Raw genomic sequence first — 230,686 nt, 5'->3', positions numbered from 1 at the left:
GCGCACCCGGTTCGAGGCCGATATCGTAGCATCGACCGGGCCGGAATTCATCGCCGCCAAGATGGCCGAACGCGACGCCCGCCACGACGCGCAGGGCAATACCCGTTATGTGGTCGAGCCCAACATCAAGGACGGCAAGGGCGGATTGCGCGATCTCAATACGCTCTATTGGATCGGCAAATATTTCTACCGCGTGCAAACCTCCGATGAACTTATCGAAAAAGGCGTCTTTTCCCGCCAGGAATTCCGGGCGTTTCAGCGCGCGGAAGATTTTTTATGGGCCGTGCGCTGCAACCTGCATTTCCTTGTCGGGCGCGCGGACGACCGGCTGACCTTTGAAGTTCAGCAGGAAATGGCCGAGCGGTTGGGATACGCCAACAGGGCCGGAATGCTCGGGGTAGAGCGCTTCATGAAGCGCTACTTCCTTGTGGCCAAGGACGTAGGCGATCTCACCCGCATTTTCTGCACCTCGCTTGAATTTGCTCATGCCAAGAAGGTCGATACGTTCGGCCGGGTCTTTGCCAGCTTCCGCAAGGCGCGCCGAGCTATTAAGGAGGAGTCCGATTTCATCCTCGAGCATGGCCGCATTACGACCAGCGCCCCGGACGTTTTTGAAAAAGACCCGGTCAATCTCATAAAGATTTTCCTTGTCGCGGGCCGCGAAGGGGTCATGTTTCATCCCGATGCGCTCAAGCAGATTACCCGCTCGATCCGGCTGATCGACAAGAACTTGCGCGCCGATCCGCAAGCCAATGCCTATTTTCTCGAGATTCTGACGACTCCCACTTATGTCGAGCGCGTGCTGCGCTGGATGAACGAGGCCGGCGTTCTCGGCAAGTTCGTACCTGAATTCGGCAAGATCGTCGCGCTGATGCAGTTCAACATGTATCACCACTATACGGTCGACGAGCACCTGATCCGCTCGGTGGGCGTGATGGCGCAAATCGCCAATGGGGGTCTGAAGGACGAATTGCCCCTGACCCATGAGCTTTTGCCCCATCTCGCCGATGTGCGGCTGCTCTATATCGCGCTTTTCCTTCACGACATCGCCAAGGGGCGGCCCGAAGACCATTCCGAGGCAGGCGAGCAGGTCGCGCGGAAATTCTGTCCGCGTCTCGGCCTTTCAGCCGCCGAAACCGAAACCGTTGCCTGGCTCGTGCGCTATCATCTGCTGATGAGCGAAATTGCCCAGAGCCGCGATATTCAGGATCCCGAAACCGCGCGCAACTTTGCGGCCGTCGTTCAAAGCCCGCAACGGCTCGCGCTTTTGATGATCCTGACTGCCTGCGACATCCGCGCGGTCGGTCCCGGCGTCTGGACAGGCTGGAAAGGCTCGCTCCTGCGGGCGCTTTACTATGCAACCGAGCCGCTTCTTTCGGGCGGCCATTCCCAGGTCTCCCAACGCGACCGGATAGCCGAGGCGCAAGAGGAGCTGGGCGCGGCCCTCAAAGGCTGGCCCAGGGACCGGATCGATGCCTATATCGACCGCCATTATCCCAATTACTGGCTGCGGGCCGAGCCTGAATTGCAACTGGCCCATGCGCGTATGATCGAAAAGATTGAAGGCTCCGGGGATGTTTTTGCAGGTTCCACTGCCATCAAGGCCTTTGAAGGCATTACCGAAGTCAGTTTCTACACCCCCGATCATCCCCGGCTCCTGTCCCTTATTGCCGGGGCCTGCACCATGGCGGATGCCTCGATTATCGGAGCGCAGATTTTCAATACGCGCGACGGGCACGCGCTCGATACGTTCCGGCTGCGCCGCAGCTTCAAGACCGATGAGGACGAAAAGCTGCGCGCCGCCCGCATCACCGAAACGGTCAAGGCGCTTTTGGAAGGCAGGAAATATCTGCCTGCCGATCTGGGCCACGATTCGCGCTATAACCGGCGTTTGAAACCTTTTTCGGTGCCCACCGAAATCTTCATTTCCAATGCGCTTTCCGACAAGTTCACCGTGATCGAGATTTCCGGGCTCGATCGAACCGGCCTGCTCTTTCATCTCACCCGCGCCATTTCCGATCTCAACCTCACCATTGGCTCTGCCCATATCGGCACCTATGGCGAAAAGGCGGTGGACGTCTTTTATGTGACCGATCTCATGGGCGGAAAGATCGAATCCAAGAGCCGCCAAAAGCGCATCCGCGATGCGCTCGAAGCGGTGTTCGAGCCGGACGAAAAGCAGAAAGCATCTGCGTGAGCCTTTACAGGAACTTTTTCTCGGTTTCCGCGCTGACGCTTTTGAGCCGGATTTTCGGCTTTATCCGCGACATGATGATGGCGGGCGTCCTTGGCGCGGGACCGGCCGCCGACGCTTTTTTTGCAGCTTTCCGTTTTCCCAACCTTTTTCGCAGGCTTTTTGCCGAAGGCGCGTTCAACACCGCCTTTGTGCCGCTTTTTGCCAAGGCGCTCGAACAGGACGGCGAAGAAGCGGCGCGCGGTCTGGCCGGGCGGATCATTTCATGGCTGATCGTGGTTCTGGTGATCGTCACCATCCTTGCCGAAATCTTCATGGAACAAATTCTCGTTCCCTTCGTTCCGGGCTTTCTCGATGATCCCGAAAAGTTCGAGCTAACGGTCCTTCTGACCCGGATTTGTTTCCCCTATCTTGCCTGCATGAGCCTGATGGCAGCCTATGGCGGCATATTGAACGGGCTGGGCCGATTCTTTGCCGCCGCCTTTGCGCCGGTACTTCTCAATATCGCAACGATTATCGTTCTGATCGGGTTGATCCTTTACCAGCACAACAGCCCCACCTTCGATGCTGTCTGGGTAACGATCGGGGTCATGGCCGGAGGCATTGTGCAACTGGCACTCGTGCTCTGGGCGGTGAAGAAAACCGGTTTTCTGCCAAGATTCCGCTGGCCGCGGGTCGATAAGGACGTACAGCGCTTCTGGCTTCTGGCGGTTCCGGCAATTCTTGCGGGCGGGATCACCCAGATCAATATTTTTGTCGGGACGATCATTGCCAGTCAGGCCGAAAGCGCAATTTCCTATCTCTATTACGCCGACCGGCTCTATCAATTGCCGCTTGGGATCATCGGCATTGCAATCTCGGTCGTGCTCTTGCCCGAGCTTTCGAGACACCTGAAAGGCGGGCGCGAGTTGGAAGCCAAGCGGGCTCAGGACAATTCGCTGTTGATTTCCATGCTACTCAGTCTGCCCGCAGCGACTGCGCTTGCGGCGCTTTCTTACCCCATCATCTCCATTCTGTTTGAGCGCGGGGCATTCGATGCGGTAGCAACCCGCGCAACCGCCGATGCGCTGGTCGCTTTTGCCTTCGGGCTGCCCGCCTTTGTGCTGATCAAGGTTTTCCAGCCGGGCTTTTTCGCGCGCGAGGATACGCTGACGCCAACGGTTCTGGCCGGGATTTCCGTGGCGGTCAATATTGCTATTGCACTGGCACTGTTTCCCTTTCTTGCCCATGTGGGCATCGCGATCGCGACAACAGTGTCGAGCTGGGTCAATACGCTGATGCTCATGACCATTCTCTGGCGCCGCGGTCATTTTTCCCTGCCCGCCGACCAGATACGGCGCCACGCCATGATCCTGTTTATAGCGCTGGCGATGGCGTTTGCGCTCTGGTTTGCCGCAGCCGGGCTTGAACCCTTTTTGGAGACCGGCACCAATACGCTTGTCAGGATCGGCGCACTTGGTGTTCTGATCGCGGGCGGGCTGGTTCTGTACTTCGCTCTTGTCCATTTCAGCCGTGTCCAGCCTATGGATGTTTTGCTCTCGCGCTTGCGGCGGCGGGGCTGAACGGCTAAACCGCTTGCTGACCAACCCATACGACCCTTCACAAAAGACTCTTGGACGATCCGACATGCCTGCCAATAATCGCGTCTTCTCCGGTATTCAGCCTTCGGGTGACCTGCATCTGGGCAATTATCTTGGAGCGATCCGCCGCTTTGTACCGCTTCAGGACAGCCACGAGTGCCTTTATTGCGTCGTCGACATGCATGCAATCACGGTCTGGCAGGACCCGGACGAATTGCGCCGTGCGACCCGCGAAGTGGCGGCCGCCTTCATTGCAGCCGGGATCGATCCCAAGGCTCATATCGTTTTCAACCAGTCCCAGGTCGTCCAGCACGCCGAACTTGCCTGGGTGTTCAACTGCGTTGCGCGCATCGGCTGGATGAACCGGATGACCCAGTTCAAGGACAAGGCCGGGAAAAATTCGGAGAATGTTTCGCTGGGGTTGCTGGCCTATCCCTCGCTTATGGCCGCCGACATCCTGCTCTATAAGGCTGGCTCGGTGCCGGTGGGCGACGACCAGAAACAGCATCTCGAACTGACCCGCGACATAGCCCAGAAGTTCAACAATGATTATGCGGCCTCCATTGCCGCAAACGGGTTCGATCCCGAATTCTTCCCGATTACCGAACCGCTTATCGCCGGGCCGGCAACCCGCATCATGAGCCTGCGTGACGGCACAAAGAAAATGAGCAAATCCGATCCATCGGACGCCTCGCGCATTTCCCTGCTCGACGATGCTGACAAGATTTCCAAGAAAATCAAGAAAGCCACCACCGATCCCGAACCCCTGCCTTCGGACGTCGAAGGCCTCAAGGGCCGTGCCGAAGCGGACAATCTCGTCGGGATTTACGCGGCGCTTACCGATGCCAGCAAACAGGACGTGCTCAACCAGTTCGCTGGTGCAGGCTGGGGAACGTTCAAGCCCGCACTTGCCGATCTGGCGGTCGAGGTGCTTGCGCCCATAGCCGATGAAATGCGCCGCCTGATCGACGATCCACAAACCATTGATGCGGTTTTGCGCGATGGCGCGGAACGGGCCTCGATCCTGGCCGAGAAAACCATGCTCGAAGTGCGCGATATTGTGGGCTTTATCCGCTAAATCTATATAGCTCAGCCGGTCGTCTTATGAGGGCAGGATCACCCGGCTGGGTTTGAACTGCCCGTTTTCCACATAGCCAATAGCCACAGCCTCGCCTCTGTGGCTGGCCCAGGCCTCGTCGAGCGCAACCGGGGCATCCCGGCCGGTTAAAAGCACTGGATTGCCCCGCCGTATGATCGTGGCCTGATTGGCATCGACCCGGACTTCTTCGAGGTCCTGTAAGCCGGCACTTGGCGCCAGCAGCATCGCGTCGCGCTCGCTTTCCGACGCCGCCTCGACCATCTCAAGGCTGATCGCATCGCTGTCGCCAAACGGGCCGACCTGCGCGCGGTGCAAGGCTCCCACATGCCCCTTCGTGCCGAGCATCTCGGCAATATCGCGGGCCAGCGCCCGGACATATGTGCCCTTGGCGCAGGTGACCGAGAGCCGCGAACGCTCGAGCGAGTGAGAGAGGACTTCAATCGCATCGATTGTGACCTCGCGTGCAGGCATATCGAGTTTTTCGCCAGCCCGCGCCAGATCGTAGGCCCGCTCGCCCTTGATCTTGATGGCCGAAAAGGCGGGCGGAATCTGGGTGATGGTGCCGGTAAACGCGGGCAGAGCGGCTTCGAGCTGCCCGAGCGAAGGTCGCATATCGGATGTGGCGATCACCTCCCCTTCGATATCGTCGGTGCTGGTCTGACTGCCCCAGACAATATCGAACTGGTAAACCTTGGTTCCGTCCTGAATATAGGGCACCGTCTTTGTCGCTTCGCCAAAAGCTATCGGCAGGATACCGGTGGCCAGCGGATCAAGCGTTCCCGCATGTCCGCCCTTTTTTGCGCCATAGAGCCAGCGCAATTTGCCCACAGCTTCGGTCGAGCTCATGTCATAGGGCTTGGTAAAAACCAGCCAGCCGGAAAGATTGCGCTTTTCGCGCTTTTTCGGAGCGTCGTTCAAAGCCAAATGTTCCTAAGTGTTCTGCTCGCTGTCATCCTCGCCATGGGCAAGGTCGCGTTGCACGCGCTCGGACTTCAAAATGGCATCGATCCGGCCATATTCGTCAAAAGTCTTGTCCACGAAGAACCGGAACTGGGGCGCATATTTGAGATCGAGATTGGGGGTTACGCGCCCCCTGATGAATTTGGCATGGGCATTGAGTGCCGCCGCCACATCCTCGGCATTTTCCCCGCCCAGCGGCATCACGTAAACATTGGCGAGCTTGAGATCGGGCGTCATGCGGACTTCCGGAACGGTAACTGTTACCGTTTCCAGAAGCGGATCGATGATTTCCCCGCGCGAGAGCAGGGCCGAGACTTCGTGCCGGACAAGTTCACCGACGCGCAACATGCGCTGAGACGGCGCGGAAGATTTTGAATGTTTTACCATTGCGCGGAAATAGGGTGCAAATCGGGTTTCGTCAATCGTGCAGCGCACGATTGTTTTCATGTTCGAGAATGGCGCGCAGCCCTTCGCGGTAGGTTGGCGCAACAAGCTTATAGTCGAGCGCGGCCCGTATTCTTGCGCTCGAAACCCTGCGGTTGGACGCGTAAAACGATCGCGCCATCGGGCTGAGGTCGGCTGTTTCGAAGTCAATTGCGGGAGGCGCCTCTATTCCCAAAAGTCCGGCGGCATGGGCAATCACGTCCTGTGGCGGGGCCGGTTCAAGATCGCAAAGATTGTAAAGGCCGGACAACCGGTGCTGGGCGGCCTTGAGGGTGATGGCGCCGATATCGGGCGCAAAAATGCGGTTAAACACCTGATCCTTTTTGACAATCCTGTGAGCCTTGCCGGCACGCAGCTTGTCAAAGGCCGAGCGGCCCGGACCATAAATGCCCGCAAGCCGCAGGATCGCAAGCGGAGTGCCGCGCTTCTGTGCAAGGTCTGACCATTGCGCTTCGGCTTCCAGCCGCCATTGAAGCCGGTCGCTCGTTGGCTGGGTCGCAAAATGCTCGTCGATCCAGTCCCCATCGGCATCGCCATAAACCCCGATGGTTGAAAAATATCCGATCCATTCGAGTTTGGGCGCAGCCAGTATGTGATCGATATGCGCGTTCAAAACCGGATCGCCCTGCGTGTTGGGGGCAATCGAGATCAGAAGATGGGTGGCTTCGGTAAGATCGGGCATCAGTGTGGCGCCGGGCCGCTCGCCGTCAAAAATATGCATCGCAACCCGGTCCAGACCGTCGTCGGCAAGACTCCTCTCCTGCCGGGAGGTGGCTGCGATCTGCGCCAGCGGCTCCTGCCGCAGCAAGGCCTTGGCCACCTCCTGCGCGGAAAAGCCCAGCCCGAAGATAAAGAGTTTTTCTAGTGCCATTCCGCCAGAACCGAAGCGTCGGTCTCTCGAGTTTGATGTTGCGCGCGTATTTTTTTTAGCCTGTCAGGCCCGGACAATTGGCGCAAGGCCCACACGGCCATGCCGCGTACCAACGGGTCGGGATGTTCGAGCAGGCGCTGCACCTTTCCGATAGAAGCGGTATCGCCCGAGTTTCCGACCGCGACAAGACAGTTACGCAAAAACCGGGCCGAACCAAGCCGCTTGACCGGCGAGCCCGCAAAAATCTGACGGAACTGCGCGTCATCGAGCGTGAGAAGATCGGAAAGCTGCAATCGAGCCAGTTCTGCCTTCGCCTGTAACTTGGCCTCACGGGCACGCGAGGCAAATTTGTTCCAGGGACAGACCGCAAGGCAGTCGTCGCAGCCAAAGATGCGATTGCCCATCGGCTTGCGATAGGCGAGAGGAATCTGGCCCTTATATTCGTTGTTGTAATAAGCGAGGCATTTGGTGGCATCGAGCCTATAGGGGGCTGGAAAGGCCTGTGTGGGGCAAATATCGAGACAGCGCGTGCACGAGCCGCAATGGTCCGTTTCAGGCGCGCTTTCAGGCAGGTGAGCATCGGTAAAGATGGCGCCCAGAAACAGCCACGAGCCGAAGTCGCGCGATACCAGAACCGAATGCTTGCCCTGCCAGCCCAGCCCTGCCGCCTCTGCCAAAGGCTTTTCCATGACCGGGGCGGTATCGACAAAAACCTTGACCTGCGCCCCGGCCCGCCGCGCCAGAAGCCCCGCCAGTTCCTTGAGCTTGCCTTTCAGCACATCATGATAGTCGCGCGATTGCGCATAGACCGAGACATTGCCCAGATTTCGATCCTTGAGCCGCTCCAATGGATTGGCCTCCGGGCCGTAATTGATGCCCACCATGACGATCGATTGGGTTTCGGGCCAGAGCGATTTTGGTGACTGGCGCCGCTCGGCGGTTTCCGCCATCCAGGCCATATCCCCATGCCAGCCCTTTTCGAGCGCATGAGAAAGTTTGTGCGCAAGGTCGGGGCGCGCATCGGCACGGGCCACTCCAAATGCTTCAAAGCCGAGCGCATTGGCCCGGCTTTTCAATTCCGCAACGATTTTGGCGGGGGCAAACGTCAAAAATCGAGATCCGCATAGGTTTTGGTGGCCGGCATGCCAACGACCCGGTCGGTCAGGATCGTGCGGAAGGCGGGGCGCGACTTTATGCGCGCATACCAATCTTTCGCTTCTCCTGCCTTATCCCAATCGATATCGCCCATATAGTCGAGCGTCGAGAAATGGGCTGCCAAGGCAAAATCGGCAAGCGTCATATTATCGCCCGCCAGCCAGTGGCGCGTGGCCAACAGCCAGGAAAAATAGGCAAGATGCTCGTTGAGATTGGCTTTGGCAATGCGCAGGACCGCCGGATCGGGCGCGCCCGAACGCAGGTCGCGCTTGACCAGCTTTTCTTCCAGCAGATAGCCGGTAACTTCATTTTCGAGCTTGATGAGTGCCCATTCGACAAGCCGCCAGGTTTCCGCGCGCTGGGATGGATTATCGGGCAAAAGCGATTCAACCGGGCCTTCGGGACCGAAATTGGATTCGATATGGGCAATTGTCGCCAGAATGCCGATGACGGGGGGAAAGGGAGAGTCGAGCATGACCGGCAACGAGGCGGCCGGGTTGAGCTCTAGAAAATCGGGATCGCGACGCCAGGGGGATATTTCGACGAGCTCGATATCGACCCCGTATTCGCCGAGCATCAAACGGATCAGGCGGCAGGCAGGATCAAGTTTGTGATGCAGCAATTTTGCCATTGCGGTCTTGTTGTCCTTAAACTCAAAGGCCCCTGCGCCGGACGGCGCATACCCCTAAAGGCCAGAATGAATCTGCAAATAAATGAATTAGCAGCGCAAACTGGCCAAGGATCAAGGTCTTTTTATGCCCTTGAACCCGATGATCGGACAAAGTCGATTTATGCGGTTAACCGCCTGTTAACGCCAGCGATGGCGCCAAGCGTAAATCAGGCGACGACGTTGCGGTCGAATTCGCCATGCTTTCTGAAACGCCACATATAGGTGGGCAACACAATGTCCATGCCGGTCGGTGTAATGCCAAAGGCGGCAAAAGTGCGCTTCTGCTTTATCGCTTCTGGCGATACCACATTGTCGATTCTGAGCTGAACGACCTGATCGGGGGTCAAAAGCGGCCTGGGCAGTAGGGCAAGAAAGGACGCCTTGAGCTTTGCCAATCCGAAAGGCACAGGAAACAGGAGGCGCTTGCGGCGAGTTTCTGACAGTACCCGCTCCATAAGCTGACGCATCGTTTCGACATCGGGTCCGCCAAGCTCATAGACCTTGCCGCCCTTGACCGCACCTTCCGCTGCAAGCGCGAAGGCCTGGGCGACATCGGCAACGTAAACGGGCTGGAACTTTGTATTGCCACCGATCAGCGGCATGACAGGCGAAATACGCGCAAGCATGCCGAAAAGGTTGAAAAATCCATCGTCGGAACCGAAAACGATTGAAGGCCGAATGATGATGGCATCGGGAAATGCCTTGAGAACCTCGATTTCTCCAAGGGCCTTGGAACGGGCATAGGCCGAAGCAGAGGTTTCGCTGGCACCGATCGCCGACATGTGAACCAGCCGCTCGGCTCCGGCGGCCTTTGCCGCTTCGGCGACGACTTTGGCGCCTTGCGCCTGGACGGCGGCAAACCGCTGCTTGCCCTTTTCAAAAAGGATGCCGACGAGATTGATGACAATATCGGCTCCCTCAACCGCGCGCGCCACCGATTCGGGATAGCGCAGATTGGCCTGAATGGGCTGAATCTGGCCGGGAAAACCGAACATGCGCACATGACCGGCAAGATCGGGGCGGCGTACCGCGACCCTTATGCGATAGCCCCGCCGCGCCAGTTCCTGGGTGAGCTGGGTGCCGATAAAGCCCGAGCCGCCAAAAATCGTGACAAGTTTACCGCCAGTCTGGGTCATGAGAGGTGCCTTGAAAGCCTATGAAGTCCTGCGCAATTGAGGGGGTTTTAGCCCTCAAGCGCTATGCTTTCAATCGCTTTCCTGTCGAGGGCACCGAATTTGGCCGTGGCCGGGCAATTAAACAGGACAAGCGCGTAACATCTGATTGACAAACGCTGTTCCCGCCTCTAGTGAAGCCCTCGTTGCCCAGATGGCGGAATTGGTAGACGCGCTAGCTTCAGGTGCTAGTTCCCGTATGGGAGTGGAAGTTCGAGTCTTCTTCTGGGCACCATCTTTCCCTTTGATTGTTATAGGCTGCATGGTCCCGGCGGATCACCTTCCTCTTTGCAGGAGAGACGCGCTGTGGCATCACACTAGCCGATTGCATTGATTTGCTGGCATATCCGCCAGCAAAGCCAGCCAGATTTTGGGAAGAGTTATGAGCGTAAGACTGCACAAGGGCGATTTGCCCGACCTTTCGCGTTATGGGCGCCAGGTTGCCATCGATACCGAAACGATGGGTCTCAATCCCCTGCGCGACAGGCTCTGCGTGGTGCAACTCTCGCCCGGCGACGGGACGGCCGACATTGTGCAGATCCAGCCGGGCCAGACCGATGCGCCAAACCTCAGGGCGCTGTTGGCGGATAGCGCGGTCACAAAACTGTTCCATTTTGCGCGTTTTGATATGGCAGCGCTTTATAATGCCTTTGGTGTCATGCCCGAGCCTGTCTATTGCACGAAAATTGCTTCGCGCCTTGTGCGCACCTATACCGACCGTCACGGTTTGAAAGATCTTGCCCGCGAGCTTTTGGGCGTGGATATGAGCAAGCAGCAGCAAAGCTCCGATTGGGGCGCGGAAAACCTTACCCAGTCACAGCTCGATTATGCTGCATCCGATGTGTTGTATCTGCACGATCTGCGCCGTCATCTCGACCGTATGCTGGCGCGTGAGGAGCGCAAGGATTTTGCCCAGGCCTGTTTCGATTTTCTTCCAACCCGCGCGCGGCTCGATCTCGCAGGCTGGCCGGAAACTGACATTTTTGCCCATAGCTGAGCGGAGTGGACCGGATAAGCCATGAGCGTTGCAGACCCTGGGATACGGCTTGCCCAATACAGGAAATTGACCCGCCACAATCGTTGGATCGGTTTTCTGCGTGTTGTAGTTCCCGTTCTTGGCGTTCTGGCTCTGTTTTATCCGCTCTTTCAATTCAGCTTTGCCATGGTCGTGCCACCCATTGAAATTGACGGCGTCCGCCTGCAATCCGATACTCTGGTGGTCGACGGGCCGCGCTTTGAGGGACGTACCGCAACGGGAACGGTTTATCGGATGGTGGCCGCACGGTCCGAAAGCGCCGTTGGCAATCTCGACATTTCCGATCTTTACGACCTGCGGATCGATCTCGACGATGGTGCCGATTATCGGGCTCAGGTTGCATTCTCCACCGCCCAATGGACCATGAGCGCGGAACATCTTACATCCAATGAAGATGTGTTCGTTTCCGATACCACCGGTGCGCGCGGGGTTCTGGCCGGAGCACAGGTGGACTGGCCGGCCCAGATCATATCAAGCGATGGTCCGGTGCGCTTTTCCTTTGACGATGAGTCGACCCTGGACGCGCAAACCATGGTTCACGACATTGCCAAGGCACATTGGCTTTTCACCGGCGTCAGCCTTGATATGATGCCAGCGCCCGATGCCGGGCAGGATCGCGACCCTCATGTTCTGGAGAACATTCAATGATGACCCGTCCTGGGCCCTTCGCTTTGGCTCTTGTTCTCCTGCTTGCCTCCACTTTTGCCATCATGGCACAAGGTGCCAATGATCCTGCAGGCTTTGGTCGGCTCGCCCAGCAGGCCGACGACCAAGTCAATGTCACCGCGGATAATCTCGAGATCACGGAAGATGACAATACCGCGCTGTTTACCGGCAATGTGACAATAACCCAAGGCACGATGCAGATGCTCGCCCAGCGCGTCGATGTGCTCTATGGCGAAGGCGGGCCGTCGGATCTTGTTGAGTTTACAGCATCGGGCGGGCGCGTTCATATGACAATGGACGGCCAGACGATCGATGGCGACAGGGCGGTTTATAATTTTGCGCAGCGCATCCTGATCTTTACCGGCAATGTGGTGGTCAAGAACGCTTCGGGCACGGTAAATGCCGACCGGCTGGTGATCGATACCCGCGCGGGGACATCTTCGTTTTCCGGTGGGCCTGCGCAGGGCGGTCGTGTAACCAGCACTTTCACCCCGGCAAATCAGTAATGGGTGGCGCGCAGGTCGATCAAACCGGCTGGCTGGTTGCCCATGGCCTTGCCAAGAGCTTCAAAAAGCGGCTGGTTGTGCGGGACGTGTCCATTGCGGTGCGCCGTGGCGAAGCGGTGGGCCTGCTTGGCCCCAATGGCGCAGGCAAGACCACGGTTTTTACCATGATCATGGGATTGGTCCGGCCCGATAAGGGCGAAGTCATGCTCGATGGCCTTCCCATCACCCACCTGCCGCTTTATCAGCGCGGCCGTCTGGGCATTGGCTATCTGCCGCAGGAAGCTTCGATTTTTCGCGGGCTGAGCGTCAAGGACAATGTGCTTGCCGTGCTTGAGGGCCACATTACGAACCGCAGCGAGCGCTACGCCCGGCTCGATGAATTGCTCGAAGAGTTTTCCGTCTCCCATTTGCGCGACGCAGATGCGCTGGCCCTTTCGGGCGGGGAGCGCCGTCGGGTCGAGATTGCACGTGCGCTGGCGGCCGATCCCAAGTTCATGCTGCTCGACGAACCCTTCGCCGGGGTCGACCCGATCGCTGTCGCCGATATTCAGGGGCTGGTGCGCCAATTGACGAACCGGGGCATCGGTGTGCTGATCACGGACCATCAGGTGCGCGAGACCTTCAAGCTTGTCGATCGTGCCTATCTGATCCACGATGGCGGGGTCATGGTACAGGGGAGGCCCGAAACGATCATGGCGGATCCCAATGCACGCCGGGTCTATCTTGGTGAAAGTTTCTCGCTCTGAGGCGCGTGATAGGGATTGGCATGAAACTTGTATGCAGCGGCAAATCACGCTAAAACCCATCCCTGCAAGGGTGCCCCCGGCCGTGGGGCACGAGGAGAGGCCGCCCTTGGGTGGCCGTGGTTTGAGTGGGGAAGTATCGAGACGATGGCGCTTTCGCCCAGGCTGGAAGTCCGGCAATCCCAGAACCTGACCCTAACGCCTCAACTCATGCAGTCGATAAGGCTGCTCCAGCTTAGCCATCTCGAACTTTCCGCTTTTGTCGATGCCGAGCTTTTGCGTAATCCCCTGCTCGAACGTGAGGACGGCGGCGGCGATGGCGAAACGCCGTTTGAGCGCGAAAAGCCCGCCGAATTGAACGCCTATACCGACACCGTAGATCACGGTTCGCACCTGCAAAGTGCCGTTTCGATTGCCGATGGCTTTGATACCGATGTCTCGAATGTCTTTCCCGAGCAGACGGGGCAGGATTCGCTGTCCCAATCCTCAAGCTGGCCCGAAGGCAAGTCCATGCTTGTCGGCGGGGAAGCGCCCGATCTGGATCAATATGTTTCGGCCCGGATTTCGCTTGCCGAACATCTTGCCGAACAGGCGTCCCTGATCTTCAAGGACCCGGCCGAGCGCCTGATCGCCCGCAACCTCATCGATAATCTTGATGAACGCGGGTATCTCGCCGCAGATTGTGCCCAGATTGCCGAGCAATTGGGCGCGGCGCCGGCCACTGTCGAGAATGTGCTCAAGGCTATCCAGGGCTGTGATCCTGCAGGCGTTTTCGCGCGCGATCTGGCCGAATGCCTAGCCATTCAACTGCGCGAAAAAAACCGTCTCGATCCCATGATGGCGCGCCTGCTCGACAATCTCGATCTTGTTGCAAGCCATGATCTGGTGGCCCTTGGGCGCAAGATCGGCGCCGACCGCGAGGACCTTGCCGACATGCTGGCGGAATTGCGCGAACTTGATCCGCGCCCCGGCCGGGCCTTCGACGGCACTCCGGTTCAGGCGGTGGTGCCCGACGTTTATGTCAGGCGCAGTCCGCGTGGCGATTGGCAAATCGAACTCAATTCCGACATTCTGCCGCGTGTTCTGGTCAACCGCACCTATTACGCAACGATCTCTAAAAAGACGCGGGATTCCCAAGAAAAGAGCTTTCTGGTCGATTGCCTTCAGACCGCCAACTGGCTGACAAAGAGCCTCGACCAGCGGGCCCAGACGATTTTGAAGGTGGCGACCGAAATCGTAAAGCAGCAGGACGCGTTTTTCGTCCACGGCATCGCCCATCTGCGGCCCATGACGCTCAAAACCGTCGCCAGCGCCATCGAAATGCATGAGTCGACCGTCAGCCGGGTGACTGCCAACAAATATATGGCGACCCCGCGCGGCATGTTTGAAATGAAATATTTCTTCACAACCGCGCTTAACTCATCGAGCGGTGGGGAGGATCATTCTGCGGAATCGGTGCGGCACCGCATCCGGCAACTGATCGATGCGGAAAAGCCCAGTGCCATACTTTCCGACGATACCATTGCAGAAATATTGAAGGGCGAGCAGAATATCGACGTTGCGCGGCGCACGGTCGCCAAATATCGCGAAGCGATGAATATTCCCTCCTCGGTGATCCGCCGCCGCCAGAAAAAGGCGCAGATGGCGTGAGTGGTTGTTCCTTTTCTCAAACATGATGATGTGGCAAAATGGCTTCGCCGCGTTTGATATGGACATTTGGTCTATTGACCCTTGAGCCTCTTGCCCTCTACACACAAAATCAACATCATAGCTGTCGGGCTTTGGGCCGGAAGACTTTTCGGCGCAATTTTTCGGCCAACCAGAAAACGATCAGGAGCGGGTCCGGTTTCCGCACAGGGAAACTGCGCCGATTCCAATGAGGGGCTTATGGCAGAACGCGCCAATTCCTACGATTATCAAGAGCTGCTGGCGTGTGGTCGCGGCGAGTTGTTCGGTCCGGGCAATGCGCAGTTGCCCTTGCCACCCATGCTTATGTTCGACCGGATCACCCGGATCGACGACACCGGTGGCGCCTTCAACAGGGGGCAGGTGCGCGCCGAACTCGATGTAAAATCTGATCTGTGGTTCTTTGCCTGTCATTTCGACAACGATCCGGTCATGCCCGGTTGCCTGGGGCTGGATGCGCTCTGGCAGATGACAGGATTTTATCTGGGCTGGACCGGAGGTGCAGGCCGCGGTCGCGCTCTGGCCGGAGAGATAAAGTTCAGAGGACAGGTGACCCCGGGTGCCAAGCTGGTAGAATACGGGATCGACATCAAACGCATCATGCGGTCCAAGCTTACGCTTGGCATAGCCGATGGCTATATGAAGGTTGATGGCAAAACCATCTACGAGGCAACCGATTTGCGCGTGGGTCTTTTTACGGACACGAGCACGTTCTAGAATACGCGCAAGTTGCGAGCTGGAAAGATACAGGAGTCCAAGGGGCGAATATGAAGCGTGTAGTGGTTACCGGTATGGGTATCGTGTCGTCTATCGGCAATACGGTCGATGACGTTCTCGATAGCTTGAAGGCTGCGCGCCCAGGCATTTCGGCTGCGCAGGACTATATCGATCTGGGTTTCCGCTGTCAGGTGCATGGCGCCCCGAACCTCGATCCCTTCGAGGTGCTGGATCGGCGTACCACCCGCTTCATGGCCAAAGGCGCGGCCTGGAATTATATCGCCATGCAAGAGGCGATAAAGATGGCCGGGCTCGAGGAAAAAGACATAAAGAACCCGCGTACCGGTATCGTTATGGGCTCTGGCGGCCCCTCGACCCGTGCGGTGGTTGAAGCCGCCGACATTACCCGCGAAAAGAAAAGTCCCAAGCGCATCGGCCCGCTCGCCGTGCCCAAGGCGATGAGTTCGACCGCATCGGCAACCCTTGCCACAGCTTACGGGATTCTGGGCGTCAATTATTCGATTTCCTCGGCCTGCGCGACATCCAAGCATTGTATCGGCAATGCCTATGAGCAGATTCAGCTCGGCAAGCAGGATATTGTTTTTGCGGGCGGGCACGAGGATCTGGACTGGTCCATGTCCAACCTGTTCGACGCCATGGGTGCCATGAGTTCCAATTTCAACGACACCCCGCAAAAAGCCTCGCGCGCCTATGACAAGGATCGCGACGGCTTCGTTATCGCCGGTGGCGCCGGCGTATTGGTGCTGGAGGAATATGAACACGCCAAGGCCCGCGGCGCCAATATCATTGCCGAGCTTATCGGCTATGGTGCGACCTCGGACGGTTATGACATGGTTGCGCCCTCCGGCGAAGGCGCCGTCCGCTGCATGAAAATGGCGCTCGAAACCGTCAAGGCGCCAATCGATTATATCAATCCCCATGCCACCTCGACCCCTGTTGGCGACAAAAAGGAAATCGAGGCATTGCGCGAAGTCTTCGGCAATGAGGACAAGTGCCCGCCCCTTTCCGCAACCAAATCGCTGACCGGCCACTCACTCGGCGCAACGGGCGTTCAGGAATGTATCTATTCGCTGTTGATGATGCAAAACCGCTTCATCTGCGAAAGCGCCAACATCGAAAATCTCGATCCCGAATTTGCCGATATGCCGATCCTTCGGGAGCGCCGCGACAATGTTGATCTCGGCGTCGTGCTGTCCAACAGCTTTGGCTTTGGCGGCACCAATGCAACATTGGTTTTCAAACATCCTGACGCTTAGGCTCTGAAACCGTGCTGATCGTAACGGGAGCTTGCGGCAATATCGGTCGCAGGCTCGTGGCGGCGTGGCCCGATGCCATCGGCATAGATTGCGTGGCCGGCACCCACCACACAATCGATCTTGTGACGACCGATTTTGAAAGCGCATTCTGGAGCGCTCTTCTGGGACGCGCATCCGGTCTGGTCCACCTGGCGACAAGCGCCAACCCGGACGCACCCGCAGACATTCATCTGCAAGCGGTCAGTGTAACCGCGCGGCTGGTCGAGGCCTGTTACAGGGCGCGCGTGCCTGGGCTTGTGCTGCCGTCTTCGGATTGGGCGGAACCCAAAAGCCCGGACCTTGAAATCAACGCTTATGGCTATTCAAAGCGTGCGCTTGAAAATCTGGCTCGGCTTTACGATCAGCAGCCCGGATTGCGGGCAAGGGCTATACGGATCGGTTGGGTTCCGGCTGATAGCAGCGCTTTGGAGGCGGCACCGGGCTGGCTCAAGGATAATTATTGGTCAGATGAGGCCTTGTTTGCTGCCTTCGAAGAGGCGCTGGGATTTTCGCCCTCGCGTCGATAATCCAGGATGTGACTTTCGCCTGTCCGAGCGGAATAGACCAGCAACTTGCCCACCAGCGGCGCACCGTAGCCCGCAATCAGCTTGAGCGCTTCATTGGCCATCATCGTGCCGATAATGCCCGGCAGCACATTGAGGACCCCCGCGATCTCGCAAGGCGGGCTGTCCTTCGGGTCTGGAGCCACAGGATAAAGATCGGAAAATCTCGGATTGTCCTGGCCCAATGCATTGCGCGCATAGGGCATAAGCACCGTAAGCGTACCGTCAAATGGGCCAAGCGCCCCGGTGACAAGCGGAATTTTTGCGGCTTCGCAGGCTTGGGATACCACCTGTTTGCTCGCAAAGTCATCGGTACCTTCGACAACCAGATCATAATCGGCAATGATCCTGCCGGCATTTCTCGCGTCGAGCTTGATCTGGTGATTGAGGTAGCGCACAAAGGGATTGATACGCGCAACAAAGTCCTGTGCGCTTTTGGTTTTTGCGCTGCCGATCGTGTCATCGCCATGGATGATCTGACGTTGCAGATTGGACAGCGATACTTTATCCGGGTCGACGACCCCGAGCGTGCCGATCCCGGCAGCCGCCAGATAGGCGATGACAGGTGCCCCCAACCCACCCGCTCCAACGATCAGAACGCGGGCGTTCTTGAGCTTTTGCTGTCCGGTGCCACCCATATCCTTCAAAACGATATGGCGGGCATAGCGGGCGGCCTCGTCTCCCGAAAGCGCCACTTCTGTTTACCGCTCGCCCACGGGAAGTGCGATAAAGCGGCGATCCGGTCCCTCAAAGCCATGCGACCACACCGAAAGCACCGCAACTGCGGCGCTATTGTCCCAGGATTCAAATGGATTGAAGACCCCGTAGAACTTATAGGTGATCACGCAGTTTCGAGATGCAGGCACGCGCGTATCGCGATGCAGTTGCTCGCGCCCCTCGCCGGTTTCCCGATAAAGCGCAAACCCCATCGGCCCGCCCTCGAAAAATTCGCAATCCTGGCCAGAAGGCGCTTTGAAGATATCGAGGCTGAGTGCGTATTCGCCGCGTGTCTGGTCCAGACCATAGGAGGGAATCCCATAAACGATCGAAAGCCCTTCATCGACCAGTTCACCGTCGCCGCGTAAGACCAGCGGCAGCGCGGGCCGGGAAATTCCAAATTCGGCGAGGCTTTCCTCCGCCTGCATCAGAACTTGAGCCCTGGCCTCGGCCACGTGGGTCATTTCGCTATCGATGCGAGTCCGAAAAGGGGAGCCTCCGGCAAAGGTGTCGGTCTCCAGATCGATGAGAAAAATATCGGCATAAGGAAAGCCCGATCCGTCCTGGATGCCGAATTGCTCGAAGGCGAAATGGCGTCCATCCTGGGAATAGCCCAGTGCATTAAATTGTGCGCTGTCGCCTGCACATGCCGGGCCTGCAAATGCCAACAGCGCGCAAAGCCCGCTAAGCCACCCCTGTTGACCCAAAACCACCTTCACCACGATCGGTCTCCTCAAGGTTGTCGGTCGCAAAAATCTCGGTATCGGGCACCGGCGCAATCACCATTTGCGCAATCCTGTCGCCGCGCCGGATTTCAAAAGGCGCCTTGCCGTGATTGATAAGAATCGCCTTTACCTCGCCCCGATAATCCGCATCCACCGTACCTGGCGCATTGAGCACGGTTACGCCGAATTTGGCAGCAAGCCCGGACCGGGGGCGTATCTGCGCTTCCATGCCAACGGGCAGGCCAAGCGAAAAGCCACATGGCACCAATCCATATTCGCCCGGCGCCAGGGTCAGGACGGTATCAGAATCGACGGCGGCGGCAAGGTCATACCCTGCCGCCCCTTTTGTTGCGCGCCGGGGAAGGGAGAGCCCCTGCCCGTGCGCGAGCCATTTTAATGCAATTTTCAAAGTCTATTTCTGTACAATGGCGTAAAGTTCTTCGGGCAGATCGAGATCGCCCGTAATGATCCCAACAAACGGGATGTCATAGCGCGCGCTCATGCCATCTTCGGCCACTTCCATATTGGTGTCCACGATCTGGCCACCCGAAATGGTCATCGAAATGGCGTTACCTTCAAACATCGAGGCGATCATGGCCATCATTTCCGGATCGTCGTCGCCGCCCAACCCTTCAGAAACCTGATCGCTCAATTCCCCGGTCGGGAAAGAAACGCGAACCTGTCCGTTACCGATCGCTTCAAGGGTGGGGCCATCGTCATCTTCCATGATTTCCGCGAACGTGCCTTCCTTCACAACGATGCAGTCCACGGTCGTGGCGGTTTCAACGGTTTCTCCATCTTCGCAGAAGTCGTCTTCGCCATCGGCCTGTGCCGAAATCATGGCATATATGTCGGCGGCCATCGATGTTTTCATCGTTGCCCGGGCGTCGGTTTCGCTCAAGACCTCGAGATCCATCGACACATCCATACAGGCAGTCAGTCCGACGGTGAGGACAGCGATGCCGCCCATCTTGAGAATTGGGTTCAAATACATCTGTCGCGTCTCCACCTTATCGTTTTCCGAGCCTTTACGGCTTCACAATACCGGCGGCACTCTGGGGGCAAAGCGTCGCGCTGGCAAGTCGGGATTCCAAAAAATCTCGCGCTCAGATCCGCCTATCGCGTTGAAAAGATTCGGCAATGCGTGTGGCAAGTTTTTGGGCGACCGCTTGCTTGTCCATGGGCTCCCACGCCTCGACGGCCTCGCCTGCCAGAAGCGTAACGGTATTGTTTGCGCCGCCAAACGTGCCGCTCGCTGGGCTGACGTCGTTGGCTAGGAGCCAGTCGCAACCCTTTCTTTTCAGCTTCGCTTTGGCGTTTTCGAGAAGATTTGAGGTTTCCGCAGCAAAGCCGACAACAAGCCGCGGCCGGTTTCCGCCCGCAAGCGATGAAACGCGCCTGAGAATATCGGGATTTGCCACCAATGTGAGGGTGGGCGCGGTCTCATCGGCATCCTTTTTGATCTTGTCATCGGCCGGTGTTTCCACCCGCCAATCGGAAACAGCCGCACAGAAAACCGCGATATCGGCAGGAAGTGCTGCCTCGACGGCGCGATCCATCTCAATCGCCGTCTCCACGTCAATTACCGCACAGCCTCTGGGCTGCCGATATTGAGCTGGCCCGGTGACAAAGCTCACCCGTGCGCCAAGCGCAGCCAGGGCCTCGGCGATCGCCACGCCCTGCTTGCCAGACGAGGCGTTGGAAAGGAAGCGCACCGGATCTATCGGTTCACGTGTCGGCCCTGATGTGACAATCGCATGTTTGCCAGCCAAGGGTTTCGGCCTGTTAGCACGTTCAAAATGCGCGACGATGGCCTCAAGTATGACCGGCGGCTCGGCCAGCCGGCCCGGCCCGAATTCACCGCAAGCCATTTCTCCTTCATCGGGGCCAACAAATTGCACGCCGTCATTGGCAAGCAACGCAAGATTGCGGCGCGTCGATGCTGCCTCCCACATGCGCACATTCATTGCCGGGGCAGCCATGATTGGCGTATCGGTTGCCAAAAGGCAGGTGGTTGCAAGATCGTCGGCTATGCCATTGGCCAGCTTGGCCAGAATATTGGCGGTGCCCGGCGCGATAACGATAAGATCGGCCGAGCGGGACAATTCGATATGCCCGATCTCGGTTTCGCGGGTGAGATCGAAAAGCGCGGTCAGGGCAGGCCGTCCGCAAAGGGTCGATATCGTGAGCGGGGAGACGAATTCGGTCGCGCTTTTGGTCAGGATCGCCTGAACCGTGCCACCGGCCTTTTGAATCAGCCGGATCAATTCGATTGCCTTATAGGCGGCAACGCCGCCCGAAATAATCACAAGGATGTGCTTGCCATAAAGCATCAGAACCTGTCCATGATGTTGAGCCCCAGCACCACAATGGCGAGGACCAGGGCAATAAGTCCACCCCATTTCAGTGCCATGACAAGGCCCTCACGCTTTTCGCTCCGGGTCTGGTCCCTTTCGATGCGGGTAAGGACACGCTCTGCGCTATCGGCGAGCTTGGGCAGGCGCCTTGCCAGCGACAGCGCTTCGTCCAGGCCTTCCTTGGCCAGCTCTAACCGGCCAAGCGGCCCCACCTGGCGGCGCACCCATTCTCCGACGATGGGTTCGGCCGCATGCCACATGTTGAAGCGCGGATCGAGAATGCGGGCCGTGCCTTCAACCAGCACCATGTTTTTCTGTAGCAGTACAAGCTCGGGCCGCGCGCTCATGTTGAACACTTCGGTTGTTTCGAGCAATTGGCCCAGAACCTTGGCCATTGAAATCTCATCGGCCGCGCGCCCGACAAGCGGCTCGCCAATGGCACGCAGGGCCTGAGCAAAATCGTCGACGGATTGATCCGGCGGCACATAGCCGATATCGAAATGCAGCTGGGCGATGCGCTTATAGTCGCGCGCGATAAATCCATAAAGGATTTCCGCCAGAAAGCGGCGCTCCGCCTTCCCGATGCGCCCCATGATGCCCAGATCGACTGCAATGATCCCGCCGGTCTTGGGATCGGCGAAAAGATTGCCCGGATGCATATCGGCATGAAAATAGCCGTCGCGAATTGCCTGGCGCAAAAAGCTCTGGATTAAGGTTTCCGCCAGTTTGGGTCGGTCGATTCCGGCCTTGTCGAGCGCTTCGACCTCACGGACAGGGATGGCATCGATCCAGCTTGTGGTCAAAACGCTGCGCGCGGTATGGCTCCAATGGATATGGGGCAGTGCGAACCTGTCATCGTCGGCGCAATTGTCCGCGAGCTCGGAAATCGCTGCCGCTTCCATACGCAAATCCATTTCAAGCTGCGCCGAGCGGGCCAGCGCATCGACGACCCGCTTGCCGTTGAAACGCCCGGCATTGGGCACAAAGCGCTCGGCAACCCGCGCCAGCGCATAAAGCCCGTCGAGATCGCTTTTGAACCGCGCTCGGATACCGGGGCGCAAAAGCTTTACCGCAACGTCTTGTTCCCGGCCATCGGGGTCGACAAGTTTCGCCCTATGCACTTGTGCAATCGAAGCGGCAGCAATGGGGGGGGAAATGTCCTTGAGCTGGTCGACCTTATCGCCAAGCGCTTGCCGCAGGAGGCCCGGCACGAGCTTTTCGTCGAACGGCGGCATGGCGTCCTGCAGCTTTGACAGATCGGATGCGACCCCAATCCCTACAATATCGGCGCGGGTGGCCAGCAATTGCCCGAATTTGACGTAGGTGGGCCCAAGCCGGGTCAGGCCGTTGGCAAGCCGGTCGACGCGCCCTGTCTTGCGCACGGCCCGCTTTTCGATGATCCGGGCGCATTTGACCAGAAATTTGGCGGCGGGGGGAATCGGCTGGTCTTCGGCCAGCGAAAAGGCGCCTTCGCGCGCCAGCACAAAGCCTGCCCAGGCGAGGCGGAAATAGGTCGCAACGCTCATGATCAGAGCTTCCAGCCCCCATGCAGCGCCGCGATATTGCCGCTCAGCGCGTCATGGGTGACGCGCTTGAAACCCGCTGCTTCGATCATGGCCGAGAACTTTGCCGGATCGGGGAAATTGCGGATCGATTCCACGAGATAGCGATATGGCTCGGCATCGCCGGTGACCATCCTGCCCATGGGCGGGATCAGGTGATCGGAGAAAAGACTATAGACTGCATCCAGCCCTGGAACATCGACGCTGGAGAATTCGAGCACCAGAAGGCGGCCGCCGCGTTTGAGCACGCGATGGGCTTCCGAAAGCGCCTTTTCGATACGCGGCACGTTGCGAATGCCAAAGGCGATCGTATAGGCGTCAAAGCTCTTGTCCTCAAAAGGCAAGTCTTCGGCATTGGCTTCCACAAATTCAACCTGGCCGGGATAGCGCCAGGACTTGGCACGCTCGGCGCCAACGCCAAGCATATTGGCATTGATGTCGGAAACCGTGACCTGGGCAAAACCGTGGCTCTGGTTGATGATGCGCATGGCGATATCGCCGGTCCCGCCCGCCATATCGAGAACCTTGTAGGGGCGGGCTCCATTGCGCTGCGGCGCCAATCGCGCCACCATATGGTCCTTCCATATCCGGTGGATGCCCCCGCTCATCAGATCGTTCATAAGGTCATAGCGCGAGGCGACCTTGAAAAAGACGTCGTTGACAAGGCCCTGCTTGTCCTCAAGCGGCACCGTGCGCGTGCCGAAATGGGTTGTCGCTTGCGTCTCTTGCATGAACCTTGCTCTTCAGTATTTATGGCCAACGGCTTTATGGGCGCGCAGCCAGATTAACGCAAGCAGCACCGGCCCGAAACCGCCACCGCGTCGCAGGGCAGAGAACAGAGACACTATGCCGGAACTTCCAGAAGTCGAAACCGTTCGCCGCGGCCTTGCCCCCTTTCTTTCCGGCGCAAGGATCGAGGCAGCCCATACCTATCGGGCCGACCTGCGTTTCGCCTTTCCCGAGCATTTTGCGCAAAGATTGTCCGGTCAAACCATTACCCATGTCGGCCGCCGGGCCAAATATCTGCTGGTGAGCCTTTCGGGCGGCGATATGTGGCTTTCCCATCTGGGCATGACCGGCGCATTCAATGTCAATACGCGACCTCTGGCCGAACCGTCCCGGCTCTCTGCTGGCGATCGGACCGGCCGCCACGTACACTTTACCGCCCGCCTGGCCCATCCCGAGCATGGGCAGGTCGATCTTTCATATGCCGATCCGCGCCGCTTCGGCTTCATGGACCTGATTGGCAGCGGGCAGCCCAACAGGTTCCTCGATCATCTGGGCCCCGAGCCTTTGGGCAACGCGGTCGACGCCACCTATCTTGCCGCGCGCTTCTCCCGCTCCAGAACTCCAATCAAGAGCGCATTGCTCGATCAGCGCATCATTGCGGGATTGGGCAATATCTATGTCTGTGAGGCCTTGTTTCTCGCAAAAATCGCGCCCTGGCGCCCGGCCCAGTCTCTCGTCGATGAGAATGGCGCGCCGCGGCCGGAGCTCGAAGTGCTTGTGATCGCGATAAGGAAAGTGCTCGAAGCCGCGCTCGAGGCGGGAGGGTCGACGCTCCGTGACTTTGCCAATGCGGCCGGCCAGCCGGGCTATTTCCAGCATTCCTTTGCCGTTTATGGCCGCGAAGGAGAACATTGTCTGGTGTCAGGCTGCAATGGCGTCGTCGCGCGCATGGTCCAGTCGGGCCGGTCCAGCTTTTATTGCCCGGTTTGCCAGGGCGGGTGATCGATTTTCCAAAAGGGTTTGACTCCCTTTGCCCACCTCACTATAGAGCAGCCTTCACTGGCTGGCCGCAAGGGCTGGCAGTTCCGGTTGTGCTCGCCAGATTTCTGGAATTGAGCGCGCAAGGCAAGTTCGCCACGAGGAAAGAGTAAACACCAATGGCAAATACAACGTCGGCCAAGAAGGCCACCCGCAAGATCGAAGCCCGCACCGCAAAGAATACCGCTCGCCGCTCCCGCGTGCGTACCTTCCTGCGCAAGGTTGAAGAAGCGATTGCTTCGGGCGACAAGGATGCGGCAGCTGCGAGCCTGCGCGCCGCTGAACCCGAGCTTCAGCGTGCTGCCGGCAAGGGCGTATTCCACAAGAACATGGCGAGCCGCAAGATTTCGCGCCTGGCCAAGCGCGTCAAGGCTCTCGGCGCCTGATCTTTCGGATCAGACTTCCAAACTTGTATGGCAAGGATGGAACAAGATTTCAAAGCCCCCGCAAGGGGGCTTTTTATTGTGCCGGATTTCCGTGACATTTCCGTCACGCCACTGACACTTTGAGATCGGTTTCATCCTGTTCGGAAAAAAAAATTCGGTAACCAAATTCCGGGTTCGGAACGATTCTGCAAGGAGTCCCATAGCGTTAAATTCTTCGCTTCAAAAGCGGGGCGCGGAGTCAAGGAAGGGGCGCGAGAGTCAAGCCCATTTTTGGCGATTTCGGAGGTTGTGCGCGAAAATTTGACTGTCTAAAATGACCTCGTTGGATGAAAAGAAGGGCGGCGGCCAACAGGCCATCAAAGCCGTCTCAGATAATAAAAAACGGGGCTGTTCTGCGCATGTCCAGGTTAGATACCGATAAAGAAGTGTTACTGGAAGCAAGGATGCCGAACAGGAAAGCAGTGAGACCCCGCATCTGACAACCAATGTTTTGCAAATAGTAGTCCCCGGCGCCTAGCGCGTCGTTTTCAATTTGAGTTTGATCATAGCGCTGCGCCAATAGTCAGGGCGGGGTGCGGAGTTCTATTGTCTGTAGCTGGGGCAAGTCGAGGCTGTAACAGGGGGAAGTCGCTGCGCAGGGCGCGATTTCCGGGCAAGAACACAAGAGCAGAAGAGGCACAGGAAATGAGTTTGGACGCGGCTGCGGAACGCGTGACCTGGATGGGGCAGAAAACACAAGCGGGCAGAGATCTGCAGGGGACACAGAAAATGGCACAACGGTCGGAAATTGGGGACACTGTAATGTCGGCGGGCTCAAGCGAACAAATGTGGCAGCGTGTGCGGACGCGGCTGCGTGCGGCAGTGGGCGAGGATGTGTTTACATCCTGGTTTGCCCGGCTTGAGCTTGAAGAGGTCGTTGGAGACCTTGCTCACCTCTCTGTGCCAACACGGTTCTTGTGCTCCTGGATTCAGTCCAATTATCTTGAGAAGATTCTCGAAGCGCTGAGTGCGGAAAACGAGGCCATCGGCCGCGTACATGTCACCGTGCGCGTAAACGGCCAGGCGCGTCCGCGCCTTGCATCGCCATGTGAAGCCTCTTCAGGCGAAAAGGAAGCGCCGAGTCCTGCGACCCAGCCCGCCGTGACCATGGCCGCCAGCCAGCCAACGCTGATCGCGCCGGCCAACGCCAATCGGTCTGACGCGCTCTCAGGCAGTGCGCTCGACCGCAAGCTGACGTTCGATACATTCGTTACCGGCGGCGCCAACGAAATGGCGCTCGGGGTTGCCAAGCAGGTCGCATCGGCTGCCGCCAATAATATCGTCACCTTCAATCCGGTCTATATCCATTCCAGCGTCGGGCTGGGCAAGACCCACCTGCTCAATGCTATTGCCTGGGCAGCGGGCGCCAACGATTCGAGCCGCAATATTGTTTATCTGACGGCCGATCATTTCATGTATCATTTCATCACTGCGGTTAAGCATCAGTCCGCGCTTGCCTTCAAGGAATGGCTGCGCCGGATTGATCTGCTGCTTATCGATGACATGCAGTTCCTTCAGGGCAAATCAGCGACTGAATTCGGCCATACGCTTTCCAGCCTGATTTCCGGCACCAAGCAGGTCGTTGTGGCTGGCGATGCGCCGCCGCGCGATCTTGAAATGCTCGATGACCGGGTGAAATCGCGGCTTTCGGGCGGTCTCGTCATTCCCATCTCTCCTTTTGATGCCGAGTTGCGCCGTGCCATCGTGCAAAAACGCGCCGATCAGGCCTGCTCGCGCTTTTCCGGCCTGAGTTTTCCACCGGCGGTGATCGATTTTGTCGCGCGCTGTATCGTGAGCCATGGCCGCGATCTCGACGGTGCGGTCAACCGATTGGTTGCAGCCAACCAGTTGACCGGCGAGCCGATCACTGTGGGGCTCGCTGAAAAGACCCTGCAGGATCTCATTCGTTCGCGCGAAACGCCAAAGGTGCGGATCGAAGATATTCTCAAGATCGTGGCGCGCCACTATAAGGTGCCGCGCACCGAATTGCTGTCCTCGCGCCGGTCCCGCGATGTGGTGCGTCCGCGCCAGATCGCCATGTATCTTGCCAAATCCCTGACTTCGCGTTCATTGCCCGAAATCGGGCGCCGCTTCGGCGGGCGCGATCACACGACCGTGTTGCATTCAGTGCGCAAGGTCGAGCAGTTGATGAGCCAGGATGTCGATCTGACCCAGGAAATCGAACTCCTGCGCCGCATGCTGGAAGAGTAGGCGGTTTAGAATTTCCCAAAGCCTTAGCTTAGGGGCCACGCACTTGCTGTTGCAGGAAGGTGGTCACCGCGGGTTCGGGGTAATCCACGACTTTTCTGGCTTGATAGGGCCCCTGCGACAGGCTGGGGCCTTGCCTTTTGTGCAAAGCCGGGGCAGGGTCTGCGCCCGGTGTTCTGCCGGGGCCGCCCGCAAACCGGTGGCAGGCAGTACCAGATGCAGTTTCGCCAGGGGTAGAATAAGCGATGAAGGTCACGCTCGAGCGCAATCATCTTTTGAAATCGCTGGGACATGTCCATCGTGTCGTCGAGCGCCGCAACACATATCCGATCCTTGCAAATGTGCTTATGAGCGCAACTGCGGACGGCCTTGACCTGCGCGCCACAGATCTCGATATAGAAGTGACCGAGACCGTTCCCGCCATGACCGGCACGCCGGGCACAACGACAGTTCCGGCCCATACGCTTTACGATATCGTGCGCAAGCTTTCCGATGGTGCCGAAGTGGTGCTGGAAACCGATGGCAACGATCAGATGCTCATTTCTTCGGGCCGCTCGCGCTTTCACCTTGCCTGTCTGAATCCCGATGGCTTTCCCGACCTGAAATCGGGCGCATTCACCCATACCTTTTCCATTGGCTCGGATGTGCTCAAGGATTTGATCGAACGCACCCAGTTCGCAATTTCCAATGAGGAAACCCGCTATTACCTCAATGGGATATTCATCCACACAATAGACGCCGGAGACGGCATCGTCATGCGTGCCGCGGCAACCGACGGGCACCGTCTGGCCCGCGTTGAAACCGAAGCGCCGCAAGGCTCTGCAGGCATGCCCGGCATTATTGTGCCCCGCAAGACCGTCGCCGAAGTGCTCAAGCTGCTTGATGGCGTGGACGGTGATGTCGGTGTCGAATTGTCCGATACCAAGATCCGCTTTACCCTCGGCGGTGTGGTGCTGCTCTCCAAGCTGATCGAGGGCAGTTTCCCTGACTACGAACGGGTAACGCCAAAGAACAACGACAAGCTGCTTGAAGTGGATCGCGACAGCCTGCAAAAGGCTGTCGATCGTGTCTCGACAATCGCTTCCGAGCGCGGTGGCAAGGCGGTCAAGCTTTCGCTCAGCCAGGGCCAGCTCGAACTCTCGGTCACAAATCCCGATCACGGCACCGCAAATGAGGAATTGCCGGTGGCTTTTGAGGCCGAGCCTTTCGAGATCGGCTTCAATGCGCGCTATCTTCTGGAAATCATTGCTCAGATCCGCACCGAGAATGCGCACTTCCTTTTCAACGACGCCGGTTCGCCAACCTTGGTGAAGGAAGAAGGGGAACCCAAGGCGCTGTTTGTGCTCATGCCGATGCGGGTGTGAGGCGCAGTTCGCGAAAGTGAATGAAAGGTCGGCTGGACCGTTTCAGGCGACGAGCGCCCTGAGCCATGCGAAGGGCTATGGCACAAGCACAACCGCGCTAACATGACCCAACCGCAGCGTCATATCTCCCGGCTCAGGCTCACCAGCTATCGCAATTATGCCAGCGCTGCCTTGGACCTCGATGCACGCCATGTGGTGCTGACAGGCGAAAACGGGGCCGGCAAAACCAACCTGATTGAAGCGGTGTCGCTGCTCTCGCCCGGACGCGGATTGCGCCGCGCGCCGTTCGATACATTGGCGCTCGCTGGCGGCAATGGACTATGGGCGATCGCTGCGACCATTGAAACCGAATATGGCCCGGTCGACATCGGAACCGGGGCGGCTGGCGATGCGGGCGCACGCCGCGTGCGCATCAATGGGGCCAATGCGCGTTCGGTTGAGGAGATGAGCGAGCATCTGCGCATCCTTTGGCTGACCCCGGCCATGGATGGGCTTTATTCGGGGCCAGCTTCGGATCGGAGGCGGTTTCTGGACCGGTTGGTAACAACACTTGTGCCTGGGCATTCGGCAGCGGTTGCCGACTATGAAAAGGCCATGCGCCAACGCAACAGGTTGCTTGAGGAAAATGGCGATCCGGCCTGGCTCGCAGCCATCGAAGCGCAGATGGCCCAATACGCCTCGGCGATTCACTTCGCCCGCACCGATTCGCTCTCCCACCTGCAATCGCTGATGGACGCGTCGGTGGCCGATACCGGTTTCCCGCCGGCCCGGCTTGAACTTTCAAGCATGTTGGAGGGGCATGAGCCGGAAAATGCCAGTGTTCTGGAAACAGAGCTTGCGCATTTATGGCGCGCCAATCGCGCGCTTGATCGGGCTGCGGGCCGGACAACGTTGGGGCCGCACCGGATCGATATGGCCGTCTTTCATGCACAAAAAGCCATGCCCGCTGCCATATGCTCGACCGGAGAGCAAAAGGCGTTGCTGATCGGGCTTATCCTCATTCATGCGCGGCTCGTCGGCCAGATGACCGGAATGACCCCGATCCTGCTGCTCGACGAGATCGCGGCCCATCTCGATCCGACACGGCGCGCGGCGCTGTTTTCTGCCCTCGACAAACTCGGAACCCAATGCTGGATGACAGGAACGGACCCCATGCTGTTTGACGGACTGGGCTCGCACGCACAGCACTTTTCGGTCCGCGCCGGAACGATTGCCCCATTTGGCAGCTAAACCACGCGGTGTAGGTAAATAACCGGGCTAAAACCGCCATAACGCTTGGGCTTGCGGTCCCGATCAGGTACAACAGATTGACCTCAAACAAGGCTGATTCTTTTTGCATGAGTGACACGCCAGAAAATCTCGAAAACCCTGAATACGGTGCGGATTCGATCAAGGTCCTCAAGGGTCTTGATGCGGTCAGGAAGCGCCCTGGCATGTATATCGGGGATACCGATGACGGCACCGGGCTGCACCATATGGTCTATGAGGTTGTCGATAACGCCATAGACGAGGCGCTGGCCGGTCATGCGGATCTTGTAACCGTCACACTCAATCCCGATGGATCGGTCACTGTCACCGATAATGGTCGCGGCATTCCAACCGACATCCATAAGGAAGAGGGCGTCTCGGCAGCCGAGGTCATCATGACCCAGCTCCATGCGGGCGGCAAGTTCGACCAGAATTCCTACAAGGTCTCGGGCGGGTTGCACGGGGTGGGCGTCTCGGTGGTCAATGCGCTTTCGGTCTGGCTCAAGCTCTCGATCCGCCGCAACGGCAAGATCCACGAGATCAGCTTCACCCATGGCGTGGCCGATTCTCCGCTCAGGATCGTTGGCGATTATGAGGGGCGCTCCGGAACGGCTGTAACCTTCATGCCTTCGAGCGAAACCTTCACCATGATCGAGTTCGACTACAAGACGCTCGAGCATCGCCTGCGCGAACTTGCCTTCCTCAATTCAGGCGTCCATATCGTGATCAGGGACAACCGGCATCCCGAGCCGGTCGAAACCGACCTGTTCTATGAAGGCGGGCTCGAGGCCTTTGTCAAATATCTCGACAAGAACAAGTCCGGGCTGATCGAGCGCCCGATCGCGATATCGGCCGAAAAGGATGGGATCACGGTCGAGGTGGCCCTTTGGTGGAACGACAGCTACCACGAGCACGTCTTGTGCTTTACCAACACCATTCCCCAGCGCGACGGGGGTACGCACCTTGCAGGTCTGCGCGGCGCGCTCACCCGGCAGGTCACGTCTTATGCCGAGCAGAGCGGGATCACCAAGAAAGAAAAGGTGTCGCTGACCGGCGACGATACGCGCGAAGGGCTGACCTGCGTGCTTTCGGTCAAGGTGCCTGACCCCAAATTCTCGTCCCAGACCAAGGACAAGCTGGTATCTTCCGAGGTCCGTCCCGTTGTCGAAAATGTCGTCAACGAGAAGCTCAACCAGTGGTTTGAGGAACATCCCACCGAAGCCAGATCCATTGTCTCCAAGGTTGCCGAGGCCGCCGCGGCGCGCGAAGCAGCCCGCAAGGCGCGGGAATTGACCCGCCGCAAGTCGGCGCTGGAAATTTCCTCGCTTCCCGGCAAACTGGCAGACTGTCAGGAGCGCGATCCCGCCAAGGCCGAAATCTTCATCGTGGAAGGGGATTCTGCGGGCGGTTCGGCCAAGCAGGGGCGCGATCGGGCAACCCAGGCGGTTCTGCCTTTGCGCGGCAAGATCCTCAATGTCGAGCGCGCGCGTTTTGATCGCATGATCTCCTCCGATCAGGTGGGAACGCTGATCACCGCGCTTGGCACCGGCATCGGGCGGGAGGAATTCAATCCCGACAAGCTGCGCTACCACAAGATCATCATCATGACCGACGCGGACGTGGACGGCGCCCATATCCGTACGCTCTTGCTGACTTTCTTTTATCGCCAGACCCCCGAACTCATCGAGCGCGGCCATGTCTATATCGCGCAGCCGCCGCTCTATAAAGTGACCCGTGGGCGGTCCGAGCAATATCTCAAGGACGAGCGTGCCCGCGAGGATTACCTGCTCTCGGGAGGCGTGGACGATGCCGTGCTCACAACGCGGGCAGGCTCGACCCATGCAGGTCAGGATCTTCTGGGTATTGTCGAACAGGCGCGAGACCTTCATCACCTGATCGAGGGCCAGCACACCAAATACAACCGTCAGATGATCGAGCAGGCCGCAGTTGTCGGCGCGCTCGATCCTGCCGCGATGGACGACGAAGCCACAGCGCTCAATCTTGCCGAGCGCGTTGCCAACCGGCTCAATCGCATGTCGGACGAAACCGAGCGTACTTGGGAAGGGCGGCTCGATGGCGAAGGTGGCTATATCTTCACCCGCATCGTGCGTGGGGTCGCCGAAACCCATGCCATTGACGCGGCGCTGATCGGTTCTGCCGATGCGCGCAAGTTGCGCACCCTTGCCGGCAAGCTCGATGAAATCTATGGCGGTGTGCCGACACTTGTGCGCAAAGACGTCAAGAGCGAAGTCTATGGCCCCCGGTCGCTGTTTTCCATCATGATGGCGGCTGGTCAGAAAGGCGTTTCCATGCAACGCTACAAGGGGCTGGGGGAAATGAATGCCGAGCAATTGTGGGAAACCACGATGGATCCCAACGCCAGAACATTGCTGCAGGTACAGATCAACCAGACCGATGAGGCCGACAACATCTTTACCCAGTTGATGGGTGATCTTGTTGAGCCGCGCCGCGAATTCATTCAGGATAACGCTCTGGCAGTGTCCAATCTCGATATTTAAGGCGGCACAGCACCAGGTTCTGGGGACACGGCCGGCAGAAGCGATGCAAATGGGCAACAGATAGGGCCGCCGATGGCCTGCGGGTTTGAAAAATCCCATAAACCGGCCACATTTGGCGCCGATAGGCATTATAGGCAAAAGCAATGGGACGCATTGCTGGCGAAGGATTGAGCAACCGGCATATTTGCTACGGGTATGTTCAGTTGTTGCGACGCTTGGCGTCTTTTGCCGGAATTTCGTGCTTTGAAAGTGACCTTTGATGGATCTTCGTCTTTCCCCCGATGACCGCATCGACTCCAACACGCGCCAGCACAAGGCTGGCACGGCCAAAAGAGCCAGTGCCGAAAAGCCGAAGTCTGGGCGCAGGGCGTCAAAGGCCGCAAAGCCGGAAAAAAGCAAGAAGCCGCGCCGCCGCAATGGCGGCTTTGGTGGCTTTCTGATCACGATCCTTTATATGGGATTTTATGGGGTGTTGCTGGCTGGCCTGGCTGGCGCGGCAGTTGTTGTCTATTACGGTTCCGAGCTTGGTTCGTCCGATACCTGGGAGGTTCCCAAGCGTCCGCCCAACATCCGCGTCCTCGCTTCCAATGGCCAGTTGCTGTCCAATCGCGGACAGACGGGCGGCGAAGCTATAGGCTATCACGAATTGCCCTATTATGTGCCCCTGGCGATCATCGCGAGCGAAGATCGGCGTTTCATGAGCCATTTCGGTGTTGATCCGATTGGTCTTGCCGCTGTAGCGGTCGAAAGTCTGCGCGCCCGTTCGCTGACCCGTGGCGCATCCACCATCACCCAGCAGGTGGCAAAGAACCTGTTTCTGACCCCGGATCAGACGCTTGGCCGCAAGGTGCAGGAAGCGCTTCTCGCCATATGGCTTGAGCAGAACTATACCAAAGAGCAGATTCTCGAACTCTATATGAACCGCGTGCATTTCGGTTCGGGCGCGACCGGCATCGAGGCAGCGGCCCAGACCTATTTCGGCATTTCGGCGCGCAATCTTTCGCTCGGCCAGGCCGCGATGCTTGCTGGAATCCTGCCAGCCCCCGCATCTTACAACCCGCGCAATCATCCTCAGCGGGCCATCGAGCGCCAGCGCATTGCGCTCGCCAATATGGTGCGTGAAGGTTACATCACGGAACAGGAAGCCAGCAGTGCCTCGATCGACCCGGATCGTTCGAGCGTGCCGACGCGTGTCGCCGGAGCGGAATATTATGTCGCCGACTGGGTTGAAACCCTGATGAACGCCTATCTTGGCGAAGTTCATGACGACGTTATCGTTTCAACGACCATCGATTGGGAATTGCAAAAGCACGCCGAGTTCGTGGTCAAGGAAGCCGTGCTCGAATACGGTTCTGCGCGCAATTTCGACCAGGCCGCTTTGGTCGCCATGGATACCGAAGGTCGGGTTCGTGCCCTGGTCGGCGGCGTCGATTATAATCAGAGCCAGTATAACCGTGCTGTGACCGCGCGCCGTCAACCCGGTTCGGCCTTCAAGCCTTTCGTTTATCTTGCAGCGCTGCAGCAAGGCTATACGCCTGATACGCTTATGGTTGACGAACCGCTCGAGTACAACGGCTGGTCGCCGCAGAACGCCAACAACCGGTATGTCGGACCCATTCTCCTGCGCGACGCCCTGGCCTATTCCATCAATACCGTAGCGGCACGCATCGCCATCGATATCGGGCCCGAATATGTGGTGGAAACCGCCTATCGCTTGGGCTTTTCGTCGAACTTCCTGCCCGTTCCTGCCATTGCGCTGGGCACCCAGGAAGTTTCGCTTCTCGAGTTGACCGCTGCCTATACCCCCTTCGCCAATGGCGGGCGCGGCGTGATTGCAAATGTCATCACCCGCATTACCACCACCGATGGCGAAGTGCTTTATGAAGAAGTGCCGTCAGGTCCCGGCCAGATTCTCACGTCCGAGCAGGTCGGCATGATGAATGACATGCTCAAGACCGGCGTTGAAGCGGGTACGGGGCGCGGCGCCCAGCTTGGTGGCTGGCCGATGGCTGGCAAGACAGGCACCTCTCAGCGCAGCCGTGATGCTCTGTTTGTCGGCTACACCGCAAGCTGGGTTGGCGGCGTGTGGCTGGGCAATGATGACGATACGCCCATGCGCAACATGTCCGGCGGCTCGATTCCTGCCCAGATATGGCGCGATTTCATGACCCGTGCCCATCAGGGGCTGACGGTAGCCAATCTGCCCGGGTCCTATATTCGCTTGCAGGATCGCGTCGCCCTGCCTCAGGATGGCGGTGGCTTCGCGGGCCAGCCTGCACAGCCAGAGGGCTGGGGTGGCGAGTTGCCTCAGCAGCCTCTGCCCCAACAACCCATGCAGCAGCAACAGCCCCAGCCCATACGCAGCCCCGACGCGATCGGAGATCTGCTCAATGGCATCTTTGGCAACTAGATGCGTGTCCAGCAAGAGTAGAACGGTTTTGCGGTTCGGACACGCGACAAAACAATGACTTAGAGCTGGGTTTTTGATTCCATCAAAACCTGAACGGCTCTAGATGAAGAAAAAGGAGTCGGTCAGGGTCCTTTTTCATATGGCCATCAAGCCGCTGCCATGGGCTTTGAGCCAAGCCTTGCCTCGCTCATAGTCGGGCAAGGTTCGGGCAACGGTCCGCCAGAAAGCGGGAGAATGGTTCATCTCCAGAATGTGTGCCACTTCGTGTGCAGCCACATAGTCCAGCACATAGGGAGGCGCAAGGATCAGGCGCCAGTTGAAATTGAGCACCCGTGCGCTTGAGCACGATCCCCAGCGTGTCGATTGATCGCGGATACGCAGGCTGGCAATTTTGACCCCAAGCCTTTCGGCATGAATGGCGCAGCGTGTTTCAAGATCGCTGCGGGCCTGCGCCTTGAGCCAGTCGGTCAACCGGCGCTCCAGATGCTCGGGACCACCCGGTACGCGCAGGACCGGCAAACCGTCTCTGTCTTCGGCCGGCCCGATACGCACGATCCCGCGCGCGCTGGTCTCGGCCACGATTCTGTGCAATTGGCCGCGCAAGGCAAGCGTTGCGCCGTCGGCCATTCCGGCCCCTGTTGCGCGCTTTGAAATCTTGTCCGCCAGCCAGCCCTTGTGACGCATGAGAAACGCTTCGGCATCGCTCCAGCGGCCCTTGTGCGGCACTGTCAGCACCGGACCATTGCGCGCTGAAAGGCTCAGTCTGTAATGGCGCGCACGCGCATGAACGCGGACCTTGACGACGATTATATCGCTATCGAGATCGAGTGCCACTTCTTGGGGGAATTTCGGGGTGCGCCAGCGGCGCAGATCAAGATCCATCAGCAAGGCTCGCCAGTTCGAATCGCGATGCCATTATGAGGTATTGCGCTCCTGTTGAACAAAAAAAGTGGCATGCGCCCTAATGAAGGACGTCATGCCACTTTGAGAATGCCTTGAGGCAGGGGAAGCTCAAGGCGGCATCATGCCGGGCGGGAGGAGAGGAGGAAAGGTACCCGGCACAATGGATAGGTGTCAGCATCTAATACTGGGGGTGATCCCCATCATTGCGATGCTCGTCGCGGCGCGATCCGCGTTCGCGCATGAAGCGGTCGAATTCATCGCGGTCGCGCGCCTTGTGCAGATTGGCAAGATATTCCTCGAAGGCTTCGCGCTCTTCTTCGAGCCGCTGACGCTCTTCCTCGAGCCTTTTCAACTGCTCGTCGCGATATTCGTCAAAGGCGGCATTGCCAGTCCGGCCGCTGCGATAGCGTCGCCCACAGCCTTTCTTGTGTGTTTTGAAGCTGTGCTTTTGCTCGCTGAACCAGCGTTCCGCGCGCTCCTTGCTGCCGCCAAAATATTCGCCCCACAGGATATAGGCCAGCACCGCCAGGCCAAGCGGCCAGAAGATGATGAAGCCGAGCACCATGAGGGCAATGGTCAAAGGCGACCATTCCGGTTTGATAAGGGCCGTATTCATGTCGTCTCTCCAAGTCTCGAACACAAAGGGAAATTGGGATTGGTTTTGGTTCGATCAAGGTGAGAAAGGCAATTTTTAGCTCTTGAAATCCTGTGCTAGAACACCAACGCTCCATCCGCGGGGCATAGTGGAAAGCCAGATGACCCCAGCCCAATCCCTCTCAAATTCCGAATCCATCGCCTATGTCCCGCGCGCCGCAAACCCTTTGCGCCTTGAAACGCTTGTGCTTTTGCGCTGGCTCGCGATTGCGGGCCAGTCGGCCAGCATCCTGGTCGTCCATTTTGTCTTGGGTTTTGATCTGCCTCTTGCGGCCTGCGCGACGGTGATTGCCGCCTCGGTGCTGCTCAATCTCGGACTGTTGATCCGCTTTGGACCGGCCCATCGCCCCGGTTCAAGGCTTGGTTTTATCCAGCTTGCCTATGACTGTCTGCAATTGGGCAGCCTTTTGTATCTCACTGGAGGTCTGGGTAATCCCTTTGCCCTACTGCTATTGGCGCCAGTATCGGTCTCGGCCTCGGCTCTGCCCTCGCGGGAAACCGTTCTTCTGGCTTCGCTTGTGGCCCTGATCGCAACCCTGATCGCATTGTTTCACCTGCCGTTGCCCTGGGATCCCGCCGCCCCCTTTACCCCGCCGCCCTTCTATCTCCTGGGCATGTGGGTGTCGCTGCTATGCGGGGTCGGGTTCATTGCAGCCTATACCAACAAGGTGGCCCACGAAGCCCGCCAACTCGTCGATGCACTGACCGTGACCGAACTTGCCCTCTCGCGCCAGCAGCAGCTTTCCGCGCTTGATGGGCTTGCCGCCGCCGCCGCCCATGAATTGGGCACGCCACTGGCGACTATTGCGCTGGCGGCAAAGGAAATGCGCCGGGAAGTGGCTGAAGGCGAATTGGCCGAAGACATGGACCTGATCCTGGAACAAGTCGCCCGCTGTCGTGCCATTCTTGGCAAGTTGCGCAATCTTAAATCCGCTCAGGCCGACATCTTCGAAAAGGTCTCCGTTTCCGATGTCATTGCGGAACTGGCCAAACCGCACGAACATGCCGCATCATCGATGGGCAAGACGATCTCCATGTCCAAATCCGAATTTGGTGGTGAAGAACCGGTTATCCTGCGCAATGTCGCGCTGCTATACGGGCTTGGCAATCTCATCGAGAATGCGGTTCAGTTCGCCCGCGAATATATAACCATAAGCGCCGGATGGGACGCGCGCCGGGTTGTGATCACCATTGCCGATGACGGGCCGGGTTTCCCCTCTGAGCTTTTGAGCCGGCTTGGGGAACCTTATCTGACCACGCGCTTCCGCGACAAGGGCGAGGCTGACCCGCGTGGTCCAGATGGCGCTGGCGGGCTTGGGCTTGGTGTTTTTATTGCCAAGACCCTGCTTGAGCGTACCGGGGCAACCTTGCGCTTTTTCAACGCACGGGCCAATGGGCATGCTTGCGTTGAAATCTCGTGGCCACGCGAGGCACTCAATGATGCCGATTCAGAGCCTTGGCCCTAAGCGATCCAAAACGGCGCTACAGGCGTTAGAATTACGGGGCTCGGGACGTTCAAAGTGACGCAGGCCAGGCAGTTCACTTTGACCTTTTGATCCAGATTGGCGATAACCGCACTGGCCAAGAGAGATTAAGTACAATGACCGACCTCAGCGAACTTGCAGACCACGAAAAGACCCTTTTGCTTCTGGACGATGACAAGCCCTTTCTCACCCGGCTTGAGCGCGCGATGGAAAAACGCGGCTTTATTGTAACGGTTGCCGACAGCGTTGCGGCGGGCCTTGCGGCGGTCAAGTCCGATCCTCCGGCTTTTGCAGTAGTTGATTTGCGGCTTGAAGACGGCAACGGGCTCGAAGTGGTATCCACACTTCACGAAAAGCGCCCCGAAGCCCGTGCGGTGGTCCTGACCGGCTACGGCAATATCGCAACCGCCGTAACGGCGGTAAAACTGGGTGCCGTCGATTACCTCGCCAAGCCAGCCGATGCCGATGACGTGGTCAAGGCGCTTCTGGCCGATGCAGAAATCAAGCCTGAACCGCCAGAAAACCCCATGTCGGCTGACCGCGTGCGCTGGGAGCATATTCAGCGGGTTTATGAGCTTTGCGACCGCAATGTTTCGGAAACCGCACGCCGGCTCAACATGCATCGGCGTACGCTTCAGCGCATTCTCGCCAAGCGCGCGCCGCGCTGATTGATACCTACTCGGCAGCCTGCTCTGGTGCTGCGCTGACCTCGGTTGCCGCCGTTTCGCTTTTCGGACCGGCGATCATAAGGCGTGGCTTGCGCTTGCGCCGGGTTATCCGCACCTGCTTGATCCGGCGCGCATCGGCTCGCGTGATCTCGAATTCAAAGCCCTTGATCTTGGAAATCAATTCGCCACGCACCGGCACCCGGCCCAAAATCGCAAAGATCAATCCGCCCAGCGTATCGACATCTTCGGCCAATTCGCCCGGATCGAAATCGGGGCCGATCGTTTCGATAAGCTCGCTCAATTCAACCCGCGCATCGGCGAGATAGATATCGTCACCCACGGGCTTTAGCATTGCCGCTTCATCTTCATCGTGCTCGTCTTCGATATCCCCAACCACCGCTTCAAGCAAGTCCTCGATTGTGACTAGGCCATCGGTGCCGCCATATTCATCGATCACGACCGCCATATGCATGCGGGTCGCCTGCATCGAGGCCAGAAGGTCCGTAACGAGCATGGATGGGGGTACAAACAGGACCTTGCGCACCAGATCCTGCTTTGAAATTTTCTGCTTGAGCATGGGCGACAGCAATTTCACAGGGCTTGCCGCTGTGCCGTTGCCATTACCGTTGGATGGGCCATTGGCCGCACTGCGCTTTACCGGCTCGGCGATCTTGTCGAGCACGTCCTTGATATGGACCATACCGACGACATTATCGAGACTGTCCTCGAAAACGGGCATGCGCGAATGGCCGACCGAGCGAAAGCGTGAAATCACTTCGCCAACGATCACATTGGTATCGACCGCTTCGATATCGGCACGCGGCACCATAACGTCTTCCACCCGCATGCCACCGAGCTTGAGCACGTTTTGCAGGATCGCGCGCTCTGACGCGGAAAAGCTGTCGAGCAGACGGTGTTCGGGAGCATCAAGCGCTTCCTGCAGATCGTCGCGCAACGACGCAGACCGGGCAGAAAGCATTGCCTTGACTTTGGTCCATAGCGAGGAGCGCTTGTCCCCGGAAAGTACAAGGTCTCGAGAGTCGCCAGATTGGCGATGCGGCCGGCGCGCCGCGGCGCTAGATTGATCGTAATCGGTCATTTCGGGTGCGGCCTTTACAGTTGGCCGTCAGCACTCCTTGGGCATCATTGCGCAGTTTTCGGGTCAATCGTATCCAGATCGAGGTCTTGTCCATCATAGGGATCCTCATAACCCAACCGGATCATAATATCGGTTTCTCTCGTCTCCATGACAAGAGCTTGTTCACCGGTTTGGTGATCATAGCCTAAAATATGCAGCATGCCATGCACCAAAAGATGCACGAAATGGGCCTCAAAGCTCTTGTCGAGCGCGGCCGCTTCGCGCACCAGCGTTTCATGGGCAAGGATTATGTCACCTAAAAGGCCCATCACGGCATCGTCAGGTTCGATCTGCGGGAAGGAGAGCACATTGGTCGGCTTGTCCTTGCCGCGCCATTGCCGGTTCAGCTCTTTTTGCGATTGGTCGTCGGTCAGAACGATCGATATTTCCGCAGGACCGGCAACGTCCCGGCCAGACATTTCCAGGGCAACCAGAACGGCCCGCTCGACAAGCGGCTCAAGACCTTGTGGCCAGTTGCCGGCCTGCCGGGTCACATCGATGTCAAATGCGAGCATTGTTTCTTAGACCGCCAATGGGCCTTCCCCGGTCGGGCTCTTACCCGTCGAGCCCTCATAGGCGCGCACGATCCGGGCGACAAGTTCGTGGCGGACCACATCCTTGTCCGAAAAGCGCGAAATATGAATGCCATCGATATCGGAAAGCAGATGCAGCGCTTCGACAAGCCCGGATTTTTCGCCGCGCGGCAAATCCACCTGGGTGGGATCGCCAGTCACGATCATGCGGGAATTCTCGCCGAGCCGGGTCAGGAACATCTTCATCTGCATCGACGTGGTGTTCTGCGCCTCATCGAGAATGACCGCAGCGTTGGCCAGCGTGCGCCCGCGCATGAACGCAAGCGGCGCCACTTCAATGGCCCCTGACGTTATGCAGCGCTCGACGACTTCTGGCTGCATCATGTCGTAAAGCGCATCGTAAAGCGGGCGCAGGTAAGGATCGACCTTTTCCTTCATGTCGCCGGGCAGGAACCCCAGCCGTTCTCCGGCTTCAACCGCAGGGCGCGAAAGGATGATGCGGCTGATTTCGCCGCGCTCAAGCAGCGTTGCGGCATAGGCAACCGCAAGATAGGTCTTGCCGGTGCCTGCAGGGCCGACGCCAAAGACAAGCTCGAAACGGTCCATGGCGCGGATATAGCCGTCCTGGGCCGGGTTGCGGGCAACGATTGTTGCCTTGCGCGTGGCAATCTGGGCCATGCGCACCTTGCCCTTTTTCTCAAGCGTGGGCAGCGAAAGCTGGCTATCGTCGGTCTGAACCATGCGGATGACTCCATCCACATCGCCAATGGAAACCGGCTTGCCCTCTTCGAGCATGTCATAAAGCGATTCCAAAGCCCGCCGGGCCTGATCGATCGATTGCGGATTGCCGCGCAGCATCACGTGATTGCCGCGCGAATTGGCTTCGACGCCCAACCGTTGCTCAAGCAGGGCCAGGTTCTGGTCAAATTCGCCATAAAGTTGGGAAACGAGCCTGTTGTCTTCAAAGGCCAGTTCGAGATGGGCCGGATTGGCCGGGGCGGGTTGCGACCGCAAATTCCGTGTCAAATGCTGTGGCTCCAAAATGCCGTGCAGGACATCAAAACCGAATCTATCAGAACGCCGACTCTATCAAACCGCCTGCACTTTGGATGTGACAATTGTGCCGACAAGCGAATTTTTTGCCCGGTCGACGATTTCAACCGGCAGAATCTGGCCGATAAGGCTTTCGTCAGCCTCGATATGAACCGGCTGGAGATAGGGCGAGCGCCCGGCAATCTGACCGGGATTGCGGCCTTTTTTCTCCAACAGCACTGGCAGTGTCAGGCCTACGCAGCCAGCGTTGAACGCGGTTTGGTGGGCCGTAATTTCCGCTTGCAGCGCTTCTAGGCGCTCGGCCTTTACCGCTTCGGGCACCTGATTGTCCATTTCCGCGCCTGGCGTTCCGGGTCGGGTCGAGTATTTGAACGAGAAGGCGGATGCGTAGCCGACCTTTTTGACCATATCGAGCGTATCGGCGAAATCCCTGTCGGTTTCACCGGGAAAACCGACGATGAAATCGCCGGAAAGCGCCATGTCCGGACGGGCCTGTTTGATCCGGTCGATGATTTCGAGATATTGGGCTGCCGTGTGGCGCCGGTTCATGGCCTTGAGAATTGTATCGGAGCCCGATTGCACCGGCAGATGCAGATAGGGCATCAACTTGTCGAGGTCGCGATGGGCCGCAATCAGCGCATCGTCCATGTCGCGCGGGTGGCTGGTGGTATAACGGATACGGGCAAGCCCCTCGATTTCGGCAAGAAGATAGCAAAGTTCGCCCAGACCGATCTGACGGCCTTTGTCATCGACCCCGTGATAGGCATTGACGTTCTGGCCCAAAAGCGTGATCTCGCGAACCCCGGCATCGGCAAGGGCGCGCGCTTCGGCGATGACCTGCGCGACCGGGCGTGAAACCTCGGCGCCGCGCGTATAGGGTACAACGCAGAACGAACAGAACTTGTCGCAACCTTCCTGCACCGTGAGGAACGCGGTCAGCCCGCGCGAAATGGTCACTTCCTTCTTCGGCGCCGGAAGATGGGCAAATTTGTCTTCCTCGGGAAAATCGGTGTCGATCACCCGCTCGCGGTCGGCGCGGGCCACAAGCTCGGGCAACCTGTGATAGGACTGGGGGCCGAAAACCAGATCGACGGCAGGTGCCCGCGCCATGATTTCTTCGCCTTCGGCCTGGGCGACGCAACCGGCAACCCCGATCAACATCTTTTTGGCACCGGGCTCGCGCTCATTGCGGAAATCGCGGATGCGGCCAAGTTCGGAATAGACCTTTTCGGCGGCCTTTTCCCGAATATGGCAGGTGTTGAGCAGCACAAGGTCTGCCTCGCCCATGTCCTGGGTCGGGCTAAACCCGTGGTCTGCCAGCGCATCGGTCATCCGGTCGCTGTCATAAACATTCATCTGGCAGCCATAGGTCTTGATAAAGACCTTCTTGGCATTTGTGGTCTTGCTCGCATCGCTCATGGCGCCCATTTACAATAAAACATCGCCCTTTGGCAAAGCCTGAGAACGATTGAGCGCAACAAGCATTTCGCGCACGGTTTCTTCCGCCTCCCTGGCGACCGCCTTGTGTTCCATTTTCCCGTCGATTGGGGAGCCAAGGGCCAGCGCAATATCCTTGCGGCCCGAGCCGAGAATTTGTCCCAGATTGTCGCCAAGTCCCATATGCCCGATCCAGGCGACCTGCGTGCGCTCGTGACGCGAAATCGGAAGCCCGGCAATCGAAAGATAGGCAATTGCCATGGGTTGAATAAGGGGCGAGCAGCCTTTTTCGGCCTTTATTGCCTTGTGCACCGCGCCCACGAGTGCGGATCGGAAAGGCAGAACATGGGTGCCCGTATCGGACGTGCCTTCGGCAAAGAGCACGACCTTGCCGCCATTCTCTAACGCATCCGCCATTGCCGTGGTTGTGCGCTTGGTATCCAAACGCCTTGCGCGATCAACAAAGATCGTGCGTTGCAAACCGGCCATAAAGCCCACCAACCGATATTGCGCCACCTCCGATTTGGCGACAAAACGCACCGGCAGTTTTGAGCCGATCGCAACAATGTCGAGCCAGGAAATGTGGTTGGAAACCAAAAGCACGGGGCCATTGGCAACCGGCTCTCCCAAGAGCCGCACCCGGAGCCCGAGCCCGAAAGCAAAAATGGCAAAAAAAGCCTTTGGCAGAATATGGGATCTTGCGGCCCAAAATTTCAGCGCCAGCAGCTGAACCGGCAGGAACAGCAATGTAAAGGGCACCAGCGCCAGCGCCAGAAATCCGACGCGCAGGATCATCGCCTAGTCTTTTGGTGTGTCGGTTTTAAGGGGAATACCGTAAAGCTCCAGCCTGTGGTCGACAAGTTTGTAGCCCAGCTTTTTGGCGATAAGCTCCTGGATGGCCTCGATTTCCTCGTTGCGGAATTCGATAACCTTGCCAGAGCGCACGTCGATCAGGTGGTCATGATGTTCGTCAGGGTTCTGCTCGAACCGTGCGCGCCCATCCTTGAAATCGTGCTTGGTGATCAGGCCGGCTTCCTCAAAAAGGTTGACGGTCCGGTAAACGGTGGAAAGCGAGATGCGCGGGTCGATTGCCGAAGCGCGACGATAAAGCTCTTCCACATCGGGGTGGTCGCTCGCCGCTTCGAGCACGCGCGCAATAACGCGGCGCTGTTCGGTCATGCGCATATTGCGGGCGACACATTGCTCTTCGAGTGTGGCCTCACCGGCCTGCGGATTGCCCATGCGCTGGTCCCGATCGTCTCAAGTTCCCGATGATTTGGGGTTAACCGAGATCAGCCCGCATGACAAGGGCGGTTGCCGCCGAGCCGTCAGGCCGGGGATAATAGCCTTTCCGGGTGCCGATATCGGCAAAGCCGTGCCTGCGATAAAGCCCGATGGCGCTATTGTTGTCGTCTGCCACTTCCAGAAATATCGAGCGCACCGGGCTGTGGCGCAGATCGTCGAACACGGCCCGCAGCAAGGCTTGGCCTATTCCCTTCTTGCGCCGCCATTTATCCACGGCGATCGTGAGCAACTCGGCCTCATCGTCTGTCGTGCGGATAAGCGCAAAGCCGGAAATGTTCCGCCTTGCGTCCATGGCGATGTAGCAGGGCGTGATCTTGGGTGCGGCAAGATAGGCTTCAAAATCGCTGACCGGCCAGCCGCGATAAAATCCTTGCGCATGAAGTCGCGCCAATTGGGCTGCGTCCTGGGGTTCCCCATAACCGATATGCAATCCGTGTGGCGCCATCCAGACCTTCATGCCCGCAAGACCTTTCCCCTGGTCTGCGGCTTGGCATCGGCATCCCGGATATAGGAGGGCACTGGCGGAAACCGGACCGGATCGGCAGTTTGCGCCCAGGCTGCTACCAGCCCGATATCGACATGCGGATCGTCGGGGACGGTCTTGCCCGCTTGAGACAGGGCGGCCTCAAAAGACAGCAGCTTTGCCGGTCCGGCGCTGACACCCGACGCAGAAAAAGTCTGGAGATAGGCTTGGCCACGCTTGGCGTCGACAACCAGCTTTTGCGCACCGTCCTGTCCGAGCGACAACGCCAAAAGGCTCGGCACGCCTAAAACGGGAATGGCTTTGGCCAGCCCCAATGCGCGGGCGACAGACAGCCCGATTCGCAAGCCGGTAAACGAGCCGGGGCCCGTCGTTACCGCGATACGTTCAAGCCGCTCATAGTCAACGCCGTTATCTGCCAAAAGCGTTCCGATGGCACCCATGATGATTTCCGCATGACCACGAGCGATATCGTGGACAAGCGTTGCCGGCTGACCTGCCGACCCTGCCAGCGCAAGCTGAAGGCGCTCGCGCGCGGTATCGATGGCAAGGGTGATCGGGCGTGTCATGCTCGTTGCGATAGCTTGAAAAGCAAGACCCCGCAAGCGCTTCGGCTTGGCGGGGTCTGCAACTGGCGTGAGGCCATTGTCGGTTTATGTGCGCAAGATCAGATTTGCTGAACCTGCTCGACGCCGGGTACGAAATGGCGCAACAGGTTTTCGATCCCGCTCTTAAGGGTTGCGGTGGATGACGGGCAGCCTGCACATGCACCCTGCATATGCAGAAATACAGTGCCTTCCTTATAGCCACGGAAAATAATATCGCCACCGTCCATGGCCACAGCCGGGCGTACGCGGGTCGCCAGCAATTCCTTGATGACTTCTACCGTTTCGGAATCCTCGTTCTCGAAAAACTCGTCCTCAGCATCTCCGGCATCCGCATCCGCGTTATCGGCGAGGATCGGCTTTCCGCTCATGAAGTGTTCCATCACGGCACCGAGAACCGAAGGCTTGATATGAGCCCATTCGATCGACTCGGCCTTTGTGACCGAGACGAAATCGGCGCCAAGAAATACGCCGGTCACGCCATCGACCGAAAACAGTGCGCTTGCCAGAGGCGAAACACGAGCAGCTTCGGCATCGCGAAAATCGCGCGGCTCGCCCGAAAGCACCTCGCGCCCAGGCAGAAATTTCAGCGTGGCTGGGTTGGGCGTTGCTTCTGTCTGAATGAACATGGTTTCACCGGCTTTCATCTTCGATGCGAATGGATCATAAATTTAGAACCATTCCAAACTGGATTAAAGATAGCGCAATTTCGCGCTATTGCAAGAGCCGGGATCGATGAAATAAGCAAGCCGTCCCGTTCAGCAGAGTGCCGCCAGGTCGCTATCGGAAATAGTTCCCGGCACGACCGTCACCGGTACGCGAAAGGCATTGGCTCCGCGCGCGGCTATCGAGGAGACAAGCGGACCCGGCCCTTCCGACGAATCGGCTGCAGCCAGGACGAGAATGGCGATATCGGGGTCCTCGGTAATCTGGGCCTCGACCTCGTCGACCTTCTTGCCTTCCCGGATCACGCGTTCGACTTTGATGGAACCGAAGGCCGCAATGCGCGCGGCCTGCCGGGCCTGAAGCGTTTCGGCTGCCTCGCGCGCTTCGGCGCGCATGATGTCTTCTACGCCCAGCCAGTGTTGATAATTGTCCGGCTCGATGATCGAGAGCAGTACAACCGTACCGCCGGTGCGGCGAACGCGCAGGGCGGCGAAAGTAACGGCTTTTGCACACTCTTCGGTGTCATCGACAATAACGAGAAATTTGCGCTTATATTCGTTTGCGTAGCGATCGGAGGTATCGGCCAAGCGTGTCGTTCCGTATGCGTTTTATGGAACGGCCATGCTGCCACAGCGGCTTTGGCGCGCGCAAGTGGTCAATCTGTGGGAGCTTGCATCGGCGGTGCCAGGGGTAAATTCTTCTGGGGTCATTGGCGCCCCCGGCACTTTACGCTTTTTTGCCAAAGCGTTAAGAAGTGGAAGAATGGGCGTACGCGCTCCATGCGCGCGGTGCCTTGCGCGTGACAAACCGAACGCTCCAGGTTGAGGCTAGACCCAAGATGTCGCATAATTCTTCTGCCCGACCTGTTTTGCCGTCTGGCCGCCGTTCCTATCCCATTATCGCATACCTGGCTTTTTTGATGGCGGTCATCCTGTTGCCGACTCTGGCTTTCACGGGCGTTCTGCTTCAGCGCAACAATGTGGCCCAGGAAGAGATCGTTGAAACCTTTACGGTCGCCACCACCCGTTCGGTCGCGCAGGCGGTCGAGCGCGAAATTTCAGGCATGATCACGACTTTACGGGTTCTTGCGCGTTCGGAGGCTCTCGGTGAAGGCGACATGCGCCGCTATCATGCCCATGCCCAGGCCGCACTTTCCGGAACGGGGGCGCATCTGATCCTGATCGATCGGCAATATCGCCAATTGTTCAACACCCGCGTGTCTTATGGTGAGCCTTTGGGATTGATGTCCGATCCCGAGACCGCCAAGCGGGCCTTTGAGACCACCGATGCGATCGTTTCGCCCGTTTTCTGGGGACAAGTGGCTGGAGAATATGTCTTTAACGTCATGATGCGACACGATGACGACATATCTGGCGAGCAGGTCATCATTCTCACCCAGAATGTGTCGAATCTTTCCAACGCGTTGCTTAGCCGCGAATTGCCTGCCGGTTGGCATGTGGCGCTTGTTGACGGCAATAACAATGTTCTGGCGGCCTCCTCTCACGACGATACCGAAGTGGGCGGTGCTTTTTTCATCCCGCGCGACGGTCAGGGGACGTCGCAGCGCTGGCGAACCCAGGTGATCAATGGGGAAGAATACAAGACCATAACCCAACGCTCGATTCTGACCGGATGGTATGTGATTGCCTGGGCGCCGAGCTTTGTTGTGGCCCAACCTTTGCGGGAATCCCTGCTCTGGCTGATCGCGGGCGGGTTGGCTATTGTCAGTCTTGCCGCAATGGCGGCTGCCATCGTTGCCCGCCAGATTGCTCGTTCGGTGCGCGGGCTGGCGCGGCAGGCAAGGCGGCTCGGCAGCGGTGAATCGATTGAAGCTTTGCAATATCCCGTGCAGGAAATGACGGTTGTCTCCGAGGTTCTGTCCGAAGCCGCGCTTAAGCGGCAAAAGGCGGAAGCCGAGGTCCGTTTTCTGATGCGCGAAGTTGCGCATCGCTCGAAAAACCAGCTTACCGTTATTTCCGCCATGGCCAAGCAAACCGCCCAAGGCGTCGACTCGGTGGAAAAATTCATCGAAAATTTCCAGAACCGCATTTTCGGGCTGGCGCGCTCGACAGATCTACTGCTTGCTCACGGGGCTTCCGGCATCGCCTTGCGCGATCTTTTCAAGACCCAGATCGATCCCTTTCGCCCCGAAGATCCCGAGCGCGTCAAAAAAACGGGACCGGACATAAAACTCAATGTGCAGGCCGCGCAGGTATTGGGCATGGCCGCGCACGAACTTGCGACCAATGCCTCGAAATATGGAGCATTCGCCGCACCCGAAGGGCGGCTTGAGGTTGACTGGTCCTATAATGAAGACTGCACAGCGCTCGATCTTGCCTGGCGCGAATATGTGCCGGGATTTGCAGTACCCCAGGAGCGCAAGGGATTTGGCACCGTTGTGCTCAAGACCATGGTTGCGGGCGCCCTTTATGCCGATGTTGAGCGCGTCATTCACGAAGATGGACTTGAATGGCGTTTTTCGATCCCGTTGCAATATCTCGATCCAGCCCGCGAGCAGGTTGGGCTTGAAGGCGATGACGAGGATGATTGAGCACCCGACACCGCGCTCCGGCGCAAACAAAAAGCTTCTCATTTGGTCATATTTCCCCTATAGGGACGCCATTCAGAAAAGCATGCCTGCCTTTGGCAGATGCGCTGATTGGCCGTACCTGGACGACATCCCGGCTACGGCGTCTTTGAACTCCCTTGTTTTGAAAGGATAAACCGATGTCGATTACGCCAGAGCGCAAGGCTGCGCTGATCAAGGAATATGCGACCAAGGACGGCGATACCGGCTCTCCGGAAGTTCAGGTTGCCATTCTGACCGAGCGGATCAACAACCTGACAGATCACTTCAAGACCCACGCCAAGGATAACCATTCGCGGCGCGGCCTTTTGAAGCTCGTCTCGACCCGCCGCTCGCTGCTTGATTATGTGAAGCGTGGCGATCATGCGCGGTACCAGGGCCTTATCGAACGGCTCGGCATCCGCCGCTAAGCGAAATACAAAAAGATGCGGCGCTTTTATAAAGGTGCCGCATCTTTTGCTTTTCACACCGTCTTTCAAGCCGAAAGCGGAAAAGATGAGAAGCAAAGCCGGGTTCCGGGATGGGCCCGAACCGGCAAACCAGCGATCGAAAAGGGCCAGCCCTGGGGCATGGCAGGATCGCCGGAGACTTTTTAACTGGGTCGTCTGGCCTATTTTGACGAGTCTCTCGCCGTCTTGTCCATGTTCCGACCGCACCGGCCCTATGGATCGCGCCGCGCCCCGTTTTTCGGCCTTTGGGCCAGATCGAGGGCGCAAAAGATGGAATGTGATAGAAGATGACAATCAAATTCGAACACCACAAGGTCGAACTCGACTGGGGTGGACAACCCCTTACCCTTGAAACCGGCAAAGTTGCCCGTCAGGCCGATGGCGCTGTTGTCGCGACTCTGGGCGAAACCGTGGTTCTGGCCACTGTTGTTTCGGCAAAGGAACCCAAGGCAGGCGTCGATTTCTTCCCCCTGACAGTCAATTACCAGGAAAAATACTTTGCGGCCGGCAAGATTCCTGGCGGCTTTTTCAAGCGCGAAGGCCGCCCGTCGGAAGCGGAAACCCTGATCTGCCGCCTGATCGACCGTCCGATCCGCCCGCTGTTCCCTGCTGGCTACAAGAACGAAACCCAGGTTATCGTGACTGTGCTCCAGCACGATATGGAAAACGAGCCGGACGTTCTGGCACTTGTTGCAACTTCGGCCGCACTCACCATTTCGGGTATTCCGTTCATGGGGCCGGTCGGTGCTGCGCGTGTCGGCTATATCGACGGCGAATATGTGCTCAACACCCCGATCGACAAGCGCGACGACTCCAAGCTCGACCTCGTAATGGCCGGCACCTCCGACGCTGTTTTGATGGTTGAATCGGAAGCCAAGGAACTTTCCGAGGACGTCATGCTTGGTGCGGTCATGTTCGGCCATCAGCAGAGCCAGAAAGTGATCGACGCGATCATCAAACTGGCTGAACTCGCTGCCAAGGAGCCGCGTGAGTTCACTCCGGAAGACCATTCCGAGCTTGAAGCTGAAATGCTCAAGCTGGTTGAGGATGAATTGCGCTCCGCTTACAAGAATACCGACAAGCAGGCCCGCTATGCCGCCGTAGATGCGGTAAAGGCCAAGGTAAAGGCACATTTCCTTCCTGAGGACGGCGAAGCGAAATACAGCCCTGAGCAGATCGGTGCCGTGTTCAAGTCGCTTCAAGCCAAGATCGTGCGCTGGAACATTCTTGACACCAAGACCCGTATCGATGGCCGCGACCTTTCAACGGTGCGCCCCATTGTTTCCGAGGTCGGTGTTTTGCCCCGCACTCACGGTTCGGCGTTGTTCACGCGCGGGGAAACCCAGTCGCTGGTCGTTGCAACTCTGGGTACCGGCGATGACGAACAGTTCATCGACTCGCTCGAAGGCACCTCCAAGCAGAACTTCATGCTGCACTACAACTTCCCGCCCTATTCGGTCGGTGAAGCTGGTCGTGTAGGCTCGCCCGGCCGCCGGGAAATCGGCCATGGCAAGCTGGCATGGCGTGCCATCAACCCTGTTCGCCCCAGTGCCGAAGAATTCCCCTATACGTTGCGCGTGGTTTCCGAAATTACCGAATCGAACGGTTCGTCCTCGATGGCAACGGTTTGTGGCACCTCGCTGGCCCTTATGGATGCCGGTGTGCCCATGAAGCGCGCGGTTTCGGGTATTGCCATGGGGCTTATCCTTGAGGGCGATAAATACGCCGTTCTCTCCGATATTCTGGGCGATGAAGATCATCTTGGCGACATGGATTTCAAGGTTGCCGGCACCTCCCAAGGCATCACCAGCCTTCAGATGGACATCAAGATTGCCGGTATTACCGAGGAAATCATGAAGGTCGCGCTGGCTCAGGCCAATGAAGGCCGCGCCCATATCCTTGGCGAAATGGCCAAGGCAATCGACACGGCCCGGTCCGAAGTGGGCGAATTTGCACCGCGAATTGAAACACTTAAGATTCCGACCGACAAGATTCGCGAAGTGATCGGCACCGGCGGCAAGGTCATCCGCGAAATCGTGGAAAAGACCGGCGCCAAGGTCAATATCGAGGATGATGGCACCGTCAAGGTATCCTCTTCGGACGGCAAGGCAATCGATGCCGCGATCAAGTGGATCAAGTCGATTACCGATGAGCCGGAAGTCGGTGAAATCTATCAGGGCACAGTTGTAAAGACCGCCGATTTCGGGGCTTTCGTCAACTTCTTCGGCGCCAAGGACGGCCTGGTTCACATTTCACAACTCGCGTCTGAACGCGTCGCCAAGACCACCGATGTGGTCAAGGAAGGCGACAAGGTCTGGGTCAAGCTTTTGGGCTTTGACGAGCGCGGCAAGGTGCGTCTGTCGATGAAGGTCGTCGATCAGGAGACCGGCAAGGAAGTCGAGAAAGACGACGCAGAATAAGTCTGCTTAACGCAAAGTTAGGCACAATTTATGCGCGAAAAGCCCGGAATTTTCCGGGCTTTTTTGCGTTTTTGGGAACTTGGAGCGTGTCCAGCAAAAGCATGTCCTTGGACCTGCCTGGAGGGTGGAAATGGCTTTGCGTTCGGACACGCGCCAAAACAAAGACTTAGAGCCGGGTTTTGATTCCCTTAAAACCTGAACGGCTCTAATGAAACGGGAGGAGTTCCATATAGTGGAGCTCAAAGGTCATGCAGACAATCAACGCTTTGGTGCCCGAGCTTGCGGTCAAAAGTTACCGCGTGAGCCGAAATTTCTACCTGACTATTCTCGGGTTCACGCTCATATATGAGCGGTCCGAAGAAGGGTTCGGCTTTTTTGCGCTCGGGGCCAGCCAGATCATGCTCGACCAGATCGGGTTGGGCCGCGATTTCGGTGATACGGACGGTCAATTGGGGCGCGGGGTCAACTTTCAGATTGGCTTAGATGCGCTCGATCCGCTGCTCGAGCGGCTCAAAGCAAATGCGATCATGCCTTATCTGTCGCCCGAGACGCGCTGGTATCGGCGCGATGATGTCGAGATCGGGCAGTATCAATGCGTCGTTGCCGATCCCGATGGTTATCTGCTGCGCTTTGTGCAGGTTTTGGGCACAAGGCCGGTCACGGCAAGCTAGGCGCTTCTCGTAATCGGCCTTAACTCCCACGCGGTTCGTGATGCAGGATGTGTTCGGGCAGCACGCGATGCGGTGGCGGGTGGCCGTCAAGGAAAGTGCGGATATTGACGATCACGGTTTCCCCCATTTCGATCCGCCCCTCAAGGGTTGCCGAGCCCATATGCGGGGTAAGGACCACTTTGTGCGCCCGCGCCAGCGCCAGCAATCTGGGATTGATGCCGCGCTGGTGCTCGAAGACGTCGAGCGCCGCGCCCTGAAGATGTCCCGCTTCGATCAATTCAGCCAGCGCCTGTTCGTCAACAAGCTCTGGTCGGGCGATATTGACCAGAACTGCGCCCTTTCTCATTGCCCGCAGCCGGTCGGCCGAAAGGATATTGAAAGTGTCGCGGGTATGGGGCGTGTGCAGCGAGACGATATCCACATGGGCCAGCATCTCTTCGATGCTTTCCCACCAAGTCGCCCCGAGCGTCTCTTCGACCTGCGCCGGTTTGCGTGAGCGGCCGCAATAATGAATGGAAAGCCCGAACGCCCGCGCCCGGCGTGCGACCGCGGTGCCAATGCGGCCCAACCCCACGATCCCGAGCGCCTTTCCCCCCAGCCGTCGCCCGAGCATCCATGTGGGCGACCAGCCGTCCCAGGTTCCGTCCTTCAAGAGCACCTGCGCGCCTTCGTTCAAACGGCGCGGGATCGACAGGATCAACGCCATGGCCATGTCCGCGGTATCCTCGGTCAGCACCGAGGGCGTGTTGGTAACGGTAATGCCAGCGGCATGAGCTGCTTCGATGTTGATATTGTCAAAGCCGTTGCCGAACTGCGCAATCAGTTTGACCGATGGCGGAAAGGCGGAGATGGTCTGGGCATCGATGCGATCCGTAATCGAGGAGACGAGTACGTCGGCGCCGTGGAGCCTGCCGATTAGTTCGGCCGAATCGAAAGGCATGTCATCGGCATTGAAACTGGCGTCGAAAAGGGCCGCCATGCGCTCTTCAATGGAGCGGGGCAAGCGGCGCGATACACAAATCCTCGCGCGATCGGTGGTCACGCCATCACCATTTTGCTGCCTCAGCCCGGATCATCAATAGCCCTTTCAGCGCCCGTTAAGATCGTTGCGCTAGTGATAGGAAAAAACCAGGGGTCTGGAAAGCCCTGAGCGCTGAACTGTGGCGTGTCTCGCGGAGCTGGAAACGGATTTGCGTTTTTGGGGCACGACAAATAAAAGCAGGCGCCCTGGTTTCGATTCTACCAGAACCCAGACCCGAAAAACGCGAGACAGATACAATTGACTGCATTTTCCAGATTGCGCGCCATTCTTTTGTGCATTCTCGCCCTTGCAGGCTCTTTCCTGGCCATTGGCCCGGTCTTCGCGCAGCCGCAATCTGTAGGCGCTTCGAGTGGGTTGCCGCTGCCGCGCTTTGTGTCGGTGCGCTCGTCTCCGGTCAATGTCAGGGTCGGGCCGGGCACGCGTTACGAGATCGCATGGGTCTATGTGCGGCCGGGCATCCCTGTGGAAATCACCCAGGAATTCGATACTTGGCGCCGCATCCGTGATGTGGACGGAGCGGAAGGCTGGCTGCATCAGAACCTTTTGGTTGGCACCCGCACCGCCTTTGTAACGCCTTGGGCGGAGCAGGGTCAGGTCGCGCTGCGCTCGCGCCCTGATGCCAATGCACCAGTCCGCGCCTGGCTGATGCCAGGGCTTATGGTTGAAGTGCGCCGCTGTACGGGAACCATGTGCGAAGTCCGCTTCAACCATACGGGCGAAAGCGGCCGCGCAACTCAATATTCGGGCTTTATCGAACAGGATGCGCTTTGGGGCGTTTATGTCAACGAAGTGTTCGACTGACACTTCTTTGGTGCCCAGCAACTGAACATGCGGCAAACACCGAAGCTTGCGCCTCTGGCCGCCCGGCCAGAAAACGTCTGCCAACAGTGGATGGCGGTGGAGGGTGTGTTTGGTATTAGGCGGTTGATTTATTTCGCTTTTTTGACCCGAACGATCACATCCACATGGCTGACCACCATGCCTTCGGGCGCGTTAGGCAGCCCGGAAATCTTTATCGAATCCGAAGGGATGTCCTGAATCGTCTGGTCATCCTCGATATAGAAGTGATGGTGATCGGTGGTATCGGTATCGAAATAGGATCGGGAGGCGTCAACCGAGATTTCCCGCAACAGACCGGCCTGCCGGAACTGGTGCAGGGAATTGTAGATCGTTGCGAGCGAAACCTGAACGCCTGCCTGGGCCGCTTCGGAATGAAGCTGCTCGGCATTGACGTGGCGATGCTCGCCGCCAAACAGCAATTCGGCAAGCGCCAGCCGTTGACGTGTCGGGCGCAAGCCAGCCATGCGCAGCACCGCCATAAGGCAGGGGCCGCGGGAGGCAGGTGCCGTATCGCGAGACAATCGTGTCATCGGTATGTGAGGCCTTCCTTGTTTATCTTTGCCCGGACTATAGTGACTTGCTCGTATTGAGACAAGTTTTGTGACCCAGTATGACCCTTGCCGCGTCCTCAAGATTGACTCCGATCAACCAGACGGCGTTTTCCACCAAGAAACGATAAATCGCATCCGATCGCGCCAATATGATTGCCTTGAGAGGCGCTCCGGGTCTAGACTCGGAACTGTTCCGGTCATGACGGCTTGTATGATTGGGACGCCCATAACTAGACCGAGAGGCAATCATGAGCTTGCGTGTATCTGGTAAGAACATGGACGTCGGTGAATCGCTGCGCACCAAGGCGCAGGACCATTTCGACGCCGTTGTCGGGAAATATTTCGATGGCGGATATGATGGGCACCTCACCCTCGAGCCAGAAGGTATCGGGTTTCGTGCGGACTGCATGGTCCACCTCGATACCGGAGTTGTTCTCAAGGCGACGGCAGCGGAAAACGATGCCACCAAAGCCTATGAAACAATGGCTGAGCATATCGAAAAACGATTGCGGCGCTACAAGCGCAAACTCAAGAACCACCGGCGTAATTCCAATGGCACCGAAAGCGGCTACGCCGACTACATCCTGGCGCCATTCGACGACGAGGAAGTCCAAGACGATTTGGCTCCGCCGGTCATTGCTGAATCAACCCAGAGCCTGCGCACCATGAGTGTCGGCGAGGCCGTGATGGAGCTTGATTTGGCGCAATCTGACGTGATTGTGTTCCGTCACGCTGGACATGGCGGCATGAATGTGGTTTACCGCCGGGCCGATGGCAACATTGGCTGGATAGATCCAGCCCTTGCAAAAAATTGACGGGCCATAATTCCAACAACGGCACCACAAAGGCTTTCTTTCATGGAACTTGCTGACATTCTGTCGCAGGAATCGGTGATTCCCTGCGCTAAGGTCGCGAGCAAACGCCAGCTCCTCCAACAATTGGCCGAAAAGGCATCGACCCTTGTAGGGGTCGATGCCCAGACGATCTTTGACACGCTTTTAAGCCGCGAGCAGCTTGGCTCCACTGGTCTGGGCAATGGGATTGCAATCCCACATGGCAAGATCAAGGGCCTTTCCGGCGTAACCGCCGTCTTTGCCAAACTGGCTCAGCCGATCGAGTTCGATGCTGTCGATGACCAGCCTGTCGATCTGGTGGTTATGCTGCTGGCGCCCGAGGGGTCGGGAGCAGATCATCTCAAGGCGCTGAGCAAGGTTGCGCGGCTGTTGCGCTCCGAAGGCATTGTCGATCGACTGCGTTCGACCAAGGATGAAGCCAAGCTGCGCGACATTCTGACAACACCGCTCGAAGCCATTAACGCAGCCTGAACGTCGCTTGATCGTGCGGACGTGTCGGCCTTAATGTAGGGTGGCCAGGCGCACTTCGTGACCTTCGATCCAGTCCAGAATCGCATCGCGTGAATCGGCGATCAGAACCGGCGCGCCGTCTGCCGACATCAGCAATTCAAGCGGCTGATCGGCTGGCGCCATTCCGGCCTGGGGCACGAATTGGGCAAGATCGCCTGCGTTCATCTGGCGCCAGAACACGATATCCCCGGCGCCAAGCGCCGCGAACTGGGCAGCGGTCATCACCTTGAGCATCTGAGCCGTATTGCCCAGGGGCGCTTCGGTGAAAAGGCGCTTTTCATTGGACTTGTTCATCACTCAATACTCCTTACTCTGCCGTCCTGATCTCGATGCGTCGGGATACAGGTTCAGCAATCGGGCGCTCGACCCTGATGACAAGGAGGCCGTCCGAAAGTTCGGCACCCTCGACGCGCATGCCGTCGGCCATCAGAAAGGTGCGCTGGAACTGACGCGCGGCGATGCCGCGATGCAGGTATTGGCGCGCACCATCCTCGGTCTGCCGACCCCGCACGATGATCTGATTATCCTCTGCAATCACTTCCAACTCGTTACGAGCGAAACCGGCGACGGCAACCGAGATCAGAAAAAGCTCTGATCCGTCGTTGTTGGCGATGCGTTCGATATTGAAAGGAGGGTAGCCATCACTGGCCTTGGCCAGACGGTCAAAGCGCTCTTCAAAAGCATCAAAGCCCAAGAGAAACGGCGCGGAAAAAAGCGATATGCGTGACATAGTGGCATTCGTCCTTGTCAACCAAGCAACACGATCCCCCAAAGGCCCATCTCATAGGCACCTCCGGGTTCTGGATATGATATGGGGCAGCGAAGGTGCGGTTCAAGTGCCGTCACATTTTTGAAACCAGACCCTTAGGGACCCTAAATGCCTCAATTGCCTGCAGTTTCAGTAATCATCCCCGCCTATAATGCGCAGGAAACAATCGCAAAAAGCATCGAGAGCGCGATCACGCAAGCAATCGACGATCTGGAAATCCTTATCGTTGTCGATGACGGGTGCGATTATGAACCGGTTCTGGCCCGCGCCGGGATCGACGATCCGCGTGTCCGCATGCTCAATACCGGCAAGGTCCGCTCGGGATCCTCGAACGCGCGCAATATCGGGCTCGATGCGGCGCAAAACCCCATTTGCGCGATCCTTGACGCCGATGATTTCTTCCTGCCGCATAAGCTAGCCATCATGGCAAAGGGCGCTGCCGAGCACGGACTGGCCTCCTGCGCGCTCGCTGTGACCATGCCGGATGGGCAGGTGCTGCGCCATGTGGGAGCCGGGCCGGACCGGGACCTGGCGCCGTCCGCGTATAAATTCACCAATATTTCGATGGATTCGATGCTGGTCTATGACCGCAATCGCGCCGATCCGCGTTACGATTCGAGCCTGCCCTGCCTGACCGATCTGGACCTGCTGCTAAAGCTGTTCGCGACCTTCCCGAGTTGCCGGCATTTCGGCACCCCGCTCCATGCCTATGTCAAAATGCCGGTTTCGGTTTCCAACGGACCGGGAGTGACCGAAAGGATGGTGGCGACCAAGAACCTGATGCTTTCCCGGCTCGATGAGGGCTTTTATCCGCTGGCAGCGCTCGAGGGTAATGCGGGGATCAAGGCGTTTCTCCAACGCTCGCTTGAGGCGGAAAAAACCTATCGGCCGCATGGCGCGGGGGAGCCCATTGCGCTTTTTGAGAACCATCTGGAAACGGTTCTGGCGGCCGATCCGCAAAACCTCTGAGCCCTGTCGGGGTTTGTGCTGAGCCGGTGATTCAGCGCCGGGGAACAATCGCGCGCCTAATATCGCCCGGTCACCGACAGACCGGAGGACATGATCATGGCTCGGAATGCGTTTTCGTCCCGGCCGTTCTGGACCAATCAGCGCGGCGCGTCCGCAGTCGAATTCGCCCTGCTGATGCCAATCTACCTGCTTGTTGTTCTCGGTGCTCTGGCCTATGGAATTTATTTCGGCGCGGCGCACTCGGTCCAACAATTGGCTGCCGATGCTGCCCGTGTGGCCGTGGCCGGCCTCAACGATACCGAACGGGCGAACCTTGTTCATGCCTATGCACAGGCCAATGCGCAGGGCTACATTCTGCTCGATCCCGATCGGCTTGAGATCGTGCCGGAGCCGAGCCCACACGATGAAAACCAGTTCCTTGTGACCGTGCGCTACGATGCCTCGACCCTGCCGATCTGGAACCTTTATCCCCCGCTGCCCTTGCCCAGCCAGACAATTGCCTACCGCTCCATCATTCGCAATGGCGGGCCGTTTTAGCCATGAAACCGCTGCCGTCATGCCTTTCCAGATTTGCTCGCGATACGCGCGCCAGCATGGCGATCATGATGGCGGTGGCTTTTCCCTTGCTGATCGTGCTGGCGGCGCTGGCGGTCGATGCGGCGGCGCTCTATCATCAGAAACGCGTATTGCAGGCCGGGGTCGATATGGCCGCGCTCCATGCCATGGGCAATCCCGATACAGCGTTTGAGCGCGCAGCGCTTTCGCTCACCGATTCCGGGCACATCAATGGCTCGGTGGCGCTCGAAACGCTATCCGGCGCGGTGGGCGGGCCGCTCGACGTCATAACCGGCATCTATTGGCCCGATCCCGACCGGCCCGTTGCCACCCGTTTCGAGCCGGCAACGGGCCATGCAAACGCGGTACGGGTAGATATGCGCACAAAGGGCAATCTGTATTTCGCCCAGACATTTCTGGCCTCCCTGCCCGATATATCGGCAAGCGCCGTGGCGGCCATGGAGCCACGCGCGGCCTTTTCCATCGGTTCGCGACTGGTCAATCTCAACGCTGGAATCGCTAATGCCATCCTCGGCGGGCTTTTGGGCACAACACTTTCGCTGCAGCTTGTCGATTACGAGAACCTCGCCAATCTCGACATTGCCCTTTTGGGCTTTCTCGACGCGCTGGCGGGCGAAGTAGGGTTGCAGGCGGGCACCTATGGGCAGTTGCTTGATTCTAACATTGCGCTGGCCGATATCGCGGCTGCGCTCTCGGTCGCGGCACAAGGACAGTCGGGCGCCGCTGCCGATGTTCTGCTTAATCTGGCCGGTCTCGTCGACGATTCGATTTTTGTCGGGATGGCAAGGCTTATCGTTGCCGAGGGACTTGCCAATGTCGGCGTTGGAACCGCTGTTGCGGGCCTTGATGCCAGCGTCAATGCGCTCGAACTTTTGACAGCTGCGGCAATGGTGGCCGATGGCGACCGGCAGGTGGGGCTGGATCTGGGCGTTAGCCTGCCCTCGATTGCCGGGGTCACGGCACAGCTTGCCGTCGGTCAGCCGCCGCAGGGTGGCTGGTACACGCTTGGGCCCCGCGGCGCCTATGTACGTACGGCACAGGTCCGGCTCAAACTCGATATAACAGTGCTGGGCAGTGGCGGGACCGGTATCGGCCTGCTCAAAATCGGCCTGCCTGTCTATCTCGAACTGGCCTCGGGTGAAGCGCAATTGACCGGCCTGCGCTGTCCGCCATCCCATCCCGGCCAATGGCAGGCAACGATTGCCGCCCGGCCTGGAATTGCCCGGCTGGGGGTGGGCGCAATTTCATCAGGCGGGTTCAGCAATATGAGCCAACCTCTGAGCTTTTCGCGCACCCCTATCGTCAATGTCGCCAGCCTTGCACGCGTCACTGCAAGGGCCGACGTCGCCATGGCCGCGACCGCCCCGCAAAACCTGACCTTTACCCAGGCTGACGTGATCGCCGGAACAGTGAAAACGGTATCGACGACCACCCCTGTAAGCAGCCTGACAGCCAGCCTGATCGGCAATCTCGATCTGAAGCTCGAGCTTTTGGGCACAAATCTTCTGGGTGGACTATTGTCGGGGCTACTGGGCACGGTTCAGGCGCTTTTGAACCCGGTGGCGCCTGTAATCGACACAACGCTCACCACATTGCTCTCCATGCTCGGGATCGGGCTGGGCGAGGCCGATATCAGGCTACACGGCTTTGAATGCCGTCAACCGGTACTTGTGCAATAGGCAAAGGAAAATCAGGCAGATGCTGCCAGTTGCGCCCGCATTTCCGGCGACATGACGCCCATGATGAGCGCCCAATAGGTGCCGTAGGTGTTGTTGGGCGTGGAGCGGCCGCGCCGCACAGCGATGCCGAACTGCACGTAATCGGGGTTGACCATGACCCGGTGATGGGCCGGAGAGCGCATCCATCCCTCGATAGCACTGGCAAGATTGGGCGGCCCACCCGCAAGGTTCTCGCCCGCTCCGCCCCAGAAATTCTGACGCCGCAATCGCGTGATGAAGGCCTGGCCCGATTCGGCGGTATGAGCGATGTTCCCGTTTCGCGCCATGATTTCAGCCTGTTCGTCGGCAACCCGCTGCAAGACCGGGTTATGAACGAGCTCGGGAAGGTTGTTTTCACGCCGCATCTGGTTGAGCGCGTCGCGGGCCTGGGCAGGGTAAACAGACGAGACCGGTTGCGCGTTGGCAGTGGTCATCACCATCGGCGCCGTGGCGCAGGCCGAAAGCGTTGCAACGGCTGCACTGGCGGCAAAAAGGATGAGGACTCGGCGGCGGGACAAATCGATCATAATCGTCCCTTAAAACAATTTCGCGTCTCGGGAAATTGTCAATTTGTCCCCGATGACCTTATGTCATCGGCGACCCCGCAAAAACTGCGTTCCTGCGATGCAAAAAAGCGGCCCCTTTCGAGGCCGCCTTGCCGGTCTTGCAGATCGCAGCTTATCAGCGCATCGGCCGGTTGAAGAAGGGCACGATCATATGCTTGTCCCGGTGACTGCCGCCCATACCGGCTGCAAAATAGGCGCCGGCGGCACTTACGGCCAGCGATGCTGCAGTAAGGAAGGCAACCAGAATGGCGATCCTACGTGCCTGCTCGGCTGCATCGAGAATATCGGCCTGAACAGTTTCGGCCTGGGCAATGACGTCATCGACCCGCGCCTCGGCCTGTTCCTGGTTGAGTTCGGTCCGATTGGCCACAACACTTGCAAGATAGGCGCGGTCATCGTTGCTGACCCCATCTCCGGTGATGCCGCCGACAAGAATGCGGGTGGCTTCCATCCTGGCCGCTTCGGCATTTTCAGCGTTGGGCTGAGTGGTGCGGAACAGCATGTCGATCGTATAATCGAACGGATTTGTACCTTCGCCATTGCCATTGACTGCGGCGCCAATGGCCGCGCCTGTCGCCTGCCCGACGCCCTGGGCCAGAAAGCCGATGCCACCAAAGGCCAGGATTGCGGAAATGACAAGCCCGGTTGCCCAAACCAGAAGACCATGGATGCCATCGCGCACATCAACCTCATGTTCGTTGGAATCGAAATGGCGCCGGCGCATGCGCCCGGTCAGATAACCACCGACCATGAAGGCCGACACCTGAACCCAGACAACCCAGATCGCGATCGCAATTGCCAACCAGAACAAGGGAACGCCATCGCCGCCCAAAGGGTCGGTCAGCGTGAACCCGATTGCCGAGCCAAATGTCATAAGAACAAGAGAAATAGCGGCAGCAGCGACGGCACCGCCCAGAATTGCGGGCCAATCGACATAGGACCCCTCATTGGCAGTCGGGGCTTCATTTTGCGCTACGCCGCCGTGTGGTTCAACAGCCATGATGCGGCCTCCCTCCTTTTATCGATGGTTAAACCAGTGCTCACGCAAGACCTATAAAGGACAAGATGGCCATAACGACCACAACCAGTCCGACAAGATAAATAATGGCATTCATGATCCAGTCTCCTTGGGTTCAATAAAAGTCGACAGCGTGAAACACAGTGGGAAAAGCACAAGGATTTTCCCCGCGCAGAACTGGCTGCGAAGTGAGGTTTCAAAACTGTTCTCGAAAAGTAAGACTGTGCCTAAAGCACAAAAATCATAAGCAGGATGACAAGCGGCAACGGAATGCCGACCATCCAGAGCAAAAGGCCTTTAAACATGGATAGATGATCCTTTCCCATCACAGTCGGCAAGGCGCACCGACATTGTTTGACTGTGAGAGGAAAAGACTCTGGGCGCCGGAAAGTTCCAATTGCGGCAACATCATGCCGACCGACGCCCGGTCATTCAGATCAGGGCGACGCCCTTCTTTCAAGCGGAGCGATCTGCCAAAGGGCCGGCATCTAAAGGCGCCACCCGGTCCTGACTGATGTGACGCCCTTCCCTTGCATGCCGGCGTCCCCCGCCAATAGGCCAACAGGGGCTTTTCGAAAAGCGGTATCGGGCCTTTTAATAGTCCATCTCGTAAAAGATGCCGAGCGAAGAGTCCCCGTCGGTCCCTGTCGCTCCGCGCGCGCGCAGGTTGTCGGTGATGTCGAGATCGATCGTCACCCTCGATTGTCCCGATGCGCCGGCCTCAACGCCCAGATAGATATTGTCGTCGATATACCGGCCAGCCCTTACCGCCGCATTGCCATCGTCATCGGTAATGATGTCGAGATCGTCAAGGCCTGTGGCCTGCCGTAAGGAATTGAGCAGGGAATTGTTGCCTCCGCCCCCTGCCAACTCCGCTGCTGCAGCGGCCAATTGGGCAAGCTGGAGCGGGGAGAGTTCGCCCACTCCCCGGTTAAACAGCAAACGCGCAAGGACTTCGTCTTCGGGCAGCATGGGCTCGGACGAGAACCCGATCTGGGGGGCAGAGGCCCGGCCCGTAATCGTGACGAAAACGATGATGCCTTCGCCCGACGTGCGGGCCACAAGATCGATAAACGGATCGAGATCGCCGATCAACGTCACCATGCCGGATTCAAAATCGATCCGCTGGCCCAGAATGGACAGCCGCCCGCGAATGAGCTCGAACCCGCCCACCGGTCGCAAATCGTCGATCGGGCCAGTGATCTGCACGCTACCGCCCACCTCGGCATCGAGACCGCGCCCGCGAATGAAGATCTGGTTTGGCGCATTGATGGCGATGTTGAGTGTCAGCGGTGTTTGGGCCGTTCGCGCCGCGGTTGCCGCACGCTGGTCGATTTGTGCACGGGCAAGCGTGGCAGCGACGTCCTGCGGTGGAAAGCGGTGATCGACATCGATGACCCCACCCGGTCCGCCAACGGCGTCGGGTACCGTTATGTCGGCCCGCGCGATGTTGATCGTGCCCGACAATTGCCCGCCCGCGCCGATTGGGCCGGTCAGGTTCAGCCCGCCATTAAGCGTTGCGACGAGCAGGTTGCCATCCGCATAGCGAGCATTATTGAGCGCGATCTGGACATTGGAGGTGAAATTGGGCGCATCGAGACCCACCGTCCCCGATACAGCTATCGACCCGCCTGTTGCCAATTGCCCGGTCAGGGAACTGATCACAAGCTGGTTGGCAGACAGCGTGCCCGTGCCGGTGATCTGCTGTAACCGGATTGCGAGTTCGGGATCGATATAATCGCCACTGGCGACCGCGACCGTACCCGCAAATTGAGGGTCGTCAAGCTGGCCGGTGATCCGGGCATCGAGCGAAGCCGTGCCCGAAATCTGGGCGCCGCGATCGGCTACGAACTGGTTGGCAAGCAATAATGGGGCATTGGCCGTGACCGACAGGTCAAGCCCGCCGCCATCGAGGCCGATGGTGCCCTGCGCATTGGCGGTGAGGCCCTGCTGGCCAGTGATCTGGGCGCTTGCAAGGGTAACGGTGTTGTTGGTAAACCGGCCCTGCGCATTGACCGAGAGCGGCGCGACACCAAATTCACCGATCGCTGCTGCGTTCAGCCCCGCGCCTTGAACAGTGAACTGCACGTCGGGATCAGTTGCCGGACCGCTGATCTGGGCTGTGGCATTGACCGTACCGGCAAGCCCCAGGTCTGGCGCGATTGTGTTGGCAATGGAAAGCGGCAGCCCGGTTACATCGAGCGCGACATCGAGATTTTGTCCTGCCGTGCCGGTCGCAGTGATCCTTCCCTCCCCGACTGCCAGCTCGACGCCTGAAAATTCGACATTCTCGTCGATAACGGTCAGCGTTGTGGGCGCGACGAGGCGCGCCGAAATAGCATCCTGGGCAATCGTGAACCGATCCAGTCCGACCCGATAGCCGCCTTCGATTGGCGAAAGCGCACCGGCAAGGGCAATGTCGGCACCGGTGGCAAGCGAAGCACTGCCTTCAAATTGGGTGGTCTGCTGGCGCGATGTGGCCGTCAGCGCGAGCGTATCGATATCGATCCCGGCCGCTGAAATCCGCTCGCCTGAAACATTACCCTCAATAACCGGGACGCCCAACAGATCGTTGATCCGGGCATTGGTGCTGGCCGAACCGATTACGATATCGTCGATCCGCACATCCGCCAGCCGGGCTTCGATCTGGGCCGATTGCATGTCATTGCCGCTCGAAAGCGCGATTTGAGCATGGATCGCCCCGCTCGCATCAACCAGGGCGAGGGCAGCGGCCGTTTCGATATTGGGCGCATCGAGCGACAACTGTCCATCAATCAATCCATTGGCAAGGATCGTCAGGGCGCCGGTAAGCTGGGCGCCCGGCGCGTCAAAGCGGATCGCTTCGAGGCGCGTGCGCTCGCTTGTGACGTCAAGATCGGTGCCCAGAGCAATGCGGAAACCATCAAGAAAACCAGTGCCGGAAACCGCGCCCGAAAGCCCGTCGGCAGTGCTCGTTCCTTCAAATCCGATCACCGCTTCGCTCAAGCTGCGATCGGCAAGCCGGGCCTGAGGAATGGTGATCTGCGAATCGAGATGGAGCGTGCCTTCGCTGCCAAGCGCTGTACCCGACGCTGAAAGCGCCCCGCTCATTTGCGTGTCGATCAGACCCAGATCGGCAAGCGCAAGATCGAAACGGAAATCGGCGGCGCCGGTGGCGTAAATCCCGTTGGCCATCAGTTCGATCTGCTGGTTGGAAATCGAAAAGCCGGTCGCTTCCAGCCCGTTCTCGGTCCGTGCGACCCGGCCTTCAAGCCGGGCCGTGCCTTCAAGCAGACGGTCGGCAATGTCATCGTTTATGGCAAGATTGTCTGCCGACCCGTCAAGTACGACGTCGAAACCGCCGGTCAGGGGCGAGACAATACCCGTTGCCAGAAGCGAAATGGCGCCTGAAAGATCGCGCCCTGCAAGGCCGGAGAAAGGTGCAAGGGACCCCGTTTGCAGCGCAATGTCACCGTCAAAGATGTTGTCCGCGATCTGGCCTGAAACATCGAGGCTAAGTGCCTGTCCGAGTATGCGAAGCTGGGCCAGCTGGATCGGTTCGCCCGCTTGCCAGAGCCCGGCAACGCCCAGCCCGATTGAAGTGCCAAGCGCTTGTGCGATTTCGTCAGAGGCAGCATCGACGCCATCGAGCGTACCATCGGCATTGAACGTGATCCGGCGTGTGGCAGGATCATCGAGATTGGCGGCAATGCCCGACGCATTGATCGCCAACCGTTCGGCGGAAAATTCCGGTGTCGAGAAATTGAGCGCCTGGACCGAACCGGTCCAGTCCTCGCTGCCTTGCTGCCCGTATTGCACATCAAAGCGCGCCCGCTCGATGCGGGTGGAGGCGCCAGGCACGGGCAAAATCACGGTTTCCCCCGCCCGGTCGCTGATTTCACCTGCAAGCGAAAGCCGGTTCAAAAAGCCGTCGCTTGTGGTGCTGGCGCTGGCATTGAGCGAAAGCTGTCCGCCCGAAAGCGTAAGATCGGCAAGCTCGAACCCGCCTTCGTTGCGCAACAGCAATGCGACTGCGAGGGCGGTGTTCTCACCGAAAAAATCGCGATAGACAGACGGCAGGATTGTCGCGATCGGGCCGCCAAGATCGGCGCCGATCGCAAGACCTGCGCTCGTTTCATTCAGTGTGCCCTGGCCGGTAAGGATGCGATTGCCGTCAGCGTCGAGTAACAGGTCGATACCAAGATCGTCTATAAGGCCCGCACCCGACAGTCCCAGCGCGATTTCCGGCCGCCCCTCAATATTGAGAAGATTGGCAACGATCCCGTCTTCGGGTTCGATCAATTCCAGATTGAGATCGATCTCGCGAGTCTCATTGGAGTAGATCAACCCCAGATCGAGCGTGCCGCCCGGCCCGTCGAGCCGTTCGATTTCCAGATTGGCGTCGATGGCCCCGCCATCAAGCACCATCGAACCGGCGATGGAGATTTCAGAACCAAGCCCGAACACTTGTTCACCAAACGAGACGTTAGGAACCGAAAGGCTTTCCAGAATAACGGCGACGGGTAATTCGGGAACCTGAAAGCCTCCGGCTTCAGGCGAGGCCGGTACCGGCGGCTCTGTGGAAATCGGATTGCGGATATAGGCGATGGAATCGGCCGCAAGCGAGCGGATTTCCAGCCGCCCGAAAATCAGGGCGCCCTGATTCCAGTTGATCTGAGCATTTTCAATGACCAGCCAGATGCCCTCGGTATCGGAAATTGTGATCTGTCCGATCGAGGCATTGGACGACAGCGCGCCTTCGATACGTGTCAGCCGGATCTGCCGGTCGGGGGTCGAAATCTGGTCTTCGACAAAGCCGACAAGCCGCGAGCGCTGCTCTTCCTCGTTGAGCGTGGCCGCGCGGGCAAGCGTTTCCATAAGGCTCTCGCCCGCATTCTCCTGTGCGGCAACAGGGGCGGCTGCGACAATGAAAAGCCCGAAGATTATGGCAGTAAGGCGTCTCAAAACGCTTGTCCTATTCCTACATAAAGGGCGTAGTCGCCGTCATCGTCCCGCTTGTTGAGCGGCACGGCTACGTCAAGCCGCAACGGTCCCAGAACCGTATAATAGCGCAGCCCGATACCAGCACCGAGCCGTAGGTCTTCAAGATCAGGGAAGGTATCGGCAGCGACATACCCGCCATCGATAAAGCCCACGGCACCGAACGTCTCGTTGATCCGCACCCGCGCTTCTGCCGAGGCTTCGAGCAGGTAAAGGCCCCCCGTTATCCCGCCCATACCGTCATCGACACCGATGGAACGGAAACCATAGCCGCGCACCGAACCGCCGCCGCCGGCAAAAAACAGCATGGATGGCGGAATATCGGAAAGCGCTGGGCCGGCCACGGCCCCTGCCTTGACGCGAGCCGCGAGCACGACGTTATTGTCTTCGCCAAAACCGAAATAGGTACGCCCCTCAAGGGTCGCGCGGACAATGGCATTACTATATTCGAATTCGTAAACCGGATCGATCGAGCCAGATAGGAAAAAGCCTTCGGTCGGATCGAGTTGGGAATCGCGAGTATCGAAACTTGCCGAGCCATAAAGCCCGGCGGTCGTGAAGTTGCGTTCGCCGAATTGGTCGTCGACGAAGTAGGAATGTTCGGCCCTAAAACCGCCTTCGGTGGTGATCGTGTCAGTGAAAAGATGGCTCAGCCCGATCTGGCCGCCGATTGTCGTTTCCTCATAAAGCGGCAGTACCGAGCGTTGCCCATAGACCCGCGCGATCAAATCGGTGTCTGGAGTCAAAATGCCGGGTTTAGTGAAGGTGCCGCCAAAGGCATAGTCAAATTCCTCGGTCTCGACCGGAAAGCCGATACCGGCAACTTTGGCATCGACCCGCAGCCTTTCGGCCTGGCCGAAAAGATTGCGGTGCAGCCAGAAGCCCTCAACGCCTAGCCCGTCAAGGGTTGAAAGCGTGGCGCCGACGCCAAAGCGGCGCAGGGCCTGTTCCTGGACAAAGATCGTATAGGGCAGCGTGCCATCGGCACGCACCGCCTCGGCCTGCTCTAGCCGCAGGGACCGGAAAACGTCGAGCCGGGCCAATCTGCTGCGCGCCAGCGCAATGTCGTCGGGATGATATTGTTGGCCCGGCTGCAATCCGGTCTGCCGGACGATGAAATCGGGGTCCATATTCTGGGCGCCCGAAACCCCTATATCGCCGATCACTGCATAAGCACCGGGATCGATGGCAATGGTCACGTCAAGCGCATTGGTGCGATGGTCGGCCACGACATCGCGCCGGGCCACCTGCGCCTTGGGATAGCCGCGCCGCCGCCAGTCCTCGATAAGGGCCTGCTCGGCGCGGGTGATAACGGTTGCCCGCGCCACAAAACCGGGCTGGAAGCCAAGATCTTCAAGGTCAGCCATTCGATCATCGGTCGGGTCTGCGGGCGCGCGATTGGCAACATCAAGAGCGCCAAATCTGAATTGCGGACCGGGATTGACCATAACGGCAATATTGGCTGGCTCGGGAAGGTTCGTGTCCGGCGCCAGCGTACTCGCTTCGCGGCCCTCGACACGGATCGACACCGATCCGCCATAATAGCCCTGATTGTAAAGCGCCGCGATCAAGCGGCCGTAGTCGCCGCGAGCCTTGGCCAAAAGCCCTGGAACTCCCGATGCTGGCGCTTCCCTGTCACCCCAAAGGTTGGATGCCGACCGCAAAGCGGTGTCGAGCTGCTCGTCGGCGGCGGTTTCAAAACTGAGATTATAGGTGCGCGGATCGGCTATGATCGCTTCGGCGTCTTCCTGGGCGCTGCCACCGAAAAACTGAATGCCGAAAAGCTCGAACCCGGCGACTGGTGTGGCAAGAAGGCAAAGCGCTACGCCTGCCAGCAGATTTCGGGTTTTGAGCAACACGGTCGGTACGCAGTCCCTTACTCAATCCATCCGGTTGGCCCCATCGCAAAGCGCAAACTTGCTATCACGATGACCGGCCCGCCATGGAACGGGGCCGACACAATCACTTAATCGCCGCCATTTTGATAAAATGCTACCACAGAGTCAGAAATCGGGCACCCCCGCCCTTATAAATTTTCCGGGCGGGCAGGCGGGACAAAGCCGTCATCTCCCGCGGCAAGGGCCGAGCGGGCGATGACTGCATCGAGCCCGTCGAGCATCGAAAAGGTTGCCTCGAAAATATCGCCCTCGATACGTGCCAGTCCGGTCTGCGGGGCGGCAAAATAGGCAGAGGCCATCTCCAGGCCAAAACCCAATTCACCAATAAGATCAGGGGCTTGGTTGAATTCCTCGACCGCCATGGCTGAAAGGACGGGCTCAGCCTCGGGCGCAGGTTCTGCGGCTCGGGCAATGGCCGCAAGCCCGGAATGGTTGGCCTCGGGGGCATTGAGATTCTGCGGTCGCTGGGGCGGAAGAAATCCGAGCGCTGCAACAACGACAGGTTCTGCTTGAGCGGGTATTTCTGGCTCTGGCTGTGGTGCATGGGCAACAGAGGCTACAACCGGTGCGGTAAATTGTTCGCCGACCGGTAAAGGAGGCGGCGGCGGAGGTGGTGAAGCGACCGCGACCATGCTTGCGCCGCCCTGCGTGGGCGGGGTCGGAGCCACCGGCGTTCTGGGACCTGGGCGCAGGCCGGTTTCTTCCAGAAGGCCCTTGTCGCGCGCATGATAATAATAGCCGGCAGCATAATGGCGGACGGCCCGATCATGATTGCCTCCGGCGACCAAATAGGCGCCGCGCAGATACTTGACCGCATAGATCAGATTGGTTTCCGGATCGAGCAGATCCTCGGGCTTGCCGGTAAAGCCCATTGTACGGGCTGTGGCAGGCAGAATCTGCATCAAGCCCCAATATGGTCCATTGCGCGCGCGCGGATTGAACGTGCTTTCACGCTGAACGACGCGGCGCACCAACTCGACCGGGACGTCGTAATATTGCGCATAATACTGGATTAGCAGTTCGATATAGGCACGTTCGTCGCCTGCCTTGGCCACAGGCGCACTCATCCCCAGCACGATAGCGGCAAAGATGGCCATTAGCCGTTTTGCAATCATGGCTTTTGCGCTCCAGAGAAGGGCAATGACGACCAGCCCATTGAGTCGTCCCTCACAGCTACGTGATAATTGGCCCAAGGGATATGGCAAAAAAACGGCCAAATGCCGTCTTTTTGTTGCTGTTGGCGCGTGGTAAGTCATTTTCCATGATCGCGCCAGCCCTCAATCCGATGCCTAAGAGTTTCGTTTATAATCCGCCAACCGATCCGTGGCTGACGATTCTGCATGATGATCAAGACATTATCGTGCTCGACAAACCCTCGGGCCTGCTCAGTGTGCCGGGCAAGGACCCGGCGCTTGCCGATAGCCTTCAGACCCGCGTTCTGGCGCGGTTTCCCGGCGCCGGGACCATCCATCGGCTCGACAAGGATACCTCGGGCCTGATCGTCATGGCCAAACACAAGGCGGCCCATGGCCATATCGGCACCCAGTTTGAAAAGCGACTGACCGCGAAAACCTATTATGCCCGCGTCTGGGGCGAAATGGATCGGGCGGAGGGGGTTGTCGATCTGCCGCTGGCAACCGATTGGGAAAACAAGCCCCGCCAGCGCGTCGATTACCACCGTGGCCGCCCCTCGCAAAGCCGCTGGCAGGTGATCGGGATTGAAAATGGCGTAACACGGCTCAAGTTGACCCCGATTACCGGGCGCACGCACCAATTGCGCGTCCATATGTGCGAAATCGGGCACCCGATTCTGGGGGACGAATTTTATGCCACTGGCGATGCGCTGAAGGCAGCGGACAGATTGCAGCTTCACGCAGGCGAGCTGACTTTCCGCCATCCAACCGGCGGGGAATACGTGACTTTTGTGGCGCCGGTGCCGTTTTAAAGCTGCTTTGAGGTTCGTGCCTCAAGTGCCCGACTAGCGTACATCAACTTTCACAGAGCCCGCCAAAGCCCGATGCGTTAATGTAGCTTTGAGGGAAATTCTAAGCCTTGCCAGCTTTTTCCGCGGGCCCGATCAGCGCTTTGGTAAAGGTAAGCAAAAGCCCATCAATGGATGGATTGTGAGGGTCGCTGCCCTGAAGTGCAAATCCCGACCAGAGCGCAGAAAATCCAATCGCCATTTCCCGCGGTGATACTTTGGCGGCAAGATTGTGGCGTTCCAACAGTTGGGCCAACCCTTCCGCAACGACCGCATGCTGGTCGGTACGCAACCGGCTATAGGTTTTTGCAAAAGCGACATCGCGATGCGCCTGCATCTGCAATTCCAGCGTCAGCATGGTGGCTTCGGGTTGCGCCTTTATTGATTTGAGCCAGTCAGCCAGCAGTGACAGCGCATCCTCAAGATCGAGATCCTCCTGTGCGATGATCTTCTCGAAAGTAGAGAGCGATGTCTGCATATGAGCGATCATCACCGCTTCAAGCATCGCGTTGCGGTTTTCAAAATGCGCGTAGAAAGCGCCTTGGGTAAAGCCGGCCTGCTCACAGATTCGCCTTATGGAAATAGCCGGGATCCCATGTTCGACGATCTCTGCCCGTGCGGCCTGGAGCAGGGCCTCTCGGGTCTGTCGCTTTTTGTCTTCCCGATTCATAGGTGTCATTTCGCCTGTCTGACTGCATGATCACTTACAGTCGTTGACTTTCACATATCAACTGATATTTATATATCACTCGATATATATTTTTGTAAGTGCCGCTTGGCACAATTTCATGGGTTGAAAGATGAAAACGCGTTTGCTGCCTGTTTTGGTCCTTCTTGCGCTTGTGAGCCTTGCCGGTTTTGCACTCTGGTCTGCCCAGGCGCCGCAGCCCCTTATCGTTCAGGGCGAAGTGGAGGCAACCCGCGTCGATATCGCGCCGCGCGCGGCCGGTCAGGTCAAGGCCATTCACGTGGATATGGGCCAAAGGGTGGAGCCGGGCGATCTTCTGGTTGAACTTGATAGTCCGCAACTGCTTGCGGGCCTGCAGGCTGCCCAGGCCCAATTGGCCGTGGCCCAGGCGGATCGAAACCGTATCCACTCAACCAGACCCGAAGCCATTGCCGCGCGCCGCGCTGAATATGAAAAAGCGCAGGCCGATCTTGTGTTGGCCCAGGCGACCTATGAGCGCCTTTCGGCCCTGACCGAGCGTTCGGTGGCTTCCCAACAGCAACTGGAAAATGCACAGAATTCGTTGACCGCTGCTCAGGCCGGCGTGGAAGCGACCGAGGCCAATCTGGCGCTGGCAACCAATGGCGCCAGCCCCCAAGAGCGGGCCGTTGCCGACGCGCAGGTCGAGCAGGCCCAGGCTGCCGTTCACCAGATCGAAACCGATATGGCGGAGCTGACCGTTTACGCGCCCATCGGCGGCGAGATAACCAGCCGGGTAGCCGAAATTGGCGGGCTGGCGGGAGCAGGGGCACCGCTGCTTTCCATTATCAATCTCGATGACGCCTGGATGACGTTTAATGTGCGCGAAGACCTTCTCGATGGGTTGGCCATTGGCGATGAATTTAACGTCCGGCTTCCTGCATTGAACGATAGGGTTTTGGCAGCAAGGGTTACAGCCATCGATGTCTTGGGCTCTTACGCCAATTGGCGCGCCACCAAGGCTACGGGCGATTTCGACCTGCGTACCTTTGAGGTTCGCGCCCGGCCCGTCGAGCATATCGACGGCTTGCGTCCCGGCATGAGCGCAATTGTCGAGTGGTGATATGACCGAGCCGGTGCAAAAGCAGCGCAAAGGGCCCGCGCCCGGATTTATGCTGGTGTTTCGCCGCGAAGTGCGCCGCATCATGCGCCGTCCCGGACTGCTTTTCCTGGTTCTGGTCTTTCCGCTTCTTGTTTTCTTCTGCCTTGCGGCCATTTTTCGTGGCGGGGTGCCGGCCGATCTGCCCATCGTGGTCATCGACCATGACCGCACGACGATTTCGCGACAGATTATCAGTCAGATTGATGCCGCCCCGGAAGTTGCGGTGGCCTATCGGGTCAACGATCTGGCTTCGGCGCGCGCGCTTATTGTCGATGGCAGCGCCTATGGCGCCCTGCTCATACCGGCAAATCTCGAGCGCGATGCGCGCGCCGGTCGACAGCCCGAGATCGTCATCTTCTACAATAACCAGTTCATGACCCCCGGTTCCATTGTGGCGCGCGCGATGCAGACCGCCGCATCGACCGTTTCAAGCGCGATTGCCGTATCTGCGCGCATGGCGCATGGCGAGCTACGGCACAGGGCAATCGAAGCGGCAAATCCCATTCCCCTCCAGCAAAGCCCGCTTTTTAATCCCGGACTGGATTATATCCATTTCCTGCTTGCAGCCCTGCTGCCCGCCGCACTGCAGATATTTATCGCGGCCAGCACCGTCTATACCGTTGCGCTCGAGCGGCAGATCGCAGGCGGTCTGGGGCGGATCGAAAGGCTCGGAGGCGGTATCGCCCCGGCAATGATCGGCAAACTCCTACCCTATACCATTGCCTACACCACCATATTGCTTCTGGGCGATGCCGTTCTGGTCCATATCTACGGCACTCCGTTTATGGGCAATGGCTGGCTCTATCTGGGCGCTAGTCTGCTCTTTGTTCTGGCCTATCAATTTTCCGGTGCGCTTTTTGCCGTTCTTGCAGGCGATGTGGTGCGCGCGCTCGGGCTTGCCGGTCTTTACACCGCGCCAGCCTTCGGCTTTGCAGGCGTGAGCTTTCCGCGCGTCGCAATGAACGGCTTTGCCTATGGCTGGAGCGCCATTCTACCCTTGACCTGGTACTTGCAGATTCGCGTGGACCAGATGCTGCGCGCGGCGCCTTTGCAATCGTCGCTGCCGGCGCTGGGGTATCTTTGCGCATTGACGGCGCTGTTCGGATTTCTGCTGGTTTTGGTGCTCGTCCTTAAAAAACGCGCTGCGTCCCGGCAGGCGGATCAGGTGGTGGTGGCCGCATGAAAAGCCTTGCTCTTGAAACGCGCATGGCTCTGCGCGAGATTTTTACCAATACCGGAGCGCTGTCGATCATGGTGCTCGCGGTTTTGATCTATGGCATTTTTTATCCCCAGCCTTATCTAGGGGAAACCATCCGCGACATGCCCATCGTCGCCCTCGATCTGGACAATTCGCCGACAAGCCGCCAGTTGCGCGCTAGAATCGATGCCGCCGACACGACGATGATCGCTGCCCAGGCGCCTGACATGGCGACGGCCCGCCAGATGCTGATGGCGCGAGAGGTAACGGCAATCGTTGTGATCCCGGCCGGTTTCGAGCGGGACCTGCTTGCCGGGCGGCAAGCGCCCATCGCCGCTTATGGCGATGCCAGCTACTTCCTACCGTTCAATGCCACCATGACCGCGATCTCAACGGCGGCACGGGGGCTGGGCGCTGAAATTACCATCGGCCGCATGGCGGCATCGGGTACAAACAAAAATACTGCCATTGCCCAAAGCCAGCCTTTGGCGATCAGCGCCGTTGCGCTTTTCAATCCCCAGGGCGGATATGCAAGTTATGTCGTGCCGGCTTCGGTCATATTGATCCTGCAGCAAACGCTTTTGATGGGCATCGGCTTGCTCAATGGCGGGGCGGGGAAACTTTCGGGGCGCAGCGATCCCGGTACGGCGCTTGTTGCAAGGCTTGTTGCCTATAGTGGGCTCTATCTCGTCTGGTTCTGCTTTTATCTGTTGCTGTTGCCGGCCTTTTTCGGACTACCCAGGATCGGCGATCTCGTACCGCTTTTTGCGTTGGGCCTGCCGTTTCTGATTTCGGTTGCCATGCTTGGATTTACTATCGCCAGCCTCATGCCTTCCCGCGAGGCCGTCATCCTCACCATGGTCACAATAGGAATGCCGCTGTTTTTCCTTTCCGGCATTGCCTGGCCGTTGGAAATGCTGCCCGGCTGGCTGGTGACGCTGGCGCAATTTGTTCCGTCCACCACGGCCATTCCCGGCCTTGTTCAAGTCAACCAGATGGGCGCGGGATGGGAGGATATCGCAGACAAGGCCGCGCTGCTTTGGGGGCTGGCCGCACTTTATGGCGTCACGGCTCTGGCACTTTCGCGCCGCCCGGAAAAATTGCGGACCTGATCGCAACCGGTGCGCCACAGGCAAAGGTCTGTGGGCGGTCATCGAAACTTCAAAAAACCGTCACCTGAGTGTCGCGCTGAGCCAATATCGGCTCGCTCATGAACGCGATTTCAAACTTCGAGCACAAACCCGCCCAAAGTGCCGTGGCCCTAGAGCTCGATGGCCTGGGCAAATCCTTTGCTGAAACCAAGGCGCTCGATGGTGTTTCGCTATCCATTCCGGCGGGCCGGTTTACCGTTCTGCTCGGACCATCCGGCTGCGGAAAGTCGACGCTTTTGCGCCTGATCGCGGGGCTCGAAATGCCGACCGCTGGTACGATCCGGCTCGGGGCTGCCGATATTACCCATACCGCGCCTGCCGCGCGCAATCTGTCGATGGTGTTTCAGTCCTATGCGCTGTTCCCGCATCTGAGCGTTGCGGAAAACGTCGTATTCGGGCTTTCGGTGCGCAAGGTCGCGCGCAAGCAGCGCAACGAACGGCTCATGCGCGTTGCAACAATGATGGGGCTTGAAGCCCTGCTTGATCGTCGCCCTGGCCAGCTTTCAGGTGGTCAGCAGCAGCGTGTCGCTCTGGCCCGCGCCGTCATTTCCGAAAAGCCGGTCTGTCTGATGGATGAACCGCTTTCCAATCTCGATGCCAAACTGCGTGCCGAAATGCGTGTGGAAATCCGCGCGCTGCAAAAGCGGCTTGGATTGACCATGGTCTATGTCACCCACGACCAGGTCGAAGCCATGACCATGGCCGACCAGATTGTCGTGATGAATGGCGGCAGGATCGAACAGGTCGCAGCGCCCGATGAGCTCTATATGCGCCCGGCAACAAGCTTTTGCGCGCGCTTCATCGGCACCCCGCCCATGAATCTCTTGCCCGCAGACCTGATAGCGCAATGGGCGCACCTGCCAGGTGGATCGCTTGTCGGTGTGCGGTGCGAGGATATTGAGATCGCAAAAGAGGGGCATCCGGCGCAGATCGAAAATGTCGAATATTTCGGCGCCGATCGCCTGGTCAGCGCTCGCATTGGCGAGGCGCTTGTGACCTTGCGACAGCCCGCGCGTGAGGCTGTGCCTTCCGGCGCGGTCAAGCTCTCATGGCCCAATGCGGCCATCCACCTGTTCGGGCCAGACGGTCAACGCATGACCGCTCCCGCGCACACCAAACCAATCAAGGAAACGGTCTAAATGATCCGCATGCTCAAATCCTCTCTGCTCGGTGCCTCGGCGCTGGCTCTTTCCATGTCGGCAGCGCTTGCTGTCGATCTCGAATTCTACTTTCCCGTCGCAGTGGGCGGGGAAGCAGCCGCAACCATTGAGGCTTTGACCCAAGCCTATATGGATGAACATCCCGATATCAGCATCAACGCCATCTATACGGGAAGCTACGCCGACACCACGACTCGCGCCATTACGGCAGCGCGCGGCGGTAACGCGCCCCAGCTCGCCATTCTGCTCTCCACCGACATGTTCACCATGATCGATGAAGACGTTATCGAGGCCTGGGACGATCACCTGACTGCCGAGGAAGTCGAGGAGTGGATTGGCGGCTTTTATCCCGCTTTCATGAAAAACAGCCAGACCGAAGGCAAGACCTGGGGCATTCCCTTCCAGCGCTCGACCCCTGTGATCTACTGGAACAAAGAAGCGTTCGAGGCTGCAGGGCTCGATCCGGAAACCCCGCCAGCGACCTGGGAAGAAATGGTCGAAATGGGTAAGGCGCTGACCGTTCGCGACGATGCGGGCACTGTCACCCAATGGGGTGTCCGCGTCCCTTCCTCGGGTTTTCCGTCTTGGCTCTTTACTGGCCTTGTTGCAGCCAATGGCCATATCCTCGCCAATGAAGCTGGCACCGAAGTCTATCTCGACGATCCCGCTGTTGTCGAAGCGCTTGAATACCTGGTTTCATTGACAACCGAACATGAAATCATGGCGCCGGGCATTCTCGACTGGGGTGCAACCCCGCGTGCCTTCATGGATGGGGAAAGCGCCATCATCTGGACCACGACGGGCAATCTCACCAACATCCGCAACAACGCACCGTTCGATTTCGGCGTCGGCATGCTGCCAGCCAATCTCCAGCCCGGTGCGCCTACCGGTGGGGGCAATTTCTATCTGTTCTCGGGCCATGGCGAGGAAGAAACCCGCGCCGCAATCGACTTTGTGAAATGGGCAACCGCGCCCGAGCAGGCCGCCGAATGGTCGATCGCGACCGGTTACGTCGCACCACGTCCCGACACCTGGGAAACCGAAGCGATGCAGGCTTATGCCCAGGAGGTGCCGGGCGCGGTTGTCGCCCGCGACCAGCTCGAATATGCGGTTGCAGAGTTTTCAACCTTTGAAGGTCCGCGCGTAACCCAGATCTTCAACGACAATATCGCGGCCGCCATTGTAGGCGATAAAACCCCGGCCCAGGCAATGGCTGACGCTCAGCGCGAAGCTGACGCCATTCTGGCCGCCTACCGCTAAAGCCAGCATTGGGGCGGCCGGTTTGCCGGTCGCCTCTTTCGTTTTTCGATTGGCCACCCGATGATCAAACGTGAATGGATCTACGCCTGGTTGCTATTGTTGCCAGCGCTTGTGCTGCTGTTCGGCTTTACCCATCTGCCTGCAATCCAGACCCTGATCGACAGTTTCTGGTCGACCCCGCGTGGGCGCCGCCCATCGGTCTTTATCGGGCTGGGCAATTATGAGCGCCTTTTTGCCGATCCGATCTTTATTCGGGCCATGGTCAACAATGCGATTTATGCAGCCATAACCATTCCCGCCTCAATCGCTCTTGCGCTTGTCATGGCGCTTTTCGTGCACCGTCGCATTGCCGGGCTGAGCTTTTTGCGCATGGCCTATTTCACCCCCACCGTATTGCCGCTGATCGCGGTCGCCAATATCTGGCTTTTCTTCTATTTGCCCGGCTTTGGTCTGTTCGATCAGGTGCGCGCGCTTTTCGGATTTGGGCCTGTCAATTGGGTCGGTCAGCCTTCAACTGCGCTCTATGCGGTTACTGCCGTCAGCATCTGGAACCAGGCGGGGCTTTTCATGATCTTTTATCTGGCCGCGCTGCAAACCATTCCGCCCAGCCTGCGTGAAGCGGCCGCACTGGAAGGCACATCGCCCTGGACGTTTTTCCGGCGCGTGACCTGGCCGCTCATCATGCCCACGACCTTGTTCGTCTCGGTCAATGCAACGATCAACGCCTTCCGCATGGTCGACCATATTTTCGTCATGACCCAAGGGGGGCCCAACAACGCCTCCATGCTGTTGCTCTATTACATATACGATCAAGGCTTCCGCTATTGGGATACCGGCTATGCCGCGACCTTGACCGTGGTGATGGTGGCCATTCTGGCGCTTGTGGGCATCGGTCAGTTCTTCGTGCTGGACCGCCGGGTGCATTACAGATGAGTGCGGGTACTTTTGAGAACGCCGCGCCCCTTTCGGCACCCGCATCCGCCAATGGCCTGCGGTTCGATCGCATTCTATTTGTCTGTGGCGCTTGGCTTTTGGCGCTCATCTGGATATTGCCGCTGGCCTATGCCATCTGGACGGCGTTCCATCCGCCCGCCTATGAAACCCGGTTCGATCTGTTTGCGCCGCTGACGCTGGATAATTTCGTCCGAGTCTGGCATGCAGCGCCCTTCGCGCGCTATTTTCTCAACACCATCGCCCTGGTCACGATGGTGCTCAATGCCCAGCTTGTGCTGTGCACACTTGCCGCCTTCGCCTTTGCGCGGCTCGAATTTCCCGGCAAGAACGTGTTGTTTGCGCTGGTCCTGCTGCAATTGATGGTGATGCCCGACATCCTGCTGGTGCGCAATTACGCGACCATGAGCGCGCTCGGGCTGGTCGATACGATCCTTGCCATCGGGCTTCCCTATTTTGCGTCGGGCTTTGCCATCTTTCTATTGCGCCAGACCTTCAAGACCGTGCCAAAAGAACTGGACGAGGCTGCTCGCGTCGAGGGCTGCAGTCTGCTGGGTCTGCTGTGGCGCGTTTATGTGCCTTTGGCAAAGCCGACAATGCTCGCTTTCGGGCTGGTTTCGGTGTCCCATCACTGGAACAATTTCATCTGGCCGCTGATCATCACCTCCTCGGTTGAAACCCGCCCGCTGACGGTAGGGCTTTCGATTTTTGCCACCACCGATAGCGGCACAGAATGGTCGGTCATCAATGCCGCGACCCTTCTCACATCGGCGCCGCTGCTGATCGGCTTTCTGCTGTTTCAGCGCCAGTTCGTTCAAAGCTTTATGCGCGCCGGAATCAAATAATAAAGGATAGGAAAAACATGGACCTGCCATATCTGGGCACGGCACTGACCTTTGATACGCTCGAAGGCCTGAGGAACTGGATATTTGACGTCGATCGCGCCGTCGAAATTCAGGATTTTGCCTTGCCCGAGGTCATTGCCGGGGATGTCTGGCCGCTAGTGGAGCGCTACCGCAAAGCGCTCGATGGCCATAAGGGTAAACGCGGCATCCACGGTCCGTTCTTCGGTCTCGATATTTCAAATCCGGACAGGGACATCCGTCCGATTGTCCAGAAGCGATTCTTGAAGGGGCTCGAAATCGCTGAAAGGCTCGGCGCGACCCATATGGTGGTCCACAGTCCCTTCACCTATTGGCATGTGCTCAACGCCGCCAATTACCCGAAGATTCGCTCAGATATGTTCGCTGCCAGTGCCGAATGCCTGGCGCCTGTTCTCGACCGGGCCAAAGAGATCGGCTGCGTGCTGATGCTGGAAAATATCGACGATACGGACCCGGCCACTCGTGTCGATCTTGTTGCCGAAATCGATCATCCCGCGCTCAAGGTCTCGATCGATACCGGTCATGCCGAACTGGCTTATGGCCGGTATAATGCGCCGCCTGTCGTCGATTTCATCGCAGCGGCTGGCAATCTTTTAGGGCATGTGCATTTGCAGGATGCCGACGGCTATGCCGACCGGCACTGGCACCCCGGCGAGGGCAATATCCCATGGGCTCCCGTCTTTGCGGCTTTGGGGCGGCTCGATGCCAAGCCGCGTTTGATCCTCGAGGTGCGCGATCGGCACCATCTGTTGCCGCAGACGGTCAAACGTCTCGAAGCGCTTGGTCTTGCTCGATAACGGCTATTGGCTGGAAAGCCCGCGCACGCCTTACGCCCAGCCTTTAAGCGCCCGGCCCGAATAGTAGCTTGGTGTAGCGGCACGGTAGATCGGGATGGTGGCGGCGCCGAGATGGGGAACATCGCTCAGGCGCGATTGCTGGATTGAGGGGGGTTCGACGAAAAAGTCTTCCCCCAGCGTTTCCAGCGATTCCAGTTCCGTAACGATATTGCGCAGTATCCAGTCGGGCAGAACCCCGCCGAAAACGATGGCGCCGGGATCGAGCGTACGCGCCACCGTGAGCGAGAGCATACGCAACTGGTCCTTGGCGCGCGCCAGCCAAGAGGTGACAATCGGGTGGTCGGCAAAGCCCTCATCGATATCCTCAAGCCGACTGACCATAATTCCGTCTGCCGCCAGAAGATCGCAAAGATCCTGGCCGGAAGGCCGGGGGTTCGACTTGGGAAACAGGCCGCCAAATTCGCCCGCATTGCGGTTCGTGCCGCGGTAAAGATGGCGCTGGATCACGACCGCGCCGCCAATCCCGTAACTTAGCCAGACCATTGCGAAATTGCGCACTGCGCGCCCCGCTCCGTAATAAAGCTCGGAAAGAGCGACAGCCTTGCCGTCATTTTCGTGAAAGACCGGCATGCCGAAATAGGGCTCAAAATCGCTGCTTACGTCCACATCGTGCCAATTGGCGAATTGCTTGATTTGCAGGACGTGATTGGGATTGCGCGAAAAATGCCCCGGAAAGGTCAGCCCGCAACCCAATACGTGCCTGTGGTCAATATGAGCGTCCTCGAGAAGTTGCGCGGCTGCCGGCCCGGCGATGCCCATGATGTAATCGAAACTGTGGTCTTCCAGCGACCGGCGGAACTCCGCTCTGATATTGCCGATAAAATCGGCCACGCAGATCCGGATGTCGTCGGGACTGAAATAGACGCCAAGGGTATAAAGGCCGTCGGGATCGAGTTCGAGCATGGTGGAGGGTTTGCCACGCATCCCGTCGATGCGCTGCTCTCTGCCCTCGCGGATCAGGCCGGCATCGAGAAGATTGGCGGTCAGCCGGGTCAGGGTAGGGGCCGATACGCCCATTTCCCGCGCGAGATCGACCCGCGCCATGCCACCTCTGCCGCGCAGCAATTCAAGCACTCGACGCTCGTTATAGCCCAGATCGAGCAAGCCCTTGCCCCCTTTTGTGCACCTTGCCGGTTCCTAGCCCAATTTGCGCCGTCTGACAGCAAAAAAGCGCTTCGCTGCACTTTCCGATACGCTGGAGGTCAGCGCAGAAAAGCATAATATCATGTTCTTATTCAGTTGCTTAAGGGGAATTTCCCTACAGATATCGGACTACCTTGACTTATTAAATTACGTAAAGTAATCAAATAGAAGTTGCAATTTGCGACATGCGGGCTGGTGATCCGGCCCCCTGAGGGATTTACAAAAAGGGAGAATGTTCGATGGGAAAACTGTCAACAATAATGCTGGCCATGGCGACCGGTGTTGCCGGCCTTGGTTATGCTGCCGCGGCCAATGCTGAAGGTTCGGTGGTCGTTTATTCGGCCGCGCCAGAGCAGCTCGTTGAGGCGCTCGTGCCGTTGTTTGAAGAACATACCGGCATTGATGTGGAACTGATCCGCGCTGGTTCGGGCGAATTGATGAACCGTCTGCGCGCTGAATCCGGCCGCCCTGTCGCCGATGTCATCTTTAGCGTAGATGGCACGGTCATCGACTTTTCGTCCGAACTGTTCGAGCCCTATACGCCGACTGAAGCTGACGCAATCAATCCCGCGCTCTCCCCGAGCGAAAACTGGGTTCCCTTTACCGCTGTTGTAACCGCATTCATTGTCAATCCCGAAGCGCTTGGCGATGCCGAGGTGCCTACATCCTGGGCTGATCTGGCAAAGCCGGAATATGAAGGGCTGATTTCCATGGCGCGCGCCGATCAGTCCGGTTCGGCCTATATCCAGTTGGCCAACGTGCTTCAGGTTTTCGATACCGAAGAAGAAGGTTGGGAAATCTATCGGGGCATTTTCGCAAATTCGGTGCTTTCGACATCTTCGGGCGCCGTGCCGCGTTTCGTCAATGATGGCGAGCAGGGTGTTGGTATCACGCTTGAAGACGCGGCCCTGCGCTACAAGCTCGGCGATGCGCCTGTCGAGATCGTTTACCCCAGCGAAGGCACAGCGATTGCGCCAGACGGAATGGCGCTGGTGGCCGGAGCGCCCAACGCCGATAATGGCCGCGCCTTTATCGATTTCATGGTATCGAAGCAGGCTCAGGAAGTTGTCGTGGAAGTCGGACGCCGCCCTGTGCGCACCGACGTCGAGGCCAATGAAGCGCTTATCCCGCTCAGCGAAGTGCCGGACGCCCAGTATGACTTTGCCTGGGCCGCCGATAATCGCGACCGCCTGATGGACGAGTGGAACGAAATCCTTTTCGATCTCTACTGATGCTCCCTGCGGGCCGTGACGGAAGCTCCCGTTGCGGCCCGTTCTCCATCATAACCTTGGTATGTCATGGCCGCAGGCTTGGCGGCGCGTGGCGGAGAAAAGCTCATGGCCGCAGTCGAAATTTCAAACATCAAGAAGAGTTATGGCGACGTCGTCGCGCTCTCCCAGATTTCCATTTCCATTCCCTCGGGCGCGTTTTTCACACTGCTTGGTCCCAGTGGCTGCGGCAAGACAACCTTGCTGCGCACGATCGCCGGATTTCACCAGCAAGATAGCGGCGGCATTTCGATCGAGGGCAAGTCCATTGAACATGTCCCGGCCCATAAGCGCGATGTGGGCATGGTGTTCCAGGACTATGCGATTTTCCCCCATATCAGCGTTGCCGACAATGTTGCTTTTGGTCTCAAACAGCGCAAGGCAGGTGCTTCAGAAATCGCCGAGCGCTCGGAAAAAATCCTGAAAATGGTGCAGCTTGGCGAATATGCCAAGCGCATGCCGCACGAACTTTCCGGCGGTCAGCAGCAGCGCGTTGGGTTGGCGCGTGCGCTGGTTATCAATCCGAAGGTGCTGCTTATGGATGAGCCGCTTTCCAATCTGGATGCCAAATTGCGTGTTGATCTGCGGCGCGAGTTGCGCGAAATCCAGCAGTCGATGGTCATCACAACGATCTATGTGACCCACGACCAGGAAGAAGCGCTGGCCATGTCCGACATCGTGTGCGTGATGTATGGCGGCATTATCCAGCAGGCCGCAGCGCCCTGGGAAATCTACAACAATCCCGCCAATCGCTTCGTGGCATCCTTTGTGGGGGCCAACAATTTCCTCAATACCGAAAAGACGGACGCCGGCATAAGCCTGCCCGGTTCCTCTGTCGCTTTGCCGCTTGGGCAAAAGCTGGCCAATGGTACAAAATTTGTCGCTGCCATTCGTCCCGAAGACATTGCCGTCAATGACAATAACGCTGGCCCGGACGCAATCACGCTTGAGGCCAAGGTCCGGCAGGTCAATTTCACCGGACGCGAAATGAATGTCGCTGCGATCCTGCCCTCGGGCGAGGAAATCGAGGCCATTACCCACCCTTCCGAAGCGATCGTTGCGCTCAAGCCACAGGACGATGTGCGATTTTCGTTTCCCCCTCATAAGGTCAAGCTGTTTGAACCGGGCGTAACCGGCGCGAGGCTGCAATGAGTAGCACAACCCTGTCCGGGCCCGCGCCGCGGTTCCGGTTGCCCGGTTTCTGGACCTGCGTAACCATTGCTATCGCCGCCATTCTGGCAATTTTTCTGATCCTGCCCATCACAAGCGTTTTTGTGATCAGCTTTTTCGACGCGCGCACCGGCGAGTTCGGCCTGTCCAATTACGTGCAGGTGCTGACCCGGCGGTTTTATACGACCGCGCTCTGGAATACGGTTATCATCGGCACGCTGAGCATGATCGGGGCCAGCCTGATCGGCATTCCGCTGGCTTTCTGCACGTCGCGCTTTCGCATCAAGGGCAGGGCGATTGTTGCCACCTTTGCCGTTCTGGTGCTTGTGTCCCCGCCCTTTATTGGCGCTTATGCCTGGATTATGCTGTTTGGCGCCAATGGCGCTGTCACCAACTTTTTCGGCAATTTCGGTATCCAGATTCCATCGGTCTATGGCATTCCCGGCATCGTTGCCGTCTTCAGTCTCAAGTTCTTCCCATATATCTACCTGATGACTGAAAGTGCTTTGAGCACCATCAACAAATCCTATGAAGACGCTGCCGAGAACCTGGGCTGTAATGCCTTCCAGCGCTTTTACAAGGTTACTCTGCCACTGGTTTTTCCAGCCGTTAGCACAGGCGCCATCATCTGTTTTGTGCTCGCGATCGCCGACTTCGGAACGCCTGCGATCCTGGGGCGGGGCGTACAGACGCTCTCCACCATCGCCTATGCGCAATATACCTCGGAAATGGGCGGCACCCCGACCATGGCCGTTACCATTTCCATGCTGATGATCGCGATTTCGATGGCGGCCCTGCTGCTGCAGCGCCACATCATGTCAACGCGCCGCTATGCAAGCGCATTGACCAATCTGCCTGTGAAAAAGAGCCTGCCCATGGGACGCTCGGTTCTCGTGCATGCCTTTTGCTATGGCGTGGTGTTTCTTGCCATGCTGCCGTCCTTCACCGTGCTCTATACCTCGTTTCTGGCAACGAGCGGGCCGGTGTTCTCCGGCGGTTTTGGTCTGGACAGCTATGCCCGCATCCTGCGCGACTCGCCTCAGGCGATCATGAACAGTTTTACCTTTGCCCTGATCGCGGTGGCAGCCATCAGCATAGCCTCGGGTCTGATTTCTTTCATCGTTGTCAGGCGCGACAACGCGGTATCGGGTACGCTCGACCTGTTGCTTATGGTACCCTATCTCATTCCCGGCATCGTCATGGCGATCGGCTTTGTCGCAACCTTCCGGCATCCGCCTTTCGACATCACTGGAACGGCGCTTATCATCATCCTGATACTCTTTATCAGGCGCTTACCCTATGGCGTGCGCTCGACGACCTCTATCCTGCGCCAGATCAAGCCATCGATCGAGGAAGCAGCGGTCAATCTCGGGGCGTCCCCGGCAAAGACCTTTGCAACGGTCACTGTGCCTCTGATGATGCCGGGTCTGATCGTGGGCGCGATGATGAGCTTCATTACTGCGATCAACGAGCTGTCATCGACCCTGATCCTTTACACAGCCAGAACCATCACCATGCCGGTCCTGATCTATGTGCAAGTCATCAACGGGGAATTCGGCACTGCTGCCGCGCTTTCGTCGCTGCTTATGGTGAGCACGGGAATCTGCGTTTTCATAGTCTTCTGGCTATCGGACCGCAAGGAAGCAGCGTTCGTCTGATCCCATTCGGGAGCAGTTTGACACATCTCATGCCACTGGCGCCTGCAAAGGCGCCCGTCGGCTTCCCATTGTCTGAATTCGGCGGCCTATAAAAGATGAATATCGAGCTTTTCTCGCACTCCAAATACAAGTTCCCGGGCAAGGTCGGCGATGACACCGCGCTCATAATTCCCGACCTCGTCTATGCCGTATTTGACGGGGCGACCGATCCGACCGGGGCGACCTATCAAGGCCAGAGCGGAGGCCGCATCGCCGCACGTACCGCCGCCGCAACGATTGCGCGACTGGCCTCTCAAGGGGCCTTGGCCGATATGCCGCTTGGCGATGTGCTTCAGGCCATCAGCGACGATGTTCTTGCCGCCGCCAGGCGCTATGGCGCGACCCATCCGCCCTCGACAACCGCCGCCATCGCCCTTGATATGGGAGAGTATTTCCGCATCATTCTGGCTGGCGATACCGGCATACGCATCAATGGCTCCGCGCTTTATCAGCACCACAAGCTGATCGACGCGGTGAGCAATAGTGCCCGCATTGCAATTTTCAAGCACCTCGCTGGCCAGAACGAATGCCGCGACGCGGTGGAGATGGAAACCCGCTCGATCGTTTTCAATGGCCTCGATTGGGCGGTGCAGCGCCAGATTCTTTCCGGCGAACTGGCCGAAAAGATAATCGCCGATGCAGGCCGTGCGGTCGGGCATAACAATGAGCCAGCAATCGAACGGTTTCTTTCGGGCGGCATCAGGATCCAACCTGGCTTTGCCAATAATGGCGCGACAATATTGGGATTTGCGTCCCTCAATGGCGGCAAGGTCCTGCTCGATGGCACTCGTGATTTCAAGGTCGAGAAAGCGACGCTCAAAAGCCTGGAAATCTTTTCCGATGGTTATCTGACCCAGCCTAAGGGCACAATGATTGCCGATTGGGAAACCGAATTCGCGCTGGTTGAGAAAGCCGACTTCCACAAGATCGACGCTTATCCTTCGGTCAAGGGGTCAACCACGTCCGAGTTCTGCGACGACCGCACGGTTCTCTCGATCGCCTTCTGAGCCAATGTCTCGTTTGCGCCAGTTGGTTCATGCACTTGATGTCAATGCGACGGGATGCGCAGCGCTATAAGGCTCCACGCACCCCATATGTTCTCTAAAGGCGGTGCCCATCAAGACCGGCAAGATAAGTCAGCTTTGGGCCATAGCAGGTTTGGAGCGAACGGCGCCGACGCCCAGCGCAACTGTCCCTGCCGCCAGCACCAACACGATGCCATTGGTTATAAAGACGCTTTCAATCCCGCTAAGGTCCAAAATGAGTCCGCCCACGGCGGCCCCTGTGGCAATGGCGAAATTTATGGCGGCAACAAGCAGGCCGCCGCCGCTTTCGGCTTCATCGCTTACCGAGCGTGAAACCCATGTCGACCAGGCAACAGGCACGGTTCCGAAGGCGAGGCCCCATACGATGATCAAGATCAGGGCAGTCAAATAACTGCCGCCGATTGCCACAAGCAGGAACGCCATTGCCGCGATTGCAAGCGGCACTATCCCCAGCGTCAGGCGCAGCGAGCGGGAGACCATAAACCCGCCTATATAGTTACCAAGAAAATTGGCGATCCCGAATGCCAGCAGAGCAGACGATATGCCGATTACGCCAACATCGGCCACGGTTTCCAGATAGGGCCGGACATAAGTGAACATGGACATGTGCCCGGTAAAGACAAGAAGCACGGCAATCATCGCAAGACCGATGCCCGGACGCGCCAGAAGCGTAAATATCGTCCCGATTCTGGCCCTGCCCCTCGGTGGCAGCGATGGCAATACTGTCAGTTGGACCATAAAGGTAATCAATCCAAGCACTGCGGCACCAGCAAACACCGCGCGCCAACCCCAGATATCGCCGACATAGCTGCCCACGGGGGCCGCAAAGATCGTGGCGGCAGAGACCCCGGAAACGACAATAGCCAATGCTTTGGGCACGCTGTCTTGTGGCACCATGCGCATCACCAGGGCGGTGGAAAGTGCCCAGAAGCCTCCAAGCGCGACACCGAGCAAAAGGCGTCCAAGCAAGAGGATGTAAATGTTCTGCGCGCCCGCGACGACGACGTTGGAAATAACGAGAAGCAGCGAAAATCCCAGCAATACATGACGCCGGTCGATCGAGCCGGTGACCGATGCTACAGTCAAACCGGAAATCATGCCCATGATTGCGGTCGCCGTGACCGCCTGTCCTGCCATGCCCTCGGTAATGCCAAGCTCGCTGGCCATTGACGTCAATAGACTGGCAGGGAGAAACTCGGCTCCCACAAGCCCGAAAACGCCGAGACTCATGGAGAAAACAGCTGCCCAGGTTCGCGCGGAAACCCGCTCCGTAGTTCCTGTATCGGCATTGTTGCCCATTTTCGTGAAATCCTTGTCCTGAAGGGATAGTGATTGCCAGATGGGGAGAAATGCCAGATTATCCATCACAAAGATCCCGCATTTCTTGATCGAAAGTCCGGAAGTTTGAACGCATCTGTATCCGATCCAATCAGCGAGCTTTTGATGGGCATGCGCTTGCGCGGCGCGAGCTATTCCAAGCTCTTGTTCTCACCGCCTTTCGGTGTCAGCTTTCCGCCATCGGAGGGCGCCCAGTTCCATTTTGTTGCGAGTGGCCAGGCCATCTTGAAACTTGCAGATAGTGCGCCTGCGCCTATTTCCAGTGGCGACGCGATTTTGCTGCCCGGCGGGCGCGAACATGCAATTGTCTCGAACGCCAATGTCAGGGCGCGGCCTCTGGAGAGCTTTCTAACCGTGGCGCTATGCGAAGATATTTGCACCCTCGATGCGCACGACGCCGAGGTTTGCCGTTCTAAGGATGTGCTGATTTTCACTGCCCGTATGGACTTTGAAATGGCATCGCTGCACCCTTTGATCGAGCTTATGCCGGACGTGTTACGCGTGAGTTCTCTGGTCGATCGGCAACCTGAAATTCGTCCCTTGCTTGAGGCGATGGATCGCGAAATGCAGTCCGAAAGGGCTGGCACGGCCAGCATATTGGCCCGATTGGCCGATGTTCTTGCCGCGCTGGTCGTCCGGGGTTGGATCGAATGCGATTGCGGCGATGCGACCGGGTGGGTCAGCGCCTTGCGAGACGAGCGGCTTGGACGGGTGCTCTCGGCCGTGCATCGAGATCCGGGACATAACTGGACACTTTCGGAAATGGCCGGCCTCATGGGCAGTTCGCGTTCGGTTTTCGCCGAAAGGTTCGCAGTCGCGACCGGATATACGCCCCTGCGCTACGTAACGGCGGTGCGTATGCGGCTGGCAATGCAATGGATCGTGCGCGACCGGATGCCGATCGAACTGGCTGCCCGCCGGCTTGGTTATCAATCGCACGCCGCGTTCAGTAGGGCCTATAAGCGCTTTGCCGGCCATGCGCCCGGTCAGGCGCGACATCTCAATAATAGCCACGTACCCGAGCGTGCTCTATGACATCCCGGACTTGGACCGGATGAATTGTTTTTCTATCTCGATGAGCTTTTGCTTGCGCCAGAGCCCACCACCATAGCCGGTGAGCGCGCCATCGGCGCCGATCACCCGATGGCAGGGGATGATAAGGGCGATCTGGTTGGCGCCATTGGCGCGGGCAACCGCACGAAATGCTGTTGGATGGCCGATGCTGCCGGCCAACTGGCCATAGGAACGTGTTTCTCCCGCCGGAATTTGGCGCAAGGCGTGCCAGACCGCTTTTGTGAACGCGCTGCCATGCAAGTAAAGGGGCACCTGGAAGCGGGCGTTCTGGCCTGAAAAATAGGCAGCGAGTTCTTCGCCCAATCGGTCATGAGTCTCAAACTGTCCTATGCCCAGCCTGCCCTTGGCAAAAGTTCGAAGTCTTTTCAATTCGTTGGGCAAGGCCTTGCGATCGGCAAATTCCAAGAGGTGCAGGCTATGCTGATCGGCAACGGCAATCATGGTGCCCAAAGGTGTTGCAAGCCAACGCGCGCGCAAAATTGCACCATCGGCCAATTGCCCTGGTGCGATCCCTAGCATACGGGAAAATGCTGCCCTGAAGGCTCCCGGCGAGTCATAGCCTGCATCGATCTGTGCCTCAATTACACGTCCTGTTTCGGAGAGTGTCTGAAAGCCCATCCGCAATCGCTCCTGCCGCGCCATTTCCAGAAACGTGATGCCGAAATGACGTTTGAAACTGCGCCGGACCGTGGACGGATCGAGCCCGAGCGCAACGATATCCGCCTGGCTCCAGCGTCGGCCCGGCTGTTTTTGCAACGCATCCATCAGTAGGGCCGTAACCGGATCGGATTCGGCGGCAGGAGTAAGCGGATGGCAGCGGCGGCAAGGACGAAATCCGGCCGCCATGCACTCTCCGACCGTTTCAAAGAATGTGCAGTTTTCAGCAAGCGGCTTGCGTGCCGGGCAGGTTAGCCTGCAGAAAATCCCCGTCGAGGTGACGCCGACATAAGCGCGCCCTTCAAACGCAGCATCGCGGTCGAGCAGCGCCCGGTAGAGCACGTCCTTTTCGGGAAGCTGAAAGAGCATCATTGCGGCCTTGCGCGTTGGTTCAAAGACCTTTTTTAGCAGTGAACATAGAGGCCTGCCGCCTGAAAACGGGCGTTTATCTTGCTTTATCAGGTAGGTCTCTATTCGAATTGTCCGCCCAGGCGCACAGAATATTCGTCGGAAAGGATCGAGAGAATGCGTCGGCGTATATTGGGATTGATCGTTGTGCCAGCAACAAAAAGCGACTGGGCCGCCTGACCGGTTACCTGCTCATATTCACCCAATACCGATTGCACACGCGCCCTGTATTCGGGGTCGGCAAAGACATCACGCCATGCCTGCCGCCATGCGTCGAGCACCTCCTCGGGCGTATCTTTGGGCATCACGACCATCTTCTGGGCTGCAAACCCGGCAATGTTGAAGGCGCGATAAGCGTCATAGTCCGGCCCGGTGGGGGGGTGCCCGTGCAGGGTTTCATAGACCTCTTCGACAATGGGCAGATCGGGAAACGTGGGGTCGCGGGCCATGTCGCCATTTTCATCGAGCACGCCCCAACTCATCAGCGGCACGGCCTTGCCCGCTTCAACCATCGGTATCACATTGCGGATATAGGATGCGGTGGTCTGGTAGTCGATGCTCACTTCGCCGCGCGACATCGCAACAAAGCCATCTCCGCGCCCGGTATAGCCAAAGACATAATGCACATCGAGGCCCAAAAGCCTGAAGGCAAGCATGGGTACGAGGTCGAGCGATGTCGGTCCCTGGCTGGCAAAGACCAGCGGTCCGTCCGTGAGCTTGTCGATCTCATCGGCCGACGCAACCCCGGTTGACGGCGAGACATAGACAACCCCGCCGGTTGGGGCGACCATGACCGGCTCCCAGTCCTTATAGTCATAGCGCACCCGCAAGTCCCCAAGCAGATAGGGAAACTGGGTGGAGCCGGACGTGCCAAGGATCGTGAGGCCATCGGGCCGCGCTCGCGCCGCAAAACTGTTGGGCCCGCGTGTGCCTCCGCCTCCCGGTTCATTGACGATTTTGATGTCTGGATTGCCCGGCAAATGTCGTGCGATGAAAGGCGCATTGAAACGCGCCCAGGTGTCGGACCCGCCACTTTCGGAAAAGGGAATGATCCACTCGATCGTCTTTCCGGCGAAACTAACCTCTGCTTGCGCACTGCCACTTGAAGCAAGCGCCAAAGCCAAACCTGCACCCATAATCCGGACGCAACCCCATAATCCCTTCATAAAATCCTCCAGCGGTCATGCGGGTTTTGCACCTGACGCGTGACCGGATATAAAGTATTCAGCACGGCTCGCGGGTTGGCCGCAATTCGCCGAGGGCTTGCCATCGGCCGGTGCGCGGGCACATATTTCGGCTTGTAGGCAAGTCCGTGCATAGGACTTGATCAACGCCTGCGGGAGGGCGGCCTGGTTTGCGGATCGTACTGATTGAAGACAATACCATGTTGGCGCGGGCTGTAAGTCAAGCCCTGCGCGACGAGGGTCATGCGGTCGATTGGCTCACCGATGGCGAACATGGCGCGGCCTTTCTCTTGAACGAAGGTGCCGATCTTGCCATCGTCGATATCAACCTTCCCAAGCGCAGCGGGCTCGATGTCGTGCGACTGCTCGGCAGCGAGCGCGCAGATATTCCCGTGCTGGTGTTGACCGCGCGCGACAGCCTGGATGATCGCATCCAGGGGCTCGATGCCGGTGCCGACGACTATATGACCAAGCCGTTTGAAATGGCCGAGTTGAGCGCGCGCGTACGTGCTCTTGGCCGGCGCCGCGGCAAGCGTATGCCCAATATCGAAACCTATGGTGCCCTAAGCTATGATCGGCTGACCCGGCAGCTTTCCGGGCCTGAGGGGTCGCTGGACCTGCCCCGGCGCGAACTGGCGCTTTGGGAAGTGCTTTTCGATCATGCTGAACGGGTCGTATCCAAGGATGTGCTCTGCGATACGATTTACGGCACCGGCGCCAGTGTCGAGGTGAATGCCGTTGAGCTGCTGGTTTCAAGGTTGCGCAGAAAGATCGAGACACATGGCGTAACCATAAGGGCCATTCGCGGTCTGGGTTATGTCTTGCGACCGGTGGACAGACCATGAGATCCACGCGCACCCATGTTGCGAGCTTGCGGACACGACTTTTCGTGCTCATCGTGGTGCCGCTGATTCTGGTGGCGCTGGCCTCGAGCGGCGTGCGCTATTGGTCCGCACAGGGCATGAGCAAGGATCTCTACGACGACACGCTCAAGGTTGTGGCCCATGCGGTGGCGCGCGAGGTCGTGCTAACCAAGGGTGATCTTTTGACCGATGCGCTGCTCGATTCGCTCGTCGGAGCCCTGGGCGATCCCATCTATTATCAGGTGCGTGCAGCCGACGGGCGGTTTGTAACCGGATATTTCGATGCGCCCGTACCCGAGGCCGATCTGGATTTGCCGGGCGGCACGCCGGTCTTTTTTGACGCCCAGTATCATAATCGCCCGGTGCGGGCGGTGATCCTGCGCGAATTCATTGCCGACCCCGATTTTGACGGCTGGACCACGGTTCAGGTCTGGCAGACCGTCAGCCAGCGCCAGGCTTTGAGCCTTTCGCTTCTCGGCGAGTCGGCGATCAATCTTTTCCTGATGGTGATTGCGGCGGCTGTTCTGGTCTGGTTCGGAATCAATCGCGGCCTTGGTCCTTTGACCGATTTGCGCGAAGCGGTAGCGTTGCGTAACGAAAATGAACTCAGTCCGATCAGGCGCGGTGTGCCGCCTGAAGTCGCCCCGCTTGTTGAAACCATCAACACGCTCTTTGCCCGGCTGCGCGAGGAACTGGCCCGTCGCAACGCCTTTATCGGCAATGCTGCTCATCAATTGCGCAATCCGGTTGCCGCGATCCAGGCACAGGCGGAATCGGCACTTGGGACAACCGATCCGGCCCAACGCATCGAACGCCTCCAGGATCTCGCCGAGGCAGCACGGCGGCTATCGCGGATCAGTCATCAATTGCTCAATTTCGACATTGCCGCCGAGGGTCGCGGCGGCGCCAGCTCGAAACCGGCCGAGTTTTCCGGAATGGTGGCCGAGGTTGCCCGACGCCACGTGCCCCGTGCCCTCAGTGCCGGTGTGGATATGGAACTCGAGCCTGCCGCAGAGCCGTTGATGGTGGCAGGCAATGGTGTGATGCTGCAGGAGGCGATCGACAATCTGATCGACAATGCGCTGAAATATGGCTGTCCAAAAGGCAGCAGGCTTAGCCTTGTCGTGCGCTCGGACGATGGCGACGCTGTCCTCACTGTTTCTGACAGCGGGCCGGGTGTTCCCCCGCATGCCCATGAGATGATCTTTGATCGCTTCGTGCGGCTTGCCGAAGATGGCGACAATGGCTGTGGGCTGGGCCTGTCGATTGTCCGGGCCATCGCTCAAGCCGCGGGCGGCAGCGCGAGCATCGTCCCGACCCAAAACGGCTGCACGGTCGAGTTGCGGCTGCCTGTTGTTGCGGCCGAGAAAAGCACCGAAAGCATCGCCGCCCTGGCATCAAATCCGCAAGCGGCCGAATAGTAAAAATTGGCTATATAATATTGATTTGCCTTGAAATTCATTCCGACAGCATTCTGACAGCTTCGTGGTGCAAGATCACCTCAGGCGGACGCCAAAGCCCATCTGCACGTCATCGAGAACGGTGACGGTCTGAAACGTCAGGCAGAAGGGCAGGGTTCGACCCTTGTTTGTTTGGGAGGATTACATATGAAAAATCCACTTCGCTTTGCGCGGAGCGCTTCTGTTGCGCTCGTCGCTTCCGTTACACTTGCATTCGCCATGCCGGCTCAGGCTCAGGTCGATTTCAGCGGTCAGACCGTTGAATGGTGGATCCCGTTCTCTGAGGGCGGCGGTTCGGATGTCTGGGCGCGCTTTTATGCGCCTTACCTTTCGGAAAGCCTGCCTGGCAATCCTAATGTGATCATTCGTAACGTGCCCGGTGGTGGCTCGATTACCGGCACCAATGAATTCGTCGCTCGCGCCGCGCCCGACGGACTTTCGATCATCGGCACGTCGGGTTCGACCCAGTTCCCCTATCTTCTTGGCGACAGCCGCGTTCGGTACGAATATGCCGATCTTGAGCCGGTTCTGGTTTCCCCCACCGGTGGCGTTGTCTATATTCCGGCAAGTCTCGGGGTGGCCGATGCCTCCGAGCTTGGCAAGCTCGAAGGCACCCAACTGGTTTATGCCAGCCAGGGCGCAACCTCGCTCGACCTCGTGCCGATGCTTGCCTTTGAAGTGCTGGGTCTTGATGTCAGGCACGTTTTCGGCATGACCGGTCGCGGCGACGGCCGTCTTGCTTTCGAGCGCGGTGAAGCCACGATCGACTATCAGACCTCTTCGGCCTATCTCACCAACGTCGTGCCGCTTGTCGAAGCCGGTGAAGCCGTGCCGCTCTTTTCCTATGGCGTGCTCGATTCGCTCGGCAATGTGCAGCGCGACCCGACCTTCCCCGATATTCCCCATTTCGTTGAAGCCTATGAAATGATGCATGGTGAAGCGCCTTCCGGCGTTGCCTTCGATGCTTACATGGCGTTCTTTGGCTCGGGCTTTGCTGCCCAGAAGCCGGTCATGCTGCCTAAAGGTACTCCACCCGAGATCGTCGAAACCTATCGTCGCGCCTTTGCCGATGCCGTTGCCAACCCTGATTTGCAGGCTGCCAAGGGCGACATTCTCGGCGAATATGATCAGGCCGTTTACGACGATGTTGCAGGGCTTTACGAGGTCGCAACCACGATCGATCCAGAAGCCCGCGAATGGGTTCGCAACTACCTGAGCGAAAATCACAACGTGACACTCGACTAAAGTCGGTTCGCCAAAAAGACTGCGCCGCTCCTTGGTGGCGCAGTCCGCTATCTGCCTTTTCCCAAGATTTTTCTGTGCTGCTGGTCAATGATTTCAGCTCGGCGTAATTTCGCTGTATGCTTGATAAGGGGGTGAACGCACATGTTTGATACCTTGATGGGGGCCTTTGTCGGTCTTTTGACCCTGCAGCATCTGGGTTTTATGGGCCTCGGTGTCGTTCTGGGCCTCATGGTGGGTATCCTGCCCGGCCTTGGTGGCATTGTGGGCCTTTCGCTGCTTCTGCCGTTTCTTTACGGCATGGACCAGACCTCCGCTCTTGCCATGCTGATCGGCCTTGTCGCTGTCATCCCGACCTCCGATACATTCGCCTCAATTCTCATGGGCATACCCGGTTCCACCGCCAGCCAGGCGACCGTACTGGACGGTTTTCCGCTTTCAAAGAAGGGGCAGGCCGCACGTGCGTTGTCGGCTGCCTTTTCGGCCTCGCTGATCGGTGGGCTTTTCGGCGCCATGATCCTGACCGGCTTTGTGGTCATTGCCCGCCCGCTGATCCTCAGCTTCAGTTCCGCCGAGCTTTTCATGCTCTCGATTTTCGGCTTGTCGATGGTCGGCGTTCTGTCCGGTTCCAACCTTGCCAAAGGTGTGGCGGCAGCGGCGCTTGGGCTGGCCTTTGGGACGGTCGGTGCCGCTCCGGCAACCGGCGAATACCGCATGGATTTCGGCTGGCTCTACCTCATGAGCGGCGTACCGCTCGTGATTGTGGCGCTGGGTCTTTTCGCAGTGCCCGAAATTGTCGATCTCCTGCGTGGCCAGTCAACCATTGCCGGAAAGGCCAGTAAGCTCGGCAAAGGCTGGATCGACGGGATCAAGGATACCTGGACCTACAAATGGCTGGCGCTGCGGTGTTCCGGCCTTGGCGCCGTGATCGGCGCCATACCGGGTCTGGGCGGCTCGGTTGTCGACTGGATTGCTTATGGTCATGTGGTGCAAACCTCAAAGGACCGCTCTCAATTCGGCAAGGGCGATATTCGCGGTGTCATTGCACCCGAATCCGCAAATAACGCCAAGGAAGGCGGCGGACTGGTCCCGACCCTTTTGTTCGGCATTCCCGGCTCGGGATCGATGGCGGTCTTTCTTGCGGGGCTGATCCTGCTCGGCATTCAGCCGGGACCGGCCATGGCGGATCGCAATCTCGATATCACCTATACGATTGTCTGGTCGCTCGCCATTGCCAATGTGATGGGCACCGTGCTTTGCATTTTTGCGGCCCCCGGTATCGCAAGACTGACAACGATCCGCTACGCGCTTATTGCGCCCTTCATGATCATGGTGATCTCGTTCGCCGCATTCCAGGCAACCCGGTCGCTCTACGACCTGATTGCGCTTCTGGTGATCGGTGTCATCGGCGTGCTGCTCAAGCGCTTCGGCTGGCCGCGGCCGGCCTTCCTGATCGGCTTCGTTCTCGCCACCCAGGCCGAGCGCTATCTCTATCAGGCATTTCAATTCTACGATTGGGCTTTCCTTACCCGTCCCATGGTTCTTGCGATCATGGCGATCACCGTCGTTTCGGTTTGGCTTGGTGCCCGCAAAAAGCCCGGCGAAAGCGCCGCTTCGGTTGCCACCGAAGGCGCATCGGAAAAGGCAACGGCAGCCCAGATCTGGCCCCAACTCGTCTTTGGGGCGCTGGTTCTGGCCGCGTTCGGCTTCACGTTTTACGAGAGCTATTCGCTCTCTCAGCTTGGCGGGATTTTCCCGACAACGGTTGCCATCATAGGCTTGGTGGCGACGGTTGTAGCGCTGGCGCCGCTGGTGTTGGGGAAACTGGACTCCTCTGCCAATTTCGATGCCGAAACCGCCAGGCGCGAGAGCGACATCAGGGGCGGCGCCTGGGCGATGCTGGGCTGGCTCGCAGCCTTCGTCGGCGCCGTGGCGCTTGTCGGTTTCTTTGCCGGTCTTATGATCTTCTTCCTCGTATTCTTGAGGGTGGTCGCCAAGGCGAGCTGGGTTCGCACGATCATTCTGACCATTGCCGCTGCCATTTTCATTCTGGCGCTGGCGCGTGCGCTCAATCTGGTGATGCCGGCAGGCCTGCTGCAAGCCCATTTCAATCTGCCCTGGCCGTTCCGCTGACATGGCAGGCGGCGGGTGGCGTCTCGTGCTGCCCGCCGCCTTGCCCGATAGAGATACCCGGCAACGCAATTGCTCAATGCCGACACGCAAATGCTCCTGATAACGGTGGCACTGACGCCGCGTCCGGCCAAACAGTTGAAGGTGCATCATGACAAGACAAGCCGCCATTCCCTGCATCCTCATGCGCGGGGGCACCTCCAAAGGCCCCTATTTCGTGACCACCGATCTGCCCGGCGACGAAAAACGGCGCGACGCGATACTTCTGGCAGCAATGGGTTCGCCCGACGCCCGCCAGATCGATGGCATTGGCGGTGCCGATACGCTGACATCCAAGGTGGCCATGGTGTCACCGTCAACGCGCGATGGCGTCGATGTCGACTATCTGTTTGCCCAGGTTTCAGTGACCGAGGCTCTCGTCGACACTTCGCCCTCCTGCGGCAATATCCTTGCAGGCGTTGGGCCCTTTGCTATCGAGCGCGCCATGGTGCGGCCACAAGACGGGGAAACGACCGTTGTCATCTACAATATCAATACCAAGAGCCGCATCGAGGCTGTCGTTAAAACCGATGCCCAGGGTGTCATTTACGACGGTGGCACAGCCATTGCGGGCGTACCCGGAACCGCGGCCCCGGTAAGGCTCAATTTCATGGATATCGTCGGCTCAAAGACCGGAAAGCTCTTGCCGACCGGCAATCTGGTCGACGAGATCAATGGCGTTCCTGTTACACTGATCGACGTCGCCGTGCCCATGATGATTTTCAAGGCCGCCGATCTGGGTAAGACCGGCTATGAAAGTCCAGCCGAACTTGATGCCGATACCGAGTTTTTTGCCCGCATGGAAGCCATGCGCAAGATTGCGGGCGAGCGCATGGGGCTTGGCGACGTCACAGGCAAGGTCGTGCCCAAGGCTGCAATGCTCTCCACTCCTCAAGGCGAGGGCCATATTTCCGCGCGCTATTTCGTGCCCCACAAGACCCATGCGGCCTTTGCCGTTACCGGTGGCTTGTGCGTTTCCACCTGCGCCATGCTCGAAGGTTCGGTTTCCGACGGTCTGGCAAAGCGTCCGGAAGGTGATGACCGGCTGGTTCTGATCGAACATCCGTCTGGGCTGCTCGACATTGCGCTCAAGACAAAGGGCGGTGGAGCGGCACTGGAAGTTGAAAGTGGCGGCGCAATCCGCACCGCCCGCAAATTGATGTCTGGCGAGGTCTATGTTCCCGCCAGCATACTCGAATAAGGCGTTAGGGTCGCATGAAACTGCTTGTGCTTGCCGGTGATGGCATCGGGCCTGAAATCATGGCCTCGAGCCTGCATGTGCTTGAAACGGTGGATAAAAAGCTCGACCTTGGATTGCAATTTACCCATCGCGATGTTGGCCTCAAGGCAATCGCGGCGCAGGGCACGAGCCTGCCTGGCGATATTTTGCCGCTGGCGTGGGAAATGGACGGGACCCTGCTTGGCCCCATGTCCAACATGCAATATCCCCCGCGCGATCAAGGCGGGGTCAATTTCTCTGCCGCCTTCCGCATCGGTCTTGATCTTTATGCCAATGTGCGTCCGGCGCGCACCCGACAGGGTCTGCCCCATAGGGGAACAGAGATGGATTTGGTGATCATGCGCGAAAATACCGAAGGCATGTACCCGGATCGAAACATGGTTTCAGGCCCTGCCGAATTCATGCCCGTCGATGGCGTTGCCATTTCCATGCGCAAGATCACACAAAAGGCCTGCGAGCGGATTGCGCGCAGATCCTTTGAACTGGCGCGTAAGCGCAGTGGCAAGGTCACTGCGGTCCATAAGGCCAATGCCTTTCAGATGACCGATGGGTTGTTTCTGAACACTGTCCGCGCGGTGGCCAAAGATTTTCCCGATGTCGCTTTGGACGATGTCCTTATCGACGCCATGGCCGCGCTTTTGGTCCGTGATGCCTCGCGTTATGACGTAATCTGCACCACCAACTTTTATGGCGATACGCTGTCCGATCTGGCCTCTGAGCTTTCAGGAAGTCTTGGGCTTGCCGGTTCGCTCAATGCCGGGGACGATCACGCCGCCGCTCAGGCCCAGCACGGCTCGGCTCCCGATATTGCAGGGCAAGACAAAGCCAATCCGATCTCCATGATCCTGTCCTGCGCCATGCTGCTCGATTGGCATGGGCAAAGAACAGGCGCGGAAAAATTTGTTCGGGCAGCGGAACTGATCGAAGCAACGATCGACAAGGCTCTGGAAAATCCGCAAACTCGAACAGCCGACCTTGGCGGAACGCTGGGCACCAGCGCCTTTACCAAGGCTATTATTGAACGGCTCTAGCCTCTGTGTACCGGACGGGCTGCCACAAGAATGCCGTCGGCATCGGCGTAAAGATAGTGCCCGGGCACAAAGCTTGCCTTGCCAAAGACCAGATCGACGTCGCGCGCGCCAGTCTTGTTCTTGGCACTCTTTTTGGGCGATGTGGCCAGTGCATAGATCGCAAAGTCCATCGCATTGATATCGGCACAATCGCGTATCGCGCCGTTGATAACGATTCCTGCCCAGCCATTGGACTGGCCCAGTGCCGCGATCTGGTCGCCGACAAGCGCGCATCGGGTCGACGCACCGCCATCGATTACAAGAACCCGGCCATTTCCCGGTTCCTCCAGCGTTGCCCGGATCAGGGCATTGTCTTCAAAGCATTTGATGGTGACGATCTCGCCGTCAAAACCATCCGCACGGCCGTACTTGACAAGCGGATAGTCGCAAAAGCTCAAGTCAGCGTCATAAAGATCGACAAGGTCTGCAGTTTTGTGAAGGGTCAAGGCTTTCTCTCCCGGTAAAACGATCAGGACTTATTTCGGTGCGGCAAAAACTCTGATTGGTTCACCTTTTTGCCAGGCGATGATGTTTTCGACCATGTCGCGATGGAAAAATGCGTAGGCTTCCTCGGTAACATAGCCAAGATGCGGGCTGAGCACGCAATTGGGCGCCGCGCGCAAGGGGTGATCCTGCGGCAAGGGCTCGATATCGAAGACATCGAGTCCGGCGCGAATATGGCCCTTGTTCAAAGCCTCCAGCAGCGCTGCCTCATCGATCAGCGGGCCGCGCGAGGTGTTGACGAGGATCGCGCCCGATTTCATCTGCGCAATCTCCGAAGTTCCAACAATATGGCGTGAACGCTCCGATAGGACGAGGTGTAGCGAAACGACATCGGACTGTTTGAAAAGCGTATCCTTGTCGACCCGCTGCGCGCCACATTCGGCGGCGCGTTCGTCGGTGAGGTTCTGGCTCCAGGCAATAACATTCATCTCGAAGGCCCTGGCGATTTTGGCCATGCGGCCGCCGAGTTTGCCCAGGCCGACTATGCCGATGGTCTTGCCGCCAAGCATGGTGCCGATGGTCTGCTGCCAAAGCCCGAAGCGCACGCGCTCGTACTCTTGGGGAATGTGACGCGCGCAGGCAAGGATCAGGCCCCATGCCATCTCCGGTGTCGCAAACTTGGAATCGCCGGGATAGGTATGGCAGACCGTAATGCCCTTGGCGGCGGCGTGATCGGTATCGATCACCCGTATCCGCGCGCCGGTAAAGATGATGAGCTTGAGATCGGGCAACCGGTCGATGAGAGATGCGGGAAGCGCCATACGCTCGCGCATCATGCAGATGACGTCGAATCTGGCGAGCGCCTTTGCCGCTTCATCCTCGGTTGCAAGATTCTCGTTAAAGACTGTGACCTCAGCCGCCAGGCCGAGCTGGGACCAATCGGCCAGCGACAGGGCAACGTTCTGGTAATCGTCGAGAATGGCGACCTTGAGGGTCATCTTGCCTCCTTAAAGAAACTCTGCCGGGTCCGACTTTGCTGTACGCATATTTATTGCTCCGGGTTTTGCCCGATGATTGGAACGCCTCCCTGACAGTTTGCAATTGACTGCTCAATGGGCGTTTTGTTGTTTTCCCGCCCAGAGCGGAACCAATATGGGTAACAGGAACAGCACAAGCACCACCCTGAACAGATGATGCAGGCTGACAAAGGCCGCATCGAGCCCAAGGGCCAGAGAAACAAGGCTCATTTCCGGCAACCCGCCGGGCACCAGCGCCATAAGACCGGTCGCAAAGGGAATGCCGAGCCAGACCTCGAAACCGAACGCGAAAATCACCGCCACAAGCAGGTTGATGATCGTCAGCCCGCCCCCGACCATCAGCCCCTGAAGGATATGGCGCCATGAGGTGTTGGAAAAGAACTGGGCAACCGAGGTGCCGATAACGATCTGGGCAGCGATCAGCACAAGTTGGGGCGGATGCACGTCCGTCAATCCGGTATAATGGACGATGGCTGAGAGAAGGAGCGGTCCGGTCAGATGCGCGGCAGGCAGCCTGATCTTGCGGCCCCCATAGATGCCGACCACAAGGCAAGCGGTAAGGATCACAAAATCGAGGATCGGCATGCGGATGGTAAAATCGATCGAGCGGTCGATTGTAACCGGCCCCGTGCCACCATTGCCGATCCAGACCACGACCACGGGCACGATGATCAGGATGACAACCAGCCGCATCCCGTGAACCAGTGAGAGCGACCGCACATCGGCACCATAAGAAGGCGCAATGGAAAGAACTTCGCTCAAGCCTCCCGGCACCGAAGAAAAGGCTGCGGTGGCGCGATCCTGCTTGCCAAGCCAGGTGCAAACAAAAAGGCCAATGACTGTGACAATGGCGCAGTAAATAGCAACACCGGTCAACGAAAAGGCCCATTCCCCGGCCCGGCCAAGCAGTTCTGGTGTAAATGTGCCGCCCGCCATCAGGCCGATAACCCCGATCATTACAGAGCGAAGGCTCCACGAGATCGGCATTTTCGCCCCTGCCATTGCAAAGGGAATGGTGGCCAGCATGGCCCCCACCAGCCAGCCCAATGGAAAATTGAAAACATAACCGACCAAGCCGCCCGCGGCGCCGATGAGGAGTGTGCGTAGCAAATAGAAAAAGGTCTTTGGCATGGTCTGGGCGTTCTCCGCGTTTTGCGGGCCTTTCGGCGGTGTTTGTGTTTTCAAGCCCGGCTTTAACCTTAGCGGTCAGTATTGGCCTGCCACAATTGCCAAGCCACGAGTGGGGCTTCGCGAGCCACGAATGCGCTTGAACACAATTACGGCTTAATGTATGCAATTGGATACAAATCAGGATCGATAGATGAAAGTGTCGGGGAAACGGAACGAAATACCGCATGGCGAAGACGCTTATCAGCGCCTGATCGGGGAAATTCGCTCCGGCGCTCTCAAGCCCGGCGACCGTTTGCTGGAAATCGACCTTGCCGACCGGCTTGGTATTTCACGTACCCCGGTGCGTGAAGCCATCAGGCGCCTTGAAGCGGATGGGCTGGTCGTCCACGTTCCGCGGGCCGGTGCTGCCGTCCGCGATCTGGATTATTCGGAAGTTGCCGAGCTTTACGAAATGCGTGTCGTTCTGGAAGCGATGGCTGCACGGCTGGCTGCGCGCACCGCATCGGACATCGAGCTTGGGGAAATGGCGGCAATCAACGATGCGATGATCGCGGCACAAGGCGACGGCGCCGAACTTTATGAATTGAACCGGCAGTTCCATAGGGTGATCTTTGATGCCGCGCGCAACCGCTATCTCACCCATTCCATGCGGGCCCTGCAAAAAACCATGCTGCTGCTTGGTCCTTCAACGATGGAGGAAACCGGACGTGCCGCGGAAGCGGTGAGTGAACATGCTCAATTGCTCAAGGCACTGAACGGTCGCGATGAAGCGCGTGCCGAAGCGGCCATGCGAACCCACATGATAGCGGCGCATCGTTCGCGTTTGCGCCAATGGCGGCAAAGGCCGCACGAATTAGGAGAGGAATGAGCATGGGCACGCCTGCCTCACTGGCCAGCCTCAAGTCCATTGAATGGGATATTGTCATTGTCGGCGGCGGCAATGCGGCGCTTTGCGCGGCGATAGAAGCGCGCGAAGCCGGAGCGCGCGTGCTTTTGCTCGAACGCGCGCCAAAACCCTATCGTGGCGGCAATTCCCGTCACACGCGAAATTTCCGCTGCATGCATCAAGGCCCAATGTCGGTTCTGACGGACGCTTATGAGGAAGAGGAATATTTCCACGATCTGATGCTGGTGACCAAGGGCAATACCGACGAACCTCTTGCGCGCATGGCGATCAGGACTTCGGAAAGCTGCCTGCCCTGGATGGAACGCAATGGCGTCCGTTTCCAGCCATCGCTATCGGGCACGCTTTCACTTTCGCGCACCAATGCCTTTTTCCTTGGCGGCGGCAAGGCGCTGGTCAACGCCTATTACAACCGGGCCCAAGATCTTGGTGTCACGGTCGTTTATGAGGCCGAAGTCACCCACATCAATATCGAGGGCGACAGCTTCAATTCTGTGCAGGTCAAGCGCGACGACGAAGAAGCGGAAATTTCTGGCAAGGCGGTGGTTCTGGCCTCGGGTGGCTTTCAGGCCGATATCGAATGGCTGGCCCGTGCCTGGGGTCCGGCGGCCCGCAACTTTCTCATTCGTGGCACGCCCTATAACCGCGGTGAAGTTTTGCGCGACATGCTCGATTCCGGCGCGTTGAGCGTTGGCGATCCGACCCAGTGTCACGCCGTTGCAATCGACGGACGTGCGCCCAAATTCGACGGCGGCATTGTGACCAGGCTCGATTGCGTACCGTTCTCGGTCGTGGTCAATAAAGATGGCGAGCGCTTTTACAATGAAGGCGAAGATGTTTGGCCCAAGCGCTACGCGATCTGGGGAAGGCTGGTCGCCGCCCAGCCCGATCAGGTTGCCTATGCGATTATCGATGCCAAGAGCGCCAATCTTTTCATGCCCTCCGTCTTTCCTGCCGAAAAAGCCAACATAATTGCCGAGCTTGCGGCAAAGATGGGCCTGCCAGCCGGAAAGGTTGAAGAAACAATCTCCCGGTTCAATGCAGCCTGCAAGCCGGGCGCCTTTCATCCAACCGAACTGGACGGTCTTGCAACCAAGGGCATTGAGCCTGCCAAGACAAACTGGGCACGGCCCATCGATACGCCGCCCTTTTATGGCTATTCGCTCAGGCCGGGCGTCACCTTTACCTATCTGGGACTCAAGGTCGATCAAACAGCCAGGGTAAGCAACAACGCCGGGCTCTATCGCAACATCTGGGCTGCGGGAGAAATCATGGCCGGCTCCATTCTCGGGCAGGGCTATCTCGCCGGGTTCGGCATGACCATCGGAACCGTATTCGGACGCACCGCAGGCAGGGAGGCCGCAGCTTATGTCAATTGATGTCTTGGGCCCGCTTGTCGGCCGCCAGAGTCAAGGCCCAACGGCTAGCGCCGCGATAGACGAAGCGCGGCGTCAGCTCGAAATCTGCAATGCCTGCCGCTATTGCGAAGGCTATTGTTCGGTCTTTCCGGCCATGACCCTGCATCGGGCTTTTGACGATGGCGAGGTCACTCAGCTTGCCAATCTGTGTCACAATTGCCGCGGGTGTTATTACGCTTGCCAATATACCGAACCCCATGAATTCGATCTCAATCTGCCGCGAGCGCTCGCCGAAGTGCGTGTGGAAAGCTGGGAGCGGTTTATCTGGCCAAATGGACTTGCAGCTCTGTTTCAGAGAAGCGGCATGGCTCTGGCCGGGGCGCTTTTTGGCGCCATCGCCTTCATGCTGGCACTCGCCTATGGGCTGCGACCCGAAAGCGGTGAAGGCTTTTACGCCGTCATTTCCCACACCGTCATGGCAACGCTCTTTACCGTTGCCAGCATCCTGCCCTTGATCGTGATTGGCATCGGGGTCTGGAGCTATTGGCGCGCCGTGGGCGGAGAACGGGTAAAGCTCAAGCATCTGCATGACGCGCTGATCGATGCCGGGCGGCTCAAGAACCTTTCGGGCGGCGCCGCGGACGGCTGCAACTATGAGAAGGAGGATCGCTACACGATGGCGCGGCGCTGGTCGCATCAGGCTGTCATGTGGGGTTTTCTCATGTGTTTTGCCGCAACTGTTTCAGGGACTGTGCTTCATTATGGTTTTGGCATGGAAGCGCCGTATGGCCCATTCTCGCTGCCCAAGCTTTTCGGCGTGCCCGGCGGTATTTTGATGACGATTGGCGGTGTGGGGCTTATTGCGCTCAAGCTCAGGGCGGAAAAGTCGCTCGGGGCACCCGCAGTCTGGGGCGGGGAAATGGCCTTTGTCGTATTGCTGACCGCAACTGCTCTCACCGGGTTGGCGCTTTATTGGGCCACAGGAACAGGTGCTGTAAGGCCGCTTTTGATCGTTCATCTTGGGACGGTGCTCGCCCTTTATCTGACCTTGCCCTATACAAAGATGGTTCATATCCCCTTCCGGCTGGCCGCGCTCGTGCGCGACGCCCAGACCAAGCGGGCATAAAACCAGAGACGCTGGAAAGGTCGCGGTGAGGATGATAAGACCTCATCGATCACCCTGACCGGAGGCCTCAATCTTGGATTTACCAGACCGCGCGAACGATAAGGGCGAACTGGTCGCAACGCTTGCCAGCATGGCTGGCAACGGCACGATTGTGGTGGCGCTGGCCGGTCCACCGGGCGTCGGAAAATCGACACTGGCCCAGGAGCTTTGCGATGCGCTTAACGTGCAGGGGCATGCAAGCAAGGTCCTGCCCATGGACGGGTTTCACCTTGACGATCATCTGCTGGAGAAACGCGGCTGGCGCGAGCAGAAGGGCGCTGCCCATACGTTCGATGTTCTTGGCCTGAAGCACCTGCTTGAGCGCATAAGATCGAACACGGAGGCGGAAATCTACTATCCGGTTTTCGACCGGAAGAGTGAAATCTCCCGCGCAGCCGCTGGCGTCATTTCCGCCGACGACAAGGTCATTCTGGTTGAAGGCAATTACCTGCTTCTCGATCGGCCCCATTGGCGGGAGATGAAGTCGCTTTTCGATCTTTCTGTCATGGTTTCCGCGCCGCTTGACGTCTTGCGTGCGCGGCTTACGCGGCGCTGGCAGGGGCTGGGCCTTTCAGGGGAACCGATGCGCCATAAGATTGAAGACAACGATCTCGCCAATGCACGACTCATAATCGAGCAAAGCCTGCCCGCCGACGTCGCCATTGAGAATTAGAGCCTGTCCAGCAAAAGCATGCCGTCGGACTCGATCCGGGGTGGAAACGGTTTTGCGGTTCGGACATGCGACAAAACTAAAACGTAGAGTCGAGGTTTTGCTTCCATCAAAACCAGCGCGGCTCTAGACGACTTCCTTGAACAGCACTTCGCGGTCCAGCGTGAAGTTGGAAATCAGCGGCAGACAGGCCCCGCCAAGTGCGCGGGCATCGCCGCCCAGCTGACCGGGAACGATTGCCGGAGGCACCAGTCCTTGCCGGTCGAACTTGTCCAAGGCCTTTGTTGTTTTTTCAACGATCCTGTCGCGGGTACTGGCAGGAAATCCCCCATCGATGATAATGGCCTCAAAATCGATGATGGCCGTCGCCGACAAGATCACAATGGCAAGGCTTTCGGCAACTTCATCGAGCCAGGTCTCGAGAACCGGACCGATCGCATCCCAGTCGTTGCCCTCGTTCCAGAGCATGCCGGGGTCCAACCCGGCTTCGCCCATCCGCTCAGCGAGCACATAAAGCGAGGCATGGCGCAAAATCTGCTCATATCCCTCGCCCGAAGCGGATCGGACTGGCATGGGTGCAATGGCCCCCGCATAGCCGCTTCGGCCCGGAAACAGCGAACCGTTGAGCACAACCCCGCCGCCAAGAAACGAGCCAACAAAAATATAGAGAAAATCGAGGAAATGAGACTGGTTGCCGAGCAACAATTCAGCGGCACACGCGGCAGTGGCGTCATTGTAAAAATAAACCGGCAAATGGGTATGACGCGCTGCCTCGGCACGCAGATCGATTTCCCGCCAGGCTGCCAGAACCTCCTTCGGTGCCCCGATCTGCTTTTCCCAGTTCCAAAGTTCAAAGGGTGAGGCGATCCCGATGCCTGCCAGCCGCTCGCGCTGCCGGTCATCCAGCACCGCTCCCAAGGTTTCAATGCCGTCCCTCATGAAGGCGAAAACCGCTTGTGGATCGGGGTAGGGATAGGGCTGATGCAACTTGCCTTTAACTTCACCCACCAGGTTTACCAGGATCATGTCCACGCTGCGGCGTCCGATCTTGAGCCCGAACGATAACGCACCATCGGCGGCCAGCGCATAAGGAACGGACGGCTGGCCGATCTTGCCCCGCTGTGGAGCCTGCCGTTCAAGCAGCCCATCCTTTTCCAGACTATTGGCAATGATCGAGATCGTTTGCGGAGAAAGGCCGGTCAACCTGGCGATCTCGGCCTTGGGCAAGGCGCCCTTACGACGGATAAGCGAAAGCACAAGGCGTTCGTTATAAAGGCGGACACCGGCCTGATTGGTGCCGCGCCGCAAATCGGAATATTCGCCGGCCGCGCGAAAGGCCCTGTCGCTACGTGTTCCGGCATCACTCACCTGACTGCTCTCCCTTTTTTCGGCCGATATCAAAGGCTCGCGTTGCTGTGCCATCTCCCAATGGCAGTGACAACCATTTCATCGCAAAGCCGGAGAAGGGTCAATAAATAAATCCATTGGATTAAGTTATTGACAAGCCGGTAACGGTCATGCTTTTTCTCACGCTGAGAGGGCTGTCGCGGGGAGAAGCGCAGCCGCTTTCAGAACATGTACCGGGGACGCAAAGCCGTTCCCCGCTCGGGAGGAGATATCATGAAAAAGTGCCTTTTGGCGTCCGCCTGCGGCGCCGTCATTGCCGGTCTTGTGGCCACTGGTCCGGCCACAGCACAGGATTCAATCCTGGCGTGTCTGATCACAAAGACCGATACCAATCCCTTCTTTGTGAAAATGAAGGAAGGTGCCGAACGGACTGCAATCGAGCTGGGCGTGGAACTGCGCTCATACGCAGGGCGCATCGATGGCGACCACGAAAGCCAGGTTCAGGCGATCGAATCGTGTATTGCCGACAATGCCGATGGTATCCTGATCACCGCCTCCGATACCTCAAGCATCGTATCCTCAGTGCGCCAGGCGCGGGAAGCGGGCATCCTTGTTATTGCACTCGACACCCCGCTCGATCCGCTCGATGCCGCGGATGCGACATTTGCCACGGACAATTTTCTTGCTGGTGAACTGATCGGTCGGTGGGCTGCAGCAACCCTTGGCGCGGAAGCCGAAAATGCCCGTATCGCCTTTCTCAATCTGACCCCTGCCCAGCCCACCGTCGATGTTCTGCGCAACCAGGGCTTCATGAGCGGCTTTGGCATCGATATTGGCGATCCCAACGTGATCGGCGACGAAGATGATCCGCGTATTGTCGGGCATGACGTGACCAATGGCAACGAGGAAGGTGGCCGCACGGCCATGGAAAACCTGCTTCAGCGCGATCCTATGATCAACGTGGTGCATACGATCAACGAACCGGCTGCGGCCGGTGCTTATGAAGCGCTTCGGGCCGTCGGCCGTGAAAACGATGTGCTGATCGTTTCGGTCGATGGCGGTTGCCCAGGCGTACAGAATGTCATCGACGGAGCAATCGGCGCGACCTCTCAGCAATATCCTCTTCAAATGGCCGCGCTCGGCATTGAGGCAATTGCGGCTTTTGCCAATGATGGCACCTTGCCCGAGCCGACAGAAGGAAAGGATTTCTTCGATACCGGCGTTCAGCTCGTAACCGACGCGCCAGTCGATGGGGTCCCATCAATCGATACCGCTGAAGGCATGGATTTGTGCTGGGGCTGATAGGCCAGAGCACGTTCCAGTTATCAGATGGCAGCCGGGGAGCATTGCGCCTCCCGGTTTGCCGTTAGCCTAGCCAAGGAGCTTCCCGTGAGCAGCACCGATAACCCGACCGGCAATTTCGAGAGCGCCGCCGCAAATGGCAGTGCTGAGGTCGCCCAGTTCGATGAGCCCAGCCGCTCGTTTGTCAAATCTGTGCAATATGCCCTGCATGTTCATCCGGCGCTGATCCCGCTCATTATTCTTGTTCTTTCCGTTGCCGGATTCGGCCTTGTTCTGGGGCAGCGCTTCTTTTCGCCCTTCGCCCTGACACTTATTTTGCAGCAGGTTGCAATTGTCGGGATCGTTGCAGCTGCCCAAACATTGGTGATTCTGACCAAGGGTATCGATCTCTCGGTCGGCGCGATCATGGTGCTCAGTTCGGTGATCATGGGCCAGTTCACCTTTCGCTATGGCTTTCCGCCCGAAATTGCCATTCTGTGCGGCTTTGCCGTTGGCGGGCTTTGCGGCTTGATCAGCGGCGTTCTTGTGGCAGTGGTAAAATTGCCGCCCTTTATCGTAACGCTGGGCATGTGGCAGATCGTTCTGGCTTCAAATTTCCTGTATTCACGCAACGAAACGATCCGGGCCCAAGATATCGAGGCCAATGCGCCGATACTGCAGTTCTTCGGCGAAAGCATCCGGTTTGGCGGCGCGGTCTTGACCTATGGCGTCATCGCCATGGTGCTGCTTGTTGCTGTATTGTCTTACCTTCTTAACAACACCGCTTGGGGCAGGCACGTTTATGCCGTCGGCGACGATGCAGAGGCCGCCGAGCTTGCCGGTGTTCGCGTTAAGCGCACGCTGATCTCGGTCTATGTCGTCGGCGGCCTTATCTGCGCGCTGGCAGGATGGGTTTTGATCGGGCGCATCGGTTCGGTTTCTCCCACGGCCGGACAGTTCACAAATATCGAATCGATTACTGCGGTTGTGATTGGCGGCATTTCGCTGTTTGGCGGGCGCGGTTCGGTCATGGGTGCACTATTCGGGGCGCTGATCGTTGGCGTGTTCGGACTTGGCCTGCGCTTGATGGGCACCGATCCGCAATGGACCTATCTGCTGATCGGCGTCCTCATCATTGGCGCGGTTGCGCTAGACCAGTGGATTCGGAGGGTATCGGCATGAGTGAGAAATTCGTTTTGCAGGCAAAAGGGCTGGTCAAGCGCTTTGGCCGCGTCGTGGCCCTCGATCACGCCGACTTCGAATTGCGTGCCGGAGAGATCCTTGCGGTAATTGGTGACAATGGCGCCGGAAAATCGACTCTGATCAAATCGCTATCGGGCGCCATGGCGCCCGATGAAGGCGAAATCCTGCTCGAAGGCGAAAAGGTGCATTTCTCATCACCAATGGCGGCGCGAAATGCCGGGATCGAAACGGTTTATCAGAATCTTGCACTTTCTCCGGCGCTGTCGATTGCCGACAATATGTTCATGGGACGGGAAATCCGCCGCCCCGGGCTTCTGGGCAAAGCGTTCCGCATGCTTGACAAAAAGGCCATGGATGGGGTCGCGCGCAGGAAACTGAGCGAACTGGGACTGATGACCATCCAGAACATCCGCCAGCCGGTCGAAACGCTTTCGGGCGGCCAACGTCAGGGGGTCGCTGTCGCGCGTGCGGCCGCGTTCGGTTCTCGCGTTGTCATTCTCGACGAGCCGACGGCTGCGCTGGGGGTAAAGGAATCGCGCAAGGTCCTCGATCTGATCCTGGGGTTGCGAGCGAAGGGCTTGCCGGTCGTGCTGATCAGCCACAACATGCCCCATGTGTTTGAAATTGCTGACCGGATTCATATTCATCGCTTGGGCCGGCGTATCGCCTTGATCAACCCTAAGGACCATTCAATGTCCGATGCGGTCGCCATAATGACTGGGGCAATGGCCCCACCACAATCTCAAGCGGCGTGAAAAAGGGGCGGTCAGGTCGGGCCGTCCTTTCTCAATCGCCGGAAACCTAGCCGAACCAGCGGTGACGCTGCTCGTAATGGGATTGGCTCACCAGATAACCAATGCCAAAGCCGATAAGCCCGGCAAGGCCCAACGCGGTGGTGGCTGCCATCGGTGCCTTGCGGGCAGCTTTTGCAACAACGACCGCTTCGTCCTGCACATGCTGGGCAGCACGCTGAGCATTCTTGGTGGCGCCATGGATCAGATTGTCGGCCTCGTCACGCAAGTCTTCGATATCGAGGCCATGGTCGGACAGCGATTTGTTGATATTGGCGATCTGGCTGCGCAATTCGCGCAGTTGCTTGTCCATAGCGTCATGCATTTCGGTGGTCAGTGAATTGGAAGCCACTGTTCTTTCTCCATTGTCGTAACCATGAGGAAAGTAACGCGGGGCGCCACAGAGCGTTCCAAAAAACCGTGGCCATTGCATTTGCCGTATCAGCCTCTAAGTTTTCATCCATGACAACATTATCGCCGCCGCATATCAGTCCGCACACAAAGCCGCTTTCGATGCTGCAGTCGCTACGGGCGGCCAAACGCAATGTGCTCGAGCTCATTCCGGCCATCGCCTACCGTCAGCCGATTGTGTCGGGCAATCTCGGCGCCAGGTGGCACATGGTGCAGGATCCGGCCGCCCTCAAGCGTATCTTCTTGGACAATCTCGAGAATTATCCAAAATCTGAAGTGATGTTGCGTATGCTGCGTCCGGTTGTGGGCACGTCCCTTTTCACCTCGGAAGGCGCACAATGGCGATGGCAACGCCGTGCCGTTGCTCCGGTTTTCGCCCAGCGCAACATTGCCGCTCTGGCGCCGTTGATGAGCGCGACCGCCGAGCGGAGTTGCCAAAGGCTCGCTGAAAGCGGCGAGACAGCCGAGATCGTCTCTGAAATGTTGTCGGCGACATTTGACGTAATCTGCGAGGTGGCGCTTTCAGGGCGCGAGCATTTCGACGCTGAGGAATATGGCGCGGCGATCATCACCTATTTTGAAACCGCGGGCAAAGCATCCCTGCTCGACTTCCTGCGCGTGCCCCATTGGATACCGCGACCGGGTGAGCTTTTGGGCATGGGCGCGGTGTCAACAATGCACAAGATGGTGGCGCGCGCCATCGAAGCGCGGCGACAGAAAGACAGCGGAAACGCCAGGGATCTGCTCGATTACATGATCGCCGCTCGCGATCAGGAGACCGGCAAGGCCATGACCTCTCGCGACCTGCTGCACAACATGCAGTTTTTCATCGTTGCAGGCCATGAAACAACGGCCCTTGCGCTCTCCTGGGCATTGCTGCTTCTGGCGCTCGATCCCGACCGCCAGACGCGGGCACGATCGGAAGTCCAGGCTGCAATTGGGCAAGGGCCGGCGCGCGAAGAACAATTGACCTCAATGCCCTATATCGAGGCCATACTTGATGAATCCATGCGGCTTTATCCGCCCGTAGGCATGCTGGCACGCGAGGTGCGCGGCCGTGATGAACTGTGTGGGCGCGAGATAAACGCCGGAGATGTGGTGTTCCTGCCCTTTTATGCCCTGCATCGGCACGATCTGCTTTGGGAAGAACCGCACGCCTTTCGGCCCGAACGGTTTCTGCCGGAAAATAGCGAAGGCCGTGATCGCTATGCCTATCTGCCCTTCGGCGCAGGGCCGCGGGTCTGCATCGGTGCCAATTTTGCTGTCATGCAGGCAAGAATAATCCTGGCATCGGTTTTGGCGCGCTTCCGGTTCGAGCCCGTTGGGGATCGACTGCCCAATCCCACGATGGCCATGACCGTGCGGCCCGATACGGGCATAAAACTCAAGGTGACGGCACTTTGATCCGGGGCCAGACCGGGCCTGGCTGGAGCCGGTTTATGCACTAGTCACCAATGGGAACGCGTCGATGACCGATATCGTGATTACATCCATAAGGAGAAGCGCTGCCAAGGGTCGGGCTTTTTGCATTCGGTGCATTGCGCTTCGGCCGCCAATGCCCAATCTTGATTGCCGTAATGCGCGGAGGAGAGCGCCAGGCCATGACGCAGACCATAAAGACGGGAAAGCCGCCGACGTCCGATGACGTGGCGCTGCTGGCTGGCGTATCGCGCTCGGCGGTATCCCGTACATTCACGCCCGGTGCCAGTGTATCGCCCAAGACACGGGAGAAAGTGCTCGAGGCCGCCAAGACCTTGGGTTATCGGGTCAATTTTCTTGCGCGCAGCCTTTCGCAAAGCCGCACCAATCTGATCGGCCTTGTCGTTTCGGATATGGATAATTCTTTCCGCAGCCGGCTTGTCGATCAACTGGCGCGCAAGCTTGTTGCCCTGGATTATCGCCCCTTTATGCTGCCTTCCAGTCCTGGCGACGATGTGAGCCATCTCGTCGATATGATGCTGCACTACAAGGTATCGGGCGCCATCATCACCTCAGATACCTCGCCCAGTGAAATTGTCGAAGAATGCGCGGCCTATGGTGTGCCGCTCGTGCTTGTCAACAAACAGCAAATGTCCGGCAATGTCGCCAATGTCTCGCTCGATTGTGTCAAGGCCGGTCAACTCGCAGCACAGGCGCTAAAAAATGCCGGATGCCGCACTGTCGCCATCGCAAGCCAGAGGCGCCCCTCATACTCAATCGATAAGCGCAAGTGCGTTTTCATGGAGGTGTGCTGGCAATTGGGATTGGAACTTGTCGGTGAATTTCAGGGTGCGGCACAGAACTATGCCGGTGGTGTAGAAGCCGCAACGGCATTGCTGACGTCTGGCCTGCACGCCGATGGCATCTTTTGCGTAAACGATTATCTTGCCCTGGGTTTCCTCGATCACATTCGGTTCCGTGGCGGTTGGCGGATACCCGATGATGCCTGTGTTGTGGGATGCGACGACATCGATGAAGCCGCTTGGCTCAGTTACGATCTCACGACAATCCGCCAGGACGCAGCAGCGATTGCCCAGGCATCGGTTCAGGCACTTCTTGAGCGCATTGAAAGACCGCGCAAAAAGGCCTCATGCGTTACCATTGGTGCAACTCTGATCGAACGCCGTTCCACGCGAGCATCGTAAAACCAACGCCGAAAGACACAATGATCAAACCCATATCCAACAAAGGGATTGCCGAACGGCTCGTGGCCGCCAAAGAGACGGCGCGTAACGCGGGCACTCTGGCACTCGATTATTTCGCGCGCTACCAGACCCTGGACATCGACTACAAGACCAGTCGTCAGGATGCCGTGACGATCGCTGACCAAGCGGTGGAAACACACATTCGGAACGCGATCTTTTCTGTGTTTCCCGAGGATGGGATCATTGGCGAAGAGCACGGTGTCGTGCCGGGATCATCGGGCTATGACTGGATCATCGATCCGATCGATGGCACGGCGGCGTTCCTGCATGGCCTGTCAAGCTGGAGCGTTGTGATTGCGCTGCTTGAAAACGGCAAGCCGGTGGCTGGGCTGGTTTATGAAGCCTGCGCCGATCGTCTTTACTGGGCCGAGGCTGGAGGCGGAGCCTATTGCAACGAAAACCGGCTTGTAATCCCGCCCACTGCGTTCGACGCCGGATTGACCGTGATCGCTGCAAGCCGGCCCGAGCATGCCGATCATACCGGCTCGATAATTGCGCAGCTTTTGAAACAGGGCGGCGCCTTTATGCGATCCGGTTCGGCCGCGCTCGCGCTCGCCCATGTCGGTGCGGGCCATTATGTCGGCTTTTATGAGCCCAGGTTGAGCGCCTGGGATTGTCTTGCCGGGCTGTTGATTGTGAGCGAGGCTGGCGGCGATTGCGATGACTGGCTTGCCCTTGGCGCCATCTCAAACCGTCATCCCTGCCTTGCCGGCAATAAAGTCGTCGCTCCGATTTTAAGGACAATAATTGCCAAGGCGCCAGGGATAAACGGCGCCTAATAGTGCTTCTCGGTGCCAGGTGGATGGCCGTGGGCGGCAAGGGCTATCTGCATTTCGCGTGGGGTCGTGCCGTATCCGGCGCGGAAATGCTCATAGAACTGGCTCAGCGAGGTGAAGCCGGATTCGAAAGCCACATTGGCAATTGAGATATTGCCCTCAAACAATAGCGAGCGGGCGCGTATCAGCCGCATACGAATAACGAATTTCTGCACCGAGATGCCCATGACCGATGTGAACAGATTGAGCGCGTAGTTGGGATGCAGGCCAACGACCTTGGCGATTTCCTTGCTCGACAGGGGCTCTGAAAGGTGTTCAAGGACATATTTGACCATCGCCACAACGTAGCGCAGGGGCGAAGCCGAACGTGTTGCTGGCGTAATACTTTCGATCCAGGGTTCAAGAATTACATCCCAACCCACCAAAGCCGTTCGGCGCAGCATATTGGCTATTTCCGAGCGCAGGATATCGGTGCGTTCAGCGTCCCCACTCCGGTAGTCGCCGTACCAGCGTTCGAGCAGCGCCTTGTCGACAGCATCGACCGGCAGAGCGATAATGCCTCCGCCCATCATGATTTCAGTCAGCTCGCCCAGATTGGTCATATAAAGAAACGCATCGAGCGGCAGGTAAATGTTGCACTGCCGCGCATCGCTCGCGCAGGTCTTTAACGAAACCGTCTTGTGCGGCACCCCGGCCCAGAACATCACGAGCCTGTTGGCAGGGATCGAAACAGGTCGCCCATCGATAATGTAATCCATACCCCCATCGGTAAGCCAATTGAACTCGATATGGCCGTGCCAGTGTTCTGCATCCATGAGTTGGGGGGCAAACCAGCGTACACCAAAGCGCCCGAAGGCGCGGGTATGGGCGTAAAATCTCCGGTCGGGGCGCGGCACCGGCTTACTCGCCTTTTGCGGTGTTTTCGTCGGTGTTTGTGCTGCCATCGGCAAGGCAAGCCTTTCTTTAGAACCCGGAATAGGTGTTTAGAAAAGTGGATTGCGCGGACAATTGCAAGCACTACCATTCAATCCATTGCGGTGAAGGCGGGTAGGAGGCTCGTCTCGCGCGCAGATTATACGTCTTTTTGGGAGGAAACATGCGCAAGGTGCTATTTGCTCTTGGCGGTGCCAGTCTTCTGCTCGGCATATCCGCCATTGCGGTCAAGGCCCAGGCCGTTGAACCGACAACGCCGCCAGATCCGCCGGAGTTTGCCGCGCAAAGCGAGCCGGTTTTCGTAGGCATCTCCGATATTTTCGAGTATCGGGCACTCGATCAATATGCCGAACCCCAATGGGTCACGGAAAATTTTGTCGACACGGGGCGTTTGCCACCGGTTGCAGAGCGTTTGCCAGCTGAGCCACTGGTCTACAAGTCTGCGAACATGCCCGATGGCATTGGCGAATATGGCGATGTAATGCGGCACGTCATCGGCGGTCGCCCTGAAGGTTGGAACTATTTTGCCGGTCAGTCCCAGGGATGGGGGGGTATCGATATCGGCCTGTTTGAATGTCTCACGCGCACTGGGCCACTTTTTATGGTTCGCGCGGAAGAGTTGGAGCCGCTTCCCAATCTTGCAAGGAGTTGGGAATGGTCCGAGGACGGGCATGAACTGACAATGCATCTGATTGAAGGTGCCAAATGGTCAGACGGACATCCGTTCACCTCAGACGATGTTATGTTCTTTTGGCAAGATCATGTGCTCGACCCCAATGTCAGCCCGCTTAACGGTGCAACACCGGAAAGCTTTGGTGACGGCACAACCCTTGAAGCGCTTGACGATTACACGATCAAGTGGACCTTCACCGAGTCATTCCCGACCCAATATCTCTATCAGATGGCGTACGGCACATTCTGCCCCGGCCCGGCACATATTTTGCGCCCCGAGCATCCGAGCTATTCGGATAATACTTACAATGAATACGTGAACGCCTTCCCAGCCGAATTCATGAGCTTCCCCGTGATGGGAGCATGGGTTCCGGTCGAATACAGGCCGGACGACATCATCGTCATGCGCCGCAATCCCTACTATTGGAAAGTGGATGAGGACGGCAATCAGCTGCCCTATCTTGACGAACTATATTACAGGCTTTCAAGCTGGGCGGATCGTGACGTCCAGGCGGTTGCCGGTTCGGGCGACTTTTCAAACCTTGAGCAGCCCGAAAGTTATGTCGAAGCCCTTCAGCGGGCGGCTTCCGACGACGCTCCGGCACGCTTGCAGTTCGGTGCCCGAACGATCGGCTATTCACTGCAGATGAACATGTCTGGCAACGGCTGGGGCGAGCCTGACGAGCGCGCGCAGGCGGTTCGAGAGCTCAATCGCGAGTTGGATTTCCGCAAGGCCGTCTCTATGGCAATTGATCGTCAGCGTCTTGGCGATGCGTTGGTGCGTGGTCCGTTCACAGCCATTTATCCGGGCGGACTTTTCGCTGGCACGACCTATTACGACAAGGAGTCGACCGCCTATTACGGTTATGATCTGGAGGCCGCAAACCAGCTTCTCGACGGACTTGGCCTGATCGATACCGACGGTGATGGCATTCGCAATTTCCCCGAAGGCGTTGCCGGTGGCCAGAATGTTGAAATTACCGTTCTCGCCAATACCGATTACAACACCGACCGCAGTCTTGCGGACGGCATCAATGCGATGATGGAAGAAATTGGTATTCGTGCCATCGTCAATCTTCAGCAGGGCAATACCCGAGACTCCCTGCGGCAGGCCGGTCAGTTCGATTGGAGCGTCTGGCGTGAAGGATCGGAAATGGTCTCCGTGGTGCAGGGAACCGTTGGGTTGGCGCCGACCGGACCCAGAGTGCACGATTTCCATCGCGCCAATGAAGCCGGTGAGCTTGACCTTTTGCCCTTCGAGCAGGAACTGGTCGATATCGTCAACGCCTTTATTGCAACGCCCGACCTGGATGAGCGTGCCGAACTGATGCGCGACTATCAGCGGGTCTTTACCGAAAATGTCTATTCGGTGGGGCTCACCCAGTATCCCGGCGCTTTGATCATAAACAAGCGGTTCAAGAACATCCCCGAAGGCACGCCGATCTTCCTTTATAACTGGGCTGAGGACAGCGTGATCCGCGAGCGGCTGTTCGTGCCCGTGGACGATCAGCCCGGCCATGAGTTGCATCCGCAGACGTTGCCGGGTGAGCCTGGCGGCTCCGGACCGATTTCCTGATCGGAAGCTGCAAATTGAGTGCGGGCGGCTGCAATGGCTCCGCCCGCACCACAAAAAAGGGTAACTGAGAATGGCCAGATTTCTGTTCTTCCGGATTCTTGGAGCGATACCGATCCTTTTGCTCTTGAGCATGGTGACCTTCGCCATCATTGAAGCCAAACCTGGCGATTATGGCGATCATATCCGCTCAATGCTGATCAATCAGGGTGGCGCTACGGCTGAGCAGGCCGAGGCACAGGCTGCGGCCTATCGCGAAGCTCACGGGCTGAACGATCCGATGGTCGTGCGATATGGTCGCTGGATTCATGGCATCGTTACGCGGTTCGATTTCGGCCACTCGCTCTATTACAATCGTCCGGTGGGTAACGTGATTGCCGAAAGGTTGCCGCCGACCATTGCGCTCGCCCTGACCTGTCATATCCTGGCGTCGATTTTCGGCATCACGCTGGGCATCATCGCTGCGACCCGGCAATATTCCTGGGTCGATACAATGCTCGGTTTTGTATCCTTTCTGGGTATGACCATTCCGCGCTTTCTTCTGGCGCTGGTCATTCTTTACATTCTGGTATTCCGATTAAACGTCTCGGAAGTGGGCATGTTCTTTTCCGCCCAATATGGCGGCGCGCCATGGAGCTGGGACAAGTTTGTCGATCTCTTAAAGCATGTCTGGCCGGTAATTGCCGTCGCGACCTTTGGCGGCCTCGCCTACAACATGCGCGTCATGCGCGGCAATCTTCTCGATGTGCTCAATGCGCAATATATCGAAACAGCACGCGCCAAGGGACTTTCGGAAGGCGCGGTGGTTATGAAGCACGCCGTCCCCAACGCTGCCCATCCTCTGGTCGCCTATCAGGGGGTCGTAATGCCCTATATGCTGACTGGCGAAATCGAAGTCGCCATTGTCTTTGGCCTTGCAACTGTTGGTCCGGCCATTGTCGGCTCCATGGCTGTTGGCGACGTCTGGGTCACAGCCTCGTTCATGCTCGTTCTGGCCGCCACCCTGATCATTGGCAATATTATTGCGGATATTCTTTTGGCGCTGCTTGACCCCCGCATTCGCCTGGGTGGGGAGCAAACGCAATGACCGATCAGACAAATCGCCCTTCTGTTCCATTGCCGGCCGGGCCCAGTGCGGGTGCGGCGCCAACGCCAGCCACCGAGCCTGTGACCGGCACCGTCAATACGGAACCGCGCGACCGCAACGAAAGTTACTTCACGCTCGTCTGGCGACGCTTTCGCCGCTCGACCATGGGCATGATCGGGCTGGTTCTGGTTATCGCGCTGTTTCTGGTCACGATCTTTGCCGATTTCTTTTCGCCCATGAATCCAAGGGCTGCCAATATCCCGTTTGCGCCCCCCGACATGATCAGCTTTACCGATCCGGCAGGAGATTTCAGCTTCGTTCCTCATGTCTATCCAATCGGGGAGACGGGCGAGTTCGACCCGATCACTTTCCAGCCCCTTGTTGGGCCGGTACTGGACGATCCAACCCCGACCGGTTTTTTCGTGCGGGGCTATGAATACCGAATCTTCTGGCTGATCCCGGCTGACATTCACTTTTTCGGCGCCACCGACGGTCGCCCCATCCATCTTCTGGGCACCGATAAGTTCGGTCGCGATATTCTCTCGCGCGGCATTCATGGTGGCCGGATTTCGCTTATGATTGCGCTCGCTGTGGTCACGCTGACCACGACCATCGGAACGCTTGTCGGCATCACCTCGGGCTATATCGGCGGCGCTGTCGATATGTGGGTGCAGCGCTTTGTCGAATTCGTTCTGGCGTTCCCGCAACTGCCGCTCTATCTGGCGCTCACTTCGCTGATCCCGATCACCGCACCTTCAAACGTCTTCATTGCCTTCGTAATCGGGGTTATTGCGGCGATCGGCTGGGCGCAATTGAGCCGTGAAGTGCGCTCGAAAACTCTGGCTCTGGCGCGGGTCGATTACGTGAGGGCCGCGATAGCGGTCGGGTCCGGTGACTTTCGGATCATCACCCGCCATATCCTGCCAAATGTGTTGAGCCACATCATCGTTGCCGTGACCCTCGCCATTCCCTCGATCGTTCTGCTTGAGAGCTTTCTTGGCTTTCTAGGTTTTGCAGTAAAGCCGCCGCTGATTTCCTGGGGTCTGATGTTGCAGGACACCAATACATTTTCGGCAATCGGGTCTTATCCATGGATTCTGTCGCCGGTCATTTTTGTGCTGATCACCGTATTTGCCTTCAACGCGTTGGGCGATGGTCTGCGCGATGCGGTCGATCCCTATTGAGCAAAGGAACACGATAATGGCAGACAATGCTCAAGACCTTGCCCCCCCGGAACGTCACGACCTTGGAAAGCATGGCCGTGAACTGATCCTTGACGCCCGCAATATCGGGGTCGATTTCAAGGTCGAAGGCGGTACGGTCAATGCCGTGCGCGATGTGTCTTTCCAACTCCACAAGGGCGAAACGATTGCACTTGTCGGCGAGTCCGGGTCAGGCAAATCGGTAACGGCGCGCACGCTCATGCGTCTTCTGTCAAAGCGCGCCACGATCCTCCCGCAAACAAGGATCACGCTGTCCGGCAAAAACATCGTCGCCCTCAAGGACGATCAGATGCGCAAGATGCGTGGCAACGACCTTGCGATGATCTTTCAGGAACCCATGAGTTCGCTCAATCCGGTCTATACAATCGGCAAGCAGATTTGCGAGGTTCTGCATCTGCACAACAAGATGTCGCGCAAACAGGCCATGGTTCGCGCGCTCGAGCTTTTGCGCGAAGTGCAGATCCCCGAGCCTGAAGCGCGGCTCAGGCAATATCCTCACCAGCTCTCCGGTGGACAGCGCCAGCGGGTGATGATCGCGATGGCGCTTGCCAATCGGCCCGATGTCCTTATTGCCGACGAACCAACGACCGCGCTCGATGTCACCGTCCAGGCCCAGATCCTTCATCTCATCAAGGAGCTCAAAGACAAGTATGGCATGGCTGTGATCCTGATTACCCATGACCTGACCATCGTTCGGCAGTTTTCCGAATATGTCTATGTGATGCAGAACGGGCGGGTGCAGGAGCACAACGAAACCGAAGCCCTGTTCGCCAATCCGCGCCACCCCTACACCCGTCACCTGCTCGCATCCGAGCCCAAGGGCCATGCCAAACCTATGGATGGAGCAGAGCCAGTCGTACTCGAAGGCAGCAATGTGCGCGTGTCCTTTACGCTCAAGCGTGGCGGCTTCTTCAAGCCGGACTTTTTCGACCTGGTTGCCGTGGACAATCTCGACATCAGGCTCCAGCGCCACGAAACCTTGGGGCTGGTTGGCGAGTCAGGTTCAGGCAAAACGACGTTCGGCCAGGCGCTGATCCGGCTGATTGGCAACCAGGGCGGAGAAATCTTTTTTGACGGCGAGCCGATCCATACGCGCAATCGCCAGCAGATGCGGCCCTTGCGTTCGCGGGTTCAGGTCGTTTTTCAGGACCCCTTTGCCTCGCTCAATCCACGCATGAGCATTCGCCAGATCATCGAGGAAGGGTTGATTGTCAACAATATCGGCGCCAATAGCCGAGAGCGGGTCGAGCGCGTCCGGCAGGCGCTTGTGGACGCGGGCATGCCCGACGGCATCCTCAATCGTTTTCCGCACGAGTTTTCCGGTGGACAGCGCCAACGCATTGCCATTGCCCGCGCAATCGCGCTCGAACCCGAATTCATTCTCCTTGATGAACCCACTTCAGCCCTTGATCTGTCGGTGCAGGCCCAGATCATCGACCTCTTGCGCAAGCTGCAGGATGAAAAGGGCCTGAGTTACCTTTTCATTTCCCACGACCTAAAGGTCGTGCGTGCTCTTTGTCATCGGGTGATGGTCATGCAGTTCGGCAAGATCATCGAGCAAGGACCGGTCGATGAGGTGCTTTCCAACCCCAAAACCGAATACACGGCCCGGCTTGTTCGCGCCGCATTCGAAATTGCCGCCTAATTTTCTGGAGTCTTTCCTTATGGCAAATCCCAAAATTACCTTTATCGGTGCCGGCTCAACGGTATTCATGAAGAACATCATCGGCGATGTTTTACAGCGGCCCGCTCTTGCAAACGCAGAGATCGCCCTGATGGACATCAATCCCACGCGGCTCGAGGAAAGCGAAATTGTCGCGCAAAAGATCATTTCAACCCTCGGCGCGGGCGCAACGGTTCAAACCTTTGCCGACCAGCGCAAGGCCCTTGAAGGCGCAGATTTCGTGATCGTCGCCTTCCAGATCGGTGGCTATGAACCCTCGACTGTGATCGATTTCGACGTGCCTAAAAAGTACGGCTTGCGCCAGACGATCGCGGACACGCTTGGGGTCGGCGGTATCATGCGCGGGGTGCGCACCGTTCCGCACCTTTGGAAGATTTGCGAGGATATGCTGGCGGTCTGCCCCGATGCCATCATGCTGCAATACGTCAACCCCATGGCCATCAACACATGGGCCATTGCGGAAAAGTACCCGCAGATCAAACAGGTGGGCTTGTGCCACTCGGTGCAGGGCACCGCTTGGGAATTGGCCCGCGATCTCGACATTCCCTATGAAAGTCTGCGCTACCGGTCAGCCGGCATCAATCACATGGCCTTCTTTCTGACCTTTGAGCAAAGGCTTGAGGATGGCACGTACAAAAATCTCTATCCCGATCTTTTAAAGGGATATCGCGAAGGGCGTTTCCCAAAGCCCAGCCATTGGAACCCGCGCTGCCCCAACAAGGTTCGCTATGAGATGATGACGCGGCTTGGCTATTTCGTTACCGAAAGCTCCGAGCACTTTGCCGAATATACGCCCTATTTCATTAAGGAAGGTCGTGAAGACCTGATCGAAAAATTCGGCATTCCGCTTGATGAATATCCCAAGCGTTGCATCGAGCAGATCGAGCGCTGGAGCAAGCAGGCCGATCAATATCGCAATGCCGAGCGTATCGAGGTCAAGGAAAGCCATGAATACGCTTCCTCAATCATCAACTCGGTATGGACCGGCGAGCCGTCGGTGATTTACGGCAATTTGCGCAACAATGGCTGCATTACCTCGCTGCCGGAAAACTGCGCTGCGGAAGTGCCCTGCCTAGTCGATGCCAATGGTATCCAGCCGACATATATCGGAGAGTTGCCGCCCCAGCTCACAGCCTTGATGCGCACGAACATCAATGTGCAGGAACTCACGGTCAAAGCCATTGTCTCGGAAAATCCCGAGCATCTTTATCATGCTGCGATGATGGACCCCCACACAGCAGCGGAACTGGATCTGGATCAGATTTGGAGCCTTGTCGATGATCTGCGTGCAGCGCATGGCGATATGCTGCCGCAATGGGCGCGTCTGGACAAAAAACAAAGGGTCGCCTGAACCCGGTTTCCTGCGAAGGCCTAATCGGCAGGCGCGATCTCTCCCTGACTCTGACCTCCCCAAAGTCAGGATAAGGCCCGGCCGCACTCACCCGCGGTCGGGTTTTTTGCATCACTACACATTGCCAATAGCGCTTCAACTGCAGCAGTCGCGCTCAAGCCATCTCGCGCACAAGGCGTAAAAATTCCGCATGGCCAAGCGCATTTGTCGCCGCCTGCTTATATTCTTTGACCAGACTGTCATACGTCTTGCGAGCGAAGGCGCGGAGTTTGGGATCGCGCGCCATTTCCGCTTTGGCCAATTTGGGATCAAGCAGGCCCAACCCATCAAGCACCGGATAGTAAAGCTGGGTCTCGATATGGGGCAGTCCGTCGAGATAGCTGGGGAACTGGGTTGCACGTGGCATGTGGCGGGCCCAGAAATCGAGCCGCTCGCGGGTTTCAGGATGGATGCGGTTCGCCCTGACTTCGCGCCAGAACGGCGTGTCATCGCGTTCGACCATGTAATGGGTATTCACAAATGTGCGGAAATCGTCGACCTGACGACCCACGCGCTTGTTGTAATCGTCCCTATCCTTGCGGGTGAACGTTTTGAGGTCCTTGAGATATCGACCCGCAAACAGCATCATCTGAACGATCGTGCCATGGATAGATGTCGATTCAAGGGGCTCGAGAAAACTCGAGGCGAGCCCGACGGCCAGACAATTGCCCATCCAGGGCGTTTCGAGCCGTCCGATGGAAAAGCGAATGTCGCCGCGCACCTCGATTTCATGACCGAGTACCGCTTCGACCTCCTGCTTGGCCTCCTCGGGCGTTGTGAATTCATCCGAATAGACATAGCCGCAACCATAGCGATATTGCGTCGGAATCTGCCACATCCAGCCCGATTTCTGCGCCCATGCGCGGGTATAATTGGCGATCTCCTCGCCTTCCCTAATGTCGATCCAGAAGGGGAGTGCGCGATTGACCGGCAACTCATGAGCATAGGAAATCCACGGTGCGTTCAACGCCTTGACGATCAGTTGCTTGCGAAAGCCGGTGGCGTCGATGAAAAAATCGGCTTCGAGGCGTGCGTTCTCTTCAAGAATGAGTGCCTTGACGTCGCCGGTTACTTCGTCCCGCTCGATGCCTTGGACAAGCGCATCGACCTTCTCCACCCCTTGGGATTTGGATGCAAAGAATTTGCCTACAAGCGCCTGATCGAAATGAAAGGCATGGTGGAATGGGCCGAGCGGGATCAATTGGCCGTCCTTGCCAAGCGCATAGGGTGCCTTCTTGCGCTCGAGCAGGGGCATGAAGAGATGCATGTCGTGTACCGGCTTTCCTGCCGAAACAGCGTAAACATTGAGATAGTCCGCAGGCGCACCACGCGGGGCGCGGATCACCTGATGAGGATCGTCGATCGGGCCATAATAGGTATAACCCTTGCGCCGCCAATCTTGGTGCCGGATGCCCAGCTTGAAGCTGGCTTCGGTTTTTCGGAAGAACTCGAACTCATCGATCCCGAAATGCTTGAGCAAGACCCGGAAGGCGGCCGTTGTGGCTTCGCCCACACCGACCGTTGGAATTTTCGAGGACTCCACAACCGAAATGCGCAAGTTCAGGTTTTTGCGCCGCGCCTGATCCTGGATGATAAAGGCCGCAATCCAGCCGGCGGTTCCCCCTCCAACGATCGCGAGATGACGTTCGGTATCGGCCAAGGCCCCCTCCTCATTTGCCTCCGATTTGGGCGCAAAAAGCCCCGGCGCGCAATGGGCCGGGGCGACAAGTTTTTTCCGGGAAATAAAGGCTATTTGTGAGCGCCCGCCATTTCCCGCAATTCCTCCACCGAGCGAACGCGCTTTCTGGCCGCGCCTTGCCATTGGCGCGTCTTGACCTCGGACTTGGCAACCCGCGCCCTGGCCGCATCGACCGCATGCGCATATTGCGGCAACCATTGCGCCTGAGCGACAACCATCTCATCGACCATAGCCCAGACCTCTTCGGGCGTGCAGATCGCGCCAACAAGCGGATCGTGCAGCATCGCCTGTTTCAGAAGATCGACATCCCCGGAAATTGCCGCCTCGACGGCCATGCGTTGAACCGAAATCGTTGCCGAGCATGTCGCGGCGCAAGCCAAGGGCAAGGTTATGCCTTCAACCATATTGATGCCGAACCGGTCGACAAAGCCGGGGCTTTCGACGATGGCATCGTGAGGAAGGTTTTTGACAATCCCATTGTTGCGGACATTGAAATGACCGCGATAGACCCGGCCGGTTTCAAGCGCCTCAATGATATGGCTGGCATGTTCGGACGTGCGTTTGTGCTCGAAAAGCGGCTTGTTCGCCTGTTCGAGAAATTTCGGAAAATCGGTTTCAAACCAGTTCCGGCGTTCGGTGCAATAGCGCAAATATCCACCGGTCTCGCCGTGAATCCATTCGGATGTATCTATCCATTTCCCGGTTTCTTCGGGCCGTTTGCGATACCAGGGCAGATATTCGGAAAGGTGCCCGTTGGACTCGGTTGAATAAACCCCGAACCGCTTGAGCACATCGATCCGGAGCTTTTCCTGTTTTGAATAGACAGGATGAGCCTCAAATGCAGCGACCAGTTCATCGGCTTCGACTTTGCGACCCTTGGCGCGAATGTCGACATACCAGGTCTGGTGATTGATCCCTGAACAGATGTAGTCGAGGTCCGCATCGGCAACGCCGAGCACCTGTGCAATCTGATGGGCGCCATGCTGAACGCCGTGGCAAAGCCCGACCGTGTTGACGCCACCATATTCAAGTGCCGCCCAAGTGTTCATCACCATGGGATTGGCATAATTGAGAAACAGCGCGTCCGGTTCGGCAACCTCGCGGATGTCCTTGCAGAAGTCGAGAATGACCGGGATGTTGCGCTGGCCATACATGATGCCCCCCGCACAGATCGTATCGCCGACGCATTGGTCGACGCCGTATTTGAGCGGAATGTTGATGTCGGTCTCAAACGCCTCAAGCCCTCCAACCCGAACGCAACTCATGATGTAACGCGCGCCCGTCAGCGCTTCCCGGCGGTCGGTGGTTGCCGTGACCCTCGCTGGTAGTCCGTTGACCGCGACGATGGTTTCGATGATCTGGCGCACCATATCGAGATTGTGCGGATTGATATCGGTCAGAGCGATCTCGATAGCTTGGAACTCGGCAACTTTCAAAAGGTCCGAGACAAGCGTTTTTGTGAACCCAACTGACCCTGCACCGATAATCGCAACCTTGAAAGACATGGGCTTTCCTCTTTGGACTGGACAAAAAACCTCTTATCCGATCCCTAGCGTGGTCACTGGTTCAGGTGTAGAGAAAGGTTATGCCAATAGGGGTAATTTTATGCTCTCCAATCTGATCGCTTATCGCCATGACATGCGTTTGATAACGCCTGGCAAGCAGGGGCCAGGTCTCGCCTGCATGGCAAGTGGCGCCGGCTATGAGCTCAGGGTCAACGAGATCTATTCCTGGGACGGGCTCAAGCGCGGTGCGGCACCTTTTGCGCTCATTCAGCATACGCTTGACGGGGAGGGGCGGCTCGATTTTGCCGGACAGCGCCATCGTCTGGAGCCTGGAGACACCATGCTTTTGACCTTCCCGCATGCCAATCGCTATTGGCTCGAGCGCGGCAAGAGCTGGGAATATTTCTGGATCACTTTGAGCGGGCGAGAAGCGTTGCGGCTGGCCGGTGCGATACTTTCGGCGCGTGGCCCGGTCTTGCGTGCCGACACTGAAACTGTCGATACCATGGCTGGGTCCTGCCTTTTCCTGCTCGAGGGCACAGCGGAAAAGCCGGGCAGCATTTCGGCAGCCGCCTATAGTGCAATTGCTGCGCTCTATGATGCTGCTTTTGCACAAAGCGAGCCACCGGTATCGTTGCCGCCAGCCATATTGCGCGTAACCCAATTCATCGATGCCAATCTCGCCGGACGGCTTGATATCGAGCGCCTTGCGCAAGTGGCCGGGCTTAGCCGCGCTCATTTCGTCCGCACCTTCACGGTTTCGGTGGGGCAGGCACCGTCAGACCATGTTTTTGAGCGGCGGATCGATCGCGCGATGCGTCTTCTGGTTGCGACCGACACGCCAGTTCATGCCATTGCCCAAGCCTGCGGGTTCGCCGACGCCAATTACTTTGCCAAGGCATTCCGGCGCGCGCGCGGCGTCTCTCCCGGCACGTTCCGTCAGACAGAGCGGATGGAACGGCAAATCGATCTCTAGGCAGAGGCGCGGCTTGAGATAAGATACGCTTGGCCGATTATCTCAATTGCAGGCGCTCGATCTGCCCGGCTGCCTCATCGATAATGCGGGCGGCTTCGAGAATCTGCTTATTGGTGGTGTCGGACCGGAACAGGCGTGACATCAGAACTTCGCGCAAATTGCCCATGGCGCGTCGTACCGGCGTTGTATCGGCCCGGCTCGTCTTGTCTCTAAGACTATCGATCCGCGACAGCAGATGCTGGGCCTGATCGGCATGTTTTGCCAGCTTTGCCCGGCCCGCATCGGTGATCGTGAAGATCTTGCGCGATCCCGACATATCCGTTTCCGCGATAAGGCCCATTTCGACAAGCAGGGTCAGGGTCGGATAAACGACCCCCGGACTGGGTACATAATTACCGCCGGTCCGCTCCTCGATATCCCGCATCAATTCATAACCATGCCGATCGTGGTCCGCGATGAGCCTGAGCAGCACGAGCTGGAACTGAGCGGAATCGAACAGTTTGCCGCGTCTTCGGCGACCTGAAAGTCCGCTTGCCGAATCGCCGCGCTCAAAATCGTGTTTTGATGGATATTGCTTCACGGACACCTCTACCTGCCTTGCTCAAGATATATCTTGAATAGTCCCAATTTCAAGTGCGTATCGCCAAAGCCAGCTTGGCCGACAGTAAATATATTACATATTTACATATGAACAGATATTGATATTTCTTAGGTGAAACAGGATTTGCATCATCTATGCGCACGACACACGATCATCCACATCCCGAGCATCACGATAGCCATAACCACCAAGCCGATTGTGCCGGTCATCATGCCGGTGGTCACAGTCACGCGCCAAAAGTGACGAGAAACAATGAACGTGTGGTGCTGATAGGGTTTCTTTTAACGTTCAGTTTCATGTTCGCCGAATTTATCGGCGGCATCTTATCCGGCTCGCTCGCTCTGATTGCCGATGCCGGCCATATGCTCACGGACGCGGTAGCCCTTGCGCTGGCTTTGGCAGCATTCCGCTTTGGTCGACGGCGCTCGGATACCAAGCGGACATTTGGCTATTTGCGTCTTGAAGTGCTTGCCGGTTTTTTCAATGCAATCACGCTTTTGGCCCTCACAGCATGGATTTTTTACGAAGCGATCAATCGTCTGTTCGAGCCGCATCCCGTTCTGGCAGGTCCGATGCTGATCGTGGCGGCACTGGGATTGGTGATCAATATCGCCGTCTTTTTGATGCTCATGCAGGGCGATACGAACCATGTGAACATCAAGGGCGCCATGCTCCATGTCATCGGTGATCTGCTCGGTTCGGTCGCTGCCATAGCTGCCGCCATAATTATCTACCTGACCGGCTGGACACCGATCGATCCGATCCTGTCGGTTCTGCTTTCAGTGTTGATCTTAAGAGCCGCATGGGCGCTGCTGCGCAACACGGTTCATATCCTCATGGAAGGAACGCCGCCCGATATCGATGTCGAAATCGTGCGGGCGGATATCCTGGATAGCCTGGCTGACATAAAGGCTGTGTCGCATCTGCATGTCTGGTCGATCACATCGGGCCGGACAGCGGCTACGCTGGACGTTGCACCGGTCGACAACGCCGATTACAGAACGATTGCCTCAAGGGTCAAGGACTTGCTCAAGCAGCGTTACGGCATCGATCACGCAACGGTCGAAATCAATTGGACCGGCAGTGGCAGTCGCTGCTCACTGGCTCAGGTCGCAGGTGGGCATCATGTTCATGCCCAATGATGGATTCTGAGGGAGCAAACCAGTAAAATGGCATTGATAAAACCCAAACCGGTACCGATATGCGAGACGTTGCCTTTGAAGCATAAACCCACCGAGGCCGAGATTTTTGTCGTGGCCGAGACCTTCAAACTTCTAGGCGATCCGACGCGCTTGAAAATTCTTCTCGCCTGCCTGGAAAAGCCCATGGCAGTGGGTGACATTGCGCAGAGCATCGATGCGTCACAATCGCTTGTCAGTCATCATCTGCGCTTGCTTCGTGCAGCCAGGCTGGTCAAGGGCACGCGCCAAAGCAAGCAGGTTTATTACGAGGCCGACGATCATCATATCCGCCATATCGTTTCCGACATGATCGCCCATGCAGGCGAAAATGACGCCGATACCGAATAAGGTTCGGCATTCAAAGCGGCAACTGGGTCGTCAGCTTTATGCGTTTCAGAGCAAAGTGAGAATTGATTGCGATAACGCCAGGCAGATGCAGAAGCTTGCGCTTTAAAAGGCGCTCATATTCATCGATCGAACGTACCAGCGCTCGCACGACATAATCGGTTTCTCCGCTCATCGAAAAGCATTCAACGATTTCCGGAAAGGCCCGAACCTCCCGCTCAAACGCCTCCAGTGTATCCTCGTCATGCTGCCGGAGTTTTATGTTGGCAAAAACGGTAATGGTAAGACCCAGTTTGTCGGAGTCCAGAATGGCAACGCGCTCCTTGATAACCCCCTCCTTCTCAAGCCGCTTGAGTCGCCGCCAGAATGGCGTGTGAGACAAACCAACCTTTTCGGCCATATCGGCGACCGAGAGCGAACTGTCTCTCTGAACCACCGACAGAATCCTGCGGTCCATTTCATCCATAAGATTATCTCCTCAAAATCCGGGATGCTTTAGGACAATATATCTAATTGTGGGCCAGGCCAATCATATTGAGGTTAAATTTTCCCCATGGTTTGATAGTACTATTTGCAGGCGGCAGTGTTGCAATCGGGGAGGAGAGCAGCATGACCAACAGGCCTCCGTTAAGCCTGCATATACCCGAGCCACCGGCTCGTCCCGGCGAGGCTCCGGATTTCTCGCATATCGTTGTGCCTTTGGCAGGCGAGATGCGAAGGCCCGACGTCACCGAGGCCGAGTCGGCCATGCGCGATATGCCCTACGGGCTGATCCGCGTGCTGGACGACAACCACCAGGCCGTTGGCCCGTGGGATCCGCGACTGACCTCGAAAGCGTTGCTGCATGGCTTGCGTGCGATAACGCTCACGAGGGTGTTCGACGATCGCATGTTTCGCGCGCACCGCCAGGGCAAGACCAGTTTCTACATGAAGTCTCTTGGCGAAGAGGCCATCGGCGCTGCCCAGGCAATGGTCATGGGGCGCGAGGATATGTGCTTCCCCACTTACCGGATGTTGTCGTGGCTCATGGCACGCGAATATCCACTGCTCGACCTTTGCAATCAGATCTATTCCAACGAGCGCGATCCATTGCGCGGGCGCCAGCTGCCGATCCTTTATTCCGCCCGCGACTATGGCTTTTATTCCCTTTCGGGCAATGTCGGCTCGCGCTATGGACACGCGGTGGGCTGGGCGATGGCTTCGGCCTTCAAGGGCGATGACAAGATTGCCATCGGCCACGTAGGCGAGGGAACGACCGCGGAAGGTGACTTCCACGAAGCGTTGACCTTTGCCGCGGTCTATCGCGCGCCCGTCATCCTTTGCGTGACCAACAACCAGTGGGCAATTTCATCCTATTCCGGCATCGCCGGTGCTGAGCAGACGACCTTTGCCGCCCGCGCACTGGCCTATGGCATTCCCGGCCTGCGTGTCGACGGCAACGATTTTCTCGCCGTCTATGCGGCAACCGAATGGGCGGCCGAACGCGCGCGCACCAACAATGGTCCGACGCTGATCGAGTTGTTCACCTATCGCGCTTCGGGCCACTCCACCAGCGACGATCCGACCCGATACCGCCCTGATGACGAGGCAAGCAAATGGCCGCTGGGCGACCCGCTGGAACGCCTCAAGCAGCATCTGATAACGCTCAGGGCTTGGAGCGAGGACCAGCAGGAAGCGCTGGTTGCGGAACTGACCGATGCGATCAAGGCCGCCGCCAAGCAGGCGGAAGGGGTAGGCACGCTCGGCCAATCCAAACCCAATGTGCGCGAGATGTTTGAGGATGTCTTCAAAGAGCCCGATTGGCGCATCGTCGAGCAGCGCCGCGAATTGGGAGTCTGACCATGCCGCGCATGAACATGATCCAGGCTCTTAACTCGGCCCTCGACATCAAGCTCGCGACCGATCCTGATACGCTGATCTTTGGTGAGGACGTCGGCTACTTTGGCGGTGTTTTCCGCGTTACGGAGGGATTGCAGCAAAAGCACGGAGTGACACGCTGTTTCGATGCCCCCATTTCCGAGGGCGGTATTGTTGCAACCGCGATTGGCATGGGCGCCTATGGTCTGCGGCCCATCGTGGAAATCCAGTTCGCGGATTACATTCTGCCCGCCTACGATCAACTCGTGTCGGAGGCCTCGCGCCTGAGATATCGTTCAAACAGCGAGTTCTGGTGTCCGATCACGGTACGCTCGCCCTATGGCGGGGGCATTTTCGGCGGCCAGACCCATTCGCAAAGCCCTGAAGCAATCTTCGCCCATGTGACGGGCCTCAAGACGGTCATCCCGTCTAATCCCTACGATGCCAAGGGGCTGCTTCTGGCCTCCATCGAAGAAGACGATCCCGTGATCTTCCTTGAGCCCAAGCGTATCTATAACGGCCCTTTCGACGGTCATTATGACAAACCGCTCAAGACCTGGGCCGAGCATCCTGCGGGTGAAGTACCTGCGGGGCACTATACGGTGCCGCTTGGGTCCGCTGCTATCGTGCGTCCGGGCAAGGAAGTAACCGTACTCGCCTATGGCACAATGGTGCATGTCTCGGCAGCGGCTATCAAGGAAACCGGCGTGGATGCCGAACTCATCGATTTACGATCGATCGTGCCGCTCGACATCGACACGATTGTTGAGTCGGTCAAGAAAACCGGGCGTTGCGTCATCGTCCATGAAGCCTCGCGCTATGGCGGATTCGGCGGCGAACTGTCCGCGCTGGTTCAGGAGCGCTGCTTTTACCATCTGAGGGCGCCCATCGAACGCGTGTGCGGATGGGATACGCCCTATCCGCACGCTTTCGAGTGGGACTATTTCCCCGGCCCGGTTCGGGTCGGCAAGGCACTCAGGCACTGTGTGGAGGCTGTGGCATGAAGACGTTCTCGTTTCGCCTGCCGGACATTGGTGAAGGCGTCGCAGAGGCAGAAATTACCGGCTGGCATGTCAAGCCGGGCGACATGGTTGAGGAAGACCAGACGCTGGTTGATGTGATGACCGACAAGGCGACCATCGACATGACCTCGCCGGTTTCGGGCAAGGTGTTGGCGATCTACGGTGCGCCCGGCGACAAGGTGCCTGTCGGCTCGGTTCTGGTGGAACTCGAGATCGAGGGCGAAGCGGACGCGACAGCGGCGACCAAGCCCACCGATGTTGCCGCTGAGCCTGCGCCAGAGACCGAGAGTGATACATTCGAGCGCACTGTTGTGGAGGAAGGCCCTGCAGTGGATTCCGGGAATGGTTCCCGGAATGACGCCCAAGACGGGGGCAGCCCGGAGGATGCATTTGTGATCCTCGCTTCACCCGCCACACGCCGTCGCGCTGAAGACCTCGGTATCAATCTCGCCGATGTCGATGGCACCGGCCCTGACGGCCGCATAACCGACGCCGATCTTGACGCCTATCTCAAGGAACGGATGCCGATGCCCGCACTCCGCGAGCGCGAAGGCGTCAAGGACGTACGCATTATCGGTCTGCGCCGCCGCATTGCCGAGAAGATGGAAATTTCGGCCCGCCGCATTCCCCATTTCTCCTATGTCGAAGACTGCGACATGACCGCGCTCGAGGGCCTTCGCCGGGAAATCAATGCCTCGCGTCAGGGCGCCCAGCCCAAACTGACGCTCTTGCCATTCTTTATGCGTGCCTTGGCGCAGCTTCTTCCCGAATTCCCGCACATCAACGCCCATTTCGACGACGACGCAGGCATACTGCACCAGCACGCGGCGATCCATATCGGCATTGCCACCCAGACTGCCGACGGGCTGATAGTGCCGGTTGTGCGCCATGTGGAGGCACTCGATATCTGGGATTGCGCCCGCGAAATGAGTCGTGTGACCAATGCCGCCCGCGAAGGGGCAGCGTCCCGTGCGGAGCTTTCGGGCTCGACGATCACGCTCACCAGTCTCGGCGCGCTCGGCGGGGTTGTTGCAACCCCAATCATCAACCATCCTGAAGTCGCGATCATCGGGCCCAACAAGCTCATGGGACGACCGGTCGTTGTCAACAACCACGTCACGGTACGCACCATGATGAACCTGTCGTCCTCTTTCGATCACCGGATCGTGGATGGCTATGACGCAGCCAAATTCATCCAGCGCTTCAAGCGCCTGCTCGAAAATCCGGCTTTGATCTTCATCGAACCGCGGACATGGACCTGAGGAGAGACAGATGACGACCCTTGATTTTGCCCTGGGCGAGATGGCCGATACGATCCGCGAGACGACCGCGCGCTATGCCGCCGACAGAATTGCGCCGCGCGCCGCCGAGATCGATGAGACCAACACCTTTCCCATCGACCTTTGGCCGGAAATGGGCGCACTGGGGCTGCACGGCATCACGGTCGAGGAGGACTATGGCGGGCTGGGCCTGGGTTATCTCGAGCATTGTGTGGCAATGGAAGAAGTCAGCCGCGCTTCCGCCTCGGTCGGGCTTTCTTATGGCGCCCATTCCAACCTCGCGGTCAACCAGATCAGGCGTTGGGGCACCGACGCGCAGAAGCGAAAATATCTGCCAAAATTGATTTCGGGCGAACATCTCGGTGCGCTCGCCATGTCGGAGGCTGGTTCAGGGTCGGATGTCGTCTCAATGAGCCTGCGTGCTGACGCCAGAGGCGATCATTATGTGCTCAACGGCACCAAGTTCTGGATTACCAATGCGCCAAAAGCCGATGTGCTGATCGTTTACGCCAAGACCGACCCGAGCGCGGGCCCGAAAGGCATCACGGCTTTCATTATCGAAAAGGGATTTGAGGGCTTTTCTGTTTCCCCCAAGCTCGACAAGATGGGTATGCGCGGCTCCGATACCGCCGAACTGGTGTTCAAGGACTGCAAGGTGCCTGCGGAAAATGTAATGGGCGCCGTTGGCGAAGGGGTCAAGATTTTGATGTCGGGGCTCGACTACGAACGCGTCGTCCTCGCCGCTGGGCCTTTGGGCATCATGCAGGCGTGCCTTGATGCGGTGCTACCCTATGTCCGTGACCGCAAGCAGTTCGGCAAGCCCATCGGCGATTTCCAGCTCATGCAGGCCAAAATTGCGGACATGTATGTGGCGCTCAATTCCGCCCGCGCCTATGTGTACGCCGTTGCCCGGGCCTGCGATGCGGGCCAGACCACGCGTTTTGACGCAGCCGGTGCCATCCTGCTGGCGTCCGAGAATGCCGTAAAAGTTTCACTCGAGGCCGTGCAGGCGCTCGGGGGTGCGGGCTACACAAAAGAGTGGCCGGTCGAGCGCTATGTGCGTGATGCCAAGCTCTACGATATTGGTGCTGGCACAAACGAGATCCGGCGGTTTCTCATCGGGCGGGAATTGATCGCGGGATGAGCGCACCAACTCTAACATCCGCCGTCAACCGCGCCGACCCGACGTTCACCGCCAACGCGGAAAAAAATCGCGCGCTGGCGGGAGAACTCCGTGAACGCGTCGCGATGGCTGCTCTTGGCGGGCCGGACACCGCGCGCCAACGCCATATCGCCCGCGGCAAGTTGCTGCCGCGCGAAAGGGTGGAGCGTTTGCTCGATCCTGGTTCACCATTCCTCGAGATCGGCCAGCTCGCTGGCTTTGGCCTCTATGGCGGCGAGGCGCCCGGTGCTGGGATGATCGCAGGGATTGGCACAGTCTCTGGTCGCCTTGTGATGATCGTGGCCAACGATCCCACTGTCAAAGGTGGTGCCTATTTCCCCATGACGGTCAAAAAGCATCTGCGTGCGCAGGACATCGCGCTCGAGAATGAATTGCCATGCATTTATCTCGTTGATTCCGGTGGCGCGAACCTGCCGTTTCAGGCTGATGTGTTCCCAGACCGCGATCACTTCGGACGTATTTTTTTCAATCAGGCGCAGATGTCGGCCAAGGGGATCCCTCAGATTGCCTGCGTGATGGGCTCGTGTACGGCGGGCGGCGCCTATGTGCCTGCGATGTCCGATGAATCGGTCATCGTGCGCAATCAGGGTACGATATTTCTGGCCGGCCCGCCGCTGGTCAAGGCGGCTACCGGCGAGGTTATTTCTGCCGAGGAGTTGGGCGGTGCCGAAACCCACGGCAAGAAATCCGGCGTCGTCGATCACATCGCCGACAATGATGAGCACGCCTTGACCATAGTGCGGGACATCGTTTCGACCCTGCCGGCCAGCCCGGCCCTTGCCGGCGGTGGAACCAGGACCACGCCTCCTGCTCACGACGCTGAGGATCTCTACGGCATCATTCCTCAGGATGTCCGCGCGCCCTACGATGTGCGCGAAATCATCGCCCGGCTCATCGATGCTTCGGAGTTCCACGAGTTCAAGGCCAATTACGGCACCACGCTGGTGTGCGGTTTCGCCAAAATCTGGGGCACGCCGGTTGCGATCCTGGCCAATAACGGCGTGTTGTTCTCCGAAAGCGCGCTCAAGGGCGCCCATTTCATAGAACTTGCGTGCCAACGCAAGATTCCGCTGCTGTTCCTGCAAAACATCTCCGGTTTTATGGTTGGCGGCAAATACGAAGCTGGAGGCATCGCCAAGGATGGCGCCAAGCTGGTGACGGCGGTGGCCACGGCCGGCGTACCCAAGATCACGCTCATTATCGGCGGCAGTTTCGGGGCCGGAAACTATGGCATGTGCGGACGTGCCTATTCGCCCCGGTTCCTCTTCACTTGGCCAAATTCGCGTATTTCGGTCATGGGCGGCGAACAGGCCGCTTCGGTGCTGGCAACGGTCAAGCGCGATGCGATGGAGGCAAGAGGAGAGAACTGGAGCGTCGAGGATGAGGAGGCCTTCAAAGCACCGGTGCGCCAGCGCTATGAGGACGAGGGTAGTCCTTATTATGCATCCGGACGGCTCTGGGACGACGGTATTGTCGATCCCTTGCAAACCCGCGATGTGCTGGGGCTCGCGTTCAGGGTGGCACTCAACGCGCCGAGCCCGGACCATACCCGGTTCGGTCTGTTCAGGATGTAGCCGATGATCAAAAGCGTCCTCATCGCCAATCGTGGCGAAATCGCCTGCCGCATCGTTCGCACCGCAAAGCGGTTAGGGATCGCCACCATCGCGGTCTATTCTGATGCCGATGCGAATGCCCTGCATGTCAAGCAGGCGAATAGGGCCATCCATATCGGTCCGTCACCAGCATCTGAAAGTTATCTGGTTGGCAACCGCATCATTGCTGCCGCGACAGCGAGCGGCGCGCAGGCGATCCATCCCGGCTTCGGGTTTCTCTCGGAAAATGCCGATTTCGCTCAAGCGGTGCTCGACGCCGGGCTGCTCTGGATCGGTCCAAAACCCGCATCAATCCGCGCGATGGGGCTCAAGGATGCGGCCAAGAGATTGATGGGAGAGGCGGATGTGCCGGTAACGCCGGGCTACCTCGGTGAGGACCAGTCCAGGGGGCGTTTGAAGACTGAAGCCGATGCCATCGGCTATCCCGTGCTCATCAAGGCCGTCGCAGGTGGTGGGGGCAAGGGTATGCGCCGCGTGGATGCTGCCGGCGATTTCTTCGCCGCGCTCGAAAGCTGCCAGCGTGAGGCACAAGCCTCCTTTAGCGATCCAAAAGTTTTGATCGAAAAATACATCCAGCGCCCGCGCCATATTGAAGTGCAAATCTTTGGCGACACCCACGGCAATATCGTGCATCTGTTCGAGCGCGACTGCTCGATCCAGCGCCGTCATCAGAAAGTCATCGAGGAAGCGCCCGCGCCGGGCATGGACGCGGCAACCCGTACTGCCATCTGCGATGCCGCAATCAAGGCAGCGCGCGCCGTCGATTACGTGGGGGCAGGAACCATCGAATTCATTGCCGACGCCAGCGAAGGGTTAAGGGCCGACCGCATATGGTTCATGGAAATGAACACGCGTCTGCAGGTCGAGCACCCCGTGACCGAGGAAATTACCGGCGTCGATCTCGTCGAATGGCAGTTCCGTGTTGCATCCGGAGAGCCGCTCCCAATGCGGCAGGATGACCTCACAATCACTGGCTGGGCCATGGAAGCTAGGCTTTACGCCGAAGATCCGGCCCGCGACTTTCTGCCCTCGACCGGCCGGCTCGAAGTCTTCGAGACTCCAACTGGTATCAGGCTCGAGACCAGTGTTGCGGCGGGGGATGAAATCTCGCCCTATTACGATCCGATGATCGCCAAACTGGTGGTTCACGGTGCAACGCGCGATGAAACAGTGGCAAAGCTGCGCAGCGCCTGCGCATCAACGATCGTCCATCCGGTCAAAACCAATGCCGGATTCATGGCCCGCGTGCTCGGCCACACCCAGTTCGTTGCGGGCGATGTCGATACAGGATTTGTGACAAGGTACGCTGAAGCACTCATGCCTCCAACACTGCCTTCGAGCGATGCCTTGAATGCAGCCGCCAGCGCCATGCTGCCAACGGGCGAAGGGCCATGGCAACGGCTCACTGGTTTGCGCATGAATGCGGAAAGCGTGCGCGCGGTGAGGATGAGGATTGGCGACAATATTGTGGTTGGTTCCGCCAACGCACCACCTTTTCCCCCTGACGAGGAGGCGACAGCGTCGGGGGGGAGCGGCAAACTCCAGAGTTTCTCAGTTATGCCTTCAACCTTCCTTCTCAGCGAAGCGGGTGAAACCTGGCTTGTTCGCCCGGTCCGCACGGACGCCGTTCACGGTCATGCGGCAGGCGATGGCGGCCTGATCGCGCCGATCCCGGCCAGGGTCACGGCAATGCTTGTTTCAAAGGGTCAGGCGGTTGAAAAGGGGCAACCCATATTGGTTCTTGAGGCCATGAAGATGGAATATACATTGACTGCGCCTTTTGCGGGCGTCGTTCAAGAAATCGATACCGGGCTGGGTGAACAAGTGACCGAAGGCATGGTTCTGGTTTCAATTGCGGAGAAGGCACAATGAGCGGGCGCTGGTTCGAGGATTTTGCCGTGGGCGATACGATTACCCATCCCATTCGACGCACAGTGACTGAAACCGATAATTTGCTGTTTTCGACCCTGACGCATAACCCTCAGCCATTGCATATCGATGCCGAATATGCCGCCCGGTCCGAATTCGGCAAAATTCTCGTCAATGGCACCTTCACCTTTTCCCTGATGATCGGGCTCACGGTTTCGGAAACAACGCTTGGGACCCTGATTGCCAATCTTGGCTACGACAAGCTCAAGATGCCTAAGCCCGTCTTTCTGGGCGATACGCTTCATGCCCATACCGGCGTGGTGGCAAAGCGCGACTCCGAAAGCCGGCCCAATGCGGGCATCGTTACGTTTGTGCATCGCGCGATCAACCAGCGCGGCGAAGTGGTCTGCGAATGCGAGCGTAGCGCATTGATCCAAAGGCGCCCGGCATGAGATTGCGTTCATTGCTCTTTGTCCCTGGCGATCGGCCTGATCGTATGGAAAAGGCGATGCAAAGCGGTGCCGATGCCGTCATTCTCGATCTTGAGGATTCAGTAACGCCAGATCGTAAGCCTTGGGCGCGAAAGGATGTTGCGACCTTTCTTGAAAATACGGGGCGCCAGATGCTGCTGGTGGTCCGCGTTAACGCGCTGCATTCGCCTTTTCTGCGCGACGACCTCGATGCGGTGATGCCTGCCAGCCCCGATGCAATCATGCTGCCCAAGGCCGAAGGAGGGGCGTCAGTTTCCGAACTTGCTGCAATGTTGGGTCTCAGCGATACCAAAATCCTGCCCATTGCCACAGAGACACCAAGATCGGTTTTTGCGCTCGGCAGCTTTGAAAGCGTCGCCCAGAAACTTTGCGGACTGACCTGGGGCGCCGAAGACCTCCCCGCGACCCTGGGAGCACTGACGGCCCGCAATGAAGATGGCAGTTATACCCCACCCTATGAGATTGTCCGCGCGCTTGCGCTCTTTGCCGCTCATGCTGCCGGTGTTCCTGCAATTGAGACCGTCTATCCTGACTTTCGGAACCTTGATGGCCTCAGGGTCTATGCGCAACGGGGCCGCAGGGATGGGTTTTCGGGCATGATGGCGATCCATCCCCTTCAGGTGCCGATCATCAACGACGCCTTTCAGCCATCGGAGGCGGAAGTCGCCCATGCTCGCGCAGTGGTTGCCCTCTTTGAGGCCAATCCGGGCGCCGGCGTATTCGAGCTCGACGGCAAGATGGTTGACCTGCCGCATCTGAAAGCAGCGCGTCGCCTGTTGGGCGGTCTCTAGCGTCAGCGACCGAAAATTGGCCGATGCGGTGGACCGCATTGAGAACCTCTGGGCGAGGCGCAGTCTCTGGATATCCACACGCGCTATGCAAATTTGTAGAATTGCCGCGCCAGAGATGTAAAAAAAGTATCATTAACGATTGAGAAAGCGTGTAGCCCGTCGCTGCAATATAACGGTATGGTGTCATTAATGAGCGGTCGAAAAGACCGCCGCGCAAACGCCAAAGCGTTTCCGGAGGAGATAATGGAACCCGACCTTGAAGTCGTACAGATCAGAAAAGGCGAGTCTTTTGCGGCCTGGTCGCATGGCTATCCGTTCCGCACTGTGCGTTGGCATTTTCATCCCGAATACGAAATCCACCTGATCGTCCATACGAGCGGTCGCTATTTTGTCGGTGATTTCATCGGTGAGTTCGAGCCGGGCAATCTCGTGATGACCGGGCCCAACCTGCCCCACAATTGGGTATCCGACGTGCCTGAGGGGCAACCGGTACCATTGCGGGGCCGCATTATCCAGTTTTCCGAAGAGTTTATCGATGGCGCGGCCAAGGTATTTCCAGAGCTTTGTGAATTGCGCCCCTTGCTCAAGGAAAGCGCCCGCGGCCTTCTGTTCGATCCTGAACTGGCAAGCGAAATCGGTCCCTTCATGGCTGAGCTTCTCGACGCTCAGGGCGCGCGCCGCATCGAACTATTTATCTCCATTATGCGGAGTTTAAGCAGGGCTGAAGGCACCAAGTTCCTGTCCAGCGCAAGCTATATGCCGGATCCTTCCGGTTTTATGTCCGCAGGCACCAACAAGGTTTTGGCCTTTATCCGGGAAAATCTGACCGGACAGTTCTCCGAACCCGATTTGGCCAGGATCGCAGGCCAGAGCCCCAGCGCCTTCTCGCGAGCCTTCAAGCGCCATACCGGCATGACTCTCGTGCAATATGTGAACCGGCTCAGGATCAATCTGGCCTGTCAGCTTCTGTCCGACAGTGCTCTGTCCATAACCGAAATCTGTTTTGAATGCGGATTCAATAACGTATCCAATTTCAACCGGCAGTTCCTCGCCCAGAAAGGTATGCCGCCTTCGCGGTTCCGCACGCTTCTGGAGCAGAACATCAAATTCGAGGATGCCGCCTAACCACTGAAAGGGAGGGGTTTTCCCAGTCAGTCTATCAGCATTGCCGCGCATATGCGTGGCAGTGGGCGGGTTCGCTCGCCCAAATTTCTACCACCAGACCATGAGATGAAAGGGAGAAACATGGTTAGAACAATGATCAGGACCGCAGCCGTCAGTGCCATTGCGCTTTCGATTGCAACCACTGTTGCAACGGCGCAGGACAGCCTTCGCATCGGTATGACGTTCCAGGAGATGAATAACCCCTATTTCGTTTCGATGCAGGAAGCGTTGAACGAGGCAGCGAGCGCGTTGGGCGCCAGTGTTGTTGTCACCGATGCTGGCCATGACGTTGCCAAGCAAATCGCCGACGTTGAAGACATGCTTCAGCAGGGCATCGATATCCTCATCGTCAATCCCACCGACAGCGCCGGCATTGAGGGCGCGGTACAAGCGGCTCACGATGCGGGTGTTATCGTTGTCGCGGTTGATGCCAACGCCAATGGGCCGGTCGACAGCTTCGTTGGTTCCAAGAACTACGATGCCGGCTATCTCTCCTGCCAATATCTCGCCAATGCCCTGGGCGGCGAAGGCGAAGTCGCCATTCTTGACGGTATTCCGGTCGTGCCGATCCTTCAGCGCGTTGAGGGGTGCCGAGATGCCCTCGCCGAATTTGACGGCATTGAAATCGTCGACATGCAGAACGGTCGTCAGGATCGCTCCATCGCCCTGGGTGTCGCAGAGAACATGATCCAGGCCCATCCCAATCTGGGCGGCATCTTCTCGGTCAACGACGGCGGCGCGATGGGTGTTCTGGCCGCCATCGAAGGCAGTGGACGCGATATTCTGCTGACCTCGGTCGATGGCGCACCCGAAGCGGTAGAGGCAATCCAGCGCGGTTCGGCCTTTATCGAAACTACGGCGCAATTTCCGCGTGACCAGATCCGCATCGGGCTTGCCATGGCGCTTGCCAAGCACTGGGGGGCCAATGTCGTACCGGCCGAAGTGCCGATCGATGTGATGGTCGTTGACGTGGAAAACGCAGCTGATTTCAGCTGGTAAGCCTCCTCTTGACGTACCAGCGGGATGTCCGGACCCTCAATCCGGGCATCCCACCCCGTTCATGAAAGGGAAATCCGATGGACCCGATCTTAACGATTAAAGACATCGAGAAGAGCTTTATTGGCGTCAAGGTTTTGCATGGCGTCGACCTTGATGTGCGCGCAGGCGAAGTCCACGCTCTGCTGGGCGAAAACGGCGCTGGCAAGTCCACGCTGATGAAAATCCTTTGCGGAATTCACAGCCCCGATACCGGCACCATAACGATCGCCGGTCAGGAACGGGCCTTTCGGCATTATGACGATGCCGTGGCCGCGGGCGTCGGCATCGTATTCCAGGAGTTCAGCCTTGTCCCCTATCTCAACGCGGTTGAGAACATCTTTCTGGGTCGCGAATTGCGCAACAAGTTCGGCTTGCTGGACAAACGGGCAATGAGCGCGCGTGCCATCGCGCTTTTGGACAGGCTCGGTGTGCAGATGGATCTGGAAGTGCCCATCGGTCACCTTAGCGTCGCCCAGCAGCAATTCATCGAAATCGCCAAGGCGCTCTCGCTCGAAGCCAGGATACTGGTCCTCGATGAGCCGACTGCCACCCTGACCCCCAACGAGGTCGAGCATCTTTTCGAGGTCATGCGTCAGTTGCGCGAGCAAGGCGTTGCCATGGTCTTTATCTCCCATCATCTCGATGAGATTTTCGAGATCTGCGACCGGATTTCGGTTTTGCGCGATGGTCATTTCGTTGGCACCCGCGCCGTGGTCGAAACCGATATAGACCAATTGGTGGAAATGATGGTGGGCAGGAGAATCGAAGCCAACTTCCCGCCCAAGCCGGAAAAGCCGCCCAAAAGCGAAGTCGTTCTGGAACTGGAGGATTTCCGTCTCGCAAGGGACCATGCGCCCGGCGGGTTCAGGCTGCACAAGGGTGAAATCCTTGGCTTTGCCGGACTGGTCGGATCGGGTCGTACCGAAACCGCGCTGGCCATGCTCGGAGCGCATAAATGCGCATCGCGCAAGGTCACGGTCAACGGCATAGACCGCAACTTTCGGGAGCCGGCAGATGCACTTGCCTGCGGCGTCGGCCTTCTGCCCGAAAGCCGAAAGACCGAGGGGCTGGTCACCGCATTCTCGGTCAAGCACAATATTTCGCTTAACAATTACGGCAAGTATCGCCAGGCCGGAGTGTTGATCGATGGCCCGCGCGAAACCCAGTCCACGCTCGATGTCATGGGGCGCGTTTCAGTCAAGGCGCAAGGTCCCGATACGCCGGTGGAAACCCTTTCCGGGGGCAATCAGCAGAAAGTGGTTATCGGCCGGTGGATCAATCATCACGCCAATATCCTGATTTTTGACGAGCCCACGCGCGGCATCGATGTAGGCGCGAAGGCCGAAATCTATCATCTGATGCGCGAACTGACCGAGAAAGGCTATGCCATCATCATGATCTCATCGGAACTGCCCGAGATCATTGGCATGTGCGATCGCGTCTGCGTGTTCAAGGGCGGGCGCATCGTACGTGAACTCGAAGGCGATGCCATCACACCTGAAAATGTCATGAAACATGCTACCGCAGGAGAGTCCCATGCACTCGCTGGATAAACAAGCCTCTCAACGCGACGCGGCACGCGGCCCTTTGGCAGCCGTGATGCAGCGCGTCCAACGCTCCAACATCTTCCTTCCGTTGGTGGGGTTGGTCGTGGTCTGCATTCTGATGAGCTTTGCTTCTGAGAATTTCTTCCAGTTCAACAATATGATGAATGTCATGCGGCAGGTGTCCATCATCGGCATCATCGCCGTTGGCATGACGTTCGTGATCCTGACCGGGGGCATCGATCTTTCCGTGGGTGCCGTCATGGCCCTGTCCGGCACCATTGCTGCCGGGCTCATGGTCAATGGGCTCGATCCTTCCATTGCGCTGCTCGCGGGCCTTGGTGTCGGTCTGGGCTTTGGGCTTTTCAACGGTGTCATGGTCTCTTATGGGCGTATGCCGCCAATCATCGTTACGCTCGCCACCATGGGCATCGCGCGAGGCCTTGGGCTAATGTACTCGGGCGGATACCCCATTTCTGGCTTGCCCTCCTGGGTCTCCTGGTTCGGCAACGGCAGGCTTTTCGATATCCCCGTGCCGGTCATAATGATGCTGCTGATCTATTTTGTGGCCTGGGTTGTCCTTGAGCGCACGAGCTTTGGTCGGCACGTCTATGCGATCGGTGGCAACGAACAGGCCACCCGGCTTTCCGGTGTGCGCGTCAGCCGGATCAAACTTGCCGTCTATGGCATTTCCGGGCTGACGACTGCCCTTGCTGCAGTGGTCCTCACAGGCCGGCTCATGAGCGGCCAGCCCAATGCCGGCATGGGGTTCGAGCTTGATGCCATTGCCGCTGTGGTGCTTGGCGGCACAGCTATTGCCGGTGGACGCGGTTCGATCATCGGCACCCTGATCGGGGCGACTTTGCTCGGTATCCTCAATAACGGACTGAACCTGATGGGGGTCGACCCATACGTCCAGAACGTCATCAAGGGCGGCATCATTCTGCTTGCCATCTATATCGGCCGCGAACGGCGCGCATAAATATATCGTACGGAGCTATCTATGTCAGAAAAGCAAATGACGGCCGTGGTTTGCCACGGTCCCCAGGACTACCGCGTTCAAACCATCGCCAGGCCGGTAGCCGGACCCAATGAGCTCGTGATCGCAATCGCGGCGTGCGGTATCTGTGCCTCGGACCGTAAATGCTGGTCGGGTGCGGGCATGTTCTGGTCCCAGCCTTGGGTCAAAGCGCCGGTCGTGGCCGGTCACGAGTTTTTCGGCTATGTCGAGGACATTGGCGAAGGCGCTGCCGAGCATTTCGGCGTTGCCAAAGGCGACACCGTTATCGCCGAACAGATCGTGCCTTGTGGCAAATGCCGCTATTGCCAATCGGGCAAATACTGGATGTGTGAAAAGCACGATATTTTCGGCTTTCAGCGCGAGGTAGCCGATGGCGGCATGGCCGAATTCATGCGCATTCCGTCAAACGCCAGGGTTCACAAGATCCCGGCCGATATGCCGTTGGAAGACGCGGCGATCATCGAGCCCCTTGCCTGTGCCATTCATACCGTCAATCGCGGTGACATCCAGCTCGACGATGTGGTCGTAATTGCCGGTGCCGGCCCTTTGGGCCTGATGATGACTCAGGTCGCGCATCTCAAGACTCCCAAAAAACTGATTGTCATCGACCCCGCCCATGAAAGGCTGGCGCTTGCAAAAACCTTCGGTGCCGATGTGGTGATCGATCCAACAGCAACCGATGCGGTCGCCGAGGTCAAGGCATTGACCGAGGGTTATGGCTGCGATGTCTATATCGAAGCCACCGGGGTTCCCGTAGGCGTGACTCAGGGTCTTGAGATGATCCGCAAACTGGGCCGGTTTGTCGAATTTTCGGTTTTCGGCAAGGAAACGAGTGCGGACTGGTCGATCATCGGCGACCGCAAGGAACTCGATCTGCGCGGGGCCCATCTTGGCCCGTACACCTATCCGGTTGCAATCGATTTGCTGGCCCGTAAACTGGTCACCTCCCAGGGTATCGTTACCGACCATTTTGATCTCAACGATTGGGATGAGGCGCTGAAAGTTTCAGAGCGCCCCGAGGCCGTGAAGGTTCTCTTGCGTCCCAATTTCCAACGCGCCGCGGAGTAGCTATGACCGCCTGTTATCTGGGCATAGACGTTGGTACGGGGAGCGCGAGGGCCGGCATTTTCGATGCCCAGGGCATCCTTCTTGCTCATGCCAAGACGGATATCTCGCTTTTCAGACAGGGCGAGTATATTGCCGAGCAATCGAGTGAGGAAATCTGGCAAGCGGTTTGCAGTGCGGTACGGCAGTCTCTTGCACTGGCCCGGATCGCGCCTGAACAAATTGGTGGCATCGGTTTTGATGCCACCTGTTCGCTGGTTGTGCTGGGCGAGAACGGCGCACCGCTCTCGGTCACGAGCGGGGATCAGACCGACCGCAACATCATCGTCTGGATGGATCACCGGGCGATCGATCAGGCCGAACGCATCAACGCGACCGGCAACGAGGTTCTGCGCTATGTAGGCGGCGCCATTTCCCCGGAAATGGAAACCCCTAAACTGCTCTGGCTCAAGGAGAACCTGCCCGCAACCTATGAGCAGGCATGGCAGTTTCTCGATCTCACCGATTTTCTCACCTGGCGCGCCACCGGCGATCTTGCGCGTTCGGTATGCACAGTCACCTGCAAATGGACTTATCTCAGCTATGAGAACCGCTGGAGTGCCGATTACTTTCGGGCCATCGGTCTTGAAGACTTGGCTGACGAAGGCTTTTCGCGCATCGGAACAACTGTGCTGACGCCCGGCACGGCGCTGGGTCAGGGCCTTACAAGAGAAGCGGCCGATCAATTGGGCCTGCTATCTGGAACGCCGGTTGCGGCAGGTCTGATCGATGCTCATGCCGGGGGCGTCGGCACTGTTGGCGCCAGCGGCCCGCAAGGGGACCTGACCTCGCGCATGGCCTATATTTTCGGCACATCGGCCTGTGCCATGGCCTCAACAAAAGACCCCGCTTTCGTCCCCGGCGTCTGGGGGCCATATTATTCGGCGATGGTGCCGGGCCTCTGGCTGTGCGAGGGCGGCCAGTCGGCTGCCGGAGCAGCCATCGATCATCTTCTGACCCATCACCCCTATTTCCCGGCAGCGCAGGAACGCGCCAAGACTGCCGGACTATCTGTTGCTGCATGGCTGGGCACTCAAGTCGCAGCGGCTGGCGCGGCGCCGCAAGCGATCGTCGAGCACGTTAAAGACCTGCACATCGTTCCTGAATTTCTCGGAAACCGGTCACCGCTTGCCGACCCGCACGCCAAAGCGATCATCGCTGGGCTCGATATGCGCAGCGACAAGCAGGCCTTTATCGACTTTTACCTCGCCGGCCTTTGCGCAATCGGTTATGGCGCGCGTCAGATTCTGACGGCACTGGCAGAGCAAGGTGTCATCGTCGATACGATTGCGATAAGCGGGGGCGCAGGCCAATCCGGCCTCGTGCGGCAAATCCTTGCCGACACAACCGGCATTTCTGTAGCAGCTTCAGATTGCCAAGAGCCTGTCTTGCTCGGCAGCGCCATACTGGGTGCCGTAGCGGCAGGTACTCATCGATCTGTCCACGATGCCATGGGGGCAATGTCGCGTCAGGGTGAAATCTATCACCCGGCACAAGGCGTGGTGGCCGAAAGCCATAAACGGCGTTTTGAAGTATTTGAGCATCTGCAGAAAACCGGCCAGAAAATTAGAAACATAGGGAACCTTTCATGACGTTTTCGGGAAAATCGGTGCTCGTAACCGGCGCTGGGAAAGGCATTGGCCGGGCAATCGCGGTCGCGCTCGCACGCCGTGGCGCGCATGTCGTGGCGATGACGCGCTCGGACCAAGACCTTGAAACGCTTGCAAAAGAAATTGAAATCACCCCTGTTCAAGTCGATCTTGCGAATGTGGAAGCCGCCAATTTTGCAGCCAAGAATGCCATGCCCGTCGATCTATTGGTCAATTGCGCTGGAACGACCGCACTTGATGCATTTGTCGACCTGAAAGTCGAAACCTACGATAACATCATGGCAGTCAATGCTCGGGCGCCAATGATCGTTGCGCAGCATTACGCGCGCTCGTGCATCGCACGCGGAACCGGCGGAGCCATCGTAAATGTCTCAAGCATCTCATCTTTTGTCGGCTTTTCTGAGCACACCGCCTATTGCGCGTCCAAGGGCGCACTCGATGCCATGAGCCGGGTCATGGCCAATGAACTTGGACCGCATGGGATCAGGGTCAATACTGTCAACCCAATTGTCACGCTCACACCGATGGCCCAGAAAGCCTGGAGCGATCCGGAAAAATCCGGGCCAGTGCTCTCCCGCATCCCGCTTGGCCGCTTTGTTGAGCCTGAGGAAGTTGCCAATACCGTAGCCTTTCTCTTGAGCGATGAAGCGGGTGCGATTACTGGCGAGTCTATTGTCATTGATGGTGGCTTCCGGGCGCGCTAGCGTGTCGAGCAGAAGCAGACCCCTGACCCTGATCAGGGTGAGGAAACGGTTTTGCGGTTCGGACACGCGACAAAACAAGGATTTAGCGCCAGGGATTTGATTCAATAAAATCCTGAACGGCACCGAGGCAATGGCATGCATCCATGCGACGTCTTGCGAAAACTATAGGCCGGGTATTGGCGGCCAGGCCTTGCAAGTGCCCGCTTTCAGGAGTTTGGCATTTCGCATAGGGTCTTGACCTGTGACTGTCAGGGGGGCATGTCGGTACAATTGGTCGAATGTATAAGTCCTGCTCACCGGGATTGGTGGGGTCGTCTCAACAGCACCGCTTTCGCCGGTCCTTATCCGCGCGATCTTTGAAGATCTTGCAAATATCGGCGCGCTTCAGGTTGGCATCTGGCCCAATCCCCTGCAGGGCAAGGTTTGGAAAGACGCCACTCCGGCCAATGCGTTCGTGCGCAAGCGCCAAGCAGAGGTTCTGGATTTATCTGGAGGATTTGATGTCGTCTGGCGCGAAAGAATTACCAGTCGCACCCGAAATTACTTCAATCGCGCCGAGAAGGCTGGATTGACCCTCCACCACGGCAATGGGCCCGACCTCGTTGAAAAATTCTACATGCTCTATGAAGCATCGATATTGCGGTGGGCCCAGCAAGCTGGTGAGCTACAATGGCTTGCGCAGTGGCGACTCAGGCATATCGATCCGCTGGACAAGTTCAAGGGTATGGCGCAAATGCTCGGTGATCGGTGCGGGATATGGCTGGCTTGTGCCGGATCAAAACCGGCAGCGGGAATTATTGTCATCAAAGACAAAAATGCTCATTACATGCGTGGTGCCATGGACCGGGATATCGCCGGCCCCTCTCATGCGAACGAATATCTACATGTACTGGCAATCCGCGATGCCTGTGAAAAAGGCTGCAATTACTATCAGATGGGCGAATCCGGCACGTCCAAACCCCTGACCCATTTCAAAAGGCGCTTTGGTGCAGTTTCTTACGACTATGAGGACTATCACCTTGAGCGCCTGCCGCTCTTGCGTATGGATATGACGATGCGCTCGCTGGTCAAGCGTGTCATTGGCTATCGGGGCGAGTAGTCAGGATATGGCGCAGGACGTTTGGAAATTGCGCCGTGATTGGACCCGGAGCGCCTATGCTTCATGTGGTGATCGGGCACGTATTCTGGCTATTGTAGTGCCAGATTCTTCCTCCGCCCCCGGACAATCCTTCATGACCAAAGATAGTCCCTGGCTCTAAGGCCTTGTTTTGGTGGACACGTTCGAGCGATTGCCGTTGCGTGCAAGCGCGAGCACTCATCAGTGAAAATCGCGGGATTTGGGTACAATGCGTGCATTGCGAGGATGACCATTATTGCGGCTCATGATCGGACGTTTAACTTCATCGGCCTTGCTCAGTTCAGGCACTATTTTTTGTGCTAAGGCAAATTGATCGAGCAGTTCGGAGTGATCGTGGACCGCATTCATGATGACGTGAATGACCTCTTCCTTGCTTTTCTGCACCTTGCCTTCAATTATGGCCAGTCGTGAGGCCATGAGTGGCCGCCGATAACGCTCGAAACGGCTGGCCCATAAAAGCCCATTGGCAATTCCGGTTTCATCTTCAAGCGTCATGAAAATGGCATTGCCGTTGCCCGGTCTCTGCCGCACGAGCACAAGACCTGCAACTTTGACCCATGCCCCATCGGGTTTGGCCGCAAGTCCGGCACAACTGGTAATGCCCTTAAGGTCCAGCTCATTGCGAATAAAGGTCATGGGATGGGCCTTTAGCGAAAGCCGGATGGTTTGATAGTCGGCAATGACATGTTCTGAAAGCGCCATTTGCGGCAGGTCTATTTCCGCTTCCTGTGCCAATTCCTGAGAGCGGGCGGCAGCAAAAAGCGGCAAAGGCGTATCTGCGGGCAACCTTTGGGCCGCCCATCCCGCTGCCCGTCGATCTAAGCCCAGCGAGCCGAAAGCGTCGGCATCTGCCAAAAGTGTGATTGCTCTATGGGGCCGCCCCGTGCGCTGCCAGAAGTCCTCGATGCTTTTGTAACCTTCGTTCCGTAAGGCGGTAAGACGCTCCGCCCATTCGGACTTAAAACCATCGATCTGACGAAAGCCGATACGCAAAGCCCTGTAGCGGCCTTGATGGGGTTCAAGCGTATTCTCCTTGAAGCTATGGTTGATATCGACAGGACGGACTTCGACCCCGTGCTCGCGCGCATCGCGCACGATCTGAGCCGGGGCATAAAACCCCATGGGCTGGGCATTGAGCAGGGCGCAGGCAAAAACATCGGGATAGTGGCATTTGATCCAGGCTGAAACATAGACCAGCTTGGCAAAGCTGGCCGCGTGGCTTTCCGGAAAACCATAATCGCCAAAGCCTTTGATCTGGTCGAAACAGCGTTTCGCAAAATCGCGCGTGTAGCCGCGACCTACCATGCGCTCCACCATCATGGTTTCAAACCGGCCGATCGTGCCATTGCGCCGGAAGGTCGCCATCGCCTTGCGCAACTGATTGGCTTCGACATCGGTGAATTCGGCCGCCACCATGGCGATTTTCATTGCCTGTTCCTGAAACAGGGGAACACCCAAAGTCCGCTCAAGCACATTGCGCAACTCATGGGGGTCATGTGGTGGTGCGGGCGATGGATAATCTACGTCCTCTTCATCGCTACGGCGGCGCAAATAGGGGTGGACCATGTTGCCCTGAATGGGGCCGGGCCTGACAATGGCGACTTGGATGACAAGGTCGTAGAAGACTTTCGGTTTCAGCCGGGGCAGCATATTGATTTGCGCCCGGCTTTCGACCTGAAAGACGCCGATGGAATCGCCCTTTTCGAGCATTTCATAAACTGCGGGATCATGCTCGATATCAGCAAGTTCGTAGTCCTTGCCATAATGGGTGTGCAGCAATTCAAAAGCCTTGCGGATACAGGTGAGCATGCCCAGAGCAAGCACATCGACCTTCATCATGCCCAGCCGGTCGATATCGTCCTTGTCCCATTCGATAAAGGTACGATCATCCATTGCCGCAGGGGCAATAGGAACATAGCTGTCGAGCCGGTCCTGGGTTAGAACGAAGCCGCCGACATGCTGGGACAGGTGCCGGGGGAAACCCAGCAGCCGGGAGGCAAAGCCCATGGCGCGCATGATGTGCGGATTATCCGGGTCAAGACCGGCTTGCTTTATGTGGTCTTTAATTGGCTTTTCCCGGCTCCAGCTTCCCCATACGGTCGAGGCGATGCGGGCCGTAATATCTTCGCTCAATCCCAGTGCCTTACCCACTTCACGGATAGCGCTTTTGGGACGGTAGCTGATGACCGTGGCGGCAATGCCGGCTCTGTGCCGGCCATAGGTCTGATAGATGTGCTGGATGATCTCTTCGCGCCGTTCATGCTCGAAATCGACATCGATATCGGGCGGCTCCTTGCGCTCCTTTGATAAAAAGCGCGCAAACAGTAATTCATGTTCGTTGGGGTCGACTGCCGTAATGCCCAGAACGTAACAAACGGCAGAATTTGCAGCCGAGCCACGCCCCTGGCACAAAATGCCCTTGTCGCGGGCTACTCGTACGATGTCGTTTATGGTGAGAAAATAGCAGGCATAATCGAAATCCGCGATCAGCTTGAGTTCATCGCGTAAAAGCGTTGCCACTTTTTCCGGTATGCCATCGCGATAGCGCATGCCCGCATGGCGCCATGTCAATTCTTCCAGCCATTGTTGTGGTGTCCAGCCAGGCGGAATCGGCTCTTCGGGATATTGATAACGCAGTTGCTTCAGAGAAAAGTCGATCTGCGAAAAAAGGTTCTGGGTTTCCGCTATGACTTGTGGCGCGAGAGAGAAAAGCCGGGCCATTTCTTCGGGTGATTTCAAATGACGCTCGGCATTGGCCTCAAGGCGTTTCCCGGCATTATCGATGGTGATCCCTTCCCGGATGCAGGTCAAAATATCCTGCAAATCGCGCTGCCCGGCATCGTGATAAAGCGGGTCATTGCTTGCAATCAGGGGCACATTGGCATCAGCGGCAAGTGCGCCAAGTTCATGGAGCTGGCGCAAATCGCTGCCGGTGTATCCCATGGTGGCGGCCAGCCACGTGGCATCGCGCGTGGCTTTTTTGAGTTGGGGTAGAATGGTCCTTAATATGCCGGTTTTCCGGGAAGGCATGACAACCAGCGCAAGGCCTGAACAGGAAAACAGAAGGTCGCCAAACTCCAGATCGCACAGGCCCTTCTGATTGTGCTTAAGGTTGCCCTTGGTCAAAAGGCGGCACAATTGTCCCCAGCCATCACGGTCTTTAGGATAGGCAACGATATCGGGCATGTTGCCGCCAAAGACCAGTCTTGCGCCAACGATAAGCTTGAAGGCCCTGGCTCTTTCCTGCAGTTGCTTTTGTGTGAAGGGGGCGAGCAGATCCCTGTGGCGGTCGATAAGGATATATTCGCCCGGACCGGACCCCTCGCGCAGCTTCTCCATCGGCAATATGCCCTCGCGCAAGTCCTCAAGAAGGGCATAAGCGCGCACCACGCCGGCCACGGAATTGCGATCGGCAATGCCTATCCCGCGATAGCCGAGCAAAAGCGCACTCAAAACCATATCTTGCGGATGGGACGCGCCGCGCAGAAAAGAGAAATTGGTGGCAGCAACAGGTTCGGAATAGGCGATCATGGAAACAATCCATGTATGAACCAGCGTACAGGGCCTTTCTCACGATCATAAAGACCGTACCGGAAAAGCCAGAATCGCAGGCCCTTATTGTCCTCAACGCGGAAATAGTCCCGTGTTAGCCTGTCGCGTGTTTCCCGCCACCATTCGGGGGCTATCCGTTCGGGTCCCTCGGCTAAGGCAATGTCATAAAAACTACCGCGCCATCGGAAACGCTTTGGCGGTCCATCTGGAACTTCAGCAATAACGGCCACTTCTTCAGGCTGGGGCATTAAAAAGAGCGGCCGGGTAATCGTGGCAGTGGAAGGCGGAAGCTCCCATGTTCCCGAGCCGGGTTTTTTCGACAGGGCCGGTATGGCGTAAGAGGCCCGTTCAGGTAGATGGCTGTTCAAAGGGATGAATTTTTGTATGGCCTTGGCGCCCAGCCGCGCTGACAGCCGGTCAATCAGACCGTTCAATTCCGTTTGCGGAACCTGATTGCTGTCAAGCCGGTTTTGCACCGATGGAGCGGTATCGGACTGGACAACTGCGAGCTGGATAATGTCAAAACCAAACCCTGGATCGAGCGGATCGGTCAGGGCGTCGAGGCGTAATTTTATAAGACGCAGCAACACATCGGGATCGCGCAGAGCCTGACCTGACAAAATATCGAGACGGCGCAAGGCGCCATCGGCACGAAAAAAAACCAGCTCGAAATGCCGCCCGCCCTGGGCTTTTTCGCCAAGTTTCTTGCAAAGTGCCACGCATAGACTTGCCAGAGCTTGCTCTATATCCTCCATGAGCCCGATCGGGTCGGAAAATTTCATATAGGCATGGAAACCGGGAACGGGGCGATGCGCGATGATCGGCTCGTCAATCTCTTCGAGCACCTGCGCGAGTTTATGGGTCAGAGCGCTTGAAAAGCGCGCAGCGAGCGGTTTGCGCGGCCGGGATGCAAGGTCGTTCAAGGACAAAAGACCGGCGCGCCTGAGAGCGAGCGTCGTTTTTTGATCGGCCTCAAGGGCATCGATGGGTAGGGCCAGAAGGTCTTGCCGGCTTTTGGGAGGCATCAGAATACCGCCCGTTCCAAAGCGACAGAAGGCGCGGGCCGCCTGTGCGGTTCCGGCTATGGCCGTTTTTGCCATGAAGCCCTGGCTCTTGAGGGTCTCGGCAAGATCCTTTTCAAGCAAGGCTTCCCCGCCGAAAAGATGAGCGCTGCCCGATATTTCAAGGATCAATCCGTCGGGATCCTGAGAGCATACAATAGGGGTATAGCGGTTACACCAGTTGGCAATCTTGATCAGCAAAAGCGCGTCGGCCTGCGGATCGTGGGGAAGAACCCGCATGTTGGGAACCTGCGATTTGGCATCGGCAAAGGTGAGCCCCGGTTTCAAGCCCAAAAGATAGGCTTGCGCGCTCGCTGCCGCGATGCGCAGGCTGCTGTCTTTTCTGGCCACGAGCACAAGTGGGCCGCTATCCTGCTTCGGCTGTAAGGGTTTGGACGTCTCTTTTCTTTCGATCCGTTCGGTCGAAAGATAGGGGAGCCAGAGAGCGAGATAGCGTCTTTTGATGGAAGCAGACATTTTCATGATCCCATTGCAGATGCCAGGTTTGTCCGGTTTGGCCCAGGCGATGCTTGAGCAGGGTTGCGGAAAAGGCCGGAATTCCGGGAAAGTTAAGGCCAAAATTTTGTGAAGGCGCGGATGCGACGGCCCATCGGGTGCGTGCAGGGCTGGGCGCATGCCTATTTCCGGTCCGCAAGACAAGAGCGGTAATGCCATGCTCTTGCGCAGCCAGTGAAAGGCGTCTTAGGGCCGTATGATCGAGAATGTGCGAGCGGCCCGGCAGGTCCAGGATCACCGCGCCCAGGCCGCAGCAATTGACGCCCTCAAACGCGGTGCGCAGCGCATCGGTTTCATCTGGCGCCACCACTTGCAGAACCTGTTGCGGATCAATTCCGAACCCTGCCAATCCTTGCCCGTAAAGAGTGCCGTACTTGGAGCTTTCCTTGGCAAGGCAGACCCACAAAAACGGCATTGCCATTCTGCCGGCACGCAGCGCAAGCGCGGCTGAAAATCCGGCGGCAGAAACCTTGTCCTGCCATGACGGGGCAAAAATCTCATGCAGCGCACCACGATCCAATCCGTTTCCAAGAGCGGTATCAAGTTCGGGCACGCCCAGCGTAAAAGCGCCATGGGGCTGTTCCGGTGTTGTTGAATGCACCAGAGCCCGCAAGTGACGCAGCGCATCCTGTGCTCTGCTCATTTCATATGTTCCTGTTTTGTTCTTTATTAAGGACTCAGAATCTGTCGAGAGTCAATCAGTGCGCGCGAAGAGAGAACCGCAGGCAAGGGTATTTTCGAACATGATATGGGCCACCTGCCAGACGGTTATCAACAGTCCGGGATCTGTCACACGAGTGTCGCGCAAGGTTCAAGAGCGTGTCGCACACTCGCGATAGGCCATGCACCGGACAAACTGGGGAACAGTCTCCGGGACATTCCACATTGAATTCCAACCATCGCTTTGGAGCAATCATGCTTGCGACCTTTACCCGTGGCACCCTGTTGGCCGCCCTTGCCCTGAGCCTCTCCTCGACCAGCATTCTGGCTCAGGACTGGCAATCTGAACTTCCCGCTTTTCGCGTCGGCCTTCTGGGCGGCGAGAACGAAGCCGACCGCCTGCGCAAGAACGAGTGCATGGTTGAGCAACTTGAAGAAGTCCTCGGCATCCCGGTCGAGCTGTATCCTGCTTCGGACTATGCCGGTGTAATGCAGGGCATGCTCGCCGGTCAGCTTGATTTTGGCGTGCTGGGCGCTTCGGCCTATGCCGGCATCTATCTTCAGGACGCAAATGCGGTTGAGCCTGTATTCACCTCGCTCGAAGCGGACGGTTCTGACGGATACTTCGCGCTGATGTATGCGCGTTCCGACAGCGGAATTGAAAGCCTCGAAGACATGGAAGGGCACTCGCTGGCTTTTGCCGATCCCAACTCTGCATCTGGCTACCTGATCCCCAAGGCAGAGCTGGAAATGGCCGGTATCGACATCGAAAGCTACTTTTCCTCCACCGGCTTTGGCGGCGGTCACGAGCAGGCAACGGTCGCCGTACTCAACGGTCAGTACGATGCCGGCGTCACATGGAGCTCGGGTGTAGGCGATCCTGCAAAGGGCTACTCGCGCGGCAATCTGACATCGATGGTCCAGAAGGGGCTGCTCGATATGGCCGACCTCAACATCATCTGGAAGTCGAACCTCATTCCAAACGGTCCGTGGGTTATCCGTCAGGCCGTGCCCCAGGAGGTCAAGGACATCGTGGCCGACTGGATGGAAAACCTGCCTGAAACCGATCGCGAATGTTACATCGAAATCTCGCAGGGCGACGGACAGGGCTTCAAGCGTGTCGGTCATGAGTTCTATGAGAACATCGTGGCCATGCGTCGCGCCGAACTCGAAGGTTCGCGTTAATTCAATGATTGGGGTGTGATGCCCCACCCGGACGGGCCGCACGCAAGTGTGGCCCGCTCGTTCATGTCCCGTCCGCATAAGCAGGGTGCACCATGCTCAAGCTCGACCGCCTCACCAAATCCTTCAAGAATCGCAACGCCGTAAACGCCATAAGCCTCGACATTCCCGAGGGTCAGATGGTGGGAATTATCGGGCGCTCTGGTGCGGGCAAATCCACTCTTTTGCGCATGCTCAACAGGCTCGCTGAACCAACCGGCGGTTCCATCATCATCGATGGCCGCGACATTACCGCGCTCAAGGGGCGCGATCTGCTGGCCTGGCGCGCGACCTGCGCCATGGTGTTCCAGCAGTTCAATCTGGTTGGCCGTCTCGATGTCATAACCAATGTGATGACAGGGCGCCTTTACCATCACAATTTCCTCGCCTCCATGCTGCAATTGTTTACCGATGAGGATCGCGCCCGCGCCATTCGCGCGCTCGATCGGCTTGGCATGGCACACACGGCACTCCAGCAGGCCGATACACTGTCTGGCGGACAGATGCAGCGCGTTGCCATCGCGCGTGCACTGGTGCAGGAGCCACGCTTCCTTCTGGCGGACGAACCCATCGCCTCGCTTGATCCTCTTAATGCCAAGATCGTCATGGACGCGCTGCGTACCATCAACCAGGACGATGGCATCACCGTCATCTGCAATTTGCATACGCTCGATACAGCCCGCGCCTATTGCGACCGCATCATCGGGCTGGCCGACGGCAACCTGGTGTTCGACGGCGCACCTGAGGCACTCACCGAAGCCAAGGCACGAGAAATCTATGGTGCTGAAAGCGCGGAAGCCTTCTCGGAGGGCTTGACCTCTACAACGCTCGACTTTCCGATACCGGCAGCGGCAATGGCTGCGGCGCAACCTGAATATGCAATGGGGTTGGCCCGGTGAGCTATACCGATATTGCGGGTGCTGGCGCGCCGCAACAACCCAACCCCACTGATCAGTTTGAAGCGCATCGCAAACAGATGCGCCGCGAAAAGCTGGCGATGAATCTGCTTTTTGGCGCCTTGTTTATCGTTACGCTTGCTATTTCAATACACGTCTCGCGCTTTTATCCCGACCGTCTCGCGGCGGGCATACCGCGCATATTTGAGTATTTCGGCACCATCATGCCGCATCTCGAATGGCAGGTTCTATTCGAGGGCCGCAATGAAGCCGGGCGCGCGACACCAGGATCTTTGGCATTCTGGTTTGCCGATCTCGAACTTTATCTGCGCTTGATCATCGAGACGATTTTCATGGCGCTAACGGCAACCATGCTGGGTGCCGCGGCGGCATTTTTGCTGTGCTTTCCGGCTGCCAAAAATCTTGCGCCAAACAGTGCAATTTTCTGGATCTCGCGACGTTTCATGGAGCTATGTCGCGGGGTCCCAGAAATTTTGTATGCTCTTATTCTTGTCTTTGCGGTTGGCATCGGGCCCATTGCAGGGGTTATCGCGATTGCCATTCATACTGCTGGCGCCCTGGGCAAACTCTTTGCAGAGGTAAACGAAAACGCATCGTTGCGCCCCGTTGAAGGCATCAAGTCAGTTGGCGGAAACTGGTTCGAGCAGATGCGATACGGTGTCGTGCCGCAAGTGCTGCCGAACTTTACCTCTTACACATTGCTGCGTTTTGAAATCAATGTGCGCGCCTCCTCGATTGTCGGCTTTGTCGGCGCTGGCGGCATCGGATCGGAGCTTAATCGCGTCATTTCGCTTTACTCCGATGACCGCGTGGTCGCGGTCCTTATCCTCATCGTTCTCACGGTCACGCTGATCGATCTTTTGTCCGAGCAGTTGCGCTTTTATTTCATCGGCAAGGAAAACCTGAAATGACACCGGCCTCCACGCTGAGCCAGAACGACATAGTTTGGGCACGCGCGCAGCATCCGCAAGTCTTTAACGTCAAAGGCAAGCGCATTGTTTTTGCACTGATCTGGGCGGTGATCATTGCCTATCTCATTGGATCGCTCTGGTATTTCGATATCGGTCGATTTGCCAGTGCGTCTGACCGCGCCTGGCGGCTGATATCGGCGATGTTTGTATGGCGCGACATTGAGACCTGGCAATTCGGTTCGATCTATACAGCAATCGCCCAGACCCTGGCCATGGCTTTCCTGGGCACGCTTTTGGGTTCTATAGCAGCCCTTTTCATCGGGTTCCTCGCGGCACGTACCACAATGCCCATACCCTTCGTGCGCCAGATCGTGCGCCGCATCCTCGATGTGTTCCGTGGCGTCGATCAGCTTGTGTGGGGGCTTGTTTTTGTCCGCGCTGTCGGGCTCGGCCCGCTGGCTGGCGTATTGGCAATCTTCATCTCGGACATGGGCACGCTCTCAAAGCTCTATTCCGAAGCACTGGAGAATATCGACCGAAAGCAGGTCGAAGGCGTTCGCGCAACGGGGGCAGGGCCGATCAAGGTCATGCGTTACGGCTATCTGCCACAAGTGCTGCCAGTCTTTATTTCGCAATCGCTTTATTTCTTTGAATCGAGCACCCGCAGCGCCACCATTCTGGGGCTTGTCGGTGCTGGCGGCGTGGGCATGATCATTATCGAGCGGTTCCGGGCCAATTATTTTGACCAGGTGACTTTCGTTGTGCTCAATGTGCTGGTCTGCGTTTATGCCATCGACTGGATTTCCAAGAAAATCCGCGAACGCTATATCGGTGAGCAGGCCCATTAGCCACAAAAGCCTGATCGAAGCAGAGTAGCGGTCAAGCTATCGTCACATAAATCAACTAGAGCGGCAGCTCCCAGGAGGCACCGCACATCGTTCCGGACAACAATACCATGCGCTATGCAATCTATTTCACACCCGGTCCATCCGATGCGCTGACCCGGACCGCATCACAATGGTTGGGGCGCGACGCTTTTTCACGCGAGGCTATCGCACACAAAGCACATGGCAAGCTGTCAGCCGCGGAGGTTGCCGGGATAACCAGTTCGCCGGGTCGCTACGGCTTTCACGCCACGCTCAAGGCGCCCTTCCGCCTTTCCGCAAAAGAAACCGAGGCCTCGCTTGTTGCGGCGCTGGAAGCATTTGCATCGGCAAGTGAACCGTTTGAGGTGCCTCAAATGGTTGTCGGCAATCTGGGCGGTTTTTTCGCAATCATACCTAGCGAAACGAACGAAGCGCTCGACCAGTTTGCAGGGCAGGTCGTTTCCGGTTTTGAAAAGTTTCGCTCGCCTTTGACCGAGGCCGATATTGCCCGGCGCAGTCCGGACCACTTAAGTCCGGCCGAATTGCAGAACCTGCACGATTGGGGCTACCCTTATGTGTTCGAATCTTTTCGTTTCCACATGACTCTTTCAAACAGGGTGCCGCTTCAGGAACGCGATAAGATCGCTGTCGAACTTGAGGCGCTGTTCGGGCCGCTGCTGGCTCGCCCGTTCGCGATTGATGGCCTGGCTCTGTTTGTCGAACCCGAACCCGGCGCGCCATTTCATGTTCATTCCCTCTTCCCCTTGGGATCGGCTGCCGAAAGAAAGACCGCTTGAAAATGACGACAGAAACCGTTCTCAGAAATGCCCGCATCGTTTTGTCCGACGATGTAATCGAAGGGAGCATCGTCATCCGTGACGGGGCGATAGCCGGTATCGATACAGGCGCCTCTCAGGTTGGCGAGGACATGGAAGGCGATTTGATCCTGCCGGGCCTGATCGAGCTTCATACCGATCACCTTGAAAACCATTACTCGCCGCGGCCAGGTGTCCGCTGGCCTGTCATGTCGGCCATCCATGCTCATGACGCGCAGATCGCGACTTCGGGGATTACGACCGTTTTTGACTGCCTGCGCATGGGCAGTGACGAGGACGATGGCTTTAAGGTTGGTGAGATGCGCTTTCTCGCCGATGCGATCCATGCCGCCGAGGACCAGGGGCGCCTGCGCGCCGAGCATTTCATACATTTGCGCTGCGAAGTCTCGGCGTCCGACGTCATGGACAGCTTTGCCGAGTTTGAGGGAGACGGCCGAGTGAAGCTGGCTTCGCTGATGGATCACGCGCCTGGCCAGCGCCAGTTCCAGTCGATGGAACAATATACCCTTTACTACAAGACAAAGCGCGGCTTGACCGATGCAGAGTTCGAGAAGTTCTGTGCGGGCCGGATCGCCAATTCGCAACAGAATTCGGCCCGTCATCGCAAGCTGATCTCCGACTATTGCAATGCCAATGGCATCGCGCTTGCCAGCCATGACGATGCAACAATCGATCACGTGGCCGAGGCGATCGAGCAGGGCGTCAGAGTTGCCGAGTTTCCGACCACGATCGATGCGGCGCGTGCGTCCCATGATGCAGGGATGAAGGTGCTCATGGGCGGCCCCAACATTGTCCGCGGCGGATCGCATTCGGGCAATATTGCAGCATCCGAGCTTGCAGCGCTTGGCATTCTCGATGTGATTTCCTCCGACTATGTTCCATTTTCAATGCTGCAGTCGGTCTTTGCGCTCAGTGAGGGCGTGCACGAGATCAGACTTCCCGATGCGGTTGCCAAGGTGACATCGAACCCTGCAGATGCGGTCGGGCTTGCCGATCGCGGCCGGATAGCGCCGGGTTTCCGAGCCGATCTCATACGGATCCGCAAGTTTGATGATGTTCCGCAGGTTCGCTCGGTCTGGCGCCAGGGTCTCCGGGTTGCCTGATGGCATCCGGCGCGTTCATTGCGGTTGTGGGACCGAGCGGAGCGGGTAAGGATTCGATCCTCAATTTCGCCAAGCGCCGCTTTGTTGAGAGTGAAACGGTGACTTTTGTGCGCCGGTTCATCACGCGCCCCGGCGAAGATGCAACCGAAGATCATATACCGGTCACTGAAGACGACTTTCTCGACGCAGATCACAGCAATCGCTTTGCGCTGAGTTGGCACGCGCATGGCCTTCGTTACGGCATTCCAATCGCGACAATAGAGCAGGTGCGCTCGGGAACGACGGTTGTTGCAAATCTCTCGCGTACGATGATTGCCGAAGCGCGTCAGCGTTATGGCTTATGCTTTGCCGTTGCGGTCTCGGTCGACGCACAGGTGCTCAGGCAGCGGCTCGAAGCGCGCGGACGCGAAACCCGCCAGGAAATCGAACACCGGCTTGCGCGCATGGATTTTTCTCCACCGCAAGGGGTCGACATTGTGATCGAAAACAATGGCCCGCTTGAGCTTGCTGGCGAGCAATTGTGCGGGGTCATCGCTTCTGTCGGAGCACATAAAGCCCAGCTGCGCTTGCAGGCGCGGGTTTAAGTCGATCAGGCATATCGGCGGGCAGATTGCGGCAGGACGAATGGCGCATTGCCCGGCGGGACGACTCCAAGCTGCATCGGGCATCCGAAAACGGACTCTATCAGCGTATTGGAAAGCACGTCCTGGCAACCGCCCTGGGCCACCATTCCCCCTCGGCTCATCACCCCAATTGAATCGGCATACATGGCAGCAAGGTTAAGGTCGTGAAGGATCGCAATCACCCCGCCTCCAGCATTGGCATAATCGCGCGCGATATCCATGATGTGCAATTGATGACGGACATCGAGGCTCGATATGGGCTCGTCGAGCAGAAGATAGCGCGGCTGCCCGTCCAAAACGGGCTCCCATACCTGACACAATACGCGCGCCAATTGTACGCGCTGCTGCTCGCCGCCCGAAAGCTCGCTGTAATAGCGCCCGCCAAAGCCGGACATGTCCACACGCGCAAGCGCGCGTTCGGGCAAGCGCTCGGCATCTGTCGCGCTTACGCCAGCAACGCCTCCCGACAAGCCCAGCCTGACCACTTCATGGACCGAAAAAGGAAAAGTCAGCACACTCGATTGCGGTAGGACAGCGCGCAAGGCGGCCGCCTGATAGGGCTTGAGGGCCTTGGTCGAGATGCCGTTTATGCTGACATCGCCACCAGCATTTATCTCTCCGGTCAGTGCCTTGAGAAGCGTTGTCTTGCCCGATCCATTCGGGCCGACAATAACGGTTACTTCACCGGGCCGGGCCGTAAAATCGACTTTGCGCAAAATGGGACGGCCAGCGATGGCATATGTGATGTTTTGGGCTTGGTACATGTCGATTTACCAGGCGAGGTGATGGCGGCGCCGCAGAAGGATATAGAGAAAAAACGGACCCCCGACGCTGGCCGTTACGATGCCGATCGGTAACTCGGCAGGCGCGACGATGATCCTGCTCACTGCATCTGCAAACAAAAGAAAAGCAGCACCCAGAATAGCGGACGCCGGCAGGAGATATTTGTGATCCGGCCCGATCAGGATGCGCAAAAGATGCGGCACCACGATGCCGACAAACCCGATGCCGCCACTGACGGCAACCGCCGCCCCCACACAGGCTGCGACAGCCCCGATCGCAGTATTTTTTAATCGCTGCACATCAATGCCCATGTGATGGGCCGAGGCTTCGCCCAGCGTCAGGGCGTTGAGCCCGCGCCACAGCATCATCGAAACAACAATACCGGCAACCATCAACGGCCCCGCGGCCAAAATTTTGGTCCAGTTTGCCCCGGCAAGCGAACCCAGTCCCCAGAATGTGAGGTCGCGCAATTGCGCATCATTGGCAATATAGACAAGCATCCCGGTTACGGCGCCCGAAAGCGCACCGATTGCAATGCCCGCCAACAGCATCGTGGCGATGGCAGTTTGCCCCCGCGAGGTCGAAACGCGGTAAAGAATGATCGTGGTCAGGGCTCCACCGCCAAAAGCGGCAAGAGGAATCGAATATATGCCCATAATGGCGACCAGGGGGGCCAGCGCTGTGCCACCGAGAACAATGAACAATACAGCTCCGAGCCCTGCTCCCGCCGATACGCCCACAAGTCCTGGATCGGCCAGGGGGTTGCGGAACATGCCCTGCATAACGACGCCTGAAACGGCGAGGCCTGCTCCAACGAGTACGCCCAGCACCATGCGCGGGAGGCGAATGTCGTTGATAATAATCATGGCGCGAACGGCAGAGGCATCGTCTGGCGCAACAAGCCCCAACCAGATACGCATTGCGTCGATGGCGGAAACATTGGAGGCGCCAGTAAATAGGCTCAGGCCCATCGCGACTATCAAAAGCGCGACAAGTCCGAAAAGCACGAGGCGGGCAACACTGCTCCTGTCACCTGCAGGAGCCGATACCATTGCCTGCCGCATGGCAAAAATCGTCATTGCGCAGGCTCCGGCGCACCGTAAATCGCATCAGCCAGATCGAGCGCTGCCGCCGCGGCACGCGGCCCAAAGCCAAGCAGATAGGAACCATCCATGCGGATCACGCTTCCGGTCTGCCCGGCATTGGTCAAGGCAATAGCCGGATGCGAGAGCAATTCATCTTCGCTTGCAGCGTGGTCTCCGCCTCGATCCATAACCAGTACCAGATCGGGATTTGCGGTGATGATGGCTTCCTCGCTCAACTGCCGATAGCCTTCATATTCGGTTATCGCATTGCGGGCACCGGCAAGCGCGATAATGCCGTCCGCCGCCGTTCCTGTCCCTGCAGCATTGACGCGCCCGCCGACCATCGACAGAACAAAAAGCACGGATTTGGGCTGCTCGATCTTTGAAATGCGATCTTGAACCGCATCGAAATCGGCCTGGATACGACCGATCAGCGCTTCGGCCTCGTTTTCAGCATTCAACGCCTCACCAACGGTACGAACTTTGGTAATTACACCGTCCTGAGTGAAAATTTCCGGGACAAAGACGATGGGCACGCTCGCGTTTTCAAGCACCTCGATTGCATCGATCGGACCAGAGCCTTCCAGCGCGATAATGGCCGACGGTTCGACCGAGAGCACACCTTCAGGGGCCAGTGCCCGCATATAGCCGACATCAGGCAGTTGAAGGGCTTGGTCCGGATAGGTCGCCGTTGAATCGCGCGCGACCAGGAGATCGTCTTTCCCAAGCTCATAAATGATCTCAGTGATCGAGCCGCCGATCGAAATCAACCGCGACGGATCGGCAAACGGGGTCACTTCCTGTGCGCCGATAGGCAAGGCGAGGGAAATTGCAGCCAACAGCGAAAATGGAATTGAGCGCATAATGTCCCTCACGCCGCAGCGTTTTGTGCCAGTGTCGGAAGAGAGCCAAGCGCTTCGCGCCAAAGCGGGCGCTCGTCATGGCCTTCCACGCGCTTGCCGAAGAACTGAATGATGAGCTTGCCGTTCTCGTCATAGGTTTCCAGCGAGGTTACAAAGCCGTCGCTTGTGGGTTTGCGCACGACATAGGCGGAAACAATGTGGTCGGTGCGCAAATGCAGATGGAAGGTTTCGTCCATGACATTGAGCCAAGGCCCCATCATCGCGGTCTTATGGATCGGGCCGGAGTGGATCTGAATGCAGCCAGTATTGCCAACAAAGGCCATAATGGGCACCCCACTGTGCTTGACCATATCGAACATCGCCGCAACCGCGTCTGTCTCTACGGGGCGCACATAGTCGGGGCCGGCCATCTGCAACGCCTGATGGCGTGGCAGGTTGAGATCGCGCAGCATTCCAAAAAACTGGTGGGTATCGGTCAGTTTGCTCCAGGCGCTGCGCAATGCGTCGGCATCGGCCTGCGGCCGTGCGGCATCGACAGCTTCGATGTCGGGCACAGGCTCGCAATCCTGAAACTGGCTCTGATCCTCGTTGAGCAGCTTTGCCACGAGCCCATCATAGGCGTCTTTGTCGGATTCAGGACGCAGATGGATCTTGTGAACCGCATCACCTGCCGCATCGAAGAACTGCATCGAATGGCGTGGGCCGTCATCGGTCTGCTTGGTGACGGCAAATCCCGATATCCATTTGCGTTGAAAAATACGCAGGTCGATCTGCTCGCCAAGCACCATGGCATTATGAGCGCCGACATGAACCTTTTCATAAGGGCCGATCTTTTCATGCACTGCACTCTCATTGCGTGTCAGCGCCATAACGGTGCCAAGCGATTTGGCGCCCTCGAGCAAGACCGCAATGTCGATTTTAAGACGAGTTGCATTCTGCCCAACGAAAGCCGCAACAAGCTGCGCTTCGCTGATTTTATGAATACGCGCAAAATCCCGTTCGCGCATCTGGGGTTGAGCCGCACGCAGATCGCGAATGTCCTGTGGGGTTAGCGGTGAGGTCATCTTGAAATCCTATTTGTTCAAAATCAGCTTGCCCTGTCGGGTGATCCGCAACCGGTAGAGCGTGCCATCGTGATCGATCTCGATCTCCTGGGCCTCGCCGAAAAGCTTGGCGGACGAGATCGTCTGAGGCCGTTCGGAAGGCTTCTGCATGAGACTTTGCTTTTCTCCTGAGGGGGCGTCCGGCATTTTAAGGGGCCACAAATCCTTGCATTCACCACCACAAGCAGCCTTTGCACCAAGCTTGGGTGTATTCATGATTTCAATAATCAAGTTTATTTGCAAGTCAATAGTTGACTCTTATAATCATGTTTTATATGGGACGGGTCGAAATCCGAATGTGGCCAGATAAGGGCCGCGCGGTACAACGCAGCAAGCCAGCCTTCCGCCAGCCAGCATCGCGACTTTCTATGCGCTTAGAAGGAGCAATCGAATGCAGGTCCCCGCAGGTGCGACTGGCAAGAACTTTCCCCATACTCCCCGGACCGATAGCGGATCCTTGTCGCAATATGTCTTGCGTGGGCTTTTGCTTGCGGGTGTCGCTTATGGCGCCATGGCAGGCGTTGCGCTTGCCCAGGGCGCGGACGACAGCGCGCTATGTGCGGATCCTTCCGATTTGTCCCAAGCCACATTCTGCGATATTGCCGCGGGCACAACGCTTCTCGATGCCCTGACGGTCATCAGCCGCACCGGCGAATCGCCGATTGAGTCCATGGCTTCTGTCAGCAGGATCGATGCTCAAACACTTGCCCAGCGTATGCCGGCTACGGCAAACGATATTTTCTTTGGCACGCCCGGCATTGCAATCCAGACCGATGCCCGCCGGGCCGGCTCGGCCGCCAATATCCGTGGCTTGCAGGATTTCGGCCGCGTTCAGGTCATCGTTGACGGCGCCCGGCAGAACTTCCAGCGCTCGGGGCATGGCACGTCGTCGATGTTCTTTGTCGACCCCAATCTGCTCGAATCCGTGGAAGTGGTCCGTGGGCCGGTCGCCAATACTTACGGCTCCGGCGCAATTGGCGGCGTGGTCATGTTCAACACCAAGAGCGCCAATACGTTCCTTCTGCCGGACGAAGACTATGCGCTTACGACGACCGCCGTTTATGACAGCAATGCGCGCGGTATCACAACAAGCGCGACGGGCGCCGTGCGCTTGTCAGAAAACGCGGACATCCTGGCCAATGTCGTCTGGCGCGATTTCGGTGATTACACCGGCGGTGATGGAAACGATGTTGTAGGCACGAGCTTTGATGTCCTGAGTGGGCTGGTGAAAGGCACAATCCGTCCGACCGATTTCAGCGAATTGACGCTAGCATGGAACGGGTCACGCAATAGCTGGGAGGAAGGCAGCGGGGCCCGGCAAGCAGACGCACTGCAAAATACATTCTCTGTTCAATACGAGTTTGACGATCCGGACAATGACTGGCTCGATCTGCATATCAATGCGTCAGTCAATCTGGTCGACCTGACAGCAACCAATCTCACGGATTTGAGGCGCTGGTCTGAAGCCGCAGGCACTTTCGTGACCGTGCCTGCAGGGTCGGAAACCGGTTACGATCTGGCCACTTACGGGTTTGACATCTGGAACACATCGCGACTCACAACCGGTGTTGTTGAGCATGAATTGACCTATGGCGGTGATATCGTCTTTGACGATGTTACAACTGCCAATCCGCTTGGCGGGGATGACTCTTACACGCCCTCCGGCCAACGGACTGTGGGCGGCGCCTATATCCAGAACAAGATGACTTATGACTGGCTCGAAGTGGTCGGCGCAGTGCGTTACGACGTCTTCAATCTGGAAAGCGATGCCGGGTCGTCTTCCGGTTCGCGCCTATCGCCACGCTTGACCGTTGGCGTTTCCCCATTTGACGATGGGCCGCTGGAAGGACTGCAATTTTACGGCACCTATGCCGAAGGTTATCGCTCTCCGGCGATTACCGAGACGCTCATAAATGGCATGCACCCGGCCGGGGTTGTGTTCCCGTTTCTTCCAAACCCCGACCTTGCACCTGAAACCGCAAAGACGTGGGAATTTGGCGTGAACTACGCCGCTGACAGCCTGTTCACTCACAATGACAGTCTCCGGCTCAAGGCAGCCTATTTTGACAACGCCATCGACAATTATATCGGGATGAACTCCTCGATCCCGACCGGAACGGCGGGTTGTGCAGCGCCCGGCCCTGGTCCGATTTTTGGTCCCGGATTCCCGCCGACCGTCATCGGTTATTACCCTGGTACATGTGCGCAATATCAGAATTTCGCTTCTGCCGAGATTCGCGGCTTTGAGCTTGAAGCGCTCTATGATCAACAGACCTGGTTTGCCGGTTTGAGCGCCTCGATCATCGAAGGGCACAGAATTGAAGGCGGCATCAAGTCCCCCCTCGTATCGATACCGACCACGCAAGTTACCGGGCAGGCAGGTGTAAGGCTGCTCGAAGGCGCCTTGACCGTCGGCGGCGAAGTGCAACGCAATTGGGCACCGGAAGGCGTAACGATGGACGATTATACGCTGGTCAATCTGTTTGCCAGTTACCAGGCTGCCGACAATGTCGAATTGAACCTGCGTGTCGATAATCTTTTCGATGTCAGCTACGCCAAGCCGCTCAATGTGGGCACAACATCAACGGTTTATGAACCCGGTATCAGCTTCAAGCTGGGCGCCACCGTGCGCTGGTAAGCCGTATCACTCAGATCGTTTGATAAACAGGCCGGGGCGTTGAGCGCCCCGGCTTTTTGGGTTCTTAAATCTCTGCGCTTGCGGCGCGCAGTTCGGGAAGATTGGGCGCAAGCTCGACCCATTTTGCGTCATAGCGTTCAATCAGGTCAGCCACGTCGGCCTCGCCAACCGTGCTGATGGCTATGCCTGTCTCTTCAAAAGCGGTAAGCAGCCCGGCTTCGTTGCCGACGAGTTCATCGACTTGGGCTTCGAGTGCGGTCTTGGTCGCCCGGTCGAGGATTTCGCGATCCGCTTCGGGCAAGCCCTGCCAGACCCGGCCGGAAACAAGCGCGACCATCGGCATGAAGAGCGCGTTCATATGCAGGATACTTTGCGTGACCTGATCGAACCGCTGGTTCCACGAGAAATCAAGGTCTGCTTCAAGGCCATCGACCTGCCCGTTGGCGATCGCGTCATAGACCTGTGGGGTCGGAATCGGCGTCGGAGCCGTGCCGAGCAATTCATAAAAATCGCGGAAGGCCGGGGTGGTATGGGTGCGTAGCTTCATGCCCTGCAAGTCGGCGACAGAATTGACTTCGCGATTGGCAAAGACCGAACGCATGCCGGTAATGCCCCAGCCAAGGCCGATCGTGCCGGTTTCAGCGGGCAGGAGATCAAGCAATTCGAGCACTTTGGGATGCCGGATCAGATCGGGAATCTTGGCGGTCGACTGCACAAGATAAGGCGCGTTAATCGCCGCGATCTGCGGGATGCGTGTGCCCAGTTCAGCGGTCTGAAGCCATGCGAAATCCAATGCGCCGGTTTGCAACTGCTGGAGCATGGCCGCTTCGGTGCCCAACTGACTGGCGTGGAAAACGGTGAGGTCGAGGCGACCGTCCGATTCCTCGGCAATCATTTCGGCTGCCGCAAGCGCCGCATTGTTCCACGGATGGCCAGGAGGGGTTGCGATCCCCAGGCGGAAGCTCTGCGACTGGGCGAGTGCCAGACTGGGTGTAAAGAGCGTTGTGGAGGCAGCGGCGGCGGCCGAAGCTCCGAGAAACGTTCTGCGGTTCAGTTTCATAGTGATGATCCCTTTGCTTTATGGTTTGCGGATGAACAGGCGCCTAGCGGGAAAGCACCGTGGAGAAGAACGGGAAGATCGAGAGAATGACGAGGATGGCCGCCGTTGCCAGAAAGAACGGCAAGGTCACAACGAATAGCCGTGACGGTTTCACCCCGGTAACGGCCGAAGCGACATAAAGGCAAAGTCCCACCGGCGGCGTCATGAAACCCAGAACCAGGTTGATGACGACAACGACCCCGAAATGAAATGGATCGATGCCGTAAACCTCGGTTGCGATGGGCAGCAGGATGGGCACGGTCATAATGAGCGCCGGAGCGCCGTCGATTACCGTTCCGATAAATAGCAGGATCAGATTGACCAGCAGCATGAAGGTAATCGGATCCTGCGCGACGGTCTGAATCCAGGCGGCAACCTGCTGGGGCACGCGCCCATAGGTCAGGACCCAGGAAAACACGCCGGCCGCTGCCACAAGAAAGAGGATGATCGCCGAATAGCCTGCTGCCCGCATCAGAAGGCGCGGCATTGCGCTAAGTTTGAGATCCCCGATCCAAAGCCAGCCGATCAGGAGCGCAGCAACGACGCCGACCGCTGCCGCTTCGGTGGGATTGGCAAAGCCGCCCATGATCGAGCCGACGATAACGAGGGGAATAAGCAGTGTGGGCAACCCATCGATAATTGCCTTCAAGCGCACCGGCCAGGGTTGGCGTTCATTGACCGGGTAGGGATAGAAAAGCCCAAGAATCGCGATCAGTCCGAGAAACGACCCCGCCAGCATCAGCCCTGGGATAAGCCCGGATAACAGCATATTGCCGACCGAAATCTGGGCCAGCACGCTATAGACGACAAACATGATCGATGGGGGAATGATCGGTCCGAGAATGCCGGAGTAAACCGTCAGTCCGGCGGCGAAATCGCGGCGATACCCCTGGCGCTCCATTTCCGGAACCATGACGCGCGACATAACCGCAACCTGGGACGAGGCCGAGCCCATGATCGAGGCGACAAACATATTGGCAACAAGGTTCACATAGGCCAGCCCGCCCCGCAGTGTGCCGATAAAGGCCAAAGCCATCTGCACAATGCGCCCGGTGATGCCGCCCGCGTTCATGATATCGCCGATAAGGATGAAAAGCGGGATGGCAATAAGGCCGTAATTGCCGGCGCTATCGAAAAGCTGGGTCGGCATGGACGCGTAAAGCAGTGTATTGCCGTCCAGATAAAGAAAGAGAATTGCTGCCAGACACAGGCAGATGCCGATGGGCGCACCCACCAGCATTGCTGTCAGAAATGCTGCACCGGTCCACATCAGACCGCCTCCTCTTCAAATCCGGACCGAACCTTGCGCTCGACAAGCCCGGCCTCTTCGAGAAGGTTGGCAAGTCCGTGAATGACAAGACAGACCGAAAACAGCGGGATAACCAGCATCACTGCCCAACGTGGCCAAACCAGCGTTTGGGTGAATTCGGTATAAAGAAAGTTGAACGTCTGCCCGGCGAAGGCGCGTGCGTCAAAGCCCGCGGACGCGATGCCGACCGGATCGAGCATGATCCATGACATCCACGCCAGAGCCAGCCCAAAGACGATGATTAAAACAATCGAACCGGCCCGGATGAGCGGCCCGAGGCGTTTTGGTGCGATATCGGCGAGAAAAGTCACCGCAAAATCGAGCCGGAGCCGGGACATTGCTGAGGTTCCGATAAAGGCCAGCCAAACCATGGTGAAAACCGCAAGCTCATCGATCCAATAGATCGGGGAGCCGGCATAGCGGGTTACAACATTGGTCAGGATGATGACGGCAAGGCCAGCAAGCAGCAGGGCGGCAATCCGCAATTCAACAAAGAGCAGGCCGTTGGAGAAGCCGACCCATATTCGTGCGGGCAGCGGTTCTTTTGCATGTGCCAAACCCATGCCGGTCCTCCTGCTTTCAATCGTCCATTCGCTCGGACGCACGAAAGGGTTCCTGTCAGTGCGGAGCCAGATTTGGCCAGCCAGCCGCCTCCAAAGGTGAGTCGTAGCAACTTGCATTCTTCTTGTCGACAAGAAAAATACCGAATTATGCAAATTCCCAAAATGGTGCCATTTGGTTATGAAATAGATTGCATGTCAGGAGCGCACGGAAACATGAGCAAGCAGCGCGTCAAAGCGAACGTGGAAAACGGCAAGGCGCATCGGCGCGGTGCCGGCGTCGGTCATGTCTATGAAACGCTGCGGAACGAGATCATCGAACTCAAGCTGGCGCCGGGCAGTCCGATCGACGAAGTTCAGCTTTCGGAGCGTTTTTCATTGTCGCGCACACCGATCCGTGAGGCACTTGTGCGCCTTGCTTCGGATGGCCTCATTGAAACTCTGCCCAACCGCGCAACAATTGTCTCACATATCGATTTTCTTGGACTGCCTCAGTTTTTCGATGCCTTGTCGCTCATGTATCGGGTGACGACCCGGTTGGCGGCGGCAAACCACGACCCCGCAGATCTCGAGCGGATCTGGAGCTTGCAGAAAGAGTTCGCTACAGCGGTTAACGCACGGGACGTGCTGACAATGATTGCGGCAAATCGCAATTTTCACGTCGAGATCGCCAAAGCCGGGCGAAATCGCTATTATACGGAGCTGTTCACCCAGCTTCTTGATGAGGGCCGACGCATCCTGCGTCTCTATTATTCGTCCTTCAACGATGAGTTGCCGGTGCAATATGTTACCGAGCACGAGGACATGATTGCGGCAATTTCGGATCGCGACGTCGCCTTGGCGGACCAGCTTGCAGGCCGTCATGCCGAGCAGATCGTGCGGCAAATCCAGGCCTTTGTGATCGCGGACCCGAAGACCAATTTCAGCATGGCGATATAAGCTCCGCCACATGTCTCGAGCACTGGCAGGACGCAATGCAGAATTTTGCGAAAATTTATGTCGACAAAAAAAATACAACGATTATTATGCTGCCAAATCCGTGCGATCTTCTTAGATGATCGCAGACAGGGAGCTAATTTGATTTTCAGGAGATCATAATGAACAGCGGCATTTTCTCGGGCTGCATTCCGGCCCTCATGACGCCGTGCAAGGCGGATCGGACGCCCGATTTCGACGCATTGGTGCGCAAGGGGGAAGAACTGATTGCGGCAGGCATGTCCGCTGTCGTTTATTGCGGTTCAATGGGCGATTGGCCGCTTCTGACTGATGCAGAGCGCATGGAAGGTGTCGAACGCCTGGTTAAGGCAGGAATACCCGTGATTGCCGGGACAGGCGCGGTCAACACAAAGATTGCTGCCGCGCACGCTGCTCATGCGCAAAAAGTTGGCGCCAAGGGTCTTATGGTCATTCCGCGTGTGTTGTCGCGCGGCCCTTCGCTGACTGCCCAGCGCCATCATTTCAAGGCAATTCTTTCAGCCGCACCCGATCTGCCTGCCGTCATTTACAATAGCCCCTATTACGGCTTTGCGACGCGCGCCGACTTGTTCTTTGCGCTGCGCGCCGAACATTCCAATCTTATCGGCTTCAAGGAATTCGGCGGTGTCGATTCCCTGACCTACGCGGCAGAACACATCACCAGTCAGGACGATGCCGTCTCCTTGATGATCGGTGTGGACACCACCGTATTCCACGGCTTTGTCAATTGCGGTGCAACCGGCGCCATTACCGGCATCGGCAACGTTCTCCCCGCAGAGGTGTTGAAACTGTGCGCGCTAAGCCAGGCAGCGGCGAATGGCGATGCGGCGGCCCGCCGCCAGGCTCTTGAGCTTGAAGCTGCGCTGCGCGTCCTTTCAACCTTCGATGAAGGCCCGGATCTCGTTCTCTACTACAAGTATCTCATGGTGCTCAAAGGCAATTCTGAATACGCGCTGCATTTCAACGAAACCGATGAGCTTTCGGCAAGCCAGCGTGCCTATGCGGAAAGCCAGCTCAAGCTGTTTGATACCTGGTACGCCGATTGGTCCCAGCAGAACGGTTTGTAATCAGGCAGTTCGCGTCTCGCCTGCGAACGAGCGCAAAAGACCACGCGGACACACCGGTCTCTGCGTGGTCTTTTTTGTTTGCGGATGTCCTCGGTTGCTCACGCGGCACGCGCCGCCCAGAGCAAGCCCCTCTCCCAGATGGTGCGGATATTGGGAATATCCAGTTCATCTGCGGTATGCCCTAGCGACGAGTAAAATACCCGTCCGCGATCGTAATATGTCTTATAGACAACCGGCATAACAATGTTCTTGCGCCAGGGATGGATGTCGCCGGAAAAGGTTGTTGTGGCCAATACCTCAACAGCCGGATCGTAATGGAGGTAGTATTGCTCGGACGTATGTTCGAACGATGTAATCCCTTCCATAATCGGATCATCGGGCGCGGAAATGTCGACACGATATTTGATGATGTTTCCCGGATGGGCAACCCAGGTACACCCGGCCATATAGCGGAAGGCAACATACTCGCGAAAGCTCGTTGCCATGCAATGATGAAATCCGGCAAGGCCAGTACCCGCGGCGACGGCATCGACAAGAATGTTGAGGCGTTCGGAGTCAATCTGGCCGCCTGTAATGACCGGCACGACAAGATCGGTAGAGCGGACTGTTTCATCGCCCAGCGCATCGTAATCGGGAGTCATCGTGACGCGAAAGCCATTGGCTTCGAGAATGTCGCGGGTACGGGCCGCGCCCAACTGAGGCTGATGCAACTCTAGCCCCCCGTAAACGATCAGTGCTGTCCGTGTCATTGCATCGCCAATGCGGGAGGCAGGCGATGAACGCCTTTGGGTTCAAAGGTTGCGCCATCTGCAAAGCCCAGAATGTCGGCACAAAGATAGAGTATCGACAGCCACATTTCTGTCCCCTGCAGGCTCGCCGGCTGCTTGGAGGCGAAAGCAAACCCCTTGCCTGTCTCCCAGGTCGGTGCCGCCTTCAGAATAATGTTCTCAGCAACTTTGGCGATATCGCTATGGCGATAGGCGGTCTGCTTACGGGCCAGCCATAGGGGATGAACAACATCGAGAAGGTTACAGGCCGTATGCGTCGGCCCCTTGAAGCCGTCATGGCGGTCATAATGTGCCAAAACTGTATCGATTGCAGCCTTGGGATAAGGAAGCGGCAAGCCGAACTGGGCATAGGTGCCGCGACTTAGTCTGTAAAATCCATTCACTGGCTGCAGATAGTCGCCGTGCTGGCTCGGCGCTCCCCAAAGTCCGGTATTCGGGTTGCAGTGGGTATGAAGCCAGCCGAGCATTGTTTCAAGATGGGTTCCGCTGTCAAAGTAGCGGGCATTGAAATAGAGCGCCGTGCCAATGGCATCGACAGTGGCGCCTGCGCTCCAGGCCTGAGAGACCCAGGGAAGCGCATCGAGCCAGGCGCAGAGTTCGGCGGTCGACAGCGTTTCAATTGCCTCAATGCGATAGCGTGGCGCGGCATTCAGGCATTCAAGGGCATAGCCGACAGCCAGGACATTATAGAGCGCAAGGCCGTCGTGTCGCATGGCGGAGGCGTCGGGGCGCGGGCGGAACGGATCGGGAAAAAGCCCGGTCTGCTCATCCTGCACAGCCAAAAGACGTGAAATCGCTTCTTGCGTGTCGATGCAATGCGGCGCGGCGCCAAAGGCTGACGCAATCTCTATGGCATCGCATAAATGCCGGATTGAAGGGCGCTTGATGCCATCGGACTCAGGCGAGATAAATGCGCCATTCTCGAAATTATTCTCAAGAATCTCGGACCATTGGTCCGCAGCCGATTTCCCGAGTTTTGCAAAGGCGATTTCGGCTCGCCCATACGTTGACGTCTGGATCGCGTTGCGTTGTCCGCGCTTGCGTACGACCTTGGCGGGAACACCGGCCACTATGGCCTTGTCCGGTACATTGCGCGTAACCACTGCGCCGGCGGCGATCACGGCGCCTGACCCGATCCGCACACCATCAACGATAACCGCATTGGCGCCGATCCAGACATCATCGCCGATATCGATGCCCAGCCGTTCATGCTTTTGTTTGTAGATTGGCATGTCTGGATCGTCGAAACCGTGGTTGAAGCCCACAAGAGAAGCGTGTGAGGCGATGCGTACGCCCGAGCCACAATGCACACGCCCGGAAATACAGACATAGGGATTGACGGTGGTATTATCGCCCAAAACGACATCACCGCGCAGCAATGCGTGTCCTGCAATCCACGTATCTTCACCCATCACAAGGCGTTCGGTAAAGACACGCGCTTCCTGGGCAACATAGGCGGTTTTTGCAAATTGCGCGCCGGACCGGCGTTCAAGCACAGCCTTTAGCGCGCGTTGCTGTGGGCCATCGATATCGGCGGGCGTGCGATCCCAGGTCAAGTACTGTAAACGCGCGAATTCGTATTGTTTTTCGATCTCGGACAACGATTGATCAAAGGGGGCATTCATGCGAGTCGCTCCAAGGCTTCTGGAATGATGGCATGCCGTAAAGGTTGACCGGCAACAAAGCGCTCGATTTCCTCAACAGCCAATAGACCCAGGCGTTGTCGTTCTGTGCCTACGGCACCAGCGGCATGAGGTGTCAGAAAAACATTGGGGAGCGTGAAAAAATCTGAACTGGGCGCTGGTATTTCGGGATCGGTAACATCGATTACCGCATTGATGCGGCCAGTCCGCAATTGGTCGAGCAGTGCGGTTTCATCGACAAGCGCGCCGCGCGCGGTGTTGATGAGGGTAGCACCGGTTTTCATGCGGGCCAGTTCAGGTTTACCGATCATATGCCGTGTCGAGGACAGCGACGGCGCGTGGATCGAGACGACATCGCTTTGTGCCATTAGATCGTCCAGGGTCGCGAGGCGGACCTTTTCGAGAATGGGGTCGGTTGGCGGCACGTAAGGGTCATAGAGCAGAATGTCATAATCGAAGGGCGTGAGCAGATCGACGACCAGGCGGCCGATGCGCGACGCACCGACAATACCGATCGTGCGGTCAAAATTGCCGATGGGCGCATCCATCTCTCGATAGGAAGAAGCCCGCGTGCGGTCTCTACGGTACAGATCGCGCAACCTGAATATGTTCTTGTTGGAGAAAATGATTGCAGCAAGCGTATATTCGGCAACCGGAATCGCATTGGCAGCAGCGGCGTGAGTTACAACGATACCGCGCTCATAAACCTCTGGAACGAGGAAATATTTCACCGTGCCAGCCGCATGGGCAATAAGCGCCAGATTGGGCGCATCCGCAAGAACATTGGTGTCGATATGCGGACATCCCCAGCCCGTCAGCAGGATTTCGGTTGTGGCCAGGCTCTGCCGCGCTTCTGGTGTCGAGAAATCTTCAATCGGGGTTGGATCGAGGATATCGCAGGACTTGGCAAGGCGCGCGATCAGGGGCGGCGGTAGAACATGAAGCGTTCTGTCAGCCGCCATGGCAAGAGTGAGGCGTGGCTTTCTCATGGACGTTTCACCATGCCCATGGGACTTGCGGAAACGCCGTTCTGCCGAATGGTTCTCTCCAGAGCTTGAAGGTCTGGCATGGCCGGTGCCGAGGAGGGATCGCCACTATCGGTCGGTTGGGCCATGATAGCCGAGGCCAGAACGGTCGTGCCGGGTTCTATTGTGCCCATGAGTTGGGGCACGAGCGTCTTGGCCCAGATCAGGTGAGTATTGGGAAGGGCGCGGTGCGCTCTGCCTTGACGGCTTACATCGGACGAACGATCAACAATGGTGGTAAAATCGGTCGATGTATGCACCGATGCCATGCCCACATCTTCCTCCACACTGTCCGCATTGAGGTCGGCGCGTTCTACCGCAAAACCGCCCTCAATCGTTTCAAGCCGTCGGGGCGTCGTTATGCGATGGATCCGCAGATGCCATGGGGAGGCCGGAACAAGAAAGGTTTCCACCGTTACATCGGTCCATGGCTTCCAGCGAGCATAAATGCCCGCCTGAGCAATCAGCACTTCCTCATTATCCTCGCGGATGCGGTAGTGCCGCCCATCGTCCGACAACCCGATCATGCCGTCAAACGTCGCAAGCTGGAAAATGCGCTCTTCGGCTTCGACGGAAAAGGCATAGCGGGAGCCATAGGCGAACTTGGCGTATTTTTCCGCGCCAAAGCGCATCTGGTGGTTTTGTTGACCCGAAGACAGCGCAACCACATTGCCCGGCGTGTGCATCATGATCATGCCCGGATGGGGCAATGTCACCGGCTCATTGGGAACAAACGCATCGGATTCTTCGGCCTGCCAAAAAGGGTGATCGGCGCCAAGCGCAAGTGGCAGGAAGGCCTTCAGTGCCCAATAAGGCGACCCGGCGGAATTATAACTCTCGCTCATAAAGAGATTGGGATAGCCATACCCGATGGACAGGACGCCATCGCGCTCGGCAATGGGTTTATCGGACCACCAGCGCAGATGGCGCATGAACTGACCTTTGATTTCCGGCCATGGCAGCGCCTCAAGATCGGCAAAGGCGAGCGCACCCCAAAACCCGCCACACGCGAAACGATAGGTGAGGCTGCGGCCAAAAGCGAGCGTGCCGCCATCTGCATCGAACCAATGGCGGATATCTTTCGCAAAAGCGGCAGCGCGCTCGCGATAGCGCTCTCGCCGCGCATCGTCACCGCGTTTCAGGGTCGCATAAATCAGCCCATAAAAGTGCATCGCAAAGGGGATATAGTGATCGACGCGTGGCACATTGCCATCGCGATACCAGCCATCGCCAAGGTAAAATGTATCGAGTTCTTCGAGATAGCGATCGGTATAGCTGCGATCGACATCCGCACCGATCTCTTCAAGTCCGAGATCGATAAGAATACGAAAGAACTTCCAGTTGTTGTCGGCGAAATCATATTTGCGGATATGGGTGAGGTAGGCGACGATGTTGTCCTTGGCGCGCTGATCCAGCGGGTGGAAAATCAGATCCGGGATCAGCCGCAGCGCAAAGCCGATAGCCGCCATTTCGACCATACGCTGATCGATCCAACTCACCTGCCCCCAATATTCGGGATGCTCGGGGTCCATGCCATTGGCAAGCCCTTCGCGGTACATCTTCCAGTGATCGAATTGGCCACCGCCTGCTGCAAAGGGCACAAGGCCCCAGAGTGGACGTGCAAAGCCCTCCACATCGGCGGCTATGCGGTCGAAATGAGCCGCTGTGCCACTCAGGCGCACGCGGGCACCGCCTTGAGAAAAATAGGGCAGCAAGGGATCGAACAGATCGCAAAGGGACTTGGCCACGTCCTCACGGCTGCGCAACGGATTGCCGTTGAGCGGATTGGCGGCAGCGGGGTTGTAGATCATGGACTTACCTTTTGGGATATGTGTGGTCGCGGAGCGCTGTCATATGCGCCCCTGAGTTCGATGGTCTCGGCAAAGTGACAGGCCACCTCGGTTGCATCGATCTTGCGCAGTTCGGGCCGGTCGTTTCGGCAACGATCCTGGGCGAAACGGCAACGGGTATGGAAAGGGCAGCCTTTGGGACGATTGCCGATATAGGGAATTTCACCCCGCGCTTCGGTGCGCTTGCCCGCGCGGCGCTTGGGGTCGGCAATGGGCAGGGCCTCGAGCAGCACTTCGGTATAGGGATGGCGCGGGCGCTCGAAGAGCGTTTCGGTATCGGCCAATTCTACAATATTACCCAAATACATCACCGCAACGCGGTCCGAGATGTAATTGACGACGCCCAGATCATGACTGATGAAGATATAGGTCAGCCCGAAATCGTCTTTCAGATCCTCGAGCAGATTGAGGATCTGGGCCTGAATGGAAACATCGAGCGCAGAAACGGCCTCGTCTGCGATAACCAGACGCGGGTCGAGCACCAGCGCGCGCGCAATGCCGATGCGCTGGCGCTGTCCGCCTGAAAAGGCGTGTGGGAAGCGTTGCCCGGCCGCTGGATCGATGCCCACTTTCTCAAGCGCTGTTGCAACGCGGTCTTCCAGTTCGCGCCCCTTGGCAATCTTGTGAATGCGCAAGGGCTCGGCAACGATATCGAAGACCCGCATATAGGGATTGAGCGAAGACATGGGGTCCTGAAAGATCATTCGGATATCGCGCCGCCATGGCTTCATCTGGCGCTTCTTCAAACCGACGAGATCTATTGTTTCGCCATTTTCGGGCGTGTAGAGCACCTTTCCGGTGTTTGGTGTCATGGCCTTGACGATGCAGCGGCCCAGCGTTGTCTTTCCGCACCCGCTTTCGCCCACAATGGCAAGGGTTTCCCCAGGCCGCACCGCGAGATTGATATCCTTGAGGGCATCGAGTGAAATCAGCCCTCCGACAAGCCCGCGCCGCAAGGTGAAGGATTTCGAGAGATTTTCAACGCGGATAAGATCGTTCATACGATGACCTCCCCGGGCTTCAACTCTCGCTCGATGAGATGACAGCGCGTTCGATGTTGCTTGCCCGTGCGCGTGGGATCGGGCCGAACTTTCGCGCACGGCTCAAAGGCAACGGGGCAACGCGAGGAAAAGGAACAGCCTTGCGGTCGGTCCTTGGGCGAAGGCACAGTGCCCTGAATGGGCTGGAGGCGTTCGCGCTCGGCCTTGCGCTGCATCTTGGGGATCGAGGACATCAGCGCACGCGTATAGGGGTGTTGAGGGGTGGCGAACACATCGAAGACGTCCCCTTGCTCCACAACGTCGCCCAGATACATCACCGCCACGTCGTCAGCGATTTCGGCAACGACGCCAAGGTCATGGGTGATAAAAAGCATGGCCATGCCGTAATCGTCCTGAAGCTGGCGCAAAAGATCGAGAATCTGGGCTTGCGTTGTGACATCGAGAGCGGTGGTCGGCTCGTCGGCAATCAGGAGATCGGGATTGCAGGACAAGGCCATTGCAATCATTGCGCGTTGGCGCAGGCCACCCGAGAGCTGGAAGGGGTAAGCATCTGCGCGTTCGCGAGGACCGGGAATGCCCACCTGATCCAGCAGGGCAATTGTGCGTTCGCGGGCCTGTTTGGGTGTCACCCGTTCGTGCAGGATAATCATCTCGTCGATCTGATCGCCGATAGTATGGACCGGCGAAAGCGAACTCATCGGCTCCTGGAAAATCATCGAAATCCGGTTGCCCCGGATTGTCCGCATGGCGATGCTGTCGGGATTAAGTGTGGCGATATCGACCGGTTCGGCGTCGTCGGGTGAGAATATGATCTGCCCGCTGGGAATGGCCGCACTTTTGTCGAGAATGCGCAGGATGGCGCGAGCCGTCACCGACTTGCCGCAGCCGCTTTCCCCGACAAGCGCAAGGGTTTTGCCGCGACGGAGCGTGAGGTCGACCTGGCGCACGGCAACGATGTCGGCCTCGTCGGGCGATGAGAAGACGATCGAGAGATCGTCCAGTGTTAGCAGTGGCCCTTCAGCGGCCATAGGGATCTGCGGCATCACGAAGACCGTCTCCCAGAAAGTTCATGGCAAGAATAACGATGACGACAACCACACCGGGCAGCAAAAGCCATGGTGCGCTGGCAAGCGTACGGATGTTCTGGGCCTCCTGCAGCAGCGTGCCCCAGCTCACAATCGGCGCCTGCAACCCGAGCCCCAGGAATGACAGTGCGGTTTCGGCCAGGATCATTCCCGGTATGGCGAGTGTTGCTGCCGCAATGATGTGGCTCATGAAAGAGGGCACCATGTGCCGCATGATCACGCGATAATCACTCGCGCCATCGAGCTGGGCAGCAACCACGAAATCCTCGGTGCGCAGTGCGAGGAAGCGTCCGCGAACAACACGTGCGAGTTCTGTCCAGCCAACAACCGAAAGAATTATTGTGATAGCGAAATAGGTCTGGAGCGCACCCCAGTCCCGCGGCATGGCAGCAGCGAGGCCCAACCAGAGCGGGATGGTGGGCAGCGAGCGGATGAATTCAATCGTGCGCTGAACGATACTATCGAACCAACCGCCGTAAAAGCCCGAAAACCCACCAATAAGAACGCCGAAGAAGAGACTGAGAACGACACCGACAAGGCCGATTGAGAGCGATATGCGGGTGCCGTGGATCAGGCGCGAAAGGAGATCGCGGCCCAGTCGGTCGGCGCCAAGCACGTAAAATGGTGCGCGCGGCTCTGCAACGCCAAAGAGCCGGTGCTGCATCGGGATGAACCCCGCCAGCCTATAGGGCTCGGTTTCGATGAAAAATTGCACGCGATGCTTGACGTCGGGATCGAGCACGAAGGTGCGCCGCATGGCGGCCTGATCGATTTCGGTGGTGTAACCATAGACAAACGGTCTGAACCCCCAATTGCCCTGCTCGTCCGTATCGAACAGATGGATGCCTTGCGGTGCGGCATAGGTATAGCGCGAGTTGTAGTGGGATGGCGCGTAGGGCGCGAGGAATTCGGCAAATATCGCGATCAGATAAAAGCCAATCACGATCCAGAGGCTGACAAGCGCAAGCCTGTGCTGCCTGAACCTGCGCCAGATCATCTTCCACTGGCTTTCCCGTCCGGTGGCGCGGTCCTTGCGCTGGGTTTCTTTGAGGATCATTGTGTCGGTCGCCATCGATCACTCTCCCCCATAGCGGATCCGTGGATCGATCCAGGCAAGAATCAAGTCCGAGATGAGCGTTCCGATAACCGTGAGGACGCCGAGAAGCAGGATCAACGTGCCTGCAAGATACATGTCCTGGGTGGTGAGGCTGCGCAACAGCATCGGCCCGGCTGTTGGCAGGTTCATGACCACCGATACGATAACAGAACTTGAAACGAGCGTGGGCAGGAGCCAACCAATGGTGGATACCAGCGGATTGAGCGCAACACGCACCGGATATTTGAGAATGACGCGCCACTCGGGGAGCCCTTTGGCACGGGCAGTCGTAACATAGGGTTTGCGCAATTCATCGAGAAGATTGGCGCGCATGACACGAATAAGCTGTGCGGTTCCGGCTGTCGCAAGCACCAGCACCGGCGCCCAGGCATTGGAGAGAAAATCCAGCACGCGGGCAAAGCTCCAGTGCGCGCCCTCGAACTGGGGTGAAAAAAGCCCCCCCATGACGACGCCGAACCAGGCATAGCCCAGATACATAAGCACGAGTGCGAAAAGGAAGTTGGGAATGGCAAGACCGAGAAAGCCGAAGATGGTCGCCAGATAGTCGCCGAGAGAATATTTGTTTACTGCCGCATATACACCGATTGGAAGCGCAACAAACCACATCACGATGACCGCAAGACCTTCAAGCAGGATAGAGTTTCCAAGCCGGCCCCAGATCAGTTCGGTAACCGGACGCCCCCATTCAAAGCTCTGGCCAAAATCGCCAGCGGTGACGATCCCCGATACCCACTTCCAGTACTGGACGATAAAGGGCTGACCCAGGCCATATTGCTCGCGCAGCGCTTCAATCACTCGGGGATCGACGCGGTCGCCGCTGGCGCTAAGGGTCGCGACATAGGTTGTCAGGTAATCGCCGGGCGGCAATTGTATGATCGCGAAAGCGACAAGAGAGATGGCCCAGATGGTAAGAACCATCGAAATCAGCCGTGAGATGATAAAGCCAAGCACGTTTGCGCACTCCCGCTGAAAAGGGTGGCGGCCTCACTAGCTGCGCGAGACCGCCGGGAGGAACCAGCCGCTATTCGAAATACCACTGCTGCGGATCGTAACCACCGGGCTGCGGGAACAGCCATGCATCGATCAATTGATCGGATACATTACGCAGATTATTGCGGGCAATGTAGTAACCATCGGGCATGAGCGAGACGCCGATCACAGGGAAATTCTCCTTGGCGATGGCAAGAACTTCGCGCATCAGGTCCTCACGCACATCCGGATCGCCTTCCTGGGTGAGTTGGGTATAGAGCGCCATTTGCTCCTTGACCCAATCGACAGGTTCTTCGGCAATTTCGGGCGTTGCGCCGGTGTACCAGGCCTGCCACTTGAATGCCCAGACCGATTCCGCGCCTGACGGGAAATAGTAGCGCGGCTCCTGCATCACATCGAGGCCACCGTCACCGGCCCAGACCTGCGCGTCGTAATCGTTGCCCGGGCGCTTGTCGTAAAACAAGGTCCGGTCGATATTGTTGATCTCGATCTGGATGCCGACATCGGCGAGATGCAATTGCATCAGTTCTAGGATGTCGATCCATTCGGGACGCAGCGCGGCGATCACATCAACCGTGATACGTGTGGGCTCGCCATTGCTCATCAGACGTATCCCGTCTGCACCGATTTCGGTCAGGCCGGCGGCTTCGAGATGCTCGATCGCAAGGTCGGGATCGAACTCGGTATATTGCTTGGCCATCTCCTCGTCATAAAAGTGCGATTCAGGCCGAGGCGCGACCTGGAAGGGTTCACCCTGACCGATAAAGACCACATCGATGATTTCCTCGCGGTCAATGGCGTGTGACAGGCCGATGCGGAAATCCCGGTTCTGGAAAAGCTCCTGTTTGACCGGATCGTCGTGATTGAAGTTGAGCTGCAATACGAGGCTCGACGAGACCGAGCGCACAACTGAACCGAGGCGATAGTCGCCCTGGTCCTGACCATCAAAGAAAACAGCCTGATTGGTGTTTGTCGCGATATGGCGGTCTTGGAAGTCTATCTGACCGTTCAGGGCAAGAAGCGTCAGTTCCTCAAGGCTCTCGCTCACCCGCATATCGAGTTCGTCGATATAGGGCAGTTGATTGCCGTCGGTGTCGACCTTCCAATAATAGGGATTGCGTTCCCAGCGCACGCGAGCAGCGGTTCCACTCAGTGGCTCTGTGATTTTCCAGGCGTAGATATTGGGCAGGTCTGGATTGGTCCAGCGAGACGTTTCCCAACCCCATGCACATTTGTCTTCCATGTGGAGTGCCCAGCTCTGGAATCCGGCATCAGTGGCCAATTGCTCGGCGCCGGGATTGTAGTTGGGATGGAACTGGCTGCAATAATGGTAGGGAATGGAAACGGCCATGGTGCCGTTGATGCTCGCGAGCGTATCCATCAACATGCCGTTGGGCTTTTCGAAGACATATTTGAATGTGATGTCGTCGATGATCTCGACGGTCGCGGGATTGTTCTGGTCGTTGATGAAACTGTTGGCCGGATATTCAGGATCATGGAACATTGCGGCGGTAAATTCGATGTCGCGCGTCGTATAGGGCTCGCCATCGGACCATTTCAAACCCTCGCGCAGGGTGAAGGTATATTCGGTCGCGTCTTCATTGACTTCCCAGGATGCCGCAAGGTTGGGAACAACCTCCTGCCATTGGCGATCCCAACGCACCAACCCTTCATAGCCAACGGTTTTGGCAATCAGCGCGTTATCTCCGCCCCCGCGCATGCCCATGCGCCAGACCCCGCCATAGGTGCCAATGCTTTCGTATGGCTCGACGACAAGTGGATTGGATGGAAGGCGTTCAGCCAATGGCGGCAACTCGCCACTGGCAACGCGATCAGCCAGCATGGGTGGTTCTTCCTGAGCGGAAACCGGTCCGATGGCGGCAATCAGAACTACAAGCGAAAGACCGGACACGGCCCATGCGCGTAACGGCATGCGTGCGGTCGACAGGCGTCGTGAAAACATGATTCTCCTCCCTTGGGGCGCCCTCCTCGACGCCACTCAATGCCGCCATCTATATGAGCAAATTTGCGTATTTTCAAGCAATTTCTCATTTTTGCGCAAATTTGCGTATTTTGCGCGATCACTTGAGAAGATTGATGCTTAGCTTGATCGCGCCGCTTTTGGCGGGTGCTATCGGTGCCAGGAGAATGCGCACGAGATCGACAGCGGGAGCATATTGTTTTTCAACGCCTTGATGGCGTTCCAGTGACAATGCGAGTTGGTCGGCGTCGAAACTTATCCTGATACCGGCACGCCCGGATCCGATAGTGATTTCTCCATCGCCGATTTGCGGGTCGACCGATGTGATCAATGCAGATGTTAATACGCTGCGCGACGCGAATGCGAACGTGTCGCAGAGTTCGATCGCGCCGCGTCCCTGGCGCTTGAACGTTACTTTGCGAACCAGCGAAGTAAGGCCTGCCGCATCCGGGTAAGCGGCTGTCATATCCAGTTCGAGCCAATCCTTTTCAGCATCGGCGCCATGATCCAGAATATGCGCGCAATGGCTCTGGCCTGCTGCCTGTTCAAAGCCATTTACGAGGGGAACCGAATGGCCGCGCGACGAGGTCATCAGATTGGCGTAGCGCTCGGGCCCGAAATAGGCTTTCGAATATCTCCCCCGTCCGGGATCGGTCAGCAGAACCGTACTGCCCGCAACGACGATAAATGAGCCTATGTCATTTTGATTGTGCATTTCGTCGTTGTGTCCGCCCTTGATGGCCATGCAGAGCGCATCGGGATCTTCCGGTGCAAGCCGGGATATCATCCAGCCAAGTTCCGGATACCAGTCGTGTCGCTCCGGGATGAGAGGAGCAGTTGCCTCCGGCAGCGGCCACGCGAACTGTCGCAAAGGCCAGATGAATTGATTATATCGCGTGATCGAGAAGTCGTTTTTTACGCCCAACTTTTTCAGTTGGGGCAATGACAGGGTTCGGGCGAGCAGGCTTAGCAATCCGGGGTGAAGCTCAGGACTTGAATCCGAATCCGAAAAGCTGGCCCAAATGCCCGGCACCAGCATTGTCCGGACCGGGAACTGAGCGATAGATCCAACAAAGGCATCGTCTAGAAGATCGATCTGGCCGCCGGTTCGGCAAGCCAAAAGGTGGGCGAAGACTGCAAAATTGCCAAAACCGTACGACCAGTAATCGGGCCCTTCCGAGGACCCGCCGTCGCCGGTAAATGTATCGAGATAGTCTGAAAGACTGGCAAGACCGCGCGCGATGATTTGCGCCAGCCTGTCCTTGTCATCTTCAAGATAAAGGGCCGCACCGACCGCGCCTCCCACACAAACGGCAGTCCAGTTGTTGACCTGCTTTTCATCGGTCGAATGCAGCCACCAGTGGTCGTGCCGGTCAAGGAAAGGGCCTATAACGCGCCGCTCTACTTCTGATCTGAGCCGGGCGCGTAATTGCGGCGAGAGGCGATCGGCAAGCAGATAATCTATCTCGGCAAAATCGAGTGCTGTCATCGCAGCGGCAAGATCGAGCGTAGGATGGTTGGGGAAATCGAGCCCCTTGGGCGCGTGGGCGGGCCAAGCCCAATTGGTTTCCTCCAATCGAGACCATGCAATATTCTCAATGGCATCGATAAACTCACCCTCACTTTGCAGCCATTCGGCAAGAACGAGCCGGTAGAGCATCGACCGACGCAACCTTTGCGCGTCCTCATAGGGTTCACGTTCCCCGGTTCGCAGGTATGAGAGATACAGATCTGCCGACAGCGTCGGGTTTTGCGAGATGGCATCTTGCCGGGCTTGAGCGACAAGTTCGGCAATGATCCGGGTTCCCAGATTATCTTTAATGGCCTCAAGTTCGGCCCCAGCGCTGGGGAAAGGCGCAAAGCGCGCTTTGCTTTGCAGCGCCTCGGACACGCGTTTGACATTCCAGTATTTCAATTGCCGCATAATGCCCTTGCCCCTTCCAGTCAGGATAACAGGAATGCAACTTTACGCAATTATGCAATTATTGCGATTTATCGGGGATGGATGGTCCCGCCTTCCACGAAGGTGAGTCCGATCTGCAATTGTTGAACGCGCGCATTGCCCTGCATGTGCTGGACAAGCAGGCGCACAGCGCCGTGACCTATGGCTTCTCGGTCGACGCTGACCGTGGAGAGCCGCGGCGTAGACATCGCGGCGATGGGAAGATCATCGAAACCGACAATCGAAAAGCCCTTTGGCAGCGGCCTGCCGCCACCGTGTAAACCTTCTAGAATTTCAACCGCCGCAACATCGTTCCAACTGAAAAGAGCTGTAACGCCATACACATCATTCATGATGTTATCGGCCAGTGTCGAGGTCGAGCAGTCCGATGTGCTTACCACAATACCGTGTGCGCCTTCGGTTTCAGCAATGGCAGCTTCAAATCCGCGGCGGCGCTCCAGAATGGTTGGGCGCAGGTTATGGGTATAGTGCAATATTTTGCGATGGCCTGCAGCAAGCAGTGTCCGGGTTGCGAGATATGCACCATAGAAATTGCATGGCGAAACCGAGCTGATCCGCATCTGCGGATCGATGCCATTTGCCAGCACGGCGCAGATATTGTTCTGCTCACACCAGTCGATAAGCTCATCCCAGGCGTCGATCCCGGCCAGTAGCACTGCGCGCGCATCCGCCTGTTTCAAGTGACGCTCGATGATCTCCAGTGTCACACGTTCTTCGTTGACCAGCTTGACATCGATTGAAAGCCCAAGGCTGTCCGCCGTTGCCTTCATGCCCTCGGCAATGCCTACGTAAAAGGAGGACATCGCGCTTGCCGCGCTCCCCAGGGGCAATAGCGCCACAGCCCGCCCTGTCCTTATGACGGGCGCGGCATGTTTGCTCTTGTAGCCGATGGAACGGGCCAGCTTGATGACCTCGTCGCGAACCTGGCTGCTTATGCCTGGTTCATTGGCGAGTGCCCGTGATACAGTGGAAATCGAAATTCCCAATTCGCGCGCAATATCTGATTGGCTGGGCCGACCACGTCCTTTGTCCACATATCACCTCATTCGTCTCTCATATTGCTTATGCAATTTTTGCTTTTTTTGAAAGAGCAAACTAAGGAGCCAATAAATTAAGTAATGACAAAGATCGATTTTTGCACTGCCTTGACGCGGCGATGATCTGCATGGCTCTTTCAGCCTAAAAGTGCCGCGCAAGGTCCAATGCAGCGAAGACCGGCTCCAAACGGAAAGTTCAGGGCACTGCGCACCCTTTTGCATTGACATAAAGCGCATAAAGCGAACGCGTTGCGGTAATAAAGAGACGGTTGCGTTGGGCGCCACCGAAGGTCAGGTTGGCCACAGTTTGCGGAATGCGTATTTTGCCCAGGAGCGTACCGCCGCTGTCAAAGCAATGAATGCCGTCACCGGCACTGCACCAGAGCCGTCCTTCGGTATCGACACGCATACCGTCCGGCACGCCGCAATCGATCTCGGCAAATATGGCGCCGCCCGATAGGGTTTCCCCGTGTTCGACATCGAACACTCTGACGTGACAGGGGCCGTTCTCGTCATGGCTGCCACCGGAATCGGCGATATAAAGCCGCCGCTGGTCGGGCGAAAAGGCCAGCCCGTTCGGCTGCACGAAATCATCGACCACCGGCGCGACAACGCCGGTTTCGGGATCGACACGATAAACGCGCCGGAACTCTTGCTCAGGGTCCGCCTTAAAACCTTCGTAATCGGACAGGATGCCGTAGGTAGGATCGGTAAACCAGATTGATCCATTGGCATGAACCACCACATCGTTGGGAGAGTTGAGCCGTTTGCCATTATAGGTGTCGGCAAGCACGGTGATGGTGCCATCAACCTCGGTGCGGCTGACGCGGCGCGTTCCGTGCTCACATGTAATCAACCGGCCCTGGGCATCCCGCGTATTGCCATTGGAAAAATTGGACAGGTGTCGGAATACCGATGTTCCCGTGTCGGAAGCCCAGCGCAGCATCCGTTGGTTTGGAATGTCGCTCCAGATCAGATGCCCCCAATCCTGGCACCATACCGGGCCTTCCGCCCACATACAGCCGGAATACAGCTCCTCGAGTTCAGCATTGAGGATCAGCAGATCCTTGAAGCGGCCATCCCGCACCTCGTAAAGCTCGCTGGAAAGCATCCCTCACTCCAAGCCCTATGCGCAACGTGCGGCGACCGGCCGACACAATGACGCCGATGATAACGAACCCGATCATCGTTATTCTGGGCCCGGCGTCAAACCCATAAGTGTTGAGCATCGACACCACAAGAGACATAAAAAGCGCGGCGCCCCAAATACCGGACAGGTTGGAATCACCGCCCGCGACCGATCAGGCCACGCTCAATCTTCGTGCCCGTGCTTTGTCCCACAACCGGCGTCCGCTTTTGGGAGACACGCTGCTCGAAGCTGCAGCGTAAATCGCTTCCGTTTTTCTGGAAAACATCATTATTAAAGCGGCCTGGCTATACTGTCGTCGCCAGCGCCGTCGCAGAGAGGGCATGAACGATGACGATCAGGGCGAGGATGATGGTCAGCAGCATTGCTTTGGGGCGATAAGGTCGGGATGGACGATGTGTTTGGCATTTTGGCAAGCCTTTTGGGGGGCATCGGGCTGTTTCTGCTCGGCATGAGACTGATGACCGATGGCCTGACGCGGGCGGCTGGCCCTGCTTTGAAGTCAGGACTTGAACTTGCTACGCGTTCTCGCATACGCGGTCTTTTGGTCGGTATTCTTATTACCGCAATCGTTCAATCATCAAGCGCTGTCACCGTTGCTGCAATCGGGTTCGCCAATGCCGGACTAATGAACCTTGTGCAATCGGTATGGGTGATTTTCGGCACAAATGTAGGCACCACCATGACGGGCTGGCTGGTCGCCCTTGTCGGGGTAAGAATCGATGTCGGCGCTCTTGCCTTGCCTCTTGTCGGGCTCGGCATGGTCGGCTGGCTGATTGCAAAAAACCGTCCCCGTTCCGGGGGCTTGGGTGAAGCCGTCGCAGGGTTTGGTGCGTTCTTTTTGGGGGTGGGTGTCTTGCAGGCCGGGTTCGCGGATCTGGCGCCACAGGTTACCATTCTTACCGAGGGTCTGAGCGGCACAGGTTGGGAGATGCCAGCTTTCGTGCTGCTGGGCATCGTGTTGACCACACTTACGCAATCCTCAAGTGCGGCCATCGCCATTGCGCTTACGGCAGGCGCCGGCGGCACATTGACCCTGGAGCAGGCGGCTGCAACGGTCGTGGGTACCAATATCGGCACGACCTCGACGGCACTTTTCGCGGCAATTGGGGCAACCGCCACGGCAAAACGCGTAGCTGTCATGCATATCAGTTTCAACCTTTTGACTGGTGGCGTCGCATTCGTCCTTTTGCCATTGCTTTTGGCCCTAGCCATCTTCCTGGCCCGCGGCAGCACCGATACGGCCCTTGTCCTTGCGGTCTTTCATACGCTGTTCAATGTTCTGGGCGTGATCCTGATCTGGCCATTGACCCCGACATTAGTGAAATTCCTCTCGCATCGATTTATGCCCCGGCACGGCGAGGATATGGTGCTGCGCCATCTCGATGCGACGCTTGCCGAGGTGCCAGAACTGGCCATCAAAGCGCTGGCCATGGAACTGGAGCGGATGAGCAAATTGATCTTTGCGCATGGCAAGGCAAAGCTTGCCGGTGATCCCGGCCCATCGAACAGTCTGAGCGACGTCATGTGGCTGGGCGATGAAATCCGAGGCTTTGTCGATCGGCTCAACAGGGGCACTCTCGGCCCCAATGCTGTCGACGCCATTTCCGATATGCTGAGGGCGTTGCAGCATCTGGACGAACTGGCCCTGGCTATCGGTGCATTTCCCCCAGCGCCAGAGGAGGCCGTGCGGGGCATTGCTCCGACGGGGTTCGCGCTGCTGTCACGCCACGCTGCACAAGGCTGTACGCTACTCGATCCCTTTCCATTGCAAGATGCGAACGCCAGGCTCCAGGAGTTGGCAGACCAAAGCACCGACACCTACGAAGCAATCAAGGCAGCGTTGCTGCGAAGTGCCGCCAGCGGACATGCACCGATAATTGAGGTCGAAGCTGCGTTGGTTTACGCGCGGGCAATGCGCGATCTGGGGCAGACGGCGCGCAAGGCGCAAAAACGGCTTATGCCGTGGCGCTCCGCGCCGCTTATAGGTGAGGGCAACGACGTTCAGGGCCAAGGCTAAGGCGGTCCACCTCGACGGTGCGCATAACCCCTGTGGCCCCCGCTGCAAAGCCTATTGAGCCAGTCGCAATCGCAGCGCGCGGTCACACGCGGTGAACTCGGTATTATTTCGAACAAGCAACTATCGTTCGCACCTGAATCTCAGGCTACCAACGCGCGAAGACTCTGCCGAGCACAGCGCCTGCGGCTGTTACCGCAGCGACCGCGATCGGATACCAGATCATAACAAATAGTGGGGAATCGTCGGTGCAGTGAGCGGCATAAAGCGTCGCGCCAATGGCGCCTGCGGTCAGCCCGGCCAGCGCTCCAGAGAGCGTTGGATTGGTTGGCGCTCCTCGCCGCAAGCCCGAGGTCAGAGCGATAACAGGGGCAATACTGATCAACGGAATCAAGGTCAAGCAATAAAGTGCATTTTTGCCGATTGCTGCCATTGCCCAGGCATTGGTTGGCAATACAATCAGTTCAGCAATAACGGCGAGAAGCCCGAGCGCCGGTGCGATGAGCAACAAAGGCAGACCAATGCGCGCACCGGGAACGGCGGTCTTGCGTAGTACCGCGAATGCTGAGATCGCGAGAGAAAGCGTCAGGACAAACTTGAAGTCAAAGCGAATGGTCTGCACGGCGGCCAGAAAATCCGGACGCGGGCCGATGCCGACAAGGAACACAAGACCGGCTATTGCAACGCCGCCAAACAGCGCGACCGACCAAACCTGATCGAGACCTGCCTTTTTGACGCTTGCGTCCGCTGCCAGTGCGGTGATCAGATCTTCCGTACGCATCAGTCCAACTTTCCGAACTTGGCCGCAATCGCAGCCAGGCCACGATGCAGCGATACCCTAACTGCGGTTTCCTTCATGCCAAGACGCTTGGCTGTATCGCTGATCGATGCGCCATCGACGCTTATAGCCGAAACGACCTGACGTTGCCCGTCAGAAAGGCAGTCGAGCGCTCTTTGTATATCACGGGCCATAACGATTTCCTTTTCTTGCTCCGCCAGCGTGTCTGCGAAATCGCTGATGTCGAGCTCAATACGTCTGCCACGGCGCCTGTAGGCATCAATGATCTTGTAACGCGCAATGGCATATATCCATGGACCTATCGGTTGGTCCGGACGCCACGTATGCCGTTTTAGATGTATGGCCAATAAGGTCTCCTGAACGATGTCTTCGGGCTCAAGGCCCGCGCCGGGGCCGATTTTTCGCTGAGCGATCGCCCGCACCACGCATGCAATATCGTTGAGCAGTTGCGCGTAGCCGGAATCATCCCCAGCGAGCACAGCTCGCATGAGATCAGAGAGTTCCTTGTCCTTGGCGGGCGTCATCGCTTGTCCACATAGTTCGCTCGGGCACAAACATTTGTTACCAGCGTTAGCGCAGATTTGCCGTCCCCACGCTCACGAACCGGTAACGACTCCGTGTGATCGAGAAGGGAGCGTAACAATTATCTTCTCTCTCCGAACTGCCTTTCATAGTGCCGGAAAAGGTCGGTGCTGAAAACAGCAATTGGAAGGACAGAACATCATGAACCGTAAAATCGCTTCGTTGGCTCTCGCCTCGTCTCTGGCCGCTGCTATCGGGACAGTCGGCGTTGCCGTCGCCCAGGACGCAAACGACATGGAAAAATGCTACGGCGTTGCTTTGGCCGGTGAGAACGACTGCGCCGCCGGGCCAGGCACGACATGTGCGGGAACCTCCACGGTGGATTATCAGGGGAACGCCTGGAGTCTGGTGCCAGCAGGAACCTGCGAGGATATCGAGCTACCTGGCGATCGGATGGGATCGCTTGCCGAACTCGATCGCGACCTTCCCTGACCAGAGCATCGTCGGTGCGGGGCTGCGACAGGCTTCCCCGCATCAAACTCCCAAGAGCGAGGGTATGAAATGACAAGGTTCGATGTATTGCCCGATCGCGCCGGACTGGGGCTCAAGGCGGAACACTATTCCGATATTGTGGAAGCCTGGCCCGATGTCGGTTTTTTTGAGGTTCATGCCGAGAACTATATGGGCGATGGCGGTCCGCCACACAGATATCTTGAAACGATTAGCGCGCGATACCCTCTCTCATTGCACGGTGTCGGACTTTCGATCGGTGGCGAGGGGCCGATTGACAACGCACATCTTGGACGTCTGCGCGGGTTGATCGAGCGTTATCGTCCGGCGTCGTTCTCCGAACATCTGGCGTGGTCGACCCATGATTCAGCCTATCTCAACGACTTGCTACCGCTACCCTATACAGAACTGACCCTTGCTCGTGTCTGTGCGCATATCGACCAGGTGCAGGACACGCTTGGCATACGCATGTTGCTTGAAAATCCATCTACCTATGTCTTGTTTGCCGAAAGCACGATCGAGGAAACAGAGTTTCTGACCCGTATTGCGGAACAGACCGGTTGCGGGCTGTTGCTCGATGTCAACAACGTGATGGTTTCAACGGTCAATCACCGCCTTGATCCATTTGCCTATATCGAACGCTTTCCGCACGGGCTCGTAGGCGAGATCCACTTGGCCGGATATGACGAGACACTCGACAGTGCCGAGGATCGGTTGCTGATCGATGCGCATGGATCGGTCGTCAAGCCCGATGTGTTCGACCTGTTTCGTTTCACGCTCGAAAAATCCGGACCCAAGCCCGTGCTTGTCGAATGGGACAACAATGTTCCGCCATTTGCGGAACTTTATGACGAAGCCAAGCGGGTCGATGCCGCCATCGATGCGTTCCGGTCCTCGCAAGATGTGGCGGCACAATGAGCATTCAAGCTGGTACGAAAGGCTGGTCCAAGGCGTTTGTCGCTGCACTGGTCGATCCTTCGTCCCCTGTACCCAAGGGCGTAACGGGCGGACGCGCGCAGGTCGATCCGCTCCGCTTTGCCGTCTACAGGAACAATGTGCATGTGGGACTTGTGGAGGCGCTCCGGAAGGCGTTCCCTGTCGTTGAACGGGTTGTCGGTACAACATTTTTTGCCGCGATGGCCAGGGCATATGTTGGCTGGCACAAGCCTGCAAGTCCCGTGCTGCTCACGTATGGAGAACGGTTTCCCGAGTTCATTTCCGACTTCGCGCCCGCCGCGCGTCTGCCTTATCTGTCGGACCTCGCGCTGCTCGAATGCAATTGGCTTCAAAGTTACCATGCTGCCGACGCCCCGGCACTGGCGATGAGTGAGCTTGCCAATCTTGACGAACTGTCGCTGGCACACGCGTCGCTCGTACGCCATCCAGCGGCCCGGACAGTGAACTCGCGCTATGCGGTGGGATCGATATGGCACGCGCAAAAAGCAGGTCGCACCGGCAAGATCGATGCTGGCAAGCCAGAGGTGATACTGATAACCCGGCCCGATGCCAAGGTAGAAGTTACAGTCATTCCGCGCCAGGATGCACGTTTTGCCTCCTGCGTGCTAGCAGGATCGACATTGGCCGCGGCGGCCTTAAAGGCGGCCGATGCTGGCGCCGCATTTGATTTCGGCATCGCTCTGACCGGTCTGGTCCGGAAAGGAGCATTCACTTCAATCGCAAATGGGGGAGAAACATCGTGAATCTGCTGGTAACAAGTGTGTGGGCGTTTTACCGCCGCGCGGAGGACTTCATCGGCCTTGTGCCAATGTCGCTGGCGCTGCTGGTATTGCGTATTGCGCTGGCGGTGCCGTTCTTTCGCTCGGGACTGACAAAATGGGATGGCTTCTTGTCGCTGAGCGCGGGCCATTTGTATTTGTTCCGTCAGGAATTTCGGCTGCATCTATTCGGTAATGCCTACCGTTTTCCGTTTCCCGATCTGATGGCATGGACCGCCGCAATTGGAGAAATCGTGCTTCCGATACTGCTCGTTGCCGGACTGTTCACCCGGTTTTCCGCTTTAGGTCTTTTGGTGATGACGGCCATTATCCAACTCACCATTCCCCACGGCTGGGCCAATTTCCATCTGCCATGGGCGGCAATGGCCTTGATGCTGATGCATGCGGGCGGCGGGCGCATTGCGGTCGATGCGCTCATTGCGCGCAGTTCCGCATCCGAGGGTGGAAACGGTTTTGCGGTTCGGACGCGCGACAAAACAAAGACTTAGAGCCGGGTTTTGATTCCATCAAAACCTGAACGGCTCTAAGCGGCCAGAACGGCATCGACTGCGCGGCGCCAGCGCGCATATTTGGCATGGCGACGGTCGGCGTCCATTCGCGGGATGAATTGGCGGCCGATTGTCCACTGCCTTGCAAATGCCTCCTGATCCGGATAGGCGCCCGCGCACATGCCTGCAAGCCACGCGGCCCCGAGCGCAGTTGTTTCAAGTACCGCTGGCCGATCGACCGGCGCGTCGATAATGTCGCTGAGAAACTGCATGGCATAATCGCTCGCGGCCATGCCGCCATCGACGCGCAATATCGGTTGAGTGCCGGGTTGCGTCCAGTCCGCCTGCATCGCCTGCAGCAGGTCGCAGGTCTGGTAGCCCACGCTTTCCAGCGCTGCACGCGCAAACTCTGCCGGACCGGAATTGCGCGACAGCCCGAACACGGCGCCCCTTGCATCGGGCTTCCAGTAAGGTGCGCCAAGCCCCACGAAAGCGGGCACCAAAACGAGATCCTGAGAGGGATCTGCGGCCTCGGCTAGCGCCTGGGTTTCAGGAGCGGCACGGATGATCTTGAGGCCATCGCGCAGCCATTGCACCACAGCACCGGCAATAAAGATCGAGCCCTCCAGCGCGTAGGTCGGTTTGCCGTCAAGCTGGTAGGCAATGGTGGTCAAAAGCTTGCTCGATGACGCAACTGGCGTTGTGCCGGTATTGAGAACGGCAAAACACCCCGTGCCATAGGTTGATTTGAGCATTCCCGGCATAAAGCAGGCTTGTCCGATGGTCGCGGCCTGCTGGTCGCCGGCAACCCCCAGAATTGGGATTTCGCGCCCGAACAGATCGGCCCGGGTCGTTCCGAAATCGGCGGCGCAATCGCGAACCTCGGGAAGCATCTGCATCGGGATGTCGAACAGATCGCAAATGGTCTGGCTCCAGCGCCCTTTATGGATGTCGTAGAGCATGGTGCGCGCGGCGTTGGTCGCATCGGTTGCGTGGACCCTGCCGCCGGTTAGATTCCAGATCAGCCAGGTATCGACCGTTCCGAAAACCAGTTCCCCGGCCTTGGCGCGGGCTCTTGCGCCCTCGACATTATCGAGTATCCATTTGAGCTTGGTGGCCGAAAAATACGGGTCGGCCAGAAGGCCGGTTCGCGCCGTGATCATCGGTTCATGATTGGCGGCTTTCAGTTGTGCGCAAAAATCGGCCGTCCGCCGGTCCTGCCAAACTATGGCGTTATGGACCGGTCGGCCAGTCTTGCGATCCCACACAAGCGTCGTTTCGCGCTGGTTGGTAATGCCAATCGCAGCGATTTCGTTTGCGCTCAGGCGCGATTTTTCAATAACAGCGCGCGCGGTTGCCGCGGTGGTCGCCCATAGGTCGGAAGGATCGTGTTCGACCCATCCCGAGGCGGGATAATGTTGCGCGAACTCTTCCTGGGCAACCGCCACGATCTGCATCGCGCTATCGAAAACAATGCCCCGGCTTGAGGTCGTGCCTTGATCGAGCGCCAGAATATGCACCATGTCCGCTATCCATCCGGGAAATATTGCGGTTTGCGAAAGGAGCGAAGCAGCCTATCGCACCGCTTCGCTCCAGGGGAGGCCGGGGCCAGCTTGAAAAGCTGGTCCCGGTTGGAGGTTACTCTGTCCAGCGCTGGATCAACTCGTCATAGGCGATGGTGATGGGTTCACCCTTCTCATCGTCCAGTTTCGGCCAAGGTGCGCCGGGTTGCTCCAGCCAGTATTCGGGATCCTGGTGCTCATTGAGCTGGGGGCCGAATTCGCCCTGTACGCCAGAGCGGCCAAGGCGCTCCATGATCGCATCCTGCTGATCGCAGAGTGCATCCATGGCGCCTTGCGCAGTAACCGCACCCGAGGAGGCGTCACCGATATTCTGCCACCAGAGCTGTGCCAGACGCGGATAGTCGGGCACATTGAAGCCGGTATCGGTCCATAGGTCGCGCTCGGGCGAACGATAAAACTCGATCAACCCACCCAGTCGCGGAGCGCGTTCGGTGAAGCTCTCGTGATTGATCGTAGAGTCGCGTACGAAGGTCAGCCCATAATGCGACTTGGCCAGATCGACCGTTTTGGAGGCAATGAACTGGCCATAGAGCCAGGCAGCTTGCGCCCGATCCACAGGGGTCGATTCAAGCAGTGTGACAGAACCGGCATCCTGATAGCCGACTTTCATGCCTTCCTGCCAATAGGTGCCGTGGGGGGAAGGCGCCATACGCCATTTTGGCGTGCCGTCCTCGTTGACCACTGCCAAGCCTTCATCGACCATATCGGCGGTAAACGCGGTGTACCAGAAGATCTGCTGGGCGATATTGCCCTGGGCTGGGATCGGACCGGCTTCCGAGAAATTCATGCCCGCGGCCTGTGGAGGTGCATAGTCGTTGAGCCAGTTGACATATTTCTCGATGGAATAAACCGCCGCCGGGCTGTTGGTGGCCCCACCGCGCGACATGCACGAGCCGACCGGACGATAGTTCTCATCGACGCGAATGCCCCATTCGTCGACCGGATAGCCGTTAGGCAGGCCAAGGTCGGACGCTCCAGCCATTGAAAGCCATGCATCGGTGAACCGCCAACCCAGTGAAGGGTCACGCCGGCCGTAATCCATGTGCCCGTAAACGGTCTGCCCGTCGATTACCCGGCCGGTGAAGAATTCGGCTATGTCTTCATAGGCCGACCAGTTGACCGGCACACCCAGAGGATAGCCGTATTCAGCCTCGAAATCCGCCTGGATTTCCGGGTCGGTGAACCAGTCATAGCGGAACCAGTACAGATTGGCGAATTGCTGAACTGGCAATTGGTAGAGTTTGCCATCGGGGCCCGTGGCCATGTCCAGACCGATGAAGTCGTCGAGATCGAGGTAAGGATTGGTGAAATCGGCGCCTTCACCTTCCATCCAGTCCGTCAGGTTGCGGGTCTGCTGATAACGCCAATGGGTCCCGATCAGATCCGCGTCGTTGATATACATATCAAAGACGCTTTCGCCAGTCTGCAACTCGGTTTGCAGCCGCTCGACCACGTCACCCTCAGCGATCAGCGTGTGGGTCACGTTGATACCCGTTATGGCACTGAAGGCTGGCGCCAGAACCCCGGCTTCCCATTCATGAGTAGTGATGGTTTCGGATACGACGTTGATGGTCATGCCACGGAAAGGCTCGGCGGCATCGATGAACCATTGCAGTTCGGTTTCCTGCTCTTCGCGGGTCAGAACCGAAAGATCGCCGATATGTTCGTCGAGGAATGCGCGCGCCGCATCCATGTCGGCGAAAGCCGGTGATCCCATTGCCGTGAGTGCAAGCCCCACAGCAGTTGAGGTTTTCAATAGACGGTTCATAATATCCTCCCATGGATTGAACCTGTTTCAGTTCTTGCGTGCTCCGGCTGTCGTCAAAGCCATACCCTCAACCGGGGCACGCGCTTTTTGGCCCTAGACCCAGCGGAAAACCGCGTAGGCATAAAGAGCGCAAATTCCCAGCGCCCACCATTGCGGCTGACCGCTCAAGGCAAGCCAGCCGGCATTGATGAACGCCGATCCCAAAAGTGTGATGAACAACCGGTCCCCGCGTGTGGTCTCGATCGTCAACACGCCGCGACGTGGCGTTTCTGGAAACCTGATCGCCAGGATCGTGAACAGGATCAGCAGTCCGGCAATCGTGCCAAAGAAGATTGCGGTGGGCATTGTCCATGCCATCCATTGCAAGCTCATGGCCTTTCCTCCTCAGGCATTGTTAAACACGCCCCAGGGCAAAGCCCTTGGCGATGTAGTTACGTACGAAATAGATCACCAGCGCGCCGGGGATGATGGTTAGAACGCCTGCCGCCGACAGCACGCCCCAATCCAGTCCCGATGCTGAAACCGTCCGCGTCATGACCGAGGCGATCGGTTGTGCATTGACGGCGGTAAGTGTGCGCGAAAGCAGCAATTCCACCCAGGAGAACATGAAGCAGAAGAAGGCGGCGACCCCGATGCCCGACGCGATCAGCGGCATGAAAATCTTCACGAAAAAGCGCGGGAAGGAATAGCCGTCGATATAGGCGGTTTCATCGATCTCCTTGGGTACGCCGCGCATGAAGCCTTCAAGAATCCAGACCGCAAGCGGCACGTTGAACAAGGTATGCGCCAGCGCAACTGCGATATGGGTGTCGAACAGCCCGACCGAGGAATAGAGCTGGAAAAAGGGCAGCGCAAATACGGCCGGAGGCGCCATGCGGTTTGTCAGAAGCCAGAAGAACAGGTGCTTGTCGCCCAAGAACCGATAGCGGCTGAAAGCATAGGCGGCCGGAAGCGCAACTGCGAGAGAGAGCACGGTATTCATCACCACATAGGTAATGGAATTGACGTAACCCATATACCAGGACGCATCGGTCAGGATGACGAGATAGTTGTTGAGCGTGGGGTTTTGCGGCCAGAGCGCGAAGCCGCCCAGAATCTCCTGGTTGGTTTTGAGGCTCATGTTCAAGAGCCAATAGATGGGCACCAGCATGAAGGCGATATAGAGCACCAGCGTCGCGGTCGAGACCTTGATCCTGGGCAAGGCGAAGGTGCGTGTCCGGGGTGCGTAAGTCTGGGTTGCGACAGTCATCACTTGCCCTCCGCTTTGTCGATATTGGTCATGACCGTGTAGAACACCCAACTCACCAGCAGGATGATCAGGAAGTACATGATCGAGAATGCTGCCGCAGGACCGAGGTCGAACTGCCCCAGGGCCATCTTGACGAGGTCGATTGAAAGGAAACTGGTGGCACTGCCCGGACCGCCGCCGGTGACTACGAAAGGCTCGGTATAGATCATAAAGCTGTCCATGAAACGCAGCAGAATGGCGATCAGCAGCACGCCCTGCATCTTGGGCAATTCGATATAGCGAAACACTTTCCAGCGGCTGGCCTGGTCGATCTTGGCGGCCTGGTAATAAGCCTGTGGGATCGACTGCAACCCGGCATAGGCCAGTAGCGCGACCAGCGAGGTCCAGTGCCAGACATCCATGACCACGACGATAATCCAGGCATGGACCGGGTTGCGTGCATAGTTCCAGGATATGCCGAGTTGATCGAGCGTATATCCAAGCAGGCCAATATCGGTACGGCCCAGGATCTGCCATATCGTGCCCACGACGTTCCATGGAATGAGCAATGGCAGCGACATCAGAACAAGGCAGACAGAGGCCCAGAAACCGCGTTTGGGCATACACAGTGCAATGGCAATGCCCAGTGGAATCTGAATGGCGAGGATGATTGCCGAGAAGGCCAACTGACGGCCAAGCGCCCCGTGGACGCGGCTGGAGGTCAGCACTTCCTTGAACCAGCCCAGCCCTTCCCAGAAAAAGACATTGTTGCCGAAGGTATCCTGCACCGAGTAATTCACAACGGTCATCAATGGGATCACTGCCGAAAAGGCCACCAACAGCAATACTGGCAGAACAAGGAACCAGGCTTTGTTGTTTTCGATCTTGTCCATCACACGGCCTCCTTTTGCGACGTGGCGACGCTATGGAGCGGCTTGACCCGCCAGTCATCGACATAGACATTGACCCGCATAGGGTCGAATTTGAGCCGGTTCGCATCGGAAGGCACAGCCATGCCTTCGGGCAGAATGGCGTTGATGGGTTGGCCGGCGAACTCGGCGCGCAGAATCTGGTGGCGCCCCACGTCCTCGATACGACGGATGGTTACAGGAAGCCCTTCCTGTCCGCTAACCAGCGATACGAATTCGGGTCGTATGCCGATCTGGATCTTGCCGTTCTGCGCCTTGTAATGCCCATTCAACGGTATCGCATGACCCGTGCAATGAGCTGTGTTGCCGGATATATCGGCATCAAGCAGGTTCATGCCGGGAGAGCCGATGAAGTAGCCCACAAATGTATGCTCGGGCGTATCGAACAATTCTTCGGGCGTTCCGAGCTGGACGACACGGCCATCATGCATGACCACGACCTTGTCGGCGAATGTCAACGCCTCGGTCTGGTCGTGCGTGACATAGATCATGGTGTGGCCGAACTCATTGTGAAGCGCCTTGAGCTGGGTGCGCAACTCCCATTTCATATGAGGATCGATGACAGTAAGCGGTTCATCGAACAGGATTGCGTTGACGTCCTCGCGGACGATGCCGCGCCCCAGGCTGATCTTCTGCTTGGCATCGGCTGTCAGGCCCCGTGCCTTGCGGCCAAGGGTAGCCTCCATGCCGATCATATGCGCGACCTTTTGCACCCGTGCGGCAATATAGGCCGGATCCATGCCCCGGTTGCGCAACGGGAAAGCTAGGTTATCGCGCACACTCATCGTGTCGTAGACGACCGGGAACTGGAAGACCTGCGCGATATTGCGTTCAACCGTATCCTGCCGTGTGACATCCTGATCACCGAACAGTATACGACCGCGGGTGGGCACCAGCAGGCCCGAAATGATATTGAGCAGCGTGGACTTGCCGCAGCCCGATGCGCCCAGAAGCGCATAGGCTTCGCCATCGTTCCAGACGTGATCGAGTTGCTTGAGCGCCCAATCGTCGTCCCGCGAGGGATACGGCAGATAAGAATGCGCGAGATTGTCGAGTGTTATCTGAGCCATGGTTCTCCCCTCACGCCGCCTGCGCGTAGCCTGCCGGTGCGACCAGCTCGCCGCTTTCCGCAAAGGCATAGACATGGGCGGCATCGAGCCAGACCTTGAGTGGTGCGCCGAATTCAAGGTCGTGTGCGCCATGCACAAGGCCTACCCAGCGGTCGTTGCCGTGGTCGAGATGGATAAAAGTTTCCGACCCGGTAAGCTCGGTCACACGCAACCGGCACTGGAACTCCAACGCCTCTGCGTGCGGCGCTGCGATGCGCAGATGGTCGGGGCGGAAACCGGCAAGATAGGCGCCATCGGCAAGGCCGGCGAGCATGCCGCTCGCTTTGGATTGACCTTCGCCTATGCTGATCTTTTCGCCGGCTTTGACCATGCGGGTAAAGTTCATTGGCGGATCGGAAAAGACACGTGCTGTTGTTGCATCCTTCGGCTGGCGATAGACCTTGGGCGTCAAACCGAACTGGGTCACGCGTCCTTCCCAGAGCGTGGCGACATTGCCGCCCAGCAAAAGCGCCTCTTCCGGTTCCGTTGTTGCATAGACAAAAATCGCGCCCGATTCCTCGAAGATGCGTGGAATTTCAGCGCGCATCTCCTCGCGCAGTTTGTAGTCGAGATTGGCCAAGGGCTCGTCGAGCAGAACCAGGCCGGCCTCTTTGACCAGCGCCCGCGCCAAGGCACAGCGTTGCTGCTGACCTCCCGAAAGCTCAAGGGGCTTGCGATCGAGCATCGCCGAAAGTTTCATCATTTCGGCCGTTGCGCGCACACGCCGGTCGATCTCTGCCTTGCCGACCCCCATCAACCGCAACGGCGAGGCGATGTTCTCATAGACGTTCATCGAGGGATAGTTGATGAACTGCTGATAGACCATCGCGACCTTGCGGTCCTGGACCCGCATGCCTGTCACATCTTGGCCTTCCCAGAACAGACGCCCGGTTGTTGGTGCATCAAGGCCCGCCATGACTCTCATAAGCGAGGTCTTGCCCGAAAGCGTTGGGCCAAGCAGCACGTTCATGGTGCCGCGTTCAAGCGTCAGGTCGGTCGGATAGATGTGGGTCTGCCCTTCAACGAGCTTGGAGACCCCCTCCAATACCAATGCCATTGTCTTCTCCTCCCATCGGACGCGACTTATTGGGCCGCGTTCTCGATGTGTTTTGTATGTGCCTTCATCCAGTCGCCGAGCGTCTGGATTTCATCCTTGCTCAACCGCAGGCCCAGCTTGCTGCGTCGCCACAACACGTCCTCGGCTTCGCGTGCAAATTCATGTTCCATCAGCCATGAAACTTCCGTCTCGGTCAGGCTGGCACCAAATTCGCGCCCTAAATCTTCGGCAGTGCGCGCGGTACCTAGGATCTGCCACGCGTCGGTGCCATAGGCTCTGAGCAGCCGCCGCGCCCATCTTTGGGTCAGAAACGGATAGGCTGACATCAATTCATCGATCAGACGTTCAACTGCGTCATGGGGGAAGTCGCCGCCCGGCAGCGGTGCGCCAGCAGTCCACTTGCCCTTGGTGAGAGGCAGTACCGAGCCGATCTTGTCCAAGGCGCCTTCTGCCAGCCGCCGGTATGTGGTGATCTTGCCCCCGAAGATATTGAGCACGGGCGCGCCAGCGGAGCGGTCAATCTTGAGCGTATAGTCGCGCGTCGCCGCCGTTGCCGAACTTGCGCCATCGTCAAAGAGCGGGCGCACGCCCGAATAGGTCCAGACGACATCGGCCGCCGTTACCGGCTTGGCAAAATATCGACTGGCAAAATCGCACAGATAGTCTCGTTCCTCGTCGGTACATGCCGGCGCGCGGGCAGGATCGTCATGCTCGACGTCAGTGGTCCCGATCAGGGTGAAGTCCTGCTCATAGGGAATGGCAAAGATGATGCGTCCATCGGTGCCCTGGAAGAAATAGCACTTTTCATGATCGAAAAGCTTGCGGGTAACGATATGGCTCCCGCGCACCAGCCGCACGGTGTCTGGGCTGTTCAGCTTGAGCTTGGCATGAATCACGTCGCCAACCCATGGGCCAGCGGCATTAACGAGCATTTTCGCGCGATAGACTTGCGTCTTGCCTTCGCGATTGAGCGTAACGAGCCAGGTGTCGCCATCGGCCTCGGCGGAGACCACTTCCGCGCGTGTCAGGATCGTTGCGCCGCGTTCCGCGGCGTCGCGGGCATTCAATGCAACCAGTCGCGAATCCTCGATCCAGCAATCGGAATATTCGTAGGCTTTGGCGAAGCGATCCTGCAGCGGCGCACCTTCCGCTGTTCCGTTAAGCGACAGCGTCGATGTGCCAGGCAGGATTTTACGACCGCCCAGATGGTCGTAAAGGAACAGGCCAAGCCGTATCAGCCATGCTGGCCGCCGCCCGCGCATCCATGGCATCGTCAAACTGAGCAGTTTGGAAGTCGGCGTCTCGCTCTCGAAGCGCATATCCTTATGAAAAGGCAGCACAAAACGCATCGGCCAGCTTATATGCGGCATCGCGCGCAACAGTGTTTCGCGCTCGATCAGCGCCTCACGCACAAGGCGAAACTCAAAATATTCCAGATAGCGCAGACCGCCGTGAAACAGCTTGGTCGAGGAGGAGGAGGTTGCGTTGGCGAGGTCGCCTTTCTCGGCCAATATTACCGAAAGCCCCCGACCGGCAGCGTCACGCGCGATGCCGCAGCCATTGATGCCGCCGCCGATGATCAGCAGGTCGCAATGCTCGGTCGTCTGACGCTCACGCCTCGTGTCGTGTGCCATGCTTCCTCCCTGCTGGCATTGTTCGCCTTAACGCTAAAAAGAAAGCATAGAGTCGAAATTCGCGCAAGATCGAACATTCATGGAAATCAAAATTTTCGATTTTGCGCGATAATGCGACTTCCGAGCTGTTTGTTTGTGGTTTGTACTCGTTTTCAGGCGCGCAGCCATGCGCTAACGTGCCAAAACGAACATTTGGTTTGCAGTCAGCCGGTTGGCGCCTGGTCGTGTTTGGAGGAGTTTACGTCGTGTCTCAGCATCTTCGGCTTCCGGAAATTCTCGATATCGCGCGCCGCGATGGGCGCGTCAGCGTTGAAGCGCTCGCTGGACATTTTAACGTCACGGTGCAGACCATCCGTCGGGATTTGGCAGAGTTGGCCGATGCCGGAAAGCTCGAGCGGGTGCATGGGGGCGCGGTCATGCCCTCGACGGTTGCCAATATCGGCTATGAAGACCGGCGCGGGCTTAACGATGCCGCCAAGGCGGCGATTGCCGAGCGCTGCGTCAAGGATATCCCCAATGGCTGCTCGATATTCCTCAATATCGGAACGAGTACGGAAGCGGTCGCGCGCGCTTTGCTCAGGCACCGCGATATCATGGTGCTCACCAACAACATGAATGTCGCCAATATTCTCGTCGATAATCCCGCTTGCGAGATCATTGTTGTTGGCGGTCTGTTGAGGCGATCGGACGGCGGGCTTGTGGGCACGGTCACAATCAAGGCCATACGCGAGTTCAAGTTCGATCTTGCGGTTATCGGGTGCTCGGCCCTGGACGAGGACGGGGACATGATGGATTTCGATATCCAGGAAGTCGGCGTGAGCCAGACGATCATCGCGCACGCACGTCAGACCTTCCTTGTTGCCGACCGATCGAAGTTCTTGCGCCGGGCGCCTGCCCGTATCGGCTCGCTCCAGCAAGTCGACACCTTTTACACCGAGCAGGTGCCGCCGCAACGGGTCGTGGCCGCGTGCGATGGCTGGAACACTCAATTGGTTGTCGCGCGCAGCATATGAACCGGCGTGCCTTATCACCGGATAAATTGCTTTATCAGGCAACAACAAAGTCGAAGCGGGCGATCTTGCCATCGGCTGCTTCGTGAACGTCCATGAGCAGGCGCGGATTGAACAGGAAGTCGTTCTGGTTTCGCGCTTCGCCGGGAAAATAGAGTTGGGTCGTCAGCAGACGTCCGCCGGGAGGATGCACCTTCACGTGGAAGTGGCGCGTGCGCCAGTCATAGGGAGCCGGCTCTACCGTTTCAAAGACATAGCGACCATTGGCATCTGTTAATTGATAGCCGCGTAGGCGATAGCCTTCATTGTCGTAGTCGCCATGACCGTCGGCATGCCAGAGGTCGACCACAGCGCCCTCGATGGGCCGACACGCCTGGTCGACGACAAAGCCCATGAGGGTAATGGGGTCTCCGTCAGATGTATCGGCCCGAAAGTCGCTCTTCATGGGCGGTTCAGGTGTATAATAAGGCCCTTCGCTGCCCTGGCGCGTCAGTTCTTCACCAGGGTCGCAGGACGGTGTCAGTTCAAGGGTTCCAGACTGGGCGAGAGCATTTGGAGCCAGCAGGGCCGATGCTGCACCCGCGGTCGTCAGGGTCAGCCAATAGGCCAGCATTGTCCGACGGTTCAGTGAATTGTTCCACATTTCATCATCTCCATTGCTCGGAACAGCGTTGCGCCGACGCGGTGTAACCGCCCTCGTGCCAGTCCGAACATGCCTGAGCGTTCCGGATCGCGAACTCTTCGTCCGGGTCGGGCGATCTGCGTTCAACTATGCGTTATCCCGAATGCACTGGACGATAGGCTAAGATTTCGGGCCGGTCGGGCATTCCTCGATCGGCGATCTCGGGGCATCAGCGATCCATCTACCGGATTTGCAACCTGACCTATGGCTCGAGGACCTATGACATACGATCTGACGCTTCTTCTCTCACGCATCCTTCTTGCCCTGATGTTCATCATCGACGGCTTCGTGACGCTCGGCAATCCTGCAGGCTTTGCGGGCTTTCTGGGCAGCATAGGCATTCCATTGCCCCTGGTTGCAACCTGGATCATTATTGGGCTGAAGCTTGTCGGGGGCGCGGCCATCATCCTTGGCTATCAGACCCGCTGGCTGGCATATGCCTTTGCTGGGTTCTGTGTAGCGACAGCCTTCCTTGGGCATTTCTATCCAGATGACATCGCCCAGATGCGGATCTTCTGGAAGAACTTCGCTGTCGCTGGCGGCTTTATGCTGCTGTCAGCGATCGGTGCTGGCGGCCTTTCGTTGGATGCCAGACGCAGGGTTCTGGCGTAAGGTCAGCTATTGCTGGCGGCGAGTGCCCGCAGGACGGCAGCGGTCGGGTTCGCCGCTCTGCCCTGCTCGTTACGTCGATAGCGGCCCGGCGGCTCGCCGCACCAGCGACGGAAGGCCCTGCTGAAGGAAATTTCCGACTCATATCCAACGCTAACGGCGATCTCCGCCATTGAGCGCTGCGTGTTCAGCAGCAATTGCGATGCGACATGCATCCGCCTGGCGGTCACATAAGCCATAACGCCTTCACCGACGCAGTGGCGAAACCGGCTGGCAAACACCGTTCGCGACAGTCCAACCTTTCGCGCCAGCGTCGCGATGGTCCAGGGGTGATCCGGTCGTTCATGCACCAGCGCCAGCGCGCGTGCCAAAGGCGGGTCGCCAAGCGCGCGCAACCATCCCGCGGCATCGGCTGGTATGCCAGTAAGATAATCGCGCACGGCCTGCACGAAGATGATGTCGGCCGTTCGTTCGGCTATGGTCTGGAAGCCCGGATTACCGGTTTCGGTCTCATCGATCAGAAATTGTAGCGATCTTGAAACCCAGTCGTCGACATTGCGACCGCGGGACAGTGAGACATGCATGACGCTCGGCAGCGCCGTAGTCAGAGGATTGCGGCGACCTTCCCCGAACGTAAATACCCCGTTGAGCATCCGTGTTGATGCACCGGTTCCGCCGAACCGCAGGCGCGGCAACCCTTCGAGCCGCTGCCTTGCGGTTGGCGAAGCGTCGCCACCATTTGCCGCCAGCACCTCGGAGAAGGGGACTGTCGGCGCCGCCGCGTCCGATTGCAGCCAGTGCGGGTCGCCATGGGCGAGCAGCACCAGATCGCCCGGCACAAGTTCTACGGCTTCACCATTCTCGTGGCGAAACAGGCAGTTGCCTTCCAGCACGATATGAAAGGGTGCAAAGCCCTCTACCCGCGCCTTCTCGATGCCCCAGGGCGCGCCGAATTCACCAACGCTCATAAGCACGCTTTCAAGCCGGAGATCGCGGAGAATGCTGCTGAGGAGATCCATGCCGGGACGATCTGTTATAAATTACGGCATTTAGATCATTCATTATCCCGATTGATTTGTCCAGTCTTCGTTCAGCCCTCTGTGAGGGCAGAGCAATGGAGGCAAGTCATGATTCTCGTTACTGGTGCTAGCGGAACCATCGGGCAGATACTGATTGAAACTTTACTGGCGCAAGGCTTTCCCTTCCGGGCCGCCTATCACAACCCGGCAAAGGCCACGGCTGCGCGGGCAAGAGGGATCGAAACTGCAATCATCGATATGCACCAGCCCGAAACCCTGCCACCTGCGCTTGAGGCTATTGAAACGGTGTTCCTGCTCGGCAGCGGTGTCCGAGCACAAGAGGAAATGGAGATCAACCTCGTCGAGGTAGCCAAAACCGCAGGTGCCAGCCGTATCGTCAAGCTTTCCGCATGGGCAGCACCGCAGGAGCAATACCGGGTTGCCGGGATTCATCGCGCGGTGGAGCGCCATATCGAGGCATCGGGACTAGCCTGGACATTTCTCCGTCCTAACGGCTTCATGCAGAACTTTTTGCACATGGCCGAGCAGATACGCGCGCAAGGCGCGATCTACATGCCTGCCGGGGACGCGCTCATCAGCCATGTCGATGCGCGCGATATTGCCCGTGTTGCATCGAAAATCCTCACCGATAGCGGACACGAGGGCAAGGCATATGAATTGTCAGGGCCGGCAGCACTGGGTTACGCCGATGTGGCGGCGATATTGTCCCGATCGCTGGGTAGGCCGATAACCTATGTTGCGGTCGAAGACACGGTCGCACAAGAAGCGATGATAGCGGACGGTATGCCGGAGTTTTATGCCGAGGCAATGATCGATCTGTTCCGCGTCTATCGCACCGGCATCGCCGCAGCAATTTCCAATGCAGTCGAGGACATAACCGGAAGCCCCGCCACGCCGTTCGCGCGTTTTGTCCAAAACCACCGCGCAGTCTTTGGCATCGATGCACCCTGATAGCCAGCGGCGCCAAGGCGCGCCAGTCAATGGTCTACATCGAAAAGGCAGTGATCAGCGCAGGAGCCATGATGACGATAAAGAGCACCGGCAGGAAGAAGACGATAAGAGGCACAGTCATTTTCGGTGGCAGTGCCGCCGCCTTTTTTTCCGCCTCCATCATGCGCTGCTCGCGGCCTTCTTCGGCCATCACGCGCAGGGCCTGACCGACCGAGGTGCCGTATTTGTCCGCCTGAATAAGCGCGGTCATAACCGAGCGCACGCCGTCAAGGCCTGTACGCTTGCCCAGGTTTTCGTAGGCACGCCCACGGTCCTCAAGGAACGAAAGTTCAGCAGTCGTAAGGGTCAACTCTTCGGCCAGTTCCGGGCTTTGCAATCCGATCTCCTTTGACACGCGCCGGATTGCATGTTCGATCGACATGCCTGCTTCAACGCAAAGCAGCATGAGATCGAGCGCATCCGACCACGCCTTCTGGATCGAAGCCTGGCGCTTCTGAACCCTGTTATGGAGCAAAAGATTGGGCAGGTAGGCCCCAGCGATGCCGACACCGATCGCGATAACGACATTGAGAAACAGCGGACGATCGCCTGGGGTTACAAAGAGCAGATAAAAAAGCGCAAGCAATAGCAGGATGATAGGGCTGACAAAGCGGAAAAACAGATAGCTCGTCAACGGTGCCTGTCCGCGCAAGCCAGCGCGCGCCAGCTTTTCGACGGTATTTTCGTCCATGAAGGCTTTTTGCAGGGAAAACTTGTCCACCGCGGCTTTCATATAGGACTTGCTTTCCGCGCCGCGAATGCCGCGGCCTTCTTCCTTGCCATTGCCCTGGCTGCGCAGGCGCGACATCTCTCTCGCGCGCATTTGTTCGCGTTCCAGCGCGACCTTTTTCATGCGGTCATTGCGCTCGAACCGATCGGCAAAGTGGGCGCCGAAGGTAAATACAACCGCCGCCGCCGAAATGGCGGCCAGAACGGCAATCAGAAATTCCGGCTGTACGATTCGATCAACAAGGCTCACTTGACTTGCTCCTAGTAATCGAACTGGATCATGCGGTTCATGACATAGGCGCCGATGCAGATCATGAAAAATGCTACGCCGAGCCAGATCAAACCGATATTTGTGGAAATCAGCGGGCTGAGGTAGCTGGGGCTGATTACCGAAACAGCGCCGGCAACGAAAAGGGGCAGGGCACCGATAATCATGGCAGAAGCCTTGGCTTCCGAACTCATGGCTTTCACCTTGGCCTTCATCTTCTTGCGGTTGCGCAAAACGCGCGCAAGGTTGCTAAGGGCTTCGGAGAGATTGCCGCCTGCCTGCTGCTGAACCGCGATCACGACAACGAAGAAATTGACCTCGGCAAGGGGAACGCGGTCGAAAAGCACTTCAACCGCTTCCTGCATGGTCTTGCCAATCGACTGCTGTTCAAGCACGCGTATGAACTCGGATCGAACAGGTTCCTTGACTTCCTTTGCCACCAGCCGGATGGAGTCGTTGAGCGGCAGGCCCGATTTGACCCCGCGTACAATGGCTTCGACCGCGTTTGGCAATTCTTCGAGATATGCGGCCTGATACTTCTTTCGCCGGTTGGCAAGGAACATATTGGGCAGCACATAGGCGCCGGCGAGCGCAATGGGCAGCGCGAAAATGAAGTTCACCTGCAAGACGATCAGCACAACGAACAGTACGACGCCAAGGATCGCGCAGTTGCGCACCCAGGCCTGTACGCTGGTTTTCATCCCGGCCTGAAACAGACGCGCCTTGAGCGTTTTTTTGCCCCGTCGAGCGCTGAGGGCATCGGCTTGTGTCTTGAGCGCGTCCTGCACCGTTCGGCGGCGGGAATCGCGGGTCTTTTGAACACTTGCGGTTTGCCGGTTGACCGCAATATCGCCTTCAAGGGCCTTGCGGCGTTTGTCTGCGCGCCCCGACCCGGCAAAGGCCGGCATGAACGCGAGGCCGACCGCACCCACGCAGACCAGAACGAGCAAGCCCAGGATCATTGGCGACATCGGGTGTCCTTTTTCATCAGCGCGCTGGCAGACCGGTTCATGGATGCCTCACTGCTAGCGCAGCATTTCATTCTGCTCGACATTGGCGCGCTCCAGTGCTTCCACAAGCGCAGGTTCTTCGTTGTAATAGCGGGCCTTTTCAGCAAAGTTCGGCTTGGTAATGCCGGTAGAGCGATGCCGTCCGATCAGCGAGCCATTGGCGTCTTCGCCAAGGATGTCATAAAGGAAGACGTCCTGGGTCACGATCACATCGCCTTCCATACCCAGAACTTCCGAAATATGGGTAATGCGGCGCGAACCGTCGCGCAGGCGGGCCGCCTGGACGATCACATCGATCGAGGAAACGATCATTTCGCGAATGGTGCGGCTGGGCAGCGCATAACCACCCATGGTAATCATGGATTCAAGACGGGAAAGAGCCTCGCGCGGCGAGTTGGCGTGCAAGGTACCCATTGAGCCGTCGTGACCGGTATTCATGGCCTGGAGCAGGTCGAAGGCCTCCGGGCCACGCACTTCACCCACGATGATGCGTTCGGGACGCATACGCAGGCAGTTTTTCACCAATTCGCGCATGGTGATTTCGCCCTCGCCTTCAAGGTTGGGCGGGCGTGTTTCAAGGCGCACCACATGCGGCTGCTGGAGCTGCAATTCGGCGGAGTCTTCACAGGTGATGACGCGTTCATCCTTTTCGATAAACGCGGTCATGCAGTTCAAGAGTGTCGTCTTGCCCGAGCCGGTGCCGCCTGAAATCAGGATATTGGCGCGAACGCGGCCCAAAACCCGCAGCACTTCCGCGCCTTCGGGCGAGATCGAGCCGAACTTGACGAGTTGGCCAAGGGTCAGCTTGTCTTTCTTGAACTTACGAATGGTCAGCGTCGGCCCGTCAATGGCGAGCGGCGGCGCAATGACGTTGACACGAGAGCCATCGGGCAGGCGGGCGTCACATATGGGCGAGGATTCATCGACCCGGCGACCAACCTGGCTCACGATGCGTTGACAGACATTCATCAGATGGGAATCGTCGCGGAACCGGACATTGGTGAGCTTTACGCGGCCCGAGACTTCGATGTAGCAGCGCTGCGACCCATTGACCATGATATCGGCGATGTCATCACGCGCGAGCAGCGGCTCAAGCGGTCCGTAGCCCAAAACGTCGTTACAGATATCGTCGAGCAGGTCTTCCTGCTCGGAAATCGACATGACGAAATTCTTGAGCGCAATGATCTCGGCAACAATGTCACGAATTTCCTCACGCGCGGAAACCTGATCCATCGCCGCAAGCTGGCTGAGATCGATGGAGTCGATCAGGGCGTTGAAAATCGCGGACTTGGTTTGGAAATAATTCTTGTCGCGCCCGGCCTTCGACGCATCGTTGGCGTCAATCTCCTCCTCACGCTTGGGCGGTGGGGGGGCAGTCGTTTCGGCGCTGGGGCCGTCGATGGGCCTGGATGCGATGGAACCGGCGACGTCCTGTTGGACGGGCGCAGGCGGCGCCTTGGGCGCAGCTTGCGTGTTGCCGCCAAAACTCGTCCGCTTACCAAACATCGTGCGCGTCCCTTCGATCAGGCAATTTTCAGTTTCTTGAACAATCCAGGCAGTTTGAGGCCGGATGCCTTGCTTTGAACGTCCGCTGCAATGCGCCCTGTCACCTGCAGGCCAATAGACTTGAAGATTTCATTGGCCTTGTGGCCGGCTGAGACCTCGGCAACCATTTGACCGTTATTGGCCGCGGTGCCAAAGAGCGCCGGATCAAAGCCGATGGTGCCGGCAAGCCGGCAATCGATTGAGCCTGCAAACTCGTCCGCCGGGATCTCGGGCCGTTTGGCAATGCCAGCCTTGTTGATCACAATCACCGGGTCTGTTTCGGCAGGGCGCAAGCTCTTGATGACATCGGCCATGTTCTTGGCGTTACGCAAGTTGGCCAAATCGGGCTCGGCAACGATCACGATCTCATCGATTGCCGAAAGCGTATGGCGCACCCAGCCGGTCCAGGTATGGGGCAGATCGATCACAACGACAGGCACCTGCTGTTGTGCCAGTTCGATAATCTGCTCAAAACTGCGCTCGGAAAGGTCGTAGGTCCGGTCCAGCGTGGCCGGTGCAGTTAAAAGATTGATATGATTTGCTGCCTTGCTCATGAGCCGGTCGAGCATAACCGCATCCATCTTGTCGCTGGCATAAACGGCATCGGCAATGCCTTGGGGCGGGTCCTGGTTGAAATCGAGCCCGGCGGTGCCGAAAGGCAGGTCGAGATCGAGAATCAAAACGTCCTGCCGGAGCGACTTGGCAATCGACCAGCCGACATTATGGGCAATCGTTGACGAGCCTGCGCCACCCTTGGCCGAAATGAAACCGATCGTGCGCCCGATCGGGTTTGCGCCTTCTCCAGTAAACAGATCGGAAATGGCCGAGATGATCACCGGCGTCGTCGTTGGCATGACGAGATATTCGGAAACCCCGGCCCGGATCAGATCGCGATAGAGCACGACGTCATTGACATGTCCGATAACCACAACCCGCGTCGAAGCATCGCAAACCTCGGCCAATTGCTCGAGCGCATTGAGGATTTGCTCGGCGGGCAATGTGGTCTCTACGATTATCAGATTGGGCGTGGGATTGGTCTTGTAGGTCTCGATAGCCCCGTCGAGCCCACCATTGTGGGTTGTGAGCGCGACTTTGGACATGCGCCGGTCATGGGCGGCATTCTCGATCAGTTGAGCGGTCTGGGAATTTTCGCAGAAGGCCTGAATCGTTATGCGCGGCACCAGCCGGGCACCTTGCGGCACCTCTTCGGACGGCTTGTTTCCGGACACTGGCTTGTCGTTTTCAAGAAAACTCATCTGTGTTCATCCTCAAATGTGCAGTGCGCCGGTCAATCGAGTACAAAGCCCACAGAACCGCGGAACTGGCCTGTCCCCTTGCCGCCGGTCACCCCGTAAAGGGTCTCCATCCGGCCAAGGAAGATCGCCTCTGCGTCCGAAGAGATTGCCGTATTGTCCGTTGGCAGGGGCACGGGCGTATGCTGCGGGTATGCGATGATCGGGGTAACGAGGATCACAAGCTCGGTTTCCGAATGGACGAACTCGCGACTACGGAACAGGGCACCCAGGATCGGAATATTGCCCAGGCCCGGAACTTGATGAATCTGCTGACGCACGCGCTCCTCGATAAGCCCGCCAATGGCAAGGGTGGTGCCTTGCGGCAACTCGACCGACGTGCTGGCCCGGCGTTCGCGGGTGGCCATGATTGGGCCGAGCGAGCCCTCTGTGGACAGTTCGGAAACCGAGGTCTTGACCACAAGACCGATAATGCCGTTTGAGCGGACGGTTGGCGTGAAGCCCAGATTGACGCCGAATTCCTTGAACTCATAGGTCACGCGGCCATCGTCGTCGATTTCGGTCGGGACGGGGAATTCGCCACCGGCAAAAAATTCAGCTTCCTCGCCTGAAATCGCCGTCAGTGTCGGCTCTGCCAGGGTCCGCATCGCGCCGCGATCTTCAAGGGCGCGCAAGGTTGCGTTGAGTCGGAAGTCGCCAGCGGTAAATCCTGTACCCAACGTCGCAGTCGTTGCTGTGCCATTCCAGGGCGTCGTGATCAGGCTGGTGCCCAGCCCGCTATTAAGAAAGGCACCGAGATTGATGCCAAGCTCGCGCGCTGCATCGCGCTTGACCTCAGCCACCGTGACCTTGAGCATGACCTGCTGACCGCCTGAGACATTGATCACCGAGGTCACATTGTCAGGGCCGCCGACATATTGACCGGCAATGGCAATTGCCTTTTCCAGATCATCGCCGGAGTTGACTTCACCGGAGAGAATGACCGAATTTGCGAAGGACTGCACCTGCACCCGCGCTCCAGGCAGCAGCCGGTTGATCGTCGCCGAAAGCCCACTTGAATCCTGGGCAACGGAAATTTCGATCACCGCAATGCCGCCGCCGCGTGGGTCCAGAAAAAAGATATTGGTTTCGCCTGCCGAAATGCCCTGAATCACGGCGCGGGTCTTGGTGCGCATGATCGCGTTGGCAACGCCAGGCTGGGAAACGATCACTTCGCCCGCATCGACCGGCAGGTCGATGATAACGGATTTGTTGACGCCGAGCTGGATGTGCTGGGTCCGCCCCACTTCATTATGCGCTATACGCAGATGTGGTGCCGAGCTGGCAGCGGCCGGAAGCGCATAAAGGGCGCCGCCGATAACAGCGCCCGCGAGCATCGTGCGCATCATCAAGGAAAGCGCGGAGAATTTCTTGCGCATCGTGTGCAATTTCATCGGTGTCCCCATCACTATCTTATCTCGACGCTCAAGGCGTCTGAATCTGCTGCGCTCGACTGATTGCCGGGCTGTCCTGAAAGCCCGCGGGATGTCTCAAGAGCCGACGGGCCAACAACAGAAGGAGCCGAACTGGTATTGCCGGAGGCAACGGCCTGCTCGTTGCCATAGCGGATCAGCCTGATTGCTTGTGAGCGTCCGCCATTGGCGCTTGGCGTTTCCGCAAAATCGACGACCGAGCGCAAAACAAGCGCCAACCGCCCGGCAGAGGCAGAATTCAGGATCACCTCGGCCTGTGTCGGTGTCATTTCCAGGGTTGCGATCTGGTTGGATTCGAAGCGTTGCGAACTTGGTTCTTGCGGATTTCCACTGCCGCTGGTGGCGCCGACTTCACCGAGGCGCTCGCCGATAGCCAGGACGCGCACATTGGAAAGGATCGTTTCAGAATAAGTCGAACTCGAGCGCGTAAGAACAACATCGACCCGGTCATTGGGTACGATAAAGCCCCCCGAGGCGGATTCGGCGGTAACGCCCACCGATACCGCGCGCATGCCTTCACTGATGACGGCCGAGAGATAACCCTGGGTCGAGTTCACGAGCTTGGCTTCGCGGATGGGCTCGCCATTGAAAAATTCAAACCGGGCGACGGCGCCGGAAATCTGCGTAGGAGCGTCGGGCACCATTTGGGACGTAATATAATCCGGGCGAACCGCACCCTCGGGCCAGTCCTGCCAGGTCACGTCATTTGCTGTGAGGCGTTGGCCAAGACCGATGGCCGTATTGGCAACGAGCACACGAACGGTCGGTTCGGTCCGAACCTGAGCAACTTCCTGGGGGGCTGTTGGCTCCGGGCTGGGCCCGCGGGTTGCCAGAAAGGCAGCAAGGCCGCCCGCGACAAGGGCCACAACAATAAGCAGAATACGCGCCGGTCTCATTTACCACACTCCCAATGCGCGCCATCGTTCATGGATGCGCGCGATCGTCCCCAAACGCGGATGGAAGCATGATGCCGCCATGCGCTGAGCGTTCTGGCGATCCATGAGCCTGCCGGACACTTCAATCCGGCGTGCAGTTCACGCCAAGCGGGCTGAATATGGAGTGTAAAGGGTCAAAACTTGGTTAACTGATGCTTTTGCATAAAGGTTAACCAAGCGTTGATGAGAAATATTTAGGATTTATTAGGAACTTTGCTTCGGTCAATGCTTTCCGGCTTGCTTGCCAGAAGCCGTTAATTGGTTGAACTGTCAGGAGCGCGCGGCGCGATGCGCTCAGCCTGCGAAGGCCTGATAGATCGCGCTTTGAGGATAAACAAGCATTGCGGCTGCTGCCAGGGCGATGCCGTAAGGGATGCCCGTCTTCTGGTCGTGCAGGCGCACGATCCAGCCCACATTCAGGAGCGGTGCTGGCAGCATGTAACGGCGCACGATCAGGATAAGCAGCGTAAGCGCGCCGCCCAGCAGCGCTGCATAGACCAGAAACGGCAGTGCAAGATCAAGCCCCAGCCAAAGAACAATCGCCGCCGCCAGTTTCGCGTCGCCACCACCAATCCATCCTGCCGCAAACATTGCAAAAGTAACAACAAGAACCAGCGCGGCAATGCCCAGGTGCATGCCCAGCAGTGGCAATGTCAGTCCGGCAAAAAAGGCGAGCGGGAAAAATGCAGCGACGGTGATGAGCACAAGCCGATTGGAAATCCGCATGGTCAGTAGGTCTGAACATGCAGCAAAAGCCATAAGGGCGGGGAAGATGATAATAAAAGTCTTTGTCATACTTTTTATTGAGAGAGTGCCGGTGTGATATTCGACTCTATATAATTAAACATATCTATCATGCTATCATTAATCGATAATAATACTGATATGATTAGCAATGCTACAAGCGCTGCAATCAGCCCATACTCTATCGCCGTCGCCCCTCCATTGTCGGCAAAGAATTTTGCAATCATTCTGCTTGCCTTGTAGTTTGCTAGTTAGAATTCACGCTATAGCCCCCAAGGTGTCAACGGAGGATTTAAGTGAAATGACAAAGGGCTCCCGTAGGAGCCCTTTGAAGGTCTTCGAGACTTATCTCACGAGAAGCCAAGTTGCGAATTGATATCTTCAAAGGTTTCTCGCAGGCCGCCACCCAGAATGCCAACAGCGGCAATGATTGCAACAGAGATCAGCGCGGCAATAAGGCCGTATTCGATTGCGGTTGCGCCGGATTCGTCGGCGGCAAATTTCTTCAAAAGGTTCATTTCATGCTCCATGTTCGTTGCGTCCCCCTGTGGCGACGTCATGCGTCCGACGCGTCACACATCGAACTTGAGTAAACGCTAGCCTTGAGCAGTTGAAAATAAGTTAATCGGAGAGTTGCAAAGGTAAAAGGCTTCACGAATATTACATATGACTATTAAATAGTTACTTTGATGGATTGCATTGTAAATAACTGGTCGATGGCGGTCAGGCGGCTTCGTTTGCCAAATATAAACCATTGCGCGCCATGATCGGGTAACCTTTATCAATCGTGAAGCGGGAAAGTGATCATGAACAGATTTGTGCGCAGCGCGTTTCTTGCTGTGGGCGTCTCGCTCGCTCCGATGCTTGTTGGAGCGCCGGCGGCATTGGCAACCGACGAGGTTTTGATCACCGTCAACGCGAATATGGCGCGGGTGCTGCGCATAAACGCACCGGCTGCAACAGTCATCATCGGCAATCCCGGAATTGCCGATGTTACGATCCAGGATCCGCGTACACTTATATTGACGGGCAAGAGCTATGGCCGCACCAACATGATCGTGCTTGATAGTGCTGGTGAGCCGATTGCCGACACGATTGTGGAAGTCAGTCAGAGCAAGACCGACAATGTGACTGTTTTTATGGGCATGGCCAGAACCTCCATGGCCTGCGCGCCTGACTGCCAGCCGGTAATCATGCTCGGTGATGACACCAACTATACTGAAAAAGTTGTTATATCGAGCACAATGGTTCAGCAAACCGCGCGGTAAGACTTCATTCACCGCTATCGGAAATTGCTCACAATTTAGCAAATCCTCTAACCGCTGGTTAGAACTGTCCTAGGTAATGTACCGGTCTCATTGGATGGGGGCCGAGACACGCGACCAATGGCAAAGCGCAATAAACGTCAGATTAGGGTTGTCGACCTGCTGGCGCGCCGTTTCAGGCGCGATGAGCGCGGCGCGATGATGATAGAATTCGGTATTCTCGCACCGATTTTCTTTGCAGTTGTCGGTGCAATACTTGAAATATCTGTATTCTTTCTCGCAGGGCAAATACTTGACGGCGCCGTGCATGACAGCGCGCGTATGATCCGCATCGGACAGGTGCAGCAGCAAGGCATCAACGCCGACGGCTACCGCGCTGAAATCTGTGATCGTCTTTATCATATGTTCAATTGCAACGAATTGCGGATTTCGGTGAGGCAGCTCCCCAGTTTCGCCAACTTTTCCACCGGAACACCGGTCGATACAGAAACCGGGGATTGGACATTCTCACCTGCCTATCAGCCCGGGCAGGGCCAGACCATTGTTCTTGTCGAAGCCTATTACAAATGGCCGACAATTCTCGCCATTCCGGGCCTGATGAGCAATGTTTTGCCCGATGGGACGCGGCTTCTGGCCGCTGCCCGCGTGTTCCGCAATGAGCCATTCCCATGGGGGCCGGTGCCTGCGTCATGATCAAGAAAATCCGCCAGTTTCTGGACAATGCGCGCGGCGTCGCCGCGGTCGAATTTGCGCTGATTATTCCGCTGTTGCTGACCATGTTCATCGGCTCGGTCGATCTGAGCCAAGGCATTTCCACGGACCGGAAACTGGCCAATGCAGTCAGCACGTTGGGCGATCTTGTGGCGCAGGCGCCCGGCAATATTCGTCAGAATATCCTCGACGATTATTTCTCCGCCAGCCAGGCCATCATGCTGCCCTATGACGGGTCTCGCGCCCAGCTCATTGTCAGCGTCGCTCATATCGACAATGACGGCGTGGCCCGCATTCTCTGGAGCCGGGCTCATAATGGCGCCAGTGCCCATACCCAGGACAGCGTTTATAGCCTGCCCAGTGAAATTACCGACATCGCGCGCGATGCGTATGTCGTGATCTCGGAAGGCAGCTATGAATACCGTCCGGTCGGTGGCTTCGTGTTGAAAGCCAATATTCCGCTCTACAAGGAATTTTTCTACCTGCCGCGCTTTGGCGAAGTGATCACGCAGAACGGCTAGTTGTTTATATCTCCCGGCTCTGGCATAGCCCGTAGGCTAACCCGAGTTGAAAAGGAGGGATAAATGGGCGAACCGCTCGTGCCGGTGTTCGATCTTGGTGGTGTTTTTGTCGATTGGAACCCGCTTTACCTGTTCCGCAAACTCTTCGAGACCGAAGAAGAAGCGGTCTGGTTTGCGCAAAATATCTGCACGCCGGACTGGAATCTGGAGTTCGACGCCGGCGACATCTTTGCCGAAGGCGTTGCCAAGCTCATCACCCGGCATCCCCAGTATTGGCAGCAAATTCAGGCATTCGATACGCGCTGGCAGGAAACGGTCAACGGCGTTTTCCAGGGCACGGTGGATATTCATCAGGAATTGATCGATGCTGAAATTCCCACTTTCGCCATCACGAATTTTTCCTGGGAGAAATGGGTGCAAATGCTGCCGCACTGGCCGTTCCTCTCCAAGTTCGACGGGGTTGTGGTCTCCGGGCTCGAAAAGCTGGTAAAGCCCGATGTGCGCATTTATCGTTTGTTTTGCGAGCGCTACGGGCTGGCCCCCGAGGCCTGCGTCTTTATTGATGACAACGAGGCCAATGTAATTTCTGCCCGGAAAGTGGGCATGGAGGCCATTCATTTTACCTCCCCCGAAGCGCTTCGGGCCGAGCTGATCGCGCTCGGATTGCCCCTCAAACCCTAGCCCGCGCTCTGAAATTGCCCGCCTAACGCAAAGTTCTGGCCAGTTTCTGGCCAGAAAACGCGTTATTTTCGTCGATTTCGGCAAAAGTTGGCATCGGACTTGCAAAATGGTATTCCATTGGTATGTAAATGGAATGCATTTTAGCCAAAGCGAGAGGTGCCGGGCAGGTGAGCGAAAAGTTCGATGCGATTTTAAGCTCGGCTAATTTACCCCAAAGCGGCGGACTGCTTTATCTGCGCCTGCGCAATCTTATCGCCCAATCGATCGATGAAGGATTTCTGGCGCCCGGCGACGGTCTGCCATCGGAGCGCGACATCGCACAGATGACCGGACTTTCGCGCGTTACTGTGCGCAAGGCGCTGGGCCAGCTTGTCAGCGAGGGCGTACTGTTCCAGCGCCACGGCTCGGGCACTTTTGTAACCCAGCAAGTCGAGCGCTTCGAGCAGTCGCTTTCAACCCTGACCTCGTTCAGCGAGGATATGGCGCGCCGCGACATGGAACTGCGCTCCCAATGGCTCGATCGGGGCATTTATGCTCCGGCGCCCGAAGAAATGGTTATCCTGGGACTGGCCGGGGATGAAAAGGTGGCGCGCGTGGGCCGCCTGCGCATTGCGAATGGGGTGCCGCTTGCTGTGGAACGGGCAGCGATTGCCGCATCGATTCTGCCCGACCCGCAAAGCATTACCCATTCACTTTACGCCAAACTCAATGAGACCGGCCACCGGCCGGTGCGCGCGCTCCAGCGCATCGCAGCCGTCAATCTCGACCAGAAAAATGCCGCATTGCTGGGCGTTGCGCCCGGCTCGGCCAGCCTGCGCATAGAACGCACGGCCTACCTCGCCTCGGGCCGCGTCGTTGAATTTACACGCTCGATCTATAGAGGCGATGCCTATGATTTCGTCGCCGAATTGCGCGACGCGAAATCCTGATTGTTTAGCAAGGAATAGCCATGACCGGATCGAATGACACCCATATGAAGCGCGAAATCGGACAGATCCCGCAGGTCGTGGCCGACCTTCTGGGGGCGGGGCGTCCTGCAATAAGGGAAGCTGCGCAAGCGCTTGGCGTAGCAAAGCCGCGCCTTGTTGCAACAATTGCGCGCGGGTCGTCCGATCATGCGGCGAGCTATTTCAAATATGGATGCGAGCTGGTGGCGAGGCTACCGGTTGCCTCGATCGGCCCTTCTGTGGCCTCGATCTACGGCGTCGACCTCAAGTTGCAGCAAGCCGGTGCCATCGCGATTTCCCAATCAGGCAAAAGCCCCGACATCGTTTCCATGCTGCAGAGCGCGCGCCGGAGCGGTGCCTGTGCCATTGCCATAACCAACGATGCGGGCTCGCCGCTGGCTGAATCGGCAAATAACGTCATCGATATACTTGCCGGAACCGAGCAATCGGTCGCCGCGACGAAGACCTTCGTGACCTCTGTTGTCGCCGGACTGGCTGTTGTTGCCCATCTTGCTCAAGATGAAAGCCTATTGGCCGCACTCGATAACTTGCCGGACGCCTTGGAAAAAGCGCTGGCCTGCGATTGGTCGCCGTTGATCACAGCGCTTGATGGGCACAATTCACTTTACGTGCTGGGCCGCGGGCCGGGGGCCGCGATTGCCAGTGAAGCGGCGCTGAAATTCAAGGAAACCTCGGGATTGCACGCGGAGGCCTATTCAACCGCCGAAGTGCTGCACGGTCCTGCTGCAATCGTGCACAAGGGTTTCCCCGTGCTTGCGCTTTGTGCGCAGGACAAGGCGCGCGACTCCATTTTGCAGACCTGTGCCAAGCTCTCCGATCAAGGTGGCAAGGTGTTTGTTACCGATCCTGAACCCGGTGCCGGAACGCCTCTGCCGGTTGCCCGGACCGCCCATGGTCTGACCGACCCGATTGCGCTTGTCGTCAGCTTTTACGGCTTTATCGAAGCCCTGGCGCGTCATCGCGGCTTTAACCCCGATACACCCCCGCATCTGCGCAAAGTGACGGCAACCGTATGAGTGCAATGCAACACTTTAAGGCAGCACGGCTGTTCGACGGCAACCAATGGCATGATGGCGCAACTCTGGGCTGCGAGGGCGGCAGCGTAAGCCAAATCATTGATGGCGGCACACAGGTCTCTGGTGCGGATGTAACGGATCTGGGGGCGGGGTTTATCGTTCCCGGTTTTGTCGACTTGCAGGTCAATGGCGGCGGCGGCGTTCTGTTTAACGACACGACCGACAGCGATGCGCTGGAGCGGCTTTGCGCGGCTCATTTCCAGTTCGGCAGCACCGCGCTTTTGCCGACCCTGATTACCGATACGCCAAGCGTCACCCGCGCAGCCATTGCGGCGGGTCTGGCGGCGCAGGCGCGCGGGATCAGGGGATTTGAGGGTCTGCATCTTGAAGGCCCACATCTTTCGGTGGCTCGCAAGGGCGCGCATAATCCCGGCTATATAAGGCCGATGGAGCAGGCCGATCTCGATACGCTGATCGAGGCGCGGGCCGGACTTGCAACGCTTCTGACAACGATTGCGCCGGAATCGGTGGCAACCGAGCAGACGCGAGCACTGGCCGAGGCCGGGCTGATCGTCAGCCTTGGCCATTCCGACGCCTCCTATGAGACTGCCAGTGCGCATTTTGCGGCCGGGGCAACGATGGTGACGCATCTCTTCAATGCCATGAGTCAATTGGGCAGTCGTGAGCCGGGTATTGTCGGGGCCGCGCTCGATCACGGTATCTGGGCCGGACTGATAGCCGATGGCCATCACGTTGCGCCGGGAACCATCTCGGTCGCCATGCGGGGCAAGAAGGGGCCGGGCAGGATTTTTCTTGTGACCGATGCCATGTCCACCATTGGTACCGATCTGGAACGCTTCACGCTGAATGGCCGGGAAATCGTGCGCGCCGATGGCGCCTTGCGGCTGGCCGATGGCACATTGGCCGGGGCCGATCTCACCATGATTGATGCCGTGCGCTATATGCACAAGATCGTGGGCATCTCGCTCCAAGAAGCGTTGCGGATGGCAAGCCTTTATCCGGCGCAGGCCATCGGCCAGGCCGACCGGTTGGGGCAACTCGGTCTCGGTGCCGAGGCATCTTTTGTGCATCTGTCCGACGCGCTCGATGTTCTGGGCGTGTGGATCAAGGGTGAGCGGGTGGTTTAGCCGGTGCAGCTGGAAGGCTGTGGGATCGCTGCAGCCTTTGTGCTTTTTGCGTTCTGGATTCCGGGAGTGAGAAGCGGTTCGGCTTTAGCCGAAGCGAAAGCTCTGGTGGAGCTTTAGCAGCGCACGAACGCCCTGAGACCTGCGGTCGAAGGGCACGCCGGAATGACAATGAAGTTTTTTGCAGAGGATCACCCAAACACCGCCGTCACCCCGCTATTCATTACCGGGCTTCACAACGCAAGGAACACCAGCGTCTGCAGTCGCTAAATCGCTTCGGCGCGCTTGCCCGCATCGATTTCGCTGACGGCATCCGCCAGCGTGGTCTTGTCCAATACCGCGCGTGTGGCATCGGTGACCTTGGCAAAGACGTGCCGGATTTCGCAATCCTTCTCGCTCTTGCAATCGATGCAGCGTCGATAGGCGATCTTGGAGAGGCAAGGTAACGGCGCAATCGGTCCGTCGATGATACGCAGAACTTCCCCGAAACTGATATCGGCAGGAGCCTTCAAGAGCAGGTAGCCTCCGGTCTTTCCGCGCCGCGACATGACGATGCCGTTGCGCTTGAGCTCCAAAAGGATCTGTTCGAGAAACTTTTTCGGTATGTCCTGTTCGATGGCAATTTCGGAAATCATTAGGCTCTGGCCAGATTCAACGCGCGTAAGAGAAACCAGCGCGCGAAGGGCATATCGGGCCTTTTGCGAAATCATTGACACGTTGCGACGGGACCATTTGTGACAAAAGTGAGGTTGAACCTGTCATAAAGGCCCTGCTTGCCCCGTTCAACTGCCAATTGCAAAGTGTATGCAATCGAAGGGTGGATATGACCGCACGCCAGCATACGCAAAGCGGCGCGGGATTCGAAAAATCACCCTCTTCTGCTCCGGTGTTTGCGCAAAATTGCTCCGATTTTGGACGCTTGGGAGGCAATGCGTGCTCTTTGAGCAGCGTCCATCAAAAAAAGTTTGGTGAAAATTTATGGTTTAAGTACCCGTGGTTACGGGCATTAGACATTGAATAATCGAGTAAATTTTACCTTTTGATCAATAAAGGTCAGCGGTATTGACGTAAAGGGGCGTCAGATACCCATTGCGCGATCAAACAAAAGACGCTTTGTTGCGGTCTCGGCGCGCAGTGAAGGCAATCACTGTTGGCCCCAAGTCGCAGGGAGGGATCATCATGCAAAAAGATAATCCCTGCAGATTATAAAAATAGAGAGTGCGTGAAACCGCTGAGCCAGCATTGTCGAGACATCTGACCAACATGGTTTTTGACTTCGATTTATGTCGGACGCCGGATTTCGCGCACTCTTACATACGCCTATCCTGTTGCCGGAAACGGCGGCAGAAGCTTCAAGGGGAATGAAACTCATGGCAAATAAACTGACCGGCATTGTGGCGGTCCTTCTCGCCTCATCGGTGATGATTTCGGCTGCGAACGCCGAAACCCTGCGCTGGGCTCGCCAGTCCGACGCGCTTACGCTCGATCCGCATTCGCAGAACCAGGGCGTGACCCACACTTTCAATCACCACATCTATGAGACGCTTCTGGACCGCGATGTGGAAGGCAACCTTCAGCCGCGCCTTGCGACCGACTGGTACGTCAAGGAAGGCGATGAAACCGTTTGGGTTTTCGAGCTGCGCGAAGGCGTAACTTTCCATGGCGGTGAAGAGTTCACCGCCGAAGACGTCGTGTTCTCGATCGAGCGCGCGAAGTCCGACAACTCCAACATGCGCCAGCTTCATGCTGACGTTGTGAGCGTGACCGCTGTTGACGACTATACTGTCGAATTCCAGATGGCCGGCCCTTCGCCGCTCTATCCCAACAACGTCACCAACACCTTCATCATGGACAAGGGCTGGTCGGAAGCTAACGACCTGGTCGGCGTGCAGGATTTTGCCGCTGGCGAGGAAAACTTCGCCGTGCGCAACACCAACGGCACCGGCCCCTACATCCTGACTGAGCGTGATCCCGACGTGCGTTCGGTCATGACCGTCAACGAAAACTGGTGGGGCGACGCACCAGCTGTAACCGAAATCGTCTATACCCCGATCTCGGATAGCGCGACCCGTATTGCAGCCCTGCTTTCGGGCGAAGTCGATCTGGTACAGGACGTTCCCGTCCAGGACATCGAGCGCCTTGCAGGCTCGCCGGGCATCAAGGTGGAGACCGGCCCTGAAAACCGCACCATCTATTTCGGCTACCGGATGGATGACGCGCCGCTGGTGTCCTCCAACATCACCGACGAGAACCCCTTCGCAAATCCGCTGGTTCGTGAAGCCATGGAGCTTGTCGTGGACCGCAACGCGATCCAGCAGGTTGTCATGCGCGGTCAGTCGATCCCCACTTGCGTGAACATGCCTCCGTTCGTTGCAGGCTGGACCGAAGAGCTTGACGCCTGTCCGGCAGTCGATGTCGAACGCGCTCGACAGCTCATGGAAGAAGCGGGCTATGGCGATGGCTTCTCGGTGACGCTGGACACCCCCAACGACCGTTATGTCAATGACGAAGCGATCGCACAGGCTGTTGTCGGTATGCTCGGCCAGATCGGTATCGATGTAACCCTGGCTTCCCGTCCGGTCGCTCAGCACTCGCCGCTGATCCTCAACAACGAAACCGACTTCTATCTCCTTGGCTGGGGCGTGCCGACCTTTGACTCAGCCTATATCTTCAACGACCTCGTCCACACCAAGGACGGCAATTACGGTACCTACAATATCGGCCTTTATTCCAATCCTGAACTGGACGAAAAAATCCAGTCTCTGGGCACTATGACCGATCTGGAAGCCCGTGATGCCGTTGTTGCTGAAATCTGGGATCAGGTTCAGGAAGACCGCGTGTTCCTCACCATTCACGTACAGGCGCTCGCCTATGCAATGAAAGATGGTTTGACCCTCGCCGTGCATCCTGAAAACCAGCCCCGGATGACCGACGTCGTTATCGACTAGGCCATCGGAACCCAACAGGCGCCGCGCCACAGCTTTTCAAAAGTCGTGGCGCGGCGCTTCGTTTAACCGGCACCTTGAAAGATCGTCCGCAAATTACTGGACGTTGCCGCTGACGGGATTTCCGCTAGACTTCCTTCACACCGGGACTGCTGGGCAACGGCCCAAGTCTTTCCCATTGATCTGCTAAAAGCGTTGACGGAGACCACTTCGATGCTGGCCTTCATTTTCAAACGACTCGGGCAATCCATTATTGTGATGCTCGCCGTCGCTTTGATCTCTTTCATCATGTTCCGATATGTCGGCGACCCGGTCGCTTCGATGGTTTCCCAGGAGGCAACCATCGCCGATCAGGAACTCCTGCGTGAGCGCCTCGGGCTCAACGATCCGTTCTATGTGCAGTTCTTCCGCTTCATAATGAACGCATTGCAGGGCAATTTCGGCATTTCCTATCGCCTGCAGACCCCTGTGGCCGATCTGATTATGTCGCGCCTGCCCGCAACGATCGAACTGGCCCTGACCTCGGCGACAATCGCGCTGATCGTGGGCATCGTTGCCGGTGTTTTCACCGCGCTGAACCGCAAGAGCCCTATTGCTGCCGGTATCATGGCCTTCTCGTTGATCGGCGTGTCGCTGCCGACCTTCCTGATCGGTATTGGACTCATTTACATCTTTGCCGTCGAATTGCAGTGGCTTCCCAGCTTCGGGCGCGGTCAGGTCGTGGATCTGGGTTGGTGGCGAACCGGCTTTCTGACGGAGACGGGCCTGCGCTCGCTCATCCTGCCAGCGATTACGCTTTCACTGTTCCAGATGACGCTGATCATGCGCCTCGTGCGCGCGGAAATGCTTGAAGTGCTGCGGCAGGATTATATCAAGTTCGCCCGCGCCAGAGGGCTTTCAAAACGGGCGATCAACTTCTCGCACGCGCTCAAGAACACCATGGTTCCCGTGATCACCATTGCAGGCCTGCAACTGGGCTCGATTATCACCGGGGCACTGATCACCGAAACGGTTTTCCAGTGGCCCGGCATTGGTTCGCTGTTCCTCTCCTCAGTCGCGGTGGTCGACGTGCCGGTTATGGCCGCCTACCTGATCTTTGTCGGTTTCGTGTTCGTGATCGTCAATCTGATCGTCGACATTCTCTATTACGTCGTTGACCCCCGTCTACGGGTTGGCGGCTCGTCCAAGGGGCACTGACCATGACCGATATTACACCGTCGGCCCCCAAAGGCCGCTTCGCCAAGATCATCGATTCCGACATCTTTTTCTCCTACCGCACGTCACCAGTCGCGATCGTTTCCTCGATCGTTGCAGCGATCCTGGTCCTTGCCGCAATTTTCGCGCCCTGGATTGCACCTTACGATCCGTTCAGCCCGCGCACGCTCAATCTCATGAACGGGTTCACCCCGCCCATGAGCGAAAGCATGTTGGGGGCGTTCTTCATCTTCGGTTCGGATCATCAGGGTCGCGACGTCTTTTCGGCCATTCTCTATGGCTCGCGCGTTTCGCTACTCGTGGGTGTTTCGGCGGTGATGTTTGCCATGATCCTGGGGGTCTCTCTGGGGCTGATCGCCGGGTTCCGCGGCGGGCTGACCGATACCGTCATCATGCGTATCGCCGACATCCAGCTTTCTTTCCCCTCGATCCTGATCGCGCTTCTGATCTTTGGTATAGCCCGCGGCATCCTCCCGCCGGCGCAACAGGAGAACATGGCGATCTTCGTTCTGATCTTTGCCATCGGACTTTCCGACTGGGCGCAATTTGCCCGAACCGTGCGCGGCAGCACCATGGTCGAGCGGCAAAAGGATTACGTTTCAGCCGCCCGCATCATCGGGGTCAAGCCGATCTTCATTTTGATCCGCCATATCCTGCCCAACGTTCTGGGACCGGTTCTGGTGATCGGCACCATCGGGCTGGCGCTGGCCATCATTGCCGAAGCGACCCTTTCGTTCCTGGGCGTCGGTGTGCCGCCAACCCGGCCTTCACTGGGCACCCTGATCCGCATCGGGCAGCAATTCCTGTTCTCCGGTGAATGGTGGATCCTGTTCTTCCCTGCCATCACGCTCGTCCTTCTGGCCCTGTCGGTCAACCTTCTGGGCGACTGGTTGCGTGACGCATTGAATCCGAGGCTGCGCTGATGAGCGAACCTGTACTTTCTGTAAAAGACCTGAGCGTTGTCTTTCACTTGCGACGTGGTGACTTCACCGCTGTAAACAAGATCTCCTTTGACATCATGCCCGGCGAAGTGCTGGGCGTGGTGGGGGAATCGGGCGCCGGAAAATCCATGACCGGCACAGCCATTATGGGGCTGGTCGACCGTCCGGGCGAAGTCTCGTCCACCTCGATCACTCTTAACGGCGATCGGATCGACGGGCTCGACGAAGAAAGCCTGCGCAAGATCCGCGGTCGACGCATCGGCATGGTCATGCAAGACCCGCTGACTTCGCTCAACCCACTTTTTACCGTTGGCGAGCAGTTGATCGAAACCATTCGCCGCCATTTGCCGCTCAACGAAAAGCAGGCCAGGGCTCGCGCTATCGAGCTCCTGGCCGATGCCGGCATTCCAAAGCCCGAAGATCGCATTGACGCTTATCCGCACCAGTTTTCGGGTGGCATGCGTCAGCGCGTGGTGATCTCGCTCGCGCTGGCAGCAGAACCTGAACTCGTGATTGCCGACGAACCCACCTCGGCGCTCGACGTTTCGGTTCAGGCCCAGATCATCAAGGTGCTAAAGCGCCTGTGCGCCGAACGCGGCGTTGCCGTGATGCTGATTACCCACGACATGGGTGTGATCGCGGAAGCCGCTGATCGCATGATCGTCATGAACAAGGGTGAAATCGTTGAAACCGGAACGGTTGGCGATATCATCCACCGGCCAAAAGAGCCCTATACGATCAAATTGATCGATGCGATCCCTTCGATCAAGGAACAGAACCCGCGCTATGCTGCGGCGGTCGCGCGCGGAGATGAGGGCGATGCGGCTGTCACCGACGCGCCTCTTGTCCGGGCCGAAAACCTCTCCATGGTTTTCGACCTTTCCCCCTCCCTGTTCTCGCGGCTAACCGGTCGCAATCGCAAGATCGTCAATGCGGTCAATGATGTTTCCTTTCAGATCGAGCGGGGCAAGACCTATGGGCTTGTCGGGGAGTCTGGGTCGGGCAAATCCACCTGCGCACGTATGATGGTGGGCCTTTTGCGCCCAACGGATGGTAATGTGCTGCTTGAGGGCACCGACATCTGGAACGACAAGGATGCGGCAGCCAAGCGGCGGTCGAAAATCCAGATGATTTTCCAGGACCCTTATGCGAGCCTTAATCCGCGCTGGCGGGTGGGCGACATCATCGCCGAACCCATGCGGCAATTGGGTATCGCCCGCAACAACAAGGAAATCACCGAAAAGGTCGCGTACCTGCTTGATCGGGTGCGGCTCGATCCAGTGGTCATGCGGAAATATCCGCACGAGTTTTCCGGCGGCCAGCGTCAGCGGATTGCCATTGCGCGTGCGCTTTCGAGCGAGCCGGAATTCATCATTTGCGATGAGCCGACCTCGGCGCTTGACGTTTCGGTGCAGGCTCAGGTGCTCGAATTGATGAGTCAACTGCAGGACGAGTTCGGCCTGACCTATTTGCTCATCAGCCATAACCTTGCCGTTGTGCGCCAGATGGCAGATGCCGTAGGCGTGCTCCACAACGGTGTTCTGGTCGAAAGCGGGCCTGTTGAAGAGATTTTCAGTGCGCCCAAAGCCGACTATACGCGGATGCTGCTCGACGCCGTGCCCGATATTGCCAAGGTAGCATAAGCGCGCTTCGCACTTCGCCCAAAACCCACCACAATTAAAGCGCCCAGTCGGCTTGTGCCGGGGGGCGCTTTTTCTGTTGGGGGAACCAACCCATGCAATTTCTATCCCGTATTCTGGCGGCATTACTGATTGCCGTGGGCCTTGGCGCCGCTGGTTGGCTGGCTGGGCAGGCCCTGATCGAAAGCCGGCAGCCGTTACGCACGGTTACGGTCAAGGGTCTATCCGAACGGCCGGTGATGGCCGATCAGGGGTTCTGGCCGATCAAATTCGTGGCCACCGGCCCGACGCTTGAAGATGCGCGTGCCCAGCTTGAAACCGCTGACAGCGCGGTGCGGCAATTCCTGCTCGGGCAGGGTTTTGACGACGCCGATATGCGGGTGCAGAATATTTTCGTTGAGGATCGCATGGCAGGCTACAATGCCGCCAATACACCCGATCTGGCACGTTTCGTTCTGACGGAAGAGTTTTTGCTCACATCAAGCGATGTGGACGCGATAGCCCAGGCTGCGCGCAATGTCGGCGAATTGCTGCGGCTGGGCGTTGTCTTTTCCTCCGATAGCTATAATGCGGGGCCGTCCTATACTTTTGCTGCGCTCAACGACCTCAAGGCCGAAATGCTGGCCGAGGCGACCCAGAGAGCGCGTGAAGCCGCAGACCAGTTCGCGCAGGATGCGGGCGCCGATGTTGGCACCATCCAGACGGCCAATCAGGGCGTTTTTGAAATCCTTGCTGCGGTCGATATTCCCGACCAGCGGGCCGAAAAGCAAATCGAGAAAAAGGTGCGGGTCGTGACCACCATTACCTATTTTCTGGAGTAAAGGGACTTCTAAACGCTTGAGCGCGTTGCCGTCTGGATTCCGGGAAGAAATCCCGGAATGACTGTTGAAGTGGAGTGCCGTTTCTTTGCGTCTTTCCACCGAGGTCACCCCGGGATTTATCCCCGGGGTCCAGAGGCCGGTGGCTCAGCCTGTGCGTTTCACGCTGCGCTGGCGCAGGCCCGGCACGCGCCGCGGATTTCCATGGTGGTACGTTTGGTCACAAAGCCTTCACGCGCGGCCCAATCATCGAGCCGCTGGCGTACCACATCGTCGGAAAATTCCGATACCTGGCCGCAGCTTTCGCAAATGGCAAAGGCGATAAGCCCGGATTTGTGGCAATGGGGGTGCGCGCAGGCAACAAAGGCATTAAGGCTTTCGAGCCGGTGTGCCAGCCCCATTTCCAGGAGTTTGTCGAGCGCGCGATAGACCTGCAACGGCGCGCGCAGCCCTTCCTCGCGCAATTGATCGAGGATCGAATAGGCGCTCAAGGGGCTTTCGGCCTTTTCCAGCGTGCCCAGGACGAGATGCTGGTTGCGGGTCAGGTCTCTTGCAGAAGTCGCTCTTGCAGAACTCATGGCTCGATCAATCCTTTGCGCTCAACCCATTAAGGGGCACAAGCGAGGTCAGGGCGAAAACGCCCAACGCGGCCACCACAATGGAAGGTCCCGAAGGGGTATCGAAATGTAGCGATGCCCACAAGCCCAACAGCACTGCCGCCATGCCGCCAAGTGCCGCATAGAGCGCCATCTGTTCGGGTGTATTGGCAATGCGCCGGGCGGCGGTGGCCGGAATGATGAGCATGGCGGTAATCAGCAATACGCCGAGAATTTTCATGGCGATGGCGATAAGGGCGGCCAGAAGTACCATAAAGACCAGTTTGTTGCGCTCTGGCGCAAAGCCTTCGGCCTGGGCAATGTCTTCGCTGACTGTGCCCGCGAGCATCGGGCGCCAGAGCCATGCCAGAACCCCAAGCACAACCGCCCCTCCTCCATAGATCAATGCCAGATCGGCAACTGAAACTGCGAGAATGTCGCCAAAGAGCAGGCCCATGAGATCGATCCGCACATGGGGCATGAGCGAGACCAGCACCAGCCCGATCGCGAGCGTGGAATGACTCAGGAGCCCCAGCAGGGAATCGGAGGATAGCGAGCCGCGCTTTTGCAGAAACACGAGAATGATCGCGACCAGCACCGCAATGGCAAAGACCCCGGCCATGGGCGAGAGCGAAAAGAACAAAGCCAGCGCCACCCCCAGAATGGCCGAATGGGCCATGGTGTCGCCGAAATAGGCCAGCCGCCGCCAGACGATGAAACAACCCAGCGGACCGGTGATCGCAGCAACGCCAAGCCCGGCAATGATGGCGCGGGTGAAAAAGCTCTCAAGCATGGCGTGAGGGCTCCTGGTTCTGGCGCGTATGGCCATGCTCGTGATCGTGGGCATGGCTGTGATCGCAATGGGGGCCGTGGGCATGGTGATCGAAATTGAGATCGCCATCGGCGTGTTTGACCGTGCCATCGGGCAGATGGGAGTGGTTGTGCTCATGGCGATAAATCGCCAGCGTTTCGGCAGCACGGGGGCCAAACAGCGCCGCATATTCCCCGCTCGCGGCGACAGTTTCGGGCGAGCCCGAGCAGCAGACATGGCCGTTAAGGCAAATGACGGTATCGGTGCGCGCCATCACCACATGCAGGTCGTGGCTGATGAGCAGCACGCCGCAGCCGGTGGCGTCGCGGATCTGGCCGATGAGATCGTAAAGCGCGACCTCGCCGGAAAAATCGACACCCTGTACGGGTTCGTCCAGCACCAGAAGGTCGGGTTTGCCGATAATGGCGCGGGCGATCAATGCGCGCTGGAATTCGCCACCCGAAAGCTGGTGGACCTGCGCTTTTTTGAGATGGGCAATGCCGACCTGTTCAAGCGCCCGATCGATCTCATTTGCCGAATGGCGGCCAGTCAGCGCCATCAGCCTTG

Annotated in this window: 210 protein-coding genes, 1 tRNA gene and 3 pseudogenes (2 of these 214 cut by a window edge); 116 read left to right on the top strand and 98 right to left on the bottom strand. The window is 57.8% G+C overall.

Annotated elements, in window-relative coordinates; genetic code table 11:
• The 3 genes from EO133_RS15520 to trpS all read left to right on the top strand — a co-directional run.
• A protein-coding gene (locus EO133_RS15520; protein ID WP_127073543.1) for a [protein-PII] uridylyltransferase crosses the window boundary here: on the top strand, positions 1–2,197 show its 3' portion. Its footprint begins 599 nt before the window's first position; only the last 2,197 of its 2,796 coding nucleotides appear in the window; the start codon falls outside the window, past its left edge; its stop codon occupies positions 2,195–2,197.
• A complete protein-coding gene (gene murJ / locus EO133_RS15515; protein ID WP_127073542.1) occupies positions 2,194–3,756 on the top strand; it encodes a murein biosynthesis integral membrane protein MurJ in 1,563 nt (520 codons plus the stop codon). Before EO133_RS15520 ends, murJ begins: the two co-directional genes overlap by 4 nt.
• Before the next feature lie 64 nt (positions 3,757–3,820).
• On the top strand, positions 3,821–4,852 hold the full coding sequence (gene trpS / locus EO133_RS15510; protein WP_127073541.1) for a tryptophan--tRNA ligase: 1,032 nt from the start codon (positions 3,821–3,823) through the stop codon (positions 4,850–4,852).
• 24 nt (positions 4,853–4,876) lie between these two features.
• Here trpS and truB read toward each other — a convergent pair whose 3' ends face one another.
• The 6 genes from truB to EO133_RS15480 all read right to left on the bottom strand — a co-directional run bounded on the left by truB (position 4,877) and on the right by EO133_RS15480 (position 10,109).
• Positions 4,877–5,791, bottom strand: a complete 915-nt coding sequence (gene truB / locus EO133_RS15505) for a tRNA pseudouridine(55) synthase TruB (protein WP_127073540.1) — start codon at positions 5,789–5,791, stop codon at positions 4,877–4,879.
• A 12-nt stretch (positions 5,792–5,803) separates the two neighbouring features.
• Positions 5,804–6,220 (bottom strand): 30S ribosome-binding factor RbfA, encoded by a 417-nt coding sequence (gene rbfA, locus EO133_RS15500; RefSeq protein WP_127073667.1) that lies wholly within the window; start codon positions 6,218–6,220, stop codon positions 5,804–5,806.
• A 31-nt stretch (positions 6,221–6,251) separates the two neighbouring features.
• A complete protein-coding gene (locus EO133_RS15495; RefSeq protein WP_127073539.1) occupies positions 6,252–7,148 on the bottom strand; it encodes an SDR family oxidoreductase in 897 nt (298 codons plus the stop codon).
• Positions 7,139–8,257 (bottom strand): tRNA epoxyqueuosine(34) reductase QueG, encoded by a 1,119-nt coding sequence (queG, locus tag EO133_RS15490; protein ID WP_127073538.1) that lies wholly within the window; start codon positions 8,255–8,257, stop codon positions 7,139–7,141. Before queG ends, EO133_RS15495 begins: the two co-directional genes overlap by 10 nt.
• Positions 8,254–8,934, bottom strand: a complete 681-nt coding sequence (locus tag EO133_RS15485; protein ID WP_127073537.1) for a glutathione S-transferase family protein — start codon at positions 8,932–8,934, stop codon at positions 8,254–8,256. The genes queG and EO133_RS15485 overlap by 4 nt, the downstream gene beginning before the upstream one ends.
• Positions 8,935–9,140: 206 nt before the next feature.
• Entirely contained in the window at positions 9,141–10,109 is a 969-nt protein-coding gene (locus tag EO133_RS15480) for a complex I NDUFA9 subunit family protein (RefSeq protein WP_127073536.1), read from the bottom strand.
• A gap of 184 nt (positions 10,110–10,293) precedes the next feature.
• Between EO133_RS15480 and EO133_RS15475 the strand changes: the two genes are divergently transcribed.
• The 9 genes from EO133_RS15475 (at position 10,294) to EO133_RS15435 (ending at position 17,342) form a co-directional block, all read left to right on the top strand.
• Positions 10,294–10,380, top strand: a tRNA-Leu gene (locus EO133_RS15475).
• A 147-nt stretch (positions 10,381–10,527) separates the two neighbouring features.
• Positions 10,528–11,142 carry a ribonuclease D gene (locus tag EO133_RS15470; protein ID WP_127073535.1) on the top strand — a complete coding sequence of 205 codons (615 nt, stop codon included), beginning with the start codon at positions 10,528–10,530 and terminating at the stop codon, positions 11,140–11,142.
• A gap of 21 nt (positions 11,143–11,163) precedes the next feature.
• Positions 11,164–11,829, top strand: coding sequence for a hypothetical protein (locus EO133_RS15465; protein ID WP_127073534.1), 666 nt, complete (start codon positions 11,164–11,166; stop codon positions 11,827–11,829).
• Complete coding sequence (gene lptA / locus EO133_RS15460) at positions 11,826–12,353, top strand: lipopolysaccharide transport periplasmic protein LptA (protein WP_127073533.1); 528 nt, start codon at positions 11,826–11,828, stop codon at positions 12,351–12,353. The genes EO133_RS15465 and lptA overlap by 4 nt, the downstream gene beginning before the upstream one ends.
• Positions 12,353–13,099, top strand: coding sequence for an LPS export ABC transporter ATP-binding protein (lptB, locus tag EO133_RS15455; protein ID WP_127073532.1), 747 nt, complete (start codon positions 12,353–12,355; stop codon positions 13,097–13,099). Before lptA ends, lptB begins: the two co-directional genes overlap by 1 nt.
• Positions 13,100–13,243: 144 nt before the next feature.
• On the top strand, positions 13,244–14,746 hold the full coding sequence (gene rpoN / locus EO133_RS15450) for an RNA polymerase factor sigma-54 (RefSeq protein WP_127073531.1): 1,503 nt from the start codon (positions 13,244–13,246) through the stop codon (positions 14,744–14,746).
• Positions 14,747–14,983: 237 nt separating this feature from the next.
• Positions 14,984–15,499: a 3-hydroxyacyl-[acyl-carrier-protein] dehydratase FabA gene (fabA, locus tag EO133_RS15445; protein ID WP_127073530.1), complete on the top strand. Its 516-nt coding sequence runs from the start codon at positions 14,984–14,986 to the stop codon at positions 15,497–15,499.
• 50 nt (positions 15,500–15,549) lie between these two features.
• Complete coding sequence (gene fabB / locus EO133_RS15440) at positions 15,550–16,776, top strand: beta-ketoacyl-ACP synthase I (RefSeq protein WP_127073529.1); 1,227 nt, start codon at positions 15,550–15,552, stop codon at positions 16,774–16,776.
• 11 nt (positions 16,777–16,787) lie between these two features.
• Positions 16,788–17,342 (top strand): NAD-dependent epimerase/dehydratase family protein, encoded by a 555-nt coding sequence (locus EO133_RS15435; protein WP_127073528.1) that lies wholly within the window; start codon positions 16,788–16,790, stop codon positions 17,340–17,342.
• Here the strand turns inward: EO133_RS15435 and EO133_RS15430 are convergent.
• The 7 genes from EO133_RS15430 to ubiE all read right to left on the bottom strand — a co-directional run bounded on the left by EO133_RS15430 (position 17,273) and on the right by ubiE (position 23,470).
• The gene (locus EO133_RS15430) at positions 17,273–18,073 is read right to left on the bottom strand and encodes a HesA/MoeB/ThiF family protein (protein ID WP_127073527.1); all 801 of its coding nucleotides are present in this window, start codon (positions 18,071–18,073) and stop codon (positions 17,273–17,275) included. The two genes, EO133_RS15435 and EO133_RS15430, sit on opposite strands and share 70 nt — an antisense overlap.
• A 6-nt stretch (positions 18,074–18,079) precedes the next feature.
• The gene (locus EO133_RS15425; RefSeq protein WP_164735038.1) at positions 18,080–18,817 is read right to left on the bottom strand and encodes a DUF2259 domain-containing protein; all 738 of its coding nucleotides are present in this window, start codon (positions 18,815–18,817) and stop codon (positions 18,080–18,082) included.
• Positions 18,780–19,229, bottom strand: coding sequence for a dUTP diphosphatase (gene dut, locus EO133_RS15420; protein ID WP_127073525.1), 450 nt, complete (start codon positions 19,227–19,229; stop codon positions 18,780–18,782). Before dut ends, EO133_RS15425 begins: the two co-directional genes overlap by 38 nt.
• Before the next feature lie 3 nt (positions 19,230–19,232).
• Positions 19,233–19,814: a hypothetical protein gene (locus EO133_RS15415; protein ID WP_127073524.1), complete on the bottom strand. Its 582-nt coding sequence runs from the start codon at positions 19,812–19,814 to the stop codon at positions 19,233–19,235.
• Between the two features lie 112 nt (positions 19,815–19,926).
• Positions 19,927–21,153, bottom strand: coding sequence for a bifunctional phosphopantothenoylcysteine decarboxylase/phosphopantothenate--cysteine ligase CoaBC (gene coaBC / locus EO133_RS15410; RefSeq protein WP_127073523.1), 1,227 nt, complete (start codon positions 21,151–21,153; stop codon positions 19,927–19,929).
• Positions 21,153–22,703 carry a 2-polyprenylphenol 6-hydroxylase gene (gene ubiB / locus EO133_RS15405; protein ID WP_127073522.1) on the bottom strand — a complete coding sequence of 517 codons (1,551 nt, stop codon included), beginning with the start codon at positions 22,701–22,703 and terminating at the stop codon, positions 21,153–21,155. The genes coaBC and ubiB overlap by 1 nt, the downstream gene beginning before the upstream one ends.
• Before the next feature lie 2 nt (positions 22,704–22,705).
• Positions 22,706–23,470 carry a bifunctional demethylmenaquinone methyltransferase/2-methoxy-6-polyprenyl-1,4-benzoquinol methylase UbiE gene (gene ubiE / locus EO133_RS15400; protein WP_127073521.1) on the bottom strand — a complete coding sequence of 255 codons (765 nt, stop codon included), beginning with the start codon at positions 23,468–23,470 and terminating at the stop codon, positions 22,706–22,708.
• Between the two features lie 115 nt (positions 23,471–23,585).
• Between ubiE and mutM the strand changes: the two genes are divergently transcribed.
• From mutM to EO133_RS15365, 7 genes are all read left to right on the top strand, one after another.
• Positions 23,586–24,470, top strand: a complete 885-nt coding sequence (mutM, locus tag EO133_RS15395; RefSeq protein WP_127073520.1) for a bifunctional DNA-formamidopyrimidine glycosylase/DNA-(apurinic or apyrimidinic site) lyase — start codon at positions 23,586–23,588, stop codon at positions 24,468–24,470.
• A 155-nt stretch (positions 24,471–24,625) separates the two neighbouring features.
• Complete coding sequence (gene rpsT / locus EO133_RS15390; RefSeq protein WP_127073519.1) at positions 24,626–24,892, top strand: 30S ribosomal protein S20; 267 nt, start codon at positions 24,626–24,628, stop codon at positions 24,890–24,892.
• A gap of 768 nt (positions 24,893–25,660) precedes the next feature.
• Entirely contained in the window at positions 25,661–27,142 is a 1,482-nt protein-coding gene (dnaA, locus tag EO133_RS15385; RefSeq protein ID WP_371870890.1) for a chromosomal replication initiator protein DnaA, read from the top strand.
• 242 nt (positions 27,143–27,384) lie between these two features.
• Positions 27,385–28,503: a DNA polymerase III subunit beta gene (dnaN, locus tag EO133_RS15380; protein ID WP_127073517.1), complete on the top strand. Its 1,119-nt coding sequence runs from the start codon at positions 27,385–27,387 to the stop codon at positions 28,501–28,503.
• A 102-nt stretch (positions 28,504–28,605) separates the two neighbouring features.
• On the top strand, positions 28,606–29,733 hold the full coding sequence (recF, locus tag EO133_RS15375) for a DNA replication/repair protein RecF (RefSeq protein WP_127073516.1): 1,128 nt from the start codon (positions 28,606–28,608) through the stop codon (positions 29,731–29,733).
• A 107-nt stretch (positions 29,734–29,840) separates the two neighbouring features.
• Positions 29,841–32,270, top strand: a complete 2,430-nt coding sequence (gyrB, locus tag EO133_RS15370; protein WP_127073515.1) for a DNA topoisomerase (ATP-hydrolyzing) subunit B — start codon at positions 29,841–29,843, stop codon at positions 32,268–32,270.
• Between the two features lie 259 nt (positions 32,271–32,529).
• The gene (locus EO133_RS15365) at positions 32,530–34,680 is read left to right on the top strand and encodes a transglycosylase domain-containing protein (RefSeq protein WP_127073514.1); all 2,151 of its coding nucleotides are present in this window, start codon (positions 32,530–32,532) and stop codon (positions 34,678–34,680) included.
• A 135-nt stretch (positions 34,681–34,815) separates the two neighbouring features.
• On the opposite strand, the gene EO133_RS15360 is transcribed toward EO133_RS15365, so the two are convergent.
• Positions 34,816–35,562, bottom strand: a complete 747-nt coding sequence (locus EO133_RS15360) for a M48 family metallopeptidase (protein WP_127073513.1) — start codon at positions 35,560–35,562, stop codon at positions 34,816–34,818.
• A gap of 199 nt (positions 35,563–35,761) precedes the next feature.
• On the bottom strand, positions 35,762–36,199 hold the full coding sequence (locus EO133_RS15355; RefSeq protein WP_127073512.1) for a DUF2852 domain-containing protein: 438 nt from the start codon (positions 36,197–36,199) through the stop codon (positions 35,762–35,764).
• Positions 36,200–36,338: 139 nt separating this feature from the next.
• On the opposite strand from EO133_RS15355, the gene EO133_RS15350 reads away from it, so the two are divergent.
• Entirely contained in the window at positions 36,339–37,703 is a 1,365-nt protein-coding gene (locus EO133_RS15350; RefSeq protein ID WP_127073511.1) for an ActS/PrrB/RegB family redox-sensitive histidine kinase, read from the top strand.
• Between the two features lie 134 nt (positions 37,704–37,837).
• A complete protein-coding gene (locus EO133_RS15345) occupies positions 37,838–38,389 on the top strand; it encodes an ActR/PrrA/RegA family redox response regulator transcription factor (protein ID WP_127073510.1) in 552 nt (183 codons plus the stop codon).
• Between the two features lie 7 nt (positions 38,390–38,396).
• Here the strand turns inward: EO133_RS15345 and EO133_RS15340 are convergent, their stop codons facing one another.
• The 10 genes from EO133_RS15340 to EO133_RS15295 form a co-directional block, all read right to left on the bottom strand.
• Positions 38,397–39,488 (bottom strand): hemolysin family protein, encoded by a 1,092-nt coding sequence (locus tag EO133_RS15340; protein WP_244640579.1) that lies wholly within the window; start codon positions 39,486–39,488, stop codon positions 38,397–38,399.
• A 44-nt stretch (positions 39,489–39,532) separates the two neighbouring features.
• Positions 39,533–40,042: an rRNA maturation RNase YbeY gene (gene ybeY, locus EO133_RS15335; protein ID WP_127073509.1), complete on the bottom strand. Its 510-nt coding sequence runs from the start codon at positions 40,040–40,042 to the stop codon at positions 39,533–39,535.
• A gap of 6 nt (positions 40,043–40,048) precedes the next feature.
• On the bottom strand, positions 40,049–41,086 hold the full coding sequence (locus EO133_RS15330) for a PhoH family protein (RefSeq protein WP_127073508.1): 1,038 nt from the start codon (positions 41,084–41,086) through the stop codon (positions 40,049–40,051).
• 63 nt (positions 41,087–41,149) lie between these two features.
• Positions 41,150–42,532: a tRNA (N6-isopentenyl adenosine(37)-C2)-methylthiotransferase MiaB gene (miaB, locus tag EO133_RS15325; RefSeq protein ID WP_371870892.1), complete on the bottom strand. Its 1,383-nt coding sequence runs from the start codon at positions 42,530–42,532 to the stop codon at positions 41,150–41,152.
• Between the two features lie 9 nt (positions 42,533–42,541).
• Positions 42,542–43,345, bottom strand: a complete 804-nt coding sequence (locus tag EO133_RS15320) for a lysophospholipid acyltransferase family protein (RefSeq protein WP_127073506.1) — start codon at positions 43,343–43,345, stop codon at positions 42,542–42,544.
• 3 nt (positions 43,346–43,348) lie between these two features.
• The gene (locus EO133_RS15315; protein WP_127073505.1) at positions 43,349–43,792 is read right to left on the bottom strand and encodes a Fur family transcriptional regulator; all 444 of its coding nucleotides are present in this window, start codon (positions 43,790–43,792) and stop codon (positions 43,349–43,351) included.
• Positions 43,793–43,832: 40 nt separating this feature from the next.
• A complete protein-coding gene (gene rimI, locus EO133_RS15310) occupies positions 43,833–44,312 on the bottom strand; it encodes a ribosomal protein S18-alanine N-acetyltransferase (RefSeq protein ID WP_127073504.1) in 480 nt (159 codons plus the stop codon).
• Complete coding sequence (gene tsaB, locus EO133_RS15305; RefSeq protein WP_127073503.1) at positions 44,309–44,905, bottom strand: tRNA (adenosine(37)-N6)-threonylcarbamoyltransferase complex dimerization subunit type 1 TsaB; 597 nt, start codon at positions 44,903–44,905, stop codon at positions 44,309–44,311. The genes rimI and tsaB overlap by 4 nt, the downstream gene beginning before the upstream one ends.
• 98 nt (positions 44,906–45,003) lie before the next feature.
• The gene (locus EO133_RS15300) at positions 45,004–45,570 is read right to left on the bottom strand and encodes a NifU family protein (RefSeq protein ID WP_127073502.1); all 567 of its coding nucleotides are present in this window, start codon (positions 45,568–45,570) and stop codon (positions 45,004–45,006) included.
• A 129-nt stretch (positions 45,571–45,699) separates the two neighbouring features.
• Positions 45,700–46,194 carry a universal stress protein gene (locus tag EO133_RS15295; protein ID WP_127073501.1) on the bottom strand — a complete coding sequence of 165 codons (495 nt, stop codon included), beginning with the start codon at positions 46,192–46,194 and terminating at the stop codon, positions 45,700–45,702.
• A 332-nt stretch (positions 46,195–46,526) separates the two neighbouring features.
• On the opposite strand from EO133_RS15295, the gene EO133_RS15290 reads away from it, so the two are divergent.
• From EO133_RS15290 to EO133_RS15275, 4 genes are all read left to right on the top strand, one after another.
• Positions 46,527–48,158 (top strand): sensor histidine kinase, encoded by a 1,632-nt coding sequence (locus tag EO133_RS15290; RefSeq protein ID WP_164735037.1) that lies wholly within the window; start codon positions 46,527–46,529, stop codon positions 48,156–48,158.
• 176 nt (positions 48,159–48,334) lie between these two features.
• On the top strand, positions 48,335–48,604 hold the full coding sequence (gene rpsO / locus EO133_RS15285) for a 30S ribosomal protein S15 (RefSeq protein WP_127073499.1): 270 nt from the start codon (positions 48,335–48,337) through the stop codon (positions 48,602–48,604).
• Positions 48,605–48,930: 326 nt separating this feature from the next.
• Positions 48,931–51,063: a polyribonucleotide nucleotidyltransferase gene (gene pnp / locus EO133_RS15280; RefSeq protein WP_127073498.1), complete on the top strand. Its 2,133-nt coding sequence runs from the start codon at positions 48,931–48,933 to the stop codon at positions 51,061–51,063.
• Between the two features lie 248 nt (positions 51,064–51,311).
• On the top strand, positions 51,312–51,734 hold the full coding sequence (locus EO133_RS15275; protein ID WP_127073497.1) for a bleomycin resistance protein: 423 nt from the start codon (positions 51,312–51,314) through the stop codon (positions 51,732–51,734).
• A 19-nt stretch (positions 51,735–51,753) separates the two neighbouring features.
• Here EO133_RS15275 and EO133_RS15270 read toward each other — a convergent pair whose 3' ends face one another.
• Entirely contained in the window at positions 51,754–52,776 is a 1,023-nt protein-coding gene (locus tag EO133_RS15270; protein WP_371870894.1) for a 2-hydroxyacid dehydrogenase, read from the bottom strand.
• A 237-nt stretch (positions 52,777–53,013) separates the two neighbouring features.
• On the opposite strand from EO133_RS15270, the gene EO133_RS15265 reads away from it, so the two are divergent.
• Positions 53,014–53,577, top strand: coding sequence for an SH3 domain-containing protein (locus EO133_RS15265; RefSeq protein WP_244640581.1), 564 nt, complete (start codon positions 53,014–53,016; stop codon positions 53,575–53,577).
• Between the two features lie 128 nt (positions 53,578–53,705).
• On the opposite strand, the gene irrA is transcribed toward EO133_RS15265, so the two are convergent.
• Complete coding sequence (gene irrA / locus EO133_RS15260; RefSeq protein ID WP_206513528.1) at positions 53,706–54,146, bottom strand: iron response transcriptional regulator IrrA; 441 nt, start codon at positions 54,144–54,146, stop codon at positions 53,706–53,708.
• A 269-nt stretch (positions 54,147–54,415) separates the two neighbouring features.
• Between irrA and hpf the strand changes: the two genes are divergently transcribed.
• Positions 54,416–54,982 (top strand): ribosome hibernation-promoting factor, HPF/YfiA family, encoded by a 567-nt coding sequence (hpf, locus tag EO133_RS15255; RefSeq protein WP_127073496.1) that lies wholly within the window; start codon positions 54,416–54,418, stop codon positions 54,980–54,982.
• Between the two features lie 42 nt (positions 54,983–55,024).
• Positions 55,025–55,492 carry a PTS IIA-like nitrogen regulatory protein PtsN gene (gene ptsN / locus EO133_RS15250; protein ID WP_127073495.1) on the top strand — a complete coding sequence of 156 codons (468 nt, stop codon included), beginning with the start codon at positions 55,025–55,027 and terminating at the stop codon, positions 55,490–55,492.
• Between the two features lie 30 nt (positions 55,493–55,522).
• Here ptsN and EO133_RS15245 read toward each other — a convergent pair whose 3' ends face one another.
• Positions 55,523–55,825, bottom strand: coding sequence for a DUF1150 domain-containing protein (locus tag EO133_RS15245; protein WP_127073494.1), 303 nt, complete (start codon positions 55,823–55,825; stop codon positions 55,523–55,525).
• Positions 55,826–55,838: 13 nt separating this feature from the next.
• Positions 55,839–56,261, bottom strand: a complete 423-nt coding sequence (locus tag EO133_RS15240; RefSeq protein WP_127073493.1) for an Hsp20 family protein — start codon at positions 56,259–56,261, stop codon at positions 55,839–55,841.
• Between the two features lie 147 nt (positions 56,262–56,408).
• Here EO133_RS15240 and EO133_RS15235 point away from each other — a divergent pair, with 147 nt between their 5' ends.
• The 3 genes from EO133_RS15235 (at position 56,409) to EO133_RS15225 (ending at position 59,524) form a co-directional block, all read left to right on the top strand.
• Positions 56,409–57,269 carry a glycosyltransferase family 2 protein gene (locus tag EO133_RS15235; RefSeq protein ID WP_127073492.1) on the top strand — a complete coding sequence of 287 codons (861 nt, stop codon included), beginning with the start codon at positions 56,409–56,411 and terminating at the stop codon, positions 57,267–57,269.
• Positions 57,270–57,365: 96 nt separating this feature from the next.
• Positions 57,366–57,806 (top strand): TadE/TadG family type IV pilus assembly protein, encoded by a 441-nt coding sequence (locus EO133_RS15230; RefSeq protein WP_127073491.1) that lies wholly within the window; start codon positions 57,366–57,368, stop codon positions 57,804–57,806.
• Between the two features lie 2 nt (positions 57,807–57,808).
• Positions 57,809–59,524, top strand: coding sequence for a TadG family pilus assembly protein (locus tag EO133_RS15225; RefSeq protein WP_127073490.1), 1,716 nt, complete (start codon positions 57,809–57,811; stop codon positions 59,522–59,524).
• Between the two features lie 11 nt (positions 59,525–59,535).
• Here the strand turns inward: EO133_RS15225 and EO133_RS15220 are convergent, their stop codons facing one another.
• From EO133_RS15220 to EO133_RS20585, 5 genes and pseudogenes are all read right to left on the bottom strand, one after another.
• Positions 59,536–60,090: a CAP domain-containing protein gene (locus tag EO133_RS15220; protein WP_127073489.1), complete on the bottom strand. Its 555-nt coding sequence runs from the start codon at positions 60,088–60,090 to the stop codon at positions 59,536–59,538.
• A 154-nt stretch (positions 60,091–60,244) separates the two neighbouring features.
• Positions 60,245–61,129: a hypothetical protein gene (locus EO133_RS15215; protein WP_127073488.1), complete on the bottom strand. Its 885-nt coding sequence runs from the start codon at positions 61,127–61,129 to the stop codon at positions 60,245–60,247.
• A gap of 612 nt (positions 61,130–61,741) precedes the next feature.
• The gene (locus EO133_RS15210) at positions 61,742–66,091 is read right to left on the bottom strand and encodes a translocation/assembly module TamB domain-containing protein (RefSeq protein ID WP_127073487.1); all 4,350 of its coding nucleotides are present in this window, start codon (positions 66,089–66,091) and stop codon (positions 61,742–61,744) included.
• The gene (locus EO133_RS15205) at positions 66,088–67,986 is read right to left on the bottom strand and encodes an autotransporter assembly complex protein TamA (RefSeq protein WP_244640582.1); all 1,899 of its coding nucleotides are present in this window, start codon (positions 67,984–67,986) and stop codon (positions 66,088–66,090) included. Before EO133_RS15205 ends, EO133_RS15210 begins: the two co-directional genes overlap by 4 nt.
• Before the next feature lie 718 nt (positions 67,987–68,704).
• Positions 68,705–69,023: pseudogene (locus EO133_RS20585) on the bottom strand (transglycosylase SLT domain-containing protein); the annotation flags it as partial.
• A 263-nt stretch (positions 69,024–69,286) separates the two neighbouring features.
• Between EO133_RS20585 and EO133_RS15195 the strand changes: the two are divergent.
• Positions 69,287–69,970 (top strand): pseudouridine synthase, encoded by a 684-nt coding sequence (locus EO133_RS15195; RefSeq protein ID WP_206513527.1) that lies wholly within the window; start codon positions 69,287–69,289, stop codon positions 69,968–69,970.
• Positions 69,971–70,070: 100 nt separating this feature from the next.
• On the opposite strand, the gene EO133_RS15190 is transcribed toward EO133_RS15195, so the two are convergent.
• A complete protein-coding gene (locus EO133_RS15190; RefSeq protein ID WP_164735036.1) occupies positions 70,071–70,676 on the bottom strand; it encodes a TetR/AcrR family transcriptional regulator in 606 nt (201 codons plus the stop codon).
• Between the two features lie 130 nt (positions 70,677–70,806).
• On the opposite strand from EO133_RS15190, the gene EO133_RS15185 reads away from it, so the two are divergent.
• The 9 genes and pseudogenes from EO133_RS15185 to EO133_RS15150 all read left to right on the top strand — a co-directional run bounded on the left by EO133_RS15185 (position 70,807) and on the right by EO133_RS15150 (position 79,215).
• Entirely contained in the window at positions 70,807–71,775 is a 969-nt protein-coding gene (locus tag EO133_RS15185) for an HlyD family secretion protein (protein ID WP_127073484.1), read from the top strand.
• A gap of 1 nt (position 71,776) precedes the next feature.
• Entirely contained in the window at positions 71,777–72,997 is a 1,221-nt protein-coding gene (locus EO133_RS15180) for an ABC transporter permease (RefSeq protein WP_127073483.1), read from the top strand.
• Entirely contained in the window at positions 72,994–74,124 is a 1,131-nt protein-coding gene (locus EO133_RS15175) for an ABC transporter permease (RefSeq protein WP_127073482.1), read from the top strand. The genes EO133_RS15180 and EO133_RS15175 overlap by 4 nt, the downstream gene beginning before the upstream one ends.
• A 224-nt stretch (positions 74,125–74,348) precedes the next feature.
• Positions 74,349–74,687: pseudogene (locus EO133_RS20860) on the top strand (ATP-binding cassette domain-containing protein); the annotation flags it as partial.
• A 45-nt stretch (positions 74,688–74,732) separates the two neighbouring features.
• Positions 74,733–75,302 carry an ABC transporter ATP-binding protein gene (locus EO133_RS20855; protein ID WP_428372665.1) on the top strand — a complete coding sequence of 190 codons (570 nt, stop codon included), beginning with the start codon at positions 74,733–74,735 and terminating at the stop codon, positions 75,300–75,302.
• On the top strand, positions 75,303–76,583 hold the full coding sequence (locus EO133_RS15165) for an ABC transporter substrate-binding protein (protein ID WP_127073480.1): 1,281 nt from the start codon (positions 75,303–75,305) through the stop codon (positions 76,581–76,583).
• Between the two features lie 60 nt (positions 76,584–76,643).
• Positions 76,644–77,516 carry a carbohydrate ABC transporter permease gene (locus EO133_RS15160; RefSeq protein WP_127073479.1) on the top strand — a complete coding sequence of 291 codons (873 nt, stop codon included), beginning with the start codon at positions 76,644–76,646 and terminating at the stop codon, positions 77,514–77,516.
• Positions 77,513–78,379 carry a carbohydrate ABC transporter permease gene (locus EO133_RS15155; protein ID WP_127073478.1) on the top strand — a complete coding sequence of 289 codons (867 nt, stop codon included), beginning with the start codon at positions 77,513–77,515 and terminating at the stop codon, positions 78,377–78,379. The genes EO133_RS15160 and EO133_RS15155 overlap by 4 nt, the downstream gene beginning before the upstream one ends.
• Before the next feature lie 17 nt (positions 78,380–78,396).
• On the top strand, positions 78,397–79,215 hold the full coding sequence (locus EO133_RS15150; RefSeq protein ID WP_127073477.1) for a sugar phosphate isomerase/epimerase family protein: 819 nt from the start codon (positions 78,397–78,399) through the stop codon (positions 79,213–79,215).
• Between the two features lie 30 nt (positions 79,216–79,245).
• Here EO133_RS15150 and EO133_RS15145 read toward each other — a convergent pair whose 3' ends face one another.
• Positions 79,246–80,379, bottom strand: a complete 1,134-nt coding sequence (locus EO133_RS15145; protein ID WP_127073476.1) for an ROK family transcriptional regulator — start codon at positions 80,377–80,379, stop codon at positions 79,246–79,248.
• Positions 80,380–80,657: 278 nt separating this feature from the next.
• Here EO133_RS15145 and EO133_RS15140 point away from each other — a divergent pair, with 278 nt between their 5' ends.
• From EO133_RS15140 to EO133_RS15125, 4 genes are all read left to right on the top strand, one after another.
• The gene (locus tag EO133_RS15140) at positions 80,658–81,650 is read left to right on the top strand and encodes an extracellular solute-binding protein (protein ID WP_127073475.1); all 993 of its coding nucleotides are present in this window, start codon (positions 80,658–80,660) and stop codon (positions 81,648–81,650) included.
• A gap of 105 nt (positions 81,651–81,755) precedes the next feature.
• Entirely contained in the window at positions 81,756–82,838 is a 1,083-nt protein-coding gene (locus EO133_RS15135; protein WP_127073474.1) for an ABC transporter ATP-binding protein, read from the top strand.
• A complete protein-coding gene (locus EO133_RS15130) occupies positions 82,835–84,514 on the top strand; it encodes an ABC transporter permease (protein WP_127073473.1) in 1,680 nt (559 codons plus the stop codon). The genes EO133_RS15135 and EO133_RS15130 overlap by 4 nt, the downstream gene beginning before the upstream one ends.
• Positions 84,515–84,609: 95 nt before the next feature.
• Positions 84,610–85,560: a hypothetical protein gene (locus EO133_RS15125; protein WP_127073472.1), complete on the top strand. Its 951-nt coding sequence runs from the start codon at positions 84,610–84,612 to the stop codon at positions 85,558–85,560.
• Positions 85,561–85,689: 129 nt separating this feature from the next.
• On the opposite strand, the gene EO133_RS15120 is transcribed toward EO133_RS15125, so the two are convergent.
• Positions 85,690–86,964 carry an MFS transporter gene (locus EO133_RS15120; protein WP_127073471.1) on the bottom strand — a complete coding sequence of 425 codons (1,275 nt, stop codon included), beginning with the start codon at positions 86,962–86,964 and terminating at the stop codon, positions 85,690–85,692.
• Between the two features lie 39 nt (positions 86,965–87,003).
• Here EO133_RS15120 and EO133_RS15115 point away from each other — a divergent pair, with 39 nt between their 5' ends.
• Positions 87,004–87,972 carry an AraC family transcriptional regulator gene (locus EO133_RS15115; protein WP_244640583.1) on the top strand — a complete coding sequence of 323 codons (969 nt, stop codon included), beginning with the start codon at positions 87,004–87,006 and terminating at the stop codon, positions 87,970–87,972.
• On the opposite strand, the gene EO133_RS15110 is transcribed toward EO133_RS15115, so the two are convergent.
• Together EO133_RS15110 and EO133_RS15105 are read right to left on the bottom strand one after the other, a co-directional pair.
• Positions 87,967–89,037, bottom strand: a complete 1,071-nt coding sequence (locus EO133_RS15110) for a bifunctional transcriptional activator/DNA repair enzyme AdaA (protein ID WP_127073659.1) — start codon at positions 89,035–89,037, stop codon at positions 87,967–87,969. The two genes, EO133_RS15115 and EO133_RS15110, sit on opposite strands and share 6 nt — an antisense overlap.
• 101 nt (positions 89,038–89,138) lie before the next feature.
• Positions 89,139–90,242, bottom strand: a complete 1,104-nt coding sequence (locus tag EO133_RS15105; protein ID WP_127073470.1) for a Bug family tripartite tricarboxylate transporter substrate binding protein — start codon at positions 90,240–90,242, stop codon at positions 89,139–89,141.
• A gap of 188 nt (positions 90,243–90,430) precedes the next feature.
• Between EO133_RS15105 and EO133_RS15100 the strand changes: the two genes are divergently transcribed.
• From EO133_RS15100 to EO133_RS15075, 6 genes are all read left to right on the top strand, one after another.
• Positions 90,431–91,105, top strand: a complete 675-nt coding sequence (locus EO133_RS15100; RefSeq protein WP_127073469.1) for a response regulator transcription factor — start codon at positions 90,431–90,433, stop codon at positions 91,103–91,105.
• Positions 91,102–92,544 carry a sensor histidine kinase gene (locus tag EO133_RS15095; protein WP_127073468.1) on the top strand — a complete coding sequence of 481 codons (1,443 nt, stop codon included), beginning with the start codon at positions 91,102–91,104 and terminating at the stop codon, positions 92,542–92,544. Before EO133_RS15100 ends, EO133_RS15095 begins: the two co-directional genes overlap by 4 nt.
• A gap of 186 nt (positions 92,545–92,730) precedes the next feature.
• The gene (locus EO133_RS15090; protein WP_127073467.1) at positions 92,731–93,828 is read left to right on the top strand and encodes a Bug family tripartite tricarboxylate transporter substrate binding protein; all 1,098 of its coding nucleotides are present in this window, start codon (positions 92,731–92,733) and stop codon (positions 93,826–93,828) included.
• Positions 93,829–93,969: 141 nt separating this feature from the next.
• Positions 93,970–95,958 carry a tripartite tricarboxylate transporter permease gene (locus tag EO133_RS15085; protein WP_127073466.1) on the top strand — a complete coding sequence of 663 codons (1,989 nt, stop codon included), beginning with the start codon at positions 93,970–93,972 and terminating at the stop codon, positions 95,956–95,958.
• Positions 95,959–96,106: 148 nt separating this feature from the next.
• Positions 96,107–97,195: a 4-oxalomesaconate tautomerase gene (locus EO133_RS15080; RefSeq protein ID WP_127073465.1), complete on the top strand. Its 1,089-nt coding sequence runs from the start codon at positions 96,107–96,109 to the stop codon at positions 97,193–97,195.
• 14 nt (positions 97,196–97,209) lie between these two features.
• Positions 97,210–98,265 carry an isocitrate/isopropylmalate dehydrogenase family protein gene (locus tag EO133_RS15075; RefSeq protein ID WP_127073464.1) on the top strand — a complete coding sequence of 352 codons (1,056 nt, stop codon included), beginning with the start codon at positions 97,210–97,212 and terminating at the stop codon, positions 98,263–98,265.
• On the opposite strand, the gene rraA is transcribed toward EO133_RS15075, so the two are convergent.
• The 3 genes from rraA to EO133_RS15060 all read right to left on the bottom strand — a co-directional run bounded on the left by rraA (position 98,262) and on the right by EO133_RS15060 (position 100,916).
• Complete coding sequence (rraA, locus tag EO133_RS15070) at positions 98,262–98,750, bottom strand: ribonuclease E activity regulator RraA (RefSeq protein ID WP_127073463.1); 489 nt, start codon at positions 98,748–98,750, stop codon at positions 98,262–98,264. The two genes, EO133_RS15075 and rraA, sit on opposite strands and share 4 nt — an antisense overlap.
• Before the next feature lie 30 nt (positions 98,751–98,780).
• Entirely contained in the window at positions 98,781–99,746 is a 966-nt protein-coding gene (locus EO133_RS15065; protein WP_127073462.1) for a D-2-hydroxyacid dehydrogenase family protein, read from the bottom strand.
• A 111-nt stretch (positions 99,747–99,857) separates the two neighbouring features.
• Positions 99,858–100,916 carry an AbrB family transcriptional regulator gene (locus EO133_RS15060; RefSeq protein WP_127073461.1) on the bottom strand — a complete coding sequence of 353 codons (1,059 nt, stop codon included), beginning with the start codon at positions 100,914–100,916 and terminating at the stop codon, positions 99,858–99,860.
• Positions 100,917–101,106: 190 nt separating this feature from the next.
• Between EO133_RS15060 and EO133_RS15055 the strand changes: the two genes are divergently transcribed.
• The 4 genes from EO133_RS15055 to EO133_RS15040 all read left to right on the top strand — a co-directional run bounded on the left by EO133_RS15055 (position 101,107) and on the right by EO133_RS15040 (position 105,016).
• Positions 101,107–101,784: a GntR family transcriptional regulator gene (locus EO133_RS15055; protein ID WP_127073460.1), complete on the top strand. Its 678-nt coding sequence runs from the start codon at positions 101,107–101,109 to the stop codon at positions 101,782–101,784.
• A gap of 2 nt (positions 101,785–101,786) precedes the next feature.
• On the top strand, positions 101,787–103,199 hold the full coding sequence (gene tcuA, locus EO133_RS15050; RefSeq protein ID WP_127073459.1) for an FAD-dependent tricarballylate dehydrogenase TcuA: 1,413 nt from the start codon (positions 101,787–101,789) through the stop codon (positions 103,197–103,199).
• The gene (gene tcuB, locus EO133_RS15045) at positions 103,189–104,304 is read left to right on the top strand and encodes a tricarballylate utilization 4Fe-4S protein TcuB (RefSeq protein ID WP_127073458.1); all 1,116 of its coding nucleotides are present in this window, start codon (positions 103,189–103,191) and stop codon (positions 104,302–104,304) included. Before tcuA ends, tcuB begins: the two co-directional genes overlap by 11 nt.
• A gap of 73 nt (positions 104,305–104,377) precedes the next feature.
• Positions 104,378–105,016, top strand: a complete 639-nt coding sequence (locus EO133_RS15040; RefSeq protein WP_244640584.1) for a nucleoside/nucleotide kinase family protein — start codon at positions 104,378–104,380, stop codon at positions 105,014–105,016.
• Between the two features lie 123 nt (positions 105,017–105,139).
• On the opposite strand, the gene EO133_RS15035 is transcribed toward EO133_RS15040, so the two are convergent.
• Positions 105,140–106,381, bottom strand: coding sequence for an ROK family transcriptional regulator (locus tag EO133_RS15035; RefSeq protein ID WP_244640586.1), 1,242 nt, complete (start codon positions 106,379–106,381; stop codon positions 105,140–105,142).
• 252 nt (positions 106,382–106,633) lie between these two features.
• On the opposite strand from EO133_RS15035, the gene EO133_RS15030 reads away from it, so the two are divergent.
• The 3 genes from EO133_RS15030 (at position 106,634) to EO133_RS15020 (ending at position 109,599) form a co-directional block, all read left to right on the top strand.
• A complete protein-coding gene (locus EO133_RS15030) occupies positions 106,634–107,662 on the top strand; it encodes a sugar ABC transporter substrate-binding protein (RefSeq protein WP_127073457.1) in 1,029 nt (342 codons plus the stop codon).
• A gap of 87 nt (positions 107,663–107,749) precedes the next feature.
• Positions 107,750–108,823, top strand: a complete 1,074-nt coding sequence (locus EO133_RS15025; protein ID WP_244640587.1) for an ABC transporter permease — start codon at positions 107,750–107,752, stop codon at positions 108,821–108,823.
• Positions 108,820–109,599: an ATP-binding cassette domain-containing protein gene (locus EO133_RS15020; RefSeq protein ID WP_127073455.1), complete on the top strand. Its 780-nt coding sequence runs from the start codon at positions 108,820–108,822 to the stop codon at positions 109,597–109,599. The genes EO133_RS15025 and EO133_RS15020 overlap by 4 nt, the downstream gene beginning before the upstream one ends.
• A 46-nt stretch (positions 109,600–109,645) precedes the next feature.
• Here EO133_RS15020 and EO133_RS15015 read toward each other — a convergent pair whose 3' ends face one another.
• Positions 109,646–109,987 (bottom strand): hypothetical protein, encoded by a 342-nt coding sequence (locus EO133_RS15015; protein WP_127073454.1) that lies wholly within the window; start codon positions 109,985–109,987, stop codon positions 109,646–109,648.
• Between the two features lie 110 nt (positions 109,988–110,097).
• On the opposite strand from EO133_RS15015, the gene EO133_RS15010 reads away from it, so the two are divergent.
• The 3 genes from EO133_RS15010 to EO133_RS15000 all read left to right on the top strand — a co-directional run bounded on the left by EO133_RS15010 (position 110,098) and on the right by EO133_RS15000 (position 113,509).
• On the top strand, positions 110,098–111,450 hold the full coding sequence (locus EO133_RS15010; RefSeq protein WP_127073453.1) for a cytochrome P450: 1,353 nt from the start codon (positions 110,098–110,100) through the stop codon (positions 111,448–111,450).
• Between the two features lie 197 nt (positions 111,451–111,647).
• Positions 111,648–112,670: a LacI family DNA-binding transcriptional regulator gene (locus EO133_RS15005; protein ID WP_127073452.1), complete on the top strand. Its 1,023-nt coding sequence runs from the start codon at positions 111,648–111,650 to the stop codon at positions 112,668–112,670.
• Positions 112,671–112,690: 20 nt separating this feature from the next.
• Complete coding sequence (locus EO133_RS15000; RefSeq protein ID WP_164735035.1) at positions 112,691–113,509, top strand: inositol monophosphatase family protein; 819 nt, start codon at positions 112,691–112,693, stop codon at positions 113,507–113,509.
• Here the strand turns inward: EO133_RS15000 and EO133_RS14995 are convergent.
• Positions 113,506–114,450, bottom strand: a complete 945-nt coding sequence (locus EO133_RS14995) for a helix-turn-helix domain-containing protein (RefSeq protein WP_127073450.1) — start codon at positions 114,448–114,450, stop codon at positions 113,506–113,508. The two genes, EO133_RS15000 and EO133_RS14995, sit on opposite strands and share 4 nt — an antisense overlap.
• Positions 114,451–114,602: 152 nt before the next feature.
• On the opposite strand from EO133_RS14995, the gene EO133_RS14990 reads away from it, so the two are divergent.
• From EO133_RS14990 to melA (EO133_RS14970), 5 genes are all read left to right on the top strand, one after another.
• Positions 114,603–116,687, top strand: a complete 2,085-nt coding sequence (locus EO133_RS14990; RefSeq protein WP_127073449.1) for an ABC transporter substrate-binding protein — start codon at positions 114,603–114,605, stop codon at positions 116,685–116,687.
• A 70-nt stretch (positions 116,688–116,757) separates the two neighbouring features.
• Positions 116,758–117,771: an ABC transporter permease gene (locus EO133_RS14985; RefSeq protein WP_127073448.1), complete on the top strand. Its 1,014-nt coding sequence runs from the start codon at positions 116,758–116,760 to the stop codon at positions 117,769–117,771.
• Positions 117,768–118,955, top strand: coding sequence for an ABC transporter permease (locus tag EO133_RS14980; RefSeq protein ID WP_127073447.1), 1,188 nt, complete (start codon positions 117,768–117,770; stop codon positions 118,953–118,955). The genes EO133_RS14985 and EO133_RS14980 overlap by 4 nt, the downstream gene beginning before the upstream one ends.
• A gap of 16 nt (positions 118,956–118,971) precedes the next feature.
• The gene (locus EO133_RS14975; RefSeq protein WP_127073446.1) at positions 118,972–120,639 is read left to right on the top strand and encodes an ABC transporter ATP-binding protein; all 1,668 of its coding nucleotides are present in this window, start codon (positions 118,972–118,974) and stop codon (positions 120,637–120,639) included.
• Positions 120,640–120,658: 19 nt separating this feature from the next.
• Entirely contained in the window at positions 120,659–122,029 is a 1,371-nt protein-coding gene (gene melA, locus EO133_RS14970; RefSeq protein WP_127073445.1) for an alpha-glucosidase/alpha-galactosidase, read from the top strand.
• A 154-nt stretch (positions 122,030–122,183) separates the two neighbouring features.
• Here melA (EO133_RS14970) and EO133_RS14965 read toward each other — a convergent pair whose 3' ends face one another.
• Together EO133_RS14965 and melA (EO133_RS14960) are read right to left on the bottom strand one after the other, a co-directional pair.
• Positions 122,184–123,890: a tryptophan halogenase family protein gene (locus EO133_RS14965; protein WP_127073444.1), complete on the bottom strand. Its 1,707-nt coding sequence runs from the start codon at positions 123,888–123,890 to the stop codon at positions 122,184–122,186.
• The gene (melA, locus tag EO133_RS14960) at positions 123,818–125,272 is read right to left on the bottom strand and encodes an alpha-glucosidase/alpha-galactosidase (RefSeq protein WP_127073443.1); all 1,455 of its coding nucleotides are present in this window, start codon (positions 125,270–125,272) and stop codon (positions 123,818–123,820) included. Before melA (EO133_RS14960) ends, EO133_RS14965 begins: the two co-directional genes overlap by 73 nt.
• A 100-nt stretch (positions 125,273–125,372) precedes the next feature.
• Between melA (EO133_RS14960) and EO133_RS14955 the strand changes: the two genes are divergently transcribed.
• The gene (locus tag EO133_RS14955; RefSeq protein ID WP_164735034.1) at positions 125,373–126,248 is read left to right on the top strand and encodes an AraC family transcriptional regulator; all 876 of its coding nucleotides are present in this window, start codon (positions 125,373–125,375) and stop codon (positions 126,246–126,248) included.
• Between the two features lie 37 nt (positions 126,249–126,285).
• On the opposite strand, the gene EO133_RS14950 is transcribed toward EO133_RS14955, so the two are convergent.
• A complete protein-coding gene (locus EO133_RS14950; protein ID WP_127073441.1) occupies positions 126,286–126,828 on the bottom strand; it encodes a PadR family transcriptional regulator in 543 nt (180 codons plus the stop codon).
• Between the two features lie 155 nt (positions 126,829–126,983).
• Between EO133_RS14950 and EO133_RS14945 the strand changes: the two genes are divergently transcribed.
• Both EO133_RS14945 and EO133_RS14940 read left to right on the top strand, forming a co-directional pair.
• Positions 126,984–127,991: a cation diffusion facilitator family transporter gene (locus tag EO133_RS14945; RefSeq protein WP_127073440.1), complete on the top strand. Its 1,008-nt coding sequence runs from the start codon at positions 126,984–126,986 to the stop codon at positions 127,989–127,991.
• 27 nt (positions 127,992–128,018) lie between these two features.
• Complete coding sequence (locus EO133_RS14940) at positions 128,019–128,378, top strand: ArsR/SmtB family transcription factor (protein WP_127073439.1); 360 nt, start codon at positions 128,019–128,021, stop codon at positions 128,376–128,378.
• A 10-nt stretch (positions 128,379–128,388) separates the two neighbouring features.
• Here EO133_RS14940 and EO133_RS14935 read toward each other — a convergent pair whose 3' ends face one another.
• The gene (locus EO133_RS14935) at positions 128,389–128,841 is read right to left on the bottom strand and encodes an Lrp/AsnC family transcriptional regulator (protein ID WP_127073438.1); all 453 of its coding nucleotides are present in this window, start codon (positions 128,839–128,841) and stop codon (positions 128,389–128,391) included.
• A 143-nt stretch (positions 128,842–128,984) separates the two neighbouring features.
• On the opposite strand from EO133_RS14935, the gene EO133_RS14930 reads away from it, so the two are divergent.
• From EO133_RS14930 to EO133_RS14855, 16 genes are all read left to right on the top strand, one after another.
• Entirely contained in the window at positions 128,985–130,214 is a 1,230-nt protein-coding gene (locus EO133_RS14930; protein ID WP_127073437.1) for a thiamine pyrophosphate-dependent enzyme, read from the top strand.
• 2 nt (positions 130,215–130,216) lie between these two features.
• Positions 130,217–131,236, top strand: coding sequence for an alpha-ketoacid dehydrogenase subunit beta (locus EO133_RS14925; protein ID WP_127073436.1), 1,020 nt, complete (start codon positions 130,217–130,219; stop codon positions 131,234–131,236).
• Positions 131,233–132,516, top strand: coding sequence for a dihydrolipoamide acetyltransferase family protein (locus EO133_RS14920; protein WP_127073435.1), 1,284 nt, complete (start codon positions 131,233–131,235; stop codon positions 132,514–132,516). The genes EO133_RS14925 and EO133_RS14920 overlap by 4 nt, the downstream gene beginning before the upstream one ends.
• A 10-nt stretch (positions 132,517–132,526) precedes the next feature.
• The gene (locus EO133_RS14915) at positions 132,527–133,678 is read left to right on the top strand and encodes an isovaleryl-CoA dehydrogenase (protein ID WP_127073434.1); all 1,152 of its coding nucleotides are present in this window, start codon (positions 132,527–132,529) and stop codon (positions 133,676–133,678) included.
• Positions 133,675–135,291 carry a carboxyl transferase domain-containing protein gene (locus tag EO133_RS14910; protein ID WP_127073433.1) on the top strand — a complete coding sequence of 539 codons (1,617 nt, stop codon included), beginning with the start codon at positions 133,675–133,677 and terminating at the stop codon, positions 135,289–135,291. The genes EO133_RS14915 and EO133_RS14910 overlap by 4 nt, the downstream gene beginning before the upstream one ends.
• A gap of 3 nt (positions 135,292–135,294) precedes the next feature.
• A complete protein-coding gene (locus tag EO133_RS14905) occupies positions 135,295–137,202 on the top strand; it encodes an acetyl-CoA carboxylase biotin carboxylase subunit (RefSeq protein ID WP_127073432.1) in 1,908 nt (635 codons plus the stop codon).
• Positions 137,199–137,651 carry a MaoC family dehydratase gene (locus EO133_RS14900; RefSeq protein ID WP_127073431.1) on the top strand — a complete coding sequence of 151 codons (453 nt, stop codon included), beginning with the start codon at positions 137,199–137,201 and terminating at the stop codon, positions 137,649–137,651. The genes EO133_RS14905 and EO133_RS14900 overlap by 4 nt, the downstream gene beginning before the upstream one ends.
• The gene (locus EO133_RS14895) at positions 137,648–138,481 is read left to right on the top strand and encodes an HpcH/HpaI aldolase/citrate lyase family protein (protein WP_127073430.1); all 834 of its coding nucleotides are present in this window, start codon (positions 137,648–137,650) and stop codon (positions 138,479–138,481) included. The genes EO133_RS14900 and EO133_RS14895 overlap by 4 nt, the downstream gene beginning before the upstream one ends.
• A 243-nt stretch (positions 138,482–138,724) precedes the next feature.
• Entirely contained in the window at positions 138,725–139,606 is an 882-nt protein-coding gene (locus tag EO133_RS14890) for a helix-turn-helix domain-containing protein (protein ID WP_127073429.1), read from the top strand.
• Positions 139,607–139,738: 132 nt separating this feature from the next.
• The gene (locus tag EO133_RS14885; protein WP_244640589.1) at positions 139,739–140,644 is read left to right on the top strand and encodes an ABC transporter substrate-binding protein; all 906 of its coding nucleotides are present in this window, start codon (positions 139,739–139,741) and stop codon (positions 140,642–140,644) included.
• A 77-nt stretch (positions 140,645–140,721) separates the two neighbouring features.
• Positions 140,722–142,236 carry a sugar ABC transporter ATP-binding protein gene (locus EO133_RS14880; protein ID WP_127073427.1) on the top strand — a complete coding sequence of 505 codons (1,515 nt, stop codon included), beginning with the start codon at positions 140,722–140,724 and terminating at the stop codon, positions 142,234–142,236.
• Positions 142,237–142,282: 46 nt separating this feature from the next.
• Positions 142,283–143,209, top strand: coding sequence for an ABC transporter permease (locus EO133_RS14875; protein WP_127073657.1), 927 nt, complete (start codon positions 142,283–142,285; stop codon positions 143,207–143,209).
• A 21-nt stretch (positions 143,210–143,230) separates the two neighbouring features.
• Positions 143,231–144,316 (top strand): zinc-binding dehydrogenase, encoded by a 1,086-nt coding sequence (locus EO133_RS14870; RefSeq protein WP_127073426.1) that lies wholly within the window; start codon positions 143,231–143,233, stop codon positions 144,314–144,316.
• 2 nt (positions 144,317–144,318) lie between these two features.
• Positions 144,319–145,944 carry an FGGY-family carbohydrate kinase gene (locus EO133_RS14865; protein WP_127073425.1) on the top strand — a complete coding sequence of 542 codons (1,626 nt, stop codon included), beginning with the start codon at positions 144,319–144,321 and terminating at the stop codon, positions 145,942–145,944.
• Positions 145,941–146,666 (top strand): SDR family oxidoreductase, encoded by a 726-nt coding sequence (locus EO133_RS14860; protein WP_127073424.1) that lies wholly within the window; start codon positions 145,941–145,943, stop codon positions 146,664–146,666. The genes EO133_RS14865 and EO133_RS14860 overlap by 4 nt, the downstream gene beginning before the upstream one ends.
• 454 nt (positions 146,667–147,120) lie before the next feature.
• On the top strand, positions 147,121–147,765 hold the full coding sequence (locus EO133_RS14855; protein WP_164735033.1) for a GNAT family N-acetyltransferase: 645 nt from the start codon (positions 147,121–147,123) through the stop codon (positions 147,763–147,765).
• A 219-nt stretch (positions 147,766–147,984) separates the two neighbouring features.
• On the opposite strand, the gene EO133_RS14850 is transcribed toward EO133_RS14855, so the two are convergent.
• The 3 genes from EO133_RS14850 to EO133_RS14840 are packed head-to-tail and all read right to left on the bottom strand — an operon-like array spanning position 147,985 to position 153,576.
• Entirely contained in the window at positions 147,985–151,335 is a 3,351-nt protein-coding gene (locus EO133_RS14850) for an error-prone DNA polymerase (RefSeq protein WP_127073422.1), read from the bottom strand.
• Positions 151,332–152,894, bottom strand: coding sequence for a Y-family DNA polymerase (locus EO133_RS14845; RefSeq protein WP_127073421.1), 1,563 nt, complete (start codon positions 152,892–152,894; stop codon positions 151,332–151,334). The genes EO133_RS14850 and EO133_RS14845 overlap by 4 nt, the downstream gene beginning before the upstream one ends.
• Entirely contained in the window at positions 152,785–153,576 is a 792-nt protein-coding gene (locus EO133_RS14840) for an ImuA family protein (protein WP_127073420.1), read from the bottom strand. The genes EO133_RS14845 and EO133_RS14840 overlap by 110 nt, the downstream gene beginning before the upstream one ends.
• A 272-nt stretch (positions 153,577–153,848) precedes the next feature.
• Here EO133_RS14840 and phnD point away from each other — a divergent pair, with 272 nt between their 5' ends.
• The 7 genes from phnD (at position 153,849) to phnN (ending at position 160,031) form a co-directional block, all read left to right on the top strand.
• On the top strand, positions 153,849–154,778 hold the full coding sequence (phnD, locus tag EO133_RS14835; RefSeq protein WP_127073419.1) for a phosphonate ABC transporter substrate-binding protein: 930 nt from the start codon (positions 153,849–153,851) through the stop codon (positions 154,776–154,778).
• Between the two features lie 92 nt (positions 154,779–154,870).
• On the top strand, positions 154,871–155,713 hold the full coding sequence (gene phnC / locus EO133_RS14830) for a phosphonate ABC transporter ATP-binding protein (protein WP_127073418.1): 843 nt from the start codon (positions 154,871–154,873) through the stop codon (positions 155,711–155,713).
• Entirely contained in the window at positions 155,710–156,642 is a 933-nt protein-coding gene (phnE, locus tag EO133_RS14825) for a phosphonate ABC transporter, permease protein PhnE (protein ID WP_206513526.1), read from the top strand. The genes phnC and phnE (EO133_RS14825) overlap by 4 nt, the downstream gene beginning before the upstream one ends.
• Positions 156,639–157,490 (top strand): phosphonate ABC transporter, permease protein PhnE, encoded by an 852-nt coding sequence (phnE, locus tag EO133_RS14820; RefSeq protein ID WP_127073417.1) that lies wholly within the window; start codon positions 156,639–156,641, stop codon positions 157,488–157,490. The genes phnE (EO133_RS14825) and phnE (EO133_RS14820) overlap by 4 nt, the downstream gene beginning before the upstream one ends.
• A 107-nt stretch (positions 157,491–157,597) precedes the next feature.
• Positions 157,598–158,305 carry a DUF1045 domain-containing protein gene (locus EO133_RS14815; RefSeq protein ID WP_127073416.1) on the top strand — a complete coding sequence of 236 codons (708 nt, stop codon included), beginning with the start codon at positions 157,598–157,600 and terminating at the stop codon, positions 158,303–158,305.
• A gap of 2 nt (positions 158,306–158,307) precedes the next feature.
• A complete protein-coding gene (locus EO133_RS14810; protein ID WP_127073415.1) occupies positions 158,308–159,447 on the top strand; it encodes an alpha-D-ribose 1-methylphosphonate 5-triphosphate diphosphatase in 1,140 nt (379 codons plus the stop codon).
• Positions 159,447–160,031 carry a phosphonate metabolism protein/1,5-bisphosphokinase (PRPP-forming) PhnN gene (phnN, locus tag EO133_RS14805; RefSeq protein ID WP_127073414.1) on the top strand — a complete coding sequence of 195 codons (585 nt, stop codon included), beginning with the start codon at positions 159,447–159,449 and terminating at the stop codon, positions 160,029–160,031. The genes EO133_RS14810 and phnN overlap by 1 nt, the downstream gene beginning before the upstream one ends.
• A 5-nt stretch (positions 160,032–160,036) precedes the next feature.
• On the opposite strand, the gene EO133_RS14800 is transcribed toward phnN, so the two are convergent.
• From EO133_RS14800 to hemP, 5 genes are read right to left on the bottom strand one after another with little or no spacing between them, the layout of a single operon-like run.
• On the bottom strand, positions 160,037–160,834 hold the full coding sequence (locus tag EO133_RS14800; RefSeq protein ID WP_127073413.1) for a heme ABC transporter ATP-binding protein: 798 nt from the start codon (positions 160,832–160,834) through the stop codon (positions 160,037–160,039).
• 6 nt (positions 160,835–160,840) lie between these two features.
• Positions 160,841–161,932, bottom strand: coding sequence for a FecCD family ABC transporter permease (locus EO133_RS14795; protein ID WP_127073412.1), 1,092 nt, complete (start codon positions 161,930–161,932; stop codon positions 160,841–160,843).
• A complete protein-coding gene (locus EO133_RS14790; protein ID WP_127073411.1) occupies positions 161,929–162,801 on the bottom strand; it encodes a heme/hemin ABC transporter substrate-binding protein in 873 nt (290 codons plus the stop codon). The genes EO133_RS14795 and EO133_RS14790 overlap by 4 nt, the downstream gene beginning before the upstream one ends.
• Positions 162,802–162,809: 8 nt before the next feature.
• A complete protein-coding gene (locus EO133_RS14785; RefSeq protein ID WP_127073410.1) occupies positions 162,810–163,865 on the bottom strand; it encodes a hemin-degrading factor in 1,056 nt (351 codons plus the stop codon).
• Between the two features lie 9 nt (positions 163,866–163,874).
• Positions 163,875–164,015, bottom strand: a complete 141-nt coding sequence (gene hemP, locus EO133_RS14780) for a hemin uptake protein HemP (RefSeq protein ID WP_244640592.1) — start codon at positions 164,013–164,015, stop codon at positions 163,875–163,877.
• Positions 164,016–164,295: 280 nt separating this feature from the next.
• On the opposite strand from hemP, the gene EO133_RS14775 reads away from it, so the two are divergent.
• Positions 164,296–166,542 carry a TonB-dependent receptor domain-containing protein gene (locus EO133_RS14775; RefSeq protein ID WP_244640594.1) on the top strand — a complete coding sequence of 749 codons (2,247 nt, stop codon included), beginning with the start codon at positions 164,296–164,298 and terminating at the stop codon, positions 166,540–166,542.
• A 64-nt stretch (positions 166,543–166,606) separates the two neighbouring features.
• On the opposite strand, the gene EO133_RS14770 is transcribed toward EO133_RS14775, so the two are convergent.
• The 3 genes from EO133_RS14770 to EO133_RS14760 are packed head-to-tail and all read right to left on the bottom strand — an operon-like array spanning position 166,607 to position 169,513.
• On the bottom strand, positions 166,607–167,602 hold the full coding sequence (locus tag EO133_RS14770) for a TRAP transporter substrate-binding protein (protein ID WP_127073409.1): 996 nt from the start codon (positions 167,600–167,602) through the stop codon (positions 166,607–166,609).
• 43 nt (positions 167,603–167,645) lie between these two features.
• Positions 167,646–168,911: a TRAP transporter large permease gene (locus EO133_RS14765; protein ID WP_127073408.1), complete on the bottom strand. Its 1,266-nt coding sequence runs from the start codon at positions 168,909–168,911 to the stop codon at positions 167,646–167,648.
• Positions 168,911–169,513: a TRAP transporter small permease gene (locus tag EO133_RS14760; protein ID WP_127073407.1), complete on the bottom strand. Its 603-nt coding sequence runs from the start codon at positions 169,511–169,513 to the stop codon at positions 168,911–168,913. The genes EO133_RS14765 and EO133_RS14760 overlap by 1 nt, the downstream gene beginning before the upstream one ends.
• 213 nt (positions 169,514–169,726) lie before the next feature.
• Here EO133_RS14760 and EO133_RS14755 point away from each other — a divergent pair, with 213 nt between their 5' ends.
• Both EO133_RS14755 and EO133_RS14750 read left to right on the top strand, forming a co-directional pair.
• Complete coding sequence (locus EO133_RS14755) at positions 169,727–170,449, top strand: GntR family transcriptional regulator (protein WP_127073406.1); 723 nt, start codon at positions 169,727–169,729, stop codon at positions 170,447–170,449.
• A gap of 158 nt (positions 170,450–170,607) precedes the next feature.
• Entirely contained in the window at positions 170,608–171,552 is a 945-nt protein-coding gene (locus EO133_RS14750) for a dihydrodipicolinate synthase family protein (protein WP_127073405.1), read from the top strand.
• A gap of 98 nt (positions 171,553–171,650) precedes the next feature.
• Here EO133_RS14750 and EO133_RS14745 read toward each other — a convergent pair whose 3' ends face one another.
• The 13 genes and pseudogenes from EO133_RS14745 to EO133_RS20580 form a co-directional block, all read right to left on the bottom strand.
• Complete coding sequence (locus EO133_RS14745; protein WP_127073404.1) at positions 171,651–172,301, bottom strand: ThuA domain-containing protein; 651 nt, start codon at positions 172,299–172,301, stop codon at positions 171,651–171,653.
• Positions 172,298–173,965, bottom strand: a complete 1,668-nt coding sequence (locus EO133_RS14740; RefSeq protein WP_127073403.1) for an acyltransferase — start codon at positions 173,963–173,965, stop codon at positions 172,298–172,300. The genes EO133_RS14745 and EO133_RS14740 overlap by 4 nt, the downstream gene beginning before the upstream one ends.
• Positions 173,962–174,972: a hydroxyacid dehydrogenase gene (locus EO133_RS14735; protein ID WP_127073402.1), complete on the bottom strand. Its 1,011-nt coding sequence runs from the start codon at positions 174,970–174,972 to the stop codon at positions 173,962–173,964. Before EO133_RS14735 ends, EO133_RS14740 begins: the two co-directional genes overlap by 4 nt.
• Positions 174,969–176,819 (bottom strand): DUF2264 domain-containing protein, encoded by a 1,851-nt coding sequence (locus EO133_RS14730; protein ID WP_127073401.1) that lies wholly within the window; start codon positions 176,817–176,819, stop codon positions 174,969–174,971. Before EO133_RS14730 ends, EO133_RS14735 begins: the two co-directional genes overlap by 4 nt.
• Positions 176,816–177,859 (bottom strand): ABC transporter ATP-binding protein, encoded by a 1,044-nt coding sequence (locus EO133_RS14725; protein ID WP_127073400.1) that lies wholly within the window; start codon positions 177,857–177,859, stop codon positions 176,816–176,818. The genes EO133_RS14730 and EO133_RS14725 overlap by 4 nt, the downstream gene beginning before the upstream one ends.
• A complete protein-coding gene (locus tag EO133_RS14720; RefSeq protein ID WP_206513525.1) occupies positions 177,856–178,902 on the bottom strand; it encodes an ABC transporter ATP-binding protein in 1,047 nt (348 codons plus the stop codon). The genes EO133_RS14725 and EO133_RS14720 overlap by 4 nt, the downstream gene beginning before the upstream one ends.
• Entirely contained in the window at positions 178,877–180,016 is a 1,140-nt protein-coding gene (locus tag EO133_RS14715; protein ID WP_127073399.1) for an ABC transporter permease, read from the bottom strand. Before EO133_RS14715 ends, EO133_RS14720 begins: the two co-directional genes overlap by 26 nt.
• A gap of 3 nt (positions 180,017–180,019) precedes the next feature.
• Entirely contained in the window at positions 180,020–181,012 is a 993-nt protein-coding gene (locus EO133_RS14710) for an ABC transporter permease (RefSeq protein ID WP_127073398.1), read from the bottom strand.
• A 70-nt stretch (positions 181,013–181,082) separates the two neighbouring features.
• Positions 181,083–183,014, bottom strand: coding sequence for an ABC transporter substrate-binding protein (locus EO133_RS14705; RefSeq protein ID WP_127073397.1), 1,932 nt, complete (start codon positions 183,012–183,014; stop codon positions 181,083–181,085).
• A 118-nt stretch (positions 183,015–183,132) separates the two neighbouring features.
• Positions 183,133–184,956 (bottom strand): heparinase II/III domain-containing protein, encoded by a 1,824-nt coding sequence (locus tag EO133_RS14700; protein ID WP_127073396.1) that lies wholly within the window; start codon positions 184,954–184,956, stop codon positions 183,133–183,135.
• Positions 184,957–185,024: 68 nt separating this feature from the next.
• Positions 185,025–186,029, bottom strand: coding sequence for a LacI family DNA-binding transcriptional regulator (locus EO133_RS14695; RefSeq protein WP_127073395.1), 1,005 nt, complete (start codon positions 186,027–186,029; stop codon positions 185,025–185,027).
• Positions 186,030–186,228: 199 nt separating this feature from the next.
• Positions 186,229–187,143 carry an SMP-30/gluconolactonase/LRE family protein gene (locus tag EO133_RS14690; RefSeq protein WP_127073394.1) on the bottom strand — a complete coding sequence of 305 codons (915 nt, stop codon included), beginning with the start codon at positions 187,141–187,143 and terminating at the stop codon, positions 186,229–186,231.
• Between the two features lie 22 nt (positions 187,144–187,165).
• A pseudogene (locus tag EO133_RS20580) lies at positions 187,166–187,333 on the bottom strand (ABC transporter permease); the annotation flags it as partial.
• A gap of 234 nt (positions 187,334–187,567) precedes the next feature.
• Between EO133_RS20580 and EO133_RS14680 the strand changes: the two are divergent.
• Positions 187,568–189,199 carry a Na/Pi cotransporter family protein gene (locus EO133_RS14680; protein ID WP_127073393.1) on the top strand — a complete coding sequence of 544 codons (1,632 nt, stop codon included), beginning with the start codon at positions 187,568–187,570 and terminating at the stop codon, positions 189,197–189,199.
• Between the two features lie 145 nt (positions 189,200–189,344).
• On the opposite strand, the gene EO133_RS14675 is transcribed toward EO133_RS14680, so the two are convergent.
• Both EO133_RS14675 and EO133_RS14670 read right to left on the bottom strand, forming a co-directional pair.
• Positions 189,345–189,977 (bottom strand): NrsF family protein, encoded by a 633-nt coding sequence (locus EO133_RS14675; protein ID WP_127073392.1) that lies wholly within the window; start codon positions 189,975–189,977, stop codon positions 189,345–189,347.
• On the bottom strand, positions 189,977–190,519 hold the full coding sequence (locus tag EO133_RS14670; protein ID WP_127073391.1) for a sigma-70 family RNA polymerase sigma factor: 543 nt from the start codon (positions 190,517–190,519) through the stop codon (positions 189,977–189,979). The genes EO133_RS14675 and EO133_RS14670 overlap by 1 nt, the downstream gene beginning before the upstream one ends.
• 199 nt (positions 190,520–190,718) lie before the next feature.
• Here EO133_RS14670 and EO133_RS14665 point away from each other — a divergent pair, with 199 nt between their 5' ends.
• From EO133_RS14665 to EO133_RS14650, 4 genes are all read left to right on the top strand, one after another.
• Entirely contained in the window at positions 190,719–191,009 is a 291-nt protein-coding gene (locus tag EO133_RS14665) for a BufA1 family periplasmic bufferin-type metallophore (protein ID WP_127073390.1), read from the top strand.
• A gap of 69 nt (positions 191,010–191,078) precedes the next feature.
• Positions 191,079–191,945, top strand: coding sequence for an MNIO family bufferin maturase (gene bufB, locus EO133_RS14660; RefSeq protein ID WP_127073389.1), 867 nt, complete (start codon positions 191,079–191,081; stop codon positions 191,943–191,945).
• Positions 191,942–192,727, top strand: a complete 786-nt coding sequence (locus EO133_RS14655; protein ID WP_127073388.1) for an HvfC/BufC N-terminal domain-containing protein — start codon at positions 191,942–191,944, stop codon at positions 192,725–192,727. Before bufB ends, EO133_RS14655 begins: the two co-directional genes overlap by 4 nt.
• 2 nt (positions 192,728–192,729) lie before the next feature.
• Positions 192,730–193,251: a DoxX family protein gene (locus EO133_RS14650; protein ID WP_443094382.1), complete on the top strand. Its 522-nt coding sequence runs from the start codon at positions 192,730–192,732 to the stop codon at positions 193,249–193,251.
• A 35-nt stretch (positions 193,252–193,286) separates the two neighbouring features.
• Here the strand turns inward: EO133_RS14650 and glpK are convergent, their stop codons facing one another.
• The 8 genes from glpK to glpD form a co-directional block, all read right to left on the bottom strand.
• A complete protein-coding gene (gene glpK, locus EO133_RS14645; protein ID WP_127073387.1) occupies positions 193,287–194,774 on the bottom strand; it encodes a glycerol kinase GlpK in 1,488 nt (495 codons plus the stop codon).
• A 115-nt stretch (positions 194,775–194,889) separates the two neighbouring features.
• Positions 194,890–196,602: an ABC transporter substrate-binding protein gene (locus tag EO133_RS14640; RefSeq protein WP_127073386.1), complete on the bottom strand. Its 1,713-nt coding sequence runs from the start codon at positions 196,600–196,602 to the stop codon at positions 194,890–194,892.
• A 93-nt stretch (positions 196,603–196,695) separates the two neighbouring features.
• Entirely contained in the window at positions 196,696–196,974 is a 279-nt protein-coding gene (locus tag EO133_RS14635) for a DUF2160 domain-containing protein (RefSeq protein ID WP_206513524.1), read from the bottom strand.
• A gap of 22 nt (positions 196,975–196,996) precedes the next feature.
• Positions 196,997–197,851, bottom strand: a complete 855-nt coding sequence (locus EO133_RS14630; RefSeq protein ID WP_127073385.1) for a carbohydrate ABC transporter permease — start codon at positions 197,849–197,851, stop codon at positions 196,997–196,999.
• Positions 197,851–198,723 carry a carbohydrate ABC transporter permease gene (locus tag EO133_RS14625; protein WP_127073384.1) on the bottom strand — a complete coding sequence of 291 codons (873 nt, stop codon included), beginning with the start codon at positions 198,721–198,723 and terminating at the stop codon, positions 197,851–197,853. The genes EO133_RS14630 and EO133_RS14625 overlap by 1 nt, the downstream gene beginning before the upstream one ends.
• Complete coding sequence (locus EO133_RS14620) at positions 198,723–199,829, bottom strand: ABC transporter ATP-binding protein (RefSeq protein ID WP_127073383.1); 1,107 nt, start codon at positions 199,827–199,829, stop codon at positions 198,723–198,725. The genes EO133_RS14625 and EO133_RS14620 overlap by 1 nt, the downstream gene beginning before the upstream one ends.
• 10 nt (positions 199,830–199,839) lie before the next feature.
• A complete protein-coding gene (locus EO133_RS14615; RefSeq protein WP_127073382.1) occupies positions 199,840–200,925 on the bottom strand; it encodes an ABC transporter ATP-binding protein in 1,086 nt (361 codons plus the stop codon).
• Positions 200,926–200,951: 26 nt separating this feature from the next.
• Positions 200,952–202,559: a glycerol-3-phosphate dehydrogenase gene (glpD, locus tag EO133_RS14610; RefSeq protein WP_127073381.1), complete on the bottom strand. Its 1,608-nt coding sequence runs from the start codon at positions 202,557–202,559 to the stop codon at positions 200,952–200,954.
• Positions 202,560–202,804: 245 nt separating this feature from the next.
• Between glpD and EO133_RS14605 the strand changes: the two genes are divergently transcribed.
• Positions 202,805–203,572, top strand: a complete 768-nt coding sequence (locus tag EO133_RS14605; RefSeq protein WP_127073380.1) for a DeoR/GlpR family DNA-binding transcription regulator — start codon at positions 202,805–202,807, stop codon at positions 203,570–203,572.
• A 34-nt stretch (positions 203,573–203,606) separates the two neighbouring features.
• Here EO133_RS14605 and EO133_RS14600 read toward each other — a convergent pair whose 3' ends face one another.
• Positions 203,607–204,212 (bottom strand): dioxygenase family protein, encoded by a 606-nt coding sequence (locus EO133_RS14600; protein WP_127073379.1) that lies wholly within the window; start codon positions 204,210–204,212, stop codon positions 203,607–203,609.
• A gap of 258 nt (positions 204,213–204,470) precedes the next feature.
• Here EO133_RS14600 and EO133_RS14595 point away from each other — a divergent pair, with 258 nt between their 5' ends.
• Entirely contained in the window at positions 204,471–204,863 is a 393-nt protein-coding gene (locus EO133_RS14595; RefSeq protein WP_127073378.1) for a DoxX family protein, read from the top strand.
• A gap of 2 nt (positions 204,864–204,865) precedes the next feature.
• Here EO133_RS14595 and EO133_RS14590 read toward each other — a convergent pair whose 3' ends face one another.
• Positions 204,866–205,879 (bottom strand): AraC family transcriptional regulator, encoded by a 1,014-nt coding sequence (locus tag EO133_RS14590; protein WP_127073377.1) that lies wholly within the window; start codon positions 205,877–205,879, stop codon positions 204,866–204,868.
• Between the two features lie 108 nt (positions 205,880–205,987).
• On the opposite strand from EO133_RS14590, the gene EO133_RS14585 reads away from it, so the two are divergent.
• Complete coding sequence (locus EO133_RS14585) at positions 205,988–206,851, top strand: SDR family oxidoreductase (RefSeq protein ID WP_164735032.1); 864 nt, start codon at positions 205,988–205,990, stop codon at positions 206,849–206,851.
• Positions 206,852–206,885: 34 nt separating this feature from the next.
• Here EO133_RS14585 and EO133_RS14580 read toward each other — a convergent pair whose 3' ends face one another.
• From EO133_RS14580 to EO133_RS14540, 9 genes are all read right to left on the bottom strand, one after another.
• Entirely contained in the window at positions 206,886–207,869 is a 984-nt protein-coding gene (locus EO133_RS14580) for a type II secretion system F family protein (protein WP_127073375.1), read from the bottom strand.
• 11 nt (positions 207,870–207,880) lie between these two features.
• On the bottom strand, positions 207,881–208,858 hold the full coding sequence (locus EO133_RS14575) for a type II secretion system F family protein (protein WP_127073374.1): 978 nt from the start codon (positions 208,856–208,858) through the stop codon (positions 207,881–207,883).
• A 54-nt stretch (positions 208,859–208,912) separates the two neighbouring features.
• A complete protein-coding gene (locus tag EO133_RS14570) occupies positions 208,913–210,403 on the bottom strand; it encodes a TadA family conjugal transfer-associated ATPase (RefSeq protein ID WP_244640595.1) in 1,491 nt (496 codons plus the stop codon).
• A gap of 17 nt (positions 210,404–210,420) precedes the next feature.
• Positions 210,421–211,698, bottom strand: coding sequence for a CpaE/TadZ family protein (locus EO133_RS14565; RefSeq protein ID WP_127073373.1), 1,278 nt, complete (start codon positions 211,696–211,698; stop codon positions 210,421–210,423).
• Between the two features lie 32 nt (positions 211,699–211,730).
• Positions 211,731–213,128, bottom strand: coding sequence for a type II and III secretion system protein family protein (locus EO133_RS14560; protein ID WP_164735031.1), 1,398 nt, complete (start codon positions 213,126–213,128; stop codon positions 211,731–211,733).
• Between the two features lie 14 nt (positions 213,129–213,142).
• On the bottom strand, positions 213,143–214,063 hold the full coding sequence (cpaB, locus tag EO133_RS14555; protein WP_127073371.1) for a Flp pilus assembly protein CpaB: 921 nt from the start codon (positions 214,061–214,063) through the stop codon (positions 213,143–213,145).
• Between the two features lie 333 nt (positions 214,064–214,396).
• The gene (locus EO133_RS14550; protein WP_127073370.1) at positions 214,397–214,897 is read right to left on the bottom strand and encodes an A24 family peptidase; all 501 of its coding nucleotides are present in this window, start codon (positions 214,895–214,897) and stop codon (positions 214,397–214,399) included.
• 5 nt (positions 214,898–214,902) lie between these two features.
• Complete coding sequence (locus tag EO133_RS14545; RefSeq protein WP_127073369.1) at positions 214,903–215,073, bottom strand: Flp family type IVb pilin; 171 nt, start codon at positions 215,071–215,073, stop codon at positions 214,903–214,905.
• Between the two features lie 123 nt (positions 215,074–215,196).
• Positions 215,197–215,364, bottom strand: coding sequence for a Flp family type IVb pilin (locus EO133_RS14540; RefSeq protein ID WP_127073368.1), 168 nt, complete (start codon positions 215,362–215,364; stop codon positions 215,197–215,199).
• Between the two features lie 288 nt (positions 215,365–215,652).
• Between EO133_RS14540 and EO133_RS14535 the strand changes: the two genes are divergently transcribed.
• The 7 genes from EO133_RS14535 (at position 215,653) to nagA (ending at position 221,156) form a co-directional block, all read left to right on the top strand.
• Positions 215,653–216,114, top strand: coding sequence for a pilus assembly protein N-terminal domain-containing protein (locus EO133_RS14535; protein ID WP_127073367.1), 462 nt, complete (start codon positions 215,653–215,655; stop codon positions 216,112–216,114).
• A gap of 117 nt (positions 216,115–216,231) precedes the next feature.
• Positions 216,232–216,804: a TadE/TadG family type IV pilus assembly protein gene (locus tag EO133_RS14530; protein ID WP_127073366.1), complete on the top strand. Its 573-nt coding sequence runs from the start codon at positions 216,232–216,234 to the stop codon at positions 216,802–216,804.
• Positions 216,801–217,343, top strand: coding sequence for a TadE/TadG family type IV pilus assembly protein (locus EO133_RS14525; protein WP_164735030.1), 543 nt, complete (start codon positions 216,801–216,803; stop codon positions 217,341–217,343). Before EO133_RS14530 ends, EO133_RS14525 begins: the two co-directional genes overlap by 4 nt.
• Before the next feature lie 63 nt (positions 217,344–217,406).
• A complete protein-coding gene (locus EO133_RS14520; protein WP_127073364.1) occupies positions 217,407–218,024 on the top strand; it encodes an HAD family hydrolase in 618 nt (205 codons plus the stop codon).
• A 167-nt stretch (positions 218,025–218,191) separates the two neighbouring features.
• Entirely contained in the window at positions 218,192–218,953 is a 762-nt protein-coding gene (locus EO133_RS14515; protein WP_244640596.1) for a GntR family transcriptional regulator, read from the top strand.
• Positions 218,954–218,973: 20 nt separating this feature from the next.
• Complete coding sequence (locus EO133_RS14510) at positions 218,974–220,008, top strand: SIS domain-containing protein (RefSeq protein WP_244640597.1); 1,035 nt, start codon at positions 218,974–218,976, stop codon at positions 220,006–220,008.
• A complete protein-coding gene (gene nagA, locus EO133_RS14505; RefSeq protein ID WP_164735029.1) occupies positions 220,005–221,156 on the top strand; it encodes an N-acetylglucosamine-6-phosphate deacetylase in 1,152 nt (383 codons plus the stop codon). Before EO133_RS14510 ends, nagA begins: the two co-directional genes overlap by 4 nt.
• Before the next feature lie 263 nt (positions 221,157–221,419).
• Here nagA and EO133_RS14500 read toward each other — a convergent pair whose 3' ends face one another.
• Positions 221,420–221,863: an RrF2 family transcriptional regulator gene (locus EO133_RS14500; RefSeq protein ID WP_127073362.1), complete on the bottom strand. Its 444-nt coding sequence runs from the start codon at positions 221,861–221,863 to the stop codon at positions 221,420–221,422.
• A gap of 660 nt (positions 221,864–222,523) precedes the next feature.
• Here EO133_RS14500 and EO133_RS14495 point away from each other — a divergent pair.
• The 5 genes from EO133_RS14495 to EO133_RS14475 all read left to right on the top strand — a co-directional run bounded on the left by EO133_RS14495 (position 222,524) and on the right by EO133_RS14475 (position 228,715).
• Positions 222,524–224,101: an ABC transporter substrate-binding protein gene (locus EO133_RS14495; RefSeq protein WP_127073361.1), complete on the top strand. Its 1,578-nt coding sequence runs from the start codon at positions 222,524–222,526 to the stop codon at positions 224,099–224,101.
• A 210-nt stretch (positions 224,102–224,311) separates the two neighbouring features.
• Complete coding sequence (locus tag EO133_RS14490; protein ID WP_127073360.1) at positions 224,312–225,295, top strand: ABC transporter permease; 984 nt, start codon at positions 224,312–224,314, stop codon at positions 225,293–225,295.
• Positions 225,296–225,297: 2 nt separating this feature from the next.
• Positions 225,298–226,236: an ABC transporter permease gene (locus EO133_RS14485; RefSeq protein WP_127073359.1), complete on the top strand. Its 939-nt coding sequence runs from the start codon at positions 225,298–225,300 to the stop codon at positions 226,234–226,236.
• Entirely contained in the window at positions 226,236–227,897 is a 1,662-nt protein-coding gene (locus EO133_RS14480) for an ABC transporter ATP-binding protein (protein ID WP_127073358.1), read from the top strand. Before EO133_RS14485 ends, EO133_RS14480 begins: the two co-directional genes overlap by 1 nt.
• Before the next feature lie 92 nt (positions 227,898–227,989).
• Positions 227,990–228,715 (top strand): SIMPL domain-containing protein, encoded by a 726-nt coding sequence (locus EO133_RS14475; RefSeq protein WP_127073357.1) that lies wholly within the window; start codon positions 227,990–227,992, stop codon positions 228,713–228,715.
• A 158-nt stretch (positions 228,716–228,873) separates the two neighbouring features.
• Here the strand turns inward: EO133_RS14475 and EO133_RS14470 are convergent, their stop codons facing one another.
• The 3 genes in view from EO133_RS14470 to EO133_RS14460 are tightly spaced (at most 7 nt apart) and all read right to left on the bottom strand, a layout consistent with a single transcriptional unit that may run on beyond the window.
• Entirely contained in the window at positions 228,874–229,290 is a 417-nt protein-coding gene (locus tag EO133_RS14470) for a Fur family transcriptional regulator (protein WP_127073356.1), read from the bottom strand.
• Between the two features lie 7 nt (positions 229,291–229,297).
• On the bottom strand, positions 229,298–230,101 hold the full coding sequence (locus EO133_RS14465; protein WP_127073355.1) for a metal ABC transporter permease: 804 nt from the start codon (positions 230,099–230,101) through the stop codon (positions 229,298–229,300).
• Positions 230,094–230,686, bottom strand: the 3' portion of a protein-coding gene (locus EO133_RS14460) for an ATP-binding cassette domain-containing protein (protein WP_127073354.1). 283 nt of this gene lie beyond the right edge of the window; the window shows 593 of its 876 coding nt (coding positions 284–876); its start codon lies beyond the right edge, outside the window; it ends in the stop codon at positions 230,094–230,096. Before EO133_RS14460 ends, EO133_RS14465 begins: the two co-directional genes overlap by 8 nt.

It is taken from the genome of Pelagibacterium lentulum, assembly GCF_003992625.1.
GTDB classification, from domain to species: domain Bacteria; phylum Pseudomonadota; class Alphaproteobacteria; order Rhizobiales; family Devosiaceae; genus Pelagibacterium; species Pelagibacterium lentulum.
This window is presented reverse-complemented; position numbering and strand designations above follow the sequence as displayed.

What these genes read in the sequence shown, in the direction of transcription:
- EO133_RS14790 (WP_127073411.1), bottom strand. Translation starts at nt 162,801, where the DNA reads ATGCGCTCAATTCCATTTTCGCTGTTGGCTGCAATTTCCCTCGCCTTG.
- EO133_RS15165 (WP_127073480.1), top strand. Translation starts at nt 75,303, where the DNA reads ATGATCCGCATGCTCAAATCCTCTCTGCTCGGTGCCTCGGCGCTGGCT.
- EO133_RS15075 (WP_127073464.1), top strand. Translation starts at nt 97,210, where the DNA reads ATGAAACTGCTTGTGCTTGCCGGTGATGGCATCGGGCCTGAAATCATG.
- EO133_RS15095 (WP_127073468.1), top strand. Translation starts at nt 91,102, where the DNA reads ATGAGATCCACGCGCACCCATGTTGCGAGCTTGCGGACACGACTTTTC.
- EO133_RS15350 (WP_127073511.1), top strand. Translation starts at nt 36,339, where the DNA reads ATGACCCCAGCCCAATCCCTCTCAAATTCCGAATCCATCGCCTATGTC.
- EO133_RS15085 (WP_127073466.1), top strand. Translation starts at nt 93,970, where the DNA reads ATGTTTGATACCTTGATGGGGGCCTTTGTCGGTCTTTTGACCCTGCAG.
- EO133_RS14880 (WP_127073427.1), top strand. Translation starts at nt 140,722, where the DNA reads ATGGACCCGATCTTAACGATTAAAGACATCGAGAAGAGCTTTATTGGC.
- EO133_RS15030 (WP_127073457.1), top strand. Translation starts at nt 106,634, where the DNA reads ATGAAAAAGTGCCTTTTGGCGTCCGCCTGCGGCGCCGTCATTGCCGGT.
- EO133_RS14980 (WP_127073447.1), top strand. Translation starts at nt 117,768, where the DNA reads ATGACCGATCAGACAAATCGCCCTTCTGTTCCATTGCCGGCCGGGCCC.
- EO133_RS14765 (WP_127073408.1), bottom strand. Translation starts at nt 168,911, where the DNA reads ATGTGGACCGGTGCAGCATTTCTGACAGCAATGCTGGTGGGTGCGCCC.
- EO133_RS14530 (WP_127073366.1), top strand. Translation starts at nt 216,232, where the DNA reads ATGGCAAAGCGCAATAAACGTCAGATTAGGGTTGTCGACCTGCTGGCG.
- EO133_RS14935 (WP_127073438.1), bottom strand. Translation starts at nt 128,841, where the DNA reads ATGGATGAAATGGACCGCAGGATTCTGTCGGTGGTTCAGAGAGACAGT.
- EO133_RS15130 (WP_127073473.1), top strand. Translation starts at nt 82,835, where the DNA reads ATGAGTAGCACAACCCTGTCCGGGCCCGCGCCGCGGTTCCGGTTGCCC.
- recF (WP_127073516.1), top strand. Translation starts at nt 28,606, where the DNA reads ATGACCCAACCGCAGCGTCATATCTCCCGGCTCAGGCTCACCAGCTAT.
- EO133_RS15010 (WP_127073453.1), top strand. Translation starts at nt 110,098, where the DNA reads ATGACAACATTATCGCCGCCGCATATCAGTCCGCACACAAAGCCGCTT.
- EO133_RS14745 (WP_127073404.1), bottom strand. Translation starts at nt 172,301, where the DNA reads ATGACACGGACAGCACTGATCGTTTACGGGGGGCTAGAGTTGCATCAG.
- phnC (WP_127073418.1), top strand. Translation starts at nt 154,871, where the DNA reads ATGCTCAAGCTCGACCGCCTCACCAAATCCTTCAAGAATCGCAACGCC.
- EO133_RS15360 (WP_127073513.1), bottom strand. Translation starts at nt 35,562, where the DNA reads ATGGATCTTGATCTGCGCCGCTGGCGCACCCCGAAATTCCCCCAAGAA.
- EO133_RS15340 (WP_244640579.1), bottom strand. Translation starts at nt 39,488, where the DNA reads ATGACCGATTACGATCAATCTAGCGCCGCGGCGCGCCGGCCGCATCGC.
- dnaA (WP_371870890.1), top strand. Translation starts at nt 25,661, where the DNA reads ATGGCACAACGGTCGGAAATTGGGGACACTGTAATGTCGGCGGGCTCA.
- EO133_RS15180 (WP_127073483.1), top strand. Translation starts at nt 71,777, where the DNA reads ATGACCGAGCCGGTGCAAAAGCAGCGCAAAGGGCCCGCGCCCGGATTT.
- EO133_RS15140 (WP_127073475.1), top strand. Translation starts at nt 80,658, where the DNA reads ATGGGAAAACTGTCAACAATAATGCTGGCCATGGCGACCGGTGTTGCC.
- EO133_RS14810 (WP_127073415.1), top strand. Translation starts at nt 158,308, where the DNA reads ATGACGACAGAAACCGTTCTCAGAAATGCCCGCATCGTTTTGTCCGAC.
- EO133_RS14870 (WP_127073426.1), top strand. Translation starts at nt 143,231, where the DNA reads ATGTCAGAAAAGCAAATGACGGCCGTGGTTTGCCACGGTCCCCAGGAC.
- EO133_RS15275 (WP_127073497.1), top strand. Translation starts at nt 51,312, where the DNA reads ATGCAGACAATCAACGCTTTGGTGCCCGAGCTTGCGGTCAAAAGTTAC.
- EO133_RS15245 (WP_127073494.1), bottom strand. Translation starts at nt 55,825, where the DNA reads ATGAACAAGTCCAATGAAAAGCGCCTTTTCACCGAAGCGCCCCTGGGC.
- EO133_RS14480 (WP_127073358.1), top strand. Translation starts at nt 226,236, where the DNA reads ATGAGCGAACCTGTACTTTCTGTAAAAGACCTGAGCGTTGTCTTTCAC.
- EO133_RS14860 (WP_127073424.1), top strand. Translation starts at nt 145,941, where the DNA reads ATGACGTTTTCGGGAAAATCGGTGCTCGTAACCGGCGCTGGGAAAGGC.
- coaBC (WP_127073523.1), bottom strand. Translation starts at nt 21,153, where the DNA reads ATGCTTTATGGCAAGCACATCCTTGTGATTATTTCGGGCGGCGTTGCC.
- EO133_RS15000 (WP_164735035.1), top strand. Translation starts at nt 112,691, where the DNA reads ATGATCAAACCCATATCCAACAAAGGGATTGCCGAACGGCTCGTGGCC.
- EO133_RS14600 (WP_127073379.1), bottom strand. Translation starts at nt 204,212, where the DNA reads ATGTGGAACAATTCACTGAACCGTCGGACAATGCTGGCCTATTGGCTG.
- EO133_RS14705 (WP_127073397.1), bottom strand. Translation starts at nt 183,014, where the DNA reads ATGTTTTCACGACGCCTGTCGACCGCACGCATGCCGTTACGCGCATGG.
- rpoN (WP_127073531.1), top strand. Translation starts at nt 13,244, where the DNA reads ATGGCGCTTTCGCCCAGGCTGGAAGTCCGGCAATCCCAGAACCTGACC.
- hemP (WP_244640592.1), bottom strand. Translation starts at nt 164,015, where the DNA reads ATGCAGAAGCCTTCCGAACGGCCTCAGACGATCTCGTCCGCCAAGCTT.
- EO133_RS14975 (WP_127073446.1), top strand. Translation starts at nt 118,972, where the DNA reads ATGGCAGACAATGCTCAAGACCTTGCCCCCCCGGAACGTCACGACCTT.
- EO133_RS14510 (WP_244640597.1), top strand. Translation starts at nt 218,974, where the DNA reads ATGACCGGATCGAATGACACCCATATGAAGCGCGAAATCGGACAGATC.
- EO133_RS14465 (WP_127073355.1), bottom strand. Translation starts at nt 230,101, where the DNA reads ATGCTTGAGAGCTTTTTCACCCGCGCCATCATTGCCGGGCTTGGCGTT.
- EO133_RS14755 (WP_127073406.1), top strand. Translation starts at nt 169,727, where the DNA reads ATGAGCAAGCAGCGCGTCAAAGCGAACGTGGAAAACGGCAAGGCGCAT.
- EO133_RS14795 (WP_127073412.1), bottom strand. Translation starts at nt 161,932, where the DNA reads ATGACGATTTTTGCCATGCGGCAGGCAATGGTATCGGCTCCTGCAGGT.
- EO133_RS15290 (WP_164735037.1), top strand. Translation starts at nt 46,527, where the DNA reads ATGGCGGTCATCCTGTTGCCGACTCTGGCTTTCACGGGCGTTCTGCTT.
- EO133_RS14800 (WP_127073413.1), bottom strand. Translation starts at nt 160,834, where the DNA reads ATGTACCAAGCCCAAAACATCACATATGCCATCGCTGGCCGTCCCATT.
- ubiE (WP_127073521.1), bottom strand. Translation starts at nt 23,470, where the DNA reads ATGCAAGAGACGCAAGCGACAACCCATTTCGGCACGCGCACGGTGCCG.
- EO133_RS15135 (WP_127073474.1), top strand. Translation starts at nt 81,756, where the DNA reads ATGGCCGCAGTCGAAATTTCAAACATCAAGAAGAGTTATGGCGACGTC.
- EO133_RS14885 (WP_244640589.1), top strand. Translation starts at nt 139,739, where the DNA reads ATGATCAGGACCGCAGCCGTCAGTGCCATTGCGCTTTCGATTGCAACC.
- EO133_RS15225 (WP_127073490.1), top strand. Translation starts at nt 57,809, where the DNA reads ATGAAACCGCTGCCGTCATGCCTTTCCAGATTTGCTCGCGATACGCGC.
- EO133_RS15345 (WP_127073510.1), top strand. Translation starts at nt 37,838, where the DNA reads ATGACCGACCTCAGCGAACTTGCAGACCACGAAAAGACCCTTTTGCTT.
- EO133_RS15120 (WP_127073471.1), bottom strand. Translation starts at nt 86,964, where the DNA reads ATGGATAATCTGGCATTTCTCCCCATCTGGCAATCACTATCCCTTCAG.
- EO133_RS14675 (WP_127073392.1), bottom strand. Translation starts at nt 189,977, where the DNA reads ATGCGTACGGAAGATCTGATCACCGCACTGGCAGCGGACGCAAGCGTC.
- rpsT (WP_127073519.1), top strand. Translation starts at nt 24,626, where the DNA reads ATGGCAAATACAACGTCGGCCAAGAAGGCCACCCGCAAGATCGAAGCC.
- EO133_RS14720 (WP_206513525.1), bottom strand. Translation starts at nt 178,902, where the DNA reads ATGCCGCAGATCCCTATGGCCGCTGAAGGGCCACTGCTAACACTGGAC.
- EO133_RS15065 (WP_127073462.1), bottom strand. Translation starts at nt 99,746, where the DNA reads ATGACCCTCAAGGTCGCCATTCTCGACGATTACCAGAACGTTGCCCTG.
- EO133_RS14670 (WP_127073391.1), bottom strand. Translation starts at nt 190,519, where the DNA reads ATGACGCCCGCCAAGGACAAGGAACTCTCTGATCTCATGCGAGCTGTG.
- EO133_RS14995 (WP_127073450.1), bottom strand. Translation starts at nt 114,450, where the DNA reads ATGGCAGCACAAACACCGACGAAAACACCGCAAAAGGCGAGTAAGCCG.
- EO133_RS14595 (WP_127073378.1), top strand. Translation starts at nt 204,471, where the DNA reads ATGACATACGATCTGACGCTTCTTCTCTCACGCATCCTTCTTGCCCTG.
- phnD (WP_127073419.1), top strand. Translation starts at nt 153,849, where the DNA reads ATGCTTGCGACCTTTACCCGTGGCACCCTGTTGGCCGCCCTTGCCCTG.
- EO133_RS15235 (WP_127073492.1), top strand. Translation starts at nt 56,409, where the DNA reads ATGCCTCAATTGCCTGCAGTTTCAGTAATCATCCCCGCCTATAATGCG.
- EO133_RS15090 (WP_127073467.1), top strand. Translation starts at nt 92,731, where the DNA reads ATGAAAAATCCACTTCGCTTTGCGCGGAGCGCTTCTGTTGCGCTCGTC.
- EO133_RS14625 (WP_127073384.1), bottom strand. Translation starts at nt 198,723, where the DNA reads ATGGACAAGATCGAAAACAACAAAGCCTGGTTCCTTGTTCTGCCAGTA.
- EO133_RS15485 (WP_127073537.1), bottom strand. Translation starts at nt 8,934, where the DNA reads ATGGCAAAATTGCTGCATCACAAACTTGATCCTGCCTGCCGCCTGATC.
- phnN (WP_127073414.1), top strand. Translation starts at nt 159,447, where the DNA reads ATGGCATCCGGCGCGTTCATTGCGGTTGTGGGACCGAGCGGAGCGGGT.
- EO133_RS15175 (WP_127073482.1), top strand. Translation starts at nt 72,994, where the DNA reads ATGAAAAGCCTTGCTCTTGAAACGCGCATGGCTCTGCGCGAGATTTTT.
- EO133_RS15055 (WP_127073460.1), top strand. Translation starts at nt 101,107, where the DNA reads ATGAAAGTGTCGGGGAAACGGAACGAAATACCGCATGGCGAAGACGCT.
- EO133_RS15415 (WP_127073524.1), bottom strand. Translation starts at nt 19,814, where the DNA reads ATGTATTTGAACCCAATTCTCAAGATGGGCGGCATCGCTGTCCTCACC.
- EO133_RS14730 (WP_127073401.1), bottom strand. Translation starts at nt 176,819, where the DNA reads ATGATCTACAACCCCGCTGCCGCCAATCCGCTCAACGGCAATCCGTTG.
- EO133_RS14540 (WP_127073368.1), bottom strand. Translation starts at nt 215,364, where the DNA reads ATGAACCTTTTGAAGAAATTTGCCGCCGACGAATCCGGCGCAACCGCA.
- EO133_RS14910 (WP_127073433.1), top strand. Translation starts at nt 133,675, where the DNA reads ATGAGCGCACCAACTCTAACATCCGCCGTCAACCGCGCCGACCCGACG.
- EO133_RS14715 (WP_127073399.1), bottom strand. Translation starts at nt 180,016, where the DNA reads ATGGCGACCGACACAATGATCCTCAAAGAAACCCAGCGCAAGGACCGC.
- EO133_RS14945 (WP_127073440.1), top strand. Translation starts at nt 126,984, where the DNA reads ATGCGCACGACACACGATCATCCACATCCCGAGCATCACGATAGCCAT.
- EO133_RS15190 (WP_164735036.1), bottom strand. Translation starts at nt 70,676, where the DNA reads ATGAATCGGGAAGACAAAAAGCGACAGACCCGAGAGGCCCTGCTCCAG.
- mutM (WP_127073520.1), top strand. Translation starts at nt 23,586, where the DNA reads ATGCCGGAACTTCCAGAAGTCGAAACCGTTCGCCGCGGCCTTGCCCCC.
- ybeY (WP_127073509.1), bottom strand. Translation starts at nt 40,042, where the DNA reads ATGCTCGCATTTGACATCGATGTGACCCGGCAGGCCGGCAACTGGCCA.
- trpS (WP_127073541.1), top strand. Translation starts at nt 3,821, where the DNA reads ATGCCTGCCAATAATCGCGTCTTCTCCGGTATTCAGCCTTCGGGTGAC.
- EO133_RS15005 (WP_127073452.1), top strand. Translation starts at nt 111,648, where the DNA reads ATGACGCAGACCATAAAGACGGGAAAGCCGCCGACGTCCGATGACGTG.
- tcuB (WP_127073458.1), top strand. Translation starts at nt 103,189, where the DNA reads ATGTCAATTGATGTCTTGGGCCCGCTTGTCGGCCGCCAGAGTCAAGGC.
- EO133_RS15110 (WP_127073659.1), bottom strand. Translation starts at nt 89,037, where the DNA reads ATGCTCTTTCAGCTTCCCGAAAAGGACGTGCTCTACCGGGCGCTGCTC.
- EO133_RS14575 (WP_127073374.1), bottom strand. Translation starts at nt 208,858, where the DNA reads ATGTCGCCAATGATCCTGGGCTTGCTCGTTCTGGTCTGCGTGGGTGCG.
- glpK (WP_127073387.1), bottom strand. Translation starts at nt 194,774, where the DNA reads ATGGTGCATATTCTGGCGCTCGATCAAGGCACGACCTCAAGCCGGGGC.
- EO133_RS14920 (WP_127073435.1), top strand. Translation starts at nt 131,233, where the DNA reads ATGAAGACGTTCTCGTTTCGCCTGCCGGACATTGGTGAAGGCGTCGCA.
- EO133_RS14735 (WP_127073402.1), bottom strand. Translation starts at nt 174,972, where the DNA reads ATGAGAAAGCCACGCCTCACTCTTGCCATGGCGGCTGACAGAACGCTT.
- EO133_RS15470 (WP_127073535.1), top strand. Translation starts at nt 10,528, where the DNA reads ATGAGCGTAAGACTGCACAAGGGCGATTTGCCCGACCTTTCGCGTTAT.
- cpaB (WP_127073371.1), bottom strand. Translation starts at nt 214,063, where the DNA reads ATGAGACCGGCGCGTATTCTGCTTATTGTTGTGGCCCTTGTCGCGGGC.
- fabA (WP_127073530.1), top strand. Translation starts at nt 14,984, where the DNA reads ATGGCAGAACGCGCCAATTCCTACGATTATCAAGAGCTGCTGGCGTGT.
- melA (WP_127073443.1), bottom strand. Translation starts at nt 125,272, where the DNA reads ATGTCTTTCAAGGTTGCGATTATCGGTGCAGGGTCAGTTGGGTTCACA.
- EO133_RS15105 (WP_127073470.1), bottom strand. Translation starts at nt 90,242, where the DNA reads ATGAAGGGATTATGGGGTTGCGTCCGGATTATGGGTGCAGGTTTGGCT.
- EO133_RS15185 (WP_127073484.1), top strand. Translation starts at nt 70,807, where the DNA reads ATGAAAACGCGTTTGCTGCCTGTTTTGGTCCTTCTTGCGCTTGTGAGC.
- EO133_RS14915 (WP_127073434.1), top strand. Translation starts at nt 132,527, where the DNA reads ATGACGACCCTTGATTTTGCCCTGGGCGAGATGGCCGATACGATCCGC.
- EO133_RS14925 (WP_127073436.1), top strand. Translation starts at nt 130,217, where the DNA reads ATGCCGCGCATGAACATGATCCAGGCTCTTAACTCGGCCCTCGACATC.
- EO133_RS14840 (WP_127073420.1), bottom strand. Translation starts at nt 153,576, where the DNA reads ATGAGCAGAGCACAGGATGCGCTGCGTCACTTGCGGGCTCTGGTGCAT.
- EO133_RS14770 (WP_127073409.1), bottom strand. Translation starts at nt 167,602, where the DNA reads ATGAAACTGAACCGCAGAACGTTTCTCGGAGCTTCGGCCGCCGCCGCT.
- EO133_RS14550 (WP_127073370.1), bottom strand. Translation starts at nt 214,897, where the DNA reads ATGACAAAGACTTTTATTATCATCTTCCCCGCCCTTATGGCTTTTGCT.
- EO133_RS14955 (WP_164735034.1), top strand. Translation starts at nt 125,373, where the DNA reads ATGCTCTCCAATCTGATCGCTTATCGCCATGACATGCGTTTGATAACG.
- EO133_RS15300 (WP_127073502.1), bottom strand. Translation starts at nt 45,570, where the DNA reads ATGTTCATTCAGACAGAAGCAACGCCCAACCCAGCCACGCTGAAATTT.
- EO133_RS15365 (WP_127073514.1), top strand. Translation starts at nt 32,530, where the DNA reads ATGGATCTTCGTCTTTCCCCCGATGACCGCATCGACTCCAACACGCGC.
- EO133_RS14590 (WP_127073377.1), bottom strand. Translation starts at nt 205,879, where the DNA reads ATGGATCTCCTCAGCAGCATTCTCCGCGATCTCCGGCTTGAAAGCGTG.
- EO133_RS15480 (WP_127073536.1), bottom strand. Translation starts at nt 10,109, where the DNA reads ATGACCCAGACTGGCGGTAAACTTGTCACGATTTTTGGCGGCTCGGGC.
- EO133_RS14570 (WP_244640595.1), bottom strand. Translation starts at nt 210,403, where the DNA reads ATGTTTGGTAAGCGGACGAGTTTTGGCGGCAACACGCAAGCTGCGCCC.
- EO133_RS15060 (WP_127073461.1), bottom strand. Translation starts at nt 100,916, where the DNA reads ATGCCAAAGACCTTTTTCTATTTGCTACGCACACTCCTCATCGGCGCC.
- EO133_RS14490 (WP_127073360.1), top strand. Translation starts at nt 224,312, where the DNA reads ATGCTGGCCTTCATTTTCAAACGACTCGGGCAATCCATTATTGTGATG.
- EO133_RS14985 (WP_127073448.1), top strand. Translation starts at nt 116,758, where the DNA reads ATGGCCAGATTTCTGTTCTTCCGGATTCTTGGAGCGATACCGATCCTT.
- hpf (WP_127073496.1), top strand. Translation starts at nt 54,416, where the DNA reads ATGAGCTTGCGTGTATCTGGTAAGAACATGGACGTCGGTGAATCGCTG.
- EO133_RS14930 (WP_127073437.1), top strand. Translation starts at nt 128,985, where the DNA reads ATGACCAACAGGCCTCCGTTAAGCCTGCATATACCCGAGCCACCGGCT.
- rpsO (WP_127073499.1), top strand. Translation starts at nt 48,335, where the DNA reads ATGTCGATTACGCCAGAGCGCAAGGCTGCGCTGATCAAGGAATATGCG.
- EO133_RS14470 (WP_127073356.1), bottom strand. Translation starts at nt 229,290, where the DNA reads ATGAGTTCTGCAAGAGCGACTTCTGCAAGAGACCTGACCCGCAACCAG.
- EO133_RS14485 (WP_127073359.1), top strand. Translation starts at nt 225,298, where the DNA reads ATGACCGATATTACACCGTCGGCCCCCAAAGGCCGCTTCGCCAAGATC.
- EO133_RS14815 (WP_127073416.1), top strand. Translation starts at nt 157,598, where the DNA reads ATGCGCTATGCAATCTATTTCACACCCGGTCCATCCGATGCGCTGACC.
- EO133_RS15315 (WP_127073505.1), bottom strand. Translation starts at nt 43,792, where the DNA reads ATGGGCAATCCGCAGGCCGGTGAGGCCACACTCGAAGAGCAATGTGTC.
- EO133_RS14545 (WP_127073369.1), bottom strand. Translation starts at nt 215,073, where the DNA reads ATGATTGCAAAATTCTTTGCCGACAATGGAGGGGCGACGGCGATAGAG.
- ubiB (WP_127073522.1), bottom strand. Translation starts at nt 22,703, where the DNA reads ATGAGCGTTGCGACCTATTTCCGCCTCGCCTGGGCAGGCTTTGTGCTG.
- EO133_RS14890 (WP_127073429.1), top strand. Translation starts at nt 138,725, where the DNA reads ATGGAACCCGACCTTGAAGTCGTACAGATCAGAAAAGGCGAGTCTTTT.
- melA (WP_127073445.1), top strand. Translation starts at nt 120,659, where the DNA reads ATGGCAAATCCCAAAATTACCTTTATCGGTGCCGGCTCAACGGTATTC.
- EO133_RS14785 (WP_127073410.1), bottom strand. Translation starts at nt 163,865, where the DNA reads ATGACCTCACCGCTAACCCCACAGGACATTCGCGATCTGCGTGCGGCT.
- EO133_RS14615 (WP_127073382.1), bottom strand. Translation starts at nt 200,925, where the DNA reads ATGGCATTGGTATTGGAGGGGGTCTCCAAGCTCGTTGAAGGGCAGACC.
- EO133_RS14760 (WP_127073407.1), bottom strand. Translation starts at nt 169,513, where the DNA reads ATGGGTTTGGCACATGCAAAAGAACCGCTGCCCGCACGAATATGGGTC.
- EO133_RS15020 (WP_127073455.1), top strand. Translation starts at nt 108,820, where the DNA reads ATGAGTGAGAAATTCGTTTTGCAGGCAAAAGGGCTGGTCAAGCGCTTT.
- EO133_RS15125 (WP_127073472.1), top strand. Translation starts at nt 84,610, where the DNA reads ATGAATATCGAGCTTTTCTCGCACTCCAAATACAAGTTCCCGGGCAAG.
- EO133_RS15220 (WP_127073489.1), bottom strand. Translation starts at nt 60,090, where the DNA reads ATGATCGATTTGTCCCGCCGCCGAGTCCTCATCCTTTTTGCCGCCAGT.
- bufB (WP_127073389.1), top strand. Translation starts at nt 191,079, where the DNA reads ATGACAAGGTTCGATGTATTGCCCGATCGCGCCGGACTGGGGCTCAAG.
- EO133_RS14740 (WP_127073403.1), bottom strand. Translation starts at nt 173,965, where the DNA reads ATGAATGCCCCCTTTGATCAATCGTTGTCCGAGATCGAAAAACAATAC.
- EO133_RS15230 (WP_127073491.1), top strand. Translation starts at nt 57,366, where the DNA reads ATGGCTCGGAATGCGTTTTCGTCCCGGCCGTTCTGGACCAATCAGCGC.
- nagA (WP_164735029.1), top strand. Translation starts at nt 220,005, where the DNA reads ATGAGTGCAATGCAACACTTTAAGGCAGCACGGCTGTTCGACGGCAAC.
- EO133_RS15150 (WP_127073477.1), top strand. Translation starts at nt 78,397, where the DNA reads ATGGACCTGCCATATCTGGGCACGGCACTGACCTTTGATACGCTCGAA.
- EO133_RS14905 (WP_127073432.1), top strand. Translation starts at nt 135,295, where the DNA reads ATGATCAAAAGCGTCCTCATCGCCAATCGTGGCGAAATCGCCTGCCGC.
- EO133_RS14845 (WP_127073421.1), bottom strand. Translation starts at nt 152,894, where the DNA reads ATGTCTGCTTCCATCAAAAGACGCTATCTCGCTCTCTGGCTCCCCTAT.
- tsaB (WP_127073503.1), bottom strand. Translation starts at nt 44,905, where the DNA reads ATGACACGCCCGATCACCCTTGCCATCGATACCGCGCGCGAGCGCCTT.
- EO133_RS15215 (WP_127073488.1), bottom strand. Translation starts at nt 61,129, where the DNA reads ATGGCTGTTGAACCACACGGCGGCGTAGCGCAAAATGAAGCCCCGACT.
- EO133_RS14520 (WP_127073364.1), top strand. Translation starts at nt 217,407, where the DNA reads ATGGGCGAACCGCTCGTGCCGGTGTTCGATCTTGGTGGTGTTTTTGTC.
- EO133_RS14640 (WP_127073386.1), bottom strand. Translation starts at nt 196,602, where the DNA reads ATGAACCGTCTATTGAAAACCTCAACTGCTGTGGGGCTTGCACTCACG.
- EO133_RS14875 (WP_127073657.1), top strand. Translation starts at nt 142,283, where the DNA reads ATGCAGCGCGTCCAACGCTCCAACATCTTCCTTCCGTTGGTGGGGTTG.
- EO133_RS15160 (WP_127073479.1), top strand. Translation starts at nt 76,644, where the DNA reads ATGATCAAACGTGAATGGATCTACGCCTGGTTGCTATTGTTGCCAGCG.
- EO133_RS14585 (WP_164735032.1), top strand. Translation starts at nt 205,988, where the DNA reads ATGATTCTCGTTACTGGTGCTAGCGGAACCATCGGGCAGATACTGATT.
- rbfA (WP_127073667.1), bottom strand. Translation starts at nt 6,220, where the DNA reads ATGGTAAAACATTCAAAATCTTCCGCGCCGTCTCAGCGCATGTTGCGC.
- miaB (WP_371870892.1), bottom strand. Translation starts at nt 42,532, where the DNA reads ATGAGCGATGCGAGCAAGACCACAAATGCCAAGAAGGTCTTTATCAAG.
- EO133_RS15195 (WP_206513527.1), top strand. Translation starts at nt 69,287, where the DNA reads ATGATCGCGCCAGCCCTCAATCCGATGCCTAAGAGTTTCGTTTATAAT.
- EO133_RS14655 (WP_127073388.1), top strand. Translation starts at nt 191,942, where the DNA reads ATGAGCATTCAAGCTGGTACGAAAGGCTGGTCCAAGGCGTTTGTCGCT.
- EO133_RS14535 (WP_127073367.1), top strand. Translation starts at nt 215,653, where the DNA reads ATGAACAGATTTGTGCGCAGCGCGTTTCTTGCTGTGGGCGTCTCGCTC.
- EO133_RS15495 (WP_127073539.1), bottom strand. Translation starts at nt 7,148, where the DNA reads ATGGCACTAGAAAAACTCTTTATCTTCGGGCTGGGCTTTTCCGCGCAG.
- EO133_RS15320 (WP_127073506.1), bottom strand. Translation starts at nt 43,345, where the DNA reads ATGATCCTGCGCGTCGGATTTCTGGCGCTGGCGCTGGTGCCCTTTACA.
- ptsN (WP_127073495.1), top strand. Translation starts at nt 55,025, where the DNA reads ATGGAACTTGCTGACATTCTGTCGCAGGAATCGGTGATTCCCTGCGCT.
- EO133_RS14680 (WP_127073393.1), top strand. Translation starts at nt 187,568, where the DNA reads ATGGACGATGTGTTTGGCATTTTGGCAAGCCTTTTGGGGGGCATCGGG.
- gyrB (WP_127073515.1), top strand. Translation starts at nt 29,841, where the DNA reads ATGAGTGACACGCCAGAAAATCTCGAAAACCCTGAATACGGTGCGGAT.
- EO133_RS14750 (WP_127073405.1), top strand. Translation starts at nt 170,608, where the DNA reads ATGAACAGCGGCATTTTCTCGGGCTGCATTCCGGCCCTCATGACGCCG.
- EO133_RS15155 (WP_127073478.1), top strand. Translation starts at nt 77,513, where the DNA reads ATGAGTGCGGGTACTTTTGAGAACGCCGCGCCCCTTTCGGCACCCGCA.
- dnaN (WP_127073517.1), top strand. Translation starts at nt 27,385, where the DNA reads ATGAAGGTCACGCTCGAGCGCAATCATCTTTTGAAATCGCTGGGACAT.
- EO133_RS15465 (WP_127073534.1), top strand. Translation starts at nt 11,164, where the DNA reads ATGAGCGTTGCAGACCCTGGGATACGGCTTGCCCAATACAGGAAATTG.
- EO133_RS14565 (WP_127073373.1), bottom strand. Translation starts at nt 211,698, where the DNA reads ATGAGTTTTCTTGAAAACGACAAGCCAGTGTCCGGAAACAAGCCGTCC.
- pnp (WP_127073498.1), top strand. Translation starts at nt 48,931, where the DNA reads ATGACAATCAAATTCGAACACCACAAGGTCGAACTCGACTGGGGTGGA.
- EO133_RS14500 (WP_127073362.1), bottom strand. Translation starts at nt 221,863, where the DNA reads ATGATTTCGCAAAAGGCCCGATATGCCCTTCGCGCGCTGGTTTCTCTT.
- EO133_RS14495 (WP_127073361.1), top strand. Translation starts at nt 222,524, where the DNA reads ATGGCAAATAAACTGACCGGCATTGTGGCGGTCCTTCTCGCCTCATCG.
- EO133_RS14865 (WP_127073425.1), top strand. Translation starts at nt 144,319, where the DNA reads ATGACCGCCTGTTATCTGGGCATAGACGTTGGTACGGGGAGCGCGAGG.
- EO133_RS14990 (WP_127073449.1), top strand. Translation starts at nt 114,603, where the DNA reads ATGCGCAAGGTGCTATTTGCTCTTGGCGGTGCCAGTCTTCTGCTCGGC.
- EO133_RS14665 (WP_127073390.1), top strand. Translation starts at nt 190,719, where the DNA reads ATGAACCGTAAAATCGCTTCGTTGGCTCTCGCCTCGTCTCTGGCCGCT.
- rimI (WP_127073504.1), bottom strand. Translation starts at nt 44,312, where the DNA reads ATGAAGGTCTGGATGGCGCCACACGGATTGCATATCGGTTATGGGGAA.
- EO133_RS14690 (WP_127073394.1), bottom strand. Translation starts at nt 187,143, where the DNA reads ATGCTTTCCAGCGAGCTTTACGAGGTGCGGGATGGCCGCTTCAAGGAT.
- EO133_RS14560 (WP_164735031.1), bottom strand. Translation starts at nt 213,128, where the DNA reads ATGAAATTGCACACGATGCGCAAGAAATTCTCCGCGCTTTCCTTGATG.
- fabB (WP_127073529.1), top strand. Translation starts at nt 15,550, where the DNA reads ATGAAGCGTGTAGTGGTTACCGGTATGGGTATCGTGTCGTCTATCGGC.
- EO133_RS14525 (WP_164735030.1), top strand. Translation starts at nt 216,801, where the DNA reads ATGATCAAGAAAATCCGCCAGTTTCTGGACAATGCGCGCGGCGTCGCC.
- EO133_RS14700 (WP_127073396.1), bottom strand. Translation starts at nt 184,956, where the DNA reads ATGCGGCAATTGAAATACTGGAATGTCAAACGCGTGTCCGAGGCGCTG.
- EO133_RS14940 (WP_127073439.1), top strand. Translation starts at nt 128,019, where the DNA reads ATGGCATTGATAAAACCCAAACCGGTACCGATATGCGAGACGTTGCCT.
- EO133_RS14635 (WP_206513524.1), bottom strand. Translation starts at nt 196,974, where the DNA reads ATGAGCTTGCAATGGATGGCATGGACAATGCCCACCGCAATCTTCTTT.
- irrA (WP_206513528.1), bottom strand. Translation starts at nt 54,146, where the DNA reads ATGACACGATTGTCTCGCGATACGGCACCTGCCTCCCGCGGCCCCTGC.
- EO133_RS14965 (WP_127073444.1), bottom strand. Translation starts at nt 123,890, where the DNA reads ATGGCAAGGCGCGGCCAGAAAGCGCGTTCGCTCGGTGGAGGAATTGCG.
- EO133_RS20855 (WP_428372665.1), top strand. Translation starts at nt 74,733, where the DNA reads ATGGATGAACCGCTTTCCAATCTCGATGCCAAACTGCGTGCCGAAATG.
- EO133_RS14850 (WP_127073422.1), bottom strand. Translation starts at nt 151,335, where the DNA reads ATGATCGCCTATTCCGAACCTGTTGCTGCCACCAATTTCTCTTTTCTG.
- EO133_RS14725 (WP_127073400.1), bottom strand. Translation starts at nt 177,859, where the DNA reads ATGAACGATCTTATCCGCGTTGAAAATCTCTCGAAATCCTTCACCTTG.
- EO133_RS14620 (WP_127073383.1), bottom strand. Translation starts at nt 199,829, where the DNA reads ATGGCTCAGATAACACTCGACAATCTCGCGCATTCTTATCTGCCGTAT.
- phnE (WP_127073417.1), top strand. Translation starts at nt 156,639, where the DNA reads ATGACACCGGCCTCCACGCTGAGCCAGAACGACATAGTTTGGGCACGC.
- EO133_RS14475 (WP_127073357.1), top strand. Translation starts at nt 227,990, where the DNA reads ATGCAATTTCTATCCCGTATTCTGGCGGCATTACTGATTGCCGTGGGC.
- EO133_RS15240 (WP_127073493.1), bottom strand. Translation starts at nt 56,261, where the DNA reads ATGTCACGCATATCGCTTTTTTCCGCGCCGTTTCTCTTGGGCTTTGAT.
- EO133_RS14630 (WP_127073385.1), bottom strand. Translation starts at nt 197,851, where the DNA reads ATGACTGTCGCAACCCAGACTTACGCACCCCGGACACGCACCTTCGCC.
- tcuA (WP_127073459.1), top strand. Translation starts at nt 101,787, where the DNA reads ATGGGCACGCCTGCCTCACTGGCCAGCCTCAAGTCCATTGAATGGGAT.
- EO133_RS15080 (WP_127073465.1), top strand. Translation starts at nt 96,107, where the DNA reads ATGACAAGACAAGCCGCCATTCCCTGCATCCTCATGCGCGGGGGCACC.
- EO133_RS14775 (WP_244640594.1), top strand. Translation starts at nt 164,296, where the DNA reads ATGCAGGTCCCCGCAGGTGCGACTGGCAAGAACTTTCCCCATACTCCC.
- lptA (WP_127073533.1), top strand. Translation starts at nt 11,826, where the DNA reads ATGATGACCCGTCCTGGGCCCTTCGCTTTGGCTCTTGTTCTCCTGCTT.
- EO133_RS14900 (WP_127073431.1), top strand. Translation starts at nt 137,199, where the DNA reads ATGAGCGGGCGCTGGTTCGAGGATTTTGCCGTGGGCGATACGATTACC.
- lptB (WP_127073532.1), top strand. Translation starts at nt 12,353, where the DNA reads ATGGGTGGCGCGCAGGTCGATCAAACCGGCTGGCTGGTTGCCCATGGC.
- EO133_RS14895 (WP_127073430.1), top strand. Translation starts at nt 137,648, where the DNA reads ATGAGATTGCGTTCATTGCTCTTTGTCCCTGGCGATCGGCCTGATCGT.
- EO133_RS15355 (WP_127073512.1), bottom strand. Translation starts at nt 36,199, where the DNA reads ATGAATACGGCCCTTATCAAACCGGAATGGTCGCCTTTGACCATTGCC.
- glpD (WP_127073381.1), bottom strand. Translation starts at nt 202,559, where the DNA reads ATGGCACACGACACGAGGCGTGAGCGTCAGACGACCGAGCATTGCGAC.